This window comes from Streptomyces sp. cg35 (assembly GCF_050410835.1).
Lineage (GTDB): Bacteria > Actinomycetota > Actinomycetes > Streptomycetales > Streptomycetaceae > Streptomyces.
This window is the reverse complement of record NZ_CP191268.1, coordinates 1574475-1805160: the sequence shown is the minus strand read 5'-3', so window position 1 is coordinate 1805160 and position 230686 is coordinate 1574475. Positions and strand designations below refer to the sequence as shown.

Genomic DNA, 230686 nt, shown 5'->3' with positions numbered 1-230686 from the left:
CGGCTTCGCGCCGATGGTCGGCCCCGACGGCACCATCGCCGCCGGACAGGCCTCCTTCGCCTGCCCGCTCTGGCGGTCCTGGATCACCGCCCACTACGCGCGGTTCGCGGGACTCGGCTTCCGTGTGCTGTGGCTCGAGGACGACTTCCGCTACCACAACCACGCGCCGCTCACCTGGGGCGGCGGTTTCGAACCGCTGATGCTGGAGCGCCTCTCCCGTCTGGTCGGCGCCCCCGTCACCCGCGACGAGGCCGTGGCCGCCGTCACCGCACCGGGACCCCCGCATCCCTGGCGCCGGCACCTTCAACAGGTCTGGCACACCGCGCAGTCCGAGGTCGCGGCCCTCGTCGCCGAGGCCGTCGACAAGCACTCCGGCGGCCGCTCCCGGCTGGGCCTGATGAGCTCGGTGCCCGGTGCCCACAGCGTGGAGGGCCGGGACTGGACGGAGCTGTTCGACGCGCTCGCCGTGGCCGGCGAGGCCGTGCAGCGCCCGCACTTCGCCGGGTACGAGGACGGGCCGGGACGCCAACTGAGCCGCTCCTTCTGGCTGTTGGAGCAGCAGCGCGTCCTGCGCCCGCCGCACGTGCGCAGTGAGCCCGAGATCGAGAACTGGCCGCACACCGCCTGGTCCAAGTCCGACACGCAGACCTGGTCCGAGCTCGTCACGGCCCAACTCTCCGGCGCCGAAGCGCTGTTGCTCAACCTGCACCCCACGTACTCCGGCCACGCCGGACGGCACCCGCGCATCGCCGGTCTGCTGCGCCGCTCCCGTCCGGCGCTCGACCTGGTGGCCGACCGCGCCGCCGGGGAACTCGGCACCGCCGGCGTGGGCCTGCCCGTCCTCCCGCAGGCGGCGGCCCATGTCCGTACGCGGCGCACCGGACACCTGGCGGACCTGGCGGTCGACACCGCCCCGGCCGCCGACTTCCTGCTGCGCTACGGCGTGCCCGTCACCGCCGAGGACGCCCCGGTCCGCGCCCTGTTCGGGCAGAGCGCCTGGGCCGTGGACGACACCGAACTGCACCGCATGCTCGCGGGCGGCCTCCTGCTGGACGGCACCGCCGCCCACATCCTCGGCGAGCGCGGCTTCGCCGCGCTGACCGGCGTCGGCGTCAGCTGGATCGTCGGCCGGGAAGGGAGCGCCGCCCCCGGCCCCTACGCGTACGAGCGCGACGGCGACACCGTCCTCAGTGTCAACGTCCAGCCCGCGCTGGCCCGGCTGCGCCCCCGGGCCGACACCGAGGTGTGGACCACCGTGCACACACCCGACGGGCTCCACTGGGGCGCCGGACGCTGCGTCCACACCAACGCGCTGGGCGGACGCGTCGGCGTGCTCGCCGCGACGGCCCCGCACCTGCTGCCGTACGACGACGAGGGGCAGCGCCTGCTGCACACCATGGTCCGGTACCTGGAGGGCCCGGAGCCGAAGCTCCCGCTGGTCAGCGGTGGCCCCCATCTGATCCCGCGGCTCGCCCGCACGGCGCGCGGTCCGCGCCTCGACCTCGTCAACGGCAGTGCCGACCCGGCCCGCCCGCGCATCACCCTGCCCGCGGGCACGGCCGACGCCACGGCGACGCTGCTCGCCCCGCTCGCCGCTCCCCTGGGGGTACCGGTCGTCGCCGAGGGCGGCGCCCTCACCGTCGGGACGGACGTGCCGCACCGGGGCTGGCTGTCCGTGGAGTGGAGGCCGGGCGCGCAGGCGTAGTGCCTTGAAGTGACGTGTTCCATTGACGGATGCCCTCCGGACACCGTATTGGTATACCAAACGTGTCGGAGTGTGGGGCCGCCGCGCGGCGACGTGTGCCAAATGCCCGTTTCCATGGGCGAGTTGCGCAGATTTCGTCCCCACAATCTTCGCGAATGGCTATTGACCGCCCATTCGGTGCGTCCGTACCGTCACTCCGCGAAGAGGAAGAAAGCTTCCTCATTGTGGAAACTTAGGAGCGCGTCATGGTCGCCGTGCACGAACAGACCTCCACAGCCGCGGCCGGGGTGCCGGACGGGACCAGTCCCGGCCTCTACAGTCCGGACCTCGCCCCGACCCGCCGTGAAGGACGCCGCTGGGGCGCGTACAACGTGTTCACGCTGTGGGGCAACGACGTGCACAGCCTGGGCAACTACGCCTTCGCCATGGGCCTGTTCGCGCTCGGGATGAGCGTCTGGCAGATCCTCATCGCCTTCGCCATCGCCTCGGCGCTGCTGTTCGGCCTGCTCACGCTCTCCGGCTACATGGGTCACAAGACCGGTGTCCCGTTCCCGGTGATGAGCCGGATCGCGTTCGGTATCCGCGGCGCACAGATCCCGGCGGCGGTGCGCGGAGCGGTCGCGATCGCCTGGTTCGGCATCCAGACGTACCTGGCGTCGTCCGTGCTGCGCGCGGTCGTCAAGAAGCTCGCCCCGGGCGCCGCCTCGCTTGACCACAACTCCATCCTGGGTCTGTCGACGCTCGGCTGGATCACCTTCCTCGCGCTCTGGGTGATCCAGGTCGTCATCGTCAGCTACGGCATGGAACTGATCCGCAAGTACATGGCGTTCGCCGCGCCGGCCATCCTGATCACGATGTGCGCGCTGGCCGTCTGGATCCTGACGAAGACGGACCTGTCGGTCGCCGTCTCCACCGGCAACGCGCCCACCGGCCTCGACGCCTGGCGGCAGATCTTCGAGAGCGCCGCCCTGTGGGTCGTCATCTACGGCACGTTCGTCCTGAACTTTTGCGACTTCACCCGCTCCGCCAAGAGCCGCCGCGCCATCGTCGTCGGCAACCTCGTGGGCATCCCGCTCAACATGCTCTTCTTCGCGGGCATCGTCGTGGTGCTGTCCGGCGGCCAGTTCAAGCTGAACGGGCACGTCGTCGCCGGACCCGAGGACATCGTGGCCACCATCCCCAGCACCCCACTGATGGTGCTCGCCTCGCTCGCCTTCCTCACCCTGACCATCGCCGTGAACCTGCTGGCGAACTTCGTCGCCCCCATCTACGCCCTGGTCAACCTCTTCCCGCGCAAGCTCGACTTCCGCCGCGCGGGCCTGGTCAGCGCCGTCATCGGCCTGATCATCCTGCCGTGGAACCTCTACAACAGCCCCACCGTCGTCAACTACTTCCTCGGCGGACTCGGCGCCCTGCTCGGCCCGGCCTTCGGTGTCGTGATGGCCGACTACTGGCTGGTGCGCAGGACCCGCGTCAACGTCCCCGCCCTCTACACCGACGCTGCCGACGCCGACTACCACTACCGGTCCGGCTTCCACCTGCGGGCCGTCGGCGCCTTCGGCCCGGCCGCCGCCGTGGCCGTCGTCGTCGCGCTCGTGCCCGCCTTCAAGTCGATCTCCGGCTTCTCCTGGTTCATCGGCGCGGGCCTCGCCGCCGTGCTCTACGCCGTCCTCGCCGACCGCAGCCGGACGCCCCACGACGTGGACGGCGAGGCGATCGCGGTCGACGCCGCCTGAGGGGCCGGCTCCCAACCACCGCCACACCGCACCACCCCTGGCCGCGCCCGTAGTCGACGGGCGCGGCTCCGCACAGAAAGCACCGTCACGCCATGCGCATACTCGTCTGCAACGTCAACACCACCGGGACGATGACCGACGCCATCGGCGCACAGGCCCGGGCCGTCGCCGCGCCCGGCACCGAGATCGTGGCGCTCACCCCCGCGTTCGGCGCCGAGTCCGTCGAGGGCAACTACGAGAGCTATCTCGCCGCGATCGCCGTCATGGAGACGGTGCGCGCCTACCCGGAGCCGTTCGACGCCGTGATCCAGGCCGGATACGGCGAGCACGGGCGCGAGGGACTCCAGGAGATCCTCGACGTACCGGTCGTCGACATCACCGAGGCCGCCGCCTCCACCGCCCAGTACCTCGGCCACCGCTACTCCGTCGTCACCACCCTCGACCGGGCCGTGCCGCTCATCGAGGACCGCCTCAAGCTCGCCGGACTCACCGACCGCTGCGCCTCCGTGCGCGCCAGCGGCATGGCCGTCCTCGACCTCGAACGCGACCCGGACGCCGCCGTCGAGGCCATCGTCGAAGAGGCCGCACGCGCCGTCGAGGACGACCGGGCCGAGGTGATCTGCCTCGGCTGCGGCGGCATGGCCGGACTCGCCGAGCGGGTCGAGGAACGCACCGGCGTCCCGGTCGTCGACGGCGTCGCCGCGGCCGTCACCGTCGCGGAGTCGCTGGTCCGGCTCGGGCTCACGACGTCCAAGGTGCGGACGTACGCTCCGCCGCGGACCAAGAAGATCCGGAACTGGCCTCCCCGCACCGGGAGTTGAGGCTCGTCCCGGACGCCGAGCGGGTCGCGGGTCATCCACGGGTGAGCCGCACCACCGCACTCGGCCGGTCTCCCACGGGCAGCCGCAGCGGAAGACCGTGCGTCAGCAGCGTCGCCCCGGCGTGCTCGGTGCCGGTCGCGTCGTCGACGTAGACCCCGGAGGGGGAGAGGCCGGCCAGGCGCAGGGTGCGGTCCCGGCCCCAGGCGATGACCACGACCCGGTCGCCCGCCCGGTACTGCACGGCGTCCGTGAGCCGGTACTGCTCGCCGAACTGCACGACCGGCCGGATCTCCTTGTACAGGTCCACCAGGTCGCGGGCCTCGGCCAGTTCGGGTTCCGTCCAGCGGGAGAGGTCACCGCCGATGCCGAGGGCGCCGGCCATCGCGACATGGAAGCGGTAGGGGAGCGGCGCGCTGCGTCCGGTGTGCGGGTTGGGGCTGTCCGTGACCCAGGCGGACATGGTGCGGGCCGGGTAGATCTGGCTGTAGCCGTGCTGGATGCCGATGCGGTCGTCGGCGTCGGTGTTGTCGGAGATCCAGGTCTGGTCCGTGCGGGCCAGCATGCCGAGGTCCGCGCGCCCGCCGCCGCCCGCGCAGCCCTCGACGCGCAGGTCGGGGTGGGCGCGGCGCAGCCGGTCGAGCACGGAGTGGACACCGCGGGTGTGGTCGGTCCACACCCGCTCCGCGTCGGGGTGGCCCGGCCAGCCCGCCTCCGTGAACGCCCGGTTCATGTCCCACTTCAGGAAGTCGATCGCATGCGTCGCCACGAGCCGGTCGAGCCACTTGTACGCCCACTCGGTGACCTCGGCGCGGGCGAAGTTGAGGACGAGCTGGTGGCGCAGCTCGGTACGGCGGCGGTGCGGCATGTGCAGCACCCAGTCGGGGTGCGCCCGGTACAGGTCGCTGTCCGGGTTGGTCATCTCCGGCTCCACCCACAGGCCGAAGCGCATCCCGAGCCGGCGCACCTCCGTCACCAGCGGGCCGAGCCCCTGCGGGAACCGCTCGGGGTTCGGGTGCCAGTCGCCGAGCCCGGCCCGGTCACTGGTGCGCCGCCCGAACCAGCCGTCGTCCACCACGAACAGCTCGACGCCCAGCGCGGCGGCGCGCTCGGCCAGGGCCCGCTGGCCCTCCGGTGTGACGTCCCAGCCGGTCGCCTCCCAGCTGTTGTAGACCACGGGGCGGATCTCGTCGGGGCGCGGCAGCACGTGAGCGGCGACGTACCGGTGCCAGCCCCGGCTCGCCGCGCCGAACCCGGCCCGGCTGAACTGCCCCGCGAACACCGGGGTCCCGTGGCTCTCGCCGGGCCGGAGCCGCCAGGTCAGGCCGTCGTGCCCGGCGCCGCCGGTGACCGTGAAGGGCCCGCCGGTGTGGTCGCGGGCCGCGGTGATCCGCCAACTCCCGGACCAGGCAAGGGCCATGCTCCACACCTCGCCGTGGTCCTCGTCGGCGTCGCCCGCGTCGACCATCAGCCAGGGGTTCGCGAAGTGCCCCGAGACACCGCGCCGACTGGTGAACACCGTCTCGGCGTACGGGGCTTCGGTGCGCCGCAGCTGTGTCTCGCCCGTCCACGCGCCGACCGTGTGGCTCAGCCGGACGCCGGACGCCGCCGGGACCGACCAGCTCGCGGCGTCGCAGCGCAGGACCTCGATCGGCTCGGCGTCCTCCCCGGCGTCCAAGTGCCGCAGCGTCAGCGAGCGTTCGACGACGTCACTGTCCGGGTGGACCGCGTAGTGCAGCGTGCAGCCGAGCGGATAGTGCCGGTCGCGCAGGTGCAGGTCGAGCCGGCCGTCCTCGACGGTGTGGCCCTCGTACCGCCACTCGACGCCACGCGCCCCGTCCGCGTACCGCACGAGCAGCGACGGCACCCCGAACCGCGCGCCGCCCTCGACGGCCAGCTCCTCGCCGCTCGTTGACGCGAAGCTGCTGGTCAATCCCGAGTGCGTGGGCAGCGCGGATGCCTGGCCGAGCGTCAGAGAGGCGCCCCAGTGCACATGCCGTGGACTGTCGTCCGCGCCGATGCGCAGCGCGTACGAGGAGGCGGGGGTCGTGAGCAGGAACGTGCGACTGGGCTGGTCGTAGGACACCTGAGACATGAGCCGGAGCCTAGATCCGAACTCCTTGAATTTAAATATTGACGAAGGAAATTATTGCCCCTACGTTTCCCCCATGTTGCTGAACCGAGCGAAGCTGCTCGCGTCTCCGGCGGCCAACACGGTGTTCACGACAGTGCTCACCCGTGGCCCGGTCGTCCGCCCGGAGATCGCCCGGATCACCGGTCTCTCCTCCGCCGCCGTCACCAAGGCGGTCAAGCCGATGATCGAGGCCGGATACCTGGAGGAACGCCCACAGGGACCGCGAACCGTCGAGGGCGCGGGACGTCCCGCACACCCCCTCGCCGTCCGCGCCGACCGGGAGTTCTTCGTCGGCGTCAAGGTCACCGCCGACGAACTCATCGGCGTGGTCACCGACTTGAGGGCACAGGTGCGCGCCGCCCACCGGATGCCGCTGACCGACCGGTCCGTCGAGCGGGTCGTCCGGGACATCGCCGCGCTCGTCGCGGAGCTGACCCCCGCCCACGCCGAGCGGACCCACCACATCGGGGTGTCCGTCTCCGGTGACGTGGACCGGCCGGGCGGCGTCGTGCGCTACTCGCCGTTCCTCGGCTGGCGCGACGTCCCGCTGGCCGAACTGGTCGCCGCCGCGACGGGGTTGGCGGTCACCGTCGAGAACGACGTGAAGGCCCTCACCGTCGCCGAGCAGTGGTTCGGCGACGGCGTGGGCGCCGACTCCTTCGCCCTCGCCACGGTCGGCGTCGGCATCGGCTGTGCGCTCGTCGTCAACGGCCGCCTGGTGGCCGGGGTTTACGGGGTGGCCGGCGAGATCGGCCACATCCCGGTCGCGGCCGGGGACGGCCCCGCCTGCCACTGCGGCGCCCGCGGCTGCGTCGAGGCGATCGCCTCCGAGGAGGCCATCGTCGCCCGGGCCCGCCGGGCGGCCGACGACCCGGACCTCGACATGGCCGGGGCGATCGACCGCGCCCACGGCGGGGACACCGCCGTACGGGCCGTGTTCGAGGAGGCGGGCGAGGCCATCGGGCTCGGCCTCGCCGCCATGGTCAACCTGGTCGGACCCGAGCGGGTCGTCGTCTCCGGCGAGGGCGTGGCCGCGTACGACCTCTTCGAGGAGCAGATCCGCGCCGCCTTCACCACCCAGGCCTTCGGGGCCGCCGCCCGCTGCCCGCTCGTCGTGCGCCCCCTGCCCTGGGAGGAATGGGCGCGCGGCGCCGCCGCCGTCAGCATCCAGTCCCTCTTCGCCGCCTGACCCCCCACGCCACGGCCCGCTTCCCGCACGTCTCCGTTCCCCGGAAGGACCCTGTCATGACTGCCAGTTCCGCCCTGTCCCGCCGGGGATTCCTCGGCACGTCCCTGCTGTTCGTGGCCGGCGCCGCCGTGGCGTGCTCCAGCAACCCGCAGGAGACCGCTTCCGCCAAGGGTGCCAAGGTCACGCTCACGCAGTGGTACCACCAGTACGGGGAGGAGGGCACCCAGGCCGCGGTGAAGCGGTACGCCGAGGAGTTCACAAAGGCCAACCCGGACATCGCGGTCAACGTGGTGTGGGGTGCGGACGTCTCCCAGTACGAGACCAAGCTCAACGCGGCGCTGCTCGGCGCCGACGCCCCCGACCTCTTCGAACTCGGCGACTTCCGTGCCGAGATGGCCCGCAAGGGGCAGCTCGAACCCCTCGACGACGTGTACGGCGCCGCCAAGGACGGCTTCAACAAGGCGGACCTCGACTACCTCACCGTCGACGGCAAGCTCTACGGCATCAAGACCATCGACGACATCATGGTGCTCTACTACCGCAAGTCGATGCTGAAGAAGGCCGGCATCACCCCGCCCACCACCTTCGCCGAACTCGTCGACGCCGCGCGGAAGTTGACGGACGGCGACGTCAAGGGCCTGTTCATCGGCAACGACGGCATCGGCGACAGCCCCTACCTGCTCGCCTGGTCCCAGGGCGTCGGCCTCATCGACGGCGAGAAGGTGGTCTACGCCGACGCCGCCAGGTCCATCGGCGGCCTGCGCGACCTGCACTCCGACAAGTCGGTGCTGCTCGGCTTCACCACCGACTGGTACGACCCCGGGGCGTTCAACCAGGGCGCCGCCGCCATGCAATGGTGCGGCCTGTGGGCGCTGCCCGCCGTCGAGAAGGCGCTCGGCGACGACTTCGGGGTCGTGCCCTGGCCCGCGTACGACTCCTCCGGCAAGGCCGTCGCCCGGCTCGGCGGCTGGACACAGGCGATCCACTCCGGGAGCAAGCACGTCGCCGAGGCCAAGAAGTACCTCGCATGGCTGTGGATCAAGCAGACCGACATCCAGATCGACTGGGCCGTCAAGTACGGCTTCCATGTCCCGCCGCAGACCGAAGTCGCTGCCAGAACCCCCGAGTTGAGCAAGGGGGCCGCCAAGGACGCCGCCAGGATCGCGACCGCGTACGGCATCTCCTTCCCCGCCGAGTGGACCCAGGCCATGCAGGCCGGATTCATCGCCGCGGCCGCCGACATCGCGAAGGGCGCGGGCGCCGAGAAGACCCTCCGGAAAGCCCAGTCCACGGCGCAGTCCGCCCTCGACAAGCAGATGGGCTGACACCATGACCGCCACCGGCACCGCGCCCCTGCGCAAGAGTGCCGCCCGGCCGGCGCCCGCCCCGGCGCCGCGCCGCCGGCGGCTGACCGAGCGACGGTCGAAGGCCCTCGCCTTCGTCGTGCTGACCGCGCCGATGCTCGTCGGTCTCGGCGTCTTCCGCTACGTGGCCATCGGCTGGAGCTTCCTGCTCAGCTTCAGCGAGGCCCGCCGCACCATCTCCCTCGGGAACTGGGTCGGCCTCGACAACTACCAGGAACTGCTGAGCGACGAGCGGTTCCGCGACTCGCTCACGATGATCGTGCTGTTCACCGCGCTCATCGTGCCGCTCACCTTCGCCGCGTCCCTCGGCCTCGCCGTCCTCGTCAACCGCGTACGGCGCGGCCGGGCCTTCTTCCGCACCGCGTTCCTGCTGCCCGCCGCCGTCAGCTACGTCGCCGCCGCGATGATCTGGAAGATGGCCCTGTTCAGCGGCGTGCCCTCCGGCCTCGCGAACACCCTCGGCGCGCTGTTCGGCGCCGATCCCACCCCCTGGATCCAGACGCAGAGCCCGCCCCTGTACTGGATCGTCCTCGTCACGCTGCGCCTGTGGCTCCAGGTCGGCCTCTACATGATCCTGTTCATCGCCGGACTCCAGTCCGTCCCGCAGCACCTCTACGAAGCCGCCGCCCTCGACGGCGCCGGGGCCTGGCGCACCTTCCGCAGCATCACCTTCCCCATGCTGCGCAACACCTCGGTCGCCATCCTGCTGCTGATGCTCATCGCCGCGCTCCAGGCCTTCGACGAGTTCTACGCCATCTTCTCCACCGGCGCCTCGCTCGGCAGCGAACCCGTGCGCACGCCCCTCATGCACCTGTACGGCGTCGCCCTCCAGGACCAGGACTACGGCGTCGGATCCGCCGGCGCCTTCCTGCTCACGCTCCTGATCGTGCTGGTCACGCTCCTCCAGGGCCGGATCCTCGGGTTCGCCCGCGACAAGGACTGAACCATGAACCGTTACCGAGGGAGCGTCCTCGGATCCGCCGCCACGTACCTGGCGCTGTGCCTGCTGGCCGTGGTCTTCCTGATCCCGTTCTACGTCCTGCTGCGGGGCGCCTTCATGACGACGCCGGAGATCACCGCCACCGACTGGCACTGGCTGCCGTCCTCGCTGAGCCCGGACAACTTCACGTCCCTCTTCGACAACCCGGAGCGGCCCTTCGGCCGGTCGATCCTCAACTCGCTGCTGATCGCGGTGGTCTCGGCGCCCGTCTCGACGCTGCTCGCCTCGATGGCCGGCTACGCCCTCGCCCGTATCCATGTGCCCGGGCGGGCGGTCGTGCTCTCGCTCATCGTGGGCACGCTGATGATCCCGCAGGCCGTCACGTTCCTGCCCACGTTCGTCGTCGTCGGCTCCATGGGCGGCGTCAACACGATGTGGGGACTGATCGCGCCCGGCCTCTTCAACGCGTTCGCCGTCGTCCTGTTCCGCAGCTTCTACCTGTCCTTCCCCGCCGAGATAGAGGAGGCGGGCCGCCTCGACGGCCTCAGCTACCTCGGCGTCTACGGGCGGATCATCCTCCCCAACTCCGTCACGATGATCGCCTCGCTCGGCGCGCTGTCCTTCATCGAGGCGTGGAACTCCTTCCTGTGGCCGCTGATGATCGGCCAGGACCCGCAGAGCTGGACCGTGCAGATCGCGCTCTCCAGCTTCCTCACCTCCCAGACCGTGAACCTGCCCGAGCTGTTCGCGGGCACGGCCGTGGCGATCCTCCCGCTCGTCGTCATGTTCCTGGTCGCCCAGCGCCACATCGTCCAGGGCATCGCGATGTCCGGTCTCAAGTCCTGAACCCCCTTCCCCCGGAGGTACGTGAAGTGACCGAAACGATCCGGCGGGCGGCCCTCACCGCCGCCTGCGCGCTGCCGCTCGCCCTCGCCCTGCCGTCGCCCGCCGCCCAGGCGAAGACCCCGTACGTCAAGCCGTTCATGGGCTGGAGCAGCTGGAGCGTGGAGTCGTCCTCGCGCAGCGGCTACGGCACGCACTGGCTGAACGAGGACAACATCAAGAACGCCGCCGACTCCCTCAGCGGCAAGCTGTCCGCGTCCGGATACAAGAACCTCAACATCGACGCCGGCTGGAACTTCGACTACGACTGGAACTTCCACACCGACACCCACGGCATCCCCGACGCCGACAAGGACCGCTTCCCCAGCGGGATGCCCGCGCTCTCCGACTACGTCCACGGCAAGGGCCTCAAGCTCGGCCTCTACGGCGCCGCCGGACTGGAGAAGGAGGTCTACGACAAGAACGCCCCGATCCTCGGCACCGGCTGTCATGCCCAGGACATCGCGGTGAAGCCGCTGACCCCGACCAACAAGTGGGGCGGCAGCTGGAAGATCGACTACAGCAACCCCTGCGCCCAGGACTACATCGACTCCATCGTCGCCCGGTACGCCTCCTGGGGCGTGGACTTCATCAAGATCGACGGCGTGACGAAGGACAACGTCGCCGACATCAGGGCCTGGTCCACCGCCATCGACCACAGCGGCCGCAGCATGTGGCTCTCCGCCAGCGCATGGCCCGTCGACCTGGAGGCCGCCGGGGGCTTGCGGCCCTACGCGAACGGGGTCCGCGTCGACACCGACATCGAGTGCTACTGCGAGACCACCAGCACGTGGACCAGCTCCGTCGACGACCGCTTCACCGATCTGCCCCGGTGGCTGCCCGACCTGGCCGCGCCCGGCTACCTCCCCGACCTCGACTCCATGCCGATCAACAACAACACCGGCAGCGGACTCCAGGACGGCATCGACGACACCGAGCGGCAGACCGTCATGACGTTCTGGTCGATGGCGTCGTCCCCGCTCTACGTCGGCGGCGACATCTGGTTCCTCGACGACAAGGCCAAGGCGATCCTCACCAACCCCGAGGTCATCGCCGTCGACCAGGCCGCCGTCCTGCCGCGGCAGATCCGCTCCGGCGACACGCAGGTGTGGACGAAGAAGGTGGGCCGCGCCACCTACCTCGCCGTCTACAACCTCGGCTCCTCGGCCACCGACATCACGGTGAACCTCAAGGACCTCGGCCTGTCCGGCACCCAGCGGCTGCGCGACGTCGCCGCCCGCACCGACCTCGCCCCGGCCCGGGGCTCCTGGACCGCCTCGTCCGTCCCGGCCCACGGCTCGCGCCTGATCAAGCTGTCCTGACCGGTCCTGCCCTCCCCGTCCAAGGAGCCGCACATGAGCAACGGACCCTCCAGACGCGTCGTTCTCGGGCTCGGCACCGCCCTCGCCCTGAACGCCCTCCCCGCCTTCACCGCGCACGCCGCGCCGCGACGCCCCGCCTCCTCCCCGCTCGTCCCCGCCGACCGGGCGACGACCCTGTGGTACCCGGAGCCCGCCGACGAGGACCTCCTCATCGAGCAGGGCCTGCCGCTCGGCAACGGCCGGCTCGGCGCCCTCGTCGGCGCCGACCCCGCCCGCGAGCTGTTCCACGTCACCGACGCCACCCTGTGGACCGGCGGCGCCAACACCACCCTCGACCAGGACGGCCAGTTCCCTTACGGGCGCGACGACTTCGGCAGCTTCACGCTGCTCGCCCGCGTCATGCTGTACCTGCCGGGACACGAGCGCTCCGCCGTCACCGGCTACCGCCGCACCCTCGACCTCAGCAACGGCCTCGTCACCACCACGTACACCAAAGGCGGGGTCCGGTACGTCCGCGAGATGTTCGCCAGCGCCCCCGACGACACCATCGTCGTCCGGCTGTCCCAGAGCGGCGGCGGCTTTCTGACCGGCGCCGTCATCCTCTCCGGCACCCACGGCGAGACGACCGCCGCGGACCGGGACCTCGCCTCCTTCTCCGGGACCCTCGGCAACGAACTGCGGTACGCGGCGGCGGTCACCGCCGCCGGGGACGGCACGGTCGCGGCCACCGGGACCCGCGTCACCTTCACCGACTGCACCGAGGTCACCCTCGTCATCAGCGGCGGCACGGACTACGCCCCGGACCACGCCACCGGCTACCGCGCCCCCGACGCCGACCCGCTCGCGCTCGCCCGGTCCAAAGCCGCGGCCGCGGCCGCGATCCCGGGCAGCCGCCTGCGCGACACGCATGTCGCCGACTACCGGGCGCGCTACGACCGGTTCACCCTCGACCTCGGGCGCTCCAGTGGCCGGCAGCGTGGGCGCGACACCTGGACACGGCTGAAGGCCCGCGCGGCCGACGGGGCGGCGCCCGACCCCGAACTGGAGGCGAGCTACGTCCAGTTCGGCCGCTACCTCACCATCTGCGGCTCGCGCGACGGACTGCCGATGGGCCTCCAGGGACTGTGGCTGGAGGGCAACACCCCGGACTGGATGGGCGATTACCACACCGACATCAACATCCAGATGAACTACTGGCTGGCCGACCGGGCCGGCCTCGGCGAGACCTTCCCCGCGTTCGCCGACTACTGCCTCGCCCAGCTCCCCGCGTGGAGCGACGTCACCCAGAAGCGGTTCCAGGACTCCCGCAACCGCTACCGCAACACCTCCGGCAAGGTCGCGGGCTGGACGGTCGCCTTCTCCACCAACCCCTACGGCGGCCTCGGCTGGTGGTGGCACCCGGCGGGCAACGCCTGGCTGTGCGCCTCCCTCCACGAGCACTACGAGTACACGCAGGACCGCGCCTACCTGTCCCGGATCATGCCGCTGCTCAAGGGTGCCTGCGAGTTCTGGCAGGCGCGGCTGATCACCACGACCGTCGACGGCCGCGAGGTCCTGATCGACGACCACGACTGGTCACCCGAGCACGGCCCGCAGGACGCCCGCGGCATCACGTACACGCAGGAACTCCTGTGGACCCTCTTCGGCCACTACACGAACGCCTGCCGCACCCTCGGGGTCGACGCCGAACACGCCCGGATCATCGGGGAGTTGCGCGAGCGCCTGTACCTGCCCCGGGTCAGCCCCGCATCGGGCCGGCTGGAGGAGTGGATGAGCGCGGACGACCTCGGCGAGACCACCCACCGCCATCTCTCGCCCCTCATCAACCTGTTCCCCGGCGACCGCATCCGCCCGGACGCGGGCGACCCCGAACTCCTCAAGGGCGCAGAGGAGTTGCTCGTCTCCCGGGGCATGGAGAGCTACGGCTGGGCCTGCGCCTGGCGGGCCGCGTGCTGGGCCCGGCTCGGGAACGCCGACAAGGCCTACCGGCTGGTGCTGACGAACCTGCGGCCCTGGTCGGGCGGTGACACCGGGACCGCGATGAACTTCTTCGACATGTACCGGGTCTCGGACACCCGTGCCATCTTCCAGATCGACGCCAACCTCGGCACCCCGACGGCGGTCCTGGAGATGCTCGTCCGCTCCCGCCCCGGCCGCATCGAACTGCTCCCCGCGCTGCCCGACGCCTGGGCCGCCGCCGGATCCGTCACCGGGGCGGGCGCCCGCGGCGGGTTCACGGTCGACCTGGCGTGGGAGCGGGGCCGCGTCCGCCAGGCGACGATCCGCAGTGTCGGCGGACGCCGCACGGTGGTCCAGATGGGCGGCCGGGCCAGGACCGTGGAGCTGGAGCCGGGGGAGGCCGTGACGCTGAGCGGCCGTTGACCGGATCGACGCGGCCTCCGCCGGCCGGTGCCGACGGGGGTCGCGGCGGGTGAGCGGACGGCGCGGGTCAGGAGTCCTTCGCGGAGTCCTTGCCCGCGGCGTCGAGCGCGGCGACGGCGTCGTGCGCCGCCTGCAGCGCGCCCTTGCCGATGGTGTCCGCGGACGGGGCGCTCTTGGACTCGAAGTCACTGCCGTTGTACGTGACGGTCACCAGGACGTTGGCGCTGCGGACCGTGACCACGGCCTCCCGTGTGTCCTGCTTGTCCTTGGTGGTGAGATCCGTGGTCAGCCGCGCCTCGTCGCCGATGTCCTTGGCCGCGCCGTCCTTGCCGCCGCCCGACGCGAAGGCCTGCTTCGCGAGGGCGTCGGAGTTCTTCACCTCGAAGGACACGTCGAGCCAGCGGTAGTCGTACCCCTTGAGCGCGCTCCAGGAGCAGCCGCGGCGGACCGATTCGTCGGTCGCCGAGAGCTCCTTGCCCGCCGCCTTCGCGCCCGGTACGAGCGAAGTGACCGTTTTGCTCCCTACGGTGCCGCAGGGCGCGGGCGGCTTCGCGTACGTCTTGGCCGCCACGCTCTCGCTGGGACCGTGCGACGCCGACTCCTGCGGCGCGGCCTTCTTCTGGTCCTTGTCGGCGGTGTCGGACATCGGTCCCGTGGACCAGGCCCAGCCCGCGCAGGCGAGCACGGCGACCGGCAGCAACCGGGCGGCCAGAGTGACCGGGAGCGGGAGAGCACGCACGGCGTACGTCCCTTACGTCAGTGGGGTGGGGGACGCCAGTGTCACATGAGTTGCTGTGCGGCGATACCGCCACTTCTGTCACCTCGGCATCACACACCGGCATCGTCCCGGCGTACGGCCGTCACCAGCCACACCCCGGCGCGCGTCCGCACGCCCCGCTCCGACGCGTACGGCCGGAGCGTGTCCTCCAGCACGGCGCGCGTCGCGGCGGGCACCGGCCGGTCCGGGGCGCGGGAGAGGAGGAAGTCGACGGCGTCGGCCGGCGAATCGCCCCAGCGGGTGTGGACATCCACCGGGTTGACGGCGATCCGGGCGAACGTGCGGTGCAGCACGGCGTGGATCCGGTACGGCTCGGACAGGGACGTCATGGCGGTGCCCGCGGCGCGGGCGGCGGGGTCCGGCGCGGCGGGGGCCGCGTCCCGGGTGCCCGCCGCCAGGTGCCGGGCGAACTCCGCCAGCGCCGTGCTCTCCTCGGTCTGCGGACCCGGACGGCGCGGGCAGACGAAGGCGAGCCGCCCGCCCCTGCGCAGCGCCCGGGCCACGTTCGCGAACGCCGCCACGTGGTCCTCGAAGAACATCACGCCGCCGCGGCTGAGCGCGACGTCGTAGCCGCCCGGCGGGAACGGGTGCGTCTGCGCGTCGCCGCGTTCGAACGACGCGCCCCGCACCCCCTCCTCGGCCGTGCGGGCGCGGGCCCGCGCGATCAGCGGCGCCGAGATGTCGACGCCGACGGCGTGCCCGGGCGCCGCGAGCCGGGCCGCCGTCCGCGTCGTGGCGCCGGCGCCACAGCCGATGTCGAGGACCCGGTCGCCCGGCGCGATGGCGGCGGCCGCGAACAGCGCCTCGTCGGCCTCGCCGAGCAGCGCGTCGAAGCGCCGGTGATGGGTCGCCCAGTGCCGGCCCAGCGGGCCGTTCCAGGCCTGTTCCTGACGGAGGTTGGCGATGGTCACGGTGTCTCCAGGAGTTCCGGTACGGGCAGCGCGGACTCGATCCGGTCGACGGCGGCGAAGGCTCCGTACGCGATCAGATGCACGAGGCAGTGATCGGTGTACGGGGCCACGCGCCACGCCGCGACGTCCTCGCCGGTGATCCGGTACGGCGCGAGCGCGGCGAGCAGCGCCAGCCGTGCCCCGGGCCGCTCGGCGCGGCCGGGCAGCTCCGGCCCGCCGGGCGCCGGGTGCGAGCCGTCCCACTTCGCGACGGTCTCCTGGACGAGGGCGAGGTCGTCGTCGCCGAGGAGGCCCGCGCCTTTCGTGGCCGCCGTGCGCAGGGCGTCGTAGGCCGGGCCGACGGAGCTGCCCGCCGCCCAGGCCGGGCCGGGGCCCGGGGAGTCGAGCAGGTCGAGCGAGGCGCCGGGCCGGTGCGGGGCGCGGACCACGCGGGAGAGGCTGCGGCCGGCCAGCGAGCGGACCGCCTGGAGGCGCTGGGCGCCCGCGGGCAGCAGGTTCTCGGTGCACAGCGCGGACACGATCCGGTTGATGAAGTGGAAGGTCAGCGCGGTGCCGACGTGCGAGGCGAGATCGGCGCGGGCGAACGGCGGCGGCGCCAGGTCCGGGGAGCCGGGCACCCGGGTGGCCCGGCCCCACTCCAGCAGCCGGGACGCCCGCTCGTCGCCCGGGGCCGCGGCCCGGGCCACGGCCTCGCCGAGCGCGTGGTCGCCGTTCGCGTGCAGCAGCACGGCATGCGCGTCGACGCAGAACGGGCAGCGGTTCGCGAGGGAGGTCCCGGCCGCGACCAGCTCGCGGTCGGTGCGCGAGCCGCTGCCCGCGATCAGCGCCTCGCGCAGCAACGCCCAGGCGGGTGCGAGGAGTTCGGGTGCCGAGGAGAGGACGACGAGGGTCGGCGGGTGCGTGATGCCGAAGTCGGTCGCCGTCTGCTCCCAGACGGCGGCGGCGGTGCCGGTGGCGGACTGGGGCGACGGCGGCTGCGTGTAGCGGTACGGGCCGGGCATGCGGGCTCCTCGGGCCGGTCTCGGGCGGTGCTGCGGACCCGTTCAGGCTCGCCCGGCGCCCCGGCCCCGGGCGTCGTACGGCGGAGCCCACCTCGGCCTACTCCCCGGGGAGTAGGCGCCGGGCCCGCGCCGTCCTCACGGCGGACGCCCGATGCCGGCGGCGCCGTCTAATCTGCCGGACATGCAGGGGGACTTGGACGTACGGGACGGGGACGCGGGCGGCGGAGCGGTGGCCGGGAGGGCCGCGCCGCCCTCCTGGCGCGCGCGGCTCGCCGACGCGGCGCTCGCCGTCGTGGCCGGCACGGTCGTGGTCCTCGCGGCCGCGCTCGGCGACGACGGGGCGACGCCGCTGGACTATGCGCTCATGACGGCGTCGGCGGCGTGCCTGGCGGGCTACCGCCGGGCACCCCGCGCGGTGCTGCTCGCGTCAACTGCCCTGACCACGGCCTACGTTGTCCATGCGCACCCCGCGCCGCTGGCGGCGCTGCCGGTGCTCGCCTCGGTGCACACGGCGGCCCGGGCGGGCTACCGGGGCCTGGCCGCGGCCACGGCCGGTGCCTTCCTCGCCGTCTACATCACGCGGGACGCCCTCGCGACGGACGGCGCCACCACGCGCGGCCTGCTGCTCGTGGGCTGGTTCCTGTGCGCGGTCGTGACCGGGCTCGCCGACAAGAACTGGCAGGCGTATCTGCACCAGACCGAGCAGCGCGCCCTGGAGGCCGAGCGGACCCGTGAGGAGGCCGCGCTGCGCCGCGCGGGCGAGGAACGGCTGCGCATCGCGCGGGAGTTGCACGACTCGCTCACCCACAGCATCTCGATCGTCAAGCTGCAGGCGGGAGTCGCCGTCCACCTGGCCCGCAAGCGCGGCGAGGAGGTGCCGCCCGCGCTGCTCGCCATCCAGGAGGCGAGCGGGGAGGCGATGCGCGAACTGCGGGCGACGCTGGACGTGCTGCGCACCGACGAGCCCACGGGCAGCCCCGCCCTGCTCGTCGAGCGCGCCCGCGCGGCCGGGATATCCGTCGACCTCACCGTCACCGGAGCCGAGCGGCCCCTGCCGGCCCCGCAGGACCGGGCGGCGTACCGGATCGTGCAGGAGGCGCTGACGAACGTGGCCCGCCACGCGGGCCGCGAGGCGCAGGCCCACGTGATTCTCGACCACGGAGAGGCCGAGGTGACGGTTCTGGTCACCGACACCGGCGCCGCGACCCCGGACCGGCCGGTCGCCGAGGGCACGGGGCTGACCGGGATGCGGGAGCGGACCGCCGCCCTCGGCGGCACGCTGTCGGCCGGCCCGCGCGAGGGCGGCGGCTTCGAGGTGCGGGCGCGGCTGCCGCTCGGCGGGGCGCCGGACGGGACGCCGCCACCCGCCGCCGGCCGGAGCGCGGACCCGGCCGCGACCGCGAGGAACGCCCGCCCCGGGCGGACGGCCCGAGCCGTCCCCGGGACCGCCTCATGATCCGCGTCGTGCTCGTCGACGACCAGGCGCTGATGCGCGCCGGGTTCCGCGCGCTCCTCGACGCCGAGGACGGGATCGAGGTCGTGGGGGAGGCCGCCGACGGAGCCGAGGGGGTCGTCCTCGTCCGGGAACGGGTGCCGGACGTGGTGCTCATGGACGTACAGATGCCGGGCACCGGCGGCATCGAGGCCACGCGGCGCATCGCCGCCGAACCGGCGCTGGCCGGCGTCCGCGTCGTCATGCTCACCAACTACGGCCTGGACGAGTACGTCTTCGAGGCGCTGCGCGCCGGGGCGTCCGGATTCCTGCTCAAGGACAGCGAGCCGGAGGACCTGCTCACCGGGATCGCGGTCGTCGCGCGCGGAGACGCCCTGCTGTCGCCGTCCGTCACACGCCGTCTCATCGGCGCGTTCGTGTCCCGGCCCCCGGACCGGGCGACGGCGCCGGGCCTGGAGTGCCTCACCCCGCGCGAGCGCGAGGTCACCGCGCTCGCCGCCCGCGGCCTGACCAACGAGGAGATCGCCGCGCACATGGTGATCAGCCCCTTCACCGCCAAGACCCACATCAGCCGCGCCATGACCAAACTGGGCGCCCGCGACCGGGCCCAGCTCGTCGTGTTCGCCTACGAGTCGGGACTCGTCGCCGCCCGCACACCGGGCGCCGATCGCCGGGACACCGGCGCCACGGCCTGACGCGGGAGCCGAGGCCCGGCCGCTAGGATCCGCACAAGTTGCTGAGGACGCGGACACTGGGTCCGCCGTGGTGGTTGGGGGGTCGGCGTGGTCGCTGGTCGTGTGGTGCGCTTCGACGGAGCGCGCGGGTATGGGTTCATCGCGCCGGACGACGGCGGTGAGGACGTCTTCCTGCATGTGAACGACCTCCTCATCCCCGAGTCGTATCTGCGCACGGGGCTGAAGGTCGAGTTCGACATCGAGGAGGGCGACCGGGGCCCCAAGGCGTCGTCCGTCCAGCTCGCCGAGGGCGCCTCCGCGCCGGCGCCCGGCCGGGGCGCGGCCGACGGCGACGACGTGCTCTGCGACGTCCTGCGCGTCGACGAGTTCACGAACGAGGTCACCGAACTGCTGCTGCGCGCCGCCCCGTCGCTGACCGGCGACCAGATCCTGGCGATCCGCCGCGAGTTGGTGCAGAGCGGGCGCAAGCACGGCTGGGTGGACAGCTGACCGGCTGACCAGCAGCTGAACCGCCCCGGGGCCCGGGCCGAGTGGACGCACTCGGCCCGGGCCCCGCGGCGTTCCCCGGACGGACACCGCATTGATACGCCGCGAACACCCCTCTATGTCCGGCCTGGTTATTCAATCTTCATCGAATCCGGTCCGGCATCCGGACAACCCCCTTGTCCTGCGGACTGTATGCGAAATACGTTCTGCGGTATTCCTTGATCGCCCACAGGTTTTCTGTCGACACGCACAGGCGCCTGCGGAACCACTCCTTGGCGGAGGTATGCCCTCGTGCGCCGAACAGCGGTTGCCTTCACGGCAGTTGCCCTGGTGATGTCCACAACGGCGGGCTGCGGCTCCCTGCAGTCCTCGGCCACCGAGGTCGGCGGGGAGCGGATGACCGACGACCGTCCCGTACGCGACGGCGGCACCCTCACGGTCGCCCTCAACGCGGACCCCGACAAGCTCGACCCGACCTTGGCCCAGACCCTCGTCGGCCGCACCGTCTTCGCCGGCATGTGCGAGAAGCTCTACGACGTCGACGCCAAGGGCAAGGTCGTGCCGCAGCTCGCGACGGCCCTGCCGAAGGTGTCCGCCGACGGCCGCACCGTCTCCTTCGACGTCCGCAAGGACGCCCGGTTCAGCGACGGCACCCGGCTCGACGCGGCCGCCGTCGTCACGTCCCTGCTGCGCCACCGCGACCTGGCGGGCTCGGCCCGCGCCACCGAACTCGCCCCGCTGAAGCGGGCCGAGACCACCGGCCCGTACCGCGTGAGGCTCACCCTCAAGCAGGCGTACGTCCCGCTGACCGCGGTGCTCGCCGACCGCGCCGGCATGGTGATGTCGCCGGCCGCGCTCAAGAAGTACGGCAAGAACTTCACCAACCACCCGTCCTGCGTCGGCCCGTTCAGGTTCGTCGAGCGCGTCGGCGGCGACCGCATCGTCCTTGCCAAGGACACCCACTACTACGACGCGGACTCCGTCCACCTCGACAAGGTGATCTACAAGCCGATCCCCGACGGCAGCGTCCGGCTCGCCAACCTGCGCTCCGGCGACCTCCAGATCGGCGACCAGATGGCCCCCGTCGACGTGAAGAGCGCCCTCACCGACGCCAAGCTCCAGCTGTTCAACTCGCCCTCGCTCGGCTACCAGGGCATCGGTGTCAACGTCGGCAACGTCAAGGGCCTCGGCGAGAAGCCCGGCCGGATCGACACCCCGATGGGGCGCGACGTCCGGGTCCGCGAGGCCTTCGAGCTCGCCATCGACCGCGACCTCATCAACAAGGTCGTCTTCCAGGGCATGTACGAGCCCGCGTGCGGACCCGTCTCCCCGGAGTCCGCCCTCGCCCCCGGCGTCAAGGCGTCCGCGTGCCCGAAGCGCGATGTCGCCGCCGCCAAGAAGCTGTTGAAGCGGGCGGGGGCGCAGACCCCGGTGCACGTCGAGCTGAAGATCTCCACCACCCCTGAGTGGAGCCGCATCGGCCAGGTCATCCAGGCCATGGCCAAGGACGCGGGATTCGCGGTCACGCTGCGCCCCACCGAGTACGCCACCATGCTCGAAGAGACCGACGACGGGCACTACGAGGCCTTCAACAGCGGCTGGTCCGGGCGCCTCGACCCGGACGGCAACATCGCCAGCTTCCTGCAGACGCGCGGCGCGATGAACGCCTACGGCCTCTCGGACAAGAAGGTCGACGCCCTCATCGAGCGCGGCCGCACCGAGGCCGACCCCGCCGAACGGGCCAGGATCTACGGCGAGTTGACCCGCCGCGTCAACGATGCGCACGCGCTCATCTACCTCTACCGCCAGAAGAACTACGTCGTCACGGGGAAGGACATCGCGGGCGTGCACGTCTACGGCGACGGCCTCGTGCGCGTGAAGAACGCGGGGTACGCCAAGTGACGACCGCCCGGACAACCCAGAAAACCTCGGAAACCCCGACCGACCGGACCGCTTCCGCCCCTCAACCTGCCGTGAAAAAGCGCGGGTTGCTCGCCGGACACCCCATGGCCACGTACGTCCTGACCAGGCTGCGGCAGTCCGTCATCACGCTCTTCCTCGTCTCCGTCGTCGTCTTCGCGGGCATCCGCGCCCTGCCTGGTGACCCGGCGCTCGCCCTCGCGGGCGAGGAGCGCAGCCCGAAGGCGCTCGCCGCCATCCGCGCCGAGTACGGGCTCGACGACAACATCGTGATCCAGTACGCGAGGTTCATCGGCCACGCCCTCCAGGGCGACCTCGGCACCTCCTCGCGCACCGGCCTCCCGGTCGCCGACGCCATCGGGCAGGCCCTGCCCGTCACCCTCGAACTCGCCGCGCTCTCGCTGCTGTTGGCCATCGTCCTCGGTATCGGCGCCGGCATCGTCGCCGCCGTCCGGCGCGGCAGGCCCGCGGAGTGGATCGCCAACGGGATCGCCCTGCTCGGCCTCTCCGTCCCCACCTTCTGGCTCGGCATCGTCCTCGTCCTCGCCTTCGCGATCGCCCTGCCCGTCTTCGCGGCCTCCGGCTTCGTCCCCTTCGGCACCGACCCGATCGACAACCTGCGCCGCATGGTGCTGCCCGCGATCGTCCTCGGCTCCGGGCTCGCCGCCGTCGTCATGCGCCAGACACGGGCCGCGATGCTCGACTCCCTGTCGGCCGACTACGTCCGCACGGCCCGCGCCAAGGGCCTCTCGCGCCGGGCGGTCATCGGCGGCCACGCGCTCCGCAACTCCCTCGTCACGGTCGTCACCGTGCTCGGTCTGCAGCTCGGCCACCTGATCTCCGGGGCGGTCGTCACCGAGCAGATCTTCGTGCTCCCCGGCTTCGGCAAGCTGACCATCGACGCCGTCTTCACGCGTGACTACGCGACGCTGCAAGGCGTGGTGCTGTGCACCTCCGCCGCGTACATCTTCATCAACCTGCTGGTCGACGTGGCGTACTCGGTCATCGACCCGCGCATCCGGCTCGGAGGTGCCCGGTGACCACGCTCGCCCTCACAGGAATACGGGCCCGCGCCGCCCGGAGCGGCAAGCTGCGCGCCCTGCGCAGGAACAAGCTGGCCATGACCGGCGCCGTCATCGCCGCGGTCTTCGTGCTCGCCGCGCTGTTCGCGCCGCTGATCGCGCCGTACGACCCGGCACAGCCGGACTTCGACCACGTGCTGGCGGCGCCGGGCTGGAGCCACTGGCTCGGCACCGACGACCTCGGCCGCGACCAGCTGTCCCGCGTCGTCCACGGGGCGCGGGCGTCCATGCAGGTCGGCGTGCTCGCCGTCGTGTTCGCCTTCGTCATCGGCGTTCCGCTCGGCCTGCTCGCCGGCTACTACGGGAAGGTCACCGACAGCGTCGTCTCCCGGATCACCGACACGATGCTCGCGTTCCCCTTCCTGGTCCTGGCCGTCGGCCTCGCCGCCGTCCTCGGCCCGTCGCTGACCAACGCGACCATCGCCATCGGCATCTCGCAGATCCCGGCCGTCATCCGGATCACCCGCGCCGAGACGCTCCGCCTCAAGCACGTCGACTACGTGGCCGCGGCCGTCGCCAACGGAGGCGGCGACGGCACCGTCCTGTTCCGGCACATCCTGCCCAACGCGACCTCCGCGCTCACCGTGCAGGCCACCGTCGGCATCCCCGCCGCCATCCTCGGCGAGGCCCTGCTCAGCTTCCTGGGCCTCGGCGTACAGCCGCCCGAGCCGTCGCTCGGCGTGATGCTCTCCTCCGCCCAGTCCTTCCTCGCGCCCGCGCCCTGGATGGCGGTGTTCCCCGGCCTCGCCGTGGTCGCCGCGACCCTGGCGTTCAACCTGCTCGGCGACGGCCTGCGCGACGTCCTCGACCCCCGTGGAGCGACCCGATGAGCGACCTCGAGACTCCCGAGCCCGTCCTGAGCGTGCGCGACCTGTCGGTCTCCTTCCGCTCCGACACCCGCACGGTCCACGCCGTCGACCACGTCTCGTACGACCTGCACGCCGGTGAGGTCCTCGCCGTGGTGGGCGAGTCGGGCTGCGGCAAGTCCGTCACGTCCATGGCCGTCATGGGCCTGCTGCCGCCCACCGCGCACCTCACCGGGTCGATCCGGATCGGCGAACGGGAAATGCGTGGCGCCGACGACAAGGCGTACGGAAAGATCCGCGGCAAGGACATCGCGATGATCTTCCAGGAGCCGATGACGTCTCTGAACCCGGTGCTGACCATCGGGCGACAGATCGGTGAAGTGCTCCGCCGCCACCAGGGGCTGAGCAAGAAGGAGGCGCGCGCACGTGCCGTCGAACTGCTCGACCTCGTGGGCATCCCCGCCCCCGCCCAGCGCGTCGACGAGTACCCGCACCAGCTCTCCGGCGGCATGCGCCAGCGCGTCATGATCGCCATCGCCGTGGCCTGCGACCCGGCCGTCCTCATCGCCGACGAGCCCACCACCGCCCTCGACGTGACCGTCCAGGCAGGCATCCTCGAAGTCCTCCAGTCGCTGCGCGAGCGACTCGGCACCGCCATCGTGCTCATCACCCACGACCTCGGCGTCGTCGCCGACATCGCCGACCGGGTCCTCGTCATGTACGCGGGCCGCCCGGTCGAACAGGCGCCGGTGGACGAGCTGTTCGCGGCACCCAGGCACCCGTACACGCGCGGCCTGCTCTCGGCGGTGCTGCGCCCCGGTGCCGCCAAGGAGCGGCTCCCCGAGATCCCCGGACTCGTGCCGATCCTCGACGAACAGCCCGACGCCTGCACCTTCGCGCCGCGCTGCGCCCGCGCCGACGACACCTGTACGACCGGCCGTCCCGGTTTCACGGCCATCACCGCGGCCACCGAAGAGGCAGCCACGGGTGCCACGCACCGCGTCGCCTGCTGGCACCCGCACACCCTTCAGGAGAGCGCCTCATGAGCCCTGAGAAGAGCACCCCGGTTCTCGAACTCACCGACCTGGAGCGGCACTTCGTGGGCTCCGGCGGCACCGTGCGCGCCGCCGACGGCGTCACCCTCACCGTCGGCCGCGGCGAGGTCGTGGGCCTCGTCGGCGAGTCCGGCAGCGGCAAGTCGACCGTCGGCCGCTGCGCCGTTCGCCTCGACGAACCCACCGGCGGCACCGTCCGCATCAACGGCACCGACGTGACGACCCTGTCCCGGCGCGCCCTGCGCCCGCTGCGCAAGGACTTCCACCTGGTCTTCCAGGACCCGTCGTCCTCGCTCGACCCGCGCATGACGGTCGGCCGGATCATCGCCGAGCCGCTGAAGCTGCACGGCATCGCGAAGAAGGACGCCGCCCACGCGCGCGTGGCCGAACTCCTCGCCCAGGTGGGCCTGCGTCCCGAACACGCCGACCGGCATCCGCACGAACTCTCCGGCGGCCAGCGCCAGCGCATCTCCATCGCCCGCGCGCTCTCCGTCGACCCCGACCTCCTGGTCGCCGACGAGCCGACCTCCGCCCTCGACGTCTCCGTGCAGGCCTCCGTCCTCAATCTGCTCGCCGACCTCCAGCGCGACCGCGGCTTCGGCTGCCTGTTTATCACGCACGACCTCGCGGCCGTCGAGTACCTGGCGGACCGGATCGCGGTCATGTACCTCGGCCAGATCGTCGAACAGGCCCCCACCCGGGAGCTGTTCGACGACCCCAAGCATCCCTACACCCAGGCCCTGCTGTCGGCCGCCCCCGTCCCCGACCCGGTCACGCAGCGCACCCGCGAACGCATCGTCCTCAGCGGCGAACTGCCCAGCCCGCTCGCCCCGCCGCCCGGCTGCCGCTTCCACACGCGCTGCCCGCTCGCCGTGGACCGCTGCCGCACCGAGGTGCCGGTCCTGCGCACCCTTGACAGCGCGGCCGGCGGCCGCGAGGTCTCCTGCCACCTCGTCGCCGACGACGGCACCGCGCCGGACGCCGCCGCGACCCGGCCTCGTACGATGCCGCACCCTCGAACTGCCACCACCCGCTAGGAGCTCACTTGTTCACCACCCGGCCGACCCTCCAGGGCACCTTCGGCATGGTGTCCTCCACGCACTACCTCGCCTCCCAGTCCGCGATGGCGGTCCTGGAGGACGGCGGCAACGCCTACGACGCCGCCGTCGCCGCGGGCTTCGTGCTCCACGTCGTCGAACCGCACCTGAACGGGCCCGCGGGCGAGGTGCCGATGATCCTCGCCCCGGCCGGCGGCGAGGTGCGGGTGCTGTGCGGCCAGGGCGTCGCGCCCGCCGGGGCGAGCGTCGCCCACTACAAGTCGCTCGGCCTCGACCTGGTGCCCGGCACCGGCCCGCTCGCGGCCGCCGTGCCCGGCGCCTTCGACGCCTGGATGCTCCTCCTGAAGGACCACGGCACGAAGTCCCTCGCCGACGTCCTCAAGTACGCCGTCGGCTACGCGGAGGACGGGCACGCGCCCGTCGAGCGCGTCGGCGAGACCGTCGAGACCGTGCGCGAGCTCTTCGAGACCGAGTGGCCCTCGTCCGCCGAGGTCTACCTGGTCGACGGCAAGGCCCCGGCCCCCGGCGAACTGCTGCGCAACACGCGGCTCGCCGCCACCTGGAAGCGCCTCGTCGCGGAGGCCGAGGAGGCCGGCACCGACCGCGTCGCCCAGATCGAGGCGGCCCGGCGCATCTGGCGCGAGGGCTTCATCGCCGAGGCGCTCGTGCGCCAGGCCCAGCAGCCCACCATGGACACCAGCGGCGAGCGGCACACCGGCACCCTCACCCTCGAAGACCTCGCCTCCTGGGAGGCCACCTACGAGGCCCCGGCGACGTACGACTGGAACGGCTGGACGCTGTGCAAGGCCGGCGGCTGGAGCCAGGGCCCCGTCTTCCTCCAGCAGCTCGCCCTGCTCCCGCCCGAGCTGCCCGCCTACGGGTCCGCCGACTACGTCCACCTGCTCGTCGAGGGCTGCAAGCTCGCCATGGCCGACCGCGAGGCCTGGTACGGGGACGCCGACCCGGCAGGGGTCCCGGTCGCCGAGCTGCTCTGCGACGACTACAACGCCGCGCGCCGCGCCCTCGTCGACCCCGGCAAGGCCTCGCACGAGCTGCGCCCCGGCAGCCCGCGCGGCGCCGAACCCCGGCTGAGCACGCACGCCCACGCGGTCGCCGCCGGTGAGCCCGGCTTCGACGCCATGGGAGTCGCCGGCGCCGGTGAGCCGACCGTCCAGAAGAACGGCGGAACCCGCGGCGACACCTGCCACCTCGACATCGTCGACCGCTGGGGCAACATGGTCGCCGCGACCCCGTCCGGCGGCTGGCTCCAGTCCAATCCGGTCGTGCCCGAGCTCGGCTTCCCGCTCGGCACGCGGCTGCAGATGTCCTGGCTCGACGAGGACCTGCCGAACTCGCTCGTCCCCGGCCGCCGCCCGCGCACCACGCTCACCCCGTCGCTCGCCCTGAAGGACGGCGTCCCGGTCATGGCCTTCGGCACCCCCGGCGGCGACCAGCAGGACCAGTGGCAGGTGCACTTCTTCCTCGCGGTGGCGCTGCGCCCGACGGTCCGCGGCGGGCTCGACCTGCAGGGCGCCATCGACGCCCCGAACTGGCACAACGACTCCTTCCCCGGCTCCTTCTTCCCGCGCGGCATGCGGCCCGGGTCCGTGACCGTCGAGTCCCGGATGGACGAGGAGGTCGTCGCCGAGCTGCGCCGCCGCGGCCACGACGTGACCGTCGGCGACGCCTGGTCCGAGGGCCGGCTGTGCGCCGTCGCCCGCGACCCGCGCACCGGCGTCCTGTCGGCGGCGGCGAACCCGCGCGGCATGCAGGGGTACGCGGTCGGCCGCTAGGGACTGTCGGCCCCCGGCAGGTGGAATCGCCGATTTCATGGCGATTCCACCTGCCGTTCACCCTGCGGGTACGCGTTGTCAGTGGGGCGTGTTCTCATGGAGCCATGATCGAAACCATCACGGAAAGCATCGACGACTTTCTGACCCGCAAGGTCACCGACCAGCTCCTGACCGACGTCGAGCGGATCGTCCGCGCCGCGGCCGCCGCCGAGATATCGCCCCGCTTCCGGCAGCTCGCCGCCCACGAGATCGAGCAGAAGAGCGCCCCGCACGACCTCGTGACCGTCGCCGACAAGCGCGCCGAGGAACACCTCACCCGCGAGCTGACCGCACTGCTGCCCGGCTCCGTCGTGGTCGGCGAAGAAGCGGTCGCCGCGGACCCGACGACGTACGAGGCCATCCGTGGCGCGGCCCCGGTCTGGATCGTCGACCCGGTCGACGGCACCCGTCAGTTCGTGCACGGCGACCCCGGCTTCTGCACCCTCGTCGCCCTCGCACTCGACGGAGTCGTCCTCGCCTCCTGGACGTACGCGCCCGCGCTCGACGAGTTCGCCGTGGCCGTACGCGGCCGGGGCGCGAGGCTCAACGGCCGGGTCCTGCCCGCCGGGGCACCCGAGCCGGGCCGCGACCTGCGCATCGCCACCTCGCACCCCGACTTCACGACCGACGCCCAGAAGCACGCCCTGCTGGGACTGCGCACGGACGGGGTCGCCCCGCGGCCGTGCGGCTCGGCGGGCCTGGAGTACCTGGCCATCGCCCGCGGTGACCTGGACGCGGTCGCCTTCAGCTGGGAGCTGGCCTGGGACCACGCGGCCGGACTGCTCCTGGTCGAGGAGACCGGCGGCGCGCACCTCACGCGGGACGGCGTCCCCTTCGCGATCACCGGGGGCAACGCGCTGCCGTTCACCGCGGCGCGCGACGCGGCGACGGCGCGCCGGGTGGCCGCGCTGCTGTCGGGCGGCGCCTGACCGGACGCGTCGGCCGACGGGCGGCACCCGCGCCCGGCGTTGTCGGTGCTCCGGCATATCCTGTGCGGGCAGTGGCCATCGGCTGACGAAGGAGTCCGAAGGTGCCGTCGATGCTCGATGCCGTCGTGGTGGGTGCGGGGCCGAATGGGCTGACCGCTGCCGTCGAACTGGCCAGGCGCGGTCACTCCGTGGCCCTCTTCGAGGCCAAGGGCACCGTCGGCGGCGGTGCGCGCACCGAGGAGCTGACGCTGCCCGGCTTCCGCCACGACCCCTGCTCGGCGGCGCACCCGCTGGGCATCAACTCCCCGGCGTTCAGGGCGATGCCGCTGGAGCGGTACGGACTGGACTGGGTCCAGCCCGAGCTGCCCATGGCCCACCCCTTCCCCGACGGCACGGCCGCGGTCCTGTCCCGGTCCGTCGCCGAGACCGCCGCGTCCTTCGGCCCACGGGACGCGGGCGCGTACCGGCGCCTGGTCGAGCCGCTCCTGCCGCGCTGGGACGCCCTCGTCCGGGACTTCATGACCCTGCCGCTCAGCGCGCTGCCCCGTGACCCCGTCACCCTCGCCCGGTTCGGACTCCTCGGACTGCCGCCCGCGACGTGGCAGATGCGCCGCTTCCGCGACGAGCGGGCCCCCGCCCTGTTCTCCGGTCTCGTCGCGCACACCATCGCCCCGCTCGGCGGGTTCGCGACGACCGCGATCGGCCTCGTCTTCGCCCTCGCCGCCCACGCGCGCGGCTGGCCGCTCGCCCGGGGCGGCTCCCAGTCGATCTCCGACGCGCTCGCCGCGTACCTGAAGGACCTCGGCGGCGCGATCCACACGGACTACGAGGTGAAGCGGCTCGACGACCTGCCGCCCGCCCGCGCCTACGTCTTCGACACCTCGCCCACCGCCCTCGCCCGGATCGCGGGTCTCGGTCACTACTACGACCGGTTCCGGTACGGGGCAAGCGTCTTCAAGGTCGACTACGCGCTGGACGGGCCGGTGCCGTGGACCGCGAAGGAGGCCAGGGCGGCCGGCACCGTGCAGGTCGGCCCGTACCGCTCCGACATCGGCAAGGCCCTGCGCGCCGCCTCCGTCGAGGACCGGGCGCCCGAGGTTCCGTTCCTCATCACCGTGCAGCCGAGCGTCGTCGACCCGACGCGCGCGCCCGCCGGCAAGCACACGTTCTGGGCGTACGGACACGTGCCGAACGGCTGGGACGGCGACCTGACCGACGCCATCGAGCGTCAACTGGAGCGCTTCGCACCGGGGTTCAGGGACCGGATCCTCGCCCGTGCCACCGCGGGCCCGCCCCAACTGGCCGTGCACAACGCCAACTACGTGGGCGGCGACATCGCCTGCGGCTCGGTCGGCGGCCTCCAGCTCATGCTGCGCCCCAAGCTGTCGCTGTCCCCGTACACGACCCCGCACCCGGCCGTTTTCATCTGTTCGTCGGCGACACCGCCGGGCCCCGGGGTGCACGGCATGTCCGGGCACAACGCGGCGAAGGCCGTGTGGAAGCGGCTGCGGGCCTCATGAGCCCCCGACTGGTCCTGGTCCAGGGCGACATCACCGAGCAGGAGGTGGACGCCGTGGTGAACGCGGCCAACTCCTCGCTGCTCGGCGGCGGCGGGGTCGACGGCGCCATCCACCGCCGCGGCGGTCCCGAGATCCTCGCCGAGTGCCGCAAGCTGCGCGCCTCCCACTACGGGAAGGGGCTGCGGACGGGGCATGCCGTGGCGACGACCGCGGGGCGGCTCCCGGCCCGGCACGTCATCCACACCGTGGGACCCCGCTGGTCGGCGACCGAGGACCGCTCCGACCTGCTCGCCTCGTGCTACCGGGAGTCCCTGAAGATCGCCGCCGAACGGGGAGCCCGCACGGTGGCGTTCCCCGCCGTCTCCACCGGCATCTACGGCTGGCCGCTGGACGACGGCGCGCGGATCGCCGTCGAGACGGTCCGCGCGAGCGCCGCGCCGGGCGTCGAGGAGGTGCGGTTCGTCGTCTTCGACGACCGGGCCCGCGAGGCGTTCGCCCGGCACATTCCCTGACCGGCCGCCCGGATTCACCAGGTCACGGGCAGCTCCCGCAGGCCGTAGACGATGTTCTGCGTCGTGAAGGCGAGCTCGGAATCCGGGACCGCAAGGCGCAGCGAAGGCACCCGGCGCAGCAGCGTGGCGAGGATCAGCTGCAACTCCACACGCGCCAGCGTCTGCCCGAGGCACTGGTGCACGCCGAACCCGAAAGCCAGGTGGCGGCGGGCGTCCCGCCCGAGGTCGAGGGTGTCGGCGTCCGCACCGAACAGGCCGGGGTCCCGGTTCGCCGTGGACAGCATGCAGATGACACCCTCACCCGCCTCGATGGTCACCCCGCCCACTTCGACGTCCTCCTTGGCGGCGCGGGCGAGTCCCAGATGGATGATCGTCAGATACCGCAGCAACTCCTCCACCGCCGCCGGCACGAGCGCCGGGTCCGCGCGCAGCCGGGCCGTCTGCGCGGGATCCCGCAGCAGCGCGCACACGGAGATCGAGGTCATGTTCGCCGTCGACTCGTGCCCCGTGACCAGGAGCAGGAAGCCCAGGGAGGCGACCTGCCGCGGGGTGAGGTCGGGGCGGGCCGCGAGCCGGCTGAGGATGTCGTCGCCCGGGTCGCGGGCCTTGAGCTCGGCGAGCCGCTCCAGGAACGACGTCAACTCGCCGTGGGCCGACGTCACGTCCTCCTGCGAGGCGGTGTTGTCGAGCAGGGTCCGGCTGAGCGACTGGAAGCGGTCGTGGTCCGCGTAGGGCACGCCCAGCATCAGACAGATGACCAGTGAGGGGATGGGCAGCGCGAAGTCCCGCACCAGGTCGGCGGGTCGTCCCGCGGCCAGCATCGCGTCGAGCCGCTCGTCGACGATCCGCTGGATCCCGGGCCGCAGCTCCTCCACCCGGCGCACCAGGAAGTCCTTGGTGACCATGCGGCGCAGCCGGGCGTGCTCCGGGTCGTCCATGCGGATGAAGCTGGGCCTGGCGGTGGCCAGTTCGCGCTGGCCCGGTGAGAGGAACGGGAAACCGGGGGTGCGCGCGTCCGCGCTGAACCGGGCGTCGGACAGCACCGACCGCACTTCGTGGTACCCCGTCACCAGCCAGCAGGGCGCACCGTCGGGCAGCCTCCAGCGGGTGACCGGCGCCCGCCCGGCCGCCTCGGTGCAGGCCGGGGGCGGCGTGAACGGGCAGGCCCCGTACGGGGCGGGCAGGGTCAGCGGGGCGGGTGGGGCGGAGGTCATGACAGGGGGGCGCCTTCCGTGGTCGTGGCCGGTGCGGTGAGCTGGATCGCGCCGCTCGGGCACAGCGCGGCGGCGAGCCGCAGCCGGTCCGTCGCGGCGGGCCGCTCCGCGACGAGCGTGACCAGACCGTCCTCGTCGTGGGCGAACACCTCGGGGGCCGTGGACACGCACTGTCCGGCGCTGCAACAGCGCGCCGGATCGACGCGCACGGTGGGGCCGCCACTGGGCGTGTGCAGGGTGTTCAGCGTCGTACAGACCATGGCGCACTGGCCCACGAGGACGAGGAGTTCCAGGAGTTGGGGCGTGCTGAACACCCCCGACAGCTCGTGCCACAGCGGCGCGGGAAGCGCGGTGCCCACCGCGAGCAGATCCACCGCGCGCAGCGTCGCGCTCTCGCGTGCGCTCCAGTCGTACGCGTCCAGGTCCGCGGCAGCCGTCGCGGCGATGGCCGCCTGGGCGACTCCGATGTCCCGCGCATGCCCCTCGTGGCGGGCGCGCACGTACGGGGAGCCCAGTCGACGCGCGGTGCGCAGCATCGCCAGCTCGCGCAGATGCGGCTCCAACAGGCCCTGATGCGTGAGCACGTGGGCCAGGTGCAGCCAGGCCTCGGCGAGCGGCGGATGGTGGGCGAGCGTGCCGAAGAGGTTCTCGCGGCCCGGCCCGTCCCGGCGCGAGGAGTCCAGCAGCTCGCGCAGCGCGGGCGGCCACGTGTCCGGGGGCAGCGGGGCGATCCGCGGCGTCACCACGTGCCCACCACCACCCCGGCGCTCGCCCCGCTCGCGAACCCGAACAGGCCCACCAGGTCGCCCCGTCGCAGCCGCCCCGCCTCCAGCGCGGTGGCCAGCTGGAGCGGGATGGAGTTCGTGGCGACGTTCCCGTGCGTGGGGAACGTCGACCGCACCCGGTCCACGTCGACGCCGACCCAGTCGCAGGCGACCTTCGTGAAGGCGACGGACGGCTGATGGATGCAGACCAGGTCCAGGTCGTCCACGGCCACCCCGATGTCGCGCACGGCGGCCCGGACGCGCTGCGGCAACCCCTCGAAGGACGCGACGAGCTCGGCCGAGTCGATGTGCAGATGGCCCAGGGCGCGATCGCGGGCGTACGGGTTCGGGAGCGTGGCGGCGGGCCAGCCCCACGAGTTCGCGAAGAACCGCGAGCCGAGCACGCCGGGCCGCCCGGATGCCTCCATGAGCAGGGCCGACCCCATGTCGCCCGTGCTCAGACTGGGCAGCGCCGTCAGCACGTCGTCCCGGCCGCCGACCGTCCACCGGCTCTCCCGGGTGGAGACCTCAGCGGTGGTGATCAGTACGCGCCGGTACTGGCCCGCCCTGATGAACGCGTCGGCGACCTCGATGGCGTTGAGCACCCCGTTGCAGGCGTTCTTGAGGTCGAACACCGGGCAGCTCAGGCCGAGTTTGTCGGCGACGACATGAGCGGTGGCGGGCTCCTCCAGGTCGGCGAGGATGCCGGTGAAGATCAGCAGGTCGACGTCGTCGGGTGCGGCGACGCCCGGCGCCGCGAACAGCGTGCGCGCGGCGTGCGCCGCCAGGTCGGAGGGCTGCTCGTCGGCGTCCGCGACGGTCCTTTCGAGCAGCCCGTACATGTGCCGCAGGACACCGCGCGACAGCGGGATGTCCGGGTTGTGGGAGCGGAAACGGTCCTCCGCCTCGGTGACGGTCTGCCGGCCGGACGGCACGTGCACGGCCGCATGGGAGAAGGTGCTGTACGCGGTCAAATGGATGCGCTCTTTCGTGCGGGAGGGTGCGGAGGACGACGCCCGGCGAGCCGCTGCCGCGGTGCCGGGCGGGGGCGCTACACCGCGGTCAGGGCGAGCACGACGTTGTGCCCGCCGAAACCGAAGGAGTGGCTGACGGCGGCCCGCACCCGCTGGGCGCGCGGCGCCCCGGTCACGCAGTCGAGGGGGAACTCGAGCCGCTCCGGCGTCAGGTTGGCGATCGGCGGCACCGTGCCGTGATGGATCGTCAGCGCGGTGACGGCCGCCTCCACGGCCCCGGCCGCGCCCAGGCTGTGACCGAGCACGCCCTTGGGCGCGGTCACACTCGGGCCGTGCGGCAGTACGCGGCCGATGAGCTCGGCCTCGGTGAGGTCGTTGAGCGGGGTGGACGTGCCGTGCGCGTCGACGTGGTCGACGTCGGCGGGGGACAGGCCCGCGTCCGTGAGGGCGGCGCGCAGGGCCGTCTCCGCGACGACGCCGCCCGGGGCGGGCGCCGTCGGGTGGTGGGCGTCGGTCGACTGTCCGGCGCCCGCGAGCAGCGCGTAGCCGCGCCGGCCGCGGGCCCGGGCGTCCGCCGCGCGTTCCAGGACACAGATCGCGGTGCCCTCCGCGATGACGAACCCGTCCCGGTCGGCCGCGAACGGGCGGGACGCGACGGCGGGTTCACCGGTCCGCGCCGACAGCGCGCCCATCCGCTGGAACCCGGTGGTCACCACCGGGGTGACGGCGGCCTCCGAGCCGCCCGCGACGGCGATGTCGCAGGCCCCGCTCAGCAGCAGGTCGCGGGCGACGACGAGGGCGCTGGCCCCCGAGGCGCACGCGGTCTCGGTGGCCAGGGACGGGCCGCGCGCGGCGAGGTCGAGGGCGACCTCGCCCGCCGCCATGTTCGGGATCAGCATGGGGACCAGCGTGGGCGCGACCAGTTCGGGTCCGCCCTGGTGGAAGCGGAGGGTCTGGTCCTCCAGGTGCGCGGCGCCCGCGAGCCCCGAGCCGATGACCACGGCGACCCGGGCACCGTCCCAGCCGTCCCCCGGGACGAGCCCGGCGTCGGCGACGGCCTCCCGTGCGGCGAGCACCGCGTGCCGGGTGAAGCGGCCCATCCGCCAGGCCCGGCCGCCGCCGATCCGGCCCACGGCGGGCGGGAGTTCGGGTACGCGGCAGGAGAAGTCGACGGGACAGCCCTTGAGTTCGAGGTCGCGGGCCGCGGTGGACGAACCGCGCAGCAGGCCCGCCCAGGTGGCCTCGCGACCGGCACCGGCCGGGGTGATGAGCCCCAGGCCGGTGACGGCGACGGAACGGTCGGCCGGTGTCACCGGGCCTCCGCCACCGTGCACTTGGCGCTGAGGACGGCGGCCAGCCCGGCGACGGTGACGTGCTTCGCGGCCTCGTCGCCGTCCACCGGTACGCCGAGCCGTTCCTGGAGCGTGAGGGCGAGTTCGGCGAGCGCGAGGGAGTCGAGGTCGAGGCTCTCCAGCGTGGCGCCGGGCCGTACTGCGGCCGGGTCGACCTCGAACTTCTCGGTGAGGACCTCGGTGATGGCGGAGGCCACGGGGGACTCGGCGGACATGATGCACCTTTCCTTTCCAGGGGACTGCTACGGGGCTGCTACGGGCTGGCCTGGGGGACCGCTGCGGGAATTGCCGCGGGGTTTCGCGGGACGGACTCCTCAGAGGAAGGGACGAACGGATGGGGCGGCGCCCCGGAACGGTCCCGGCGGTGCGGGACACGCCGGATCGGGGCACGGCGAGGGCACGCACCGCGAGGCCTTGAGCGGCGCGCGGTGAGGGGAGCGGGGCGGGACCGAGCGGTGGGGCGTGGGGTGGGGGTGCGCGGCGCTGTCGGTCAGCGGCCGGCGGTCGCGGTCACGGCCGCCGCCGGGTCGACCGGTGCCACGGCGGGCAGGTCCGGCCAGCACAGGGTCGCGGACGCCCAGGTCAGGCCCGCGCCGAAGGAGGTCAGCAACACGCGCTCACCGGGGGCGAGTCGGCCGCGGGACGCGGCGTCGGCGAGGGCCAGCGGCAGGGAGGCGGCGCCGGTGTTGCCGACCCGCTCGATGTTGGTGACCTGCCGGTCGCCGGGCAGCCGCAGCCGTTCCCCGACCGCGTCGAGGATCCGGGCGTTGGCCTGATGGGCGGCGAACCGGTCGACGTCGCCGGTCGTCCACCCGGTGCGGTCGAGCACCCGCAGCGAGGACTCGGTCATCCGGGTCACCGCGTGCTGGTAGACCTCACGGCCCGCCATCCGGAAGTGCCGGTCGGCCGGGGTGTGGGCGGCGGGCCGGGCCCGCTCGGCGGCGCCGCCGCCGGGAACCTGGATCAGCTCGTGCCCGCTGCCGTCGCTGCCCAGGTCGAACGCGAGCAGCGCGCCCGGCTCGTCGGACGTGCCCCGGCGCAGCAGCACCGCGCCCGCTCCGTCGGCGAAGACGACGCCCGCGGCGCGGTCCGCGGGATCGACGAGGGTCGAGTAGACCTCGGCGGCGACCAGCAGCACCCGGCGCGCGTACCCGGCCGCGAGGGCGCCCGCCGCCGAGGCCAGTCCGTACCCGAAGCCGCTGCACGCCGCCGCCACGTCCCAGGCGGCCACCTGCCCGAGGCCGAGCCGAACGGCCAGCTGCGGCGCCATCGCCGGCATCGGCCGGTCCGGTGTCGAGGTCGCCACGAGGACGGTGTCCGGGGCGGGACCGTCCAGCTCGGCCAGGACCCGTCGGGCCGCCTCGAACGCCAGGTCGCCGGTGCGCACCCCGGCCCCGGCCCAGTGGCGGGTGGCGATGCCGGTGCGGCGCCGTACCCAGGCGTCGTCGACGCCCCAGGCGGCCGGCAGCTCGGCGTTCGAGATCCGGTGCGGCGGCACCCAGCCCGCGAGCCCCTCCAGAACCGCGGCTGTGCGGCCTCGGGAAACCCCTGCGGGACGGTCGGCTACGGTCACTCGAACCTCGCTCTGTTCCTGATGACGGCCGTGAACGGCGTCGGGCGAACGAATCAGCGGCACGACTGTAGGCACAGGGACGATCCTGCAAAACCGGTCATATCGTCCGAACAGCTCGTGTTCTCAACGGAGTTGACGAATTTGCCGCAGGTCAGGGGCGTGCGCTGTCCACAAGGGGGCGCATTGGAGTGCGCCGATGCGCGGACCGGGATCACTCGGAGGGGTGCGCGCCCCCCTGTCGGTGGCCGGCGGAGTCGCGACGTTCATGTCGGATTCCCGCCAGCCGAGCCGCTCACCATGCCCGATCCTTGAGACATGCCCACCGACCAGGCCCAGGGGACAGCCGCCATGCACACCGACACCGAGCGGTGCGTACGGGCGGTGCAGGCCAAGGACACCCGGTTCGACGGGGTGTTCTTCACCGCCGTCCTGACCACCCGCATCTACTGCAGGCCCGGCTGCCCGGTCGTGCCGCCCAAACCGCGCAACATGGTGTTCTACCCGAGCGCCGCCGCCTGCCAGCAGGCCGGATACCGGGCGTGCAAGCGCTGCCGCCCCGACACCAGCCCCGGCTCCCCGGAGTGGAACCAGCGGGCCGACCTCACCGCCCGCGCCATGCGGCTCATCGGCGACGGGGCCGTCGACCGCGAGGGCGTCCCGGGCCTCGCCCACCGGCTCGGCTACAGCGAGCGGCAGATCGAGCGGCAGCTGCTCGCCGAGCTCGGCGCCGGACCGCTCGCGCTCGCCCGCGCCCAGCGCGCCCAGACCGCACGGCTGCTCATCGAGACCACCGGGCTCCGGATGGCCGACGTCGCGTTCGCCGCCGGATTCGCCTCGATCCGCACCTTCAACGACACCGTCCGCGAGGTCTTCGCGCTCTCCCCGAGCGAACTGCGCGCCCGCGCTCCCCGGCACCCGGCCACGCCCGGCGCGATCACGCTCCGGCTGCCGTTCCGCGCCCCCCTCACCCCCGACAACCTCTTCGGGCACCTCGCCGCCACCGCCGTACCCGGCGTCGAGGAGTGGCGGGACGGCGCGTACCGCCGCACCCTCCGGCTCCCGTACGGTCACGGCATCGTGGCCCTGACCCCAGGCGCCGAGTACATCGGCTGCCGGCTGATCCTCACCGACCAGCGCGATCTGACCGTCGCCATCAGCCGCTGCCGCCGCATGCTCGACCTCGACGCCGACCCCGTCGCCGTCGACGCGCAACTGCGCACCGACCCGCTGCTCGCGCCCCTCGTCGACAAGGCGCCGGGCCGCCGCGTGCCCCGTACCGTCGACGAGGCCGAGTTCGCCGTCCGCGCCGTGCTCGGACAGCAGGTCTCCACCGCGGCCGCCCGCACCCATGCGGCCCGCCTCGTCCAGGCCCACGGCGAACCGGTCGACGACCCCGAGGGCGGCCTCACCCACCTCTTCCCGGCACCGGCCGCGCTCGCCTCCCTCGACCCCGAGTCCCTCGCCCTGCCCCGCAGCCGCCGCACCACACTCATCACGCTGGTACGCCAACTCGCCGACGGTGAGCTGACGTTGGGTCCGGAGTCCGACTGGGACGAGGCCCGCGCCCGGCTCGCCGAACTGCCCGGCTTCGGCCCCTGGACCATCGAGGCCATCGCCATGCGCGCCCTCGGCGACCCGGACGCCTTCCTGCCCACCGACCTCGGAATGCGGCGCGCCGCACAGGAATCGGGCCTGCCGCACACCCCGGCCGCCCTCACCGCGCGCGCCGCGGCCTGGCGCCCCTGGCGGGCGTACGCCGTCCAGTACCTGTGGGCCACCGACGACCACCCGATCAACGTCCTGCCCGAGTGAGGAACGCACGCCATGGAACGCAAGCAGCACACCGTCATCGACAGCCCCTGCGGCCCGCTCACCCTCGTCGCCACCGACGGCACGCTGTCCGGCCTCTACATGACCGAGCAGCGCCACCGCCCCGCCGAGGAGACGTTCGGGGAACGCGACGCACGCCCCTTCGGCGCCGCCATCGACCAGCTGGAGGCCTACTTCCAGAAGGAGTTGAAGGAGTTCGACCTCCCGCTCGCGCTGCACGGCACGCCCTTCCAGCGGTCCGTCTGGCAGCAGCTGCGACGGATCCCGTACGGCGAGACCCGCACCTACGGCGAACTCGCCGAGGCCCTCGGCAGCCCGGGTGCCTCGCGCGCCGTCGGCCTGGCCAACGGCAAGAACCCCGTCGGCGTGATCGTCCCCTGCCATCGGGTGATCGGCGCGAACGGAAGCCTCACCGGGTACGGCGGCGGCCTCGACCGCAAGCGCCGCCTCCTCGACTTCGAGTGCGACGCCGCCCTCTTCTAGTGTGCGGTCAACTCGCCGAGCAGACGCGGCAGCGCCGTCCCGATCGGCTCACGCACGACCTCGTCGGCCACCTCGTCGTACGGCGTCGGCTCGGCGTTGACCACCACCAGGCGCGCGCCGTGCTCCGCGGCCAGGCCCGCCAGGCCCGCGGCCGGATGCACCTGGAGGCTGGAGCCGACGGCGAAGAAGACCTGGCAGGCCTTGGTGATCGCGACGGCCTCGCCGAGCACCGCCGGGTCGAGATGCTCGCCGAACATCACCGTCGTCGACTTGAGGATGCCGCCGCAGATGGGGCAGCCCGGGTCGTCCTCGCCCGCCTCGACGCGCGCGATCGCGTCCTCCATCGGGCCCCGCCCGCCGCATTGCGTACACACGAACTGCCGCGCCGAGCCGTGCAGTTCGAGCACCTTGCGGTCGGGCATCCCGGCGAGCTGGTGCAGCCCGTCCACGTTCTGGGTGATCACCCGCACCGGGACGCCCGCCTTCTCCAGGCCGGCGATCGCACGGTGCGCCGCGTTCGGCTCGGCGGTCAGGGTGACGGCCCGGCGGCGCACCTGCCAGGCGCGGCGCCGGATCTCCGGATCGTTCATGTAGTAGTCGTACGTGACGAGCTTCTCGGCGTCCGGATCCTTGCGCCACACCCCGTTCGGCCCGCGGTAGTCGGGGATCCCGGAGTCCGTGCTGATACCGGCACCGGTCAGGACCGCGACGAGGGGCTGTGACGAAGGTGTGGCGCTCATGGCGTCGAGGGTAGGTCAGGCGGTCGCCTCCGCGTCCACCGGTTTCGGGATGAGCATCGAGGCGAACAGGGCCGCCACGATCAGCACGAGGCCGGCCACGACGCCCGCGCTGTAGCCGCCGACGGACGATCCGTCGGAGGGGGCGATCGCGTCCATCGCCGCGTAGAGGACGACGAAGCTGAGCCCCGCGCCCAGGTTGAAGCAACCGGCGTTCAGGCCCGGCAGGAAGCCCGGGTTCTCCTTCGGGGAGAGCAGGATGCCGAGGCCGTTGAGCATGATGTTCACCGTGCCCGCGTAGGTCGCGCCGAGCAGGATCGAGACGGTGAGCAGCAGGCCCGACGAGTCGGTCTGCAGCGTCAGGAGGGCGAGGACCGTGGCGGCCGCGGTGGCGACCAGGCCGATGCGCAGGATCCGGCCGTAGCCGAAGGTCGCCGCGAGCCGTCCGGCGAGGGGGCCCATCGCGAGGCCCGCGAGCGCGTACGGCGTCAGCGTCCACCAGGTGGCGCCCTCGGCGCCCAGGCCCAGGCCCACCGCGGTGTCCTGGGCGAAGCCGGGCAGCAGGCCGTTCATGACGGCGAAGACACCGGTCATGGTGAGCATGGTCGACAACAGGATCGACCAGGTGGCGCGGCGCTTCAGCAGGTGCGTGGTGACCAGCGGGTGCTCGGCGCGGGTCTCCATGCGCCAGAACGCCCAGAACGCGAGCGCGGCCAGCACCAGCAGGCCGACGGCCAGCGGCCAGTTCGCGTCGGCCAGCTTGCCCGCCTCGTTGAAGGAGATCAGCAGGGCGCCGACGGAGACGACCAGGAGCGCGACGCCCGGCCAGTCCATGGGCGGCCGCTCGTCCGCGCGCGAGTCGGGCGCCAGGAACCGTACGAGCACGGCGGCGAGGGCCGCGAAGCCGGTCATGACCCAGAAGATCGAGGCGTAGCCGTGGTGCTCGGCCAGCGAGCCGCCCGCGAACGAGTCGACGCCCGCGATGCCGCCGTTGACGGCGGTGACCACACCGAGGAGCGTGCCGTACCGCTTCGGGTCGGGGACCTCGACGCGCAGCATGATCAGGGCGAGCGGGATGGTCGGGCCGGAGGCGCCCTGGACGACGCGGCCGATGGCGAGGGTGCCGACGGAGCCGGCGAGCGCGGAGATCACGCAGCCGACGGCCATCAGGACCATCATCCCGGTGAGCACCTTGCGCCGGCCGATCAGGTCGCCCAGGCGCGGCAGGAACAGCGAGAACAGGGCCGCGGCCGTGAAGAAGGCCGTCTGGGTGACGCCGACGGCCGAGGCGGTGGTGTGCAGCTCGTCCGCCATCGTCGTCAGCGCCGGGCTGAGCATCGAGGCGTTGAGCTGGAAGGCGAAGCTGGCCGCGAGCAGCGCGACCATCAGGGCGCCGACCCGGGCCGGGCGGCCCGCGCGGGAGTCGCCGGCCGGGGTGTGGGGGGAGGCGGCGACGTTCATGCTGCGGGCTCTCCGATGCGTACGAGGGCGTCCACGACGAGGTCCCAGAAGCGCTCGTGGTCGAGGTCGACGGCGACCTGCGTGTGGCAGTCGGCGGGCGCGGGGGAGCGCAGGTCGGTCACGGTCATGCCGAGGGTGAGGGCGCCGCGCAGCTCGATGTCGACAGGCGCCTTGCGGACGGTCATGACGCCCGGATCGATGACGTACGCGACGGCGCACGGGTCGTGCACCGGCGGGTGCTCGAAGCCCTGGTTCTCGCGGTAGGCCTCCCGGAAGAAGTCGAGCAGCTCCAGGACGAACCGCGCGGGCTTCGTGCCGACGGCCCTGATCTTCTCCTCGACGGCGGGCGTCGCCAGCGCCTGGTGGGTGAGATCGAGGCCGACCATGGTCACCGGCCACGTCTCGTTGAAGACGATGTGGGCGGCCTCGGGGTCGATGACGATGTTGAACTCGGCGACCGGGCTCCAGTTGCCCTCGTGGTAGCCGCCGCCCATCAGCACGACCTCGCGGACGCGCTCGACGATGCGGGGCTCCTTGCGGGCGGCCAGCGCGATGTTCGTCAGGCCCGCGGTCGGCACGATCGTGATCTCGCCCGGCTCGTGCGCCATCACGGTGTCGATGATGAGGTCGACGGCGTGCCGCCGGTCGAGCGCGGTGACCGGCTCGGGCAGGTCCGGGCCGTCGAGGCCGCTCTCCCCGTGAATCTCCGGGGCCGTCTCGATCGCGCGGACCAGCGGACGCGGGCAGCCCGCCGCGAACGGCACGCCCGTGATCCCGGCGATCGCCGCCACCGACAGGGCGTTGCGGGTCACCTTCTCCAGGGTCTGGTTCCCGACGACGGTGGTCACCGCGACCAGTTCGATACCGGGGTTGCCGTGCGCGAGGAGCATGGCGATCGCGTCGTCGTGCCCCGGGTCGCAGTCGAGGATGATCTTCCTGGCCAACGGAATGAGCCCCTTTGCTCCGGAGCACCGTCGCTCCGGTAGGAAAAAACTGTCCACGGAAAGCTCACCCGCCGCCACACGAGTTGTCAACGCGCGTAGATGACCAAAGGTGCGGCCTTTGGGTTTGTGCGTACCTCCGAAAACCCGGAACCGGGCCGCCCACGGCGGGCCTCAGCGCACCGGCCGGCCGTTCTCCAGCTCCACCGTGCCGGCGCCCTGGTCGAGGACGTCGAGGGCGGCGCCCACCCGGTGCCCCAGCGCGCCGAGCAGATACCCGTCCAGCTCGTCGCGCGCCACGAACCGCCACGACACCAGCTCCTCCTCCTGCAGCCGGATCGCCTTGATCCGCTCCTCGTCCAGCACCCCGCCGTCGTACAGGTACGCGACGATCGGCGGCCGCGCGGTGCCGGGCACCCAGTCCACGACGAGCAGCCGCCCCACCGGCACGTCGAGCCCGATCTCCTCCAGCGTCTCGCGGCCCGCACCCTGGCGCGGCGTCTCCCCGTCGTCCGACTCCACGGTCCCGCCCGGCAGCGCCCAGCCCTCCCGGTAGTTCGGCTCGACGAGCAGCACCCGCCCCGCGCCGTCCCGGAACAGCACGGCGGCCCCGGCCAGGACGCGGGGGAGCGAGGCGATGTACGTGGCGTAGTCGTCAGTGGTCATCCGGTCACCCTAAGCGCCGAGGGAGGGCGACCGGACGGCCGCCTCACGGTGTGTCCCGGACCTCCACCAACTCCACCGTCCGCGCCGCCAGTTCACTGATCCGCACCCCGTCGAACCCGAACACCGCACTGCGCACCCGGTCCTCCAGCGGCGCCTTCCACCGGTCGGGGATCGCCGCCGCGCCGCAGAGCACGCCGGCGACGGAGCCGGCCGTCGCGCCGTTGGAGTCCGTGTCCAGGCCGCCGCGCACGGTCAGCGTCACGGTGCGGGTGAAGTCGCCGTCGCCGTAGAGCAGTCCGGCGGTGATCACCGCGGCGTTCGGGACCGTGTGGATCCAGCCGAGGCCGCCCGCCTCCTCCTCGATCGTGGCGAGCGTCTCCTCCCAGGTCAGCCGCGAGTCGTGCAGCGAGATCGTGCGGCGGACGACCCGGGCCAGCCGGCTGCTCGCCGGGATCACGGTGAGCGCCGCGTCGAGCGCGGCGCGCGGGGTCGGCGCCGTGAAGGCCGCCGACACCAGGGCCGCCGCCCACATCGCGCCGTACACGCCGTTCCCGGTGTGCGAGAGCACCGCGTCGCGGCGGGCCAGCGACGCGGCCCGGCGCGGCACCCCGGGAGACGTCCAGCCGAACACGTCCGCGCGGATCAGCGCGCCGATCCACTCCTGGTAGGGGTTGTCGTACGTCGCCGTGAGCGGCGGCTTCAGGCCGTTGGCGAGGTTGCGGTACGTGGCGCGCTCAGCGGTGAACGTCTGGAGGTAGGGCAGGCGCAGCAGCCACAACTCGCCCACCTGTTCCGTCGTGAACGCGAAGCCGTGCGTCTCCAGGAGGTGCAGGCCGAGGACCGCGTAGTCCACGTCGTCGTCGCGGCAGCTGCCGTGAATGCGTCCCCGCACGCAGCGGCGCCACTCCGGGCGCAGCGCGGACTCCACGTCGTCCGAGGGGGGTTCGGGCAGATAGTCGGTCAGCGGCAGGGCCTCGGCCTGCCGCAGATAGCGGTCGATGCGCTCGCGCGTCCACACCTCGCCCTGCTCGACCGGCTTGCCGAGCATGTTGCCCGCGATCCGGCCGAGCCAGCCGCCGAGCACACGGTCGGCGAGGACGCGTTCGGTGAGCTGGGGGCTCGTTGGCGTCATGAGTCCGGTCTACCCGCTTCCGTACATCAACTGTCAGCGCTCAACGGTCTTCCTGGTCACGGGACTTGGTGAGCCGCCGCAGCCGGTGGTGGCGGTCGGCGCCCGGCGTCCGCCCGGTCATCGCGTCGCCGACCATCGCCCGTACCGCGTCCCGCAGACCGTGCAGAGCGTGCCCGCGGGCCGGGCCCGCGCCCGGGTCCTCGCGCAGCTCCTTCAGCAGCGCCCAGCACAGCGCCAGCATCACCACGACGAACGGCAGGGCCACGAGGATCGTCGCGCTCTGCAACGCGTCGAGGCCGCCCGCCACCAGCAGTACCGCCGCGACCGCCGCCATCAGCACCCCCCACATGACCACCAGCCAGGTCCGCGGGTGCAACGCGCCCCGGCTGGTGAGCGACCCCATCACCAGGGACGCGGAGTCGGCGCTCGTGACGAAGTACGTCATGACGAGGAGCATCGCCACCCACGAGGTGAGCGTGCCGAGCGGCAGCGCGTCCAGCATCGCGAACAGCGACGCCTCCGCCCCCTCGGAGACCTTCGCCGCCATGTCGACCCGGCCCGTGGAGTCGAGGCGGATCCCGGTGCCGCCCATCACGCAGAACCACACGACGGTCGCCCCGCTCGGCACCAGCAGCACGCCCACCAGGAACTCGCGGATGCGCCGGCCCCGGGAGATCCGGGCGATGAACGTCCCCACGAACGGCGCCCACGACAGCCACCACGCCCAGTAGAAGATCGTCCACGCGCCCAGCCACGTGGAGTCCGTGAACGCGCCCGTGCGCGACGCCATCGGCAGCAGCTGATGCAGATATCCGCCGACGCTCGCCGGGATCGCGTCCAGGATGTAGACGGTCGGGCCGAGCACGAACACGAAGAGCATCAGGCAGGCGGCGAGCACGATGTTCATGGTGCTCAGCCACTTCACGCCCCTGTTCAGGCCGGAGAACGCGGAGCCGACGAAGGCCGCCCCCAGAGCGACGATGATGACGAGCTGGACCGTCGTCGTGTTCTCCACACCCGCCGTCAGGTCGAGGCCCGTGGCCACCTGCAGCGCGCCCACCCCGAGACTCGTCGCCGTGCCGAAGACCGTCGCGAAGACGGCGAGGAGATCGATGACCCGGCCGGGCCAGCCGGCCGCCCGCCGCGCGCCGATCAGCGGCACGAACACCGAACTCAGCCTGTTCCCGCGCCCCTTGCGGAACCCCGCGTAGGCGAGCGCGAGGCCCGCGATGCCGTAGATCGCCCACGGCGTGAGCGTCCAGTGGAAGAACGAGTACTCCATCGCCACCAGCGCCGCACCGCCGCTGCGGGGCTGCACGCCGCCCGCCGGGGGCGGGTTGAGGTAGTGGGTGAGCGGTTCCCCGACCCCGTAGAACATCAGCCCGATGCCCATGCCCGCGCTGAACATCATCGCGATCCACGCGAGGTTGCTGAACTCCGGGCTGGAGTCGTCGCGGCCGAGCCGGATCCGGCCGAAGCGGCTGAGCGCGAGCACCAGGCACAGCACCAGGAAGACATCGGCGGCGATCACGAACAGCCAGGCGAAGTTCGCCAGGACCCAGGACAGCGCCGTGCCCGACGCGTCCTCGAAGGACTTCTTGCCGAGGGCCGCCCAGGCCACGACCGCGAGGACGGCGACGCCGCCGATGCCGACGACGGTGAGGTCGGGGGAGTCGTCGGTCTCCGCGGGGTCCTGGCCGTGATCTTCCGGAGCGGGTTGATCGATCGTTTCCGTGCTCATGGCGCCCCACTATGACCGGGCATTGGAGGATTTAACGGCTGGGCACGCCGTTTCGTGGAGCGGACGACCATGGGCAGCGGGCCCCTCCTGCGGTTATGGTCGCAGCGGCGCGACTGCCTTGACGCGAGCAAGGCCCGAACAGCAAGGGGAGCAAGGTGGCGGACGCTGCACAGGCCGCGCGGCACGTGTTGATCGCGGCGGACAAGTTCAAGGGGTCGCTCACCGCGGTGCAGGTCGCACAGCGTGTGACAGCCGGACTGCGCCGGGTGGCGCCCGACGCCGAGATCGCGTCCGTCCCGGTCGCGGACGGCGGCGACGGGACCGTCGCGGCGGCGGTCGCGGCCGGCTTCGAGCGCCGCGAGGTGCGGGTGACCGGGCCGCTCGGCGAGCCGGTCACCGCCGCGTACGCGCTGCGCGAGGGCACGGCGGTGGTGGAGATGGCGGAGGCCTCCGGCCTCCAGCTGCTGCCCGAGGGCGTCTTCGCACCGCTCACCTCGACCACGTACGGCTCCGGCGAAGTGATCGCCGCGGCGCTCGACGCGGGCGCCCGCTCCCTCGTGTTCGGCGTCGGCGGCAGCGCCACGACGGACGGCGGCGCGGGCATGCTGGCCGCGCTCGGCGCCCGGTTCCTGGACGCGCAGGGCGTCCCGGTCGCGCCCGGCGGCGGCCCCCTCGCCACGCTGGCCTCGGCCGACCTGTCCGGCCTCGACCCCCGCCTCGCCGACGTGGACATCGTCCTCGCCAGCGACGTCGACAACCCGCTCACCGGGCCCAAGGGCGCGCCCGCCGTCTACGGCCCGCAGAAGGGCGCGACGCCCGAGGACGTCGCCGAGCTCGACGCCGCGCTCGCCCACTTCGCGAAGGTGCTCGGCGAGTCCGTCGGCCCGACGGCCCTGGAGCACGCCGAGTCGCCGGGCGCGGGCGCCGCGGGCGGCATCGGCTACGGCGCCCTGGTCGGCCTCGGCGCGAGCTTCCGCCCCGGCATCGAGGTCATGCTCGACGTCCTCGGCTTCGCCCCCGCCCTGGAGAAGGCCACGCTGGTGATCACCGGCGAGGGCTCCCTCGACGAGCAGACCCTGCACGGCAAGGCCCCCGCGGGCGTCGCCGCCGCGGCGCGCTCCGCGGGGATCGAGGTCGTCGCGGTCTGCGGCCGGCTCGCCCTGGCCCCGGAGGCCCTCGGCAAGGCCGGGATCCGCCGCGCGTACGCCCTGACGGAGGTCGAGCCGGACGTCGCCCGCTGCATCGCCGAGGCGGGGCCGATCCTGGAGGACGTGGCGGAGCGCATCGCCACCGACTTCTTGAGCTGAGGGTCGCCGGGCGCGGGGCGGGCGCCTCGACGCCGTTGTGTCCGGTGCGCCTCGGGCGTCCGCGGGTCTCGTTCTGGCCGGTCGCGCAGTTCCCCGCGCCCCTGGAGATGCGCACTGCGTGCGCCGTCTCCATCGGGGAGGGCACGGCGAAGCCGCATGCCCTCAGGGCCGCGGGGAACTGCGCGCCCCGCCCCCACCGGGCCGCGGCCTCCCGCCCACCCCACGCCCCCACGGCGAGGCGGAGATCCTGTGAAGAAAGCGGCCACCCCGGCTAGCCTTCAGCAAGCCAGCAGGACCAACGGAGGGGATTCGTTGAACCGGAACGTCCGCACCGCCGAAGACGTCCTGCGCCTGCTCGACGCCGCCTTCCCGCACGCCGGCGGAGCCGACTGGTGGGACCGGTTCTACGCGGACCGGAACCGCGACATCCCCTTCTTCGTGGACAAGCCCGACGAGAACCTCGCGTCCCACCTCGACGAGGGCCCGCTCCGCCCGGAGGGCCACCGCGCGCTCGACCTGGGCTGCGGCCCCGGCCGCAACGCCGTGTACCTCGCCGCCCGCGGCTACGACGTGGACGCCGTCGACCAGTCGGCGACGGCCGTGACGTGGGGGAGGGAACGCGCCGCCGCATCGGGCGTCGACGTGCGCTTCCACCAGGGCGACCTCTTCGACGTCCCACTCCCGCACAGCACCTACGACCTGGTCTACGACTCCGGGTGCCTGCACCACCTGCCGCCGCACCGCCGCGTCAGCTACCTGGCGCTGCTCGACCGCGTCCTCGCCCCGGGCGGACACTTCGGGCTGACCTGTTTCGCCGCGGGCGCGATGGGCTCCGAGGTGCCCGACGAGGAGCTGTACCGGACCGGTGACCTGGGCGGCGGGCTCGCCTACGCACCCGACGAACTCCGGCATCTCTTCGGCGAGTTGACGGAGGTCGAGATCCGGCCCATGGCGGACCGGGGGGAGGGGTCGGTGACGTACGGGGTGCCCTACCTGCTCACCGCCCTGTTCCGCCGGCCGGAAGCCGCCTCACCCCGGTGACAACCGGTACGCATCCAGCGCCAGCGTCATCTCCATCAGATCCCGCGGCCGCGACAGCGATCGCGACGTCAGCTGCTCCAGCCGGCGCAGCCGGTTGAAGACCGTGTTGCGGTGACAGTAGAGGCGACCCGCCGCCCGGCCCGCGGAACCCTCGCAGGCCAGCCACGCGTCCAGGGTCTCCAACAGCACCGCCCGGTCGGCCGGTTCGAGGGTCAGCAGGGGACCGAAGACGCCTGACACCAGGCGCTGCGCCAGGTCCGGCTGGCTGACCACGAAAGCGGTCGGCATCCGCTGGTCCAGGCGGACGACGCCGGTCGTGTCCGGCGGGCAGGTGCGCAGGGCCAGTTCGGCAAGGCGGCGCGCGTGGCCGAGTTCGGCGAGGCCGGTGACGACGGGGCTCACCCCGCCGGGCCCCGGACAGCGGCCGTCGAGCAGCGCCGCCAGATCGTCGAGGGTGCGGCCCGCGCCGAGCGCGACCACGCCCACCTCGCAGTCCGCCCGCATCCGCCACACGAACCGGAAGTCGGGATCCTGGATCCGCCGGTGGAACGCCTCCCGCCCGTCCCGCCGCTCCACGCGCAGCACCACGACCGCGTACGGTCCGTGCTCCGGCAGGTCGAGACCGGCCGCCGCGCGCGCCGCGAGGCCCGGCGCCGGGCGGCCCTCCAAAAGGGCGTCGAGCAGGGCCTGCATCTGCTCGTCGGTGCGGCGCCGCAGCTCCAGCTCCGTGGCCCGGTACGCCTCCGACGCCGCCTCGGCCTGCGCGTCCACGGCCGCCCACACCATCGTCGCCGACCGCATCAGCGCCGAGAGCCGGTCGGGTTCGCCGCCCGCGCTCTCCATCAGGGCGTCCCAGACGAGATAGCCCGCGTTGCGGTAGGCGTGCACCAGCAGGTCCAGGGGCAGGCCCTGGCCCGCCCGGCGCCGGCCCGCCTCCTCCGCGTAGACCAGATCCCTGCGGGGCGCGTCGCGGGGCGCCGAGATCGTCTCGACGCCGATCCGCATCGCCTCCTCGGCCTCCCGCCACTGGACGTCGTACGCCAGCACCCGCGCGTACACGTCCGAGTACGCGGACAACTGCCGCAGATGCTCGTCGACCAGCTCCGGCACCCGCTCCAGCAGGGTGGTGCAGGCCTCCTTCAGCAACTTCCAGTCCTGCCCGGTGCGCTGTCTGCGTGCGCCCATCGCCCCTCCCCAACGGCTCGTAAAGCGACGGCAAAGGACTCTCCCGCTGGTGCGGAGGATGCCACCCCGCGGCCGTCCCCGGCAGGCCCCTGACACGGGGTCTTGTGCGCGCGCACAACCGAGGCGGGCGGGCGCTGGGCCCGCGCAGCGATTCCCGGGCCGCCCGTGGACGGCCCGCTCGCACGGTGCTGTCGTGAGCGCCACCGGTCCAGGGAGGGACACACAGTGACCGATGTTCAAGGGGAGGGCCTCGCCGTCGACGACGTGTCGGTCGGCTACGGCCCCGTACGCGCCCTGCGCGGCGTGACACTGGAAGTACCGCAGGGTGCCGTCGTCGCCGTGCTCGGCGGCAACGGCGCGGGCAAATCGACCCTGCTGCGCGCCGTCTCGCGCACGCTGGGCTTCCACGGCGGGACGGTCACGTCCGGCGAGGTCCGGTTCGGCGGCCGCCGGATCAGCGGACTCTCCGCCGACCGGGTCGTGGCCGCCGGCATCTGCCAAGTGCCGGAAGGCCGCCGGGTGTTCGCCCGGATGACCGTCGCGGACAATCTGCGGGCCGGGGCGCTCGGCGCGACCGGCTCGCGCGCCGACAAGGCGGCCGCGCTGCGCCGCGTGCACGAGCTGTTCCCGGTCCTCGCCGACCGGGCGCACCAGCGCGCCGGGCTGCTGTCCGGCGGCGAGCAGCAGATGCTGGCGGTCGCCCGCGCCCTGATGGCCGGGCCGCGCCTGCTCCTGCTGGACGAGCCGTCGCTGGGCCTCGCCCCGCTGATGGCGGCCCGCATCGCCGACACCGTCCGCGAGATCAACGCCCAGGGCGTCTCCGTGCTCCTCGTCGAGCAGAACGCCGCGCTCGCGCTGCGCCTCGCCTCGCACGCGTACGTCCTGGAGGTCGGCGAGATCACCCTGCACGGCCCGGCCGGCGAGCTCGCGGGCTCCGACGAGGTGCGCCGCCGCTACCTGGGCGTCGTCGACGAGACGGCCGCCGCGGACGCGTCCGGCGGCGCCACGCACGCGCCCGCGCTGCGGCGCTGGGAAGGAGCCCGGCCATGACGACCCCGACCGCCACCGACGTACTTCCCCTGCGCGTGCGGGACCTCACCGTCCGCTTCGCCGGGCTGACCGCCCTCGACGCCATCGGCTTCACCGTGGCACCCGGCACGGTGCACGCCGTCATCGGGCCCAACGGCGCGGGCAAGTCCACCTGCTTCAACGTCCTGTCCGGCGTCTACCGGGCCACCGCCGGCACGGTCCACCTCGGCGAGCGGGAACTCACCGGGCTGCCCCCGCACCGCATCGCCGAACTCGGGGTCGCCCGCATCTTCCAGAACCTCGCCCTGCCGCCGCGCGCCACGGTCGCCGACAGCCTGCTGCTCGGCCGCCACCGGCTGACCCGCACCGGCTTCCTCGCCGCCGGACTGCGCCTGCCCTCGGCGGTCCGCGAAGAACGCCTGCACCGCGAACGGGTGCGGGAGATCGCCGAGTTCGTGGGCATCGACCACCAACTCGACACGCCGACCGGGGCCTTGCCCTACGGCCAGCAGAAACTCGCCGAACTCGCCCGCGCCCTGTGCATGGAGCCCCGCGTCCTGCTGCTCGACGAACCCGTCGCCGGCATGACGGCGGACGAACGGCGCCGCACCGCCGCCGTCATCGCGGGCGTCCGCGACAGCCTCGGCATCTCCATCGTCCTGGTCGAACACGACATGGGAGTCGTCATGCGCCTCGCCGACGAGGTCACGGTCCTCGACTTCGGCCGCCGGATCGCCGGCGGGCCGCCGGACCGCGTCCAGAACGACCCGGCGGTGATCCAGGCGTACCTGGGCGCACCCGCCGCGGACGAACCGAACGGCCCGAACGGAGAGACCCCCGCGTGACCACGTTCCTCGAACTCCTCCTCAACGGCCTCTCGATGGGGTCCGTGTACGCGCTCATCGCCCTCGGCTTCGTCGTCATCTTCCGCGCCACCGAGGTCGTCAACTTCGCCCACGCCTCGCTGCTGCTCGCCGGCGGCTACGTCACGGCCTCGCTCCACGACGACATCGGTTTCTGGCCCGCGCTCGGCGTCGGGATCGCCGCCGCCGCGGTCGTCGGCGCCGCCGTCGAGTTCCTCGTGATGCGGCGCTACCGCGGGCACGACCACAGCGTCCTCGCCATCGTCACCATCGGCGTCGACATCCTGCTCACCACCGAACTCACCCGGCGCCTGGGCACCGACGTCCTCGCGCTCGGCGACCCGTGGGGCGACGCCGTGCTCACCGTCGGCGGGGTGTCGATCGCCCACACCCGGATCGCGGCGTTCGTCGCCGCCGCCCTGCTCATCACCGGCTTCCTGCTCGTCTTCCGGTACACGTCGTGGGGCGTCGCGATGCGTGCCGTCGCCGAGAGCGGCGAGACGGCCGCGCTGATGGGCGTACGCCTGGGCCGGGTGTCGCTCGGCGCGTGGGCCGTGGCCGGCGGGCTCGCCGCCGTCGCCGCCCTGTTCCTCACCGTGTTCCCGACACCGGGTCTCGAACGGGCCACGTCGCTCGCCGCGCTGAAGGCCTTCCCCGCCGCCATCCTCGGCGGGCTCGACTCCACCACCGGCGCGCTCGTCGGCGGCCTCGTCGTCGGCGTCACCGAGTCCCTCGCCACCGGCTACCAGAGCGAACTCGCCTTCATGGGACGGGGACTCGGCGACGTGGCGCCCTATCTCGTGATGACCGTGATTCTCCTACTGCGGCCCTCGGGGCTCTTCGGCACGAAGGAGCTCGCCCGTGTCTGACACCCTCGCCACCGGGGCCCGGCCCGAGGCCGCCCCACCGGCGCACGGCGGCTCCGTCCGTACGCTCCTCGGGCGCCGCCGCACCTACGCGGCCGCCGCCGGGGCGCTCCTGCTCCTGGCCCTGCCGTTCTACCTCGACCGGTTCTGGCTGCAGGCCGGCCTGTTCGCCATGGCCGCCGCCATCGGCGCCATCGGCCTGAACCTGCTCACCGGCGCCACCGGCCAGCTCTCCATGGGCCACGCCTTCTTCCTCGCCGTCGGCGCCTACGGGTACTGCGTGTTCGCGGGCGAGGGCGGACAGCCGGTCGACGGGCTCGGGCTGCCGCCGTGGCTCGCCGCCGTCCTCGCGGTGCTCGTCGCCGGCGTCGCGGGCGGCCTGTTCAGCCCCATCGCGGGCCGCCTCAAAGGCGCGTACCTCGGCATCGCGACGCTCGCCCTGATCTTCATCGGACAGCACGTCCTGTTCAACGCCGAGGACCTGACCGGTGGCGCCAACGGCCGCGACGTACCCGCCATGAGCCTGTTCGGCCTCACCTTCGACGACAGTGAACTGACCGTGGCCAATGTGCCGTTCGGGTCCTCGGAGAAGCTGTGGTACCTGGGGCTGCTGCTCCTGCTCGGCTGCGGACTCTTCGCCCGCGGCGTGCTGCGCGGGCGGCCCGGCCGCGCCATGAACGCGATCCGCGACCACCGCATCGCCGCCGGCGTCCTCGGCGTCCCCGTCGCCCGCTACCGCGGCGCCGTCTTCGTCCTGTCGTCGATGTACGCGGGCCTGGCGGGGGTGCTGATCGCCCTCGTCTTCCAGCGCACGGTGCCGGACTACTTCGGCATCACGCTCTCCCTCGAGTACCTCGCCATGATCGTCATCGGCGGTCTCGGGTCCGTGGCGGGCGCGGTCGTGGGCGCCACGTTCGTCTCGCTGCTGCCCCAGATCCTCACCCGCTACAGCGACGCCCTGCCCCTCGTCTCGGCCCCCGGCACCGGCGGCATCGCCCCCGGCGAGGCCGCCCGCTACCTCTACGGCGCCGCCGTCGTGGCAGTGGTCCTGTTCCTGCCCGGCGGCCTGGGATCCGTCTGGAGACGGACCCCGGTACGGCTCGCCGCCCGGCGCGCCCGGAAACACCCTCAGGAGGAGTCATGATCGCCCGAACCGGCCCCACCCGCACGCTCACGGTGACCGCCGTGGCCGCGCTGCTCGCGCTCACCGCCGCGTGCAGCTCCAAGGCCAAGGACGGAGGAGGCGACGACAAGCAGAGTGCGGGCGGGGTGAAGACCGGCCAGGGCATCTCCGGCAAGACGATCAACCTCGGCGTCCTCACCGACATGACCGGCGTGTACGCCACGCTCGGCAAGAGCGTCACCCAGGCCCAGCAGCTGTACGTGAAGCAGGTCAACGGCGACGGCGGGATCTGCGGCTACGAGCTGAAGCTGACCGTCCGCGACCACGGCTACGACCCGCAGAAGGCCGTCGCCGGATACACCGAGCTCGCGCCCAAGGTCCTCGGCTTCACCCAGTTCATCGGCTCGCCGTTCGTCGCCGCCGTCGAGAAGCGCATCACCGACCAGGACAAGGCGCTCGTCCTGCCGCAGGCCTGGTCGTCGAATCTGCTCGGCAGCCCGTACGTCCGCGTCATCGGATCGACGTACGACATCGAGACGATCAACGCGATCGACTTCCTGATGCAGGAGAAGGGCCTGAAGAAGGGCGACAAGCTCGGCCACGTCTACTTCGAGGGCGACTACGGCGAGAGCGCCCTCAAGGGCTCGACGTACATGGCGAAGGAAGCCGGCCTCACCGTCGTCGAGCAGAAGATCAAGCCCACCGACAACGACATGACCGCGCAGGTCGCCGCCCTGAAGAAGGCGGGCGTCAAGGGCATCGTGATCAGCGCGGGCCCGCGTCAGGCCGCCTCGCTGGTCGGCGTCGCGGCCGCCGCGAAGCTGAACGTGCCGGTCATCGGCAACAACTCGGCGTTCGCCCCGCAGCTCCTCGGCACCCAGGCCGGACCGGCGCTGCTCGCCAACTACTACGTGGCGTCCCCGTCGCTGCCCATCGGCGGCTCCACCGAGGAGGCGAAGAAGCTCGTCGCCGACTACCGCGAGGCGTACCCGAAGGACGGCCTCGACAACGGCGTCGTGGCCGGCTGGACCGCGGCGGCCGTCTTCGGCGAGGCGCTGAAGAAGGCGTGCGAGTCCAAGGACCTCACCCGTGAGGGCGTCGACAAGGCGCTGCTGTCCCTCAGCGCCTACGACATGGGGTTCGGGGTCAGCCAGGACTTCAGCGACCCGAAGGCCCCGTCCTCGCACGAGTCGGTGATCCTGCGCCCCGACAAGGGCACCGTCGGCGGCCTGAAGGTCGTCCGTGAGCCCGGCGAGTCGGCGCAGGCCAAGCAGTACCAGCCCTCGGCGGGCTGAGAGCCGGCACCGGGGCCGGTGAGGCCCGCGCGGCAGCAGGAGGCCGCGCGGGCCTCACCCCGGCGGCAGAAGCCGTCACAGGAACGCTGAAGGGCCCGGAGCCGATATCGGCTCCGGGCCCTTCAGGCACGTACGGGAAGCGGTGCTACGGCAGCTGGGCCGCTCGCGCCTCGCGTCGGTTGTCCCGGAAGTTGTTCACCCTCCGGGCCGTCGCGAACAGCGGGATGACCGCGCCGAGGACGAGCTGCAGCGCGCAGCCGGTCGCGAGGAGCAGCTGACCGCCCGGGGCGTCGAACGCCCACGCCGCCAGCAGACCCATGCTGAGCACGATCCACGACAGCATCGCGACCGCGAGGCGGCCCCGCGGCTTCGGGTACTCGACGCGGCTCACCATCAGCCACGCGGTGCCGATGATCGCGAGCAGCGTCGCCACGAAGGGCAGCTCCAGCAGCACGATCGAGACGACGGTCAGCGCGCCGAACGGCGACGGCATGCCCTGGAAGGTGCCGTCCTTCACGGTCACGCAGGAGAACCGCGCAAGCCGCAGCACCACCGCCAGGAGCACCACGATGGCGCCCACCGCCGCGACCCTCTGGTGCGCGTCGTCGGCGACCATGCCGTAGACGAGCACGAAGTACGCCGGGGCGAGGCCGAAGCTGATCAGGTCGGACAGGTTGTCCAGCTCGGCGCCCATCGGCGACGAGCGCAGCTTGCGGGCCACCAGACCGTCGAACAGGTCGAAGATCGCGGCGGCGAGCATCAGGATCACGGCGGTGGCGGCGGAGTGCCGGGCCATGCCGGAGTCGTTGCTGCCCTGGATGTGCGGGATCAGGATGCCGGTCGTCGTGAAGTAGACCGCCATGAAGCCGCACGTGGCGTTGCCGAGCGTCAGGGTGTCCGCTATCGACAGGCGCAGTGAGAGCGGCATCTCCTCCGCGTCGTCCGCCTCGTCCGTCTCGGGCACCCAGCCGGCCTGGGTCTCGGGGTCAGTCACGGTCAATGCGAGTCACCCCAGCCACCGTCTTCTGGCCCACCTCGACGTCCACCTCGACCCCTTCGGGGAGGTAGATGTCGACGCGCGAACCGAACCGGATCAGACCGATGCGCTCGCCCTGCTCCACCTTCGTGCCCTGGGGGATGTACGGCACGATGCGGCGGGCCACGGCACCGGCGATCTGGATCATCTCAATGTCACCGAGCTCGGTGTCGAAGTGCCAGACGACGCGCTCGTTGTTCTCGCTCTCCTTGTTGAACGCCGGGACGAACCCGCCCGGGATGTGTTCAACGGACGTCACGGTGCCGGCCAGGGGCGCACGGTTCACGTGGACGTTCAGCGGGCTCATGAAGATCGCGACGCGGGTGCGACCGTCCTTCCACGGCATGATGCTCTGCACCACGCCGTCGGCCGGGGAGATGACCCGGCCCTGGGCGATCTCGCGCTCGGGGTCGCGGAAGAACCACAGCATGCCGGCCGCCAGAGCGGTGGTCGGGACGGCGAGTGCTGCTGCCTTCTTGGAGCGGCGCGAACGGGCCAGGCTGAGGGCAGCCGTGGCGACGGTCGGGAGAAGCCACGGCGAGGCTCCGCGCGCAAGACGTCCCTTCAGGACGCCGTCGCGTGGTGCAGAGGTTTGGCTGTGGGGCATGGATGACCTTCGTAGCGGATGAGGCCGCGCTGGTTACGGGGGGACGGCGGCTTTTCCGGGGATGCTATCGGTTGCGAGCCACAACTGGGCAAGCCAGGAAGCCGAGTCGGCGGCCGAAGAGTGTTGACGGGGTGTGATCTTCTTCGCGAAGAAAACACCCCGAAACAGGACATCTCACCAGGCTCAGCCCTGGAATCGATACTCTTCGAGCAACCGACGACCAATGATCATTTTCTGGATTTCGGCGGTACCTTCACCGATCAGCAGCATGGGTGCCTCACGGTACAGACGCTCGATCTCGTACTCCTTCGAGAACCCGTATCCACCGTGAATCCGGAACGCGTCCTCCACGACTTCTTTGCAGTATTCGGAGGCCAGGTACTTGGCCATTCCTGCTTCGAGGTCGTTTCGTTCCCCGGAGTCCTTTTTGCGTGCTGCATTCACCATCATCGCATGGGCGGCCTCGACCTTGGTAGCCATCTCGGCCAACTTGAACTGGATCGCCTGGTGCTGTGCGATCTGCTTGCCGAAAGTGTGGCGTTGCTGGGCATAGGAGACTCCCAGCTCAAATGCACGCTGCGCGACCCCGCAACCACGCGCCGCGACATTTACCCGCCCGACCTCGACGCCGTCCATCATTTGGTAAAACCCTCGGCCCGTCCGCCCGCCGAGTACACGATTGGCCGGAATGCGTAGCCCGTCCATGATCAATTCGGTGGTGTCGACGCCCTTGTAGCCCATCTTGTCGATCTTCCCGGGGATCGTGAGGCCGGGCCGGACCTCTCCGAAACCGGGCTCCTTCTCCACGAGGAAGGTCGTCATCGACTTGTGCGGGGCCGTGCCCTCGGGATGACCTTCGTCACTTCGCGTGAGAACCGCCACAAGCGTTGACGTGCCGCCGTTCGTCAACCACATCTTCTGGCCGTTCAGGACGTACTCGTCGCCGTCCTTGACCGCCTTCGACGAGATCGCCGACACATCGGAGCCGAGAGCCGGCTCGGACATCGAGAACGCGCCGCGCACCTCGCCGAGCGCCATCCGCGGAAGGAAGTACTCCTTCTGCTCCTGCGTCCCGTGCTGCTTGAGCATGTACGCCACGATGAAGTGCGTGTTGATGATGCCGGAGACCGACATCCAGCCGCGCGCGATCTCCTCCACGCACAGCGCGTACGTCAGCAGCGACTCGCCCAGACCCCCGTACTCCTCGGGGATCATGAGACCGAACAGGCCCAACTCCTTGAGCCCGTCGACGATCGCTTGCGGGTACTCGTCGCGGTGCTCCAGCTCCGTCGCGACCGGGATGATCTCCTTGTCCACGAAGTCCCGCACGGTGGACAGGATTTCCTGCTGCACGTCGGTCAGGCCGTGGGTCTGGGCGAGTCGGCTCATCACTTCTCCTGGGACTTGAGCTCGGGGCGGCCGGGCTGCTCGCCGCCGCGCTCCTTGATGTACGTCTCGGTGGGCACCATCACCTTGCGGCGGAAGACGCAGACGAGCGTGCCGTCCTGCTTGTAGCCCTTGGTCTCGACGTACACGATCCCGCGGTCCGACTTCGACTTCGAGGGCGTCTTGTCGAGGACCGTCGTCTCGCCGTAGATCGTGTCGCCGTGGAAGGTCGGCGCCACGTGCTTCAGCGACTCGATCTCCAGGTTGGCGATCGCCTTCCCGGAGACGTCCGGCACCGACATGCCGAGCAGCAGCGAGTAGATGTAGTTGCCGACGACGACGTTCTTCCCGAAGTCGGTCGTCCTCTCCGCATAGTTGGTGTCCATGTGGAGCGGGTGGTGGTTCATCGTCAGGAGACAGAAGAGGTGGTCGTCGTACTCCGTGACCGTCTTCCCGGGCCAGTGCTTGTAGACGTCCCCGACGGTGAACTCTTCGTAGGTGCGGCCGAACTGCATGTGTCTTACGCCTCCGGGGCCTCGAACGTGCTGGTGCGCTGCATGCCGGCGGCCCGGCCCTTGCCGGAGATGACCAGGGCCATCTTGCGGCTGGCCTCGTCGATCATCTCGTCGCCGAGCATCGCGGAGCCCTTCTTGCCGCCCGCCTCGGACGTGTAGTAGTCGTACGCGTCCAGGATCAGCTCGGCGTGGTCGAAGTCCTCCTGCGACGGCGAGAAGATCTCGTTGGCCGCCTCGACCTGGCCGGGGTGCAGCACCCACTTGCCGTCGAAGCCGAGCGCCGCGGCACGCCCCGCGACCTCGCGGAAGCCGTCGACGTTGCGGATCTGGAGGTAGGGGCCGTCGATCGCCTGGAGGTCGTTCGCGCGGGCCGCCATCAGGATCTTCATGAGGATGTAGTGGTACGCGTCGGCGCCGTAGCCGGGCGGCTGCTCGCCGACGACCAGCGACTTCATGTTGATGGAGGCCATGAAGTCGGCCGGGCCGAAGATGATCGTCTCGATGCGCGGCGAGGCCTCGGCGATCGCGTTGACGTTGTTCAGGCCCTGCGCGTTCTCGATCTGCGCCTCGATGCCGATCTTGCCGACCTCGAAGCCCATCGTCTTCTCGATCTGCGTCAGCAGCAGGTCCAGCGCCACGACCTGGTCGGCCGTCTGCACCTTCGGCAGCATGATGCAGTCGAGGTTCTGCCCCGCGCCCTCGACGACGGTCACGACGTCGCGGTACGTCCACTCGGTCGTCCAGTCGTTGACCCGCACGACCCGCGTCTTGCCCGTCCAGTCGCCCTCGTTGAGGAACTTGACGATGGTGTGCCGGGCCTCCGGCTTGGCGAGCGGCGCGCAGGCGTCCTCCAGGTCGAGGAAGACCTGGTCGGCCGCCAGACCCTGGGCCTTCTCCAGGAAGCGGGGGTTGCTTCCGGGCACCGCGAGGCAGGAGCGGCGCGGGCGGAGACGGTTCACAGTCATGCGGGGACCTCCAGTGGGTCGAGCTGGTTCGCTAGCCGGATCTCGTCGACGATACGGCCGATGATCTCCGTGATGCCGAAGTCCTTGGGGGTGAAGACGGCGGCGACTCCCGCCCGCTTCAGGTCCTCGGCGTCGGCGTTGGGGATGATGCCCCCGACGATCACGGGGATGTCGGGGGCGCCCGCCTCGCGCAGCCGGGCGAGCACGTCCGGCACCAGTTCGGCGTGCGACCCGGAGAGGATCGACAGGCCGACGCAGTGCACGTCCTCGGCGAGCGCGGCGGACACGATCTGTTCCGGGGTGAGCCGGATGCCCTGGTAGACCACCTCGAACCCGGCGTCCCGGGCACGGACGGCGATCTGCTCGGCACCGTTGGAGTGCCCGTCCAGGCCGGGCTTGCCGACGAGCAGGCGCAGCTTGCCGCCGAGCTCGTCGCCGGTGCGGCGGACCTTCTCGCGGACCTGGGCGAGCGGCGTGCCCTCCTCCGCGGTGACCGCGACCGGCGCCGACGAGACCCCGGTGGGCGCCCGGAACTCGCCGAACACCTCGCGCAGCGCCTCGGACCACTCGCCGGTCGTGACCCCGGCGCGGGCGCACTCGAGCGTGGCCTCCATGAGGTTCTCCGTGCCGGCCGCGGCCTCCTTCAGGCGCTCCAGGGCCTGCTGGGTGGTCGGGTAGTGGAACGGGTCGCCCATGCCCTGCCGGTCGCTCGACTCCTGACGCGTGGTGCGCCAGTCGCCGATCGCCCGCACGACCCGCGCCTCGACCTGGTGGTCGACCGTCATGATCGCGGCGTCCAGATCGGCGGTGAGCGGGTTCGGCTCGGTCGACTCGTAGATGTTGACGCCGACGATCTTCTCCTCGCCGCCCTCGATCCGGGCCCGGCGCTCGGCGTGCGAGGAGACGAGCTGCGACTTGAGGTAGCCCGACTCGACGGCGGCCATCGCGCCGCCCATCTCCTGGATCCGGTCGATCTCGGCGAGGGACTCCGCGACCAGCGCGTCGACCTTCTTCTCGATGACGTGCGAGCCGGCGAAGATGTCCTCGTACTCCAACAGGTCGCTCTCATGGGCGAGGACCTGCTGGATCCGCAGCGACCACTGCTGGTCCCAGGGGCGGGGCAGGCCCAACGCCTCGTTCCACGCCGGGAGCTGGACGGCGCGAGCGCGTGCGTCCTTCGACAGCGTCACGGCCAGCATCTCCAGGACGATCCGCTGGACGTTGTTCTCCGGCTGCGCCTCGGTGAGGCCCAGCGAGTTGACCTGGACCCCGTACCGGAAGCGGCGCTGCTTCGCGTTCTCGATGCCGTACCGCTCGCGCGTGATCTGGTCCCAGATCCGCCCGAACGCCCGCATCTTGCACATCTCCTCGATGAAGCGGACCCGGAACCGGTTGATGGCCCCCTCGTGGCGGGCCCGCAGTGCTGGGTTGCTCACTCCGAGGCCTTCTTCGGGTGTCAGGCACAGCACGCCGACCTTGCCCTGGTGCAGGTTGTGATGGACGTCGTGGACGGCCTGCGCGGTGCCTTCGAGCGGCACCACCTCGGAGAGCGTCGGATGAATGAGGCCTTTGGCGATCAGCCGGTTGGCTTCCCACGCCTCGCGGTAGTTCGCGAAGTGGGTGCCGATGATCCGCTTGAGGTTCATCCACAGATACCGGTTGTCGAAGGTGTGCTCGTAGCCCGACGTGGAGGCGCAGGTCACGATGGTGCCGCCGCGGCGGGCCACGTACACGCTCGCGCCGAACGTCTCCCGGCCCGGGTGCTCGAAGACGATGTCCGGGTCGTCGCCGCCGGTCAGCTCCCTGATCCGGGCGCCGAGGCGCCGCCACTCCCGCGGGTCCTGCGTGTGCTCGTCCTTCCAGAACCGGTAGCCCTCGGCGCTGCGGTCGATCACCAGCTCCGCGCCCATCCGCCGGCACGCCTGCGCCTTCTGCGCACTGGACACCACACACACCGGGATCGCGCCGCCGTTGAGCGCCAACTGGACGGCGTACGAGCCGAGTCCGCCGGAGGCACCCCAGATCAGCACGGTGTCGCCCTGCTTCATGCGGGCGCCGGAGGCGGAGACCAACTGCCGGTAGGCGGTGGAGTTCACCAGCCCCGAGGCGGCCGCCTCCTCCCAGCTGAGATGACGCGGCTTGGGCATCAGCTGGTTGGCCTTGACCAACGCCAGCTCGGCCAGACCGCCGAAGTTCGTCTCGAACCCCCAGATCCGCTGCTCCGGGTCGAGCATGGTGTCCGCGTGCCCGTCGGGGTGGTCGAGCTCCACGGACAGGCAGTGCGCGACCACCGCGTCGCCGGGCTGCCAGCCCGCCACCCCCTCGCCGCAGCGCAGCACCACGCCGGCCAGGTCCGAACCCAGCACGTGATACGGCAGATCGTGCCGGGCCGCCTGCGGCGAGGTCTTTCCGTAGCGGGACAGGAAGCCGAACGTCGGCAGCGGCTCGAAGATCGACGACCACACGGTGTTGTGGTTGATCCCGCTCGCCATCACCGCCACCAGCACCTCGCCCGCGGCGGGTTCGGGGGTGGCCACCTCGTCCAGATGCAGCGAGCTGCGCGGGTCCTTGTCCCGGCTCGCCATCCCCTCAAACATCGCCGTCTCCTGTCACGTGGCCTGCGGCGGCGCGTGCGGGGAGAGGAGCCGGACAGGCCCTACCGGTTCCGGAGGGCTTCCTCGATGGTCCGCATGACTTCGGGAAGCGGGGCGTCCGTGCGGGCCACCGTCACCAGCACCTCGCCCGAGTGGGAGACCTGCGCGGGGGCCGGGGCGGCGGGGGTGCGACCGGCCCCGATGCCGGTGCCGAACGTGCGGCGCACGATCGCGAAGGCGTGGTCGAGCTGCGTCTCCACGTCGCCCTGGCCGCCGGCCCGCAGCCAGCGGCGCAGCACGTGGTTGTGGGCGGTGACGACGGCGGAGGCGGCGACCTCGGCGAGCAGCGGGTCGTCGTTGCCGTCGTGGTGGGCCTGCTCGTCGAAGTGGCCCAGCAGATAGCGGGTGAACAGGCGCTCGTAGCGGGCGACCGAGGCGATCTCGCGCTCGCGCAGCGTGGGTACCTCGCGGGTGAGGCGGTAGCGCTCCACGGACACCGCGGGCGAGGCGGCGTACATCTTCATGACTTCCTTGATGCCGCGGCACACCGTGTCCAGCGGGTGCTCGAGCGGCGGCGCCGCGTTCAGCACGGCCTCGGCGCGCACCAGGGTGTCGTCGTGGTCCGGGAAGATCGCCTCTTCCTTGGAGCGGAAGTGCCGGAAGAACGTGCGGCGCGCGACGCCGGCCTGCGCGGCGATCTCGTCGACCGTCGTGGCCTCGTACCCCTTCGTGGCGAAGAGCTCCATCGCCGCGGCCGCCAGCTCACGGCGCATCTTGAGCCGTTGGGCGGCAGCCCGGTTGCCCGCGGCGCTCTCCGGAGCGTCGGGCGTGGCGGAGGTACGGGAGGACTGGTCGGCCTTATGAGCGGGCGTCATGACCCGAACGTACTGCATGTACGTTCCAAAACGCTCCCCGGTAAGCGGGCCGCCCGGTGCTCCGAGCAGCCCGCCCCAGTCGGACCCGGCTCCCGACCCCGGCTCAGCGCCGGGCATATTCGCGGAAGCCACGGCCCGTCTTGCGGCCGAGGCAGCCCGCGGCCACCAGGTGTTCCAGCAGTGGCGCGGGTGCCAGACCCGGGTCGCGGAACTCGCGGTGCAGCACCTTCTCGATGGCGAGCGAGACATCCAGACCGACCACGTCGAGCAGTTCGAACGGGCCCATCGGGTATCCGCCGCCGAGCTTCATCGCGGCGTCGATGTCGTCGAGGGACGCGTAGTGCTCCTGCACCATCTTGATCGCGTTGTTCAGGTACGGGAACAGCAAAGCGTTCACGATGAACCCGGCCCGGTCGCCGCAGTCCACCGGGTGCTTGCGGATCCGATGCGTCAGATCGCGGACGGTGGCGTGCACGTCGTCCGAGGTCAGCACGGTCCGCACGATCTCGACGAGCTTCATCGCCGGGGCCGGGTTGAAGAAGTGCATGCCGATCACGTCCTGCGGGCGCGAGGTGGCGCGGGCGCAGGCGACGACGGGCAGCGACGAGGTCGTCGTGGCGAGGATCGCGCCCGGCTTGCAGACCTTGTCGAACGTCGTGAACAGCTGCTGCTTGATCTCCAGGTCCTCGGCGACGGCCTCCAGCGCCAGATCCACGTCGGCGAACGCGTCGTAGGACCCGGCGGGGGAGATGCGCGCGAGCGCCTGCTCGGCCGCCTCCGCCGTCATCCGCCCCTTGTCGACAGAGCGCGAAAGCGACTTGCCGATACGGGACTTGGCCTTCTCGGCCTTCTCCTCGCTGCGGGCGGCGAGCACGACGTCGTAGCCGGCCTTCGCGAAGACCTCGGCGATCCCGGAGGCCATCGTCCCGGAGCCGGCGACGCCGACGGACCGGATCGGGCGCGCGGGGCTCGCCGCCTGCTCCTGCGGCGCCGTCAGGGCGTCCCGCACGACGACCGGGCTGCCCGGCTCCTCGTACGTGTAGAAGCCGCGGCCCGCCTTGCGTCCGGTCAGGCCCGCCTCGCTGAGCTGCTTGAGGATCGGCGCCGGGGCGTGCAGCCGGTCGTGGGACTCCGCGTACATGGCGTCGAGGACGGTCCGCGCGGTGTCCACGCCGATGAGGTCGAGCAGCGCGAGCGGGCCCATGGGAAGCCCGCAGCCCAGCTTCATCGCCGCGTCGATGTCCTCGCGCGAGGCGTACTTGGCCTCGTACATGGCGGCCGCCTGGTTGAGGTAGCCGAACAGCAGCCCGTCGGCGACGAACCCGGGCCGGTCGCCCACCGCGACGGGCTCCTTGCCGAGTTCCAGGGCGAGATCGGTGACGGCGGCGACCGCGACGGGCGCCGTCAGCACGCTGGAGACCACCTCGACGAGCTTCATCGCGGGAGCCGGGTTGAAGAAGTGCAGACCGAGGACGCGCTCGGGCCGCGCGGAGTCGGCGGCGAGCCGCGTCACGGACAGGGCGTTGGTCCCGGTGGCCAGAACCGCCTCGGGCCGCACGATCGCGTCCAGGGCCCGGAAGATCTGCTGCTTGATCTCGTAGGACTCGGGGGCGACCTCGATCACCAGATCGGCGTCGGCCGCGGCCTGCAGGTCCGTGAACGTACGGAACCGGGCGAGCAGCTCGGCGCGCTCCTGCTCGGTGAGGTGCTCACGGCGCACCGCACGCGCCGTCGAGGTCTCCAGCGCCTGGGTGGCCCGCGCGGCGGCGGCCTCGCTGATGTCGATGCCGATGACCTCGCGCCCGGCACGGGCGAGGACCTCGGCGATACCGGTGCCCATGGTGCCGAGGCCGACGACGGCCACGGTAGAGATGCGGGACAGGGGAGCGTCCATCCGGGAACTCCAGGAGTGAGGGTGACGACTGAGGGCGCACGCCTAGACGCACAAAAGGCGTGTGGCGTACGGGAGTTGAACGTGCCGCTTACAGCTGTGCACGGGAACCGACCGGCCCTGTCCCGGAGCCATGTCGTACTGCTCGAACCTCGGTAGCGCGTACCGAACCGACTGCACTCGGGCGGCTGCGTCACCAGGCCGCCGAGAGTCGTACTGCGGGAAGTGTGCCCCGCTCACTTGAGATTAACCGGCGAGTAACGAGCGCGCCAGCCCTGGACGTTGACGAGTCTGTGTGATCTACGTCGCCGCAGGCCCGCCGCGTCTACCCTCGACCCCATGGACGAAGAGTCGCGAACGGTGACGGAACGCATCCGGAAGGAATCCGGCGGTACGCCCGCCTTCGACCAGCTGGCCGCCACGGACGACCGGGACGAGCTGGCAGCGGTGCTGACCGCGCCGCAGCAGCCGCTGTGGGCGCGGGAGCTGGCGGCGTACCGGCTGGGCGTCGCGGGTGACAGCCGCGCCTTCGAGTCCCTCGTCCTGCTCCTGAACCACCGCGACCCGGACCGCTGCGCGGCGGCGGCCCAGGCCCTGGCCGTCCTGGGCGACCCGCGCACGGCCCGCGCGGCGGCCGCCCTGGCCACGAACGAGCTGCGCGTCGCCTACGCCCTGCACCCCGTCCGGCTGCTCACCCAGCTCCGGGCGCCCGAATCGGCCCCGGCCCTGATCGTCACGCTCCGCCGCCGGCTCGCGCCGCACGACCCGTACCGGAAGGTGGCCCTCGCCTGTGTGGAGGGCCTCGGCAGCCTGGCCGACCCCCGCGCCCGTGAGGTCCTCACGGAGGCGTGCGCGCACCCGCGCCTGGCGATGGCGGCCGCGGCGGCACTGGCGCGGCTCCCGCCGCTCTGACATCCGCCGCGGACGCTCAGGCCGGCGCCCGCACGTACCGGACCTCCGGCACCGTCGCGCCCCCGACCTCGTACGGCTCACGCGCCCCGTCCGCCACGAATCCGGCCCGCTCGTAGAAGCGCCGCGCCCGCACGTTCCCCTCCACCACCCACAGCCGCATCGAGGAGTGCCCCGCGCGGAGCGCACCGGCCGCGCAGGCGTCGAGCAGCGCCCGTCCCACGCCCGTCGACAGATGCGCGGGGTGGGCGTACCGCGCGCACAACTCGGCCTCCCCGGGCGGCACGTCACGGTCCCGCGACGGGCCGTGGCAGGCCCAGCCGACCACGGCGCCGGCGCGCTCCGCGACGAACTCCGTGACACGGCCGAACAGTTCCCGGCGCCGCGCGGCGTCCCGCTGCACGCTCATCGCGTCGAGATACGCCTGCGGCATCAGCCCCGCGTACGCGAACTGCCAGCCGCGCACCCGCACTTCCGCCACGGCGGCGCAGTCGTCCAGGGTCATCTCCCGGACCAGGAGGTCCGCCGCCGTCACCGCGAAAGCACGGCGAACGCCTCGATCTCCATCAGGAACCCGGGGCTGACCAGCGCCGCCACCTGTACCGCCGACGCGGCCGGCAGTCGTGCGGGATCGAGGAACGCGTCCCGTGCCTCTCGTACTGCCGGCATGAAAGCCATGTCGGTCACGTAGTACGTCAGTTTCACCACGTCGTCGAACCCGGCGCCGGCGGCCGCCAGGCACCTGCGCAGGTTCTCGAAGACCTGCCGGGCCTGTGCCGCCGGATCGCCGGGACCGACCAGTTCGCCCCGCTCGTCGAGAGCGAGCTGGCCGGAGACGGCGACGAAGCGGCCCGTGCCCATGACCACGTGGGTGTAGGCCGTGGCCGGTGCGACGCCGTCGGGAGCGGGGATGTGGGTGAGTCGGCTCATCGCCCCATCCTCGCCCACCCCCCCGACGGGCCCCGCTCAGCCCCGGAAGCCGAGCAGCCCGTGCAGCGCGGCGCCGCCCGCCGAGGACGAGGCCGCCTTCGTCGCCAGCGGCTTCGGGTCCGGCAGCTTCTTGCACACGGCGTCGGCCTCGCCGCCGCCGCGCGGCACCGTCCCGGACGCGAGATACGTGGCGAGGTGCTTGTCGAGGCACGCGTTCCCGCTGAGCGTGATGCCGTGGTTGCCGCCGCCCTGCTCGACGACCAGGCTCGAACCGCGCAGCAGGTGATGGACCCGGACGCCGCCCTCGTACGGCGTCGCCGCGTCGTCCGTCGCCTGGAACAGCAGCGCCGGCGGGATCGAGGAGTTGCGCACGGTCCTCGGGTGCAGCGTCCGCGTGGGCCAGAACGCGCACGGCGCGTTGTACCAGGCGTTGTTCCACGTGGAGAACGGCGCCTTCTCGTGCGTCCGCCAGTTGTCGTCACGCCACTGGTTCCAGTCGCGCGGCCACCACGCGTCCCGGCACTGGACGGCCGAGTAGACGCTGTAGCCGTTGTCCCCGGCGGCGTCGACCGCCGCGAAGTTCTCGTACGCCTCGACCAGCGGGTCCGGGTCCTTGTCGTTCACGTACGCGGCGAACGCCTCGGCCAGATACGGCCAGTAGCCGTCGAAGTAGCCACCGGGCAGGAACGTGTCCTCCAGCTCCCCGGCGCCCACCTTCTTGCCCGCGGGCCGCCTCGCGAGCGCGTCGCGCATCGCGTACCACTTGGCCTCGACCTTCGCGGGGTCCTTGCCCAGCTTGTACGTCGCGTCGTACTTGGCGACCCAGGCCAGGAAGGCCTGGTGCCGGGCGTTGAAGGCGTGGTCCTGCGCGAGGTTGTCCTGGTACCAGACGCCCGCCGGGTCGACGATCGAGTCGAGGACGAGGCGCCGCACCCGCTCGGGGAAGTGCTTCGCGTAGACCGCGCCCAGGTAGGTGCCGTACGAGTAGCCGAAGTAGTTCAGCTTCTTCGCTCCGAGCGCGGCCCGGATCGCGTCCATGTCCCGCACCGAGCTGACCGTGTCGATGAACGGCAGGATGTCCGCGTACTTCTGCGCGCAGGCCCGCGCGAACGACTGCGCGCGCTTCAGGTTCGCCTGCTCGACCACCTCGGTCCGCGGCACGCTCTGCGGGCGGACGGGCTTGAAGTGGCCGGGCGCGCAGTCCAGCGCCGGCCGGCTCTTGCCGACGCCGCGCGGGTCGAACCCGATGACGTCGTACTGTGCCGCGACCTGCTTCGGCAGGCCCGACGCCACGAACCCGGCGAGCGAGAGCCCGCTGCCGCCGGGCCCGCCGGGGTTCACCAGGAGCGGCCCCTGGAACGTCTTCGCCGTGTGCGGGATCCGCGACAGGGCCAGCGTGATCTGCCGCCCCGCGGGACGGGTGTGGTCCAGCGGCACCTTCAACGACCCGCACTGCAGCGTCGGGTAGTCGTTCGTGGCGCACTTCTTCCAGGCGACGGCGGCGCTGCCCGGCGTGGACGGGGCCGATGCGGCATCGGCTCCCGCGGCGCCCGCGGTCGTGACGACCGTGGAGGCGGCCAGGGCTGCGGCGGCGCACAGAGCGGCTGCGCGTTTCTTCATGGGGCCTCCCGGAATGCAGGGGTCAGGGCCGTGAGTCCACGGTCCTTGCCGCATGTTCCCGGAAACGCCGCCCGGAACAATCCGTTCTGCCGCAAATTGACCCGATCGCAGTCCCGGTGCCCCTCACAGCAGCGTGAGCTGGGTCGGCGCGGCCGGCTCGGGCGCCGTGCCCTGCTCCGGCACGCGGACGCGCCGCGCCGTTCCCGGGCGCGAGGGCCCGATCCCGTACTCCGCGGCCAGCTCGTGGACCTGACGCGTGATCCGCCGCTGGTACCACCGGGGGGCGTACGCGCCCTCGGCGTACAGCCGCTCGTAGCGCCGCACCAGATAGGGGTGGTGCTGTCCGAGCCACGCCATGAACCACTCGCGCGCGCCCGGCCGCAGATGCAGCACGAGCGGCGTCACGGACGTCGCGCCGGCCCGCGCGATCGCCCGCACCGTCGCCCGCAGCTGGTCCGGACGGTCGCCGAGGAACGGGATCACCGGCGCCATCAGCACCCCGCACCCGATTCCGGCGTCGGCCAGGGCGCGGACGGCGTCGAGCCGGCGCTCGGGCGCGGGGGTGCCCGGCTCGACGGTGCGCCACAGCTCCTGGTCCACGAAGCCGACCGACATCGAGATGCCGACGTCCGTCACCTCCGCGGCCTGCCGCAGCAGCTCGAGGTCGCGCAGGATCAGCGTGCCCTTGGTCAGGACGGAGAACGGGTTCGCGTGGTCGCGCAGGGCTCCGATGATGCCGGGCATCAACCGGTAGCGCCCCTCGGCCCGTTGGTAGCAGTCGACGTTCGTGCCCATCGCGATGTGGTCGCCCTGCCAGCGGCGCGAGGCGAGATGGCGGCGCAGCAGCTCCGGCGCGTTCACCTTCACCACGATCTGGCTGTCGAAGCCGAGCCCGGTGTCCAGGTCCAGATAGCGGTGGGTGTTCCTGGCGAAGCAGTAGACGCACGCGTGAGTGCACCCGCGATACGGATTGACCGTCCACTCGAACGGCATCCGGGACGCGCCGGGCACCCGGTTCACGATCGACCGCGCCCGGATCTCGTGGAACGTCACCCCGCGGAACTCGGGGCTGTCGAAGGTGCGGGTGGTCACCGCGTCCGTGCCGAACAGCGCGGCGTCCGGCGCCCGGCCGTGTTCGGCCCGGTCGTCCGTGAGGTTCTCCCAGCGCATGACGCCTCCTCGGTAGCACTGAGCCCACAATAGAACACATGTTCCCTTGATCGTGCGGCCTGTACCGGGCCCCCGATTTTGGCGGCCGGTGCGGGGGGTGGTTGGCTTGGCCGCGCCACCGGCGATGCCCGCAGGCGATACCCGAAGAACCAAGTGCTCCTGAAGAACCAAGTGCTGGAGGAAAGTCATGGCGCAGGTCGAGGCCACCACGGAACGTGTCGTCGCCGCGAAGCCGGACGACGTGTTCGACGCCCTCGCCGACTACAACGGCACGCGCGCGAAGCTGCTCACCGAGCACTTCAGCGAGTACGAGGTGCGCGAGGGCGGCGACGGCGAGGGCACCCTCGTCCATTGGAAGCTCCAGGCCACCAGCAAGCGCATCCGCGACTGCCTGCTCGAGGTGACCGAGCCCACCGACGGTGAGCTCGTCGAGAAGGACCGCAACTCCTCGATGGTGACCACCTGGCGTGTCACGCCCGCCGGTGAGGGGCAGTCGCGGGTCGTCGTCTCGACCGTGTGGAACGGTGCGGGTGGCATCGGCGGCTTCTTCGAGAAGACCTTCGCCCCGAAGGGGCTCGGCCGCATCTACGACGGCGTGCTCGCCAAGCTCGCCGCCGAACTGGAGAAGTGACCCTCAAACACCGATCTCCCGCTCACCGTTTCGAGTGGTTTTCGTTTCGACTCAGTTGTACGCCGTAGGGCTCCGACCGGCGCATTCGTCGATCGAGCCCGCCTGAGGTGCGTCTCGTCGCGCTTGCCCCCCGTTGTCGCGTAATGCGAGAAATGGGCGGCGCAAGGGCGACGAGGGGAGCAGCAGGTGGGCACGACGACGCTGGTGACCGAACCCGTGGGGGAGCGGGAGGTGACCCGCGAGCCGGCTCCGGTCACCGCCCCGGCGCCTCAACAGGGCGCGGCGCCCCCTCAGTTGCCCGGCGACGGACTCAGCCCGCGGCGCGTCCGGATGGTGTTCGTCGGCCTGATGCTCGCGCTGCTGCTCGCCGCGCTGGAGCAGATGATCGTCGCCACCGCGCTCCCGAAGATCGTCGGTGAGCTGCACGGTCTCGACAAGATGTCCTGGGCGATCACCGCCTATCTGCTGACCTCCACCATCGGCCTGCCGATCTACGGAAAGCTCGGCGACCTCTTCGGCCGCAAGGGCGTCTTCCAGTTCGCGATCGTCGTGTTCGTCATCGGCTCCGCGCTCGCGGGGCGGGCCCAGAGCATGGACCAGCTCATCGCGTTCCGGGCCGTCCAGGGCGTCGGCGCCGGCGGTCTCATGATCGGCGTGCAGGCGATCATCGGCGACATCGTGCCGCCGCGCGAACGCGGCCGCTACATGGGCCTGATCGGCGCCGCCTTCGGCCTCGCCTCGGTCGCGGGCCCCCTGCTCGGCGGCTACTTCACCGACCACCTCTCGTGGCGCTGGTGCTTCTACTTCAACGTCCCGTTCGGCCTGGTCACCCTCGCCGTCACCGCGGTCGTCCTCAAGCTCCCCAAGCCCACGAAGAAGCCCCGGCTCGACGTGCCGGGCGCGCTGCTGCTGGCCTCGGCCTCCACCTGCCTCGTGCTGCTGACCAGCTGGGGCGGCACGGAGTACGCCTGGGGCGACCGCGTCATCATCGGACTCGGCGCCGGCGCGCTCGCCTCCGCGGTGCTGTTCGTCGTCGCCGAGAAGTTCGCGGCCGAACCCCTCATCCCGCTGCGGCTGTTCCGCGATTCCGTCTTCAACCTCAGCGGCTTCATCGGCATGGTGGTCGGCGTCGCCCTGTTCGGCGCGGCCAGCTATCTGCCGACCTTCCTGCAGATGGTCGACGGCGCCACCGCCACCGAGTCCGGGCTGCTGATGCTCCCCATGATGGGCGGCGTCGTCGGCGCCTCGATCATCTCGGGCCAGCTCATCAGCCACACCGGCCGCTACAAGCTCTACCCGATCCTCGGCAGCGCCCTGTCCGCGCTCGGCATGTATCTGCTGTCGCGCCTGGAGGTCGACACCCCGCGCCTCGAGTACAGCGCCTACATGGCGGTGCTCGGCGCCGGTATCGGCCTGATCATGCCCGTGCTGGTGCTCGCCGTGCAGAACTCCGTGCGCCCGGCCGACCTCGGCACGGCCACCAGCGCCAACAACTACTTCCGGCAGATCGGCGGCAGCGTCGGCGCCGCGATCTTCGGCACGCTCTTCGCGAACCGGCTGGCCGACGCCCTCGCCGACCGGCTGCCCGCCACCGGGGCCGGACGGACCGACGCGGCGTCCATCACCCCGCAGCTCGTCCACGCGATGCCCGAAGCGCTGCGCACCCCGTACATCCAGGCCTACGCGGACGCGATGCCCCGCATCTTCCTCTACCTGGTGCCGGTCCTCGTCCTGGGTCTGGTCCTCGCCTTCTTCCTCAAGGAGACACCCCTGTTGTCCAGCACAGCCCCCTCCGAGAACCCCGTCACCCCCGTCGTGCCCGCCCAGGAGCGTGTCTCGTACGCCGCCGGGGTCCCGGTCTGCGGAACGGTGCGGCACTCCGACTCCACCCCCGTACCGCGCGCCGCGCTCACCCTCATCGACGTCGGCGGCACCCAGATCGGGCGCGGCGCCAGCGGCGACGACGGCCGGTACGCGCTGTCGACGCCGGGCGCGGGCAGTTACGTGCTGATCGCGGCGGCCGGCGGACACCAGCCGCAGGCGGTCACGGTCACCGTCGGGGAGCGGCCGGTCGACCTGGACGTCGTGCTCGGCGGCGCCGGCCGCCTCGCCGGTGCGGTGCTCACGGCGGACGGAGCTCCCGTGCGGGACGCGACCGTGACCCTGACCAATGTGCACGGCGAGGTCGTCGCGACCACCCGCAGCGGACGTGAAGGCGGTTACGTCATCACGGAGTTGGTGGCCGGCGAGTACACCCTGGCGGCGAGCGCCCCCGCGTACCGCCCGGCGGCCCTGCCCGTGACGGTGATGGCCTCCCGCGAGACCCGGCAGGACGTGGAACTGGCGGGCGGGGCGGTGCTGCGCGGAACGGTACGGGCCGGCGGCGGCCGTCCCGTGGAGGACGCCCGGGTCACCCTGCTCGACGCCGCCGGGAACGTCGTGGACACGCTGACGACCGGGCCGGACGGGACGTTCCGCTTCGTCGATCTGTCGTCGGGCGAGTACACGGTGATCGCGGCGGGCTACCCGCCGGTCGCCACGGTGCTCCAGGTCGCCGGGGGCGGTCGCACGGAACGCGACCTCCAGCTCGGGCACGAGGACTGAGAGCCCCGTCGGGGGCGTGGGACCCGCCCGGCCCGTCGCCGCCCGGGCGCCCCGCACGACACAGGGCGCCCGTCAAGGGGCGGAGGGTCAATTCGCCCGTAGACACCCGGTGTTGACGGGCCGCGCGTACCGTGGAAGGAGGCGGTGCGCACCCCCGGCGTGCCGGAGGGAAGGAGCGCGGGCGCGATGCCAGGCACCGGTCGATCCCCCCAGGGCCGCGTCCCGCTGGCCGTTGTCGTCGTCGACCGGGCGGGCCGCGTCTCCCACTGGAGCACCGGCGCCCGCCGCCTCTTCGGCCCCGGCCGGGAGGAGGCGGTGGGCCGTCCCGTCGCCGACCTCCTGCCCGTGTCCGGCGCCCTCCCGGACGACTGTGTGGAGCCCGAGGCGGCCCGCGGCCCCTACGGTGCGCACGACGGGCTCGGGCACGGCCTGGAGGAGTCGCTCGGCGGCCGCACCTCCTACCCGGCCGCCGGCCGCGCCCGGCTCGACACCAGCGCCGGGCCCTGCGAACGCATCGACGTGCTGTGGTGGGCGTACCCCCTGGTGGGGCCGGGCCCCGAGCGGCTGCTCGTGCTCGCCGCCGACGCCCGGCGGCTCAGTGGCGGCGACCCGGGGGCCGAGGGCCCGCGGGAGGTGGCGGGAGAGCGCATGGCCCCAGGCTTCGCGTTGCACACCGACTTCCCGGCCGCCGACGAGCTCGCCCGCAGACTGCCCGAGATCCTGCCCAGCATGAGCGTGCGCGAGAGCGCCCGGATCGTCGGCCAGGTACTCGAACTCGGCTATCCAGTCCTGGAGTTCAGCCAGCAGGACCGGGTCCCCGTCACCGCCGACTGGGGTGTCGCGCGGCGCACCGAGCGCCAGGAGCGGCGGGTGCGGGCCGAGCGCGCCGCCGCAGCCGGGGTGCCGTCCCCGCGCAGGCCGCCGGACGACGCCGAGGACCTCGAGTTCATGGCGGTGCGCGAGCGCCTGGAGTTCCTCAACGAGGTGAGCGGGCGCATCGGTTCGTCCCTCGATCTGTCCCGCACGATCATCGAGGTCAGCCGCGCCGTCGTGCCCCGCTTCAGCGATGTCGCCGGCACGTACCTGCGGGAACAGGTCGTCGCGGGCGAGGGGTTCCCCGAGGGGCCGCCCGACACCACCACGATGTGGCACCGCGTCGCCGTGGAGCACACCGACGAACCCGGCCGCTGGGACGATGTCGTACCGGTCGGCGAGTCCATGCCGTTCCCGGCGCACACGCCGTTCTTCCAGTGCATGACGACCGGTGACCCGGTCCTCGTCCCGTACATCTCCGAGGAGATGGGCAACGCGATCGCGGCGCAGTTCGAGAAGCGCGACATCCGCCCGCTGATCAACCACCGTTCCATGCTCGTCGTGCCGCTGAAGGCGCGGAACGTGGTCCTCGGGTTCATGATCCTGCTGCGCCACCGGGAGCGGCCGGTCTTCAACGACATGGACCGCGTCACCGGCGCCGAACTCGCCGCGCGCGCCGGGCTCGTGCTCGACAACGCGCGCATGTACGCGTACCAGGAGTCCGTCGCGGAGACGCTCCAGGACAGCATGCTGCCGCACATCGAACCGCACATGCCGGGCTGCGACGTCGCCACCCGCTATCTGCCGGGCGCCCTGCTCGGCCGGGTCGGCGGCGACTGGTTCGACTCCATCAAACTGCCGGGCGCGCGTACCGCCCTCGTGGTGGGCGACGTCATGGGGCACGGGCTCAACTCGGCGGCCATGATGGGCCAGTTGCGGACCGCGGTGCAGACGATGGCCGCCCTCGACCTGCCGCCGGCCCAACTCCTGCGCAATCTGGACGACTTGGCGCAGCGCCTGGGGGAGCACTATCTCGCCACATGTCTGTACGCGGTGTACGACCCCATTGCCGGCGGACTGCACCTCGCCAACGCCGGACACATCCCGCCGGTGATCGTGCGCGCCGCCGACGGCCGCAGCGAGCTCCTGGAACTGCCCACCGGCGCGCCCATCGGTGTGGGCGGGGTGCCCTTCGAGTCCGTACGGATCCCGGTCGCGCCCGGCGACCGCGTCGTGATGTGCACGGACGGCCTCGTGGAGGTCCGCGGCGAGGACATCGGGGTGGGGCTTGCCACGCTCTGCGAGTCGGCGGCCCACCCGGCCGCCTCCATGGACGACGCCTGCGACACCATCATCCGTTCCCTCGCGGGCCGCGGCGGCCGCAAGGACGACGTGGCGCTCCTGATGGTCCGCACGAGCGGCATCGAGCCCGGCGACGTCGCCCAGTGGGAGCTCGACGGCGAACCGTCCGAAGTGCCGCGCGCCCGCGGCCTCGTACGGCGGCAGCTCGCGCTGTGGGGCCTGTCGGACGTCGAGTACGTCGCCGAACTCATGGTCAGCGAACTGGTCACGAACGCCGTGCGGCACACCGCGGGCGGCCGGGTGCAGGTGCGCCTGGTGCGCTCGGGCACGCTGCTGTGCGAGGTCGAGGACACCGAGCACACCCTGCCGACGCTGTGCAGCGCGGGGCCGGGTGACGAGTTCGGGCGGGGGCTGCGCGTCGTCGCGCGTCTGGCGCGCGAGTGGGGCACGAGCCGCACCGCGCACGGCAAGACCGTGTGGTTCGAGCTCACCCTGCGCCGCGAGCGCGTCTGACGCGGGGGCCGAAGGCCCGTACCTCGGGAAGGCGGTGCCGCCCCGCTTGTGGGGCGCACCCCGGCGCGGTAGACCGACCTGATGCTCCGGCCGGTTCCGCCGCCGCACCCCCGGGAGGGCCCATGAGTGTGACCGAGCGCTACAAGAAGGCGTGGGAGGGCTTCTGGGGCGAGGCTCCCGAGGAGCCCGGAGGCGTCTTCTGGGACGCCGAGCCCGCGCTCACCGTGGGCCTCCATCTCGACCTGTTCGAGCCGCTGTTGGCGGCCCCCGGCCTGCCCGTCGTGGACCTCGGATGCGGCAACGGCACCCAGACCCGCTTCCTCGCCGACCGCTACCGCAAGGTGGTCGGCGTGGACCTGTCCGGTGCCGCCCTCGGCCGGGCCCGCCGCGCGGACCCCGCCCAACAGGCCGACTACCGGCAGCTGGACGCCACGGACCAGCGTCAAGTGAGCGCGCTGCACGTGGAGTTGGGTGACGTGAACGTCTATATGCGGGGCGTGCTGCACCAGAGCGACCCCGTCGACCGGCAGCCGCTCATGGACGCGGTGGCGGCGCTGGTCGGCGAGCGCGGGCGCGGCTTCGTCGTCGAGCTGTCGGAGGGGGCCCGGACGATCCTGCGGGGGCTCGCGCGGCACCCGGCCGGTCCGCCGCCCAAGCTGGCCCCGGTGTTCGCCCATGGTATCGCCCCCGGCGAGGTCCGCGACGCGGCCGTGCCCGGGTATGCCGACGCGGCGGGCCTCGCGGTGCTCGCGTCCGGCGAACTGCCTTTGATCACCACGGAGTTCACCCCCGACGGGAGCCGCATCGAGCTGCCGTCGCGGTGGCTGGTGGTGGAGCGGGCGTCCGACCCGCCCCGATGGTAGGTTAGCTTAGGCTAAGCTAAGTAAGTCACGATGGGTCAGGAAGCGGTGGGGCGATGCACGCGCCTTTGGTCTCGTCCGATCTCGCCTGGGTGGAGGAGGCCGTACGGCCGCGCCCGGCCGTCGGTGTCCGGGTGGCGCGGCTGCTCGACGACCTGACCGGGGCCGACGGGCCGCTGCGCGCCGACCTCGCCGCCGCGTTCTGGGCCGACGTCGCACGGCTCGGCGCCCCGCTCGTGGAGCCGATCGAGGGCGAACCGGACCACCGCACCCTCACCTTCCTGTACCGCGGCCACCGGGCCACCCGGCACGTCCTGCTGTTCAGCAACCGCCTCGTCGACCGCGCCCGGCTCGCCGACGCCCTGCTGCACCACGTCCCCGGCACCGACATCTGGCATCTCGGCCTGCGCCTGCGCGCCGACCACCGGGGGGCCTACCGGATGGCCGCCGACATCTCGACCGGCCACCCGCCCGCCGACCCCGACCGGCTCCAGGAGTTCCTGCGCACCCTCCAGCGGTACGCCGGCCCCGATCCGCTCAACCCCCGGACGATCCCCACCCGTTGGGGCGGCCCGGACTCCTCCGTCTTCGCTCTGCCCGCCGCTCCCGGACAGTGCTGGGAGGGGGCCGCGCGCGAGGTGCCGCGCGGGCGGGTCGAGCGGCACCGCGTGGACAGCCCCGCCCTCGGCGCGGTCCGTGACGTGTGGGTCTACCTGCCGCCCGGACAGGGCCACCGCGACCTGCCCGTCGTCGTGCTCGGCGACGGCGACATGTGGCTGGGCGGCATGGGCCTGCAGGACTCCCTGGACGCGCTGATCGCCGCCGGCGCGCTGCCGCCGCTGATCGTCCTCGCCCCCGACTCCGTCGACGGTCCCACCCGCTGGCGCGAGATGAGCGCCCGCGACTCCTACGTCACGTTCCTCGCGGACGACGTACTGCCCTGGGCCGCCGGACGCTGGCCGCTCACCACCGACCCGCGCCGCACCGTCGTCGCCGGACAGAGCCTCGGCGGGCTCACCGCCCTGTACGCGGGCCTGGTCCGCGCCGAGCGGTTCGGCAACGTCCTCGCCCAGTCGCCGTCCCTGTGGTGGCACCCCGGCCTGCCGGTCGACGCCGTGCCGCAGACTCCGGTCGCCGGCGTCCCCTGGCTCGTTGGGCGGTACGCGCAGGCCCCGCCCCGCGACCTCACCGTGCACCTCGACGTAGGGCTGCACGAGGGTCCGATGGTCGGCTACAGCCGCGCGCTGTACGAGGCGCTGCGCCCGGCCGGGTACCGGGTCACGCTCGACGAGTTCAACGGCGGCCATGACTACGCGTGCTGGCACGGCGCCCTCGTCGACGCCCTCGTCCGGATGCTGGCGCCGGATCCGCCCGCAGCGCGCTGACGAGCGCGAACCCGGCCGAACGGGTCCTCCATTGGTCTATACCCCTGAGAGTTATCCACAGGTCTGGTGAGGTGTGCCCGGATCCGCGTACGGTGCTGGCCATGAAGATCCTCATCAGCGCCGACATGGAGGGCGCCACCGGTGTGACCTGGCCCGCGGACGTCCTGCCGGGCACACCGCAGTGGGAGCGCTGCCGCTCCCTGTTCACCTCGGACGTGAACGCGGCGGTGCTCGGCTTCTTCGACGGCGGCGCCGACGAGGTGCTCGTCAACGAGGCGCACTGGACGATGCGCAATCTGCTCCTGGAGCAGCTCGACGACCGCGCGCAGATGCTCACCGGACGCCACAAGTCGCTGTCCATGGTGGAGGGCGTCCAGCACGGCGATGTCGACGGCATCGCGTTCATCGGGTACCACGCGGGCGCCGGCATGGAGGGCGTCCTCGCGCACACGTACCTGGCGAACCAGATCACCGGCGTGTGGGTCAACGACGTACGGGCCAGCGAAGGCCTGCTGAACGCGCACGTGGTCGCCGAGTACGGCGTCCCCGTCGTCCTCGTCACCGGCGACGACCACGCCTGCGACGACGCTCTCGGGTACGCGCCGGAGGCCCGCAAGGTCGCCGTCAAGGACCATGTGTCCCGGTACGCGGCGGTGTGCCGCACCCCGGGGCGGACGGCCGCCGACATCCGGGCCGCCGCCAAGGACGCCGCGTCGATCGCCGTGCGTCACGAGCCGGTGCAGGCGGGTCCGTTCACGGTGGAGGTCGAGTTCGACGCCGAGCACCTCGCCATGGCCTCGACCGTCGTGCCCGGGGTCGAGCGGACCGGCGAGCGTAGGATCGCGTACACGCACGAGACCATGTACGAAGGCATCCGCACCTTCAAGGCGGTCACCACGATCGCCTCGGCCGCGGTGGAGGAACAGTATGGCTGAGCAGCACCTTCCGACGATCGACCAGAAGGCGCTCGACGAAGTCGTCACCTTCACCTCCGAGCTGATCCGCATCGACACGACGAACCGCGGCGGCGGCGACTGCAAGGAGCGCCCCGCCGCCGAGTACGCGGCGGCCCTGCTCTCCGAGGCGGGCCTGGAGCCGACGATCCTGGAGCGCACCCCGGGCCGGGGCAATGTGGTGGCCCGCATCGAGGGCACCGACCCCTCCGCCGAAGCCCTCCTGGTCCACGGCCACTTGGACGTGGTGCCCGCGGAGGCCGCCGACTGGAGCGTGCACCCGTTCTCCGGCGAGGTCCGCGACGGCGTCGTGTGGGGCCGCGGCGCCGTCGACATGAAGAACATGGACGCGATGATCCTCGCGACCGTCCGCCAGTGGGCCCGCGTCGGGTTCCGGCCGCGGCGCGACATCGTCATCGCGTTCACCGCCGACGAGGAGGCCAGCGCCGAGGACGGCTCCGGGTTCCTCGCCGACGAGCACCCCGAGCTGTTCGAGGGCTGCACCGAGGGCATCAGCGAGTCCGGCGCCTACACCTTCCACGACGGCAGCGGCAAGCAGATCTACCCCATCGGCGCGGGCGAGCGCGGCACCGGCTGGCTCAAGCTCACCGCCCACGGCAAGGCGGGACACGGCTCGAAGGTGAACGCGGCGAACGCGGTCACGCGCCTCGCCGCCGCCGTCACCCGCATCGGCGAGCACCAGTGGCCGATCCGCCTCACGCCCACCGTGCGCGCCGCCCTGTCCGAACTCGCGGCCCTGTACGGCATCGAGACCGATGTCCACGCGGCGGACTTCGACGTCGATGCGCTGCTGGCCCGGCTCGGCCCGGCCGCCTCCCTCGTCGAGGCGACCGTGCGCAACAGCGCCAACCCGACGATGCTGTCCGCCGGCTACAAGATCAACGTGATCCCGGGCGAGGCCACCGCGCACGTCGACGGCCGCTATCTGCCGGGCGCCGAGGACGAGTTCCGCACCACCCTCGACGCGCTCACCGGACCGGACGTCGACTGGGAGTTCCACCACCGCGAGGTCGCCCTCCAGGCGCCCGTCGACTCGCCCACGTTCGCGAAGATGCGGGCCGCGGTCGAGGAGTTCGCCCCCGAGGGGCACACCGTCCCCTACTGCATGTCGGGCGGCACGGACGCCAAGCAGTTCTCCCGCCTCGGTATCACCGGCTACGGCTTCGCCCCGCTCAAGCTCCCCGAGGGCTTCGACTACCAGGCACTCTTCCACGGTGTCGACGAGCGGGTCCCGGTGGAGGCGCTGCACTTCGGCGTGCGCGTACTCGACCGGTTCTTGCGCTCGGCATAGGCACGGCCCCTACCCGCGCGACGTACTAGGAAAAAGCGGAGGACGCGAAGAACATGGAGGGTCTGGAGTAAATGGGGGGCGGGAACGACATGGTGCACACGCAGGCCTACGGCTCCTGGCCGTCGCCGATCGACGCCGCGCTGGCGGCGGCGCACGACGGCAAGCCGGAGTACGTCGGATTCGTGGGCGACGAGGCCTGGTGGACCGAGCCGCGGCCGGCCGAGGCGGGCCGGCGCGCCCTGGTGCGGCGCAGGCCCGACGGCACGGAGCAGTCCGTGCTGCCCGCGCCGTGGAACGTGCGCAGCCGCGTCATCGAGTACGGCGGCCGCCCCTGGGCCGGCACCCAGCGCTCCGAGGGCCCGCTGCTGGTCTTCGTGAACTTCGCCGACCAGCGGCTGTACGCGTACGAGCCCGACCTTCCCGGCGCGCAGCCGCGCCCGCTCACCCCGCTGTCCGCCGTCGGCGACGGCCTGCGCTGGGCCGACCCGCAGTTCCACCCCGGCCGGGACGAGGTGTGGTGCGTCCTGGAGGAGTTCACCGGCGACGGGCCGACCGACGTGCGGCGCGTGGTCGCGGCCGTCCCGCTGGACGGCTCGGCGGCCGATGACCGCGGCGCGGTGCGCGAACTCACCGACGGCGCCCACCGGTTCGTCACCGGCGCCCGGCTCGCGCCGGACGGCCGACGGGCCGCGTGGATCGCCTGGGATCACCCGCGCATGCCCTGGGACGGCACCGAGCTGCTGGTCGCGGACGTCGCCGGGGACGGCACGTTCGGCCCCGCGCGGACCGTGGCGGGCGGCCCGGAGGAGTCCGTCTGCCAGGTCGAGTGGGCCCACGACGGGGCGCTCCTGTACTCGGGGGACGCCGGCGGCTGGTGGAACGTGTACCGGATCGACGCGGCGGGCGCCGGCTCCGGCGCGGCCCGGCCGCTCTGCCCCCGCGAGGAGGAGTTCGGCGGGCCGCTGTGGAAGATCGGCCTGAGCTGGTTCAAGCCGCTGGAGGCCGGGCTGGTCGCCGTCGTGCACGGCGTCGGCGCCACCTCGCTCGGCGTCCTCGACCCGGAGACCGGCGAGGTCGTCGACACGGCCGGCCCCTGGACCGAGTGGTCCTCCTCGCTCGCCGTGCACGGCACCCGCGTCGTCGGCGTCGCCGCGAGCCCCCGCACCGGACACGAGGTCGTCGAGCTGGACACCTCCACCGGGCGCACCCGGGTGATCGGCGGCGCGCACAGCGACCCCGTCGACCCGGCGTACTACCCCGAGCCGCAGATCCGTGTCTTCAGCGGGCCCGACGGCCGGGACGTCCACGCCCACATCTACCCGCCGCACAGCCCCACCCACGCGGCCCCGGACGAGGAACTCCCGCCGTACGTCGTATGGGCGCACGGCGGCCCCACCGGTCACTCGCCGCTCGTCCTCGACCTGGAGATCGCCTACTTCACCTCGCGCGGCATCGGCGTCGCCGAGGTCAACTACGGCGGCTCCACGGGCTACGGGCGCGAGTACCGCAACCGGCTGCGGGAGCAGTGGGGCGTCGTCGACGTCGAGGACTGCGCGGCCGTCGCCCTCGCGCTCGCCGACGAGGGCACCGCCGACCGGGACCGGCTCGCCATCCGCGGCGGCAGCGCCGGCGGCTGGACCAGCGCGGCGTCCCTGACCAGCACGGACGTCTACGCGTGCGGCACCGTCATCTACCCCATCCTCGACCTCACCGCCTGGGGAAGCGGGGAGACGCACGACTTCGAGTCGCAGTACCTGGAGTCCCTCGTCGGACCGCTCGACGAGGTCCCCGCACGGTACGCGGAGCGCTCCCCGGCCGAGCACGCCGACCGGCTCACGGCGCCCTTCCTGCTTCTCCAGGGACTCGACGACGTGATCTGTCCGCCCGCCCAGTGCGAGCGGTTCCTCGCGCGGGTGGAGAGCGAGGGGCGGCGGGTGCCGCACGCGTACATCGCCTTCGAGGGCGAGGGGCACGGATTCCGCCGGGCGGACACCATGGTCCGCGCCCTGGAAGCCGAACTCTCCCTGTACGCCCAGGTGTTCGGCCTGCACCCGATCGGCATCCCCACCCTGGAGCTCACCAAGTGAAACCGCTGGTGCGGCCGGAGAGGCTGGCTCCCGGCGCCCGGGTCGCCGTCGTCGCGCCCAGCGGTCCGGTCCCCGAGGACCGGCTGCAGGCGGGCCTGGACATCCTGCGCGGCTGGGACCTGGAGCCGGTCGTCGCGCCCCATGTCCTGGACGTGCACGGGGAGTTCGGCTACCTCGCGGGTGCGGACGCCGACCGGGCCGCCGATCTGCAGCGCGCCTGGTGCGATCCCGGTGTCGACGCCGTGCTGTGCGCCCGCGGCGGATACGGGGCACAGCGCATGGTCGACCTGCTCGACTGGACGGCGATGCGGGCCGCGCGGCCCAAGGCGTTCGTCGGGTACAGCGACATCACCGCGCTGCACGAGGCGTTCGCCGTCCGCCTCGGCGTGAGCACGCTGCACGGGCCGATGGTCGCGGCGGCGGACTTCCTCAAGAACGCACGGGCGCAGGACCATCTGCGGGCCACGCTGTTCGCACCCGAGTCGGTCCGGGTGATCCCCGCGGGGGAGGGGGCCGGTGTACTGGTGCCCGGCGTCGCGCGGGGCGTCACCCTGGGCGGCTGCCTGTCCCTGCTCGCCGCCGATCTCGGTACGCGGCACGCCCGTGCCTGCGCGCGTGGGGGCCTGCTCTGTCTGGAGGACGTCGGTGAGGAGACGTACCGCATCGACCGGTACGTCACCCAACTCCTGCGCGGGGGCTGGCTGGAGGGCGTCTCGGGGATTCTTCTCGGGTCCTGGGCGGAGTGCGATCCGTACCCTGAGGTGCGGGCTCTTCTCATGGACCGGTTGGGCGGGCTCGGGGTTCCTGTGGTGGAGGAGTTCGGGTTCGGGCACGGGGACGGGGCGTTGACCCTGCCGTTCGGGGTGGCGGGGCAATTGGACGCCGGGGCCTTGACGTTGACGCTGGATGCGCCGGCGCTGCGCTGACGCCTCACCGCCTGCCGGGTTCTCTTGCCGGGCGGCACCGGGTTCGCCGTGGTTGCTCGCGCAGTTCCCCGCGCCCCTGAAGGCCTGCGGCCCCGCCGCGCCTCCGGGAGCGGGCGCGTACCTCCGTGCAGGACCTATGACCTGAGATGGCGCACGCAGTGCGCATCTCAGGGGCGCGGGGAACTGCGCGACCAGCCACACTCCACCCGCACTCACCCAACACGCCGCCCCGCACGGCGATCGGCCCCGCCAGAAACCTCCCGCACACCCATTGACCCTCAACTGACACGCGTCACACCATGACTCCGCGCGCATACCTACTGGTCGGTAAAACCACGCGTGGAGGACACCCGTGCCCAGACCCCGTACCCCCCTCACCGCCGCCATCGGCACCGTCGCGGCGGCACTCGCGGCCCCGCTGGCCCTCGCCGTCCCCGCGAGCGCGGTCGGCGGCGTGACCGCGTCCACCGGCGAATACACCGTCACGGCACTGAAGTTCACCGTGCAGACCGGTGACCGCACCTGCACCGTGGATGCGGACCTGTACCGGCCCGCCGGTGTCGACGCGGAGCACCCCGCGCCCGCCGTCCTCACCACGAACGGCTTCGGCGGCAGTAAGTCGGACGGGTCCACGGACGCGACCGGCAAGGCCTTCGCGCAGCGCGGCTACGTCGGACTGGTCTACTCGGGCCTCGGCTTCGGCAAGTCGGGCTGCCTGATCTCGCTCGACGACCCCCGCATCGACGGCAAGGCGGCCTCCGCGCTCGTCGACTTCCTCGCCGGCACCCGGGCCGCCGACGACGGCACCGAGGTCGACTACGTCACGGCCGACAAGAAGGGCGACCCGCGCGTCGGCATGATCGGCGGCTCGTACGGCGGCGCCGTCCAGATGGCCACGGCCGCCGTGGACCACCGGGTGGACGCGCTGGTCCCGCTGATCACCTGGCACGACCTGGCCTACTCGCTCGACCCGCAGAACGCCGCCGACCGGGACACCCCCGGCGTCTTCAAGTGGCAGTGGAGCAACGGGTTCTATCTGATGGGCGAAGGGCAGCCGCTGCTGGAGCCCTCGCTCGACCCGTCGCGCATCAACAAGCTGAGCTGCCTGCACTTCGTCGACGACGCCTGCGAGACGATCCGCACCCTCAACTCCGGCCGCTACCCGGCCGACAGGACCCGGGCGCTGCTCGACTACGCGCGCAGCGTGTCCCCGGTCTCGTACCTGAAGGACGTGAAGGCGCCGACGCTGCTCGTCCAGGGACAGGCCGACAGTCTGTTCAATCTCAACGAGGCCAGGGCCACGTACGACACCCTGCGCGGGCAGGGCACCACCGCCAAGATGATCTGGCAGTCGTGGGGACACAGCGGCGGGCTCACCGACCCCGCGTCCGGTGAACTCAACCTGTCCCAGGGCAACTTGGAGACCAGCTACGTCGGCAGGCGGATCCTCGCCTGGTTCGACCGCTACCTGAACCACAAGAAGGGCGTCGACACCGGACCCGCCTTCGCCTACTACCGGGACTGGATCGGCGACCCGGACGACACCTACGCGACCGCCCCGGGCGTCCCCGCCCTGTCGAAGAAGCTGTACCTGTCCGGCGACGGCAAGCTCGTCGACAACCGCAAGAAGGTCGCCCGCGGCAGCCGCGAGTACCGCAACTGGCTCATCCCCACCAGCCACTCCGAGTCGTCCCTCGCCGGACTCATCGGACTGCCCGACCCGGCGCCGCGCGACACCCGGGGCACCTACCTCGACTGGACCACCGACCCGCTGACCGCGGCCACCGACGTCGTCGGCGCCCCGAAGGCCACCCTCAAGGTGATCTCGCCGAGGACGGAGCGCGTGCAGCACTCCGGTGACGCCGCCGACAAGCTCGTCCTCTTCGCGAAGCTGTACGACGTCGCGCCCGACGGCACGAAGACCCTGGTGCACCGGCTGGTGGCCCCGGTCCGGGTGCCCGACGTCACCCGCCCCTTCACCGTCACCCTGCCCGGCATCGTGCATCGCTACGAGAAGGGACACCGCATCCGGTTCGTCGTCGCCGCGAGCGACGACGCGTACGGCGGCAACAAGGGCGTCAAGCCGGTCACCGTCACCAGCGCGCCCGAGGACACCGGCACCGTGGAACTGCCCGTCGTCGGGCAGTAGCCGTCACCCGTACGGGCCCTCGGCCGCTGCGCAAACGCCGCTTTCCCGCACATGCTGGGCGGGGAGGCGGCGACGTCCTCCGGGGGAACGACGGAAGGGTCCACCGATGAGCCCCAAGGACACCGCGAGCTCCTCGAAGAGCGGCGGCTCCAGCGCGTTCACGCCGGCCAGGATCGCGGTACTGGTCCTGGCGGTCCTCGCCGTGATCTTCATCTTCGAGAACACCCGTCAGGTGAAGATCCGGCTGCTGATCCCCGAGGTCACCATGCCGCTGTACCTGGCGCTCGCGGCCGTCTTCGTCATCGGCGGCATCTGCGGGGGCTATTTCATGGCGAGGAGACGCAAGTGAGACGACGAGTGGCGACAGTGGCGGCCGGGACGGTGCTCGCCCTGACCGCGTCGGCGGGCGCGGCGGCTGCGGCCGACGGGCCGCGGATGCCCGACTTCCGCGGCCGCGGGCTGATGCACGTGTTCTCGACCCTCGACTACCGGACCAAGGTCGAGGTCGCCGACGTCAGCGGCACGCACCGGCACGTCCTGTGGCCGCTGAGCTGGAAGGTGTGCAGCCAGTCCCCGGCCGTCGGGCGGGAGATCGGGACCGGCACCGTGCGCATCGGCGTCGTGAAGCACGGCGAGAAATGCCCGTAGCAGGGCGCCCGGCAGCCGCCGCGTAGGCTGCCCGGATGAATGATCATCTGGCCGTGGGTGGCCGTGTCGTCCTGCGGCACATCGCCCTCACCGACGCCGACGAGTTCACCGCCCGGGCCCGCGAGAGCCGGGAACTGCACCGGCCCTGGCTCTTCCCGCCGCTGACCGCCGACGCGTTCGCCGGGTACGCCGGGCAGCTCGTCGAGGACCCGGCCAAGCACGGCTTCCTCGTGTGCGAGCGCGAGAGCGGCGCCATCGCCGGATTCATCAACATCAACAACGTCGTCCAGGGCGGCTTCCGCAGCGGCGCGCTCGGCTACGGCGCCTTCGCGCACGCCGCCGGGCGCGGTCTGATGTCCGAGGGGCTCGGCCTCGTGATCCGGTACGCGTTCGGACCGCTCGGCCTGCACCGACTGGAGATCAACGCCCAGCCCGGCAACACCGCGTCCCTCGCGCTGGCCCGCCGCGCCGGATTCCGCCTGGAGGGCTTCTCGCCGGACTTCCTCTTCATCGACGGGGCCTGGCGCGACCACGAGCGCTGGGCGCTCACCGCCGAGATGACTACCGCCCGGCCCGGCCCGGCTTCCGGTTGATCTTCATGGTGTCCATGTCGGTCACCGTCGAGCGCAGCTCCCCGTGCCCGAGGCCGCGCTCGCGCAGATACGCCTCGGCACGCTCCTCGGCGAGCGCGCCCGCCATCTCGTCGCCGTCGTCCGGGTCGGACGCGACGACGTAGCGCATCGAGAAGTGCTTGAGCGTGCGGTCGTACGCGAGCGAGCCCTCGGGCGCGAACCGCATCCCCGCGATGCCCTCGTGCTCCGCCACCTCGGCGAGCAGCCGCTCCCGCACCGCGTCGTCGAGACCCTCGAAGGTGGCGCGGACGATGACCCGGTAGGTGTGGCTCTCGGCCATGGTGCGACGTGCTCCTCGTGCTGCGGAACTGTTGAAAACGCCAGCCTACGTCGATGAGGATGGCCGGCATGCGGAATATCGTCGCCATCGACGCCCCCTCCAACCTGGGCCTGCGCCCGCCCGCCCCCGGCACGGTCCCCGGCGTCTACAAGCTCGCCGGCGCGCTGCGCGAGAACGGGATCGTGCGCAGGCTCGGCGCCCTCGAGGGTGGCGTCGTCGTCCCGCCGCGCTACGACCGGGGCGACTGGCAGGAGGGCGACGGGGTCTTCAACGCCGCCGCCATCGCCGCGTACACCGTGCGGCTCGCCGACCGGATCGAACGGCACCTGCGCGCGGGGGAGTTCACGCTCGTGCTCGGCGGCGACTGCTCGATCCAGCTGGGCGCCGCGCTCGCCCTGCGCCGCATCGGCCGCTTCGGACTCGCGGCCGTCGACGCCTCGGCCGACTTCCGCCACCCCGGGAACTCCGAGAGGGTCGGCGCCGCCGGCGGCGAGGAACTGGCCCTCGCGACGGGCCGCGGGCAGCGGGACCTCACCGACCTGGAAGGGCTGCGGCCGTATCTGCGCGACGAGGACGTCCGGCTCTTCGGCGGGCGCGACGCCTTCGGGGACGACCGGGCCGAGCTCGCCGCACTCAAGATCCCGAACGTGACGGTCGGCGAACTCCGCGAGTGGGGCGTCGACGACGTCGTACGCGGCTTCGTGCAGAGCTTCGAGGTGCCGGTGCTCGACGGATTCTGGGTGCACCTCGACGCCGACGTGCTCGACCCGTCCGTCATGCCCGCCGTCGACAGCCCCGACCCGGACGGGCTGCTGCCCGACGAACTCCTCGCGCTGCTGAGGCCGTTGCTCGCCTCGCCGCGCTGCGTCGGCATGAACGTCACGATCTACGACCCCGACCTGGACCCGGACGGCACCGCGGGAGCGCTGCTCACCGATCTGGTCGTCGCCGCCTTTGCGCAATCCTGACCGGAGCAGCCCCTGGTCAGCTCGCCGATGACCATGTTCCATGGTCATCGGGGGCGGGCCGCGCCCCGGGCCGACGGGAGGCAGACGTGACCATGCTGCGACGTGAGGTACTGACCCTGCCGGGCGTCGAGTTGGGCCCCGCGAACCCGCTGCCGCCGCTGCGGCCCCTCGACGAGGTCCACGGGATCGACGAGCGCGCCAAGGAGGACCTGCCGCTCGACATGGCCCGCCAGCTCGGCTACCGGCCCCTGCGCAGCCTGCTGCCCGAGCGGATCCGCGACGGCTACGGCCGGGACCGGGCCCCGGTCGACCTCGACACGATCGTGCTCGAGAACGACCGGCTGCGGGTGACGGTGCTGCCGGGCCTCGGCGGACGGATCGCCTCGCTGTTCCACAAGCCGACCGGGCGCGAACTCCTCTACCGCAACCCGGTGTTCCAGCCCGCCGCCTTCGCGCTCAACGGCGCCTGGTTCTCCGGTGGCGTCGAGTGGAACATCGGCGCCACCGGCCACACCACCCTGTCCTGCGCGCCCCTGCACGCGGCGCGCGTCACCGCGCCCGACGGCGGCGAGATGCTGCGCCTGTGGGAGTGGGAGCGGCTGCGCGACCTGCCCTTCCAGGTGGACCTGTGGCTGCCGGAGGAATCCGACTTCCTCTACGTCGCCGTCCGCATCCGCAATCCGCACGAGAAGCCCGCGCCGGTCTACTGGTGGTCCAACATCGCCGTGCCCGAGGAGCGCCGGGTGATCGCCCCCGCACAGGAGGCCTGGCACTTCGGGTACGAGCACGCGCTGCGCCGGGTCCCCGTGCCCGAGTGCGACGGCTGCGACCGCACGTATCCGCTGAACAGCGAGTTCCCCGCCGACTACTTCTACGAGGTGGGGGACGGCCGGCGCCGCTGGATCGCCGCGCTCGACGGGGACGGGCACGGGCTCGTCCAGACGTCGACCGACACACTGCGCGGCCGGAAGCTCTTCCTGTGGGGGAGCGGCACCGGCGGGCGGCGCTGGCAGGAATGGCTGACCGAGCCCGGCACCGGCGGCTACGCCGAGATCCAGGCCGGCCTCGCGCGCACTCAGCTGGAGCACGTACGCCTCGAGGCGGAGGGGGAGATCAGCTGGATGGAGGCGTACGGGCCGCTGTCGGCCACTGCCGAAACGGTTCACTCCCAGGGGAGTTGGGCCGCCGTCGTCGACGAGGTCGAGGGGCGGCTGGAACGGGCGCTGCCGCGGGCCGACGTCGAGGCCGCGTACGAGGCATGGCGGCCGCACGCCGATGCCGAGCCGGGGCAGCGGCTCGCCGTCGGATCCGGGTGGGGTGCGCTCGAAGTGCTGCGCGCCGGATGGAAGCTGCCCGGGACGCCGTTCGACGAGTCGACCCTCGGCGAGGCGCAGGCCCCGTGGCGGGAGCTGCTGGAGACGGGCGCGCTCCCGGAGCCGCGGCGGGTCGGCGCGCCCGGGCCCAGCCCGGTCGCCCCGGCCTGGCGGGACATGCTGGAGACGGCGCCGGCCCGGCCGCTGTCCGAGTACCACCTCGGGGTGGCGCAGTGGCATGCGGGGGACCGCGCCCAGGCCGTGCGCAGTTGGGAGCGCGGGCTCGAACTCGCCGCGTCCGACTGGCCGTTCCTGCGGTGCCTGGCGGTGGCCGACGCCACGGACGGACACCACGAGCGGGCCGCCGACCGGCATGCCGAGGCGTTCGACGACCTGTGCGCGGAGCGCCGGGACGACGGGGAGGCCTGGGTGGCCGCGACGGCCGCGCTCGGGCGCGAGGCGATCGAGGCGTTGCTGGCGGTGGGGCGGGCCGGGGAGGCGCGGGGTGTGTGGGGCCGGTTGCACGCGGGGACGCGGTCGCGCGGCCGGTTCCGTCTGCTGGAGGCCCGACTTCTGCTCGCCGAGGGCGAGGTGGCGGCCGCTCGGGGTGTCTTCGAGGCGGGGTTCGAGGTCGCGGATCTGCGGGAGGGGGCGGAGATCCTCGGGGAGGTCTGGGCGCGGGTCGCACCGGGCGAGCCGTTGCCCGCCCGGTACGACTTCCGCATGAGGCCCCCGTCGACATCGGACCCCGTCCGGTCAAGCCCCTCCGGCGATTGACGAGTAGGGGCCGGGGCCCGTGCCGGTCAGACCAGCTCCCCGTTCCGCGCCACGACCTGACCGCCGTGGACGACCATGTCGCGCTGCGGCATGTCGACCACGACCTGCGGGACGCACTCGCCGCGCACGAGGACGAAGTCCGCCGGTGACCCGGGCCGCAGGTCGGCGTGCGGGAGGCCCATCACGTCGGCGCCGCCGTGCGCGCCCACCGTGTAGCAGGACGTCAGCTCGTCGTCGAGGCGGACATCCGTGACCCAGCCGAGGATGTGCGCCCGGTGCAGCATGTCCGCGTTGCCGAACGGGCTCCACGAGTCGCGCACCCCGTCCGAGCCCAGCCCGACCCGCACCCCGTGCTTCTTCAGCTCGGTGATGGGCAGCACCAGGGACTCGTTCGGCGCGACCGTGGTCAGGGCGATGTCCAGATCGGCCAGGTCGCCCGCCATCGTGTCGAGTTCGGCCGCGGACAGGAACGGCAGACAGAAGACGTGGCTCACCGTCACCTTGCCCCGCAGCGACAGCGCCCGGGTGCGCTCGATGATGCCGCGCAGCACCTTCGTGCCCTTCTCGTCTCGGTCGTGCAGGTGGATGTCGACGCCGACACCGTGCTTGTCCGCCAGGTCGAAGACCAGGTCCAGCTGCTCGTCGAGGGCGTGGTCGAAGCTGATCGGATCGATACCGCCGATCATGTCGACGAGGCCGCCGCGCGCGGCGTCCTCCAGCAGCTTCGCCGTACCGGGCGTACGGACCACGCCGTGCTGCGGGAACGCCACGATCTGCACGTCGAGCGCGTCCGCGAGCCGCTCCCTGGCCTCGGCGATGCCCTCGACACCGGCCAGCCCGTAGGCCGGCGCCACGTCGGCGTGCGCCCGCATGGCACGCGTGCCGCGGGTCACGGCGTGCGCCATCAGGCCGTACGCGCGCTCGCCGACAGGACGTTTCTGCGACTCGAAGAGCTCGACGTCCTGCGCGCAGTAGTCGGCGATGCTGCTCGCCGGCTTGCGGGTCACCCAGTCGCCGCCCCAGCTCGTCTTGTCGGGGTGGATGTGCGCGTCCACCAGCGAGGGCAGGGCGAGCCGCCCGCCGCCGTCGACGACCTTGGCGCCCCTGGGGGCGGGGGCGTCGCTGATCAGACCGTCGATCACGGTCAGGTCCACGGCGTCCCGCGCGCCGAAGGGCCGTACGTCGCGGAAGACCACGGCCTTCTTGGGGCGATGCGCGCCGCCGGACCCGGCCGTGGCCGCCGGTGCCGCCGCGGCCGCCGACGGGGTCAGGGCCGCGCCCAGCGAGGCGGCTCCCGCGAGGACACCACGACGGGACAGGGGAGGGGGAGTCATACGGAATCTCCTTCGAAGGCGATTGAGGTGGGGCGGTGGAACGGGCGGCCTCGTGCGTCGGATGATCAGAGGGCGATGCCCGAACGCACCACGCGCACCGGGGACTTGAGGACCGAGACGTCCGCCAGCGGATCGCCCGGGATCAGCAGGACGTCGCCCGCGTGGCCGCGCGTCAGGCGGCCCGCCGAACCGTCCAGGCCGAGCAGGTGAGCGGCGCCGGTCGTCGCGGTGCGGATCGCGTCGAGCGCCGACAGACCCGCCGCGTGCATCAACTCGACCTCGCGGCCGATCGGCTTGATCGAGCCGCCCGAGGAGTCGGTGCCGGCGGCCAGCGGCACCCCCGTCTCGTGCGCGGCGAGCACGGCCTTCTTGAGCACCGGCAGATAGGCGCGGCCGCGCTCGGCCAGGACCGGGTCCGAGGAGTCGGCGAGGCCGGCGATCGCGGTCAGGGTGGGGGTGAAGTACGTACCCCTGCGCCGCATCTCGCGCAGGGTGCGCTCGGCGACGAACACGCCGTGCTCCAGGGAACGGATACCCGCGGTCACCGCGTCGTGGCAGCCCTGCTCGCTGTAGCTGTGGCACAGCACGCCCTTGCCGCCGCGCCGGGCGGCCGCCACCACCTCGGCGAGCTGCTCGTGCGAGTACACCTGGGCGAGCGGGTCCTGCTCGGGCAGGCCCGCGCGCTCGTTGACCCGGGTCTTCACGACGTCCGCGCCGCGGGCCAGGTTCACCTGGACGACGCGGCGCAGCGCCTCGGCGGACCGCACGCCGTTCTTGAGCCGGGCCAGGGGCGTCAGGTCGGGATCGGCGAGGACGGTGTCGCCGAGGTCGGGCGTGACGAAGATGCCGGCGGCCCGCAGCCGCGGTGCCAGTTCGGGGGCCTGGCGGGCCAACTCCCGTACGGCGATGTCCTGGTAGAAGTTCGTGGAGCCGCTGCGCGCGCTGGTGGCGCCCTGGCGGACGGCGTCGCGCGCCTCGGCCGCGGTGTTGAGGTGGATGTGGGCGTCGATCAGCCCCGGCAGCATCCAGTGGCCGTGCGCGTCCAGGCGCGGCATACCGGCGGGGACGTCGACGTCGTCACGGGAGCCGGCCGCGCGCACCACACCGGCCCGGATCACGACGACCGCGTCCTCGGTGACCTCGCCGGTCGCCGGATCGAGCAGCGTGCCGCCCTCGACGACCAGGTCACCGGTGCGGGCGGGACTCTTCGGCGCCGCCGCGGCGGGGGCCGAACCGGCGGTGAGGGCGGTGGCGGTGCCGGCGAGGGCCGCGGAGGCGGCGAGCACCCCGCGGCGGGTCAGTCGGCTGGACGGGGGCTCGGCGGGCTCGACACACATGGGGGCTCCTTGGGGGGAGGAGGACCTGGCCCGACTTTTTGTATACCAACAGAAAGGGCGCGGCAAGATCGCCTCGCGACCGCCCCGCCCCTTTGCGTGCTTTCCCGGGAATGTCTAGCGGTTCCGAACCTGCTTGTGGCCCATCTACGCGCTCTCGGTATACAAACTGGAGCCGGAGTCACCGAAGAGCGACTTCAGCGCCACCGCGCGGCTGTCCCTGACGTGCAGCAGCGTGCTCGCCGCCGCGGACTCCTCGTCGCCCGCCGCGATGTGCCGGAACATGTCGGCGTGCTGCGCCCGCATGTGCTCGGGCTCGTCGCGCATCCCGAACAACAGCTGCAACTGCCAGCTGAGCTGCTCCATGGTGCGGGCCAGCAGCGGGTTGCCGCCGAGCGCCACGATCTCCTCGTGGAACGCCGTGTGCGCCGCCACCTCGCGCGGCCCCTCGTCCGCCGCGGCCGCCCGCTCGGCCCGCGCGAGGAGCTCCCGCAGCGCGGCAAGGCCCTCCGGTTCCCGCGGTCCCGCGGCGGCGACCGCGCGGGCCGCGAGCCGCGAGGCCTGCACGGCCAGCGGCTCCCACACCTCGTACAGGTGCCGGACGTCGACCCGTTCCAGACGCCGCACACGCACACCGCTGTGCGGCAGCAGTTCCAGCAGGCCCTCGGTCACCAGGGCGCGCAGCGCCTCGCGCACCGGGACCCGGGACATGCGCAGCTCCTCGGCGACCTCCCGCTCCACGAGGCGCGCGCCCATCGGGTAGCGGCGGTCGACGATGCGCCGGCGCACCTCCTCGCGCGCCTGCGCGCTCAGGGACGTCCGTCCCTGCCCCGGCTCCTCCTGCTTGCCCGCCACGTGCACCGTCCTTCGCCGTCGTGCTCCGGGCGAGGATACGTGCACGCCGTGAGGGCTCAGGATTCCGCGGGCACCTGCCGGTCCACGTACTCGAAGACCGAGCCGTCGGGGTGCAGCGCGATCAGATTGCGGCCGGCCGGGGTCGGTACCGGCCCCGCGACGACCTTCGCGCCCGACGCCGTCAGGACCGCGTTGGCCTCGTCCACGTCCCGTACGGCGATCGTGGCCGACACCTTGCGCAGCACTTCCAGCTCCCGCTCGGGACCGCTCATCAGCAGGAAGCAGCCGACGGCGGCGACGGAGACCCCGCCACGATCGAAACGCAGCGCCTGGCTGCCCGTGAGCTGTTCGTAGAACGTGACCGAGGACTCCAGGTCCTCGACGCAGATGCGCAGCGTGGTTCCCAGGATCTCCATGACTGGAGCGTCTCCATCTCTCTGACCCGCGAAGTCCTTGATCTCCGTACCCCACCAGCGGGAAACGACCGGCCGCAGCCTGCCGCCACCCCCTCCCGGCGGAGCTGCAACGATTTCATGATTGCCATCCCCGTCGCTACCGTCCCCGGTGAGGAGATGCCCTCAACTCCTCGGCTCCTGATGGCCACTTCCCGGCGCCATCGCGATCCGGGTGCGCCAGCGAGGCTCGAGTCATCGAGGGGCGAGGACTGCAAGGAACCCTGCGCCTCCCGCACGCGCATGCTTCCGCCCGTCGGTGCCATCGCTGTTTGATCTGGAAGAGGATGAGAACTGTGTCCGTATTGAAGTCTCCTGAGGCGGTTGATGCCTGGCTGGGGAGTGCCGGGTGGTACCCGGGACGCCGGTGTGACGACCTGGCCGCCGCTGAAGTGGAGACGGCTCTGACGGATTTCCGCAACGACGGCGACAGTCTTGAAGTCATCCAGCCTGCTCTCGAATTTCTCCGTGAGCACGTCGGCCTTGATCTGCCTGTTCACGCCGCTACCGAAGACAGGCTGATCTTCCATTCGCGCCTCATGTATGAAGGCGCGGCGGAGGATGTTCAAGAACTCGCCGACGGACTGAAAAAGAAGGTCTTCCCCGTCGCGCACGACACCTATGACGGTGCAACGGTCCTCATGGACGAAGCGGGAAGATTCTTCTAGCTGCATCACAGCGGCGACTATTTTCTCGGCGACGACAAGTACTCGGCGTTGATGAGCTACTCGCGCGGCTATCCACTCGACGACGCGGAGGACTACTACGCCTGAGCTTCAGTCCCGACTCCGCGTCGGAGCGCGTGCGTAACCCAGCAGTGTGCACTTACGCGTCCGCGACCCTCGGCGTCCTCCAGTTCGCTGCGAACCGCAGGACGGCTAGCCGCGGGCCTGCTCGACAGCGGCGACGAGTTTCTCCGCGAGATCGTTGCTCTTGTGCGGAACGGACAGGCTGTGGGGATCCGAAGCCGGCGGACGTCCGCCCTGCATGAGGCCGCTCTTCTCGCCTGCGGCGGCCGCGCCGGGGACCAAGAACTGTACGTAGCCGTGCATCAGTCTGGTGGCCCGCTTGAAACGGGTGCCTGTCACGTCGACTGCCCGGACCCGAAACGGCGCCGGCTTGGGTCCGACGGGCGTCTTCGTGATGGTGATCCATTCCCCGTCGAAGTGGATGGTTCCCTGAACGCCACGAACTTCCATGTCCGTCCCCAGACGCGCGAGTTGGCAGAGGGATTCATGGCATCACAGGTGAAGGCGGAGCGGAAAGGGTGAGCCACCTTCTGCGGCAGCCGGGCGTGCAAGCGCCGATCATGCGAGGCGGCCCTGATCGGGAACAGGCGGGGGCGCTGTCGCTCGGTTCGGTGTCAGGTCGTCCGAGATGCGTAGACACCTGACGTTTGGCCGCCGGTGACCACGGGGACGCGGGAAGCTCCACCCACGCGTTCCCGGGAGGAGAACCGTGAGCCGATCGCGCGTACTGATCGTCGGTGCCGGGTTCGCCGGGTACCGGGCCGCCCGCACACTGGCCCGGACAGCCCGGCACACGGCCGATGTCACCCTGCTGAATCCGACCGACTACTTCCTGTACCTGCCGCTGCTGCCCCAGGTCGCCGCCGGTGTCCTGGAACCGCGCCGCGCCACCGTGTCGCTGCCGGGCACCCTGCCGCACGCCCGGCTCATGCTCGGCGAGGCCGGCGCCGTGGATCTCGACACCCGCACCGTGCACTACACCGACCCCGAGGGCCGGCCCGGCACCCTCGGGTACGACCGGCTCGTGCTGGCCGTCGGCAGCGTCAACAAACTGCTGCCGGTGCCGGGGATCGCCGAGCACGCCCACGGCTTCCGCGGCATGCCCGAGGCGCTGTACCTGCGCGACCACGTGACGCGGCAGATCGAACTCGCCGCCGTCGCGTCCGACCCCGCGGAGATCCGGGCGCGGCGCACCTTCGTCGTCGTGGGCGCCGGGTACACGGGCACCGAAGTCGCCGCCCAGGGGCAGCTGTTGACCGACGCGCTCGTGCGCAAGCAGCCCCGCCGGCACGGCAGTCGCCCGCGCTGGCTGCTCCTCGACATCGCGCCGTGCGTCCTGCCCGAACTCGACGAGCGGCTGTCCCGTACCTCCGACCGGGTGCTGCGCGGGCGGGGCGTCGAGGTGCGCACCCGCACCTCGGTGAAGGAGGCGACCGGCGACGGAGTCGTGCTGGACGACGGGGAGTTCGTCGACACCCGCACCCTGGTGTGGTGCGTCGGCGTCCGCCCCGATCCGCTCGTCGCCGGCCTCGGGCGGCCCCTGGAGCGCGGGCGGCTGCTCGTCGACCCGTTCCTCGCCGTGCCCGGACACCCCGAGGTGTTCGCCTGCGGAGACGCGGCCGCCGTGCCCGACCTGGAGAACCCCGGCGAGTACACCCCGATGACCGCCCAGCACGCCTGGCGCCAGGGGCGGATCGCCGGACTCAACGTGGCCGCGTCCCTGGGCCAGGGGGCCCGCCGCAGCTACCGGCACAAGGACCTCGGCTTCACCGTCGACCTGGGCGGGGCGCAGGCCGCCGCGAACCCGCTCGGCATCCCGCTGTCCGGCCCCCTCGCGGGCGCCGTCACCCGCGGCTACCACCTCGCCGCGCTGCCCGGCAACCGGATCCGGGTCGCGGCCGACTGGCTGCTCGATGCCGTACTCCCGCGCCAGGCGGTCCAGTTGGGCCTGGTCCGCTCCTGGTCCGTGCCGCTCGACACGGCGTCGCCCGAACTCGCCCGGGTGCCGGACGGTGCCCCGCACCAGCCCGAAGGAGGTACTCGATGACCACCCCCACCCCCACCCTCACCGACACCGAACTGCACGACCTCGCCCAGCAGTTGAGGGTCGACTCGGTGCGCGCCGCGGCCGCCGCCGGGTCCGGCCACCCCACCTCGTCGATGTCCGCCGCCGACCTCATGGCGGTGCTCCTCGCCCGGCACTTCCGCTACGACTTCGCCCACCCCGACCACCCCGGCAACGACCGGTTCGTCCTCTCCAAGGGCCATGCCTCGCCGCTGCTCTACGCCGCGTACAAGGCGGCCGGAGCCATCGACGACGCCGAACTGCTGACCTTCCGCACGCTCGGCAGCCGCTTGGAGGGACACCCGACACCGCGGCGCCTGCCATGGGTCGAGACGGCCACCGGATCACTGGGCCAGGGCCTGCCCGTCGGCGTCGGCATCGCCCTGGTCGGCAAGCGCCTCGACCGGGTCGACACCCGCGTCCACGTCCTGTGCGGCGACAGCGAACTCGCCGAGGGATCCGTGTGGGAGGCCGCCGAGCACGCCGGGTTCGAGCACCTCGACCACCTCACGGTGACCGTCGACGTGAACCGGCTCGGGCAGCGCGGGCCCACCCGGCACGGGCACGACCTCGACGCGTACGCACGCCGCTTCCGGGCGTTCGGCTGGCACACGATCGAGATCGACGGACACGACGTGGCGGCCGTCGACCGCGCCTACGCCGAGGCCCGCGACAGCGCAGGCCAGCCCACCGCGATCCTCGCCCGCACGCTCAAGGGCAAGGGCGTCGCCGCCGTCGAGGACCGGGAGGGCCTGCACGGCAAGCCGCTGCCCGAGCCGGACGAGGCGATCGCCGAGCTGGGCGGCGACCGGGGCGTCCGCGTCCGGGTCGCCCCGCCGCCCGCGGCCCGGGCCCTGCACGCCGTGCGCAGCGGCCGCCTCGACCTGCCCCGCTACGAGGTCGGCGACCAGGTCGCCACCCGCGACGCCTACGGCCAGGCGCTCACCGCGCTCGGCACCGCCCGCGGCGACGTCCTCGCCCTCGACGGCGAGGTCGGCGACTCGACCCGCGCCGAGTACTTCGCCAAGGAGCACCCCGAGCGGTACTTCGAGTGCTACATCGCCGAGCAGCAGCTCGTCGCCACGAGCGTCGGGGCGGCGACGCGCGGCTGGCTTCCGTACGCGGCCACGTTCGCGGCCTTCCTGACCCGCGCCCACGACTTCGTCCGGATGGCGGCGATCAGCGGCGCCGGGATCAATCTGGTCGGCTCGCACGCCGGTGTCGCCATCGGTGAGGACGGACCCTCGCAGATGGGCCTGGAGGACCTCGCGATGTTCCGGGCGGTGCACGGCTCGACGGTCCTCCACCCGTGCGACGCCAACCAGACGGCCCGGCTGGTCGCGGACATGGCCGAGCTGTCGGGCATCCGGTACCTGCGGACCTCGCGCGGGAAGACCCCGGTGATCTATCCGCCGCACGAGGAGTTCCCGGTGGGCGGCAGCAAGGTGCTGCGGTCCGGCGACGACGACCGCGTCACGCTCGTCGCCGCGGGCGTGACGGTGCACGAAGCGCTGCGCGCCGCCGACGAGCTGGCCGCGGCCGGCATCCCCGTCCGCGTCATCGACCTGTACTCGGTGAAGCCGGTCGACCGGCACACCCTGCAGGCCGCCGCGCGGGCCACCGGCTGCCTGGTCACCGTGGAGGACCACCGGGCCCAGGGCGGCCTCGGGGACGCCGTCGCCGAGGCGTTCGACGACGGGGTCCCCGCGCCGCGCCTGGTACGCCTCGCCGTCCGCACGATGCCGGGGTCGGCGACACCGCAGGAGCAGCTGCGGGCCGCCGGGATCGACGCGGCGAGCATCGTGGCCGGGGTCGCGCTGCTGGTGGAGCAGGCCGTCACCCCGTGACGGGGACCGGGCGCATGCCGTCGGGGCTCGGCCCCGACGGCATGCACCGCCCTACGCGCCGGGCTGCTTGCGGCACAGGAGTTCGCCGTGCAATACCGCGAACCAGGCGTCCTCGTGCGTGCCCCACTCCCGCCACGCCTCGGAGACGGCCGTCAGCTGCTCGGGCGTCGCGTGGCCGCCGCCCGTCGCGCGGTCCGCGTACGCCGAGGCCACCGTGCGGTCGGCCCACAGCCCGCTCCACCAGGCGATCTCGTCCGGCGTGGAGTAGCACCACGTACCGGCCGTGGCGGTGATGTCCGCCGCGGCGAAACCCGCCGCCAGCGCCCACGACTTCAGGTGCCGCCCGGCGTCCGGCTCGCCGCCGTTGGCCCGGGCGACCCGCTGGTAGAGGTCCAGCCAGTCGGTCATGCCCCGGGACTGCGGATGCCAGGTCATCGCCGCGTAGTCGGAGTCGCGTACGGCGATGATCCCGCCGGGCTTCGTGACGCGGCGCATCTCGCGCAGCGCCTGCACCGGGTCGCCGACGTGCTGGAGCACCTGGTGCGCGTGCACCACGCAGAACGTGTCGTCGGGCCAGTCCAGCGCGTGCACGTCGGCGGTCGTGAACTCCACGTTGGTCAGGCCCCGTTCGGCCGCCGTGGCGCGGGCCTGGTCCAGGATGCCCGCGGCGTGGTCGGCCCCGACCACCTGTCCGTCCGGGACCAGCGCCGCCAGGTCCGCGGTGATGGTGCCCGGACCGCAGCCGATGTCCAGGATCTGCATGTGCGGCTTGAGCGAGCCGAGCAGGTAGCCCGCCGAGTTGGCGGCGGTGCGCCAGGTGTGCGAACGCAGCACGGACTCGTGGTGGCCGTGGGTGTACACGGCGGTCTCCTGCGACATGGCCCGATCCCCTTCACGGTGTGACGGCTCGCCCGGGGCGAGTGCCCCGGGCGATGTGATCACCGTACGCCGTGCAGCCGCATGGTGAGATACCCGTCTTGATATGTGGACCGCGAGCGGATTGGGGGAGGTGCCTAGCGGGGCGGGGGAGGCGTCACAGTATGGTCAGCGGCCGGTACACGCGCAGCGCCTCGTGCTGCTTGTCGATCGTCAACTGCCGCCCACAGTCGGCGACTTCACCGTCGTAGGCGAGCAGGGTGCCCGGTGCGACACCGTCGACGCGCAGCCGCGTGAGCCGGGTCGCGGCGTGGAACGGGGAGCGGGACAGGGGCCCGGACAACGCCGCCGCGAGCAGCCGCACGCCGGGCAGCCGGCCGCCGCTGACCGTGCGCACGTCCAGCAGCCCGTCCGCGAGATCCGCGCGCCGGCCCGCCGTCAGCCCCATCCGCCGATACGTGCAGTTCCCGGCGAAGAGCAGCCACAGCGGCCGCTTCTCGCCGTGCAGTTCGACCTCCAGCGGATGATCGCGGCGCAGCACGTGCACCGCCGCCACGACATCGGCGAGCCGACCGCCGATCCGGCCCGACCAGCGCTCCCGCTCCTGCACCAGCTCCGGGTAGGCGCCCAGGCTGAACGTGTTGAGGAAGATCCCCGACGCCTTGTCCGAGCGGAACCGGCCGACGTCGACCGCGACCGCGTCGCCGCCCTCGACGGCCCGCACGAAATCGCCCGCGTCCTCGATGCCCAGGTCGTACGCGAAGTGGTTCAGCGTGCCGCCGGGCAGCACCGCGAGCGGCAGACCGTGCCTGAGCGCCACCTGCGCGGCGGTGTTCACCGAACCGTCGCCCCCGGAGATCCCCAGGGCGCGGGCGCCCGACGCCGCCTTCTCCAGCGCGTCCGGGATCTCGGTGCCCTCGCACTCCACGAACTCGGCCAGCGGCAGGGCGTCCTTGAGCACCCGTACCTTCTCCGGCGTCCCGGCCTTGGTGTTCACCACCATCACCAGGCCCTCGCCGCCCGGCAGCGCCGGCACGTCGTCGACCAGCGGACGCCCCGGCGACGGCATCTGGCCGCGCGTCGGCACCAGACCCCGTACGGCGAAGGCCGCACCCACACCGAGCGCCGCGCCCGCCACGACGTCACCCGGGAAGTGCGCGCCCGTGTAGACGCGGGAGGCCGCCACCGAGAACGCCACCGGGGCGACGACCGCGCCCCAGCCCCGCGACTCCAGGGCGACCCCCGTCGCGAACGCCGCCGCCGAGGCCGCATGCCCCGAGGGGAACGACGTGGTGAACGGCTGCCGCTTCAGCCGGCGCACTATCGGCACCGCGTCCAGCGCGGGCCGCGCCCGGCGCACGGACCGCTTCCCGAGCGTGTTGATCGTGGCGGAGGCCAGCGCCAGCGACGCCACCCCGCGCACGGCGGCCCGGCGGGCCCGCGGCGATCCGGTCGCCGCCAGCGCCCCGGCCACCCCGAACCACAGCACCCCGTGGTTCGCGGCCCGGCTGAGCCGGGGCAGCACCCGCTCGGCGCCGGGCCACCGCGATTCGGCGGCGTTCTCGAAAAGGCGCAGGTCGAGCGAGGCCAGCCGGCCGCGCAGGGAGCGGCCCGGCCGGGCCGCGTCCGTCGGACGCGAGGTGAGGTCGAAGTCGGCACACATGGAACGACGATTACCCCGGCCAGGGCTCCGCATCCAGGGTCCGAGGTCCTATTCGTTTGCCCGTCACCCGCACAGCCGTCCAGAATGCGTGACCATGGGACATCTGGAAGCCGCACACCTCGAGTACTACTTGCCGGACGGGCGGGCGCTGCTCGGTGATGTCTCCTTCCGTGTCGGCGAGGGCGCGGTGGTGGCCCTCGTCGGGCCCAACGGGGCGGGCAAGACGACCCTGCTGCGGCTGATCTCCGGCGAGATCCAGCCGCACGGCGGCTCCGTCACGGTCAGCGGCGGGCTCGGCGTGATGCGCCAGTTCGTGGGGTCCGTGCGCGACGAGAGCACCGTGCGCGACCTGCTCGTCTCCGTGGCGTCGCCGCGCATCCGCGAGGCCGCGAAGGCGGTCGACAAGGCCGAGCACGCGATCATGACCGTCGACGACGAGGCCGCGCAGATGAGCTACGCGCAGGCCCTCGCCGACTGGGCCGAGGCGCAGGGCTACGAGGCGGAGACGCTGTGGGACATGTGCACCACGGCCGCGCTCGGCGTCCCCTACGACAAGGCGCAGTTCCGCGAGGTGCGCACTCTCTCCGGCGGTGAGCAGAAACGCCTCGTCCTCGAAGCGCTGCTGCGCGGCACCGACGAGGTCCTCCTCCTCGACGAGCCGGACAACTACCTCGACGTGCCCGGCAAGCGCTGGCTGGAGGAGCGGCTGCGCGAGACCCGCAAGACCGTCCTCTTCGTCTCCCACGACCGCGAGCTGCTCGCCCGCTCCGCCGAGAAGATCGTCAGCGTCGAGCCGGGCCCCGGCGGCGCCGACGCCTGGGTGCACGGCGGCGGCTTCGCCACCTACCACGAGGCCCGGCGCGAGCGCTTCGCCCGCTTCGAGGAGCTGCGCCGCCGCTGGGACGAGAAGCACGCCCAGCTGAAGAAGCTCGTGGTGAACCTGCGCCAGGCGGCAGCCGTCAGCCACGAAATGGCGTCCCGGTACGCCGCCGCGCAGACCCGCCTGCGCAAGTTCGAGGAGGCCGGACCGCCCCCGGAGCCGCCGCGCGAGCAGGACATCACGATGCGCCTCAAGGGCGGCCGCACCGGAGTGCGGGCCGTCACCTGCAAGGGACTCGAGCTGACCGGCCTGATGAAGCCCTTCGACCTGGAGATCTTCTACGGCGAGCGCGTCGCCGTCCTCGGTTCGAACGGCTCGGGCAAGTCCCACTTCCTGCGCCTGCTGGCCGGGGACACCTCGGTGGCGCACACGGGCGAGTGGAAGCTCGGCGCCCGCGTGGTGGCCGGCCACTTCGCCCAGACCCACGCCCACCCCGAGCTGCAGGGCCGCCCCCTCCTCGACATCCTGTGGCGCGACCACGCGCAGGACCGGGGCGCCGCGATGTCCCGGCTGCGCCGCTACGAACTGACGGCGCAGGCCGAGCAGAAATTCGAGCGTCTCTCCGGCGGCCAGCAGGCCCGCTTCCAGATCCTGCTGCTCGAACTGGAGGGCTCCACCGCCCTGTTGCTGGACGAGCCGACGGACAACCTCGACCTGGAGTCGGCCGAGGCGCTGCAGGAGGGCCTGGAGTCCTTCGACGGCACGGTCGTCTCGGTCACCCACGACCGCTGGTTCGCCCGCGCCTTCGACCGGTACCTGGTGTTCGGCGCGGACGGCCAGGTGCGTGAGACGTCGGAACCGGTCTGGGACGAACGTCGCGTGGAACGTTCCCGGTAGCCGTCGCGGCCTCCAAGATCTCGTCGTACGCTGCTTAGTTGGGCGTGTACGACGAAATGTCACGAGGCAAGAGGTGAAGCGGTGTGAGGACGTCATTCCGGTCGGGCGACGTCGAGCAGACCATGGAAGCGATCAAGACCGCTTTCTACACCAATCAGCTGGACGTACTGGCGGCCCCGGAACGGTTCGGTGCGGCTTTCGAGGTGCTGGAGCTCGGCGGCATCACCGTCGGCGCTCTCGCCTGCGGGGCCGATGTCCGGGTCCGCTGCGGCGAGTTGGGCGCGTACCACGTCAACGTCCCGCTCGGCGGCCCGATGACCTGGCACCAGGCCGGCCGTCCCGAAGTGATCACGCCGGCCGGCCGGGCCGCGCTGCTCCAGCCGGTCGGCACCACCGTCGTGGACCGCTGGGCCGGTGACGGGCAGATCGTCGCCCTGAAAGTGGAGCGGGACCTGCTGGAGCGCCGCATCGAGGAGCTGACCGGACGCGCGCCGAGCACGCCCGTCGTGCTCGACCCCGATCTCGACCTGACGCAGGGCCGCGGCAAGGCCTGGGCCCGCCTCGTCCGCATCCTCGCCGACGATCTGCGCGAGTCGACCCGGATGCTCGAACACCCGCTGGTCGCCCAGCCGTTGCGGGACGCCGTGCTCAACGGCCTGCTGCTGGCGGCCGACCACCGCTACCGCGACCAGCTCGACCGGCCGGCCGAGGGGCTGCGGCCGGCGCCGGTGAAGCGGGCCATGGACGCGATGCGCGAGCAGCCCGAACGCCCCTTCACCACCACGGAACTCGCGGCGGAGGCCCGCGTCGGTGTCCGGTGGCTCCAGGAGGCGTTCGCCCGCTACGTGGGCATGCCGCCGATGGCGTATCTGCGTACGGTGCGCCTGGAGCGGGTGCACGCCGAGCTCCTCGCGGGCGACCCGCGCACCACCACTGTCAGCGAGATCGCGTTCCGCTGGGGCTTCGGTCACCTGGGCCGGTTCGCCGAGCAGTACCGGAGCAGGTACGGCCGGGTGCCGTCCCGCACCCTGCGCGACCCGGCCCCGTGACGGAACCGGTGCGGTGCACCGCGTTTTCCGGACAGCGGCCGCGCTCGGCGGATCGAGACCGGCCCGTCGGACGGCCTACGGTGAATCCGTTGCCGGGGGTCGGTCCCGACCCTGAGGACATGCCGTTCCCAGGACCTGCGACCGCGACGGATTCCGGTGACACACGGCCCGGATCTACCCCGCCGGGCCGGCACCAGCCTGCGGGCCCGGGCTCCCCCCGGACACTGCACCGGGCCCGTCGGCGTGGCTCCGGTGCAGTGTCAGGTCCCCGAGGCTGACCATGCCCACCGCACGGCCGTTCTCCACCACGGGGAGACGGCGCAGCGCGTGTTCCCGCATCAGCTCCGCCGCCACGGACACCACCTCGTCCGGACCGATCGCCACCGGGTCCGGCGTGCACACGGCGTGCGCGCTGACCGTCAGCGGATCCGCCCCGTCGGCGACGGCGCACAGCGTGATGTCCCGGTCCGTGAGGACACCGAGGATCCGGCCGGCGTCCGCCACCAGAACGTCACCGGTGCCCTGGGCGCGCATCAGCTGGGCGGCCTCGACGAGCGACGCGTCGGGGCGCACCGCCACCACGCCCGGCGTCATGACTTCCCTCACCACATCGGCCATGGCCGTAGGCCTCTCTGCTCCCTCGGGGGCGTGCGGCGTGCACGCGGTGACCCGTCGCAGTACCCCTCGGCCCGGCCGCCATGCGTGTTTGCCGCGGCGGCGCAGGGGCAGGCGGTTGTCAGTGCTTCGGACAGGAGGCACGTCCGTGGGAGGGACACCTGCACCTGCAGGTATCCGTCGCCCCGGGTGTGTCCGACGCCCCATGAGGCGCGACTCCCACGGTGACCACCGATCCCCAGGCACATTCAGGGAGTTGCGATCCATGCGTACGCGTACCAGCGCACCCGTGCACTCGGTGAAGGCCGGCCGACGCCACCCGCACGACGACGCACCCGACACCGCCGAAGCCTTCGCCAAACTGTCCGGCATGCCCGACGGCCCCGACCGTGTCGAGCTGCGTCAGGACGTCGTCGAGGCCTGGCTGCCGATGGCCGACCGGCTCGCCGGCCGCTTCCGCAACCGCGGGGAGTCCTACGACGACCTGCGCCAGGTCGCGGCGCTGGGCCTGGTCAAGGCCGTCGACCGGTACGACCCGGCACGCGGCAACGCCTTCGAGAGCTACGCCGTGCCCACCGTCACCGGTGAGATCAAGCGGCACTTCCGTGACCACATGTGGACCCTGCACGTGCCGCGCCGCGTCCAGGACCTGCGCAACCGGGTCCGGTTCGCGCAGCACGACCTGGCCGGGGAGATCCCGGGCCGCGCCCCGACCCTCACCGAGATCGCCGAGCACGCGAACCTGACGGAGGACGAGGTGCGTACGGGGCTCGAGGCGCTGGAGAGCTTCACGGCGCTCTCCCTCGACGCGGAGCTGCCCGGCAGCGAGGACGGCTTCTCCCTGTCCGACGCCCTGGGCAGCGCCGACCCGGCCCTCGACGTGGTCGTCGACCGGGAGGCCGTCAAACCGCGCCTCGCGGCGCTGCCGGAGCGGGAGCGGCAGATCCTCTACATGCGGTTCTTCGGCGACATGACGCAGAGCCGCATCGCCGAGCAGCTGGGCATCTCGCAGATGCACGTGTCGCGGCTCATCAGCCGGTGCTGCCACCGGCTGCGGGACGAGGTGCTGGCCGACGCCGCGTGAGAGCCGATCCCGCTCACCGGCCCATGGCCAGGGCGATGTGACGGGACATCAGGTCCAGCGCCTGGGCCCCGGCCATCGAGAACGCCGGCCGGCCGGCGGACCGGAACAGGGTGAGCACGCCCTGGACCGGTTCGCCGGCTGCCGGAATCAGGGGCACGCACAACAGGGACGTGACGTCCGCACGGACCAGGACCGGGACGCCCGACGCGTCCTCGCCCAGCGCCCCGAGGTCCCTTGGGACGGACCAGGAGCGCCGCGCCGGCTCTCCGAACTCGCCGAGAACGCGACCCGGTGCACGGCCGACTGCTGCGGCGCCGTGGCCACCGCCTCCGACGGCGGCGACGAACGCCCGGCCGCGGCGCCCCATCCCGACCTCGCCGCCCTGGTGTCCGTACAGCTGCGCTCCGGAGAGGGCCCGATCCTCGTGGCCGAGGAGGGCGGGCGGCCCGTCGACGCCGCCGACGTGCCGGCCGAGCGGCGGTGGCCGGACTACCGGGCCCTGGCGCCCGACTCCGGGCCGCGCCGTATCTCGCAGACCCACGCACCGCAGACTGGCCGACGTCGCCTCCGTCGTCGGCCAGCGGCGCGGGCGCGGTCCGGAGCGCGATCTCGCCACGCCGACCCCCTGACCCGGCCGCCCCCGCGGACCGTGCCGACGCCGCCGCGTCACCCACCCGGCGCAGTGGCCGCGCCGGGCCCCTCGCGTGCCCCGACGTCCCCCGGGTACCCACACAGCAGGAGCACGGCGCGCGCGGGTGCCCACGGGGATGTGACGCTGGGAGCAGCGCACCCGCGAGGGTACGGCGACGGACACACGGCACGGAGGCAGCATGCGGCCATCGGACCCCACGGCCCGAGACCACCAGGGCCACGGGACCAGGGGCCCCGTGCCCGAAGGCCGCGGCCCGGTGCGCTACGGACCGCCGCTGCCCGAGCCCGGACTCCCCGTGCTGCCCGAACTGGCCGGTGTCGTCGCCGGGACCGCCGGACGCCCGCACGCGGAGCCGCCCGGCGGACCGCCCGCACTCCTCGAAGCGGCCCGCGGCCACTGGCAGCGCAGAGGCCTGGCCGCCGAGCACGCCCAGGTCATCGCCGCGCCGGGCGGCGCCCCGCTGCTCCTCGCGCTCACCGCGGCGCTCGGCGGCGACGTGCTCGTGCCGCGCCCCTGCCCCGCGTGGTGGGTGCCGCAGGCGCGCCTGCTGGGCCGCGACGTGTTCCATGTGCCGACGCCCGCCGAGTGCGGCGGCGTCCCCGACCCGTACGCCCTCCTGGAGACGGTCCGCCGGGTCCGGGCCGAGGGCGGTGACCCCCGGCTGCTCGTGCTGTCCGTCGCGGACGACCCGACGGCGACCGTGCCGCCGCCCGAGGTGCTGCACGAGGCGGTGGAGGCCGCCGTGGGGGAGGGCCTGCACGTCGTCAGCGACGAGACCTGGCGCGACACCCTGCACCCGGGCACGGACACCGTGCTGTTCAGCCCCGCCGAGATGTTCCCCGCGCACGTCACCGTCCTGACCGACCTCACCGGTGCGTTCCTGCCGCCGTCGCTGCCCGCGGCCTGCGCGCGGTTCCCGCCGACCGGGCAGGGCGCCCGCCTCGCCGAGCGGGTCCTGGACTTCCTCACCGCGACCGGCGCCGTGCTCGCGGCGCCGGTCGCGGCCGCGGCGGCCTACGTCCTGGACGAGCCCGAGGAGATCACCGCCCGCCGCACGGCCGCCGCCCGGCTGCACGCCCGGGTCGCCGCGGCCGCGCACCGCGCCGTGCTCGCCGGGGGCGCTCTGGCCCGGCCCCCGCGGGCCGGCCGGCACCTGTACGTCGACCTGGACCCGCTGCGGCCGCCGCTCGCCGCCCGCGGGGTCACCGACGCCCAGGACCTGGAGGACTTCCTCACCGCGCGCCTGGGCATGCCGGCCCCCGGCGGCCACCGGTTCGGCGACGATCCGGCGGCGCTGCGGGTGCGGCTGTCGACCGGGCCGCTGCTCGGATCGACCCCGCAGGAGCGCGGGGCGTCTCTCACCTCACCGGAGCCCCTGGAATTGCCGCACGTGGCGCGGCTGTTGAGCATGGTGGGGTCGGCGCTCGGCGAGCTCCGCGGCAGTGCGGGCCCGGTGGACCCGGTGAGTTCCGAAGGCAACGGACCGGCAGGCGAAGGATGGGAGTCCGAGCGATGACCCAGGCGTCCGAATCGACGACAGCACAGCGAGCTGATGCCACCGCGTCCGTCGAACCCCTCGTCGAGCCCCTGCCGCTCGGCGGGGGCGCCCCCGCCACGGCACCGCGCCGCTGGCCCCGGTCCTTCGCGGACCGCCTGACCGCACCCCTGCCCGGCCTGCGGGCCTTCGCCCGGTTCGCCCGCGAGGGCGCGCTGCGGCCACGCCCCGAGGGCCTGCGCGACATCCCGCAACTGCCGTTCGAGCCGGGCCCGCTGCCCGACGTCGACGCCCGCACGGCCGCCGTCACCTGGGCGGGACACGCCAGCTGGATCGTCCGCATCGGCGGCCTGACCGTCCTGACCGACCCCGTGTGGTCCCGCAAGATCCTCGGCACCCCGGCCCGGATCACCCCGGTCGGGGTCGCCTGGAGCGCGCTGCCGCCCGTCGACGCGGTCGTCATCAGCCACAACCACTACGACCACCTGGACTGGCCCACCATCAGGAGACTCCCGCGCGACACCCCGGTGTTCGTCCCCGCGGGCCTCGGCCGCTGGTTCACCCGCCGCCGCTTCACCCGCGTCACGGAACTGGACTGGTGGGAGGGCGCCGAGCTCGGGGGAGTGCGCTTCGACTTCGTCCCGGCCCACCACTGGTCGAAGCGGTCGCTCACGGACACCTGCCGCACCCTGTGGGGCGGCTGGGTCCTCACCGACCGCGACGGGCAGCGGATCTACTTCGCCGGCGACACCGGGTACGGCCACTGGTTCTCGGAGATCGGCCGCCGCTACCCCGGCATCGACCTGGCGCTGCTGCCCATCGGCGCCTACGACCCGCGCTGGTGGCTGCAGGACGTGCACTGCGACCCGGAGGACGCCGTGCGGGCCGCGCAGGACGTGGGCGCGCGCCTCATGGCACCCATGCACTGGGCCACGTTCCTGCTGTCGGCCGAGCCCGTCATGGAGCCGCTCACCCGGCTGCGGGCCGCCTGGGAGCGGGCCGGACTGCCGCGGGCCGCGCTGTGGGACCTGCCGGTCGGTGCGTCACGCGTGCTGGCTGCCTGACGTCCGGCGCACCTTCCGCCACAGCATCGGAGCCGCGCTGATCAGCAGGGTCAGCGCGACCGCCGCGACGACGCCCTCCCACGGCTCCTCGAACAGGGAGCCGCCGAGGATCCCGATGACCTGGTACGTCACCGCCCACGCGAGGCACGCCGGAATGTCGCCGCGGGCGAACCGGCGCAGCGGCATCTTCGCCATCAGGCACGCCAGCATCACCGGGATCCGCCCGGCGGGCACGAGCCGCGACAGCACGAGGACCATCACTCCGTGGTCGGCGAGCTTGTCCTGCGCCTGCTCCAGCCGCTCCTGGGGCGCCCGCGCGCGGATGGCCTCCAGCCACCGCGACCCGTTCTTCGAGCCCATGCCGCGCCGCCCGAGCCAGTACAGGGCGATGTCCCCGAGGAACGCGGCGACCGAGGCCGTGGCGAACACGAACAGCAGTGAGTACGGCGCCCTCTGGTGGAAGGCGACGACGGCCGCGGAGCTCACCAGCGCGCCCGTCGGGATCACCGGCACCAGCGCGCCGACGGCGACGAGCAGGAACAGCGTCGGGTAGCCGACGGCCTGCTGGGTCGACTCGGGCGGTACCTGCGTGGCGGCGGAGAACATCATCGATGGGCCCCCGTCCGCCGGGGAGCCCGCGGGGCGGGACCGTTCACCGGGCCACCTCCGGCCGGACGCTCTCACCGTGCGCGAGCAGGTGCACCGCCACCCGGGGCGCGCGCAGCGCCGCCTGCCGGACGAACTCGTCACCCGGCGTGTGGAACTCGTGCGGGCGCACGGCGTCCATCCCGATGGGCCAGTACGTCCCGTAGTGCACGGGCACCGCGCTGTGCGGGGCCAGCCGGGTCAGCGCCTCGGCGGCCCGCGCCGGATCCAGATGGTGCGGCCCGAGATGCGGACCCCACCCGCCGACCGGCAGCAGCGCGACGTCCACCTCGCCGACGGCGTCGGCCATGCCGTCGAACAGCCCGGTGTCGCCGGCGAAGTACGTACGGGCCTCGCCGCTCACCACGTAGCCGAGCGCGGGTGACCGATGGGGCCCCACCGGCAGCCGCCGCCCGTCGTGCGCGGCGGGTACGGCCTCTATGGCGACGCCGCCCACCTCGACCCGGGCCCCCTCCTCGACCTCGGTGATCTCCAGGGCGCGCAGCCGGCGCAGGCCCGGCACGGAACGCGGGGCGCCGCGCGGGACCAGCACCCGGGTGCCCGGCGCGAGCCGGGCCAGCGACGGCAGATGCAGATGGTCGGCGTGCAGGTGCGAGACGAGGACCACGTCGGCGCGCGCCGCGCTCGGCGGCGGCGGAGCGCCCCGGCGGCGGCGCAGGTGGGCGAGACGCCGGGCGAAGAGCGGATCGGTGAGCACCCGGGTGCCCGAGTCCTCGACCGTGCAGGTGGCATGACCCCACCAGGTGATCTCCACCGGCACGCGGTGCCTCCTTCTGCTCCTTCGTACGACTCCCCCCGAGCCTACGTGCAGGAGTAGGGTCGACGGCGAAAGCTGAGGTGAGGGGGACACCATGGGCGCATCGGACGGCGCGGCCCCGCAGGTGCGGGTGGCGGCGATCGCCAGCCTGACGCCGCTGGAGGAACTGGACGCGGACCCGTTCCTGGTGGACTCGCGCAGCCAGCACGCGATGTGCGCCCGCTGGGCCGCCGAGCGCGGCTTCGTGATCACCCGGGAACTGCTCGTCCACGGACTGCGCCCCGACCACGAGGTGCTGTGGGCGGACGTCGACGCGGGCCTCGTCGACGGCTTCGTCGCCCCGTCCGACCGCGTCCTGCGCGCGGCGCTCCGCTCCGTCGACGCGTTCTCGGCCGAGTGCGCCCGGCGCGGGGTGCGGCTGGAGACGGCGGGACTGACCGAGCCGTCCTACGACACGGAGATGAAGGCGCGGGTGCACCGGCGCCTGTCGATGCCCACCGCCGGGTACGACGGCTGCTGACCTGCCGCGCCCGCCGCACCCCCGGACCGTCCCCTCCGCCGCGCCGCCCCGCGTGCCGCCACGACCGGAACTCCCCGCCCGGTCGCACAAAAGGTATGAAACCCTGTCCGACGACAAGCAGGGCGAGGCAGCACAGGGGCGAGGGGAGCCGGACAGTGGCCGAGGGCCGATGGCGGCGGGCGGCGAGCACCGTATGGCGTTCGCTCACGGTCTGGGCGGCGAGCACCCTGACGATGATGGCCATGGCCGGGATCCTGCCGGACTTCCAGCTCCAGTCCGACAACGGCGACAGCCTCACCCGCGTCGCCCTCACCGCGGCCTCCGGCGCCGGCGCCTTCGCCGTCCTGTCGGCCCTGGTCTGGCCGCTCCTCGTCCGCGCCCTGCTCCTCGTGCCGGCCCTCGTGCTCGGCCTCGTCGTCTTCTTCCTGAACGGCGCCCTGCTGCTGTTCGCCCTGCGTCTCATCCCGGACGGCCGCGGCGAGGTCAGCCCGGAGACCGCCGTCGTCGTCGCCGCGGTCATGTCGGCCGTGGCGTCCGCGACCGGCGGTGCCCTGGCGGTCCGTGACGACGACGCCTACCGGCGCCGCCTCTACCGGCTGGCCGACCGCAGGCGCCGCCGGGCCGACCACGGCTCCGCCTGCCCGCCCACCCCCGGCACCGTCTTCCTCCAGCTCGACGGCGTCGGCCACGAGGTCCTGCTGCGCGCCGCCCGCGACGACGTGATGCCCACGATCGGCGCCTGGCTGCGCGACGGCAGCCACCGCCTCACCCCGTGGCGCACCGACTGGTCGAGCCAGACCGGCGCCAGCCAGCTCGGCATCCTGCACGGCTCGAACCACGACATCCCCGCCTTCCGCTGGTACGAGAAGGACACCGGCGAGATCCAGGTGTCCAACCGCCCGACGAGCGCCGCCGAACTGCAGCGCCGCGCCGTCGAGCACACCGGCGACGGCGGCCTGCTCACCGTCGACGGCGCGAGCCGCGGCAACCTCTTCAGCGGCGGCGCCGAACAGGTCGCCCTGGTGCTGTCCGTCGCCGCCCGGCGCGGCAAGGAGAACCGGTCCCGGGCCGGATACTTCGCGTACTTCTGCGACCCGGCCAACGCCGTGCGCACCGCCCTCTCCTTCTTCGCCGAGGTCGGCCGCGAGATCGGCCAGTCCACCCGCGCCCGCCTGAAGAAGCGGCGCCCGCGCATCGGCCGCGGCGGCCTCTACCCCTTCATCCGCGCCTTCGCGACCGTCGTCGAGCGGGACGTCGTCGTCGCGGCAGTCATCGGTGACCTGCTCGCCGGGCGCAGCGCCGTCTACGCCGACCTCGTGGCCTACGACGAGGTGGCGCACCACTCGGGCCCGTTCGGCCGCGACGCGGAGAAGGTCCTCGAACGCCTCGACCGCTCCCTCGCGCTGATCGCCAAGGTCGCCGAGCACGCCCCGCGCCGGTACCGCATCGTCGTCCTGTCCGACCACGGCCAGAGCCCCGGCGAGACCTTCCACGCCCGCTACGGACTGACCCTGCAGGACCTGGTGCGCGCGGGCTGCGGACTGCCCGTGCCGCGCAAGGCGCAGCGCACCCACAGCGGCGCCGAGGCCCGCGCCGCCGTCCGCGCCGCGCTGCACCGCCCCGTCGAGGAGACCGCCCGCAGGGGCAAGCGCCACGAACCCGTCGTGCTGGCCTCCGGGAACCTCGGCCTCGTCTCCTTCCCCGACGTCCACCACCGGATGAGCCGGGAGGAGATCGACGCCCGCCACCCGGCCCTGCTCGCGACCCTCGCCAACCACCCCGGCGTCGGCTTCCTCCTCGTACGCAGCGAGGAGCACGGAGCCGTCGTGCTCGGGGCGCGCGGCGACGAAGTGGCGATCGGCGACCTGACCGACGGGCAGGGACCGCTCGCCGACTTCGGGCCCGGCGCCGCCGAAGCCGTCCGCCGCACCGACTCCTTCCGGCACACCGCCGACATCATGGTCAACTCCTGGTACGACCCGGTGGACGGCGAGGTCCTCGCGTTCGAGGAGCAGATCGGCTCGCACGGCGGACTCGGCGGCGCGCAGGGCCGCCCGTTCCTGCTCTCACCGACGGCCCTGTCCGAGCCGGTCGAGGACGGCGGCGAGCTCGTCGGCGCCGAACAGATCCACCACGTCCTGCGCCGCTGGCTGCGCGAGGGCCACGGCCCGCAGGTCCCGCTGGAGGATTCCCGCCGACACGCCCCCGACGTCGCATCTTTTGCGGCCGCACCCCCCGAGGCGCAGGACAAATCCGTCTGATTTGGTGCGGGATCCCCGGCCGCCCGACCATGGATCGCCGCCCGGCGATCCCGTGACGGCGTCAGCACGACCGAGAGGCGCACCACCCCATGCACGACACCGGATCCGCAGCAGCCACGGCTCCGGCCGGGGACGACGGCCAGGACAGCAGGCACGCCCGCAGGTTCGGTCTCCCCGTCGCCACGGCGCTCGTCATGGGCAACATCATCGGTGGCGGCATCTTCCTGCTCCCCGCCTCCGTCGCCCCGTACGGCACGATCAGCCTCGTCGCCTTCGGCGTCCTCACGGTCGGCGCCATCGCGCTCGCCCTCGTCTTCGGGCGCCTCGCGCACCGGCACCCGCAGACCGGCGGCCCGTACGTGTACGCCCGCGAGGCCTTCGGCGACTTCGCCGGGTTCCTCGCCGCCTGGTCGTACTGGATCACCACCTGGGTCTCGAACGCGGCGCTCGCCGTCGCCGCCGTCGGATACCTGGACGTCCTCCTGCCGATCCACGGCTCGACGTTCTGGACCATCGCCGCCGCCCTGGCCTGCCAGTGGCTGCCCGCGCTCGCCAACCTCGCCGGCACCCGCTACGTCGGCGCGGTCCAACTGGTCTCCACCGTGCTGAAGTTCGCGCCGCTGCTGCTCGTCGCCGTCGGCGGGCTGTTCTTCTTCGACGCGGACAACCTCGGCCCGTTCCGGGCCAGCGGCGACTCCGCGCTCGGCGCCGTCTCCGCGTCCGCCGCGATCCTGCTCTTCAGCTACCTGGGCGTCGAGTCCGCGTCCGTGAGCGCCGGCGAGGTCCGTGACCCGCAGCGCAACGTCGGCCGCGCGACCGTCCTCGGCACGGGCCTGGCCGCGCTGCTCTACCTGCTGTGCACGGTGTCGGTGTTCGGCACGGTCGCGCACGACGCGCTGGTGGACTCGACCGCGCCGTTCTCCGACGCCGTCAACGCGATGTTCGGCGGCACCTGGGGCGGCACCGCCGTCGCGATCGCCGCGCTCGTCTCCATGGTCGGCGCGCTCAACGGCTGGACGCTGCTCAGCGCCCAGACACCGTACGCGGCGGCGAAGGACGGGCTCTTCCCCACGGCGTTCGAGCGCAAGCGACGCGGCATCCCCACCTTCGGCGTGCTCGTCGCCGTCACCCTCGCCTCGCTGCTGACCGTCTACAACTACACCGCGGGATCGAGCGGGGTCTTCGAGACGCTCGTGCTCGTCACCACGTTCACCGCGACCGTGCCGTATCTGCTGGCCACCGCCGCGCAGATCTACTTCCTGCTGTCGGGGCAGGGCCACCGGGTCCGCCGGTCGCGGCTGGCACGGGACATGGTGCTCGCCGTCGCCGCGTTCGGGTTCTCCATGTGGCTGGTCGGCGGAGCCGGTTACGCGGCCGTGTACCAGGGCGTCCTGTTCCTCTTCGCCGGGGTGCTCGTCTACGCGTGGATGGCGGCCCGAAAGAAGCGGACCGCCACCCACTGACCCGACCCCCGTCGGTCACCTGGCGATGGGTGCGACGACCCACCGCAGCTTCTTGAACATGCTGTCCCGCGAGCCGAGTTCGATCAGCTTGCGGGCAGCCGGATAGGCCTCGTTGCCCTCGATCTCGTAACCGACCTCGAGCGTGCCCGGTACGTCCCTGACCTCCATCCGCGCCTCGATGTCGGCCGCCGAGTTCTCACTGTCCGCCGCCATCGCCGTCAGGTGCGCGATGCGCCGCTGCTGCGCCTCGTCGAGTGCCTGGCGCGGGTCCCGCGCGCCCGGCGACGCCAGGGCCTCGGGCCCCTTGCCGGACGGGGGCGCGACCGCCGAACTCGGCGTGCGGACCTCGCCGGTGGGCTGCCGTGTCGACAGCGTCGCCTGGACCACCGTGCCGTCGTTGTCGAGCGCGACACGGAACTCACCGCGGCCGGGCGTGATCACCGGTACGCCGTCGAAGACCTGCCGGAACGTCACGTGCGTCTGCAGCGACACCGGTTCGCCGAGCTCCGAACCGTCCTGCTTGCCGCTGTTCTGCATCAGGTCGTGCACCCCGTCGACGACCAGTTCGGCGCCGCCGGTCGCCGCCGCGTGCTGCGTGACGAACTGCTGGGCCAGCTCGACCGCGCGCGCGGTCGGCAGCTGCCGCGTGTTGCGGAGGTTGGCGTCGGCCAGCTTCACCCAGCGCACGCCCCCCGGCGCCGTCGACACGAACCGGTCGCCCGAGCTCGCGCCCAGCACGCCCTGCCGCTCGACGTGGATCTCCTGGAGCGCGGCCTGCGGGAAGTGCGCGAGCTGCGCCGTCCCGATGAGCTCCTGGCCCGGGTTGCGCGGCGCGAGCTGCACGATCTGCGGCTGCGCCGGCGCCTGCGTCAGCGGATCGCGCAGGCCCTCGCGCGCGTAGTACCAGCGCCACGCGTACCAGGTGTCGGAGACGTGCTCGCGGAAGAAGTTGCGCTCCCCGCCCAGCCGGTTGACGGCCTCGGCCCGGGTGGCACCCGTGGCGGCGACCGAGGGCGCCTGACCGTGGTAGATGTCCCAGCTCGCGTTGAGCCACGCGTCGCAGAACGTCTGTCCGGCCCGCCACTTCTCCCAGAACTTCCGGCCGTAGTCCGGACTGTCGATACTCGTCGTCTCGAACCCGAAGATCATCCGCGAGCCCAGGTTCGGGCCGGCCCAGGTACGGACGGGGGAGTGCCCGTCGAGGACGCGCAGCGAACTGCACGTGGACCAGAACACGTAGTTGGCCCGCTCGTTGCCGAACGCCATCCGGCGGGAGACCGCGTCCGAGCGGTTGTCCCACGTGGCGCCCAGCGGCGCGAAGAACACGCCGTTGTCGTCCATGCCGCCGTGGCCCGAGTGGTACACGGCGACCACGGCGTCCAAGCCGTACCGGTCCTGCCAGTTGTCGTAGGTCTCCTCGTACGCCCACACCTGCGCGCCCTCGTCCGCGAACCAGAAGTTGCGGTCGTAGAACTGCTGGAGGTACGCCAGCCAGCCGGTGGCGTCCTCGTGGGTGTGCGAGAGCGGGTTCTGGTTCACGAACTTCTGGATGCTGAACGCACCCCACCAGCCGAACGTCGCGTCACGGTCGGCCGCGCCGGGCTTGCCGGTCTCCAGCGGTGACGGACCGCGGTCCGAATAGATCATGCGCATGGCCACACCCCCTGCGGAACCCCGTGCGAATTCCCCTGGTCGGGGGCTCAAGGTGTCACCGCCGTGCCGTCTTGCCCAGCGCGCTTTTTGGCCATGGTGGCCACGTCACGGGCATCTCCCCGATCCCCTCGTGCCGCTGTGGTACCGGGACCTGCTGCTCGGTCTCGCGACCGTTCGGCCGGTCTTCTGCACGTACTGACTCCTGGGAGAAGGGGTGGGTGTTCAACCCCTCATCGGCGTGCCGCAGATCCGGGACGGCCGGTCGGTGGTCTGCCCGCCCGAGGAGATCGCCCGCTGCACCTTCGGTGTCGTCCTGGACACCTCGGGGTCGATGGGTCGCACCCTGCTCGGCAAGGCGCTGGGCGCCATCGCCTCGTACGCCGCGTCGCGCGACGTGCCCGCGGCCCGCGTGGTGTTCTGCGACGCGACACCGTACGACGCCGGGTACCTCCCGGTCGCCGAGATCGCGAGCCGGGTCCGGATCAGGGGCCGGGGCGGCACCGTCCTCCAGCCCGGCATCGACCTGTTGCGCCGCGCCGACGACTTTCCGCCGGACGCCCCCGTACTGATCATCACGGACGGTGACTGCGACGTGCTGCGGGTCCCGCGCGAGCACGCCTACCTGATCCCGCAGGGAGGACGGCTGCCGTTCACGGCCCGTGGCCCGGTCTTCCGGGTGCGCTGAGGCCGCATGTGGTCGGATGGTGGACGCAGGCAATAGGAACCGGTCCCGTCGCACGGGGCCGCACGGAAGGGAACCATCGTGGCAACCACGCGCTCCGCACACACCGTGTGGGAAGGCAACCTGCTCGAGGGCAACGGCGTCGTCACCTTCGACTCCTCCGGCATCGGCGAGCAGCCGGTGTCCTGGCCGTCCCGCGCCGAGCAGGCGAACGGGAAGACCAGCCCGGAGGAGCTGATCGCGGCCGCGCACTCGTCCTGCTTCTCCATGGCGCTCTCGCACGGCCTGGCCGGCGCGGGCACCCCGCCCACCCGGCTCGTCACCTCCGCGGACGTGACGTTCCAGCCCGGCGAGGGCATCACCGGCATCCACCTCACCGTCGAGGGCACCGTGCCGGGACTCGACGAGCAGGGCTTCACCGCGGCCGCCGAGGACGCCAAGAAGAACTGCCCGGTGAGCCAGGCGCTCGCGGGCACGACGATCACGCTGACGGCCAAGCTGGCCTGACCTCGCCGCCCAGCCCCCTTGACACGGGCCCGCTCAAGTTTTGTGCTGGATACCCGGACAACCCGGATTCCAGAACGACGTGAGCGGGCCTGTTTCTGTGAGAGGGGACGCGTCATGGCGCGTGCGGTCGGTATCGATCTCGGCACGACGAACTCCGTGGTGGCCGTACTGGAGGGCGGTGAACCCACCGTCGTCGCCAACGCGGAGGGCGCGCGCACCACCCCTTCCGTGGTCGCCTTCGCCAAGAACAAAGAGGTACTGGTCGGCGAGGTCGCCAAGCGGCAGGCCGTCACGAACGTGGAGCGCACCGCGCGCTCCGTCAAACGCCACATGGGCGACGGGAGTTGGCACTTCCCGCAGAGCGGCACCATCGACGGCACCCGCTACAGCGCCCAGGAACTCGCCGCCCGCGTGCTGCAGAAGCTCAAGCGCGACGCCGAGGCGTACCTCGGCGAGGACGTCACCGACGCCGTCGTGACCGTGCCCGCCTACTTCGACGACGCGCAGCGCCAGGCCACCAAGGAGGCCGGCGAGATCGCGGGCCTGAAGGTGCTGCGCATCATCAACGAGCCGACGGCGGCCGCCCTCGCGTACGGCCTCGACAAGGGCGACGAACAGACGGTCCTCGTCTTCGACCTGGGCGGCGGCACGTTCGACGTCTCGCTCCTGGAGATGGGCGAGGGCGTCATCGAGGTCAAGGCCACCAACGGGGACACCCAGCTGGGCGGCGACGACTGGGACCAGCGGCTCGTCGACCATCTGGTGCGGCAGTTCAAGAACGCGTACGGCATCGACCTCGGAAACGACAAGATGGCGTTGCAGCGGCTGCGCGAGGGCGCCGAGAAGGCGAAGATCGAGCTGTCGTCGTCGAGCGAGACGACGGTGAACCTGCCGTACATCACGGCGTCCGCGGAGGGGCCGCTGCACCTCGAAGAGAAGCTGACCCGGGCCCAGTTCCAGGAGCTGACCGGCGATCTGCTCGACCGCTGCAAGAAGCCGTTCCACCAGGCCGTGCGGGACGCGGGCGTCGACCTGTCCGCCGTCGACCACGTCATCCTCGTCGGCGGGTCGACGCGGATGCCCGCCGTCACCGACCTGGTCCGCGAACTGACCGGCAAGGACCCGCACAAGGGGGTCAACCCGGACGAGGTGGTCGCCCTGGGCGCCGCTCTCCAGGCCGGTGTCATCCGCGGCGACGTGAAGGACGTCCTGCTGCTCGACGTGACGCCGCTGTCCCTAGGCATCGAGACCAAGGGCGGCGTCATGACGCGGCTCATCGAGCGCAACACGACCATTCCCACCCGGCGTTCGGAGATCTTCACCACGGCCACCGACAACCAGCCGTCCGTCGGCATCCAGGTCTTCCAGGGCGAGCGGGACATCGCCGCCTACAACAAGAAGCTCGGCGTCTTCGACCTGACGGGTCTGCCGCCCGCGCCGCGCGGCGTCCCGCAGATCGAGGTCACCTTCGACATCGACGCGAACGGGATCATGCACGTGTCGGCGAAGGATCTCGCCACCGGGCGCGAACAGAAGATGACGGTGACCGGCGGCTCCGCCCTGCCGAAGGACGAGATCGACCGGATGATGCGGGAGGCCGAGGCGCACGCCGAGGAGGACCGGGCGCGCCGGGAGGCCGCCGAGGTCCGCAACGAGGCGGAGCAGCTCGTCTATCAGACGGAGCGGTTCCTGCGGGAGAACGAGGAGCGGATCCCGCCGGACATCCGCACGGAGGTCGCGGACGCCGCGGGGGACCTGCGGACCACCCTGGCCGCCGACCCGCCGGACACGAACGCGCTGCGGGACGGGATCCGGACGCTGGCCGCCGTCAGCCAGAAGGTGGGGCAGGCGATGTACGAGCGGACCGCCGGGGGCTCGCCGGGCGAGGAGACGCACGACGGCAAGGGCGACCGGGACGCCAGGAACGACACGGACCACAAGGACGACAAGGACGGCAAGGACGACGTGGTCGACGCCGAGATCGTGGACGACGACAAGGGAGCCGCCTCGTAGGACGGCTCAGATGCGCGCCCGCCACTTCTGCAGGATCTCCAGCGTCCGCTCGGCGCCCGCCGACTGGGCCACCAGGTGGTCCAGGACCTCCAGGTGCGTGCCCACCTCGTCGCGCGAGTCGAGATAGAGCGCCCCGGTGATGTACTCGCTGTACACCATGTCCGGCAGCTCCCGCACCGGGAAGCGGAACAAGGTGAACGGACCGAACGTACCGGGGTGCGGCCCGCTGGCGAACTCGGCTATCTGGAGCGTCACATGGGGCAGCTGGGCCGCTTCGACGAGACGGTCCAGCTGCCCGCGCAGCACGTCGGGGCCGCCCGGCGGGCGCCGCAGCACCGTCTCGTCCATGACGACCCACAGGCGCGGCGCGTCCTCCCGCGTGAGCAGCGACTGGCGGGCCATGCGCAGCGACACGTGCCGGTCTATGTCGTCGGGGGTGGAGCGGCCCACCGTGCCGGCGTCGAAGACGGCCCGCGCGTACTCCTCGGTCTGCAGCAGGCCCGGCACGAAGTGCGGTTCGTAGGCGCGGATCATCTCGGCCGCGCCCTCCAGGCTCACGTACAGGCTGAACCAGTCCGGCAGCACGTCGTGGAACCGCTGCCACCAGCCGGGCAGGTTCGCTTCCTCGGCGAGCGCGACGAACGCCTCGATCTCCCGCTCGGGGACCTCGTACAGCTCCAGCAGCATCTGGACGTACGGGATCTTGAGCGCGACCTCGGCCGTCTCCATCCTGCGGATCGTCGCCCCGGTCACCCGCAGGGCGCGGGCGGCCTCGTCCCGCTTGAGTCCCACGGCCTCCCGCAGATCACGCAGGCGGCGGCCGAGGACGACCTGGCCCACAGTCGGGGCGGGTCGTCGTTCACTCACGTCACGTCTCCCCACGTGCCGGTATACGACGAGCAGCGGCTATGAGCCGGTGCGCTCCCACCCCCGTCGTTCCGGCCGCGCGCCCAGGCGCCGCTGGTCGCGGCTGCGGTAGACGACGTACGGACGGAACAGGTACTGCACCGGCGCGCTGAACATGTGCACGAGCCGCGTGAACGGTACCAGTGCGATGAGTAGCATGCCCACTACCGCATGAATCTGATAGAGCACGGGCACGCCGTCCATCCGCCACGTGTCCGGGCTGAGCGTGAACAGGCTGCGGGCCCACGGGCCGATGGATTCGCGGTAGTTGTAGCCGTCGCCCGACGCGTGCGTGAGCTTGGCGACCATGCCCAGCACGATGGCCGCGAGCAGCACCAGGTACATGAGCTTGTCGTTGCGGGTCGTCGCCTTGAAGACCGGGGCCTTGGTGCGGCGCCGGTACAGCAGCAGGAGGATGCCGCAGACCAGCAGGATGCCGGCGAACGTGCCGCCGTACAGCGAGAACAGGTGGTACGTGTGCTCGCTGATGTGCACCTTCTCCGTCCACGACATCGGGACGAACAGGCCGATGAGGTGCCCGGCGAGGACGAAGAGGATGCCGTAGTGGAACATCGGCGAGGCGATGTTCAGCAGCTTCGACTCGTAGACCTGCGAGGAGCGCGTCGTCCAGCCGAACTTGTCGTAGCGGTAGCGCCAGATCGTGCCCGCGATCAGCAGGACGAAGGCGATGTAGGGCAGCGCGCCCCAGATCAGCGTGGTCACGGGGCGTGCTCCTTCTCGAGCAGAGGCAGCGCCTCATGGATGCCGAAGGGTTCCAGCCCGACCTCTTCGCGCGGCGGACCCGAGCGGGCCAGCGCGAGCGCCGCGGCACGGTCCTTGGGGGAGGGGCCGGGCAGCGAGCCGCAGACGGCGTTCAGCACGGTCGCGTACGGCGTGCCGTGCTCCGTGAGGGCGAGGCGCAGCAGTTCGAGGCCGCTGCGGTGCTCCTCCAGGAGGAACGGGCCGGCCTGCGCCGAGAACTCCAGGACCGCGGGCAGGAAGTCGGGGAGCTCCTCGCCGGTGAACTCCATGCCGTGCTCCCGGTAGACCTCCTTCATGCGCACCAGCGACATGCCGCGCCGCCGGGTGTCGCCGTCGCGCCACCACGTCAGGTACAGGCTGTGCCGGTTCTTGAAGTCGAAGACCTGGACGTAGTGGGCGGCGAGGTCGGCCAGTGGGGTGGCCTCGGCGTGGTCCACGAAGGGCGCCAGCCGCGGTGCCGCCGCTCGGACGAGGGGCAGCCGCTCGTACAGCTCCTCGTCGGGGTACGTGAGGCAGAGCGCGGCCGCCTGGTGGAGAAGCGCGTCGGGGCCGGTCATGGGCTCTCCTTCGGGTCGTCGGCGGTCTGGCGGCGCTTGGTGAGGTGGAAGGTCTCGACGGACACGACGGGCAGCAGCTTGCGGCCGCCGGTGGTGGTGTTGCCGGAGTCGCCGCCGAAGGGGCCCTCGCCGCCCATGCCGGGCCCGTCCTCGTAGTCGAGGCTGCACGAGTCCGGCAGCGCCGACTCCTCCAGGCGCTGCGCGTCACCGACCGCGGCGGTCGGGATCACGTACCGGTCCTCGTACTTGGCGATGGCCAGCAGCCGGTACATCTCCTCGATCTCCGAGGCCCCCATGCCGACCGACTCGGCGATCGAACCGTCGGGCCGGTCACCGAGGTTGATGGCCCGCATGTGCGAGCGCATCGCGGCGAGCTTCTCCAGGGACGAGCGCACCGGTGCCACATCGCCCGCCGTGAAGATCTCCGCCAGGTACTCCAGCGGAATGCGCAGGGTGTCGATCGCGCCGAAGAGGTTGGCGTGGTCCTCGCCGTCGTGACCGGTCTCGGTGAGCGCGTCGACGACGGGGGAGAGCGGCGGGATGTACCAGACCATCGGCATCGTCCGGTACTCCGGGTGCAGCGGCAGCGCCACCTTGTACTTGCTGATGAGCGCGTGCACCGGCGAGCGGCGCGCCGCCTCCATCCAGTCGAACGGGATGCCGGCCTCCTCGGCGGCCCGCTGCACAGCCGGGTCGTCCGGGTCGAGGAAGACCCCCAACTGGGCCTCGTACAGCCCCGTCTCGTCCTTCGTCTGCGCCGCCTCCGTCACCTTGTCGGCGTCGTAGAGGATCACGCCGAGATAGCGCAGCCGGCCCACGCACGTCTCCGAGCAGACCGTCGGCAGACCCACCTCCACGCGCGGGTAGCACATGGTGCACTTCTCGGCCTTGCCGGTGCGGTGGTTGAAGTAGACCTTCTTGTACGGGCATCCCGTCACGCACATCCGCCAGCCGCGGCAGTGGTCCTGGTCGACCAGGACGATGCCGTCCTCCTCGCGCTTGTACATCGCGCCCGACGGACAGGACGCCACGCACGCCGGGTTCAGGCAGTGCTCGCAGATCCGCGGCAGATAGAACATGAAGGTCTGCTCGAACTGGAACTTGACCTTCTCCGCGGCCTGTTCGCGGGTCTTCTGCACCATCGGGTCGAGATCGCCGTACTGGGTGGAGCCGCCCAGGTTGTCGTCCCAGTTAGACGACCACTCGATCTTCATCGGCTTGCCGGTGATCTGCGAGCGCGGCTGCGCCACCGGGTAGTCGTCGCCGAGCGGGGCGTCGGTCAGGTTCTTGTAGTCGTACGTCCAGGGCTCGTAGTAGTCCTTGATCTCCGGGAGCTTGGGGTTGGAGAAGATGCCCGCGAGCTTCTTGAAGCGGCCGCCGCCCTTCAGCTTCAGCGCGCCCTTCTTGTTCAGCTCCCAGCCGCCGCGCCACTTGTCCTGGTCCTCGTAGCGGCGCGGATAGCCCTGCCCGGGACGGGTCTCGACGTTGTTGAACCAGACGTACTCCATCCCGTTGCGATTGGTCCACGCCTGCTTGCAGGTGACCGAGCAGGTGTGGCAGCCGATGCACTTGTCGAGGTTCATGACCATCGCGATCTGAGCCATGATGCGCATGAGTCAGTACTCCACCTTCTGGCTGCGGCGCCGGATGACCGTCACTTCGTCACGCTGGTTGCCCGTCGGGCCGAGGTAGTTGAACGCCCACGACAACTGGGCGTAGCCGCCGATGAGATGGGACGGCTTGAGGATGAGCCGGGTGAGCGAGTTGTGGATGCCGCCGCGCCGGCCGCTGGTCTCCGCCTTGGGGACGTTCACCGTGCGTTCCTGCGCGTGGTGCATGTAGACCGTGCCGGCCGGCATGCGGTGCGAGACGATCGCGCGGGCCACGACGACACCGTTGCGGTTCACCGCCTCGATCCAGTCGTTGTCCTTGACGCCGATCGCCTCGGCGTCCTGCGGCGCCATCCAGATCGACTGGCCGCCGCGGGAGAGCGCCAGCATGAACAGGTTGTCCTGGTACTCGGAGTGGATGGACCACTTGTTGTGCGGTGTGAGGTAACGGACCGTCACCTCGTGTTCCCCGTCCGGGCCGAGCCGCGGCTCGCCGAACAGGCGGTTCATGTCGAGCGGCGGCCGGTACACGGGCAGCGCCTCGCCCAGCTCGTGCATCCAGTCGTGGTCGACGAAGAAGTGCTGGCGCCCGGTGAGCGTGTGCCAGGGCTTGAGGTGCTCGGTGTTCAGAGTGAAGGCCGTGTAGCGCCGGCCGCCGGACTCGCTGCCCGACCACTCCGGTGACGTGATCACCGGGACGGGCGCCGCCTGCGTGTCCGCGTACGTGATGCGCTTGCCCTCGTGCTCGGCGGCCAGATGCGCCATTTCCTGCCCGGTGCGGGCCTCCAGCGTGTGGAAACCCTGGGTCGCCAGGCGGCCGTTTGTCGTGCCGGACAGGGCGAGGATCGTGTTCGCCGCCTTGACGGCCGTGTCGAGCATCGGGCGGCCGTCGGCGGGGCCGCCGCGCACGACGCCGTTGCGCTCGCGCAGCTCGTCGACCTCCTGGTCGGGCTTGAGGGCGATTCCCTTGGCGGGCAGGCCCAGTTGCTCCACCAGCGGACCGAGCGAGGTGAACTTCGCGCCGATCGCCGTGTAGTCGCGCTCGACGACGACGAGGTTCGGCATGGTCTTGCCGGGGACCGGCTCGCACTCGCCCTTGCGCCAGTCCAGGACGACACCGCCGGGCTGCGCGATCTCACCGGGCGTGTCGTGCTGGAGCGGCGCCGCCACCAGGTCCTTGCGCACGCCCAGATGGTCCACGGCCAGTTCGCTCAGCCGCTGGGCGAGCGCCTTGAACGTGTCGAAGTCGGTGCGGGCCTGCCACGGTGGGTCCACGGCCGGCGTGAACGAGTGCACATAGGGGTGCATGTCCGTGGAGGACAGGTCGTGCTTCTCGTACCAGGTCGCGGCGGGCAGCACGACGTCCGACAGCAGTGTGGACGAGGTCTGCCGGAAGTCCAGCGAGAGCAGCAGATCGAGCTTGCCCTCGGGTGCCTCGTCGCGCCACGTCACCGTCGTGGGACGCTCGTCGGGCGCGGCCTCCTCGGCCCGCAGCGACGAGTGCGTGCCCAGCAGGTGCTTGGTGAAGTACTCGGCGCCCTTCGCGGAGGAGCCCAGCAGGTTCGCCCGCCACAGGGTCAGCACGCGCGGCCAGTTCTCCGGGGCGTCCGGGTCCTCGCAGGCGAACTTCAGGGTGCCCGCCTTGAGTTCGGCGACGGTCGCGTCGACGTCCTGCTCGCCCAGCTCCAGTGAACTGCGGTCGAACGTCGGATACGACGGCATCCAGCCCGAACGCGCCGACAGGGCGAGGCAGTCGGCGCCCGTCATCCCCTCGAAGGCGCCCTTGCCGAGCGGGGAGGCGAGCACGTCGGCGCCGAACTTGTCGTAGCGCCACTGGTCGGTGTTGGTGAACCAGTACGCCGCGCCGATCATCTGCCGCGGCGGCCGCGACCAGTCGTTCGCCGAGGCGAGCGAGGCCCAGCCGGTCGACGGACGGCACTTCTCCTGCCCGACGTAGTGCGCCCAGCCGCCGCCGTTGCGGCCCTGGCAGCCGGTCAGCTGGAGCAGGGAGAGGAAGCCCCGGTAGATCGTCTCGGAGTGGAACCAGTGGTTGGTCCCCGCGCCCATCAGGATCATGCAGCGGCCGCGCGACTTCTCGGCGGTGTCCGCGAACTCCCGAGCGATCTTGACGCACTTGGCGGCCGGAACGGAGGTGTGGATCTCCTGCCAGGCGGGCGTCCCGGGCGCGTCCGCGTCGTCGTACGAGGACGCCCACTCGCCCGGCAGTCCCTCGCGGCCCACGCCGTACTGCGCGAGCAGCAGATCGAAGACGGTGGTCACCAGCGGGCCGTCCTGCCCGCCCAGCCGGGTCGCCGGGACCCCGCGCCGCACGACCTCGCCGCGGCCCTGCCCGTGCGTGCCGCCGTCGGTGTCGAACCGGGGCAGCAGCACCTCCACCCCGCTCGCCACGTCACTGCCGTGCAGGCTCAACTGCGGCTTGATATTGCCCAGTTCGAGGTTCCACTTGCCCTTGCCGGACTCGGTCCAGCGAAAGCCCAGCGAGCCGTTCGGAACGGCCGGGCGGCCGGTCGCCTCGTCGAGCACGGCCGTCTTCCACTCGGCGCCCTCACCGCCCTGCCCGAGGTCCGAGGCCCGCAGGAACTTCGCGGGGACGTACCCGCCGTCCCTCTCCTCCAGCGTCACCAGGAACGGCAGGTCCGTGAACTTCTTGACGTAGTCCGTGAAGAACGGCGTCTCCCGGTCGACGAAGAACTCCTTGAGGATGACGTGCCCCATGGCGAGGGCCAGCGCCCCGTCCGTGCCGGGATGCGGGTGCAGCCACTCGTCGGCGAACTTGGCGTTGTCCGCGTAGTCCGGCGCGACGACCACGACCTTCTGCCCGCGGTACCGCGCCTCGGCCATCCAGTGCGCGTCGGGCGTCCGCGTGACGGGGACGTTCGAGCCCCACATCATCAGATACGCCGCGTCCCACCAGTCACCCGACTCCGGTACGTCCGTCTGGTCGCCGAACACCTGCGGCGACGCCACCGGAAGATCCGCGTACCAGTCGTAGAACGACAGCATCGGCGCGCCGATCAGCGACATGAACCGCGCCCCGGCGGCGTGCGACACCATCGACATTGCGGGGATCGGCGAGAACCCGGCGACCCGGTCCGGGCCGTGCGTCTTGATGGTGTGGACGTGCGCGGCGGCGACGATCTCGACGGCCTCGTCCCAGGTCGCCCGGACCAACCCGCCCTTGCCGCGGGCGAGTTGGTAGCGGCGCCGGCGCTCGGGGTCCTGCTGGATGTCGGCCCACGCGAGGACCGGATCGCCCAGCCGCGCCTTCGCCTCCCGGTACATCTCCAGGAGCACACCCCGGATGTACGGATAGCGCACCCGCGTCGGCGAGTACGTGTACCAGGAGAACGCGGCGCCGCGCGGACAGCCCCGCGGCTCGTACTCGGGCCGGTCGGGACCCACGCTCGGATAATCCGTCTGCTGGGTCTCCCACGTGATGATGCCGTCCTTGACGTACACCTTCCACCGGCACGACCCCGTGCAGTTCACCCCGTGCGTGGAGTTCACGACCTTGTCGTGGCTCCACCGGTCCCGGTAGAAGACGTCCCCGTCCCGGCCGCCCTTGATCCGCACGCTGTGCAGGTCGGCGGAGGCCGTGCCCTTCCGGAAGAACCGCCCGGCCCGCAGCAGCGCGGCATCCGGTTCGGTCGGGGTGCGCGTCGTGTCAGTCACCGTGTGTGCTCCCTCGCTGTCCGTCCTTCGTAAGCTAGGCGCGGGGGAGCGGCGGCACATGTCGTCGGGGGCCGTACGGGTGCTTCATGGGCGGGGCACGGAACGCTCCGCGCACTCCCGCAGCACCGGCAAGGCGGCTTCCAGCATGCCCGGCCCGTGCGCGAACGGCACCCGCAGCCGGTCCCGGAACCCGTCCACCGCCGAGAACGCCGGCCCCGGGACCACCGCCACGCCCCGGCGCCGCGCCAGTTGCGCCAGCGCCTCCGTGTCCGCGCCGGGCACGCGCACCCACAGCGCGGTGCCGCCCGAGGGCCGGTCCCACACCCAGTCCGGGGCCTGCTCGCGCACCAGGGCCTGCGCGGTCGCCAGCCGGCCGCGCAGGGCGGCGCGGCGTGCGGCACGGGCTTCGGGGAGGCGGGCGAGGAGCCGTACCGCGAGGAGCTGGTCGAGGACCGGGCAGGACAGGTCGATCGCCTTCTTGATGCCGCCCAGGCGGGCCACGGCCGTCGGTGACGCCCGCACCCAGCCGATGCGCAGGCCGCCCCAGAACAGCTTCGAGAAGGTGCCGATCGTGAAGTCCGAGGCGGGCAGCGGCACGGGCGGCGCCGCGTCGTCACCGGACAGCGAGAGCTCGGCGCACGAGCTGTCCTCGACCGCGACCAGGCCGTGCTCCGTCAGCGTCGTCGACCAGGCCTGCCGGGCGGCGCTGTCCCACGAGCGGCCCGTCGGGTTGTGCGCCGACGGCTGGAGGTAGACCAGACGCGGCCGCAGGCTCGTGCGCAGCAGCGCGCGCAGCGCCTCGACGTCCGCGCCGTCGCGGCCCGCGCCGGGCCGGTCCCCGCCCACCGGGACGAGGCGCGCGCCCCGCGCCCGCAGCGCTTCCAGGGCGCCCCGGTACGTCGGGTTCTCCACGACGACCGTGTCGCCGGGCTCGACCAGGGCCTGCGCGATCAGCCACACCGCCTGCTGCGAACCGGTGGTGACCAGGATCTGCTCGGCCGCCGTGGGCAGACCGGCCGACCGGTAGGACGCGGCGATGCCCTCCCGCAGCTCCGGGAGGCCGTGCGGGTGGTAGCCGTCGGTGGCCAGCGGCCCGTGCAGATCGGCGGGGCGCAGCGCCGCGAGGGCGTCCGCCACCAGCGGCAGACCGGGCAGCGCCCCGCTCGACAGGTCCAGCATGCCGGAGCGGAAGTCGAAGCTCGCCAGGCGGCCCTCGCCGCCCCGCCGGTCCGGCGCGCCCGGTCCGCGCAGCCGCGAGCCGCTGCCCCGCCGGCTCTCCAGGCGGCCGTCGCCCTCCAGGATCGCGTAGGCCGCCGTCACCGTGGAGCGGCTGACCCCGAGCACCGCGGCCAGCTCCCGCTGCGACGGCAGCACCGTCCCGGGCGGCAGGTCGCCGCGGTCGGCCAGTTCCGCGAGCGCCGTCGCGAGGCGCCGCGGCAGGGCGCCCGGACCGTCCGCCGCCCAGCCCGTGAGCAGCCGGGACAGACGCGGTACGGTAATTCGGCTCATACCGACATCTTCACGTATGTCGTGACCGTACGGCGGCGCGGGTTCAGCCGGCCCCGGACCGCAAGTACTTGGCCGTCGCCGGGTCGGCCGGGAGCAGCGTCTCGATGGCCAGCTCGGCGACCGTCACGTCCATCGGCGTGTTGAACGTCGAGATCGACGACACGAACGACAGCACGTGCCCGTCGTGCTCGATCACCATCGGCAGCGCGAAATAGGGCACCGGCTCCGCCGGCTCGGCACCCCCCGCGTCCGGCGGGACCGGATACGCCGCCACCTCCTCGTACAGCTCGCGCAGCGCCTCCGAACGCGCCAGCGCGATCTGCCGCTCCATCTGCGCCAGCAGATGCCCGCGCCACTCGCGCAGATTGCGGATCCGCGGCGCGAGTCCCCGCGGGTGCAGGGTCAGCCGCATCGCGTTCAGCGGCGGCACGAGCAGCTCCTCGGGCAGCGACGCCAGCAGCGCCGCGAGGCCCTGGTTCGCCGAGACCACGGTGTACGTCGCGTCGACGATCAGCGCCGGATACGGTTCGTAGCCGCGCAGCAGCCGCTCAAGACCCTCGCGCAGGGCGCCCATCGACGGATCGTCCAGCGGGGTCTGCGTGAACCGCGGCGCGTAACCCGCCGCCAGCAGCAGGGCGTTGCGCTCCCGCATCGGCACGTCGAGGTGCTCGGCGAGCCGCAGGACCAGTTCCTCGCTCGGCCGCGAACGCCCCGTCTCCACGAAACTGATGTGCCGCGCCGACGAGTCCGCCCGCAGCGCGAGCTCCAGCTGGCTGACCCGCCGCTGCTCGCGCCAGCCGCGCAGCAGACGGCCCACTTCGGAGGGGTTCTTGCGCGCCGCAGTCGTCATGGGAAGACCGTAACCCGGTGGTGATGGCACGCTGGAGGCATGCCTACAGAACCCCTCTCGCAGAAGGAGATCGAGGACCGCCTCGCCGAGCTCCCCGGCTGGTCACTCGACGGCGACCGCATCACCCGCACCTACCGCCTGGGCACGCACTTCGCGGCGACCGCCCTCGTCGTGCACATCGCCCAGACCCAGGAGGAGCTGAACCACCACTCGGACCTCACCCTCGGCTACAACACGGTCAGCCTCGCGGTGCACACCCACGACGCGGGCGGTGCCGTGACCGCGAAGGACTTCGAACTGGCCCGCAAGGTCGAGGAGTTGGCGCCCGGTCATCAGGCGGACTGAGTCGCGTTCCGGGCGTGACCGGGTCCCGCGCCGGACGCCCGCGGACACGGTCTCGTCCTTCCGCCGCCCGGGTACGGCCATGGAGGGCCCGGCGCTGATCACACCGCGTTCAGCCGGGCCCGCTCGTCCTCGGTCAGCTCCAGGTCGACCGCGGCCAGGCTCTCCTCGATCTGTGCCACCGAGGACGCCCCGACCAGCGGGATCGCCGGGACCTCGGCCCCGATCATCCAGGCCAGCACGACCTGGTTGACCGTGGCCCCGGAGGACTTCGCGACGTCGCGCAGCGCTGCTGTCCGCGCCTTCCGGCTGCCGTGGTCGTGCCCCGCGCTCAACGGCTTGTCGTCACGTACGTACGCCCCGCCGAGCAGCGGCGAGTACGCGACCAGCGCGAGATCCCGCTCCGCCCGGACCATGCTGAGCAGATTTCCGTCGGCCGTGCCGAGCTCCCCGTCCGGCGACAACTGGCTCGGCAGATCCGTCCGGTGCCGCAGATAGCTGTGCTGGTACTGGAGCACCTCGTACCCGGCGATCCCCTCCGCCCGCGCGATGGCCCGGGCCCGCTCCACCTGCCACGCCCAGTGGTTGGAGACGCCGAGAAGACCGACCGTGCCCTCCGCCACCAGCGCCCCGAACTCCCTTACCGTTTCGGCGAGTTCTATCTTCGGGTCGGGAATGTGCGCGTACAGCACGTCGAGGCGCTCCATGCCGAGCCGGGCCCGGCTGCCCGCCACGGCCTTCCGGATCGCGGAGGCCGACAGCCCCTCCGCGTTGTCGACGAACCCCGTCCCCGGCGCGAGGGGCGCCGCCCCCAGCTTGGTGGCGATCACGATCTCGTCGCCGATGCCGCGGCTGCGCCGCCAGTTGCCGAGCACCGTCTCGCTCTCGCCGCCGACGCTTCCGGTCTGCCAGTACGCGTAGTTGTCCGACGTGTCGACGAACGTGCCGCCCGCCTCGACGTACCGGTCGAGAATCGCGAACGACGTCTTCTCGTCGGTGAGCGTGCCGAACAGCATGGCGCCCAGGCTGAGCACGCTGACCTCGCGGCGCGTCGCCGGGTTCGTGCCGATGGTGCGGTACTTCATACGGAGATCCCCCTTCACGGGATCCGGCCGCCGGGCGCGGCCGGGCTGTGAGAGGGAGTCAACGTGTTGAAGCGCACGCGAAGTCAAGCGCGTCCCGCGGACCCGCGGAAGGGGATTCAGGCGGTCCGGGTGAAGGCCATCGTCCAGTTCGTCAGCCACGTCCGCCCGTCGTCGAGTGAGAACGCCTGCTCCCAGTGCGCCGTGTGCGCCGAGATCCCCGACCAGACGAAGCGGACCCGCACGTCCTTGCCGTCGTGCGTGTCGTCGCCCACGAACTCGCCGCGTCCGTCCGTGAATCGGCCGCTGACCGGCGGAGAGAGCCGCCCGGTGCGGTCGGTGGACCAGTGCAGCGACCACTGCCGGGTCACCGGGTCGAACAGCCGCAGCGTGAGCCCGGTCCAGCCCTGCTCCGGCACGTGGAGCTCGTCGATGTTCGCGGCCCCGCCGAAGAGCTGCCGGCACCGGCTCGTCGCGCCGAACTCCTCCCAGCCGCTGTCCGGGTCGAGGAAGTCGAGCCGCCGCCGATGGGCGACGTCCCACTCGCCGGCGAAGAAGTCGAAGTCGTGCGCGCCGCTCATGAACGTCCTCCGGTCGTGCCCTCGGGCAGGCTGTCGTGCACATAGGCGTCGAGGTCGGGCCGCTCGACCGCCAGCATGTGCCGGACCCAGGCGTCCCGTTCGTGCAGGATCGGCGCCAGCTCCCACACGCAGCCGATCCAGGGCCGCTCCGGCAGCACGAAGCGGGCCGGGTCGCGGTCCGGGCAGCCGAGCGCCGGCTGGCCCGCGGCGGCGCCCCGGAAGTGCAGGACGTTGTCCCACACCCAGCTGTACGCGTTGAGATACGCGCCGTCGTCGCCGCCCCGGTGCAGCACGACGAACGTGGCGGGCGGGGTGCCGTCCGGCTCCGGCAGCAGCGACGGAAGCAGCGCGTACGCCGCCTCGGCCACCTCGGGCGCGATGCCCCGGGGATCGTCGGTCACGTGGTAGCGCTTGACGCGACGGCCCGCCACCTCGATGGGCGGCGGCACCGTCAGCAGTTTCTCCTCGAAGGCCATGGCGGGACGCTAAGGGCGCTTCACTGACATCCTGTGTCAGTGATGTTCCCGTGAAATCCAGCCGACTCGTCTCGATCCTGCTCCTGCTGCAGACCGGGGGCCCGATGACCGCCGCCCGGCTCGCCGCCGAGCTGGAGGTCTCCGTCCGCACCGTCTACCGGGACGTCGAGGCGCTGCAGGCCGCCGGGGTGCCGCTGTACGGCGACGCGGGCCATGCCGGCGGCTACCGCCTGCTCGACGGGTACCGCACCCGTCTCACCGGCCTGACCGTCGACGAGGTCGAGGCCCTCTTCCTCGCGGGCGCCCCCGGTCCCGCCGCCGACCTCGGGCTCGGCCCCGTGCTGGCCGCGGCGCAGCTGAAGGTGCGGGCCGCGCTGCCGGCCGAGCTGCGCGCGCACGCCGACCGGATCAGCTCCCGGTTCCACCTCGACGCGCCCGGCTGGTACGCGGACGACGCGGCGGCCGAGCACCTGCCCGCGGTGGCCGCCGCCGTGTGGAACCGGCGCGCCCTGCGGGTCACGTACCGCCGGTGGCGCGAACCGACCGACGTGGAGCGGAGGCTGGAGCCGTACGGCCTCGTGCTCAAGGCCGGCCGCTGGTACGTCGTCGCCTCGGCCGGCACCGGCGGCCCGCGCGCGTACCGCGTCGACCAGATCCTTCAACTCGACACCACGGAAGAAGAGTTCACCCCTCCCGAGGGCTTCGACCTCGCCGCGTACTGGACGGCGTACCAGGCGGACTTCCACCGGCGGCTGCACACGGGAGAGGCGGTCGTGCGCCTCGCGCCCGGCGCCGCCGACCGGCTCACCGGCCCGGCCGCCCGCGCCGCCCGGGCCACCGCCCGCACCGAACCCGACGGCTGGACCCGCGCCCGGCTGCCCATCGAGTCGATCGGCCACGCCCACGACACCTTCCTGCCGCTCGGCGCGGACATCGAGGTCCTGGAACCCGCCGAGCTGCGCGAGCGGATCGCGGCCACCGGGGCGGCGCTGTCGAAGTTGTACCGGGGCGGCAACTGACGGGGCGTGCGGCGGCAACTGACGGGGCGTGACCAACCCGCACGTTCCGACCCCCAGGAGCCAGCTCATGCCCCGTCCCCGCCTCCATCGCAGACCCCGGCGGCTGCTGCTCGCCACCACCACGGCCGCGGCCCTCGCCGCCGCCGGGCTCACCTTCCTGCCCGGCGACGACGCGTCCGCGGCCACCGCGCGGCTGGCCGAGAGACTCGACCGCGGCCTGGTCAGCGTGCACACCGACGCCGGCAACCTGGTCAGCTGGCGCTGGCTCGGCACCGACCCGGACGACGTCGCCTTCAACGTCTACCGCGCCGGCACCAAGGTCAACGCGTCCCCGGTGACCGCCGCCACGAACTTCTTCCACTCCGGCGCCCCGAGCTCCGCCGACTACACGGTCCGCGCGATCGTCAACGGCACCGAGCAGGCCGACTCGGCCCACGCGATCCAGTTCCGCACCGGCTACAAGGACGTACCGATCACGCCGCCCGCCGGCGGCACCACCCCCGACGGGGTCGCCTACACCTACGAGGCCAACGACGCGTCGGTCGGCGACCTCGACGGCGACGGCGTCCTCGAGTTCGTCCTCAAGTGGCAGCCCACGAACGCCAAGGACAACTCGCAGTCCGGCTACACCGGCAACACGGTCGTCGACGCCGTGAAGCTGGACGGCACCCGGCTGTGGCGCGTCGACCTGGGCAGGAACATCCGCTCGGGCGCGCACTACACGCAGTTCCAGGTGTACGACTACGACGGCGACGGCAGGGCCGAAGTCGCCATGAAGACGGCGGACGGCACGGCCGACGGCCAGGGCAAGGTCATCGGCAGCTCGTCCGCGGACCATCGCAACTCCAGCGGTTACGTGCTGTCCGGCCCCGAGTACCTGACGATGTTCGACGGGCGGACGGGGGCCGCGATGGGCTCCGTCGACTACGTCCCGGCGCGCGGCACGGTCTCCTCGTGGGGCGACTCGTACGGCAACCGCGTCGACCGGTTCCTCGCCGGCACGGCCTATCTCGACGGAGCCCGCCCCTCCCTGATCATGGCGCGCGGCTACTACACGCGGACCGTGATCGCGGCGTGGGACTGGCGCGACGGGAAGTTCACCCGCCGCTGGACCTTCGACACCAACTCCTCCACCAACAGCGGCAAGGGCTACGACGGCCAGGGCAACCACCAGCTCTCGGTCGCGGACGTCGACGGCGACGGCAAGGACGAGATCGTCTACGGCGCGATGGCCGTCGACGACAACGGCTCCGGCCTGTGGACGACGAAGAACGGGCACGGCGACGCGATGCACGTCGGTGACCTCGACCCGTCCCGGCCGGGCCTGGAGGAGTTCAAGGTCGACGAGGACAGCTCCAAACCGTCGTCCTGGCTGGCCGACGCGAGGACCGGCGCCGTCATCTGGTCCACGCCCGCGAACGGCGACAACGGCCGCGGCGTCGCCGGCGACATCTGGTCCGGCAGCGCGGGCGCCGAGTCCTGGTCGTCGGCGGAGTCCGGCATCCGCGGCCCCAAGGGCACGGTCGTCGCCTCCCGCAAGCCGTCCTCCACCAACTTCCTGTCCTGGTGGGACGGCGACACCACCCGCGAACTCCTCGACGGCACCCACATCGACAAGTACGGCACGTCGTCCGACACCCGCCTCCTGACCGGCTCGGGCGTCCACTCCAACAACAGCACCAAGGCGACCCCGTCGCTGTCCGGCGACCTCCTCGGCGACTGGCGCGAAGAGGTCGTCTGGCCCACGACGGACAACACGGCGCTGCGGATCTACTCGACCCCGGACGTCACGAGCACCCGCATCACGACACTCCTCCACGACACGCAGTACCGCACGGCCCTGGCCTGGCAGAACACCGCCTACAACCAGCCCCCGCACCCGAGCTTCTTCATCGGCGACGGCATGCCGACAGCGCCGCGACCGACGATCGCGACGCCGTGAGGTCGCGCTCCTCGACACCGGCGACGCAAGTGTCGTGAAGTCCTTTGCCGCTGACGCATCCTCCGTACGGGCAGCGGGCGAAGAGGTGTCGTGAGGGATCGGACCTCCCCATCCGATCTGCGCGGGAAGCTGCTGCCGCCGATGCGAGGGCGCTTCGGCGGCAGCCGCATGTCACCGGTCGGCGGCTGCGTCAGCTGTAGGTCCAGCGCCAGGCATGGGAGCTGTACCGGCAGGTGATCCCCGCCCCGCTCGCGGTGGTCGTGGCGGCGCCGTGGTCGCTGGTGCGGCAGAACTGGCCGGCCGAGTAGCAGTTGCCGGCGTTCGAGACGATCGAGCACGTTCCGGATCTGCTCGCGCTGCCACCGCCACCCCCACTCGTGGAGCCGGAGCCCGACCCGGAACCCGAGCCCGCGGCCGGCTTCGGGGTGACGGTGACCTTGACCTTGACTGTCTCCGTCGCGGTCACGGTCGGCGCGGGCTCGGGCGTGGCCGACTTCGTCACCGTCGCCGTCGCTGTCGCCGTCGTGGTGACGGTGGCGGTCGGCCGCGTCCGCTCCGCCGCCACCGTCGTGCTGCCCGCGTCCTTGCCGCCGTCACCGGCCGCGCCGAGGCCCGCGCCCAGGGCGAAGGCGATGCCTATCGCGGGGAGCACGAGGCGCTTGCGCGCCCATCTGGGCGTGGTGCGGGGCTCGGGGCGGGGCGAAGGTGCGGGCGTGTACGGGTTGGCCATGGTGTCCCCCTGTGCGGATGGTGAGGGAGAGAGCCTATGGCGATTCGAGTGAATGTGAATATGAAGTGAAGGAGAGGTGATGGCTTCGTGATCTCATGGTCCTCGGCTCTCCGTTCGCGGGTCTCTGATCTCAGCGCTCAGCGCTCAGCGTTTCGCGCACTCCTTCCCGTCGACGCTGAACGAAGCCGGTGCCCCGTTCGCCGACGACCGGCTCCCGGTGAAGCCGAAGGACACCGAACTCCCGGCCGCCACTTTCCCGTTCCAGCCCACGTTCCGCGCCGTGACCGCCGCACCCGACTGGCCCGCCTCCGCGTTCCACGCCTGCGTCACCCTCTGGCCGTCGGGGAAGGCCCAGCCCAGCGACCAGCCGTCCCAGGCGGACGCCCCCGTGTTCGTCACCGTCACCTCCGCCTGGAAACCGCCCGGCCACTCATGGGTGACCTTGTACGTGACCGCGCAGGCGGCCGTGCCGGAACCGCCGTCGCCGCCCCCGTCGCCCGGCGCGGGGGCGTCCGCCGTGTCCCCGTAGACGACGCCCCGCCCGTTCGTCGACACGTAGACCCGGCCGTAGACCCGCGGGTCACCCGTGATCGCCGCGCCCGTCCAACCCCACTGGTGCGCATCGTCGTTGATCCGGGTCCAGCTCGTCCCGGCGTCCGTGGAGCGGAAGATGCCCCGCACCCCGCCGATCTTCGCGCTGGTGAACAGGGTCTGGTGGGCCGCGCCCGGTGCCGCCTTGCCGAAGCCGATCGTGTCCGCCTGCGCGACGTTCGACAGCTTGGTGAACGTGGCGCCGCCGTCCGTCGAGTGCCACAGGCCGTACGCGCCCTCCGTCGAGCCGCCCGCCAGCCAGATGTCGCCCCGCGCGCCCGGCACCGCCTTGAACCGCACCGGGCCGTCGGCCGGCAGCCCGCTCGACGCCTTGGCCGTGAACGTCGCCCCGCCGTCCGAACTCGCATAGAAAGTACCCGACTTGAAGGCGTAGAAGGTCTTCGCGTCCACCCAGTCCGACTCCACGGTCGCACCCGCCGGCACCCCGCTCGACGCCGTCCACGACGACCCCGAGCCCGTCTGCACGCCCGCGCCCTCCGGGCTCCACACGGAGCGGGCGCCGTCCGCCGACACCGCGACCGTGCCGCCGCCCGTAACCCCCGAAGGGTCGCCGCCCGCATACCAGGTGGCGCCGTTGTCGTTCGAGAACGCGATGTGGGCGCCCGAGTCGACGTTCCCGACGCGCACCACCGCGTCCGGCTTCGACTCCGCGAAGTCCAGACTCGTCGTGGTCGTGAAGTTCGGGCTCGTGAACATCATCGGGGGGACCTTCGTCAGGTCCGTGTGGCGGAAACCGCCGATGTCGCCGAGCGCGCTCAGCAGCGGCGCGCCGGAGGGCGGTGACGCCAGGTCGTTGACCGCCGTCTCCTCAAGTCCCTTCACCATGGGGGTGATCGAGACCGTTCTGCCCGCGTCCCACCGGCCCAGGTCCTCGGTTCCGTAGACCGTCGCGCCCGTCCCGTACATCATCCGGTCCGAGTCGAACGGGTCGATCTCCAGCGCCTCCGTCATCCAGCCCAGCTTCGGCGTCTGCTCCGGCGGGGCCGGGTTCGCGCCCCACGTCAGCCACGGCACGGAGGAGACGTCCATGGTGTAGCGGTTCGTGCGGTTCGGGTACGACGAGTAGTCCCAGGCCTTCGTCCACGTGCCGCCGCTGTCCGTCGAGCGGAAGATCAGCGTGTCCGGCCACCAGGAGCTGTACCCGGAGACCATGACCGTGCCCGGGTGCTGCCGGTCGACCGTCAGACCGCTGAAGCCGTAGTACGTGTCCGCCTCCGCGGCCGGGCTGATGTTCTTCCACTCGCCGGTGCGTGTCGCGTACCGCCACACCTGGCCCTTGCCGCCGTCGTACGGGCCGCCCTTGTCGCTGTACGCGAGATAGAGGTAGCCGTTCTCCGCGTCCAGCACGCCCTTGTGGGCGAGGTACCCGGTGGGCTGGCCCGCCACCCGCTCCCACGTCGCCCCCGCGTCCGTCGAGCGGTAGACCGCGTTGTCCTGGTCGGCCACACCGACGTAGACCGTCCGGGTCGGGGAGGTGCCCGAGCCCGTCGACTCGTCGAACGTCACCCAGACCACACCCTGGTTGTCCGAGGCGTAGCCCGACGCGTCGGACGGGTCCTGGCGGTAGCTGCCGGGGTTTGGGAAGGCCGTGACCTGTGACCAGGTCACGCCCGCGTCGGTCGAGCGCCACAGCCCCTTGCCGCTGGGCGCGCCCAGGTACAGGACCTTGTTGTCGTGCGGGTCGACCGCGAGGCGTTCGCCCATGCCGCGGCCCGGCATGTTGCCGCCGAGCTTGAAGGGCAGGTCGGTCTTCCGCCAGGTCGCGCCGCGGTCCGCGGAGCGCAGGACGGCTCCGCCGTTGGGGTCCCAGTCGTTCGTGTACGTGCCGACGGCCGCGTACACCCTGTCGGGGTCGACCGGGTCGGTCGCGAGCGAGGCCACACCCGTGTGACCCCAGTCGTCCCAGCCGACCGAGTCGAGCAGCGGGGTCCAGGACCTGGAGCCCTGCTCCCAGCGGTACGCGCCGCCGATGTCGGTGCGGGCGTAGGCGAGGTTCTTCTCGGCGCGGTTGAAGACGATGCCCGGCACGAAGCCGCCGCCGTCGATGCGGGCGTTCTTCCAGGTGTACGTGTCGGCGGCCACCGACACCCGCGGCTCGGCCGGCGGCTCGCCCGCCGTGGCCGCGCCGGACGTCAACAGGCCCGCGACGAGGGCGAGCACACCTGCCACGGGCAGGCGGGGTCTGCGCATGAGGTCTCCAGGGAGGGAGGCGGGGAGCAGGGGAGAGGGCCGGGCGGGCCCCGGGGAGGGGGACCGCCCGGCCCGATGTGCACGGAGCCGCCGACGGCGGGGCGTTATTCGAGCAACTCCGCGTACGAACCCATGGCGAGCGCGATGTCCGCCTGGGCCCAGAACCGGTGATACGTGAAGGTCGGTGCCGCGCCGCCCGCCAGATAGGCCGCCACCTTCGGCCAGTTGGGGTCGTCCTTGTAGAAGGAGCGCAGCGAGGTGAAGGTGGACGAGGAATCGATCGTGTCGCCGTTCGGCATCGTGCCCGTCCAGCCGCCGGGCACGTAGACCGAGTCGCCGAAGCGGCTGTAGTCGGCCCGCGTCTCGGGCACCGCGATGCCGAGCGCGTCCTGATCGTGCTCCCACATGCCGTCGAGCAGCGCCTTCGCCGTCGTCCTCGCCTCCGTGTCACCGGACTTGGCGGCGTAGTACGTGAGGGTCTTCGCGTACGCCGCCGCGACGCCGACGTCGTTCGTGTAGTCGGCCACCGTCACGTGAAGCGACGCGTTCGCACCGGGACGTGACGCGTTCCAGGTGTCCGGGGCGCCCGACCACCGGAGCGTGGCGGGGATCCGGAAGGTGCCGTCGGGGTTGACGGTCGTCTCGGACAGGGCCCAGTCGACCCACTTGTCGAGGACGGCCTTCGCGTCGGCGTCGCCCGTCTGCTGGTAGTACTCGGCGACGCGCTCCATCGACCACGCCTGGAAGCCGAACCACTGGTTCGACGGCGGGTCGTGGTAGACCGGCGCCTCGTCGTAGAACATCCCGTAGAAGGTCGGCGTACCGGCCGGCGGCGTCGCGTAGCGGCCCTGCCAGCTGTTGGTCGCGCCGCCCGCGATGGCGCCCTCGTCCGACTGCAGCCAGCGGTAGAACTCCAGCTGCCGGTCCAGCGACTTGGCCCAGTCCGCCTGTCCCGTGGCCGACTTGGGCTTGAGGTCGGCGGCCGAGGAGAGCGCGTACGCGGCGAGCGGGTTCTGGTAACCGCCGTGCGTATGGCTCGAACCGATCCGCCAGGCCCAGCCCGCCGAGGTGTCGGTGGCGCCGCCCCACGCGTAGTACCAGGACATCAGGTACTGCGAGGAGTCCTTGCCGGTGCCGGCCGGGCACGTCGTCGGGCCGACGCAGTTGCCCACCTTCTTGAAGTACTTGTCGTACATCGAGTACCGCAGGTAGTCGCCCATCTTGGCGGCCTTGCCGACGGTCGCCGAGACGTCGGAGCCCTTGCCCTGCTCCTTGGCCCACACGTCCGCCCAGTACGCGGCCTGCACGGCCCGCGCGTCGGCGTCCGGCGCGTTGGTGAACTTCCACTGCTTCGCGTACGAGGAGTCGCCGGTGAACAGGTCCAAATACCCGTTCTTCCCGCCGTACTTGAACGCGTCACACGTCGGCTGCGGGATCGTCTCCCACACCGACTCCTGCGCGCCGCGCTGGAACGTGTTGATGTAGGACGGGCCGGTCGCCGTCGGACCCGCCTCGCACGTCCCGGGCTCGTTGCCGTAGCCGTAGGTGTTGTCGACGTCCTGCAGCCAGTGCATGCCGTAGACGTCGTCCGTGCCGTAGGCGCTCTTCAGCTCGGCCGCGATCGGGTCGCTGCCGGCGGGGACCGACGGGTCGAGCTTCGCCGGGTACTCGGACGGCAGGTCGTGCTCGGGCGCGTACGTCGCGGGCTTGGAGGCGTTGTAGAAGGAGTTCGTCGGCTGGTCCGCGTGCGTGGGGATCATGTACTTCTCCATGAGGCCCCAGGCCCCGTTGAACTTCGACCAGTCACCGCTGACCTTGCCGTACATCGCCTGCAGCCACAGGAGATAGCTGTACGCCTCCGACGTCGTCTCGTGGCCCTGGTCCGGCGCCTCGACGATCAGTGTCTCGACCGAGTGGTACGGGATGCCCTCCGGCGAGAAGTAGCCGCTCGCCGGATCGGTGATCTTCCCGTAGAGGTCGAGGAAGCGGGCGTCGTACGTCTTGGCGGCGGCGAGCTGGGTCACCGTGACCGCGGCCTTGGTGTGGCCGGGGGCCGTGACCGTGAAGGTGGCCGCGCCCGTGCCGGACGCGTCGGCCGCGACGGTCACCTTTTGGGCCGTGCTCCAGTTCGACGGGGTGAAGGTCAGGCTCGCGCCGGAGGAGACGGACAGCCCGGTGTTGCCGCTCGTGCGGGCCACCGCGACCGTGACGTCCGACGCCGGCTGCGTCGACAGCTTGACGTCGAAGGTGCCGGACTTACCCTGCTGGACGCCGAGTTGGGCCGGAGTGGCGACCACCGCCGGTCCCGCCGCGACCGTGATCCCGACCGGCGTCGACTCGCCGGCCGTGCCCCGGCTGTCGTACGCCTTCGCGTACAGGGAGTGCGTCCCGGCCGCCAGCCCGTCCGCGCCGAGCTCGTACGGCGCGGTCGTGTCCGTGCCGAGCAGGGTCGTGTCGTCGTAGAACTCGACCTTGCCGATGGTCGCCCCGTCGGCCGCGGCGGCGGTCGCCGCGAGCGGCACCGGATCGCCCGCCGAGTAGACCGCGCCGGCCTTCGGACTGGTGAGCACCGTGACCGGCGGCTGATGGGCTCCCGCGCACGTCGTGCCATTGATCGCGAAATCGGTGGGCGCCGAATTCGCGCCACTGTAAGTGAATTGCGCGCCCGCCGTCGTGGCGGCACCTGCCGCGATCTTCGCGTTGTACGCGAGGCTTTTCGCGGTGACCGTTCTTCCGGATTGCGACCAGGTCGCGTTCCAGCCATTGGCCAGTTTCTGGTCGCCCTGGTAGCTGTAGGTGAGGCTCCAGCCGTCGATCGCCGCGCTGCCGCGGTTGGTGATCGTCAGATCGGCCGTGAAGCCGGAGCCCCAGTCGTTGGTCTTGTAGTCGACGCTGCACTCAACTGCCGCTGCCTCGGCGGTAGTTGGCAGTGCGGCAAGGGTGGCGAGCGGTAGTGCCAGGGTGGCCGTCACAGCGGTCCACAACCGCCGGGCCGGTCTCTTGGGCATGCCCTGGTTCCTCCTTGCGGCTCAGGGAGAGGGGGGTGGGCCGTGACGTGGCGTCACAACCTGTGAACCAGTGGGAGCGCTCCCAAGAATGAGGACGGGGGAAATGGGGGTCAAGAGTCTTGAAGGGTCGAATTAATTCGACAGAGAGAAAAGACAACGCCTCTGTTGCTTGACGGCAGTTCCTTCTCTACAGTCCACCAGCAACCAGTGGGAGCGATTCCATCAGTCGACGCGCCGGCCCCGTGCCGGTCGCGCCCGAGCTGCAAGGAGTCGCTCATGCGACACCCCCCGCGCCATGCGTTACCCGCCCTGCTCGTGGCGTGCGCCGTCTCGGCGGCCGCGCTCGTCCCCCTGACCTCCGCCGCGTCCGCGGCCGCCCCCTCCTGCTCGGTGGAGTACTCCGTCACCGGGCAGTGGGACAGCGGCTTCCAGGGCGCTGTGAAGGTCACCAACAACGGTGCCGCGAAGGACAGTTGGAGCCTGTCCTTCGACTTCGCCGACGGTCAGAAGGTCACCCAGGGCTGGAGCGCCAAGTGGTCCCAGTCCGGTACGACGGTGACCGCGGCCAACGAGTCCTGGAACGGCGCGCTCGCCTCCGGCGCGAGCGTGTCCGCCGGGTTCATCGGGTCGTGGAAGGGCGCCAACACGGTGCCCAAAACCTTCAAGTTGAACGGCGTCACCTGCAACGAGGACATCACCGACCCGACGGATCCGACCGATCCCACGGACCCCGGTGACGGCGAGGCCCCGGCCCTGAAGGTGTCCGGGAACAAGCTCGTCGACGCCGACTCCGGCGCCACCCACCGGATGCTCGGCGTGAACCGCTCCGGGGCCGAGTTCATGTGCGTACAGGGATACGGGATCTTCGACGGCCCCGTCGACGACGCGTCGGTGAAGGCCATCGCCGACTGGAAGGCGAACACCGTCCGCATTCCGCTCAACGAGGAGTGCTGGCTCGGCCTCGACAACATCAAACCCGAGTACGGAGGTGCCAACTACCGCTCCGCCATCAAGGACCTGGTCACCAAGGTCAAGGCGCACGGCATGACGCCGATCCTCGAACTGCACTGGTCCTACGGCCAGTACACGGGGAACTCGGCCGGCTGCTCGGACGTCCACGCCACCTGCCAGAAGCCGATGCCGGACGCCCAGTACACGCCCGCCTTCTGGTCCTCGGTCGCCAGTGCCTACAAGGACGACCCGGCCGTCACCTTCGACCTGTTCAACGAGCCGTACCCGGACCGCGCGACCTCCAACGTCTCCGACGCGTGGGCCTGTTGGAAGGACGGCGGCACCTGCCCCGGCATCGGCTACGAGGTCGCGGGCATGCAGGATCTCGTCGACGCGATCCGCACGGCGGGCGCCGGGAACCTCATCCTGATCGGCGGCCTCGCCTACTCCAACGACCTGCGCCAGTGGCTGCAGCACAAGCCGTCGGACCCGGCCGGCAACATCGCCGCCGCCTACCACGTCTACAACTTCAACACCTGCGCCAGTGAGAGCTGCTGGGACGAGCAGCTCGCGCCCGTCGCGGCGCAAGTACCGCTGGTGGCAGGGGAGATCGGCGAGAACACCTGCTCCCACGGCTTCATCGACCGGGTCATGAAGTGGTTCGACGACCGCGACCTGTCGTACCTCGGCTGGACCTGGAACACCTGGGGCTGCGCCTCGGGCCCCTCGCTGATCAGCAACTACGACGGCACGCCGACCGCCTTCGGGGTCGGCCTGCGCGATCACCTGCAAGCCGTCACCAAGTAACCCCTGGCCGTACGTACGCCCATCACCGAAAGGGACACCCCCAACCATGAGCCGTACCCGTACCGACCGAACCAGACTCAGAGGCAGTACCGCGCTGGCCGCGGCGCTCGTCCTCTCCGGCGCCGCCTGTGTCGGCACCGCCGTCGCCGCCCCCGACAGCGCCGCCGCGGCCGCCTGCACCGTGGACTACAAGGTGCAGAACCAGTGGGACACCGGCTTCACCACCTCCGTCAGCGTCACCAACAACGGTGCCGCGGTGAGCAGTTGGAACCTCACCTGGTCCTTCGCGGGCAACCAGAAGGTCAGTAGCGGCTGGAACGCGGACATCTCCCAGTCCGGCACCGCCGTCACCGCCAAGAGCCTCTCGTACAACGGGACCCTGGCCACCGGCGGCTCGACCTCGTTCGGCTTCAACGGCACGTACAGCGGCACCAACGCCCTGCCCACCGCGTTCAAGCTGAACGGCGTCACCTGCAACGAGGACACCGGGCCGACCGACCCGACCGACCCCACGGACCCGACCGACCCGAGCGGCCGCGTCGACAACCCGTACGCGGGCGCCAAGGTCTACGTGAACCCGGAGTGGAAGGCCAAGGCCGACGCCGAGCCCGGCGGCAGCAAGATCTCCAGTCAGCCCACCGGCGTCTGGCTCGACCGCATCGCGGCCATCGGCGGCGTGAACGGCGGCATGGGCCTGCGCGACCACCTCGACGACGCCCTCACCCAGAAGGGCAGCGGCGAAGAAGTGGTCCAGCTCGTCGTCTACGACCTGCCGGGCCGCGACTGCGCCGCCCTCGCCTCCAACGGCGAACTCGGCCCGACCGACATCGACAAGTACAAGAGCGACTTCATCGACCCGATCGCCGCGATCCTGGCCGACCCCAAGTACGCGGGCCTGCGCATCGTGACGACGATCGAGATCGACTCGCTGCCCAACCTCGTCACCAACGTCAGCGGGCGCCCCACGGCCACGCCCAACTGCGACGTGATGAAGGCGAACGGGAACTACCAGAAGGGCGTCGGCTACGCCCTCGACAAGCTCGGCGACATCCCGAACGTCTACAACTACATCGACGCCGGCCACCACGGCTGGCTCGGCTGGGACGACAACTTCGGCGCCTCCGCCGAACTGTTCAAGTCGACCGCCTCCAGCAACGGCGCGAAGCTGTCCGACGTCCACGGGTTCATCGTGAACACGGCCAACTACAGTGCCCTCAAGGAGAACAACTTCACGATCGACGACTCGGTCAACGGGACCTCGGTCCGCCAGTCAAAGTGGGTCGACTGGAACCGCTACACCGACGAGCTGTCGTACGCCCAGGCCATGCGCACCAAGCTGGTCTCGCTCGGCTTCGACCAGAACCTCGGCATGCTGATCGACACCTCCCGCAACGGCTGGGGCGGCGCCGCCCGGCCCGCCGGACCGGGTGCGAAGACCACGGTCGACACGTACGTGGACGGTGGCCGCTACGACCGCCGCATCCACCTCGGCAACTGGTGCAACCAGAGCGGTGCCGGCCTCGGTGAGCGGCCGCAGGCCAACCCCGCCACCGGGATCGACGCCTACGTGTGGATGAAGCCGCCGGGCGAGTCCGACGGGTCGAGCACCGCCGTCGACAACGACGAGGGCAAGGGCTTCGACCGCATGTGCGACCCGACGTACACCGGTAACCCGCGCAACAACAACCACCTGTCCGGGGCGCTGCCGAACGCGCCGCTGTCCGGCCACTGGTTCTCGGCCCAGTTCCAGGAACTGCTGAAGAACGCCTACCCGGCGCTGTAGCCGACCTCGTGCACGAGGCCGCCGGCGCGGACACCGCAGGTGCCCGCGCCGGCGGCCCCGGCCGTACGGAATCAGACCACGTCGAACGTGGCCGGGTCGCCGCCGAGGCGCCGGTCCTCGTTCAGGGCGCTGATCGCGCCGAGGTCCTCGGTGTCCAGCTCGAAGCCGAACACGTCGATGTTCTCCTTGATCCGCGACGGCGTCACGGACTTGGGGATCACCACGTTGCCCAGCTCGACGTGCCAGCGCAGGACGACCTGCGCGGGCGTACGGCCGTGCTTCTGCGCGATCGCGACGATCGCCGGGACCTCGAGGAGGCCCTTGCCCTGGCCGAGCGGGGACCAGGCCTCGGTGGCGATGCCCAGCTCCGCGTGCTTCTCGCGGGAGACGCGCTGCTGGAGGTGCGGGTGCAGCTCGATCTGGTTGACCGCCGGGATGACGGACGTCTCGGCGGTCAGCCGGTCCAGGTGCTCGGGCAGGAAGTTCGAGACGCCGATGGCCTTGGCGCGGCCGTCCGCGTAGATCTTCTCGAACGCCTTGTACGTGTCCACGTACGTGTCCCGGGAGGGCAGCGGCCAGTGGATCAGGTACAGATCCACATAGTCGAGGCCCAGCTTGTCGAGCGAGGTGTCGAAGGCGCGCAGGGTGGAGTCGTAGCCCTGGTCGGCGTTCCACAGCTTCGTCGTGACGAAGAGCTCGTCGCGGCGCACGTCGGACGCGGCGATCGCCTTGCCGGTGCCCTCTTCGTTGCCGTAGATGGCCGCGGTGTCGATGCTGCGGTACCCGGCCTCCAGGGCCGTCGCCACAGCCTTCTCGGCCTCGTCGTCCGGTACCTGCCACACGCCAAAGCCGAGCTGCGGCATCTCGACGCCGTTGTTCAGGATGATCGGGGGGACCTTGCTCACGAGGTGTCGATCCTTAAGTCGTCGGTTGGTACTCCCATGGTCAACGATCACGGGCGTACGCGCATTCCTGTCGGGGGCCCGGCACGAGGCGCACGAGGACAATCAGGCCAGGTGCCGACCACCAGCATGCCAGTCACGTATGTGAACCCTGTGCCGGGGGTTGCGTTCCCAGATACGCGTCACGTACCCGCTCGTCGGCTCTTATCCCACCCGGCGCCCCTTCGGCGAGCACCCGCCCCAGATCGAGGACCACGACCCGGGAGCACAGCTCCATCACGAACGCCACGTTGTGCTCGACGAGCAGCACCGCGCACCCGTCCTCCTCCGCCAGGCGCCGCACCGCCGCCGCGAGCAGTTCCCGCTCCTCGGCCGTCATCCCGGACGCGGGCTCGTCCAGGAGCAGCACCCGCGGCCGGTCCGCGGCGGCCCGCGCCAGCTCCACCATGCGGGCCCGGCCGACCGGCAGCGTTCCCGCGTACGCGTCCGAGAGCCCGCCGAGACCGCAGTCCCGCAGCAGCGCGCCGGCCCGCCCCGGATCGGCGCCCCCGCGCCGCCACTCCTGCGCGACCAGCAGATTGTCCGCGACCGTGAGCTGCCCGAACAGCTGCTGCCGCTGGAACGTACGGCGCATCCCGTGCCGCGCCCGCCACACCGGGGAACGCCGCGTGACGTCCACGCCGTCGAGCAGCACCCGGCCCGCGTCGGGCCGCCGGATCCCGGAGACGACGTCGAACAGAGTCGTCTTGCCCGCGCCGTTCGGCCCGATCAGGCCGCACACCTCGCCGGCCGCCAGGCGCAGGCCCACCCCGTCGAGGGCCCGCACCCCGCCGAACCGCACGCCGATGTCCTCGGCCACCAGAACGTCGCTCATGCCGGTCCCGCCTCCCCGGCCCGCCGGGGCGCCGTCGCCGCGATGCCCAGGTACGCGTCCGTGAGCCGCTCGGCCTCGACCTTCTCCCGCGGCCCGCACCAGGTCACCCGGCCCTGCGCGAGATACGCCACGGTGTCCGCGACGCCGAGGATCTCCGACGCCTTCTCCTCGACGAGGAGCAGCCCCGTGCCCGCGTCGCGGAGCTCGGCGAGCAGCCGGTACACCTCGTCGACGACGCGGGGAGCGAGCCCGAGCGACGGCTCGTCCGCGATCAGCACCCGTGGCGGGCTGTGCAGCAGCGGGGCGAGCGCGAGGAGCTGCTGCTCGCCGCCGGAGAGCGAGCCCGCCGGGACGCCCTGCCGTGCCGCCAGCCCGGTGAAGCGCTCGTACACCGCCAACCGGTCCGTTCTGGCCGGAAGTCGGAGTGACAGGTTCTCGTCCACCGTGAGGGACGGGAAGATGCCGCGGCCCTCCGGCGCCAGCACCACCCCGGACCGCGCCCGCCGGACCGCGCCCTCGTCGCCGACGGCGCGCCCGGCGACGTACACCTGGCCCCGGAGCGGTGTCAGCAGCCCGGCCGCGGCCTTGCACGTGGTCGACTTCCCGGCGCCGTTGGGGCCGAGCAGCGCCACGATCTCGCCGGGGCGGACGGTGAGATCGACGCCCTGGAGCACCGGCGCCCCGTCGTATCCGGCCTGTACGCCCCGGAGTTGGAGTGCGGCGTCAGGGTCAGGGGTGCCCGTGACAGGCGCCTGCGGGGGAGTCGCCGCGGCCGCCCCGCGCCGGTGCCGGCGCACCGGCAGCGCGGCGCAGTACCCGTCCGGATCGTTGGCGAGCGCGAGCCCCGCGAGCCCGAACAGGATGACCGGCAGCTGCACCGACTCCGTCAGGTAGTCGCTGATCAGATGCGGTACGACGGCGAAGGTGAGACCCGCGATCACCGCGAACTGCGGCCGCCGGACCCCCGCCGCGACCGCCACCGCGAGCCAGATCAGCCCGGTCATCGCCGTGAAGTCGGTCGCGGTGATCCGGGTGTTGTACGACGCGTACATCACGCCGCCGAACCCGGCGAGCCCGGCCGACACCGTGAACAGCAGCAGTTTCGTGCGGACGACGGAGACACCGGACGCCATCGCCGCGGCCGGCGCCGAGCGCACCGCCAGCATCGCCCGCCCGGCCCGTGACGCCCGCAGCGCGCTGAGCGCCGCCACGCCCGCCGCGCACAGCACGACCATCGCCACGCCCATGGCACGGTCGTCCCCGAGATCGACCGGCCCGAAGACGGCCCGCGGGATCTCCCACCCGGTGTCGCCGTTCCTCAACCAGCCGATCTGGAAGAGCACTTGGTCGGCCAGGAAGGCCAGCGCGAGCGTCGCGAGGGCCAGTGAGCGGCCGCCGAGCCGCAGCGCGGGCAGCGCCACGAGCGCGCCGAGCAGTGCCGCCGCGCAGGTCCCGACGAGCGCCGCGCCCAGGAACGGCCAGCCGTGGCTCATCAGCAGGCCGGCGACCAGCGCCGCGCCCGTCACGAACGACGCCTGCGCGAGCGACACCATCGCGCCCAGCCCGGTCACCACGGTGAACGACATGAACACCAGGGAGATCGCCAGGCCCTGGGCGAGGATGCCGCTCCAGAACGGGGTCGTCACCGTGTAGAACGCCCCGGCGAGCAGCACCGCCGCCACCGCCCACGGCCCCCACCGCCGCAGCCACGACCGGCCCGCCAGATAATCCACCGGCGGCGCGTCCGCCGCGGCCGTGCCCGCCGTGCGCTGCCGCCGGGTGAGCAGCAGCAGCCCGGCGAACAGGATCAGGAACGGCACCGCCGTGCGGAACCCGGTGATCTTCTCGGCGAACGAGGCGTACCCCGCGACCAGGTTCTGCAGCACCCCGAGCCCGAGCCCGCCCGCGAAGGCCAGCGGGATCGACAGGAACCGGCCGAGCACCGCGGCCGTCGCCGACACGAACAGGAACAGCGTGAAGTCGTGGGACGACAGGCCCAGCAGGGGAGTGGCGAGCACACCCGCGAGGCCCGCGAGCCCCGACGACAGCATCCACGCCACCGACGACAGCCGGTCCGCGCTCATCCCGCGCAGCTCGACCAGCGACCGGTTGTCGACGCCGGCCCGCAGTTTGAGCCCGAGTGCCGTGTGCCGCAGCAGGATCCACAGCCCGAGCGCGACGACGGCCGTCGTCACCCACGTGATCAGCTGGTCGGAGTCGATGCCGACGCCGTCCATCAGCCGCCAGTTCTGCGCCGGGCTCGGCCCGACGCCCGGCAGGCCGAACTGGTTCTCCGCGGGCAGCACCGGGGCCCCCGCGTCGTCGAGCAGCTCCACCACCCACAGCCCGAGCGCGGGCAGCGCGACGAGCAGCCCGATCGTCGCCACGATCTGCGCGGTCTCGCCGACCCGGGCCAGCTTGCGGAACATCAGCCGGTCGAGCCCCCAGCCCAGCAGGGGAGCCGCGACCAGGACCAGCAGCAGCGCCGTCGGCACGGCCGGCCAGCCGAGGCCCGAGTGCAGTTCGTAGAAGGCGAGCGCGCACAGGTACGCCGTCGCGCCGTGCGCGAAGTTGAACAGTCCGGAGGCCGAGTAGGAGAGCACGAGACCGGTGGCGAGCAGCGCGTACAGCGCCCCCGACACCAGCCCGCTCAGCACGAAGGCAAGCAGGTCAGCCATGCGGGATCCCCTTCGGGCGGGCCTACTTGAACGGGATGGGCGCGTAGCACTTGAACGGCGACGACACCTCGTACGCCCCGTTCTTGAGCTGCACGAGCGCCCCGCAGCCGAACGACTCCTTCTGCCCGCGCGGCAGTTCGCGGTCCCCGACCATCGTCTTCGAGTCCGAGAAGCCGTCCGCCGCCTTCTGGAACGAGGCGACCGTCAGGTCCTTGCCCGCCTTCTCGGCGATGGCGAGGAAGAGATCGGCGCTCATGTACCCGGTCATCATGTGCATGTTGAGCGGCACGTCCTTGCCGCCCGCCGCCTTCTTGATGTCCGCCTTGAACTGCTTCATCGCCCCGGTCGACGACTCGAACGGCTCGAAGGACAGCAGCACGTGCACCCCGTCCAGCGCCTGCTTCGTCGCGCTCTTGGCGAGCAGCCCCGGGTCATAGTCCGTCGGATCGGTCAGCACGCCCTTGAAGCCGGTGCGCTTGACGGCGGTGAACAGGCCGATGTTGTACGGGGTCTGCATCACGGAGACGACCACGTCCGGCGCCTTGCCGCCGTCGCTGCGCAGCAGTTCCTTCGTGTACGCGGACCAGTCGCTGGGCACGGACGTCGCGGGCACGGACGCCTTCGCGTACGTCACCTTGTACCCGGCCGACGCGAAGGACTGCCGGTAGGTGCGGACGGCGAAGGTACCCGCGTCGTTGTCGTTGGCGAGGATCGCGACGGACCTGCCCTTCGACCCGTCCGTGACGTTCTTCAGGCCCTCCGGCCAGGTCTGCGAGATCGTGCCGCCCGGCATCGGCACCATGCAGCCGCCGAAGCCGTAGATGTACGTCGGCCCGCAGAACGACGGGAGCGTGCCCCAGCCGAACGTCGGCACCCGCTGCTTCTGCAGGAAGTCGGCCCCGGAGAAGGTCACGGAGCTCATCGGCGCGATCGCGAACACCTTGTCCTGCTGGACGAGTTTGCGGGCCGCCGCCAGGTTCTTCGCGGGGTCCTGACCGTCGTCCTGCGCGCCCAGGTAGTCGATCCTGCGGCCGTTGACGCCGCCCTCGGCGTTCGCGCGGTCGAAGCGGGCCTTCGCGCCCAGGTCGGTGTCCTTCTTGCTGTAGCCGCTCGCCGTCGTCATGGAGACGATGCCGCCGACCTTGACGGCGTCGTCGGTCACTCCGCGTACCGAACTCCCCTTGCTCCCGGGCGAGCTGCTGTTCGCGGTGGAGTTGCAGGCGGTGGCGAGCAGGAGTGCCGCCACGGCGGCGGTGATGGCGCGGATCGGTCGCGACACGGTCGGGCCCCCTCCGTCGAAGTGAGGCAGATTCTGTGTCCGACCTGATGAACCGTCAATAACTGACGCACCGGTATTTGATGAACCGTCAGAAACGGCTTCCGGGGGCACTCATGCCCGGTACAGGGCGTCGACCTCCGCCGAGTACGCGGACTCGATCGCCTTCCGCTTCAGCTTCAGGGACGGGGTCAGCAGCCCGTGCTCCTCGGAGAACTGGTGCGCCAGGATCCGGAACGTACGGATCGACTCCGCCTGCGAGACGAGCGTGTTGGCGGCCACCACGGCGCGCCGCACCTCCATCTCCAGGTCCCCGTCGCGCACCAGGTCGGCGGGGTTCATCAGCTGTTTGCCGCGCATGCCCAGCCAGTGCTCCACGGCCTCGGAGTCGAGCGTGACGAGCGCCGCGATGTAGGGGCGGTCGTTGCCGACGACGATGCACTGCGCGATCAGCGGATGGTCCCGGACCCGCTCCTCCAGTTGCTGCGGCGAGACGCTCTTGCCGCCGGAGGTCACCAGGATCTCCTTCTTGCGCCCGGTGATGGTGAGGTAGCCGTCCTCGTCGAGGGAGCCCAGGTCACCGGTGGCGAGCCAGCCGTCGTGCAGGGCGGCGTCGGTCGCCTTGGGGTCGTTGAGATAGCCCTGGAAGATGTTGCCGCCGTACAGCCAGATCTCGCCGTCGTCCGCGATGTGCACCGTCGTGCCCGGGATCGCCTTGCCGACGGTGCCGTAGCGGGTCTGCTCGGGCGGGTTGGCGGCCGCGGCGGCCGTCGACTCGGTCAGGCCGTAGCCCTCGTAGATCGCGACGCCCGCGCCCGCGAAGAAGAGTCCGAGGCGCCGGTCCATGCCGGAGCCGCCGGACATCGCCTGGCGGACCTTGCCGCCCATCGCCTCGCGCACCTTGGAGTAGACGAGCTTGTCGAACAGCGAGTGCTGCATGCGCAGCGACGCCGACGGCCCGGGGCCGGTGCCGAAGGCCTTGGCCTCCTGGGCGTCCGCGTACTTCACGGCGCACTCCACGGCCTTGTCGAAGGGCCCCGACTTGCCCTCCTTCTCCGCCTTGCGGCGGGCCGCGTTGAAGACCTTCTCGAAGATGTACGGCACCGCGAGGATGAAGGTCGGCCGGAACGCCTGCAGGTCGGGCAGCAGCGCCGCCGCGTTCAGCTGCGGCTGGTGCCCCATCTTCACGCCGCCGCGCACCGCGGCGATCTGCACCATCCGCCCGAAGACGTGCGCCAGCGGCAGGAAGAGCAGGGTGGACGCCACGTTGTCGCGCTTGGAGGCGAAGACCGGCTCCCAGCGCGCCACCATGGTGTCCGCCTCGAACATGAAGTTCGCGTGCGAGATCACACAGCCCTTGGGGCGGCCCGTCGTGCCGGACGTGTAGATGATCGTGGCGACCGAGTCCGGGGTCACCGCACGGCGGTGCCGGTGCACCGTCTCGTCGTCGATGTGCTCGCCGGACGCCGACACCTCGCCGACCGCGTCCGAGTCCAGCTGCCACAGCCGCCGCAGATGCGGCAGCCGGTCGATGACCGTGGCGATGGTCATCGCGTGGTCCTCGTGCTCCACCACGGCGGCCGTCACCTGGGCGTCGTACAGCATCCAGAAGACCTGCTCGGCCGAGGACGTGGGGTAGATCGGGACGACCTGGGCGCCGACGGTCCACAGCGCGAAGTCGAACAGCGTCCACTCGTAGCGCGTACGGGACATGATCGCGACGCGGTCGCCGAACCTGATGCCCTGGGCGAGCAGGCCCTTGGCCAGGCCCAGCACCTCGTCACGGAACTGGCCCGACGTGATGTCCCGCCACGTGTCCTGCTCGTCCTTGCGGCCGAAGGCGATGTGTGAGGGATCCTCCAGGGCGTGATCGAAGACGGCGTCGGCCAGGCCGCCCACCGGCGGCGCCGACGCCAGAGCGGGATTCGTGAACTCGCGCAAAGTTGCTCCTTGTGGCGCTCCGCACAGCGTCGGTGACGGTACCCGACCGCGCGCTCCGGCGGGAGGGGTGACAAGTTGCCGGAAGCGCGCGGAATACACACAGGTCAGCCGGTGAAATACGGCCACAAGGGAAGGGGTGGGACAGAATTCTTACGCTTCAGTAAGTTTCGGTGGCGTAATCTCCCGGCGCTCTTCACCCGTCTCCACCGAATCTGTACGGAGAGGTCACCGGGGCGCGCCGACCGGGTTTTTGGGCGGAGTGGTCGGTTCCGCAACCGGCGTTCCGGGTGACCGTACCAGGACCAGCACCGCGAAGCCTGCGACGAGCGCCACACAACCGGCCAGCACGGACGCCGAGTTGAGGCCCTGTGCGAACGCCGTGTGCAGAGCCCCCTCCGGAACCCGCCCGCGCAGGGTGTCTGCCCCGCCGCCCGCGAGGGCATGCGCGGCGCCGCGCGGCAGGGTGTCCTGCATCCGCGAGATCAGTACGGTGCCGAAGACCGCGATGCCGAGCGCGTACCCGAGCTGGCGGAACGTGTTGAGCGAACCGCCCGCCATGCCCGCCCTGGCCGGTTCCACCGTGGCGAGCGCGGCCCCCGCGATCCCCGGCGACACGAGGCCGACGCCGACACCGGTCAGCAGCAGCCCCGGCACCAGCGCGGACCAGGTCGAACCGGCACCGAGCACGGCCTGGCAGCACATGCCGACCCCGATGAGGACGAGCCCGCCGCCCACCGTGATCCGGGCGGGCACCCCGTGCAGCAGCTTCCCGCCGGCGATCGCCACCACCATCGACGCCCCCGACAGCGACAGGAACACCAGGCCGCCGCGGACCGGGCTCATCCCGAGCAGCGTCTGCAGCCACAGCGAGGTGTAGGGCAGCACGCCGAACGCCGCCGCGTTGAACGCGAACGCGCCCACCATCACCCCCACGAACGCGGGCCTGCGCAGCAGCGCCAGATCGAGCATCGGGTGGGCCGAGCGCCGCTCCACGACCACGAAGGACACCAGCGCCACCGCCGCGGCGCCGAACGCGACCAGCGCGCCCCGCTCGCCCCAGCCCCGCTCCCCGGCCCGGATGACGCCGTACGTCGCCGCTCCGGCGAACACCGCGAACGTCCCGGTCCCGGCCCAGTCGATCCTCCGGCCGCGCGGCCCGCGCGACTCCGGCACGGCCCGCAGCGTCAGCCACACCGCCGCGACGCTCACCGGCAGATTGACCCAGAAGATCCACCGCCACCCTGGCCCCTCGGTCAGCAGCCCGCCGAGCACCGGCCCGACGGCGGCCGCACCGCCGCTCACCGCACCGAACACGCCCAGCGCGACGGACCGCTGCCGCCCCTGGTAGACGGACCCGATGATCGGCAGCGTGGTCGCGAACATCGCCGCGGCGCCCACGCCCTGCACGACCCGTGCGGCGACCAGCATCCCCGGCCCGCTCGCGAGCCCGCACACCAGCGAGGCGAGCGCGAACACCACCACACCCACCACGTGCGTCCGGCGCCGGCCGAGGATGTCCGCGGCCGCGCCCGTCCCGAGCAGCAGCGCCGCGAGCGCCAGCGCGTACCCGTCCATCACCCACTGCAGATCACTGAGCGAGGCGTGCAGCGCTGCGGCCATGTCCGGCAGCGCGACCACGGCTATGGACACGTCCAGCAACAGCATGAACGTCCCCAGGCAGACCGCGGTCAAGGTCCCCCATGTACGCATCGTGAATCCGACCTCTCGTCTCGTCGCCGTTCTTCCTTCGTCCGTACGATGGGCCGACGTCGGCCGATCACCGTGATCAGCGGCGCCGGACCGACGGAATCCGACAGACAGGGGCGGTACGACGATGGATTCCACGCTCTACGACGAGCTGGACCTCAAGATCCTCCAGGCCCTGGAGGTGGACGGGCGGGCCCCCTTCAGCCGCATCGCCGAGGTCATCGGCGTCTCCGACCAGACCGTCGCCCGCCGCTACCGCCGGCTCGTCGCGAGCGGCGGACTGCGCGTCGTCGGCCTCCAGGACAGCCAGCTGCTCGGCCTCGACAACTGGATGCTGCGGCTGCGCTGCGCGCCGGAGGGCGCCGAGACGATCGCGGCGGCGCTCGCCCGCCGCCCCGACACGGCGTGGATCGGCCTGACGTCCGGCGGCACGGAGGTCGTCTGCGTCACGGTGCCGCGCACCCCCGGCGACCACGACGACCTCCTCCTCGGCAAACTGCCGCGCACTCCGCACATCGTGGAGATCCGGGCCCTGCAGATGCTGCACCGCTACTTCGGCGGTCCCGAGGGCTGGCTTCGCAAGCGCGGCCCGCTCACTCCCGCCCAGGTCACGGCGCTCCGCCCGCCGCCGCCCACCGTGGAACCGGCCCTGCCGACCCCGGAGGACGGCCCCCTGCTCGCCGTCCTCAAGCGGGACGGCCGGGCCACCTACCCCGAACTCCAGCGCGCCACCGGAAAGTCGGAGTCCGCGGTCAAACGCCGCCTGGCCCAGCTCCTCGCCTCCGGCGCCTGCTACATCGACATCGAGTACGACACCGCGCGCCTGGGCCACGGCATGGCGGCGGTCCTCTGGATCACGGCGGCCCCGCGCCGTCTCGACGCGGTGGGCCGCGCGCTGGCCGGCCACGAGGAGATCGCCTACGCCGCCGCGACCGCCGGCCCCTCGAACGTGGTGGTCACCGCGGTCGCCCGCGACACGGCGGACCTCTACGCGTACGTCAGCGGAAAGCTCGGCCGCCTGGAGGGAGTGGAACACGTGGAGACGGCCCCGTTCATGCGCCGGGTGAAACAGCTGACGTACAGACCACGCGCATACAGCCCCACCGGCGTCTGAGGAGCGGGGTCCGGGGCACAGCCCCGAGCCGTCCACCGCGTCACCGGTGCAACCGGTCCCCGCCCGCCAGGATCGCCTGGGCCAGCGCCCGGGCAGGCCCGCCCCTGTCCGGCCCCCGCCCCGCGGAACCGTGCAGCAACACGAAGTCGACCTCCCCCAACTCCGGCAGCCCCACCCGCTCAGGGACCCGCACCAGCCCCGGCGGAATGAGCCCGCGCGCATGGGCCATCACCCCGAGCCCCGCCCGCGCCGCCGCGATCAGCCCGTTCAGCGATCCGCTCGTACAGGCGATCCGCCAGGCCCGGCCGTGCTGCTCCAGCGCCTCCAGTGCCAGCGCCCGCGAGATCCCCGGCGGCGGGAACACGATCAGCGGCACCGGCCGCTCCGGGTCGATCCGCAGTCGCTCCGAGCCGATCCACACCAGCCGGTCGTGCCACACCGACTCCCCGCGCGGATCCTCCGGCCTCCGCTTGGCCAGCACGAGGTCGAGCTTCCCGGCGTCCAGCTGCTCGTGCAGCGTCCCCGACAGCTCGACCGTCAGCTCCAGGTCCACCTCGGGGTGCTCGTGCCGGAACGACTCCAGGATCTCGGTGAGCCGGGTCAGCACGAAGTCCTCCGACGCCCCGAACCGCAAGCGCCCCCGCAGCCGCGTCCCCGTGAAGTACGCCGCCGCCTGTTCGTGCACCTCCAGGATCCGCCGGGCGAACCCGAGCATCGCCTCCCCGTCCTCCGTCAGCTCCACGGAGTGCGTGTCCCGCGTGAACAGGGTGCGCCCCGCCGCGTCCTCCAGGCGCCGCACATGCTGGCTGACCGTGGACTGCCGCAGCCCGAGCCGCCGCGCGGCCTGCGTGAAGCTCAGCGTCTGCGCGACGGCGAGAAACGTCCTCAGCTGACCGGGGTCGTACATGCCCCGACCCTACCCCCGCTCATCACGCGGCACGATCACAGTAAGAGCGGTATGCAGGATTCCCGATCACGGGGAAGGGGTGGACGATGGAGAGGGCACGACCTGAACCGAGAGCAAGGAACCAATGAAACGCCTGAGCTGGCCGTCCTGGATGCCGATCGACCCGTACATCCTGGCGTTGATCGGGACCGTCGGCCTCGCCGCGCTCCTCCCGGCCCGCGGCGCCGCCGCCGACGTCGCCTCCGGCGCCTCGACCGCCGCGGTCGCCTTCCTCTTCTTCCTCTACGGCGCCAGACTCTCGACCCGCGAGGCGATGGACGGCCTGCGCCACTGGCGGCTCCACGTCACGGTCCTCGTCTGTACCTTCGTGGCGTTCCCGCTGCTCGGCCTCGCCGCCCGCGGCCTGGTCCCCGTGCTGCTCCCGCAGAACCTCTACGAGGGCCTGCTCTTCCTCACGCTCGTCCCGTCCACCATCCAGTCGTCGATCGCGTTCACCTCGATCGCGCGCGGCAACGTCCCGGCGGCGATCTGCGCGGGCTCCTTCTCCTCGCTGGCCGGCATCGTCCTGACACCGCTGCTCGCGGCGGCGCTGCTGGGCAACAGCGGCGGCGGCTTCTCCGCCGACTCCCTCGTCAAGATCGTGCTCCAGCTGCTCGTCCCGTTCCTCGCGGGCCAGTTGCTGCGCCGCTGGGTCGGCGGCTTCATCACCCGGCACAAGAAGATCCTCGGCTACGTCGACCGCGGCTCGATCCTGCTCGTCGTCTACACCGCGTTCAGCGAGGGCATGGTCCAGGGCATCTGGCACCAGGTCAGCGCCGCCCGGCTGGCCGGTCTGCTGGCCGTCGAGGCCGTCCTCCTCGCGGTGATGCTCGCCGCCACCTGGTACGGCGCCAAGGCCCTGGGCTTCGACCGCGGTGACCGGGTGGCGATCCAGTTCGCCGGTTCCAAGAAGTCCCTGGCGTCCGGACTGCCCATGGCGAGCGTCCTGTTCGGCGCGCACGCCTCCCTCGCCGTGCTGCCCCTGATGCTCTTCCACCAGATGCAGCTGATGGTCTGCGCGGTCATCGCCAAGCGCCGCGCGAAGGACCCCCGGGAGCCGGACGAGGAGTCGCTCACCCCAGCCGCACGGACACGAACCGCGGCCGGTACAACGACACGTTCCGGCTGAGGTGCGCCTGCGCGGTGGCGGGCGTCGCGTCCAGCCAGTTGACGTCGTAGCTCAGCACCAGACGTCCGCCGCCGCTCAGTTCGGGGTGCGCCTGCGGGTTGTACGCGGCGACCGCACCGCCTGGCAACGGCGGCGCGAACCCCTTCGCGGGCCCGTGCCAGGGCCCGGTGGGGGAGCACGCCCAGTACGAGGTCACGGTCGTCAGCCCCGCGGCCCCCGCCGCCATCGTGAACAGCACGTACGTCCCCGCGTCCCGCACCACGCCGAACGCGCTGCCCACACCGCGCCGCCGCCCGTCCCCGAGCACCGGCGCCGACCGCGCCCCGGCCCGCCACCGCTCCCCGTCCCAGAACCGCCAGGCCGCCGTGTCACCGAGCCGGCCGCGCGGTACGCGGGCCACGTGGGCGTGGTGCACGGCGGCCTGCCCGTCGTCCCCGCCGAACACGTACGTCCAGTCGCCGTCGTCCACCAGGGTCGTGCCGAACAGCACCCGGCGGGCCGGATCGCGCACCTGCCGCTGGTCGAGCACCTGCCTGATGCCCTCCAGGCGCAGGTCCGGCAGCGACAGGGTGGCCACCTCGGTCGCCGTCGGCACCCCGTACACGTACGGGGCGGAACCGGCTGACCGCGTCCACAGCAGCACCCGCACGACCTGCTCGTCCGCGCCGGGCGAGCGCGGCTCCACCTGCGCCGCGACGGGCCACCGCCACTCGCCGACCCCGGTGTCCGGGAACAGCGGCGCGGCGACGGTCCGCTCGATCCGCCCCGAACGCCCCATGACCACAGCGGAGTTCCGGACGAACGGCGCGTCCGTGTCACGCCAGGAATGCGGCTGCCCGGCAGGGTTGGGCGGCGGATGCACGGCCCCCAGGTACGTGTCGGAGAACAGCCACAGCAGCCGCCCGTCCGGCAGCCGCACGGAGTGCGTCCCGTCGCCGCCGGTCCAGTCGTCGGACCGGGTGCCGTCGTCCCCGTAGCGGGTGAACTCCCGGTTCAGACCGGAGTCCGGCGCCCACGACGTCACGGCGCGGGCCGCGCAGGGGGAGCCGCCCTCCCGGTCGGGGAGGGCGACCACCACGACGAGCCCGCAGACGACGAGGAGCAGGCTCCACAGCAGCACGGGGAACCGCGCGACCGGCCCCCGCCGGCCGCGCGACGCCGACGGATCCTCACGGCCCCTCACACGACGCGACGCTAACGCCCGCCACGCACCCGGTCCAACGGCAGCCACAGCACGTCCCGCCCGCCGGACGTGACCCGTACGTCGTCGAGGGACCCGGTGAAGTACGCCCGGCTGTCCATCCGCTGCCCCAGGTGCACCCCGAACGGCGAGTTCCGGCTCACCGACCCGGGGACGTCGGCCGCGCTCCCGACCTCCGTGCCGTCGACGGACAGCACCACCGTGCCGTCACCGCGCCGGAGTTCGGCCCGGTGCCAGGCCCCGTCGTTGTACGCCGACGCGCTGCTCACGGAGACGGAACGTGGCGCTGCCGCACCGTCCCGCACGGTGATCAGCCCGGTGATCCGGTGCGCGGCGGGCTCGCCCCGCAGCCACACCTGCGGCTGCGTCGTCCCGATGCCGCCCATCCAGAGCAGCGGCTGCTCACCGCTCGTCGCCGTGTACCGGAACCAGAGGGAGGCGGTGAAGTCCCTCGTCCCGAGCGCTAGTTCGCTGCGGTACGGGAGCCTGACCGCGTCGTTCGTCCCGTCGAACGACAGGGCCCGGCCGGTCCGGCCGTCCGTCAGCGACGCCCCGCCGAGCACGGCCGCGTCCCGCGCGCCCCGCGCCCGGTCGTCCGTCGTCGGGTCGGGGCCGCGCCGCTCCGTGAGCCAGTCGAGGGTGAACCGCGCGAAGCGGATCTCGTCCCGTGCGTCGACCGCGCCGCCCTCGTACAGCAGACCCACATGGTCCGGGTCGGCCTGCACCATGTCCGAGTAGCCCGACCAGTCCGTGGTCACCACGGTGCCCCGGTCGAAGCTGTCCCAGGTGCGCCCGCCGTCGTAGGAGGACCGGACGGTCATGGTGCGCCGCCGGTCCGGGTCGCCGGGGCAGGCGAGCAGCAGCCGCTCGCCGCGCCTGCCGACCGGGAGCACCGAGCCCTGCACCTGCGGCGTGTACAGATCGGGGATCGCGGCGAAGGGGCGCTCGAACGAGTCCCCGCCGTCCCGGCTGACCGCGTGCGTGCGGTGTCCGGCGTCGGTGCCGTCCTGCTCGCGCCCGCTGACGTAGACCGTGCCGTCGGGGCGTTCGGCGAGCGTCATCTCGGACGGCTTCTGCCGGAACGTGCCGTCGTCCGCGATCGGCCACGAGTCCTTAGCGCCGATCCGCCAGTGCTCGCCGTGGTCGTCGCTCACCATCAGGGCGGCATGGTTCGCGGTGACCCGACTGCCGTTCCACGTCTCGGCGTTGACGGTGAACACGAGGCGTCCGCGGTGCCGGCCCTTGGTGAGCTGGATGCCGTGCACGGGCCCGGTCGCGTACCAGGAGTTGAAGTCGGCGGGCAGCAGTTCGCCGCTCAGGTCGCGCGGCGCGGACCAGGTGCGGCCGTCGTCGTCGCTGTACTGGAGGTGCGGGGTCCGGTCGCACGGCACGGCGCAGTTCCTGCCGTCGGTACGGCCGGTGTTGTACGTCTCGGCGAGCACGATGCGGCCCGTGCGCAGGTCCACGACCGGCGCCGGATTGCCGTGCGTGTCGCCCGCGCCCTCGTTGACGACCTGGAGCGGCGACCAGGTGCGCCCGCCGTCCTCGGACCGCTTGACCACGATGTCGATGTCACCGGCGTCGGAGCAGTCGTTCGTGCGGCCCTCCGCGAAGGCGAGCAGGGTGCCCTCGGCCGTCTTCACGACGGCAGGTATCCGGTAGCAGGCGTATCCCGGATCCTGCGAGGCCTTGAACAGCACCTGCTGCTCGAAGGGCGGCGCGGTGGCGGCCTGTGCGGCCACCGGAGCGGGGAGTGCCGCGGCGACGGCCAGCGCCGCCAGCACCGATCTCAGACGTGCGGGGAAGTTCCTTCGTCGCATGGCGCGGCCCACCCTTCAGGTCATCCGGACAACCGGACATCCCACGTCCAACGTATGCGCCACAGACGCTACTTGGGCCGCTCGCCACCCGACAAGGACCGTGCATCAGGGGATCAGGACCACCTTGCCGAGGTTGCTCCGCTCCTCGATCACCGCGTGCGCCCGTGCCGCCTCCTCCAGAGCGAACTCCCCGTGCACAGAAGGTTTCAGAGCACCCGTCAGGAACAGCCGCCACAACTGCGTGCGCCACTTCTCGTACGTCTCGGGCCTGCCGCGCGCGATGAGCGCCATCTGGAACCCGATGACCGACTTCGCTCCGACCAGCAGGTCGTACGCCGACACGGTCCCGCCGCCCGAGCTGTACGCGACGAGCCGGCCGTGCGGCGCGAGGGCGCCGACCGCGGGCGCGAGCAGCTCGCCGCCGACCGCGTCCAGGACGTAGTCCACGGGCTCGCCCCAGGACCCGGCGTCGTACGTCACCACGGCATCGGCCCCGAGTCCGCGCACGAACGCGCTCTTGCGACGGTCGGAGACGGCGGCCACGACCCGGCCCGCGCCCCGCAACGAGGCCAGCTGCAGGGCGAGATGACCCACGCCGCTCGCCGCCGCCGTCACCAGGGCGGCCTCGCCGGGCTCGGGCCGGGCCGCCTGCAGCGCCCCGTACGCGACGAGTCCGCTGCGCACGAGTGCCACCGCGTCGACCGCGCTCGCCCCGTCCGGCACCGGGGAGGCCATCGTGACGTGCAGCAGCGCGTAGTCCGCGTAGCCGTGGCCGAAGGTCAGGCCCGTGACGCGGTCGCCGGGCGCGTACGTCGTCACGCCCGCGCCGAGCGCGACCGCCTCGCCCGCGATCTCGCCGCCGAGCACGATCGGCTCGCGGGGTTCGCGGACCTTGCGGACGACGGGCAGGGTGACCCCGACCGCTTCCGTGCGGACGAGGAGTTCCCCCGGGCCCGGCTCGGGGACCGGCGCCTCTTCCAGGAACAGGACCTCGGGGCCGCCGCTGTGCGCGTACCGGACACGGCGCATGCGCGTCACCGCCTTCACGGATCGAGTTCGTTGGGACTCCCAACGGTAGAGCGAGTTCATTGGGAAGTCCAACGAATGCTCGGTATGCTGGCCCCATGAGCACGCCCCCCTCCGCACCGAGCACCATCCGCGACCTGCCCAGCTGGCTCCTCGGCAGGGCCGCAGCGCGCGGCCGGGCCCTCGTCGCGGACGCCCTCGCCGAGCAGGGCCTGAAGATGTGGCACCACGTGGTCCTCAGCGCTGTCGCCGACCTGGAGCCGGTCGCCCAGGCCGACCTCGTGCGCAGCGTCCAGCTCGACCCCAAGGACATGGTGGGTGTGCTGAACGACCTGCAGGACGCCGGCCTCGTCGAGCGCGCGCCCGACCCCAGGGACCGCCGCAAGAACGCGGTCACCATCACCGAGGACGGCACCCGCCTCGTCGAGACGTGCGCCCGCGCGGCCCGCACCGCCAACGACGCGCTCCTCGCCCCGCTCTCGGCGGCCGAGCGCGACCTGTTCTTCGGCCTGCTCCGCCGCGTCTGCGAGCTCCCCGCAGAGCCCGGCGGCACGACCGGTACCGCCTGACGGGAACCGATGTGCGCGGGCTGTGCGCACGATGTGCCGTACTCCCTTTCCCGGCACGTCACTTCACGTTCGCATCGAACCCCTGAGCTGGACGGCACAACCGGAACGGGGCCGACGCGAAAGAGGTGACACGCCGTGCCCGACGCCCGCTGGCAGGCGGTACGCACAGGGATGCGACGCAGAAGGAGGCTGCTCGCCCAGGCGCTCCGACCGCCCGTGCCCCGCACAGGAGCACTGCCCGCGATCCCCGCCCAGCCGCGCGCCCGCGACGAGCGGCCGCCCGTCGAACCGGCCCCGCGCCTCGTGCCCGACCCGGTCTTCCTGCTCTCCCCGGTCCGCTCCGGCTCCACGCTGCTGCGCGTCCTGCTCAACAGCCACCCCGACATCCGCGCCCCGCACGAGATGCACCTGCGCACCCTGCACGTCCACCTCGACCGCGACTTCACCCATCAGGCCATGCGCGAACTGGCCCTGGACCGCGAAGAGCTGGAGCACATGCTGTGGGACAGGGTGCTGCACCACGCGCGATGTCGCGGCGGCGACGAGGCCTCCCTCGTCGTCGACAAGACCCCGGCCAACACCCATCTGTGGCCCCGGCTGCACCGCGCCTGGCCCCGGGCCCGCTACATCTTCCTGCTGCGCCACCCGGCCGCCGTCGTCGAGTCCCTGACCGCACGCCGCACCGACCCGGACATCGCCGCCGTCCACGCCGAAGTACTGGGCTACGCCGAGGAGCTGGAGCGGGCCCGACGCGTCCTGGACGGGATCACCGTCACCTACGAGGACCTGACCGAGGACCCCGAGCGCGAGACCCGGCGCATCTGCGCGCACCTGGGGGTCGACTGGCACCCGGCGATGCTGGACTACGGCGCACGGGACCACGGGGAGTTCCGGCCGCACATCGGGGACTGGAGCGAGAAGATCCGCTCCGGCCGGATCCAGCCCGCCCGGCCCGCCGGGAGCTGCGCGGGCCTGCCGCCCCGGCTGCTGGAGATCTCGGCGGCGTGGGGGTACGCGGTCGACCGGTGACGCGGGCGGGCCGCGCCCCGGGGCCGGCGGCGTAGGGACCCGGCCGGCGCAGGGGGCGCTCCCCGCCGGTCCGGGCCCCCGCCGCCGTGCCGCGGGGAACCGGGTCAGCCGTGCTGCGTGGCGGCCTCGGCGGCCGCCGCGGCCGCCGCGGCCTCCAGGGCGACCCGGTGTTCCCCCGCGTACACGTTCATGGAGCTGCCCCGCAGGAAGCCGATCAGCGTCAGCCCCGTCTCGGCGGCCAGGTCGACGGCGAGCGACGACGGGGCCGACACCGCGGCGAGCACCGGGATGCCCGCCATGACGGCCTTCTGCGCCAGCTCGAACGAGGCCCGCCCGGACACCATCAGCACCGACCGGGACAGCGGCAGGTCCCCCTGCTGCAGGGCACGGCCGACGAGCTTGTCGACCGCGTTGTGCCGGCCCACGTCCTCCCTTATGTCGACCAGGCGGCCCTCCTCGTCGAAGAGGGCCGCGGCGTGCAGCCCCCCGGTCCGGTCGAACACGCGCTGGTCCTCGCGCAGCCGGTCGGGGAGCGAGGAGAGCAGCTCGGGCGTGAGCCGGACCGGGGGAGCGTCGGCGATCGGGAACCTGGCCGTGGTCCGCACCGCGTCGAGGCTCGCCTTGCCGCACAGACCGCAGGACGACGTCGTGTAGACGTTCCGCTCGAGCGTGATGTCGGGGAGCACGACGCCCGGCGCCGTGCGCACGTCCACCACGTTGTACGTGTTCGAGCCGTCCTGGGTGGCGCCCGCGCAGTACACGATGTTCTGGAGGTCGGCGGCGCCCGCGAGCACGCCCTCGCTGACCAGGAAGCCCGCCGCGAGCGCGAAGTCGTCGCCCGGGGTGCGCATGGTGATCGCGAGCGGCTTCCCGTTCAGCCGGATCTCCAGGGGTTCCTCGGCGACGAGCGTGTCCGGCCGGGTCGAGACGCGTCCGTCCCTGATCCGGATCACCTTGCGCCGTTCCGTGACTCGTCCCATGTCTTGATCAGTCCCGGTTCTGTACGTGCTGGTAGCCGAAGCGGCCCTTGATGCAGAGGTTGCCGTGGGTCACCGGGTTGTCGTGCGGGGAGGTGACCTTCACGATCTCATTGTCCTGCACATGGAGCGTGAGGTTGCAGCCGACTCCGCAGTAGGCGCACACCGTCGTCGTCTCGGTCTGCGCCGACTCGTCCCACGTACCGGCCGCCCGCATGTCGAACTCCGACTTGAAGGACAGCGCGCCCGTCGGGCACACCTCGATGCAGTTGCCGCAGTACACGCACGCCGAATCGGTCAGCGGCGCGTCCTGCTCGACGGCGATCCGGGCGTCGAAGCCGCGTCCGGCGACCGAGATCGCGAAGGTGTTCTGCCACTGGTCGCCGCAGGCGTCGACGCACTTGTAGCAGAGGATGCACTTGTCGTAGTCGCGCACGTAGAGATCGTTGTCGACCCGCGGTTCCTCGCTCAGCCGCTCCGCGTCCGGACCGAAGCGGTCCGGCTTCGCCTCGTACTCCTTGATCCATGAAGCGACATGGGGAGTCGTCGACAAGTCGACGGACGAGGCGAGCAGTTCGAGGACGACCTTGCGGCTGTGCCGGGCGCGCTCGGTGTCCGTCCGCACCTCCATGCCCGGCTCGGCCCGACGGGAGCAGGCCGGCACCAGGGTCCGGGACCCCTCCACCTCGACGACGCAGACCCGGCACGCGTTCTTCGGGGTCAGCGTGTCGCCCTGGCACAGGGTCGGAACGTCCTTTCCGGCGGCGCGGCAGGCGTCGAGGATCGTCGACCCCTCGGGCGCGCGCACCGGCTCCCCGTCGATCGTGAACTCCAGCAGACGACGGGGTATCCCCAGTTCGACGGCGGTCATGACGCGTACGCCCCCAGGCGGTCGATGGCGGACTCGATGGCGTTCCAGGCGGTCTGGCCGAGACCGCAGATCGAGGCGTCGCGCATGGTGCGCCCCACCTCGCGCAACAGGGCGATGTCGTCGTCGGCCGCGATGCCCCTGCGCTCGGCGATCCGGTGCAGGGCCTCCTGCTGCCGCACCGTGCCCACCCGGCACGGCACGCACTGCCCGCAGGACTCGTCGCGGAAGAACGCGGCGATCCGCAGCAGGATCCGGGGCAGCGGGAGCGCGTCGTCGAAAGCCATCACGACACCCGAGCCGAGCGTGGTGCCCGCGGCACGGGTCCCCTCGAAGGTCAGCGGGATGTCCAGCTCGTCGGGCCGCACGAAGCCGCCCGCGGCGCCGCCGAGCAGGATCGCCCGCAGCGGGTCCGGGGTGCCGGCGAGGGCGAGGAGGTCGCCGAGGGTGGCGCCGAAGGGGAGCTCGTAGACGCCGGGCCTGCCGACGGCGCCGCAGACGCAGAACAGCTTGGGCCCGGTCGACTGCTCCGTGCCGATGGCCGCGTACGCCTGCGCGCCCATGGTCAGGATCGGCAGCACGTTCACCAGCGTCTCGACGTTGTTGGCGGCGGTCGGCCTGCCGAACAGCCCCTTCTCGACGGGGAACGGCGGCTTGGAGCGGGGCTCGCCCCGGTACCCCTCGATGGAGTTGAAGAGCGCGGTCTCCTCGCCGCATATGTAGGCGCCCGCGCCGCGCCGTATCTCGATGTCGAAGGAGAACCCCTGCCCGAGGATGTCCTCGCCCAGCAGACCGCGCGCACGGGCCTGTTCGACGGCGTGGCTCATCCGGGCGAGCGCGAGGGGGTACTCGCCGCGCAGGTACAGGTAGCCGTGGCGGGCGCCGGTCGCGTAGCCCGCGATCGTCATGGCCTCGACGAGCGCGTACGGGTCGCCCTCCATCACGACCCGGTCCTTGAAGGTGCCCGGTTCGGACTCGTCCGCGTTGCACACGAGGTAGTGCGGCCCGTCCGGCTGGGCGGCGGTGGCCTGCCACTTCCGCCCCGTCGGAAACGCGGCCCCGCCCCGCCCCACGAGCCCCGCGTCGGTCACTTCCCGGATGACGCCCCCGGCCCCGATCGCGAAGGCCCGCCGCAGTGCGCCGTACCCGCCCTCGGCGCGGTAGTCGTCGAGAGAGGCGGGATCGACGACACCGACGCGCTTGAGCAGAACGAGCCCCGGATCACCGGCTTGGGGTACATCGGGCGATCCGAGCCCGTCCGGCGCTTGAAGAACGGGGTCCGGGGCAGAGCCCCGAAACGGCGCGATCGGCACGGCCGACGCAGCGGGCCCCGCCCGCACGAGCAGAGCGGCAGGCGCCCGCTCGCACAGCCCCAGACACGGCGACTCCGACACCTGCACATCAGGCCCGAACCGCCCCCGCGCCGAGCCGCACAACTCCGCACCCCCCACCCGCGCACACGCCAGATCCGTACACACGTGCAGCACGGACGCGGGCCGCGCCCGCACCGAGAACATCGAGTAGAACGTGGCCACCCCGTACGCCTCGGCCGGCGGCACGGTGAGCCGCCGGCACAGATAGTCCAGGGCGCCCTCGCTGATCCACCCCACCCGGTCGTTGACCGCGTGCAGCCCCGGCAACAGCAAGTCCCGCCGCTCGCGCGCCGCGCGCCCGCCCCGGGCCCACCGCAGATCGGCGTCCGACCGGTCGTCGGCCCCCTCCCACGCGGACTCCGGCGGCCCGAGGAGCGCGTCGACCGCCTCCCGCTCCTCGTCCGTCGGCTTGCTGTCACCGAAGCGCAGATCCACGGTCCCTCAGCCCCTCACTGCTGACGCGGTCAGCTTCTCGATCCGGATCGCCGACGCCTTGAACTCCGCCGTCCCGGCGATCGGGCAGTTCGCCTCGATCGTCAGCGCGTTGGTGTCCACCTCGTCGGGAAAGTGCATGGTCATGAAGGCGAGCCCGGGACGCAGCCCCGGATCGACCCAGACCGGCGCGGTCACCACGCCGCGCCGCGACGACACCCGCACCTCCTCGCCGACCACGACCCCGTACCGCTCCGCGTCCTCCGGGCACAGTTCGACGTACTCGCCGCGGCGCAACGGGGACGCGAACCCCCCGCTCTGCACACCGGTGTTGTACGAGTCGAGACGGCGTCCGGTGGTCAGCCGGATCGGATAGGCCTCGTCGGTCAGGTCGACCGGCGGATCGTGCTCGACGAGCCCGAACGGCGCGAGCCGCCCGCGCCGCCCCGGATCCGTCTCCCACAGCCGCCCGTGCAGATACGAGGAGGGCAGCTCGTCCACGTCGGGGCAGGGCCACTGCAGCCCCTGGAGCTCTTCCAGCCGGTCGTACGTCATCCCGAAGTGGTCCGGCGACAGCGCGCGCAGCTCGTTCCACACGGCCTCGGCGTCGGCGTACTTCCAGTCGTGGCCCAGCCGCGCGGCCACGTCGCAGATGATGTCGATGTCCTCGCGTGCCTCACCGGGCGGGGCGAGCGCGGCCCGCACCCGCTGGACCCGCCGCTCGCTGTTGGTCGTCGTGCCGTCGGTCTCCGCCCACGAGGCCGTCGCGGGCAGCACCACGTCCGCCATCTCCGCGGTCCTGGTCAGGAAGATGTCCTGCACCACCAGGTGATCGAGGGCGGCCAGACGGCGCGCGGCCTGCTCGCTGTCGGCCTCCGACTGGGCGGGGTTCTCGCCGATGCAGTACACGGCGCGCAGCCGCCCGTGCTCCATCGCCTCGAACATGTCGGTGAGGGTCATTCCGTAGCGCGGCGGGATCACCGTGTCCCAGGCCCGCTCGAACTTCAGCCGGTGGCCGTCGTCGAGGAGGTCCTGGAAGCCGGGCAGCCGGTTCGGGATGGCGCCCATGTCGCCGCCGCCCTGCACGTTGTTCTGCCCGCGCAGCGGCTGCACCCCGGCGCCGTACCGTCCGACGTGGCCGGTCAGCAGCGACAGGTTGATCAGCGCCCGGACGTTGTCGGTGCCGTTGTGGTGCTCGGTGATCCCCAACGTCCAGCACAACTGGGCGCGTTCGGCCCGCGCGTAGGCGTGCGCGAGGTCCCGGATCGCCGCCGCGGGGACGCCGGTCACCTTCTCCGCCAGGGACAGCGTCCACGGCTCGACGAGCGCCTTGAACTCCTCGAAGCCGGTCGTGGCCCGCGCCACGAACGCCTTGTTGTGCAGATCGGCGGCGATGATCTCCCGGGCGACCGCGTGCGCCAGCGGGATGTCGGTGCCGACGTTCAGGCCGAGCCAGCTCTCCGCCCACTCGGCGGTCGAGGTGCGGCGCGGGTCGACGGCGTACATCCGGGCGCCGCCCCGGATCCCCTTCAGCACGTGCTGGAAGAAGATCGGGTGCGCGAAGCGGGCGTTGGAGCCCCACATCACGATCAGGTCCGTGTGCTCGACCTCCTCGTACGAGGAGGTGCCGCCGCCCGAGCCGAACACGGCCGACAGGCCGGCGACGCTCGGCGCGTGACACGTGCGGTTGCAGGAGTCGACGTTGTTCGTGCCCATCACGACCCGCGTGAACTTCTGGGCCACGAAGTTCATCTCGTTCGTGGCGCGGGCGCACGACAGCATCGCGAAGGCGTCCGGGCCGTGTTCCTCACGGGTGCGGCGGAACCCGTCGGCCGCCACTGTCAGCGCCTCGTCCCAAGTGGCCTCCCTGAACGGCGAGTCACGGTCGCCGGGTGTCTCGCGCACCAGCGGACGGGTGAGCCGGTGGTACGTCTTCGGGGTGCGGTCGCGCCGCTTCTGCTTCATGCGGCGTCCCTCCTCATGCCGTGGGCGAGCAGGTCCGAGAGGGCGTGCACGGTGCGCAGGGTGGGCACCTCGACGCCCGTGATGTCCGCCAGCTCCACGACCGCGGCCAGCAGCACGTCCAGCTCCAGCGGCTTTCCGCGTTCCAGGTCCTGGAGCGTGGAGGTGCGGTGGTCGCCGACCCGTTCGGCGCCGGCCAGGCGGCGCTCCACGGAGATGTCGGGCCGGCAGCCGAGCGCCGCGGCGACGGCGAGCGTCTCGGTCATCATGATCTCGATGACCCGGCGCGTGCCGCCGTGCAGGCACATCTGCCGCATCGTGGCGCGCACCAGGGCGCTGATCGGGTTGAAGGAGATGTTGCCGAGCAGCTTGATCCAGATGTCGGCGCGCAGCTCCGGCTCGACGGGACACTTCAGGCCGCCCGCCCGCATCGCGTCACTGAACGCGGTGCAGCGCGCCGACACCGAGCGGTCCGGCTCCCCGACGGAGAACCGCGTCCCCTCCAGGTGCCGGACCACTCCCGGCGCCTCCAGTTCGGTCGCGGCGTAGACGACACATCCGACGGCTCGCTCGGGTGCGAGCACCGCGCTCACGGCGCCGTCCGGATCGACGCTTTCGAGCCGATGTCCGTCGTGCGGACCGCCGTGCCCGTGGAAGTACCACCACGGGATGCCGTTCTGCGCCGCGACGACCGCTGTCCGCTCGTGCAGCAGGGGCTCGATCAACGGCCCGCACGCCGCGTACGAGTTGGCCTTCAGGCCGAGGAACACATAGTCGACGGGCCCGATCTCGGCCGGGTCGTCGGTGGCGTGGGCCCGCGCGGTGAAGTCGCCGCGCGGGCTGACGACCTGGACACCGCTGCGCCTCATGGCCGCCAAGTGCGGTCCACGGGCGACGAGATGGACGTCGGCGCCCGCGCGGTGCAGCGCGGCTCCGACATAGGCGCCGATCGCTCCGGCGCCGAGGACTGCGACTTTCACTGGCGGGCTCCGTCCGGTCGAGGGTTCCGGCTCCGCCCTGCTCGCACGGGCAGTGGCGGTCCGAAGAGAAGCGGAGACTGTCGATGGAATATTGTCTACAGTATGGAAGTTGGGCCGACAAGACTCCGCGCACCGGCTCGCACGATGGCGTGCCGGGGCATTGCATACGGTGGACGGATTCTGTACGGACCGAGGTCCGACCTCTTCCCAACAACCGGACCGCTGCCTACCGTTCGGGATCATGAGGCCCCCCGTCGCACCGACCGGCTGGAGCCGCTGGCTCGTACCGCCCGCCGCCCTCTCGGTCCATCTCTCCATCGGCCAGGCGTACGCCTGGAGTGTCTTCAAGCCGCCCCTCGAATCCGCCTTGAACCTGAGCGGCACCCAGAGCGCGCTGCCGTTCCAGCTCGGCATCGTGATGCTCGGCCTGTCCGCCGCGTTCGGCGGCACGCTCGTCGAGCGCAACGGCCCGCGCTGGGCGATGACCGTCGCCCTCGTCTGCTTCTCCTCGGGCTTTCTGCTCTCCGCCCTCGGCGCCGCCACCGAGCAGTACTGGCTGATCGTGCTCGGCTACGGCTTCGTCGGCGGCATCGGCCTGGGCATCGGCTACATCTCGCCGGTCTCCACGCTGATCAAGTGGTTCCCGGACCGGCCCGGCATGGCCACCGGCATCGCGATCATGGGCTTCGGCGGCGGCGCGCTGATCGCGTCGCCGTGGAGCGCGCAGATGCTGGACTCGTTCGGCGCGGACAGCGACGGCATCGCCCTGGCGTTCCTGGTGCACGGCCTGACGTACGCGGTGTTCATGCTGCTGGGTGTCCTGCTGGTCAGGGTGCCGGGCGAGAAGGTGCCGTCAGGGGCGCGGGGAACCGCGCGGCAAGCCCCCGCCGGCCCGCAGGTGTCGGCGAAACAGGCCATCCGTACGCCCCAGTTCTGGTGCCTCTGGCTGGTCCTCTGCATGAACGTCACCGCGGGGATCGGCATCCTGGAGAAGGCCGCCCCCATGATCACGGACTTCTTCGCGGACACCGGCACCCCGGTCACGGCCGGCGCGGCGGCCGGCTTCGTCGCGCTGCTCTCCGCCGCGAACATGGCCGGCCGCATCGGCTGGTCCTCCACGTCCGACCTCATCGGCCGCAAGAACGTCTACCGCCTCTACCTGGGCGTGGGCGCCCTGATGTACCTCCTCATCGCCCTGTACGGCGACGCCTCCAAGCCGCTGTTCGTCATCTGCGCGCTCGTCATCCTCTCCTTCTACGGCGGCGGCTTCGCGACCGTCCCCGCGTACCTGAAGGACCTGTTCGGCACGTACCAGGTGGGCGCGATCCACGGCCGGCTGCTCACGGCCTGGTCGACGGCCGGCGTCCTCGGCCCGCTCATCGTCAACTGGGTCGCCGACAGCCAGGAGGACGCCGGAAAGCACGGCTCGTCCCTCTACGGACTCTCGTTCACGATCATGATCGGCCTGCTGGTCGTCGGCTTCGTGGCCAACGAGCTCGTCCGCCCCGTCCACGCCCGCCACCACATCCCCGCCCCCAGGGAGTCCGCCGATGACACCGCCGACCGTGACCACCAGCAGCCCGCCTAGGCGCCGCGGCCTGATCGCCGTCGCCTGGCTGTGGGTGGGCGCGCCGCTCGCCTACGGCCTGTACGAACTGGTGCAAAAAGCCACACAGCTGTTCACTGGCTGATCGGGCAGAACTCTCCAACCAAGACCACACAATCCTGTTGCTTTACGTCACCTCGTACTCGCCGGTCGCTGGCCAGACTGGAACGTCCGCGGCGCGCACGGCTCGCACGCCAGGCACACGAGGGGACTTCCATGAACGGTTCGCGCATCGTCGGCATCGGGCACTATCAGCCCGCCAGGGTCCTCACGAACGAGGACCTGGCGGGCATGGTCGAGACCGACGACGAGTGGATCCGCTCCCGCGTCGGCATCCGCACCCGGCACATCGCGGGTCCCGACGAGCCGGTCGACGAGCTCGCCGCGCACGCCGCCGCCAAGGCGCTGGCCGCGGCGGGCCTGACCGCCGAAGCCGTCGACCTCGTCGTCGTCGCCACGTCCACGGCTGTCGACCGTTCCCCGAACACGGCGGCGCGCGTCGCCCACCGGCTCGGCGTGCCGTCGCCCGCCGCGCTCGACCTGAACGTCGTCTGCGCCGGATTCACCCACGCCCTCGCCACCGCCGACCACACCCTGCGGGCCGGCGCCGCCACCCGCGCCCTCGTCATCGGCGCGGACAAGATGTCGGCGGTCACCGACTGGACCGACCGCACCACCTGCGTCCTGGTCGGCGACGGTGCGGGCGCCGTGGTGATCGAGCCGTGCGCCGACGGCGAGGAGCCCGGCATCGGGCCGGTCCTGTGGGGCTCGGTCCCGGAGATGGGCAACGCCGTCCGGATCGAGGGCGAGCCCGCGCGCTTCTCGCAGGAGGGTCAGTCCGTCTACCGCTGGGCGACCCGGCAGCTGCCGCCGCTCGCCCGCGCGGCCTGCGAGAAGGCGGGCCTCGCCCCGGCCGACCTCGCCGCCGTCGTCCTGCACCAGGCCAATCTGCGCATCATCGAGCCCCTCGCCGAGAAGATTGGCGCGGTGAACGCGGTCGTCGCCCGGGACGTCGTCGACTCCGGGAACACCTCCGCCGCGAGCGTGCCGATGGCGCTGTCCAAACTGATCGAGCGGGGCGAGATCGAGAGCGGCGACCCCGCCCTCCTCTTCGGCTTCGGCGGGAATCTCTCGTACGCGGGCCAGGTCGTGCGCTGTCCGTGACGTGAGGTGCGCGGGATGTGACGAGTCCAACTCGCCCTGGTGGTAGCGATTGTGCTCGGTAAACTGTATTCCAAAGACAATCGAGTGTTCCGATCCGTTCCGATGCCGTATGGGTCGCGGACGCCGGAACCGGAATCGGCTTGCCGGATGCTCCGAAGCCCAGGAGGGGGACCGCGATGTTGTCCACAGGACTGCCGCAGGGGGCGGTGCCCAAGCTCGAGCGCCCCGGCCCGTTGCGCGAGCGGGTCTACGAGGCGCTGCTCGAACTCATCACGACCCGCGCCCTCCAGCCCGGCCAGCACCTCGTCGAGAGCGAGCTGGCGGGGCACCTCGGGGTCTCGCGCCAGCCGGTGCGCGAGGCGCTGCAGCGTCTGAACACCGAGGGCTGGGTCGATCTGCGTCCGGCGCAGGGCGCGTTCGTGCACGAGCCGACGGAGGAGGAGGCCGACCAACTCCTCACCGTCCGTACGCTGTTGGAGGCCGAGGCCGCCCGGCTCGCCGCGGCCAACGCGGGCAAGACCGGGATCGCCGCCCTGGAAGACCTCTGCGCGAAGGGCGAGCAGGCCGTCGCCGACGGGGACGTCGACCTGGTGGTCGCGACGAACGCCGCGTTCCACGCGAAGGTCATGGAACTCGCGGGCAACGTGGTCCTCGGTGAGCTCGCGGGCCAGGTCGACGCCCGTGTCCGCTGGTACTACCAGCCCGTCGCCCGCCAGCGCGGCAAGCAGTCCTGGATCGAGCACCGCGAGCTCATCGCGGCGATCTCGGCCCGCGACGAGGCGCGCGCCACGGCCGTGATGCGGGCCCACACGGAGCACACCCGCGAGACGTACCACCACCGCGACCGCGGATGAGCCGCGGGCAGGCGGGCCGCCGGGCCCGCCTGCCCCGGGACGTCCGTCAGCCGGCGAACGCGTGCGCGTGCTGCCCGGCCCGCCGGGCGAAGGAGCGCGGTGCCCGTCCCGTCACCTTCTCCGCCGTGTCCCGCACCGGCGACTCGTCCAGCGCCCCGTCGTCCCCGATGCCGTACGGTCGAGCGCCCTGTACCGGATGACGTCATGGCCGTATACCCCCTGTGACGTGCCGCGTTGACGCGGCGGACGGTCTGCGGGGGCGGTCGCGTCCGGGGCGGAAAGGCCGCCGGGCGTCGCGGGGGAGACCCTCGCGGACCGACCTTTGTCCTGTGACTGGAGAAAGTCATGGGTAATTCCTGCGCAACTTCTTCCCACACCCGGCAGGCACTGCTACGTTCCCCATCGAAAGAACGACTGGCCGAAAGAACGACTGGACGAGGCGACAGCGGTCCGGTCGGGCCACCGGAGCCCGAAGAGGCGGGGAGGGGCACGTGAGACGCATGACGGCTCGACCCGCGAACGCGCACCAGGCGCGCTTGCTGCGACTGCTGCGCGACGGGGGCCCCAACTCCCGTGCCCAGCTGGGCGATCAGATCGACCTCTCGCGGTCGAAACTGGCCGTCGAGGTGGACCGGCTCCTGGAGACCGGACTCGTGGTCGCCGACGGCCTCGCCGCCTCGCGCGGCGGCCGCCGCTCCCACAACATCCGGCTCGCGCCCGGACTCCGTTTCCTCGGTGTCGACATCGGCGCGACCTCGGTCGACGTCGCCGTCACCAACGCCGAGCTGGAGGTCCTCGGGCACATCACCCAGCCCATGGACGTACGCGAGGGACCGGTCGCGGTCTTCGAGCAAGTACTCGCCATGGCAGCCAAGTTGAAGGCGTCCGGACTGGCCGAGGGGTTCGACGGAGCGGGCATCGGCGTGCCCGGTCCGGTCCGCTTCCCCGAGGGCGTGCCGGTCGCCCCGCCGATCATGCCCGGCTGGGACGGTTTCCCGGTCCGCGAGGCACTCAGCCAGGAGCTGGGCTGCCCCGTCATGGTCGACAACGACGTGAACCTGATGGCGATGGGGGAGCAGCACGCGGGCGTCGCCCGCCAGGCGCGCGACTTCCTCTGCGTCAAGATCGGCACCGGCATCGGCTGCGGCATCGTCGTCGGCGGCGAGGTCTACCGCGGCACGACCGGATCGGCCGGCGACATCGGGCACATCCAGGTCGAACCCGACGGCAGGCAGTGCGCCTGCGGCAACAAGGGCTGCCTGGAGGCCTACTTCAGCGGCGCGGCACTCGCCCGCGACGCCGAGGAGGCCGCCCGCGACGGCCGCTCGCCCGAGCTCGCGGGGCGCCTGGAGACCGGCGGAAGGCTCAGCGCCGCCGATGTCGCGGTGGCCGCGGCCGCCGGTGACGGGACCTCCCTCGACCTGATCCGCGAGGGCGGCAACCGCACCGGCCAGGTCATCGCGTCCCTCGTCAGCTTCTTCAACCCCGGCCTGGTCGTCATCGGCGGCGGTGTGACCGGTCTCGGCCACACGCTCCTCGCCGCCCTGCGCACCCAGGTCTACCGCCAGTCGCTGCCCCTCGCGACCGGCAACCTCCCCATCGTCCTGGGCGAGTTGGGCCCCACCGCCGGAGTCATCGGCGGCGCCCGGCTCATCAGCGACCACCTGTTCTCACCGGCGTAGCACTCCCGGCACCGCCTTTCTCGAACCCACCTGAAGCACAGCGCCCTGCTCTGCCCTGCCCTGAAACCGGCCCGCACCCGTTCATAGGGGAACCGCCATGGCACCTTCGGCACCAGAACCACCGCTGCTCACCATGTCCGGCATCACCAAGTCGTTCCCCGGAGTCCGCGCCCTCGACGGCGTGGACCTGGAGGTCCAGGCAGGCGAGGTGCACTGCCTGCTCGGCCAGAACGGCGCGGGCAAGTCCACCCTCATCAAAGTCCTCGCCGGCGCCCACCAGCCCGACGAGGGCACCATCACCTGGCGCGGACAACCGGTCTCCCTGCGCTCACCGATCACCGCGATGCGCCTCGGCATCGCCACCATCTACCAGGAACTCGACCTGGTCGAAGGCCTGTCGGTGGCCGAGAACGTCTTCCTCGGCCACGAGCCGACCTCGGCCGGTTTCGTCGTCCGGGGACGGGACGCGAAGGCGTCGACCGCCGCGCTGCTCAAAAGACTCGGCCACGGCGAGATCGCCCCTGGCACCCTGGTGGGCGACCTCTCCGCGGCCGGACAGCAGATCGTCTCGATGGCCCGCGCGCTCTCCCACGACGTACGCCTCATCGTCATGGACGAGCCGTCCGCGGCGCTCGACCCGGACGAGGTCGACAACCTCTTCCGCATCGTCGGCGACCTCACCGCAGAGGGCGTCGCCGTCGTCTACATCTCGCACCGCCTGGAGGAGATCCGCCGCATCGGCGACCGGGTCAGCGTCCTCAAGGACGGCCGGGCCGTGGCCGGCGGACTCCCCGCGAAGGACACACCGACACGCGACGTGGTGGCGCTCATGACGGGCCGCAACGTCGAGTACGTCTTCCCGCCGCGCCCCGCGGAGAGGGACGAGACGGAGCCCGTGCTCCGCGTCCGGAACCTGTCCAGGGACGGCGAGTTCGAGCCACTGGACCTGGACATCCGGCCCGGCGAGATCGTCGGCCTCGCCGGACTGGTCGGCTCGGGCCGCTCCGAGATCCTGGAGACGATCTACGGCGCGCGGAAGCCGACGACCGGTGAAGTCGCCGTCCAAGGAAGGGCGTTGCGCCCCGGAAGCGTCCGCTCGGCGGTCCGCGCCGGGCTCGGCCTCGCACCCGAGGAGCGCAAGGCACAGGGACTGCTGATGCTGGAGTCGGTGACACGCAACGTCTCGGTCTCCTCCATGTCCCGCTTCTCGTACGGGGGTTGGCTGGACCGGGGGCGGGAGAGCGAGGCCGCGCACCGCGCGACCCGGGAGCTGTCGCTGCGCCCGGACAACCCGTCCGTCCCCGTCCGTACCCTGTCCGGCGGCAACCAGCAGAAGGCCGTGCTGGCCCGCTGGCTGCTGCGCGGCTGCAAGGTCCTGCTCCTGGACGAGCCGACCCGGGGCGTCGACGTGGGCGCCCGCGCCGAGCTCTACGCGGTCATCCGCCGCCTCGCCGACGACGGGCTCGCCGTCCTCCTGGTCTCCAGCGAGGTCCCCGAGGTCCTGGGCCTCGCGGACCGCGTGCTGGTCCTGCGCGAGGGCCGCGTCGTCCACGAGGCCCCGGCGCCGGAACTGACCGAGCACCGCGTCCTGGACCTGGTCATGGAAGGAACCCCCGCATGAGAAGCCCCGAAAGGGGCGCGGGGAACCGCGCGGCCGGCCGGACACCACCCGCACCCGACGTCAGACAGTCGCCCCACGGCGAACGGTCGATCTGCCCAGAAGGGACCCAGGCGCCATGACGCAGCCCGCCACCCCGACCCGCCCGGCGGAGCCCAAGCGTGCCGCGGCCACCAAGTCCGTCAAAGCCGTCCGCGTGGACATCCGCACGCTCTCCCTGCTCGGCGTCCTCGCCGCCCTGATCGTCATCGGCGGCATCACCCAGCCGGACTCCTTCCTGGACACCGACAACGTCCAGCTCATCCTGACCCAGGCCTCCGTCATCGGCGTCGTCACCGTCGGTGTGACCTTCGTGATCATCTCCGGCGGCATCGACCTCTCCGTGGGCGCCATCGTCGCCCTCGCGAGCGTCTGGGCCACCACGGTCGCCACCCAGGAATACGGCTTCCTCGGCATCCTGTTCACCGCGATCGTCGTCGGCGTCGGCTGCGGCCTCGTCAACGGCCTGCTCATCGCGTACGGCGGCATGGTCCCCTTCATCGCCACCCTCGCCATGCTCGCCTCGGGCCGTGGCCTCGCCCTGCAGATCACCGACGGCAAGACCCAAGTGGTCACCGTGGACAGCGTGTTGAAGCTCGGCGAGCGGGAGTCCTACGTCCTCGGCATCCCGCCCCTCGTGCTCGTCTTCGCCGCGGTCACGGTCATCGGCTGGCTGGTCCTGAACCGCACCACGTTCGGCCGCCGCTCCGTCGCCGTCGGCGGCAACGCGGAAGCGGCCCGGCTCGCCGGCATCGACGTACGCCGTCAGCGGCTCTACCTGTACCTGCTGTCAGGACTGTGCTGCGGCATCGCCGCGTTCCTGCTGATCGTGCTCGCGGGCTCCGGCCAGAACACCAACGGCAACCTGTACGAACTCGACGCCATCGCCGCCGCCATCATCGGCGGCACCCTGCTCACCGGCGGCCGCGGCACCATCGTCGGCTCGGTCCTCGGTGTCCTGATCTTCATCACGATCCAGAACATCTTCGCGCTGAACAACCTGCAGAGCGACGTCCAGCAGATCGCCAAGGGCGCGATCATCGTGGCGGCGGTCCTGGTCCAGCGACGTACGGCCCACTCCACCTCCTGACGCGGGAAGGGACTTTGCCATGCCAGACATGACGAGCCGCAGAAACATCCTGTTCGGCGCGGCCGCAGCCGTCACCACGGGCGGTCTGCTCACGGCCTGCACCAGCAACGAGCCCAGCGACAAGGGCGACAGCAGCAAGGCCGCCGACCAGCCGGTCGCCGACGACAAGAAGGGCAAGCAGGTCACCATCGGCTTCGCCGGACCGCAGGCCGACCACGGCTGGCTCAACGCCATCAACGAGAACGCCAAGGAGCGGGCGAAGAAGTACGCCGACGTCACCCTCGAAGCGACCGAGGGATCGAACGACACGGCCGCCCAGATCGGCCAGGTCGAGACGCTCATCAACAAGAAGGTCGACGTCCTCGTCGTCCTGCCCGCCGACGGCAAGGCGCTGACCCAGGTGGGGCTCAAGGCGATGCGCGCCGGGATCCCCGTCGTGAACCTCGACCGCATCTTCAACACCCCGCAGGCGTACCGGTGCTGGGTCGGCGGCGACAACTACGGCATGGGCCTGAGCGCCGGCAACTACATCGGCGAGAAGCTCAAGGACAAGAAGAACGCGAAGGTCATCGAGCTCGCCGGCATCGACAACCTCGAACTCACCAAGCAGCGCACCCAGGGCTTCGACGACGCCCTGAAGAACTACCCGAACATCGAGAAGGTGGCCCGCCAGGCCGCCGACTTCACCGTCGAGTCGGGACAGGCCAAGATGTCCCAGCTCCTGCAGGCGCAGAAGAACTTCGACGCGCTGTGGAACCACGACGACGACCAGGGCGTCGGCGCCCTGCGCGCCATCAAGCAGTCCGGCCGCGACGGATTCCTGATGGTCGGCGGCGCGGGCGCGCTCTCCGCCATGCAGGCCATCGAGGCCGACGACAGCGTCCTGAAGGCCACCGTCCTCTACCCGCCCACCATGGCCGCCTCCGCCATCGACCTGGCCCGCGCCCTCGGCCAGGGCAAGGGGATCAGCGGGATGGCCGAGTTCGAGATCCCCGCCCACGTGACGCTGTTCTCCGCGGTCGTCGACAAGGACAACGTCGGCCAGTACATGCCGACCGGCTTCAAGTGACGGGCGCCGGCACGAGGCACCTGGCGATCACCGCGTGGACGAGGAGGACTTCCGCATGGCAGGCAGCAGCACGGGTACGACAGCTCGGGACACGGGCGGCGGCGACAACGACGGAGAAGTGAAGCCCGTCCTGGGCGTCGGCATGGTCGGCTACGCGTTCATGGGCGCCGCCCACTCGCAAGGGTGGCGCACCGCGGGCCGGGTCTTCGACCTGCCGCTGACGCCCCGGCTCGCCGCGGTCTGCGGCCGGGACGGAGGGGCCGTGCGCGCCGCGGCCGACCGGCTCGGCTGGGCCGCCGCCGAGACCGACTGGCGGGCGCTCATCGAACGTGACGACGTCGACCTCGTCGACATCTGCACGCCCGGTGACAGTCATGCCGAGATCGCCATCGCGGCCCTGGAAGCGGGCAAGCACGTGCTGTGCGAGAAACCTCTCGCCAACTCCGTCGAGGAGGCGGAGGCGATGACCGAGGTGGCCCAAGAGGCAGCCAAGCGCGGCCTGTTGGCGATGACGGGCTTCAACTACCGGCGGGTGCCCGCCATCGCCCTCGCCCGCCGCATGGTCGCGGAGGGCCGGGTCGGCACCCTGCGCCACGTGCGTGTCAGCTACCTCCAGGACTGGCTCGTCGACCCGTCCTTCCCGCTGACCTGGCGGCTGCAGAAGCCGTACGCGGGCTCGGGCGCGCTCGGCGACCTGGGCGCCCACGCCGTCGACCTCGCCCAGTACCTCGCAGGCGAGCCGGTGGCGGGGGTCTCGGCGCTCACCGAGACGTTCGTCCGCGAACGCCCGATCCTGGAGGGCGCCTCGTCCGGGCTCTCGGCCGCCGGGGGAGGGAGCTTCGGGCAGGTCACCGTCGACGACGCGGCGCTGTTCACCGGCCGCTTCGCCTCCGGCGCCCTCGCCTCCTTCGAGGCGACGCGCTTCGCGACCGGCCGCAAGAACGCACTCAAGGTCGAACTCAACGGCGAGCGCGGCTCGTTGGCCTTCGACCTGGAACGCCTCAACGAACTCTTCTTCCACGACCAGACCGAGCCCGGGATCAGCGCCGGCTTCCGGCGCATCCTCGTCACCGAACCCGAGCACCCCTACCTGGAGGCCTGGTGGCCGCCGGGCCACGGCCTCGGCTACGAGCACACCTTCGTGCACCAGGCCCGCGACCTGGTGCACGCCATCGCCGAACGCACCGTACCCGCACCGTCGTTCGCCGACGGCCTGCAGGTGCAGCGCGTCCTCGCGGCGGTCGAGGAGAGCGCGGCGAAGAACTCCGTCTACACCCCTGTCCCGGCCTGAGGAGGTCCCGTACCGTGCCACGCCAGTTCACTCTCTTCACCGGACAATGGGCCGACCTCCCGCTGGAGGAGGTCTGCCGTCTGGCCCGCGACTTCGGCTACGACGGTCTCGAACTCGCCTGCTGGGGCGACCACTTCGAGGTGGACAAGGCCCTCGCCGATCCCGCGTACCTCGACTCGCGGCACGCACTGCTCGACAAGTACGGCCTCAAGTGCTGGGCCATCTCGAACCACCTGGTCGGCCAGGCCGTCTGCGACGCCATCATCGACGAGCGCCACGAGGCGATCCTGCCCGCCCGCATCTGGGGCGACGGCGAGGCCGAGGGCGTACGGCAGCGCGCCGCCGCCGAGATCAAGGACACCGCCCGCGCCGCCGCGGCCTTCGGGGTCGACACCGTCATCGGCTTCACCGGCTCGTCGATCTGGCACCTCGTCGCCATGTTCCCACCGGCCCCCGAGGCGATGATCGAGCGCGGCTACGAGGACTTCGCCACGCGCTGGAACCCCATCCTCGACGTCTTCGACGCGGAGGGCGTGCGCTTCGCCCACGAGGTCCACCCGAGCGAGATCGCGTACGACTACTGGACGACGCACAAGGCTCTCGCGGCCGTCGACCACCGCCCGGCCTTCGGCCTCAACTTCGACCCGTCCCACTTCGTGTGGCAGGACCTCGACCCCGTCGGCTTCCTGTGGGACTTCCGCGACCGGATCTACCACGTCGACTGCAAGGAGGCCCGGCGCCGCCTGGACGGCCGCAACGGACGCCTCGGCTCCCACCTGCCGTGGGGCGACCCGCGCCGCGGCTGGGACTTCGTCTCCGCGGGACACGGAGACGTGCCCTGGGAGGACGTGTTCCGCATGCTCCGCTCGATCGACTACCAAGGGCCGATCTCGGTGGAGTGGGAGGACGCCGGCATGGACCGCCTCCAAGGCGCCCCCGAGGCGCTGAGCCATCTGCGGCGGCTCGACTTCGAGCCGCCCACCGCGTCCTTCGACGCCGCGTTCAACAGCTGAGAGGCCGCTCGCCGCGACGGGCCGAGGACGGGGACCGGGCCCACCGCCGGTCCCCGGTCCGGCCTGCCCGCACACAGCTTTGTCCTGCAATGGGAAAAAGCTCAACTAGTCCTGACGCAAGGGGTGTTCGGCCCGAACAAACGCGGCTACGGTCCCTGACATGTCACTGAAGTGTCTCGGAATCATTTAGGACACACACGCCTCCGGGGTGACGGCGCACCCCGGCGCCCGCACCGCACGTCTTCGCACCCATCCCGTACGGCCCACCCCCGTTCCCGGAGGGACTTCGTGCACAGAAGCAGAAGCAGCTCCACCAGGCGTCCCAGACTCCGCACCACGCTCGCCCTGCTCACCGGTTCCGTCCTGGTCGGCTCGTCCCTGGCGCTCTCCGTGCCGGGCACGGCCAGCGCCCACCCGGACCACCCCGACGAGCCCGCCGCCGCAGCGGACTTCCAGCAGGTCACCCTCGCCAAGGGCGCGGACGAGACCGGCGAGCCCATGTCGCTGGCCGTCCTCCCGGACCGCAGCGTCCTGCACACCTCACGGGACGGCACACTGCGCCTGACCGACCCGGGCGGCAGCACCTCCGTCGCCGGCCAGCTCGACGTGTACGACCACGACGAGGAAGGCCTGCAGGGCGTCGGCGTCGACCCGGGCTTCAAGGACAACCGGTTCATCTACCTCTACTACGCGCCGCCGCTGGACACCCCGGACGGGGACGCCCCCGAGACCGGCTCCGCGGCCGACTTCGCGAAGTTCGACGGCGTGAACCGGCTGGCCCGCTTCGTCCTCAAGGACGACGGCACCCTCGACAAGGCCAGCGAGAAGAACGTCCTCGAGGTCAAGACCTCCCGCGGCACCTGCTGCCACGTCGGCGGCGACATCGACTTCGACGCCGACGGCAACCTGTACCTGTCGACCGGCGACGACACCAACCCCTTCGCCTCCGACGGCTACACCCCGATCGACGAGCGGGCCGACCGCAACCCCGCCTTCGACGCGCAGCGCAGCGCCGGCAACACCAACGACCTGCGCGGCAAGGTGCTCCGCATCAAGGTCAAGGAAGACGGGACGTACGACATCCCGGAGGGCAACCTCTTCGCGCCGGGCACCGAGAAGACCCGCCCCGAGATCTACGCGATGGGCTTCCGCAACCCGTTCCGCATCAGTGTCGACAAGCCGACCGGCACCGTCTACGTCGGTGACTACGGCCCCGACGCCGGCGCCGCCGACCCCAAGCGCGGACCGGCCGGACAGGTCGAGTTCGCCAAGGTCACCAAGGCGGGCAACTTCGGCTGGCCGTACTGCACCGGCAAGAACGACGCCTACGTCGACTACGACTTCGCCACCAAGGCGTCCGGCGACACCTTCGACTGCAACGCGCCGAAGAACACCTCGCCGAACAACACCGGCATCACCGACCTGCCGGCGGCCCAGCCCGCCTGGATCCCGTACGACGGCGGCAGCGTGCCCGAGTTCGGCTCCGGCTCCGAGTCGCCGATGGCCGGCCCGGTCTACCGCTACGACGCGGACCTGGACTCCCCGGTGAAGTTCCCGGAGGAGTACGACGGCGACTTCTTCGCCACCGAGTTCGGCCGCCAGTGGATCAAGCGGATCGAGCAGGACGGCGACGGCAACGTCTCGAAGATCAACGACTTCCCGTGGTCCGGCACCCAGGTCATGGACAGCGCCTTCGGCCCCGACGGCGCGCTCTACGTCCTCGACTACGGCCTCTCCTGGTTCGGCGGCGACGAGCACTCGGCGCTGTACCGCATCGAGAACGCCACCGGCGGACACTCGCCGATCGTCGAGGCCAAGGCCACCAAGACCTCCGGCCAGTCGCCCCTGCGCACCACGTTCACGGCGACCGGCACCGACGCCGACGACGACCCCATCACCTACAGCTGGGACTTCGGCGACGGCACCAAGGGCACCGGCGCCAACCCCAGCCACACGTACCGCAAGGACGGCACGTACGTGGTGACGGTCACCGGTGACGACGGCACCGGACGTACGGGATCCGCCAACGTCCGCGTCGTCGTCGGCAACACCGCGCCGAGCGTGAAGTTCCAGAACCCGCCGAACGGCACCCTCTTCAAGTTCGGCGACACCATCCCCTTCAAGGTGGCCGTGAGCGACCCCGAGGACGGCGCGATCGACTGCTCCAAGGTCACCGTGCGCTACCTGCTGGGCCACGACAACCACGCCCACGCGATCACCTCGGCCAAGGGCTGCGAAGGCACCATCACCGCACCCGCCGACGCCGAGCACGACCCGAACGCCAACATCTACGGCGTGCTCGACGCCGAGTACACCGACGGCGGCGGGGGCGGCCAGGCGCCGCTCACCAGCCGTGACCAGGTCCAGCTCCAGCCGCGCCACCGCCAGGCCGAGCACTTCACCAAGCAGCAGGGCATCACGCTGCAGAACAAGACGGAGGCCAACGGCGGCAAGACCGTCGGCGACATCCAGAACGGCGACTGGATCTCCTTCTCGCCCTACAACCTCACCGGAGCCAACAAGCTCACCGCCCGGATCTCCTCCGGCGGCGCGGGCGGCTTCCTCGAGGTGCGCAGCGGCTCGGCGACCGGCACCCTGCTCGGCTCCACCACGGTGCCCGTGACCGGCGGCTGGGAGACGTTCCAGAACGTCGACGTGCCGCTGAAGAACGTCCCGAAGAAGACCACCGACCTGTACCTCGTCTTCAAGGGCGGTGACGGCGCTCTCTACGACGTCGACGACTTCGAGATCACCGGCGACGCCCCGGTGAAGGGCGCCAAGCGCGTCCTCGTCTTCTCCAAGACCGCCGGCTTCCGCCACGACGCGATCCCCGAGGGCATCGCGGCCCTGAAGGAACTCGGCAAGAGCAGCGACATCACCGTCGACGCCACCGAGTCCGCCGACCAGTTCACCACCAACAACCTCGCCCGCTATGACGCGGTGGTCTTCCTGTCGACCACGGGTGACGTCCTGAACGACACCCAGCAGAAGGCGTTCGAGGAGTACATCGCCAAGGGCGGCGGCTACATGGGCGTCCACGCCGCCGCCGACACCGAGTACGACTGGGCCTACTACGGCGGCCTCGTCGGCGCCTACTTCGACTCGCACCCGGCCATCCAGAAGGCCACCGTGCGCGTCGAGGACAAGACCAACCCGGCCACCGCCCACCTCGGCGACGCCTGGGAGAAGACCGACGAGCTGTACAACTACCGCACCAACCCGCGCGACAAGGTCCACGTCCTCGCCAACCTGGACGAGACCACGTACTCCGGCGGCAACATGAAGGGCGACCACCCGATCGCCTGGTGCCAGAGCTACGGCGGCGGCCGCTCTTTCTACACCGGCCTCGGCCACACCAAGGAGTCCTACGCCGACGAGGCCTTCCGCACCCACCTGCTCGGGGGCCTGAAGTACGCCACCGGCCAGGCCACGGCGGACTGCAAGCCCGACAAGGACTACCGGCCGATCTTCAACGGCCAGTCCCTGGACGGCTGGAAGCAGGCGGGCCCCGGCAAGTTCAACGTCAAGGACGCCACCCTGGAGTCCGAGGGCGGCATGGGCCTGCTCTGGTACCAGGCCAAGGAGCTCAAGTCGTACTCCCTCAAGCTCGACTGGAAGATGCAGGGCGACGACAACTCCGGGATCTTCGTGGGCTTCCCCGCCTCCGACGACCCCTGGTCCGCGGTGAACAAGGGCTACGAGATCCAGATCGACGCCACCGACGCGGCCGACCGCACCACCGGGTCGATCTACACGTTCAAGGCGGCGAACATCAAGGCCCGTGACCAGGTCCTGCGCCCGCCGGGCCAGTGGAACTCCTACGAGATCAAGGTCCAGGGCGAACGCCTCCAGGTGTTCCTCAACGGAGTCAAGATCAACGACTTCACCAACAAGGACCCCGAGCGGAGCCTGAAGGACGGCTACATCGGCATCCAGAACCACGGTGCCGACGACCAGGTGTCCTTCCGCGACATCCAGCTCAAGGAACTGCCCACCACGGGCGACTAGGACGGCGGCGGGCGGAGGACGCCGGACCTCCGCCCGCCGTCTCGCCCGGCATCCCGCCGGGCACCCCGCACGGCACGCTCCGGCGCCGCTCACCCCCGGTTCGCGTACGACAAGGAGGCTGCCCATGTCCGCCGAACCGTCCCTCCCCACCCCCACCTCGTCCGGCCCCCGCTTCGGCGTCTGGCTCGTCGGAGCCCGCGGCTCCGTCGCCACCACCGCGATCGCGGGCTGCGCCGCCGTCGCCGCGGGTCTGCACCCGCCGACCGGCATGGTCACTGAGACCACCCCCTTCACCGATGTCGGTCTGCCAACGTTGTCGTCGCTCGTCTTCGGCGGCCACGACACCGTCGACTGCCCGCTGCCCAAACGCGCCGAACACCTCGCCGCCGGCGGCGTCCTGCCGCACGGCCTGCCCTCCGCGGTCCACGCCGACCTCGCCGCCGCCGACCAGGAGATCCGCCCCGGCGGACCCCTGCCGGGCGACGCGTACCGCACCGGTGGCACGGACGAGCGCACCGGCCGCACCCAGGACGACCTGATCGACGTCTTCGCCGCGGACATCCAGGACTTCGTACAACGCCGGGAACTGGCGGGCGCCGTCGTCGTGAACGTCGCCTCCACCGAACCCGTCCCGCCGGACGGACACCTCCCGCCCAGCTCCCTGTACGCCGCCGCCGCCCTGCGCGCCGGCTGCCCCTACGTCAACTTCACCCCCTCCAGCGGGCTGCACCACCCCGCCCTGGCCGAAGCGGCCGCCACCGCCGCCGTCCCGTACGCGGGCCGCGACGGCAAGACCGGACAGACCCTGCTGCGCTCCGTGCTCGGCCCGATGTTCCTGCAGCGCGCCCTCGCCGTACGCGCCTGGTCCGGCACCAACCTGCTGGGCGGCGGCGACGGAGCCGCCCTCGCCGACCCCGCGGCGGCCGCCGCGAAGAACGCCGGCAAGGAACGCGTCCTCGCCGACACCCTCGGCGCCGCACCCCAGGGCGAGGTGCACATCGACGACGTGCCCGCGCTCGGCGACTGGAAGACCGCCTGGGACCACATCGCCTTCGACGGCTTCCTCGGCGCCCGCATGGTCCTCCAGACCACCTGGCAGGGCTGCGACTCGGCCCTCGCCGCGCCCCTCGTCCTCGACCTGGCCCGCCTCCTGCTGCGCGCCCACACCGTCGGACTCACCGGGCCGCGCCCGGAACTGGGCTTCTACTTCAAGGACCCGGACGGCGACGCGTCGTCGGCGCTCGGCGAGCAGTTCGCCACACTGGTGGACTTCGCCCGGCGACTGCGGGACCCACGATGAGCGGCGGCCGACGGCGCGCCTGGGCCGAACTCCTGCGCCTGCCCGCCCTGTTCACCGTCCCCGGCGACGCCCTCGCGGGCGCGGCCGCCGTGGGCGCCCGCCCCGGCCGCGGCACCCTCCTCGCCATCGGCTCCTCCCTGTGCCTGTACGAGGCGGGCATGGCCCTCAACGACTGGGCCGACCGCGCCGAGGACGCCATCGACCGGCCCCACCGCCCGATCCCCTCCGGACGCATCCGCCCGGCCGCGGCGCTGACGGCGGCGGTCGCCCTCACCGGAGCAGGCGTCGGCCTGGCGTTTCGCGCGAGCCGCTCCGCGGGCCTGCTCGGCACGGCGCTGGCCGCGACGGTCTGGGCATACGACCTGGGCCTGAAACGCACCCCGGCCGGACCACTGGCGATGGGCGCGGCCCGGGGCCTCGACCTGCTCCTGGGCGCGGCCGGATCACCCGACGCCACGAACAGGAACACCGCCACGCCCGCCCCCGCCCCGCCGAGGCGGCTCCCGGCGGCGGTCCCCGAGGCCCTGACCCTCGCCACCCACACCGCGGCCGTCACCGCCGTCTCCCGCAACGAGACCACCGGCGGCAGCCCGCTGGCCCCGGCCGCCGCCCTCGCGGTGACCACGACCCTCACCACCCATCTCCTCCGACTCCCGGCGGGCCGAGGCGCCGCAGCCCCCCTCGGCCTGCCGGGTCCCACCGCATACGCCGCCACCACGGCCCGCCCCCTCCTCCACGCCGCCCTCAACCCGTCCCCACCCCTGACCCAACGCGCCGTCGGCGCCGGGATCCGCGCCATGATCCCGCTGCAGGCCGCCCTGGCCGCGCGCTCCGGCGCCCTTGGCACCGCCCTGCTCACGGCCTCGCTCGCCCCGCTCGCCCGCCGCTTCTCCCGAAAGGTGAGCGTGACATGAGCCCCCACCCGGAGCAGACCCTGCGCTGGGGCTACGGCACCAACGGCCTCACCGACCTCCGCCTCGACGACGCCCTCGCCCTCCTCGCCGACCTCGGCTACGACGGCGTGGGCCTCACCCTCGATCACATGCACCTGGACCCGCTGACCCCGGACCTCGCTGCCCGCACCCGCCAGGTCGCCCGCACCCTGGACCGGCACCACCTGACGGCCACCGTCGAGACCGGCGCCCGCTACGTCCTCGACCCGCGCCGCAAACACGGCCCCTCCCTCCTCGACCCGGACCCGGACGCCCGCGCCGCCCGCACCCGGCTGCTCCTGCGCGCCGTCCAGGTCGCCGCCGACCTGGGCGCCCACGCGGTGCACTGCTTCAGCGGCATCACCCCCGAGGGCACCGACCCGGACACCGCGTGGAAGCGGCTCGCCGACGAACTCGGCACCGTCGTGGAAGCCGCCACCACCGCCGGCGTCCCCCTCGCCATCGAGCCCGAGCCCGGCCATCTGCTCGCCACGCTCGCCGACTTCCACCGGCTGCGCCGCGCCCTGAGCAGCCCCGACGTCCTCGGCCTCACCCTCGACATCGGGCACTGCCAATGCCTGGAACCGGACCCGCCCGCCGACTGCGTCCGCGCGGCGGCGCCCTGGCTGCGACACGTCCAGATCGAGGACATGCGCCGCGGCGTCCACGAACACCTGCCGTTCGGCGACGGCGAGATCGACTTCCCCCCGGTGCTCGACGCGCTGGCCGCCACCGGCTACCAGGGCCTGACCGTGGTCGAACTGCCCCGGCACTCCCACGCCGGCCCGGACCTGGCAGCCCGGTCCCTGGAGTTCCTCCGGTCAGCAGCACGAGGAGGCAGCGCATGACCCCGCCCACCACCCTCGCGGCACTCCGCGCCCAGCTCGACACGACACTGACCGGAGCCGCCCGCGCCTGGCTCGACCAGGCCCTGGCCGAGGCCGCCGCCCACACCGGAACCCGGGACGAAAAGGCCCCTCCCGTATGGGAGTTGAGGTTCGCCGAAGCGGGCCGCCGCACCGGCCAGGACCACGCCGACGCCACCCGCGTCCTCCTGCTGCACGCCGCCCGCGCCGACACCGACACCCTCACCCGCCTGTACGCCCAGGGCACCGCCGCCGAACGCTGCGCCGTCCTGACGTCCCTGCCCCACCTCGTACCCGGCCCGGAAGGCCTGCCGCTGGTCGAGGACGCGCTGCGCACCAACGACACCCGCCTGGTCGCCGCCGCCGTCGGCCCGTACGCCGCCGAGCACCTGCCCGCCCACCACTGGCGGCACGCCGTCCTGAAATGCCTGTTCACCGGCGTGTCCGTCGACGCCGTCGCCGAACTGTGGCGGCGCGCCCACGGCGACGCCGAACTCGCCCGCATGCTCGACGACTTCGCCCAGGAACGCACCGCGGCGGGCCGGTCCGTCCCCGAGGACCTGCACCGCGTCCTGACCCTGACGGCACCCGCGACGGAGGAGTCCTGATGCGCATCTTCGACCCCCACATCCACATGACGTCGCGCACCACCGACGACTACCAGGCCATGTACGCGGCCGGGGTCCGCGCGCTCGTCGAACCCTCCTTCTGGCTCGGGCAGCCCCGCACCTCGCCCGCCTCCTTCTTCGACTACTTCGACGCGCTCCTCGGCTGGGAACCCTTCCGCGCCGCCCAGTACGGCATCGCCCACCACTGCACGATCGCCCTCAACCCCAAAGAGGCGAACGACCCGCGCTGCACCCCGGTGCTCGACGCCCTGCCGCGCTACCTCGTCAAGGACAACGTCGTCGCCGTCGGCGAGATCGGCTACGACTCCATGACCCCCGCCGAGGACACGGCGCTCGCCACCCAGCTCCAGCTCGCCGCCGACCATCAGCTGCCCGCGCTCGTCCACACCCCGCACCGCGACAAACTCGCCGGCCTGCGCCGCACCCTCGACGTGGTCCGCGAGTCCGCGCTCCCCGTCGAGCACGTCCTGATCGACCACCTGAACGAGACCACCGCCAAGGAGGCCAAGGACGCCGGGAGCTGGCTCGGCTTCTCCGTCTATCCCGACACCAAGATGGACGAGGACCGCATGGTCGAGATCCTGCGCTCCTACGGCCCGGAGAAGGTCCTCGTCAACTCGGCGGCCGACTGGGGCAAGAGCGACCCGCTCAAGACCCGCAGGGTCGCCGACGCCCTGCTCGCCGCCGGCTTCACCGACGACGACGTCGACCTCGTCCTGTGGCGCAACCCCGTCGCCTTCTACGGTCTGAGCGGCCGCCTCCAACTCGACGCGCCACCCCCGCAGGAAGCGACCCACGAGGGCAACTCCATCCTGCGCGGGGGAGCGTGACAGATGCGCTTCCGCCACCCCGACGGGTCCACCGTCCACCTCGCGTACTGCACGAACGTGCACCCCGCCGAGACCCTCGACGGCGTCCTCGCCCAGCTCCGCGACCACTGCGAGCCCGTCCGCAGACGCCTGGGCCGCGACCGCCTCGGCATCGGCCTGTGGCTCGCCAAGGACGCCGCCCGCACCCTGACCACCGACCCGGCGGCGCTGCGCGGCCTGCGCGCGGAACTCGACCGGCGCGGCCTCGAAGTCGTCACGCTCAACGGCTTCCCCTACGAAGGGTTCGGCGCCGAAGAGGTCAAGTACCGCGTCTACAAGCCCGACTGGGCCGACCCGGACCGCCTCGCCCACACCACCGAACTGGCCCGCCTGCTCGCCACCCTGCTCCCCGCCGACGTCACCGAAGGCACCATCTCCACCCTGCCGCTCGCCTGGCGCACCGCGTACGACGGGGAGCGCGCCGAAGCCGCCCGCACCGCCCTGATCACCCTCGCCGAACGCCTCGACGCCCTCGAGGAGCTGACCGGCAGGTCGATCCGCATCGGCCTGGAACCGGAACCCGGCTGCACCGTCGAGACCACCGCCGACGCCATCGGCCCGCTCACCGCCGTCGCCCGCACCGACCGCATCGGCCTGTGCCTCGACACCTGCCATCTCGCCACCTCCTTCGAGGACCCCGGCGCCGCCCTCGACGGCCTCGCCGCCGCCCACATCCCCGTCGTCAAATCGCAGCTCTCCGCCGCCCTGCACGCCGAACACCCCCGCCTCCCCGACGTCCGCGAGGCCCTCGCCGCCTTCGACGAACCCCGCTTCCTGCACCAGACCCGCACCGTCACCGCCGACGGCCTCCACGGCACCGACGACCTGGGCCCCGCCCTCGACGGCGCAGCCCTGCCCGACACCGCGCCGTGGCGCGCCCACTTCCACGTCCCCCTGCACGCGGCGCCCTCCGCCCCGCTCACCTCCACGCTCCCCGTCCTCAAGGACACGCTGACCCGGCTCGTCGGCGGCGCGCACCCCCTCACCCACCACCTCGAGGTCGAGACGTACACCTGGCAGGCCCTGCCGCCCGAACTGCGCCCCCGGGCCCGGACCCAGCTGGCCGACGGCATCGCCGCCGAACTCACCCTCGCCCGCGACCTGTTGACCGACCTCGGCCTCAAGGAGCTGCCATGACGGACAGCCGCCCCACTCCGCTCCTCGTCCTGGACGTCGTCGGCCTCACCCCCCGTCTCCTCGACCACATGCCCCACCTCAAGTCGCTCGGCCAGTCCGGATCCCGCGCGGCACTCGGCACCGTGCTGCCCGCCGTCACCTGCGCCGCCCAGTCCACCTTCCTCACCGGCACGATGCCGTCCGAGCACGGCATCGTCGGCAACGGCTGGTACTTCCGCGAACTCGGCGACGTCCTGCTGTGGCGCCAGCACAACGGCCTCGTGGCCGGCGACAAACTCTGGGACGCCGCCCGCCGCGCCCACCCCGGCTACACGGTCGCCAACATCTGCTGGTGGTACGCCATGGGCGCCGACACCGACATCACCATCACCCCCCGCCCGGTCTACTACGCCGACGGCCGCAAGGAACCCGACTGCTACACCCGGCCCCCGGCCCTGCACGACGAACTCAGCGAGAAACTCGGCACGTTCCCGCTCTTCCACTTCTGGGGCCCCGGCGCCGACATCGTCTCCAGCCAGTGGATCATCGACGCCACCCGCCACGTCATGGCGACCCGGCACCCCGACCTGACCCTGTGCTACCTCCCTCACCTCGACTACGACCTGCAGCGCTTCGGCCCCGACGACCCCCGCGCGCACCGGGCCGCAGCCGAGCTCGACACCGCTCTCGCCCCGCTCCTCGACGACGCCCGGGCCGAGGGCCGTACCGTCGTCGCCCTGTCCGAGTACGGCATCACGCGCGCCGACCGCCCCGTCGACATCAACCGGGCGCTGCGCCGGGCGGGCCTGCTCGAGGTGCACACGCAGGACGGCATGGAGTACCTCGACCCGATGACCTCACGGGCGTTCGCCGTCGCCGATCACCAGATCGCGCACATCTACGTGCGCCGCCCCGAGGACCTCGACGCCACCCGCGCCGCACTCGCCGACCTGCCCGGCATCGAGCAACTCCTCGACGACGAGGGCAAGAAGGACCACCACCTCGACCATCCGCGCGCCGGTGAACTCGTCGCCATCGCGGAGCCCGACGCCTGGTTCACGTACTACTACTGGCTCGACGACGCCCGCGCCCCCGACTTCGCGCAGCTCGTCGAGATCCACCGCAAACCCGGCTACGACCCGGTCGAGCTGTTCATGGACCCCCTCGACCCCTACGTCAAGGTCAAGGCCGCGGGCGCGCTCGCCCGCAAGAAGCTCGGCCTGCGCTACCGCATGGCGGTCGTGCCGCTGGACCCCTCACCTATTCGCGGCAGCCACGGCCGCCTCCCCACGAGCGACGACGACGGTCCGCTCATCATCAGCTCCACCCCCCATGCACTTCCCGGCCGCGTCCCGGCCACCGCAGTGAAATCGCTGCTCCTCGACCTGGCCGGCCTGGGCTGAGGCACGCCTCGGCCCACACCGCGCCTGACCAGGACCAGTTACAGAGAGTGAAGCACGCTCCACTGGCAACGCGCCAGTGGTATCCGCCCGCACGTCGAAGAGAGGCACCCGTGACCGACTTCCAGGACACCCCCGCCGACGACGCCCTCAGACAGCGTCTCGGCATCAACCGCCGCCGCTTCCTCAGCACCTGCACCGCCGTCGCCGCGGGCGCGATCGCCGCGCCCGTGTTCGGCGCCGCACCGTCCTTCGCCCAGTCCTCGACGGGTGGTGGCCACGGGCACGGCCACGACCACGGCGGTCACGGCCGCGGCAGCGAACTCGTGCCCGCGAACCGGCGCGGCATCATCCTCTACACCGTCCGCGACGCCACCGGCCGCGACCCGCTCGCCTCCGACCTGCCCTCGGGCTTCCGCGAGGTGTTCAAGGAGCTGGCCCGCTACGGCTACAAGCAGGTCGAGTTCGCGGGCTACGGCCAGCACGCCAACGCGCCCGGCGGCGCCAACCTCGAGTCCGTCGAAGGGGCGAAGCTGCTGCGCTCCTGGCTCGACGAGTACGGCCTGCGCGCCCAGGGCAACCACGGCTTCATCCCGTCGTCGTGGCCGCTCAGCCAGGCCGACATCGACACGTTCAAGAAGCACCTGGAGATCGCCAACATCCTGGGCATGTCCCACATGGGCACCGGTGGCGACCCCACCAGCAGCTCGTACAAGGCGGACTGGGACGTCGCCGCCGACAAGTGGAACGCCCTCGGCGACATCGCCCACAAGGCCGGTATCAAGCTCTACACCCACAACCACGACGCGGCGTACGGCTTCCTGCTCGACGGCGGCCCGCTCGACGCCCAGGGCCGCCCGACCCGCAGCTCCGGCATCCGCAAGCTGGAGTACTTCCTCAAGGGCACCGACCCGAGGACGGTCTGGCTGGAGATGGACATCTACTGGGCGCACGTCGCGCAGTACAAGTTCCACACGTACACCGCGCACGACGGCTCCCAGCGGGAGAAGGTCTTCGACCCGGCCGGGCTCGTCTCCCGCAACAACAAGCGCTACCCGCTGTTCCACGCCAAGGACGGCACGCGCAACGACACCAGCGGAGAGGGCTACGACATGGTGCCCTTCGGTGAGGGCGTCATCGACTACCGCACCTTCTTCAGCCGGGTCGGCGAGAAGAACTACCACAACCCGATGGTCGAGCAGGACACCGCGCCCAGCTCCACGGATCTCGGCCAGTCCCTGAGGTTCGCGAAGATCGGGTACGACAACCTGGCGGCACTGCGCAAGAAGCGCTGACGGCGCAGGAAGCGCTGACAGCACGCGCATGAGTGGGGCCCGGCCGCCATCGGCCGGGCCCCACTCGGTCGTCGCTCCTACACCGAGGCCGTCTTCTGCCGTCCCGGCTGCCGCAGCAGCAGGGCGAAGGCGGCCGCCACCATGGAGATCCCGCCGGCCAGCGCGTACGCCCCGTTGTAACCCCACGCGGCGACCACCATCGAGCCGAGCCCGCCGCCGAACAGGCCACTGATGAGCTTGCCGCTGTAGACGAGACCGTAGTTGGTGGCGTTGTAGTTCTCCCCGAAGTAGTCCGGGGTCAGCGCCGCGAACATCGGGTAGAACGCGCCACCGCCGAAGCCCGACAGGAACGCGAAGACCAGGAACAGCCACTCGCTCTTGATCTCACCCGCCCAGATCACGCCGAACTGGGCGAGCCCGAGCACGACGATCACCAGGACCAGGCTGAACTTGCGGCCCCAGATGTCCGACATCCAGCCGACGACGGCCCGGCCGACCCCGTTGATGACGGCCATGACACCCATCGAGGACGCCGCTACCAGCGGCCCGAAGCCGACCTCCTTGGCGAAGTTCACCTGGAACGAGATGCCGAAGATCGACACACCGGCGGTCAGCACCAGGCTGAACCACATGATCGGCAGCATCCCGGTCCGGATTGCTTCCATGGGCGTGTACTGACGCACGGCGGGCGGATTCTTCGCGAGGGACTTCGCGCCCTTCCCCGCGCCGGACTTCGCGAGCGGGTCGATGTCCTGCGGCCACCAGTTCTTCGGCGGGTCCCTGAAGAAGAACGCGCAGACCAGGACGACGACCAGCACGTACAGACCGATCATGTCGAGCACACGATGGTAATTGGACGTGTCGAAGGCGTAGTTGAAGATGAAGATGAAAGGCAGCGACCCGTAGGCGAAGCCGCCGTTCACGAAACCCGTCTTTCCGCCTTTTCGTTCCGGGAACCACTTCCCGACCATGTTGATACAGGTCGAATAGACGAGGCCGGAGCCCAGCCCGCCGACGACACCGAACCCGAGGATCGCCAGCCACACGTTGCTGAGATGGGACAGCGCGATGAAGCCGAGCATGCACATGAACGAGCCGATCATCATGGCCCGCTTGGCGGTCATGATGCCCTTCTCCCGCAGCCATCCGGCGGGGAAGGCGATGCCCGCCTGGAAGAACACCCAGACGCTCAGGATCCAGAAGGTGTTCGACTGCGTCCAGCCGTGGGCGCTGGACAGCGTGTCCTCCGCCGAGCCGTAGGCGTACTCGGAAACGCTGATGGCCATCATCGCGATCCATGGCAGATACACCATGAACTTACGGGAATGGCCGAGGATGTCGCGGTCCGTCTCGCCCACGCGGTAGACGCGGCCGTTCTCGTCGGTGATCTCTCGGTACCTTGCGCCGGTGGCCGGTGCTGTATCGCCTGCGGCGATGGGCTCCGCCGTCATATCACGCCATCTCCTCACCGAGCGGTTGCGGATTGGGTCGAATGCCACGGGACTTGGGCCTGCCGGGTTGCGACAGGAAGAGCGCCACGAAACCGGCGAAGAACGAGATGCAGCCCGCGAGGATGAAGGCGCCGGAATGCCCCCACGCGCCGACGACCAGGGCGCCCATGCCCGCCCCGAGGCCGGAGACGAGCTTGGAGCTGTAGACCATGCCGTAATTGGTCGCGTTGTTGTTCTCGCCGAAGTAGTCCGCGGTGAGTGCCGCGAACATCGGGAAGATGGCGCCGCCGCCGAATCCGGAGATCGCGGAGAAGACCAGGAACAGCGGCAGGTTCTTGGCCTCGGCCGACCAGAGGATGCCGAACTGGGCGAGGCCCAGGATGACGCAGACCGCGAGCAGGCACTGCTTGCGGCCGTACCGGTCGGAGAGCCAGCCGATGACGCCGCGCCCGGTGCCGTTGACGATCGCCTTGAGCGACATCGCGGTGGCCACGATCCCGCCGGCGAAGCCCGCCTCCTCCCCGATGTCGACCTGGAAGGCGATGCCGAAGATGTTCACGCCGGAGGTGCAGGCCAGACAGAACCACATCAGCGCCACCCGGCCCGTCCGCCAGGCCTCCATGGGGGTGTACTGCTTCACGGCCGGCGGGTTCTTCTCCAGCGAACGGCGGGCGCGCGGATCCTCGGGCGGATGGAGTGGGTCGATGTTCGCGGGCCACCAGTTCTTCGGCGGATCCTTGAAGAAGTAGCCGGCGGACGCGACCATCGCGGCGAGCAGGACCCCCACCGACAGCAGCACCCAGCGGAAGTTGGTGAGGTCCATGTAGCCGGTGAAGAGGAAGACGAACGGCACCGAACCGTAGGCGAATCCGCCGTTCACGAAGCCGGTCTTGCCGCCCCTGCGCTCCGGATACCACTTGCCCACCATGTTGACGCAGGTGGCGTACACCATGCCCGCGCCCATTCCGCTGAGCACGCTGAAGCCTATGTAGGCGACGACGACGTGCGGCGCGAGGGCCAGTGACAGGTACCCCATGAAGGTGCCCGACGCGCCGATCATCATCGCCCAGCGGGCCGGCAGCCTTCCGCTCTCACGCAGCCTGCCCGCGGGGAAGGCCACCGCTGCCTGGAAGAACACCCACACGGTCATCATCCAGAAGATGTGCAGGCTGTTCCAGTCGTGCGCGGTGTGCAGAGTCTCCTCGGCGGACGCGAACGCGTACTCGGCGGAGGAGATCCCCATCATGCCCACCCAGGGCAGGATCACCATCCACTTGCGCTTGCGCCCCATGATGTCGATGTCGCTCTCGCCAACCCGGTACACCCGGCCGTTGACGTCCGTCACCTCCCTGTAGGGGACGGACGGTGGTAGATCGGTCGTGGTCATGACGGTCGCACCCCTTGCATCGAAAGATCTGGCCAGCGCCCCCTGTCCACATTGCTTTCGTGTGCGCGCGGGTCCTGGGTCCGGCCGGCGCACACCGCCGGCCGGACCCGCATCGGTCACCTCATCGACCGCCCCCCAACAGTCCCGCCGCCCGGGCCCACCGGTACTTGGCGCCCAGCACCGCCACCGGCTTCTCCGTCGTGTACGGGTACGCGACCACCCCGTGCTCGAAGAGGTACTGGCAGGCCTCCTCGACCTCGACGTCCCCGGCCAGCGAGGCGACCACGGGCTTCTCGACGCCGCGCTCACGGAACTCCCGCACCACGCGGGCCGTTACCTCGGCAAAGACCATGGGAGGGGTGACGATGGTGTGCCAGTAGCCGAGCACGAGCGCATGGATGCGCGGGTCCTCCAGGCCGAGCCGGATCGTCGCCTCGTACGTCGACGGCGGCTCACCGCCCGTGATGTCGACGGGGTTGCCCGCGGCCCCGAAGGGCGGGATGAACTGCCGGAAGGCGGCGTCCAGATCGGCCGGGATCTCCATCAGCCGAAGCCCGTTGTCGGTCACCGCGTCCGACAGCAGCACACCGGAACCGCCCGCGCCCGTGATGATCACGATGTTGTCGCCCCGCGGGGTGGGCAGCACGGGCAGCGCCCGCGCGTACTCCAGCATGTCGTTCAGGCCCGGGGCCCGGATGACACCGGCCTGCTTCAGGATGTCGTCGTACACGGCGTCGTCGCCGGCCAGCGCGCCCGTGTGCGAGCCGGCCGCCTTCGCGCCCGCGGCCGTCCGCCCCGCCTTCAGGACGACGACGGGCTTCTTCGGCACCGTCGCGCGCGCGGCCTCCACGAAGGCGCGCCCGTCCTTGAGGTCCTCCAAGTGCATGGCGATGCACCGGGTATTGGGGTCCTCGCCGAACCAGGTCAGCAGGTCGTCCTCGTCCAGGTCCGACTTGTTGCCGAGCCCGACGATCGCGGAGACGCCGGTCTTCGTGGTGCGCGCGAAGCCGAGGATCGCCATCCCGATGCCGCCGGACTGCGAGGTGAGAGCCACACCGCCCTTCACGTCGTACGGCGTGCAGAACGTGGCGCACAAGTCCTGCCACGTCGAGTAGTAGCCGTAGATGTTCGGCCCGAGCAGTCGCACCCCGTGCCGCTCGCCGATGGCCACGATCTCGTCCTGGAGGGCCTGTTCACCGGTCTCCGCGAAGCCGGACGGAATGAGCACCGCGTTCGGGATGCCCTTGCGCCCCACCTCCTCCAAGGCCGCTGCCACGAACTTGGCGGGGATCGCGAAGACCGCCACATCCACCTCACCGGGGACATCCGTGACACTCTTGTACGCCTTGCGGCCCAGAATGTCATCGGCCTTCGGGTTCACCGGATGGATCTCCCCGGAGAAGCCGCCGTCGATGAGGTTGCGCATGACCGAGTTGCCGATCTTGCCCTGCTCGTTGGACGCGCCGATCACGGCGACCGAGCGCGGCTGCATCAGCCGGCGCATCGACGTCAGGATCTGCTCCCGTGTGTACGTGCGCCGCGGCTTCGGCGCCCCCTCGGCGAGGATCACCCGGATGTCGGCGGCGACCGCGCCGTCCGGTGTCGCGATCACCGGGTTGAGGTCGACCTCGGCGATCTCCGGGAAGTCCGTGACCAGCCGGGACACCCGCCGGATCTGCTCGGCCAGCGCCCACCGGTCGACGCCGCGCGCGCCGCGCACCCCGCGCAGCACCTCCGCCGCGCCGATGGAGTCGAGCATCCCGAGGGCCTCGTCGGCGTCCAGGGGCGCGAGCCGGAAGGTGACGTCCTTGAGGACCTCGACCAGCACGCCGCCCAGCCCGAAGGCGACGACCTTGCCGAACGTCGGGTCGGTGACCGCCCCGACGATGACCTCCTGGGTGTCCGCCCCCGTCGGCAGCAGCTCCTGCACCTGAACGCCTTCGATGCGCGCGTCCGGCGCGTACGCCCGCGCGTTCTCGATGATCCGGTGGAACGCGGCGCGTACGTCGGCCGCGCCCTCCACCCCGACGACGACACCGCCCGCGTCGGTCTTGTGCAGGATGTCGGGGGAGACGATCTTCAGCACCACGGGCTTGCCGAAGCGCGCCGCGGCCGCCACCGCCTCGTCGACATCGGTCGCCAGGTCCTCGCCGGGTACGGCTATCCCGTACGCGTCGGCGATCACCTTCGCCTCCGGCGCGGTGAGCGCCGCGCGTCCCTCGGCCCGTACGGCGTCGAGCAGCGCGCGCACCGTCAGCTCACGGTCCTCGGCCATCAATCAGATCACTCCGTTCGACTTGAGCAGGCGCAACTCCTCGTTGCCGAGACCGAGTTCACCGACGAAGACCTCTTCGTTGTGCTCGCCGAGCAGCGGGGAACCGGTGACGTGCACGGGGGAGTCGGAGAGCTTGAGCGGGGAGCCGACGGTGGTGAAGGAGCCGCGCTGCGGGTGCGGCACCTCGACGACCATCTCGTTCGCGACGAGCGACGCGTCCTCGATGATCTCCTTGGTGGACAGGATCGGGCCGCACGGGATGTTGTGGGCGTTGAGCTTCTCCAGGACCTCCCACTTCGGGAGCGTCGAGGACCACTCCTCGATCAGCTGGAACATCTTGTTGAGCTTCGGCAGCCGCGCCTCCGGGGTCGCCCACTCGGGGTCGCCGGCCAGCTCGGGCCGCCCGATCAGCTCGCTCAGCGGCGGCCAGCCCACCGGCTGCACGATCACGTACACGTAGTCGTTCGGTCCGCCGGGCGCGCACTTCACGGCCCAGCCGGGCTGTCCGCCGCCCGAGGCGTTGCCGGAGCGCGGCACCTCGTCGCCGAAGTCCTCGTTCGGGTACTCGGCCAACGGGCCGTGGGAGAGGCGCTGTTGGTCGCGCAGCTTCACGCGGCACAGGTTGAGCACCGCGTGCTGCATGGCCACGTTCACGCGCTGACCGCGCCCGGTGCTCGCCCGCTGGAGCAGTGCGGCCAGGATGCCGGCGACCGCGTGGACACCGGTCCCGGAGTCACCGATCTGGGCACCGGTGGCGAGCGGCGGCCCGTCCTCGAAGCCGGTGGTCGACATGGATCCGCCCATGGCCTGGGCCACGACCTCGTACGCCTTGAAGTTGGTGTACGGGCCGTCGCCGAAGCCCTTGATGGACGCGTACACGATCCGCGGGTTGATCTCCTGGATGCGGTCCCAGGTGAAGCCCATGCGGTCGACGGCGCCGGGGCCGAAGTTCTCGACCATCACGTCGGAGCGGCGGATCAGCTCGGTCAGCAGCTCCTTGCCGCGCTCCGTCTTCGTGTTGAGGGTGATGCTCCGCTTGTTGCAGTTGAGCATCGTGAAGTAGAGGGAGTCGACGTCCGGGATGTCACGCAGCTGCTTGCGCGTGATGTCACCGGTCGGCGCCTCCAGTTTGATGACGTCCGCGCCGAGCCATGCGAGGAGCTGCGTGGCGGAGGGCCCCGACTGGACGTGGGTCATGTCGAGGACGCGGATGCCTTCGAGAGCCTTGGTCGCGACAGTCGTGTCAGCCGTGTCAGCCGTGTCAGTCATCTCGGGGGCACCTCACTACTTGTACATGGTCTGGTTCATGGTTCCGGGGGCGTACGCGTCCGGATCGACCCACACGTTGATCAGGGACGGCTTGCCGGACTCGCGGGCGCGGCGCAGGGCCGGGCCGATGTCGGCGGGGTCGCGGACCTCTTCGCCGTAGCCGCCCAGCATCTGGGCGAACTTGTCGTAGTGGACGTCGCCGAGGGTGTTGCCCACGCGCTCGCGCTCGTCGCCGTACTTGGCCTTCTGGCCGTACCGGATCTGGTTCATCGAGGAGTTGTTGCCGACGATCCCGACGAAGGGCAGGTCGTAGCGCACGAGCGTTTCGAAGTCCCACCCGGTGAGGGAGAAGGCGCCGTCGCCGAACAGGGCCACGACCTCCTTGTCGGGCCGCGCCTGCTTCGCGGCGAGGACGAAGGGGATGCCGACACCGAGCGTGCCGAGCGGACCCGGGTCCATCCAGTGGCCGGGCGACTTGGGCTGGACCACCTGCCCGGAGAAGGTGACGATGTCGCCGCCGTCGCCGATGTAGATCGAGTCCTCGGTGAGGAAGTCGTTGATCTCGCTGACGAGCCGGTAGGGGTGGATGGGGGAGGCGTCGGAGCGCAGGTTCGGCAGCCGCTTCTCGATCGCCGTCTGCTCGGCGGCGCGCAGCTCGTCGAGCCACTCCTTGCGCTTGGCGGCGCCCCCGTTGACGCGCCCGGAGGCCGCCTCCGTCACCGACGTGAGCACGAGCCCCGCGTCGCCGACGATGCCGAGGTCGATGTCCCGGTTCTTGCCGACGGTGCGGTAGTCGAGGTCGATCTGCACCACGGTCGCGTCCTGCGACAGCCGCTTCCCGTAGCCCATGCGGAAGTCGAAGGGGGTGCCGACGATGATGATGAGGTCGGCGTTGGCGAACGCGTAGCGGCGCGACAGCTGGAAGTGGTGCGGGTCGCCGGGCGGCAGGGTGCCGCGGCCCGCGCCGTTCATGTAGGCGGGCACGTTCAGCGTGCGCACCAGCTCGATGGCCGACTCGGTGCCGCGCGTCGTCCACACCTGGCTGCCCAGCAGGATCGCCGGCTTCACGGCGTGCACCAGGAGGTCGGCGAGCTTCTCGACGGCTTCGGGGTCGCCGGCGGACCTGGTGGAGGCCCGGTACCGACCGGCCTTCGGCACCCGCGCCTTGTCCACCGGCACCTTCGCGTCGAGCACGTCGCGCGGTATCTCCAGGAAGGAGGGACCGGGCGCCCCGTGGTAGCACTCGCGGAACGCCATGGACACCATGTCGGCCGCCCGCGCGGTGTCCGGCACCGTCGCGGCGAACTTGGTGATCGGGGTCATCATGTCGACGTGCGGCAGGTCCTGGAGAGACCCCATCTTGTGCTGGGTGTGGGCGCCTTGGCCGCCGATGAGCAGCATCGGTGACTCGGCGCGGAACGCGTTGGCGACACCGGTGACGGCGTCGGTGGTGCCGGGCCCGGCCGTCACGACGGCGCAGCCCGGCTTCCCGGTGATGCGCGCGTAGCCGTCGGCGGCGTGCGCGGCGACCTGTTCGTGGCGTACGTCGACGACGTCGATGCCCTCGTCGACGCAGCCGTCGTAGATGTCGATGATGTGGCCGCCGCACAAGGTGTAGATGACCTCCACACCCTCTGCCTTGAGTGCTTTGGCGACCAGGTGTCCACCGGAGATCTGGTCCTGGCCGTGGTCCGCATCGGACTGGGGCATGGCGAAGTCCCGTCCCTTCGTAGGGGATTGAAAAGAGCAGGTCGGGCGCGTGACAGGCACGGTTCCGGCCTGACTCTCGTGCGTCGCTCGTACATTGCATACAGTCGACGAATACTGTATGAACCTTGTTATCCCGCATCCGATGGGTGGTGTCCAGGGGGCGTGCGGCACTTTCGAGTCAGGAGCCGAAATGGACCTGTACGAGCACCAGGCAAGGGAACTCTTCGCGGAACACGGCATCGTGGTGCCGCAGGCCGAGGTCACCGACTCCGTGAAGGAGGCGCGGGAGATCGCGCGCAGGCTCGGCGGCCGCGTCGTCGTCAAGGCGCAGGTCAAGACCGGTGGCCGGGGCAAGGCGGGCGGCGTCAAGCTCGCCGCGGACCCGGCCGCCGCCGAGCTCACGGCACGCCAGATCCTCGGCATGGACATCAAGGGCCACACCGTGCGCACGGTGATGCTGGCCCAACCCGTGGACATCGAGCGCGAGTTCTACGTCTCCTACGTCCTCGACCGTGCGGCGGGCACCTTCCTCGCCATCGCCTCGGCCGAGGGCGGCATGGAGATCGAGGAGGTCGCCGCCGCCCGGCCCGAGGCCGTCGCCCGCATCCCCGTCGACCCCGCCGAGGGCGTCACCGGCGCCAAGGCCGCCGAGATCGCCGACGCGGCCGGACTGCCCCCGCAGGCCGTCGACGTCCTGGTCCGCCTGTGGGGTGTGCTCACCCGGGAGGACGCCGTCCTCGTCGAGGTGAACCCCCTCGTGCGCACGACGGGCGGACAGCTCCTCGCCCTCGACGGAAAGGTCACCCTCGACGACAACGCCCGCTTCCGGCGCGAGCGTTGGGGCGCGCAGGAGGCCACGCACGACGATCCGCTGGAGGCCCAGGCGGCCGCCAAGGGCCTCAATTACGTCAAGCTGGACGGCGAGGTCGGCATCATCGGCAACGGCGCGGGCCTCGTCATGTCGACCCTCGACGTCGTCGCCGGCTGCGGCGCCCGCCCCGCCAACTTCCTCGACATCGGCGGCGGCGCCTCCGCGCAGACCATGGCCGACGGCCTGAACGTCATCCTCTCCGACCAGGCCGTGAAATCCGTCTTCGTCAACGTCTTCGGCGGCATCACCGCCTGCGACGCCGTCGCCGACGGCATCGTGAAGGCCCTCGACAGCGTCCGGCTGACCAAGCCGCTCGTCGTCCGGCTCGACGGCAACAACGCCGCGCGCGGCCGCGCCGTCCTCGACGCACGCGCCCACCCGCTGATCCGGCAGGCCACCACGATGGACGACGCCGCACGGCAGGCCGCCGGCCTCGCCCTCGTCGCCAACCCCCTTTAAGGAGACGGGACATGGCCATCTACCTCACCAAGGAGAGCAAGGTCCTCGTCCAGGGCATGACCGGCGCCGAGGGCATGAAGCACACCTGCCGCATGATCGCCGCGGGCACGAACGTGGTCGGCGGCGTCAACCCCCGCAAGGCGGGCCGCACCGTCGACTTCGACGACCGCGCCGTCCCCGTCTTCGGCAGCGTGGCCGACGGCATCGCGGCCACCGGCGCCGACGTCACCGTCGTCTTCGTTCCGCCCGCCTTCGCCAAGGCCGCCGTCGTCGAAGCCGCCGACGCCGGCATCCCGCTCGCCGTCGTCATCACGGAGGGCATCCCGGTCCACGACACCGTGGCCTTCCATGCGTACGCCCGGCACAAGGGCACCCGCATCATCGGCCCCAACTGCCCCGGCCTGATCACCCCCGGTCAGTCCAACGCGGGCATCATCCCCGCCGACATCACCAAGCCCGGCCGCATCGGACTCGTGTCCAAGTCGGGCACGCTCACCTACCAACTCATGTACGAGCTGAGGGACATCGGCTTCACCACGTGCGTCGGCATCGGCGGAGACCCCGTCATCGGCACCACCCACATCGACTGCCTCGCCGCCTTCGAGAACGACCCGGAGACCGAACTCGTCGTCCTCATCGGCGAGATCGGCGGTGACGCCGAGGAGCGGGCCGCCGCGTACATCCACGACCACGTCACCAAGCCCGTCGTCGCCTACATCGCCGGATTCACCGCGCCCGAGGGCAGGACCATGGGCCACGCCGGCGCCATCGTCTCCGGTTCCTCCGGCACGGCGCAGGCCAAGAAGGCGGCCCTGGAAGCCGTCGGCGTACACGTCGGATCCACCCCGACCGAGACCGCCCGCCTCGTCCTCGACCGCCTCGCGGACGCCCCGTGACGCGTTTCATACGGGTCAACCGGCCCTCCCCGTAAGGTCCTTGGCATACGGGAGGTGCTCACCGGGCACCTCCCGTCCACAGTACGAACAGCCATGACAAGCACCCCGCCCCGAATGTGCACCGTGAGCGGAGATCAAAGAAATGGCCACCACCCTCAAAGCCGGAACCTCCTGGGACGACGCCTGGCGGCGCTGCCTCGCCGTCGCTCCCGAGGCCTTCCGGGACGACCGCGTCCTCAACCTGTGGGACGGCGCCTGGCAGGCCGACGGCCGCGCCCTGCCCGCCACCACCCCGGTCGACGGCAGCCCCATCGCCGGACCGCCGCGCCTCGACGCGGACACCGCCCACCAGGCCGTACGCGCCTGCCTCGACCAGCACCGCGCCTGGCGGCACGTCCCCCTCGCCGAGCGGCGCGCCCGCGTCGCCGCCACCCTCGACGCCCTCACCGAGCGCCGCGAACTGCTCTCCCTGCTGCTCGTCTGGGAGATCGGCAAGCCGTGGCGGCTCGCCCAGGCCGACGTGGACCGCGCCATCGACGGCGTGCGCTGGTACGTCGACGGCATCGAGGACATGCTCGGCGAGCGCACGCCCCTGTCCGGGCCCGTCTCCAACATCGCCAGCTGGAACTACCCGATGAGCGTGCTCGTTCACGCCATGCTGGTCCAGGCACTGGCAGGGAACGCGGTCATCGCCAAGACCCCGACCGACGGCGGCGTCTCCTGCCTCACCCTGGCCTGCGCCCTCGCCGCCCGCGAAGGCATCCCCGTCACGCTCGTCAGCGGCAGCGGCGGGCAGCTGTCCCAGGCGCTGGTGCGGGCGCCCGAGATCGGCTGCGTGTCCTTCGTCGGCGGACGCGACACCGGCGCCGCCGTCGCCACGCACGTCGCCGACCTCGGCAAGCGGCACATCCTCGAACAGGAGGGACTCAACACCTGGGGCATCTGGAACTACACCGACTGGGACAAGCTGACCGCGACGATCCCCAAGCTGTTCGACTACGGGAAGCAGCGCTGCACCGCCTACCCGCGCTTCGTCGTGCAGCGCGACGCCTTCGACGCGTTCCTCGCCGCCTACCTGCCCGCCGCGAGCACCCTGCGCGTGGGCCACCCGCTCGCCGTCTCCGCCCCCGGGGACCCGTACCCGGAACTGGACTTCGGCCCGCTCATCAACGCGGCCAAGGCCAAGGAACTGACCGACCAGGTCACCGAGGCCATCGACCGCGGCGCCGTCCCCCTCTACCGCTCCGCGCCCGACGCGGACCGCTTCCTGCCGGGCCAGGACACCAGCGCGTACGTCCACCCGGTCACGCTCCTCGGCCCGCCCCCGTCGTCACCGCTGCACCACGCCGAACCCTTCGGCCCGGTCGACACGATCGTCCTGGTCGACACCGAGGCGGAGCTGCTCGCCGCGATGAACGCCTCGAACGGCGCCCTCGTGGCCACCCTCTCCACCGACGACGAGCAGACGTACGCACGTCTCGCCCCACAGATCCGCGCCTTCAAGGTCGGCCACGGCAAGCCCCGCTCGCGCGGCGACCGTGAGGAACTGTTCGGCGGGTTCGGAGCGTCGTGGCGCGGCGCCTTCGTCGGCGGCGAACTGCTCATCAGGGCCGTCACCCAAGGTCCGCCGGGGGAGCGGCTGCCCGGGAACTTCCCCGAGTACCACCTGATGCCCTGACCGCCACCGCTCCGCCGGTGTCAGCCGATGCCCTGCCGATCGGGCCGCAGCGCGAAGGCCCGGTCGGCGGCATCCGGCACCGCCCGCTCGACGGCCTGCGCGAGCAGCGCCCGATGGCGCAGCAGCGGCTCGCGCCGCTCCGTCGGAACCAGCGCCGACAGATCGTCGAGCCCCGCCAGGATGCGCCGCGTGACCTGCGGACTTCCGACGGCGCACCCCCGGATCTCGGCGAACCCGAGATCGACCAGCTCGTCCCATCCCGGCACGGGCTGCACCAGCCGGACGGCGCCGCCGCGGTCCGCGTGCCGCAGCGTGTCCAGCGGGGCACGGCCGACGGCCGCCAGGAACTGCACGATCCGGTCGATGGCCTGCACGGCGGTCGTCGGATCGTTCACGGCGGCGGACAGCGCCCGCAGGGCGATGTCGGCGAGCACCCGCAGCCCGAACCCCAGGTCCTGGTGGAAGGTGCGCTCCACGCCCACGGAGACGCAGTACCGCAGCGCGCGGCGGGACGGCGCCGCCCCGCCGTGGACCGCGAACACCGGCGTCCCCGGCACCACGAAGTCCCCGATCCGCGGGATCAGCCGCAGCACCACCCCGTGCTGCCGTGCGATCCGCACCAGCCGCGCGATGTTCACGTCCCGCAGCACCCCGGCCCTCCCCTCGTACGCCACCCGCGCGCACTCCTGCCCGAGATCTCCGCCGGCCGGGTCCCCGGACGGCATCCGCGCCACGACGCGGAACCCTTCCCAGGTGACCCGGTCGATGACATGACTCACCCGCATCATCCGCAGCGTCGAGTTCACGTACATCACGAACAGCAGCAGGCTCAGCCCCACCATCGCGAGGGTCAGGAAGGACTGCAGGAACGGGACGGTGCCGACGAGCCGAGGATCCTGCTCCCCGTCGTACGAGGTCAGCACCAGCAACGACAGCAGGAACGTGGCGAGGAAGACGGCGAAGGTGAGCTTGGTGATCCGGCTCCGTACGAAGAGGCGGACCACACGGGGGCTGAACTGCCCGCCCGCCATCTGCACGGCCACCAGCGAGATGCTGAACACGACACCGATGAAGGTCATCATCGCCGAGCTGACGGTGGTGACGACGGTCTTCACGTCGTCGGCGATCCCCATCAGCTCCGTGACGGCGTCGAAGTCGCCGTCGTCCTGCAGGACGCCCACGATCGTCTCGTCGGCCCAGGACGTCGCCCACCACACCAGACAGACCACGACCATGGCCCCGGTCGGCGCGAACCAGAAGGTGTCCCGCAGATGCTCCCGCAGCGGGGACAACGCCCGAGGTCGCCGCACCTTTCGTCGCCCGACCGTCACCATCCAGTCACTCATGGTGAGACTGTAAAGCCCCAGGTCGCGGCGGGCGGATACGCAGGTGAAAGCCACTCCGAAACCTTGGTATTGTTGTCCATGTCGCCGCGGGGAACACCCCGCACAAGCGGCAGACACCTTGTCCGGGTGGCGGAATGGCAGACGCGCTAGCTTGAGGTGCTAGTGCCCTTTATCGGGCGTGGGGGTTCAAGTCCCCCCTCGGACACAGTGGCCCTGGTTGAGTCCTTCTCAACCAGGGCTTTTTGCTGTCCGGAGCCCCTCAGTGATCAGTCACCGGCCGGCGGCCTGCGCAGGCGCAGGTGCAGGACCGCACCACCGACCAGGGCCACGGCGCCCGCGGCGGCGAGCGTGCCCGCGGACCCCTTCGCGGGCCCCTTCGCGGGCTCCTCGGCGGGTGTCGTGTGGCCCTCGTGCTCCGCGTGGGTCCTCGTGTGCGCCGTGCTCGCGCCGATCGCGGCCACCGCGGTGCCCGGCCGTCCGCCTCCGGACGAGCCGGTGACCTCCCCGTCGCCCCCGTCGAGGACCACGTCCGAGCGGGAGAAGAAGTGCTCCTGGCTGTCGGAGCGGATCCAGTGAGCGACCGGCCGGTCCGTGCGCGGCGCGTTGTAGGGGAAGACGTCGTACGGGCTGCGGTCGCCCGCGCTGCAGAGGTCCTGGTGGCAGAGGGAGGTGCGGGATCCGGGCACCAGGGCCACGTCCTGCGCCGCGGCCGTGCCGGGGAAGCCGAGCACGGCCGCGGCGGCGATGCCCGTGGTACCGGCGAGGGCGGCGGCCCTGGCCAAGCGGGGAACTGTCATGGAACGTCTCCTTCGGGAGTTTCCGATGAACGGCTCGCCCTGTGGTCGCCGCCGGGACGCAAAAGGTTGCCGCGCGCGGGCCCGGTCCCGTGGAGTGCCGCGGCCCGCGTCAGTCGGTGAGCCCCAGTGAGCCCGCCGCCTGGAGGGCCAGCCACACCTCGGCGAGGGCGCCGGTGGAGCCGAGGTCGCGCTCGGCCAGTGCGGCGAAGCGACGCAGCCGGTAGGAGAGGGTGTTGGCGTGGATGTGCAGGGCGGCCGCCGCCGCGTCGGTCCTGCGGCCCCGCTCCAGCCAGGTGCGGGCCGAGAGCAGGAGCTGGGTGCCGTGCTCACGGTCGTACCGGAGCACCTTGCCGAGAACGTCCTCGACCAGCGCGGACAGGACGGCGGGGTCGTCCGGGATCCAGCGGCCCATCGACTCCTCGTGGTAGCGGACCACCGGGCGCCCCGACTCCGCCGCCTTGCCGGCCGCCCACACGGCCTCGCGCTGGGCCACCCGCAGCGCGGCGCCCGGCGGGAAGGGGCGGCTCATCCCGGCCGCGACCCCGGGGAGTCCGGCGATCCGGTCCGCGAGGCGCTCGGCACCGAGGACGAAGCGGTCCTCGCCGCGGGTGAGCAGCAGGTGCGGGGATTCGTCCAGGCAGCGCAGGAGCGCCTCGTCGGTGGTGTGGCGGACCACCAGCAGCACGGACCTGTTCGTGATCCCGTGCCGGGCGAGCCGTCGCCGGGCGCCCTCCGGGTCGAGTACGTCCTGCAACAGCTCGGCCAGGGTCTCCGCTCCTTCGCGGCGCAGCGTCTCGCGCTCACCGCGCACCATGGCCAGCCGCAGGGCCGCGACGGTGGCCAGGTGCTGGGCGACCGCGAGGCCCGCGGGCCGGGCGCCCTCCCGCTCGTACGCGACGAGGAAACCGGCCGGGCCGCCGGGCGCGGGCACCGGCAGCGCGAAGCCGCCGGGGATGGTCGGCGCGGCCTCGGCCGAGTCGGGCAGCACCCCGGGGTCGGGCGTCGGCACCCCGGGCAGCAGCGGACGCCCCTGCTGCGTGCACAGGTACAGGTCGTACCCGGACAGGCGCTCCAGGCGGCGGAAGAGCGCGGGGGTGTCCAGGTTCTCGGCGGCCAGCCAGCGCAGCGCGCCGAAGACCTGGAGCTGGGCGCCGAGCCGCTGCTGGGGGTCCTCGCGTACGGCGGCCGCGACTTCCTGGGCGATGGCGATGAACGGGACCGAGAGCGGCACTTCGAGGACGGGGAAGCCGCGCTCCTCGGCGGCCGCGAGGAAGGACTCGTGCAGGGGCGGGGTGTGCAGGGCCGCCGACAGCGCCAGGGCGCTCACGCCCGCGTCGTCCAGCCGCTCGAGATAGGCGCGCTGCCGTGCGGCGGTGCGGGGGACGGCCATGCCCGTGGTCATGATCACTTCCGCGCCGAGCAGCCAGGGCGTGGGGTCCTCCAGATCGCTGGCGTGCGCCCAGCTCACCGACCGGTGCAGGCCCGCCCGTCCGGCCCGCACGCTCAGTTGCAGGGCGGGGAAGGACAGGAGCTCCTCCACGGTCAGTTTGTCTGTGGCCACAAGAGGAAGCGTATGCGTTCGTGGCAGGCACGATTGCCCGGGGCCGCGCGGACCTCGGAGACTGCCGTGAACAAGGAACATCCCCCGTTGATCTTCCGCGCACGGTTCCGCGGAGTGCCGGTTCCAAGGAGTGCACCGTGTCCGACTCGATCACCGACATCGAGACCAACGGCGTCGAGCGGATCCCCGACGAGGACCGCACGGCCCGGCCCCTCGATCTGTTCCGCCTGGCGTTCGGCGGTGCCAACACCTTCGCCACCTGCGTGCTCGGGGCCTTCCCGATCCTGTTCGGCCTCTCCTTCTGGCAGGGCCTCGCGGCCACCGCCCTCGGTCTGGTGACGGGCGCCCTGCTCCTGGCTCCCATGGCCCTGTTCGGTCCGCGCAACGGCACCAACAACGCCGTCTCCTCCTCGGCCCACCTGGGCGTGCACGGCCGCGTGATCGGCTCCTTCCTCTCCCTGCTCACCGCCGTCGCGTTCTTCTCCATCTCCGTGTGGTCCTCCGGCGACGCCCTGATCGGCGCCGCGCACCGACTCGTCGGCCTGCCCGAGTCGGACTGGACCTTCGCCCTGGCCTACGCGGTCTTCGCCGGTCTGGTCCTGCTCGTCTGTGTGTACGGCTTCCGCTTCATGCTGCTGGTCAACAAGGTCGCGGTGATCGCCGCCTCGGCCCTGTTCGTCCTCGGGATCTTCGCCTTCGCCGGCGACTTCGACCCCTCCTACGCGGGGGCCTTCGAGTCCACCGGCGACCCGCTGTACTGGCCGTCCTTCTTCGGCGCCGCGCTGATCGTGCTGTCCAACCCGGTGTCCTTCGGCGCCTTCCTCGGCGACTGGTCGCGCTACATCCCCGCGGACAGCCCGCGCCGCCGGGTGATGGGCGCGGCCTTCCTCTCGCAGATCGCCACCTTGATCCCGTTCCTCTTCGGCCTGGCCACCGCCTCGATCATTTCGAGCAAGGCCGCGCAGTACGTCGATCCGGCCGCCCCCAACTACGTCGGCGGACTGCTGGCGATCTCGCCCGGCTGGTACTTCCTGCCGCTCTGCCTGATCGCCCTGATCGGCGGTCTGTCCACCGGTACCACCGCGCTGTACGGCACGGGCCTGGACTTCTCCTCCGTGTTCACGCGGTTCAGCCGGGTCCAGGCGACCTTCTTCATCGGCACCCTGTCGATCGCCTTCATCTTCATCGGCCGCTTCGCGCTGAACCTCGCCCAGTCCATCTCCACGTTCGCCACGCTGATCATCACCTGCACCGCCCCGTGGATGGTCGTGATGATCCTCGGCTACGTGACCCGGCGCGGCTGGTACGACGCGGAGGCGCTGCAGGTCTTCAACCGCCGTCAGCGCGGCGGCCGTTACTGGTTCACTCACGGCTGGAACTGGCGCGGCCTGACCGCCTGGCTGCTCTCCGCGGTCCTGGCGCTGCTCTTCACCAACCTGCCGGGACAGTTCGTCGGCCCGCTGGGGAACCTCGTGAACGGCGTGGACATCTCGCTGCCGGTGGGCCTGGTGCTGGCGGCCGTCGTGTACCTCGGGATGCTCGCCCTCTTCCCCGAGCCGCGCGGAGTGTACGGGCCCGACGGTCCCCGTCTCGTCCGGTCGAGCGACCGCCCGGTCCCGGCGATCACCGACGAGGGGCAGCCCGTCGCCGAACCGGCCGCCGCCCGCTGACCCCGACCACCCCCTGAACAGGAGCGACGAACCCCCATGAGCAGCAGCACCGTCGAAGAGGTCCGGGCCGCCGCCGACGCCCTGGTCGCGGCCTTCGCCGAGGGCCGCCTGGAGGACTACTTCGGGTCCTTCGCGCCGGACGCGAGCTTCGTCTTCCACACCACGCCCCAGCGGCTCGAATCCACCGCCGCCTACCGCGCGCTGTGGCAGAGCTGGGTGGACGAGGACGACTTCCGGATCGTGTCCTGCGCCTCCACCGGCCGGCTGATCCAGGACCTCGGCGACACGGCCGTCTTCAGCCACGACGTGGAGACGGTCATCTCCACCCGGGACGGCGAGGAGACCGTACGGGAGCGGGAGACGATCGTCTTCGCCCGGAAGGGCGACGACCGCTGGACCGCCGTGCACGAGCACCTGTCCCCGTACACCTCCTGACCGGCACTTTCGACAGGTACCGCCGGCCCGCGCGGCCGGCCCCGCACGACGCGCAAGAAAGACGGATCCCCATGAGCACCACCGCCTTCCGCAACTTCATCGACGGCGCCTTCGCCGAGGCCGCCGACGGCCGCACCCTGGACATCGTCGACCCGACCACTGGCGAGGTGTACGCGACCTCGCCGCTGTCCGGTGCGGCCGAGGTGGACGCCGCCATGGCCGCCGCCGCGCGGGCCTTCCAGGCCTGGCGGGACGCCACCCCCGCCGACCGCCAGCGCGCGCTGCTGAGGATCGCGGACGCGATGGAGGAGCGGGCCGAGGAACTGGTGGCCGCGGAGAGCAGGGACACCGGGAAGCCGCTGCACCTGACCCGCAGCGAGGAGCTGGAGCCCGCGATCGACCAGGTCCGCTTCTTCGCGGGCGCGGCGCGGATGCTGGAAGGCCGCTCGGCCGGCGAGTACATGGCGGGCCTGACCTCGATCGTCCGCCGTGAGCCGGTCGGGGTCTGCGCGCAGGTCGCGCCCTGGAACTACCCGCTGCTGATGGCGGTCTGGAAGTTCGCCCCGGCGCTCGCGGCGGGCAACGCCGTCGTCCTGAAGCCGTCCGACACCACGCCCGCCTCGACCGCGCTGCTGGCCGAGATCATCGGCGCGATCGTGCCCGCCGGTGTCTTCAACGTCGTCTGCGGCGACCGCGAGACCGGCCGTCTGATGGTCGAGCACCCGGTCCCGGCGATGGCCTCCATCACCGGTTCCGTGCGGGCCGGGATGCAGGTCGCCGCCTCCGCCGCCAAGGACGTCAAGCGGGTCCACCTGGAGCTGGGCGGCAAGGCCCCGGCGGTGATCTTCGAGGACGCGGACCTGGACAAGGCCGTCGAGGACCTGATCGTCGGCGGCTTCTTCAACGCGGGACAGGACTGCACGGCCGCCACCCGCGTCCTGGTCCAGGAGTCGGTCCACGACCGTTTCGTCGCCGCGTTCGCCCAGGCCGCCGCCGAGACGAGGACCGGCCTCCCGGACGACGAGGGCGTCCTCTTCGGCCCGCTCAACAACGCGCACCAGCTGGCCCAGGTCTCCGGCTTCGTCGAGCGGCTCCCCGCCCACGCGACGATCGAGGCGGGCGGCCACCGGGTCGGCGAGCAGGGCTACTTCTACGCCCCCACCGTCGTCTCCGGTCTGCGGCAGGACGACGAGATCGTGCAGAACGAGGTGTTCGGGCCGGTCGTCACCGTCCAGTCCTTCACCGACGAGGCGCAGGCACTGGAGTTCGCCAACGGCGTGGACTACGCGCTGGCCTCCTCGGTGTGGACCAGGGACCACGCCCGGGCCATGCGGATGTCCAGGAACCTCGACTTCGGCTGCGTGTGGATCAACACGCACATGGCGCTGGTCGCCGAGATGCCGCACGGCGGCTTCAAGCTCTCCGGCTACGGCAAGGACCTCTCCGCGTACGGCTTCGAGGACTACACGCGCATCAAGCACGTCATGACCTCGCTGGACGGCTGACCGGAACGTCAGGCGCGCGCCCGGCCGTCCGTCGCCGGGCGCAGCGCGTCCACCACCAGATCCAGCAGCCGCCCCGTCCTGTCCGGGCTGTTGCTCGCCGTGGTGGAGAGGAAGACGCCGAGCAGCATCAGCGTGACCTCGTCCGCCTCGACGTCCGCCCGGAGCGAGCCGGCCTCCGCCCCGGCGCCGAGGATCACCGCGATCGCCGCGGTGATCCGCTCCCGGGTGGCCGGTGTCGCGATGGTGCCCGAGGCCCAGCCCGCGCGCAGCGTGTCGGAGATGCCGCGCTTGGCCGCGAAGAACGCCGCGTAGCGGTCCATCCATGCGCGCAGCGCCGCATCGGGCGCAAGCTCCTCGAGCAGCGCGGGTGCGCTGGTGACGACGGCGTCGAGCTCGGCGGCGTAGATCGCCTCGACGAGCGCCTCGCGGGTGGGGAAGTGGCGGTACAGCGTGCCGATCCCGACGCCGGCCTCGCGGGCGATGGCGTCGAGGGTGGCCTTGCCGTCGGTCGCGGTGAAGGCGTCGCGGGCGACGGTGAGCAGCCGCTCGCGGTTGCGCCGTGCGTCGGCGCGGGCCGGACGTCCGGCCGCCGTCGCGGGACGGCCGGGGGTCGGAGCATCGGGCGCGGTCAAAACGGAGGCCCTCCGGTTAGTGTTACGGTGGCTATTAACGGAGTCCCTCCGTTTACCTCCATCGTCTCATGAGAGCGGGACAGCCATGACGTCCACCGCCCGATCTCCCCAGTTCACGGCCCCCGGAGCGGCCCGGGCCGGCGGGCCCGGCGCCCTCGCCGGCCGCACCGTCTCCCGCGTCGGCTACGGCGCCATGCAGCTCGAGCGCCTGCGTGACGACCGCCCCGCCGCCGTCGCCATGCTGCGCCGCGCCGTCGAGCTCGGCATCGATCACGTCGACACCGCCCAGTTCTACGGGAACGGCTTCGTCAACGAGGTCATCGCCGAGGCGATCCGCCCCGAGGACGACGTCATCGTCGTCAGCAAGGTCGGCGCCGAGCCCGCCCCCGGCGGCCCCGTCCCGCTCCGCCTCGCGCAGCGCCCCGAGCAGTTGCGGGCCGGCGTCGAGGACAACCTCAAGAGCCTCGGCGTCGAGCAGATCCCCCTCGTCAATCTGCGCCGCGCCGACACCGGGCCCGGGCTGCGCGCCGAGGGCGACCAGCTCGTCGACATGGACGACCAGCTCGCCGTGATGACCGAGCTGCGCGACGAGGGCAAGATCGGCGCGATCGGCGTCAGCAGCGTCACCCCGGACCAGTTGCGCCAGGCCCTCCCCGTGGGCATCGCCTGCGTGCAGAACGCCTACAGCCTGGTCTCGCGCGGCGACGAGGACATGCTGCGGCTCTGTGTCGCCGAGGACATCGCCTGGGTGCCGTACTTCCCGCTCGGCGGCGCCTTCGCCGGCCTGCCGAAGGTCACCGACGAGCCCGCCGTCACCGACGCGGCCAAGGCTCTGGGGCACACCCCCGCGCAGATCGGCCTGGCCTGGCTGCTCCACCACAGCCCGAACACGCTCCTCATCCCCGGCACCGCCGACCCGGAGCACCTGCGGGCGAACGTCGACGCGGGCGCGATCGCCCTCGACGGCGCGACGCTCGCCACGCTCGACGCCGTACCGACGCGCTCCGGGGACATCGAGCTCTGACGGCCGTTCGCGCGCGTCCGGTTCCGGCTGCGCAAGGCGCCCGGGCGAACGTTTCCGGCCCGCCCCGCGTCAAGGGGCGGGGCGCGCAGGGCGCCGCGTGAGAAGGGCGGGGCGGGCATGCGGTTCGGGGCGGGGCGAGCGGTGGCGCTCGCGATGGTGTGGGCGGCGGCCGGGTGCGGGAACGGGATCGAGGTTCCGGAGGGGCTCGTCGTGGAACGGTCGGGGCCGTCGCCCGCGGCCCCGTACGGCGGACCGCTCAAGGCGTCGACGCCCTCATGGGTCGGCGAGGACAGCCCCCTTGAGGGCGGCGGCGCCTCCGTGCGGGCACTGGAATGCGCGGGCAAGCCCCACCTGGCGGGCTCGCGGGCCCAGGGCTACAGCGACGACGACAGCGCGGACTCGGCCAAGGAAGCGCTGGCCGTGTCCGTCACCCGGACGTTCGGGACGTCCCTGCCGGGCCGCGACTACCGCGTCGAGCGCCGCACGGAGGACCGGGTGCTGTTCTCGTACGACGTCGGCGGGCGCACCCGGGTCGCCGTGATCGTCGCCAAGGACCGTCCCCACCGGGAGGGTTGGGTCCTGGAGACGTTCGCCCAGTGCGATCCCGCGGAGTTCCGGGCGCGGGACCGGGAACGGCTCGACGTGCGGGTCTGGGAGGACCGGCGGGGCCGGCCGGTCCCCACGACGAAGGTGTCCAGCTCCCTCGGCCCCGAGCACTGCGACTGGCAGTCCGTCGAGTTCCTGCACCTGGACGCGGAGGGCGATCCGCGCGGTCTCGGGCGGCAGTACTTCCGTGACCCCGAGCGGAAGCTGGCGGACCTGGACCGGCTCACGTCGGCGTACGCGAAGGACGTCCCGCTGCCCCGGGACGCCGTCGACACCGGCTACCGCCACGACGGGCGTCAGCTGTGGCTGTCCCGCGACGAGAGGAACGCGTACGTGCGGACCGCCGACGGCGAGGTGGAACGCTGGCCGGGCACCACGGAGTCCGTGGCCTGTAAGTGACACCACCGGTTTCGTCCATCGAGCGGACCGGCTCCGGTCCCGGCCCTCGTCGTCCTACGGCACCCGCGCCGTCCACTCCTGCGTACCGAACTTGGTGCGGACGAGCTCCTCGGCCCGGGCCATCTCCGCCTCGGTCACCGCGCCGTCGGTGAGTCCGTAGCGCCCCCGGAACGAGTCGATCATGCGGGAGATGACCTCCTCGCGCGGCAGTCCGGTCTGCCGCCGCAGCGGGTCGACGCGCTTCTTCGCGCTCTTCGTGCCCTTGTCGGAGAGCTTCTCGCGGCCGATGCGCAGCACCTCGACCATCTTGTCCGCGTCGATGTCGTAGGACATGGTCACGTGGTGCAGCACGGCGCCCGCGCCCGCCACGACCCGCTTCTGCGCGGCGCCCGCGACCTTGCCGACGTCCGTGGCGATGTCGTTGAGCGGCTGGTACCAGGCCTTGATGCCCATGTCGGCCAGCGCGCCGAGCACCCAGTCGTCGAGGTACGCGTACGAGTCCTGGAACGAGAGGCCCGAGACCAGGGACTCCGGGACCGCCAGGGAGTACGTGATCGTGGACTTCGGCTCCGCGAACATCGCGCCGCCGCCGGAGATCCGGCGCACCACGGTGACCCCGTGCCGGTCCACGCCCTCGGGGTCCACCTCGTTGCGAAGCGACTGGAAGCTGCCGATGATCACGGCCGGGCGGTCCCACTCCCACACGCGCAGGGTCGGCGGACGGTGCCCGAGCGCGACCTCCTCCGTCATCACCTCGTCGAGCGCCATGTGCAGCACGGGGGACTGCGGGGCGTCGTGGATGAGCTGCCAGTCGTAGTCGCGCCAGTCGGTGGCCTGGGCCAGCGCGCGGCGCACGGCCGTGGCGACCCCGTCGGTGGTCAGGCCGAGCATGGTGGTGCCGGGCGGCAGCGCCGCCTCGACGCGCGCGGCGAGCACCGCCTGGTCCGCGTCGGCCGGGGCGCCTTCGAGCGCGGCGTTGATCGCCGGGAGCGCCTCGTCCGGTTCCAGGAAGAAGTCGCCCGCGACCCGGACGTCGCGCAGCACGCCGTCCGCCACCTCGACATCGACGACGACCAGCTTGCCGCCGGGGATCTTGTACTCGCCGTGCACTGTGTGCCGCCTTCCGCCGCGCAGGGCCCTGAATCCGCCCATGGTCCCGAATGCGGTCAACGCTAACCGCAAGCCGGACATTCCGGGTTCCGGCCGTCCGTGCCGTCATCCCTTGACGCTTCGTCAGTTCCCCCTCGTCGCCCACCGGCGTCCCCACCGCGCACGGCGCCCGCGCAGGCCACCTTCCGCAGGAGCGACGCAATGGACCTCGACGTGCTGTACGAGATCGACGTACCGAAGCCATGGAAAGGAGCCCGTCCGCACGGCCGGCGCGCCGCCGAGCAGCGGGCCTGCCGCGAAGCGGTCGAGCAGATCAGGCTCGCCGACCGGATGGGGTTCCGCACGGTGTGGGCGGTCGAGCGCCACTTCCGGGAGGGGCGCTCGCACTGTCCCGCGTCCGAGGTGCTGCTCGGGCATCTGACCGCACTGACCGAACGGATCCGGCTCGGTTTCGGGGTGACGCTGACGCCGTTCGGGTTCACGCCGCCGCAGCGGATCGCCGAGAAGGTCGCGGCCGTGGACGTGTTGTCGGGGCCTCCGCGCAGCAGCTCGCCTCCCTGGACGCGGACGTGGTGACCGTCGCGTTCGGGACGAACTGCTGGTCCCGCACCCCGCACTCGGCGCCGCTGCTACTGGGCTCCACCCTGGCCGAGTTGAGGGACGCGGTCGAGCGGGCGGCGCGCGATGCCACGGACCGCGGTGACGAGCACCTCCACCTGCTGCCCGGCGGCGGCCTGGCTCGCCGCGGACCTGGTGGACGGTGTGCACCCGGGCGACCGCGGTCATCTGCTCCTCGCGCGGGCGGTGGCGGAAAATCTCACAGGCAACGGTGTCACCGGTGGCCTCATTCGGTAAGGGCCTTGACTAATGACTGTTCGGAGTCGAAGGATCCGTTACCGCACGTGGCTTTCCGGTGATATCTGTTCACTTCGAGGAGAACCCCGCCCATGCCTGTCACTCGCAGAACCGTGCTGGCCGCGGGCGCGGCCGCCTCCGTGGCCGGGACGCTCGCCGTTCCCGCGGCGCATGCCGCCGAGCGCGCCGGCTCCGTCGGACGCCGTACCGTCGAACTCACCGACGGCTGGCGCTTCGCGCTCGTCGACCCCGCCGGCATCGCCGACCCGAGCGGCGCCTACGCCGACGCCGAGCGGCCCGGATTCGACGACACGGGCTGGCGCACGGTCGCGGTCCCGCACGACTGGAGCATCGAGCAGACCCCGACCACCGAGCACAACACCACCAGCGGCACCGGGTTCCTGCCGGGCGGACTCGGCTGGTACCGCAAGAAGTTCACCCTGCCGCGCGGCAGTGCGGGCAAGCGGATCTCCGTCGAGTTCGACGGCGTCTACATGGACGCGAACGTCTACCTCAACGGCGAACTCGTCGGCAACCACCCCTACGGCTACACCGGCTTCGCCTACGACATCACGGATCTCGTGCACACCGACGGGGTCACCGCCGACGTCCTCGCGGTCGAGGTCCGCAACCGGCTGCCCAGCAGCCGCTGGTACTCCGGCAGCGGCATCTACCGGCACGCCCGCCTCGTCGTCACCGAGCCGGTGCACGTCGAGCGCTGGGGCACCCAGGTGACGACGCCCGACCTGGCCGACACCCTCGGCCGTGGGTACGCGACGGTCGACGTGCGCACCACCGTCGCCAACGCGTCGGGCACCGCGCGGGACGTCACCGTCGTCTCCACCGTCCGCGACCCCGAGGGCCGGCGCGTCGCGCGGACCGAGTCCGTACTGAAGGGGCTCGCGGACGAGCCCGGTACCGCACACGACCGACTCACTCTCAAGAAGCCGCAGTTGTGGTCCATCGGAACGCCGGAGCACCGGTACACGCTCGTCACGGATCTGCGCGTGGACGGCCGCACCGTCGACACCTACCGCACCCGCTTCGGCGTCCGGCACGCCGTCTTCGACCCCGACACCGGTCTCTCGCTCAACGGCGCACACACCAAGATCAAGGGCGTCGACCTCCACCACGACCTCGGCGCGCTCGGCGCGGCCGTCCAGCCCGACGCCGTGCGCCGCCAGCTGGAGATCATGAAGAGCATGGGCGTCAACGCCCTGCGCACCTCCCACAACCCGCCCGCGCCCGAGGTGATCGAGGCCTGCGAGGACCTCGGCGTCATCATGCTCGTGGAGGCCTTCGACTGCTGGCGCACCGGCAAGAACACCTACGACTACGGCCGGTTCTTCGACGAGCACAGCGACGCCGACATCGCCGAGATGGTGCGCGCCGCCCGCAACTCGCCCGCCGTGCTGATGTGGTCGATCGGCAACGAGATCCCCGACTCCACCCGCACCGAGGGCGTCGCCATCGCCCGCCGCCTCGTCGACGGCATCAAGGCCCTCGACACGACACGGCCGGTCGTCATCGGCTCCGACAAATACCGCTCGCTGCCCGCCGAGGGTTCCCCCGCCGACCTGATCCTGGCCGGCCTCGACGGCCTCGGCCTCAACTACAACACGGCCGCGTCCGTCGACGCGCTGCACGCCCGCTACCCGCACCTGTTCCTCTTCGAGTCCGAGTCGTCGTCCGAGACGTCCAGCCGCGGCACGTACCAGGAGCCCGAGCACCTCAACACGGGCGAGAACCACACCCCGGGCCGGCGCGCGACGTCCTCGTACGACAACAACCTCGCCTCGTGGACGATGAGCGGCGAGTACGGCCTGAAGAAGGACCGCGACCGGCGCTTCTTCGCGGGTGAGTTCCTGTGGTCCGGGATCGACTACATCGGTGAGCCCACCCCGTACGACGTGTTCCCGGTGAAGGCGTCGTTCTTCGGCGCGGTCGACACCGCCGGGTTCCCCAAGGACATGTACCACCTCTTCCGCAGCCAGTGGACCGACGAGCCGATGGTCCATCTCCTGCCGATGGACTGGACGACGCACGAGGACGGGGCGGAGGTGGAGGTGTGGGCGTACGCGAACGTCGCCGACGTCGAGCTCTTCCTCAACGGCCGTTCCCTGGGCGTGCGGTCCTTCGACGAGAAGAAGACCGTCGACGGCCGGGCGTACCTGGAGACCACGGAGGCGAGCGGCGACGACAAGACCGTCACCTCCGGCGCCTACCCGGGCAGTTACACCAGCCCCAACGGCAGTGCGGGCAAGCTGCACCTGTCCTGGAAGGTCCCCTTCGCGGCCGGTGAGCTGAAGGCGGTGGCGCGGCGGGGCGGGAAGGCCGTGGCGACGGACGTCCTGCGCACGGCGGGGGAACCGCACGCCGTGCGACTGACGGCCGACCGTACATCCGTTGCCGCGGACGGGCGTTCGCTGGTCTTCGTCACCGCCGAGGTCGTCGACGCGCGCGGGGTGGTGGTGCCCGACGCCGAACACCTCATCGCGTTCGACGTCCGGGGCGGCCGGCTGGCGGGCCTCGACAACGGCCGGCAGGAGAGCGCCGAGCGCTACCAGGCCAGTACCCGCACCGCCTTCCACGGCCTGGCGCTCGCGATGGTCCGGGCGGGCACGAAACCCGGCCCGCTCACCGTCACCGCACGGGCCGACGGGCTGCGCGCCGGGAACGTGTCCGTGCGGGTGACCGGCCCGGCAGGCCCGCCCGTCACACCCGCCGGCCCCTTCGCGCCCGACCCGGGCCCCGGCACCCCCGCCCACCCGCTGGCCGACGCCAGTTACTCCGGCGCCACGGACACCCTGCCCGCCGCGATGCTGGACGGTGACCCGGCGACCCAGTGGTCCAACGCCTTCCAGAAGGCCGCCACCGCCCTGCTGCCCGCCTTCAATGGTGCCCGGCCGCGCGACTGGGTCTCGGTGGAGTGGGCGAAGGAGCGGGCGATCGGCCGGGTCGAGATCTCCTTCACCGCCGACGCCCGGCACGCCCGGCCGAAGGCGATCGAGGTGTCGGTCTGGGACGGCGGGCGCTACGTCCCCGTGCCCGACACCGACATCGACTGGGCCACGGCGTCCGGCGAGCCGACCGTCGTCACCTTCGACGCGGTCCACGGGAGGCGGCTGCGGCTGGATCTGGTCAGCGGTGAACCGGGTACGGTCCAGGGGGCGTTCGGGATCAGCGCGCTGGACGTGGCGGAGTCGTGAGCGGGCAGGCCGCCGTCTCGCGTGCTCACAGCCGGACCGACCCGCCGATCAGATGCGCCGCGTGGTGGACCACCAGCTGCAGACCGCCGGGCATCCGGGACGTCGTCACCAGGATCGAGGCCTCTCCGTAGTGGGGATGGCGCAGCCGCCGGGTGTACGTGTCGGACGGGAGGCGGGGCGCGCGGCGCCGCCACAGCGCGGCGCCGACCGGGTCCTCGGCGATCCGGGCGGCCAGCGTGCGCAGCGCGGGATCGGCGGGGATCTGGCCGACGGCGGCGCGGACCCGGGCGACGGCGTCCGTGCGGACCTGCGCGATGTCGGCGAAGCGCCCTGCCGCCTCCGCCGTCAGTGACCACAGCACGAGGTTGCGGTCGCGGCGCGGTATCCGGTCCGGGTCGGTGAACAGCCGGGTCACCGCGGCGTTCGCCGCCAGCACGTTCCAGGCGTGGTCCGTGATGAGCGCCGCGTTCGGGTCCATCAGATCGATGTGGGCGATCTCCTCGACGGTCGGCCGGCGCCGCTCGACGAGGTCGTGCGCGCCGATGCCGGGGCCCGCGGCGAGCAGCAGGAACGTCTCGCGCAGGACGCCCGTCATGCGCAGCCCGTCGGCCACGGTCTTCAGCAGGTCGAGGCCGCCCCCGAGCGGTGCGCCGCTCGCCAGGTCGGCGTAGCCCCGCGGGGTGAGGCCCGCGGCCCGCGCGGCCTGCTCGGCGGTCAGCCCGAGCGCGTCCCTGCGGGCGGACAGCAACGCGCGCAGTTCGGCACTGCGGATGGCGTCGGGACCCTCGTCGGATGCCATGGGACCTCCTTGTCACAGCGATGGCGGCCGGGCCGCTGGTACGGATACGGACATGGGTGATGATGCGGAGCGCCGGGGCGGAGGTTCGTCGTCACCAGCGGTAATCACCCGGAAGAGGCGGCGCCTGTATGCCAGTTCGAGCACCGGCGTGTGAACTGGGACGTTGGCGGAGGGTGCCCGCGCGCCGGGGCGCGGGCCGACTGCGGAGCGTGTCCGGCAGGGCGGACGGACGGCTGATCGGGTGGGTGACGGGCGCGACGGGTATCGGCCTGTGGCCCCGGCGTCCACACACCGGCGCAGTGAACGGGTGTGGGCCGCGTGCCCGTGGGCCGACCCGAGAGGCCTCCGCGTGCCGCCCGGGGCGACGGGTCAACTCCGAGCGAATCATTGACGCGTTGATTGCGGACGCTTACCTTCTGGTCGGCTTACCGAACCTGATTCGACATACCGAACAGAAGTGAGGTCCGACATGGCTTCCGGCCCCACCAGAAGAGCCCTCATCGGCGCCGCCACCCTGGGCGCCGCGGCGCTCTCCCTCGCCCCGGGCCGCTCCGCCGCCGCACCGCGCGCGGCGGCCCCCGGGCCCCCGATGCCCGCCGCGTGGACCGTGCGCCCCTTCGGCCTCGACCAAGTGGCCCTCGGCGAAGGCGTGTTCGCCGACAAGCGGCGGCTGATGCTGGACTTCGGCCGCGGCTACGACGAGATGCGGCTCATACAGGTGTTCCGCGCCAACGCGGGGCGCCCGACGGAGGGCGCCGTCGCCCCCGGCGGCTGGGAGGGGCTGGACGGCGAGGCCAACGGCAACCTGCGCGGACACACCACCGGACACTTCCTCACCATGCTCGCGCAGGCGTACGCGAGCACCGGCGAGGAGGTGTACGCCGACAAGATCCGCACCATGGTGGGGGAGTTGTACGAGGTGCGCGCCGCGCTGCGCGCCGATCCGACGGCGCCCCGAACGGAGGGCCGGTTCGGCGGCGGTGCCGTCTCGCCCGTCCGGGGCTCCTACCAGTACGTCGACCTGCCGGCCGGCGTCCTCGACGGCGCGAGCGGCGCCCTGACCCTCGCCGCCTGGGTCAGGCCCGAGCACGCCGACACCTGGGCCCGCGTCGCCGACTTCGGCGACGACACCACCCGCTACCTGTACCTCGCCGCGCGCGGCGGCACGGGCGCCCCCCGGTTCGCCGTGACCACGTCCGGCGCCGCGGGCGAGCAGGGCATCGACGGCACGGCGCCGCTGCCCGTCGGCGAGTGGAGCCATGTCGCCGTCACCCTCGGCGACGGGGCCGGCATCCTGTACGTCGACGGGACCGAGGTCGCCCGCACCTCCGCCCTGACGCTGACACCGGCCGACCTCGGCTCCCTCAAGGACCACTGGCTCGGCCGCTCCCACTACGAGGGCGACCCGGTCTTCGCGGGCGCCCTCGACGAAGTCCACCTCTGGTCACGGGCGTTGAGCGCCGACGAGATCGCGGCGCTCCAGGAACGAACGGCGGCCGAGACACCGGCCGGCGCCGGTGACCTGGCCGCGTACGGCTTCGACGAGAGCGGCGGAGGCACCTTCGCCGACGCCTCCGGGCACGCCGGCCCCGCCTCCCTGCGCCGCACGTGGGGCGGCCCGAGCCACCCCGGCTTCCTGGCCGCCTACCCCGAGACCCAGTTCATCGCGCTGGAGTCGATGACGACCGGTGACTACACCAAGGTGTGGGCGCCGTACTACACCGCTCACAAGATCCTGCGCGGCCTCGTCGACGCGTACGGCGCCACCGGCGACGCCAGGGCCCTCGACCTCGCGGCGGGCCTGTGCGACTGGATGCACTCCCGGCTGTCCCCGCTGCCCGCGGCCACGCTGCAACGCATGTGGGGGATCTTCTCCAGCGGCGAGTTCGGCGGCATCGTCGAGGCGATCTGCGACCTGTACGCCCTCACCACAGAACCCGAACACCTCGCCCTTGCCCGCCTGTTCGACCTCGACAAGCTCATCGACGCGTGCGCCGCCGGACAGGACACACTCGGCGGTCTCCACGCCAACCAGCACATCCCGATCCTCACCGGCCTGCTCCGCCTCCACGACGAGACCGGCGAGCGCCGCTACCTCGACGCGGCCCGGGGCTTCTGGGGCATGGTCGTGCCGCCCCGCATGTACGCCATCGGCGGCACCAGCGACCGCGAGTTCTGGGGCGAGCGCGACGCCATCGCGTCGACGCTCGGCGAGGCCAACGCCGAGACCTGCTGCGCGTACAACATGCTCAAGCTCAGCCGCCTGCTCTTCCTGCACGACCAGGACCCCACGTACATGGACTACTACGAACGGGCCCTGCTCAACCAGGTGCTCGGCTCCAAGCAGGACAAGGCCGACGCGGAGAAGCCGCTCGTCACGTACTTCATCGGGCTGCGGCCCGGACACGTACGCGACTACACGCCGAAGGCCGGCACCACCTGCTGCGAGGGCACCGGCATGGAGAGCGCCACCAAGTACCAGGACACGGTGTACTTCCGGGCCGCCGACGACAGCGCGCTGTACGTCAACCTGTACAGCGCCTCGACGCTCACCTGGCGGGAGAAGGGCGTCACGGTCACCCAGACCACCGGCTTCCCCCGCGAACAAGGCAGCACCCTCACCGTGCGCGGCCGGGCCGCCGCCTTCACGCTGAAGCTGCGCGTGCCCGCGTGGGCCGCGGACGGCTACCGGGTCACCGTCAACGGGCTCCCGGTGGCCGGACGTTCACCCGAGCCGGGGACCTACCTGTCCGTGGCCCGCACCTGGCGGGACGGTGACACCGTGCGGATCTCGTTCCCGTTCCGGCTGCGGGTCGAGAAGGCCCCGGACGACCCCACGACCCAGGCCCTCTTCCACGGCCCCGTCAACCTGGTGGCGCGCGACGCCCGCACCACCGCCCTGGAACTGGGCCTCTACCGCAACGCCGCGCTCTCCGGCGACCTGCTGCCCACGCTCACCCCCGTGCACGGCGCACCACTGCACTTCACCACCCCCGAGGGCGTCGCACTCGCCCCCTTCTTCGAAGGCACCGAGGACCCGACCCACGCCTACGTCCGCAGGGCCGAGCCGCGCGTCGTGTTCGGGGGCCTCGACGCGGGAGTCGCCAACCCGGTGCGGGGCGACGGCGTGAGCCTGCTCGACGCCGTGTGGGACGCCGCGCCGTTCCGGAGCAAGGCCGCCCTCGTCGCCCACGTCCGCGCGACGGCCGAGGCATGGCACGCGGACGGGCTGATCACCGCCGCCGACGCGGCGAAGGCCGTCGCCACGGCGAAACGGGCGTCGTACCAGGCCTGACGGACACGGGCCCGGGGCCGGCGGTCACAGCAGCGGCGCCGTCGGGCCTTCCGGCGACGACTGCCGCGCCGACACCACCGACTCGGCCACCGCGCGCACCTCGTCCTCCGGCAGCGCGCGGTAGCCGTCCGCGGTGACCAGGGCGACCGACGGGTAGATACGGCGGCTCAGGTCCGGGCCGCCGGTCGCCGAGTCGTCGTCGGCCGCGTCGTACAGCGCCTGCACCGCCACCGTCGTCGCGTCCGCCGCCGACATACCCGGCCGGTACAGCTTCTTCAACGCGCCACGCGCGTATGGCGATCCGGACCCGTCGGAGTGGAAGCCGACCGCCTCGTACGGGCCGCCGGTGACGTCGAAGCTGAAGATCCGGCCGACGCCGCGGGCCGTGTCGTACCCCGCGAGCAGCGGCACCACGACGAGGCCCTGCATGGCCTGCGCGAGCTGGTCGCGGATCATCGCGGCCAGCCGCTGCGCCTTCCCGTTCAGGGTGAGCGGGCGGCGCTCCACCTTCTCGTAGTGCTCCAGCTCCCACCGGTAGAGGCGCACCAGTTCCTTCGCGAGCCCCACCGTGCCCGCGAACGCCACCGCGGTGTGGTCGTCGGCGTAGCCGACCTTCTCCAGGTCGCGCTGCGCGATGAGATGGCCCATCGTGGCGCGCCGGTCGCCGGCCATCAGGACGCCGCCGTCGAAGTCCAGGGCGAGCACCGTCGTGCCGTGCGGCAGGTCCCGCGCCGGGCCCGGGCCGAGACCGCGGTTCCACGGCAGGGTGTGCGGGGCCACGCGCTCGACGAGCCGGGTGAACGAGGAACTGCTGCCGTCCAGGAACACGGGCGGCAGGCCACGGGGGTGCTCGGTCATGAGTGCTCGCCTTCTGTCGGACGGACGGCCGGCGATCTGTGATCCGTGATCGCCTCATCATGACATCCCGCGTCGGCGAACGGTCATGGATTGCTCATCAAGTCGCTTGCCAGAAGCGGCAGTTGATTACCGTCCGGGCCGCCGTGCCGGGCCGGCCCTCGCGCTCAGAGCCAGCCGGTCGCCAGCCACGCGGCCACCGCCGCCAGCAGCAGGAGGGCGATGTTCAGCCCGATCACCTTGACCTCGCCGCGCGACAGATGCAGCGCCAGGCCACCGATCTGCACCAGCACCAGGCCGACCGCGGCCGCCACGGCGAGGCCGACCGCTATGCCCGTCAGCGGCGGCAGGACCAGGCCGAGCGCGCCGAGCACCTCCAGCACGCCGATGGCCCTGACGTACGGCATCGGCACCTGGTCGACCCACGCCATCATGGGCCGCAACCGCTCCTGGCTCTGCAGCACCTTCTTGCCGCCTCCGTAGGCGTAGAACAGGGCCAGCAGCGCGGCGACGATCCAGTACGCGACGTGCATGGGGGACCTCCGATGGTTACGAACCGTAAGTTGCCTCATCATGAGTGACCGTCGGGGGGCCTACAAAAGGCACACGGATGTGCGCTACGTACAAGGAGCTGTCGTGGAGGAGTACGAACACACCTGCATGATCCGGGGCGACGGGGGCCGGGCGATCCGCGCGGTCCTGGACCGGATCTGCGACAAGTGGACGCTGCTGATCGTGGCCACGCTCGAGGAGAAGCGGATGCGCTTCACCGAACTGCAGCGGCACGTCCCCGGCATCTCGCAGCGCATGCTCACCCTGACCCTGCGCAACCTCGAACGGGACGGCCTCGTCTCCCGCACCGCCTACGCGGAGGTCCCGCCGCGCGTCGAGTACGCGCTCACGCCCATGGGGGAGAGCCTCATCCCGCCCGCCCTGGCCCTCGCGGGGTGGGCCATCGAGCACAACGCGCAGATCCAGGCGAGCAGAGCCGCGTACGGGACCTAGACGGCGCGCGGAACCTCGCCCACGAACGCGGCGCGGGGTCGGACCGGCGGGCGGCCGGGAGCCGCAGGTCGACGGCGGTCGCCGGTGGTGCGGGGGCGGTCGGCCCGGCCCGGAGCGGGCGGACGGGCGCCCGGGGAGGCTTGTCGGGCGCTACGTTCCCTGGTCATGCGGATCACGAAGTACACCCATGCCTGTGTACGGCTCGAACACGAGGGGCGCGTGCTGGTCGTCGACCCCGGGATCTGGAGCGAGCCGCGCGCCCTGAGCGACGCGGACGCCGTGCTGGTGACGCACGAGCACGCGGACCACATCGACGTCCTGCGCCTGCGGGCGCTCGGTGTGCCGGTGCACGCCCCGGCCGACGCCGACATCCCGGGCCTCGACGTGCAACGGGTGGCCACCGGGGCGGAGTTCACCGCCGCCGGCTTCCGCGTGCGGGCGGTCGGCGGCCGGCACGCGACCGTCCACGGCGGACAGCCGGACTGCGCGAACCTCGGCTATGTCGTCGACGCGGCCGTCTACCACCCGGGCGACGCGCTGCACGTCCCCGAGGAACCGGTGGAGACGCTCCTCGTCCCGGTCCAGGGCTCGTGGCTGAGCACGGCGCAGGCGATCGACTTCGTCAACGCGGTCGGTCCGCGGCGGGCGTTCGCCGTGCACGACGCGCAGATCAACGAACGCGGACTCAGCAGCGTCAACGGCTGGCTGGCCCGGGACACCGACACCGACTACCGGTATCTGCGGCCCGGGGAATCCCTCTGACCGGCCATCGGAGCACCGGCCATGATCGGCTACGCTGCCGGTTCCTGATGGCAGGTACACGAAGAGGAGCTATGTCCTGGAAGCGGCGTCCGGCACTCGCCGGGCTCACGATGATGCTCGTGGCCGCGCTCGCGGCCTGCGGCGGTGGCGAGGACCGGCAGGCGTCGGCGCACGGCGGGACGGGGAAGAGCGAGAGCTCCCACGCGAGCGGGCACGAGAACGGGCCGGCCGAGGTCGTCGGACTCCGGGACGCCGTACGGCACGTCACCCGCAGGACCGCCACGGGCACCCGGCCGCACCTGGTCAAGAAGTGCGAGACCGACACCCGCAAGGTCAAGCACACCCGGCGCAGCAAGGGCCGCACCCGGACCTGGTACTCCACCGAGAAGCACCAGGACTGCGCGCGAGTGCGCCGGGGCACCGAGAAGTACACGCGCGTCGTACGGCAGGAACGCTGGTGCGTCCGGCTCGACGACGTGAACGGGAAGTCCGGCAAGGACGACGTCTGGTACCGCGTCCGCCCCGCGACCTACCAGAAGGTCGACGGAGCGGACCCGCGCGCCAAAGTCACCATCGAGCCCGTCGCACAGGGCTGCTGAGCGCGCCCCGCGTCACGGGACCCGGACCGCCCGCTGCACCGCCTCGGCCGCGAGCTGCGCGGCGGCACGGCGGGTGGCCGAGGCGAGCAGCTCCGTGCGGATCGGGCCGCCCGCGGCGAGGTGACGGTCGTAGGGCAGATGGACGACGCCGACCCCCGTCTCGCGCAGATGCGCGGTGGCGGTGGTCAGGTCGAGGTTCTGGTCCGGTGAACCGGACGTGAGCGCCACGACGGTGGACGGCAGCGTGGAGTGCGGCAGTCCGGCGAGCCAGTCCAGCACGACGCGGGTGCCGCCCACGCCCTCCGCCGTCATCGGGGCGACGACGATCCGGGCGTGCGCCGTGTCCATGGCCGTACGCGCCACGTCGCCCGGCAGCGTCTCGCAGTCGACGACGGTCATCGCGAAGTGGCGGCGCAGCGCGAGGGTGACGGTGCGGTAGGTGGGGACGTCGAGCGGGGGCCCGACCCGGCCCTGGCTCGCGGGCAGCAGCCAGCCGCCGTCGGGGAGCGGCACCAGGTACCCGGTGATGTCGAGCAGGTGCATCGACGGCTTCAGGATCCGGGCCAGTTCGGTGCACGACCAGCGCACCGACTGGGCGCCGAGCCGCACCGCCAGCGTGCCGAGCGCGGCGTCCGCCTCCAGGGCGAGCACCGGGTCCTGCCGGACGCGCTGGAGCGTGCGGGCGACGAGTGCGGCGGTGGTGGTCTTGCCGACGCCGCCCCGGATGGAGGTCACGGCGACGACCCGGCCCGTGGTCACCGGGTACTGCAACTCCCTTACCCAGCGCGCCTCTTCGCCACCGGCCCGGTCCGACGGCAGCGCGAGCCGCCGCAACGACTGCCCGGAGCGCCGCGCCACCGAGTCGCCGTGCTGCGGCTTGCCGGTGGCCTGCGTGAGCCGCGGGTCGAGGGTGAGCACCGGCTCGGGCGCGGGGAACGCGATCCCGGGCCGCGGACGCACGACCGGCGCCGCGCTTGCCGTCGGGACGGGCGCCGTCGGAGCGGGCGGCGCGGCCGGCAGGGGCGGGGGAGTCATGGCGGGCATGCGTGCGGTGTCCTCGGGGCCCGGCGTCGGTCGGGGCTGGCCCGGGAGCGGCCGGGGTGTGGTGTCGATGTGGGGCACGGGCACGGAGTCGTCGAGGTTCTGCGGCGGCTGGGGTTGGCCCGGGAGGGGCCGCGGTGTCGTGTCGACGTGGGGTGCCGGTGGGGCGTCGGTGAGGTCCTGTGCTGGACGGGGCTGGCCCGGGAGGGGCCGGGGTGTGGTGTCGATGTGCGGCGCCGGCACGGCGTCGGTGGGCCCCTGTGTCGGCTGGGGCTGGACCGGAAGTGGCCTGGGCGTGGTGTCGACTTGGGGTGCCGGCACGGCGTCGGTGGGCCCGTGCGTCGGCTGGGGCTGGACCGGGAGGGGCCTCGGTGTCGTGTCGATGTGCGGGGCCGCCGCTGGGTCCGGGCGGAGGTTCCCCGGGTTGGGGCGGTCCTCGTCGGGACGGCGTACGGGCAGGGGGGACTTGGCGTGGTCCGGGGGCACGCTCTCGCCGTCGCTCTGCACGGGGTTCACCGCGGCGGCCGGGCCGCAGCCCGCATCGGCACCAGCGGACCAGTCATCCTCGCCCCCACGTCGAACATCATCGGCAGACCCCCGGATCGAACCAGTGCGCATTCACTTGTGCCGCGTGCGGTCCCCTGCGGACCACCGGCCGCGAAAGCCTATCTCCCCCGGCCCGGGGGCCCCGCAAAGGCCTGGGCGTTCCGGCCAACGCGGGGACGGGGCGTCACGCCGACAACTGCCGCGCCCGCCCGGCGCCCACCCCCGCGATCCCCATCGGCACGCACAGCACCGCGAGCAGGGCCAGCGGCACCGTCCAGCCGCCCGTCGCGTCGTGCAGCGCGCCGAGCAGGAAGGGGCCCGCGGCGGCGAGCAGATAGCCGACGCCCTGGGCCATGCCGGACATCTCGGCGGCGCGGGCCGCGTCGGGGGAGCGCAGCACGATCACCGCGAGAGCCGTGCTGATGAGCAGGCCGGAGCCGAAGCCCTGCATCAGCATCCAGGCGTAGGCGCCGCCGACCGGCGCCACGATCAGGCCGATGAGGGAGACGAGGAAGAGCGCCGTGCCGGTGAGCGCGAACGGGACCTGGTTCCCGGCCCGGCCGACGAGCGCCGTGAAGGCGAGCGAGCCGGCGATGCCGACGAGGCTCATCAGGGACAGCATCCAGCCGGCCTGTGTGCTGGACATGCCCTGGTCGGTGAGCATCGCGGGGATCCAGGCCGCGCACGCGTAGTACTCCAGGGACTGCAGTCCCATGAGGAGCGTGATCTGCCAGGCGAGCGGGGACCGGCGCAGCGGGGTGCGGGCGGCGGCCGCGTCCCCGGTCCCGGCGGCCGGGGTGTCCGCGCGGCGCAGCTGCGGCAGCCAGAGCAGGAACGCGAGCGCCGAGAGCACCGCCCAGACGCCGATCGCCCCGCGCCAGCCGAGCCCGAGCGCGTCGCCGAGCGGCACCGTCACCCCGGCCGCGAGGGCCGCGCCGCAGAACAGGGCCACGGAGTACAGGCCCATCATCAGGCCCGTGCGGTGGTGGAAGTGGCGCTTGATGACGCTGGGCACGAGGACGTTCGAGAGGGAGATCGCCGCGCCGAGCAGGACCGTGCCCGCGAAGAGCGCGGGCAGCCCGGGCGCGAGCCGCACCGCGATGCCCGCCGTGAGCAGGGCCATCATCGCGCCGAGCGCCCGCGTCATGCCGATCCGCCGGGCCAGTTTCGCCGCGAAGGGGGCCAGGAGCCCGAAGCAGAGGATCGGCAGCGTCGTGAGCAGCCCCGCGAGCGAGCCGCTGAGCCCGGTGGAGCGGCGTATCGCGTCGAGCTCGGGGGAGACGGCGACGACACCGGGGCGCAGATTCATGGCGATGAGAAGGACGCCCGCGGCAAGGAGCCCGCCCGCGGTCTGCGAAGGCACGGTCCGGTACGCGCTCCGGGAGGCGGGCCGAGCGGTGGTCGAGGGGTCGGCACTGTGCGGCATGCGAACCAACGTAACATCCCATGTTTCGCTCGATAAGCGCGATAGATAGGGGCGTAACAGGAGAAAAGGGGTGTGATGGCGTGCGCAGATGTGGGATATTTGGCCGTGGGGGATGCTGATCGCGTCCGCCGTGTCCGTACGAGAGAGGCCACCGCCTTGCCCGAAGCAGCACAGTCCGGCGCCACCCTGGTCCAGCGGACCATCGGGCGGATCGAGCGGAGCATCGAGAGCGGCGAGTGGGCGGTCGGGGACCGGATCCCGGCGGAGGGGCAGCTCGTCGAGGCGTTCGGCGTGGGACGCAACACGGTGCGCGAGGCCGTCCGAGCGCTGTGCCACACCGGGCTGCTGGAGGCGCGCCGCGGCGACGGGACGTACGTACGGGCGGCCAGCGACCTCAATGCCGCGCTCCAACGCCGCTTGCGGCGGGCCGAGTTGAAGCATGTCCTGCAAGTGCGCCTGGCACTGGAGCGGGAGGCGGCGCCCGCCGCCGCCGTGCACCGCGGCGAGGACGACCTGGCCCGCATCCTGTCCGCGCTGCTCGCGCGGCGCCGGGCGGACGAGAGCGGTGACCCGGCCGCGTACGTCGACCGGGACCTGGAGTTCCACCGGGCGGTGGTCGCCGCGAGCGGCAATCCGCTGATGACCGAGCTGTACGAGAGCATCACCGCCTCGGTGCGGCAGAGCATCGAGTCCCTGCGGCCGAGCTGGACGCCCGAGCTGCCCGGTGCCTCCGCCCACGACGATCTGGCCGAGGCGATCGCGCGCCGTGACCCGGAGGCGGCGACCAAGGCGGCCTGGGCGCACACGCAGACCGTCGAGGCGGCCATGGAGCGGATGGCGGAGCGGGGCGAAGCCGACGGGGCGCACGGGGCGTGAGGTCTCCGACTCCTCAACAGGCCGACGTCCAGCCGTAGTTCGTCCACGGTGTGCGGACAATCCGGGACACGGGCACCACCGGCACCCTGGGTCCCGGCGGCATCCGGCAGCGCGGACCGCCTCCGCGTCGACCCCTGTCGGCGGCGCCCGGGCGCGCTCTACCCTGACTGT

The 230686-nt window shown here is 72.1% G+C and carries 188 protein-coding genes, 1 tRNA gene and 1 pseudogene (1 of these 190 running past the window's edge); 105 read left to right on the top strand and 85 right to left on the bottom strand.

Features of this window, described 5'->3' with window-relative positions:
• The 3 genes from ACQUQD_RS08475 to ACQUQD_RS08465 all read left to right on the top strand — a co-directional run.
• Positions 1 to 1705, top strand: partial view of a hypothetical protein gene (locus tag ACQUQD_RS08475; protein WP_428951407.1) — the 3' portion only. The gene continues 284 nt to the left of window position 1, outside the view; only the last 1705 of its 1989 coding nucleotides appear in the window; its start codon lies off the left edge, out of view; its stop codon occupies positions 1703 to 1705.
• 245 nt (positions 1706 to 1950) lie between these two features.
• Positions 1951 to 3441, top strand: coding sequence for an NCS1 family nucleobase:cation symporter-1 (locus tag ACQUQD_RS08470; protein ID WP_428951406.1), 1491 nt, complete (start codon positions 1951 to 1953; stop codon positions 3439 to 3441).
• Between the two features lie 92 nt (positions 3442 to 3533).
• A complete protein-coding gene (locus tag ACQUQD_RS08465; RefSeq protein ID WP_428951405.1) occupies positions 3534 to 4262 on the top strand; it encodes an aspartate/glutamate racemase family protein in 729 nt (242 codons plus the stop codon).
• Between the two features lie 31 nt (positions 4263 to 4293).
• Here ACQUQD_RS08465 and ACQUQD_RS08460 read toward each other — a convergent pair whose 3' ends face one another.
• Entirely contained in the window at positions 4294 to 6354 is a 2061-nt protein-coding gene (locus tag ACQUQD_RS08460) for an alpha-galactosidase (protein WP_428951404.1), read from the bottom strand.
• 73 nt (positions 6355 to 6427) lie between these two features.
• Here ACQUQD_RS08460 and ACQUQD_RS08455 point away from each other — a divergent pair, with 73 nt between their 5' ends.
• The 6 genes from ACQUQD_RS08455 to ACQUQD_RS08430 are packed head-to-tail and all read left to right on the top strand — an operon-like array spanning position 6428 to position 14472.
• A complete protein-coding gene (locus ACQUQD_RS08455; RefSeq protein WP_428951403.1) occupies positions 6428 to 7582 on the top strand; it encodes an ROK family transcriptional regulator in 1155 nt (384 codons plus the stop codon).
• A gap of 56 nt (positions 7583 to 7638) precedes the next feature.
• A complete protein-coding gene (locus ACQUQD_RS08450; protein WP_428951402.1) occupies positions 7639 to 8907 on the top strand; it encodes an ABC transporter substrate-binding protein in 1269 nt (422 codons plus the stop codon).
• Positions 8908 to 8911: 4 nt separating this feature from the next.
• Positions 8912 to 9889 carry a carbohydrate ABC transporter permease gene (locus tag ACQUQD_RS08445; protein ID WP_428951401.1) on the top strand — a complete coding sequence of 326 codons (978 nt, stop codon included), beginning with the start codon at positions 8912 to 8914 and terminating at the stop codon, positions 9887 to 9889.
• Between the two features lie 3 nt (positions 9890 to 9892).
• The gene (locus ACQUQD_RS08440; RefSeq protein ID WP_428951400.1) at positions 9893 to 10732 is read left to right on the top strand and encodes a carbohydrate ABC transporter permease; all 840 of its coding nucleotides are present in this window, start codon (positions 9893 to 9895) and stop codon (positions 10730 to 10732) included.
• Between the two features lie 26 nt (positions 10733 to 10758).
• Positions 10759 to 12090: a glycoside hydrolase family 27 protein gene (locus ACQUQD_RS08435; protein ID WP_428951399.1), complete on the top strand. Its 1332-nt coding sequence runs from the start codon at positions 10759 to 10761 to the stop codon at positions 12088 to 12090.
• Between the two features lie 33 nt (positions 12091 to 12123).
• Positions 12124 to 14472, top strand: coding sequence for a glycoside hydrolase family 95 protein (locus tag ACQUQD_RS08430; protein ID WP_428951398.1), 2349 nt, complete (start codon positions 12124 to 12126; stop codon positions 14470 to 14472).
• A gap of 67 nt (positions 14473 to 14539) precedes the next feature.
• On the opposite strand, the gene ACQUQD_RS08425 is transcribed toward ACQUQD_RS08430, so the two are convergent.
• The 3 genes from ACQUQD_RS08425 to ACQUQD_RS08415 form a co-directional block, all read right to left on the bottom strand.
• Positions 14540 to 15211 (bottom strand): hypothetical protein, encoded by a 672-nt coding sequence (locus ACQUQD_RS08425; RefSeq protein ID WP_428951397.1) that lies wholly within the window; start codon positions 15209 to 15211, stop codon positions 14540 to 14542.
• A gap of 89 nt (positions 15212 to 15300) precedes the next feature.
• Positions 15301 to 16161, bottom strand: a complete 861-nt coding sequence (locus ACQUQD_RS08420) for a class I SAM-dependent methyltransferase (RefSeq protein WP_428951396.1) — start codon at positions 16159 to 16161, stop codon at positions 15301 to 15303.
• Complete coding sequence (locus tag ACQUQD_RS08415; protein ID WP_428951395.1) at positions 16158 to 17162, bottom strand: carboxymuconolactone decarboxylase family protein; 1005 nt, start codon at positions 17160 to 17162, stop codon at positions 16158 to 16160. Before ACQUQD_RS08415 ends, ACQUQD_RS08420 begins: the two co-directional genes overlap by 4 nt.
• Before the next feature lie 229 nt (positions 17163 to 17391).
• On the opposite strand from ACQUQD_RS08415, the gene ACQUQD_RS08410 reads away from it, so the two are divergent.
• The 12 genes from ACQUQD_RS08410 (at position 17392) to ACQUQD_RS08355 (ending at position 30510) form a co-directional block, all read left to right on the top strand.
• Complete coding sequence (locus ACQUQD_RS08410; RefSeq protein WP_428957491.1) at positions 17392 to 18618, top strand: sensor histidine kinase; 1227 nt, start codon at positions 17392 to 17394, stop codon at positions 18616 to 18618.
• Positions 18615 to 19310 carry a response regulator gene (locus tag ACQUQD_RS08405; protein WP_428951394.1) on the top strand — a complete coding sequence of 232 codons (696 nt, stop codon included), beginning with the start codon at positions 18615 to 18617 and terminating at the stop codon, positions 19308 to 19310. Before ACQUQD_RS08410 ends, ACQUQD_RS08405 begins: the two co-directional genes overlap by 4 nt.
• 87 nt (positions 19311 to 19397) lie before the next feature.
• Positions 19398 to 19799 carry a cold-shock protein gene (locus ACQUQD_RS08400; RefSeq protein ID WP_428951393.1) on the top strand — a complete coding sequence of 134 codons (402 nt, stop codon included), beginning with the start codon at positions 19398 to 19400 and terminating at the stop codon, positions 19797 to 19799.
• A gap of 330 nt (positions 19800 to 20129) precedes the next feature.
• A complete protein-coding gene (locus tag ACQUQD_RS08395; RefSeq protein ID WP_428957490.1) occupies positions 20130 to 21698 on the top strand; it encodes an ABC transporter substrate-binding protein in 1569 nt (522 codons plus the stop codon).
• A gap of 104 nt (positions 21699 to 21802) precedes the next feature.
• On the top strand, positions 21803 to 22756 hold the full coding sequence (locus ACQUQD_RS08390) for an ABC transporter permease (RefSeq protein WP_428951392.1): 954 nt from the start codon (positions 21803 to 21805) through the stop codon (positions 22754 to 22756).
• A gap of 50 nt (positions 22757 to 22806) precedes the next feature.
• Entirely contained in the window at positions 22807 to 23628 is an 822-nt protein-coding gene (locus tag ACQUQD_RS08385) for an ABC transporter permease (protein WP_428957489.1), read from the top strand.
• Positions 23625 to 24650 carry an ABC transporter ATP-binding protein gene (locus tag ACQUQD_RS08380; protein ID WP_428951391.1) on the top strand — a complete coding sequence of 342 codons (1026 nt, stop codon included), beginning with the start codon at positions 23625 to 23627 and terminating at the stop codon, positions 24648 to 24650. The genes ACQUQD_RS08385 and ACQUQD_RS08380 overlap by 4 nt, the downstream gene beginning before the upstream one ends.
• The gene (locus ACQUQD_RS08375) at positions 24647 to 25696 is read left to right on the top strand and encodes an ABC transporter ATP-binding protein (protein ID WP_428951390.1); all 1050 of its coding nucleotides are present in this window, start codon (positions 24647 to 24649) and stop codon (positions 25694 to 25696) included. The genes ACQUQD_RS08380 and ACQUQD_RS08375 overlap by 4 nt, the downstream gene beginning before the upstream one ends.
• An 8-nt stretch (positions 25697 to 25704) precedes the next feature.
• Positions 25705 to 27510 carry a gamma-glutamyltransferase family protein gene (locus ACQUQD_RS08370; protein ID WP_428951389.1) on the top strand — a complete coding sequence of 602 codons (1806 nt, stop codon included), beginning with the start codon at positions 25705 to 25707 and terminating at the stop codon, positions 27508 to 27510.
• A 104-nt stretch (positions 27511 to 27614) separates the two neighbouring features.
• Positions 27615 to 28478 (top strand): inositol monophosphatase family protein, encoded by an 864-nt coding sequence (locus ACQUQD_RS08365; RefSeq protein WP_428951388.1) that lies wholly within the window; start codon positions 27615 to 27617, stop codon positions 28476 to 28478.
• Positions 28479 to 28588: 110 nt separating this feature from the next.
• Entirely contained in the window at positions 28589 to 29998 is a 1410-nt protein-coding gene (locus tag ACQUQD_RS08360) for a phytoene desaturase family protein (RefSeq protein ID WP_428957488.1), read from the top strand.
• Positions 29995 to 30510, top strand: coding sequence for an O-acetyl-ADP-ribose deacetylase (locus ACQUQD_RS08355; protein WP_428951387.1), 516 nt, complete (start codon positions 29995 to 29997; stop codon positions 30508 to 30510). The genes ACQUQD_RS08360 and ACQUQD_RS08355 overlap by 4 nt, the downstream gene beginning before the upstream one ends.
• A 14-nt stretch (positions 30511 to 30524) precedes the next feature.
• Here ACQUQD_RS08355 and ACQUQD_RS08350 read toward each other — a convergent pair whose 3' ends face one another.
• The 6 genes from ACQUQD_RS08350 to ACQUQD_RS08325 all read right to left on the bottom strand — a co-directional run bounded on the left by ACQUQD_RS08350 (position 30525) and on the right by ACQUQD_RS08325 (position 36387).
• A complete protein-coding gene (locus tag ACQUQD_RS08350) occupies positions 30525 to 31724 on the bottom strand; it encodes a cytochrome P450 (protein ID WP_428951386.1) in 1200 nt (399 codons plus the stop codon).
• On the bottom strand, positions 31721 to 32470 hold the full coding sequence (locus tag ACQUQD_RS08345) for a 4Fe-4S domain-containing protein (protein ID WP_428951385.1): 750 nt from the start codon (positions 32468 to 32470) through the stop codon (positions 31721 to 31723). The genes ACQUQD_RS08350 and ACQUQD_RS08345 overlap by 4 nt, the downstream gene beginning before the upstream one ends.
• Positions 32464 to 33462: a 3-oxoacyl-ACP synthase III family protein gene (locus tag ACQUQD_RS08340; protein ID WP_428951384.1), complete on the bottom strand. Its 999-nt coding sequence runs from the start codon at positions 33460 to 33462 to the stop codon at positions 32464 to 32466. Before ACQUQD_RS08340 ends, ACQUQD_RS08345 begins: the two co-directional genes overlap by 7 nt.
• Positions 33463 to 33539: 77 nt before the next feature.
• Positions 33540 to 34775 carry a beta-ketoacyl-[acyl-carrier-protein] synthase family protein gene (locus ACQUQD_RS08335; RefSeq protein WP_428951383.1) on the bottom strand — a complete coding sequence of 412 codons (1236 nt, stop codon included), beginning with the start codon at positions 34773 to 34775 and terminating at the stop codon, positions 33540 to 33542.
• Positions 34772 to 35029 carry a phosphopantetheine-binding protein gene (locus tag ACQUQD_RS08330; RefSeq protein ID WP_428951382.1) on the bottom strand — a complete coding sequence of 86 codons (258 nt, stop codon included), beginning with the start codon at positions 35027 to 35029 and terminating at the stop codon, positions 34772 to 34774. Before ACQUQD_RS08330 ends, ACQUQD_RS08335 begins: the two co-directional genes overlap by 4 nt.
• Positions 35030 to 35304: 275 nt before the next feature.
• Positions 35305 to 36387, bottom strand: coding sequence for a beta-ketoacyl-ACP synthase 3 (locus tag ACQUQD_RS08325; RefSeq protein ID WP_428951381.1), 1083 nt, complete (start codon positions 36385 to 36387; stop codon positions 35305 to 35307).
• Between the two features lie 348 nt (positions 36388 to 36735).
• Between ACQUQD_RS08325 and ACQUQD_RS08320 the strand changes: the two genes are divergently transcribed.
• Together ACQUQD_RS08320 and ACQUQD_RS08315 are read left to right on the top strand one after the other, a co-directional pair.
• Positions 36736 to 38199 (top strand): AlkA N-terminal domain-containing protein, encoded by a 1464-nt coding sequence (locus tag ACQUQD_RS08320; RefSeq protein ID WP_428957487.1) that lies wholly within the window; start codon positions 36736 to 36738, stop codon positions 38197 to 38199.
• Positions 38200 to 38211: 12 nt separating this feature from the next.
• Positions 38212 to 38700 carry a methylated-DNA--[protein]-cysteine S-methyltransferase gene (locus ACQUQD_RS08315; protein WP_428951380.1) on the top strand — a complete coding sequence of 163 codons (489 nt, stop codon included), beginning with the start codon at positions 38212 to 38214 and terminating at the stop codon, positions 38698 to 38700.
• Here ACQUQD_RS08315 and ACQUQD_RS08310 read toward each other — a convergent pair.
• The 6 genes from ACQUQD_RS08310 to ACQUQD_RS08285 all read right to left on the bottom strand — a co-directional run bounded on the left by ACQUQD_RS08310 (position 38697) and on the right by ACQUQD_RS08285 (position 45378).
• The gene (locus tag ACQUQD_RS08310; RefSeq protein ID WP_428951379.1) at positions 38697 to 39440 is read right to left on the bottom strand and encodes an SIR2 family NAD-dependent protein deacylase; all 744 of its coding nucleotides are present in this window, start codon (positions 39438 to 39440) and stop codon (positions 38697 to 38699) included. The two genes, ACQUQD_RS08315 and ACQUQD_RS08310, sit on opposite strands and share 4 nt — an antisense overlap.
• Positions 39441 to 39455: 15 nt before the next feature.
• On the bottom strand, positions 39456 to 40898 hold the full coding sequence (locus ACQUQD_RS08305; protein ID WP_428951378.1) for an MFS transporter: 1443 nt from the start codon (positions 40896 to 40898) through the stop codon (positions 39456 to 39458).
• Positions 40895 to 41842: a nucleoside hydrolase gene (locus ACQUQD_RS08300; protein ID WP_428951377.1), complete on the bottom strand. Its 948-nt coding sequence runs from the start codon at positions 41840 to 41842 to the stop codon at positions 40895 to 40897. The genes ACQUQD_RS08305 and ACQUQD_RS08300 overlap by 4 nt, the downstream gene beginning before the upstream one ends.
• Before the next feature lie 171 nt (positions 41843 to 42013).
• Positions 42014 to 42505 (bottom strand): NUDIX domain-containing protein, encoded by a 492-nt coding sequence (locus ACQUQD_RS08295; RefSeq protein WP_428951376.1) that lies wholly within the window; start codon positions 42503 to 42505, stop codon positions 42014 to 42016.
• Positions 42506 to 42548: 43 nt separating this feature from the next.
• A complete protein-coding gene (locus ACQUQD_RS08290) occupies positions 42549 to 43637 on the bottom strand; it encodes an ADP-ribosylglycohydrolase family protein (RefSeq protein WP_428951375.1) in 1089 nt (362 codons plus the stop codon).
• Positions 43638 to 43677: 40 nt separating this feature from the next.
• Positions 43678 to 45378 (bottom strand): BCCT family transporter, encoded by a 1701-nt coding sequence (locus tag ACQUQD_RS08285; protein ID WP_428951374.1) that lies wholly within the window; start codon positions 45376 to 45378, stop codon positions 43678 to 43680.
• 155 nt (positions 45379 to 45533) lie between these two features.
• Between ACQUQD_RS08285 and ACQUQD_RS08280 the strand changes: the two genes are divergently transcribed.
• Together ACQUQD_RS08280 and ACQUQD_RS08275 are read left to right on the top strand one after the other, a co-directional pair.
• Positions 45534 to 46685, top strand: coding sequence for a glycerate kinase (locus ACQUQD_RS08280; protein ID WP_428951373.1), 1152 nt, complete (start codon positions 45534 to 45536; stop codon positions 46683 to 46685).
• A gap of 312 nt (positions 46686 to 46997) precedes the next feature.
• The gene (locus ACQUQD_RS08275) at positions 46998 to 47726 is read left to right on the top strand and encodes a class I SAM-dependent methyltransferase (protein ID WP_428951372.1); all 729 of its coding nucleotides are present in this window, start codon (positions 46998 to 47000) and stop codon (positions 47724 to 47726) included.
• Here ACQUQD_RS08275 and ACQUQD_RS08270 read toward each other — a convergent pair.
• On the bottom strand, positions 47715 to 48911 hold the full coding sequence (locus ACQUQD_RS08270; RefSeq protein WP_428951371.1) for a PucR family transcriptional regulator: 1197 nt from the start codon (positions 48909 to 48911) through the stop codon (positions 47715 to 47717). The two genes, ACQUQD_RS08275 and ACQUQD_RS08270, sit on opposite strands and share 12 nt — an antisense overlap.
• 225 nt (positions 48912 to 49136) lie before the next feature.
• On the opposite strand from ACQUQD_RS08270, the gene ACQUQD_RS08265 reads away from it, so the two are divergent.
• The 5 genes from ACQUQD_RS08265 to ACQUQD_RS08245 are packed head-to-tail and all read left to right on the top strand — an operon-like array spanning position 49137 to position 54087.
• On the top strand, positions 49137 to 49961 hold the full coding sequence (locus ACQUQD_RS08265) for an ABC transporter ATP-binding protein (RefSeq protein WP_428951370.1): 825 nt from the start codon (positions 49137 to 49139) through the stop codon (positions 49959 to 49961).
• Positions 49958 to 50785 (top strand): ABC transporter ATP-binding protein, encoded by an 828-nt coding sequence (locus ACQUQD_RS08260; RefSeq protein WP_428951369.1) that lies wholly within the window; start codon positions 49958 to 49960, stop codon positions 50783 to 50785. The genes ACQUQD_RS08265 and ACQUQD_RS08260 overlap by 4 nt, the downstream gene beginning before the upstream one ends.
• On the top strand, positions 50782 to 51672 hold the full coding sequence (locus ACQUQD_RS08255; RefSeq protein WP_428951368.1) for a branched-chain amino acid ABC transporter permease: 891 nt from the start codon (positions 50782 to 50784) through the stop codon (positions 51670 to 51672). The genes ACQUQD_RS08260 and ACQUQD_RS08255 overlap by 4 nt, the downstream gene beginning before the upstream one ends.
• Positions 51665 to 52813: a branched-chain amino acid ABC transporter permease gene (locus tag ACQUQD_RS08250; protein ID WP_428951367.1), complete on the top strand. Its 1149-nt coding sequence runs from the start codon at positions 51665 to 51667 to the stop codon at positions 52811 to 52813. The genes ACQUQD_RS08255 and ACQUQD_RS08250 overlap by 8 nt, the downstream gene beginning before the upstream one ends.
• A complete protein-coding gene (locus tag ACQUQD_RS08245) occupies positions 52810 to 54087 on the top strand; it encodes an ABC transporter substrate-binding protein (RefSeq protein ID WP_428951366.1) in 1278 nt (425 codons plus the stop codon). The genes ACQUQD_RS08250 and ACQUQD_RS08245 overlap by 4 nt, the downstream gene beginning before the upstream one ends.
• 145 nt (positions 54088 to 54232) lie before the next feature.
• Here ACQUQD_RS08245 and pssA read toward each other — a convergent pair whose 3' ends face one another.
• The 8 genes from pssA to ACQUQD_RS08205 all read right to left on the bottom strand — a co-directional run bounded on the left by pssA (position 54233) and on the right by ACQUQD_RS08205 (position 63959).
• On the bottom strand, positions 54233 to 55051 hold the full coding sequence (gene pssA / locus ACQUQD_RS08240) for a CDP-diacylglycerol--serine O-phosphatidyltransferase (RefSeq protein ID WP_428957486.1): 819 nt from the start codon (positions 55049 to 55051) through the stop codon (positions 54233 to 54235).
• A gap of 22 nt (positions 55052 to 55073) precedes the next feature.
• Positions 55074 to 55730 (bottom strand): phosphatidylserine decarboxylase, encoded by a 657-nt coding sequence (locus tag ACQUQD_RS08235; RefSeq protein ID WP_428951365.1) that lies wholly within the window; start codon positions 55728 to 55730, stop codon positions 55074 to 55076.
• 183 nt (positions 55731 to 55913) lie between these two features.
• Positions 55914 to 57119 (bottom strand): acyl-CoA dehydrogenase family protein, encoded by a 1206-nt coding sequence (locus ACQUQD_RS08230; protein ID WP_428951364.1) that lies wholly within the window; start codon positions 57117 to 57119, stop codon positions 55914 to 55916.
• Complete coding sequence (locus ACQUQD_RS08225) at positions 57119 to 57631, bottom strand: MaoC family dehydratase (RefSeq protein ID WP_428951363.1); 513 nt, start codon at positions 57629 to 57631, stop codon at positions 57119 to 57121. Before ACQUQD_RS08225 ends, ACQUQD_RS08230 begins: the two co-directional genes overlap by 1 nt.
• A gap of 5 nt (positions 57632 to 57636) precedes the next feature.
• Positions 57637 to 58596, bottom strand: coding sequence for an HpcH/HpaI aldolase/citrate lyase family protein (locus ACQUQD_RS08220; RefSeq protein ID WP_428951362.1), 960 nt, complete (start codon positions 58594 to 58596; stop codon positions 57637 to 57639).
• Entirely contained in the window at positions 58593 to 61193 is a 2601-nt protein-coding gene (ccrA, locus tag ACQUQD_RS08215; protein ID WP_428951361.1) for a crotonyl-CoA carboxylase/reductase, read from the bottom strand. The genes ACQUQD_RS08220 and ccrA overlap by 4 nt, the downstream gene beginning before the upstream one ends.
• A gap of 59 nt (positions 61194 to 61252) precedes the next feature.
• Positions 61253 to 62083 carry a TetR family transcriptional regulator gene (locus tag ACQUQD_RS08210; RefSeq protein WP_428951360.1) on the bottom strand — a complete coding sequence of 277 codons (831 nt, stop codon included), beginning with the start codon at positions 62081 to 62083 and terminating at the stop codon, positions 61253 to 61255.
• 85 nt (positions 62084 to 62168) lie between these two features.
• A complete protein-coding gene (locus ACQUQD_RS08205; protein ID WP_428951359.1) occupies positions 62169 to 63959 on the bottom strand; it encodes a 3-hydroxyacyl-CoA dehydrogenase family protein in 1791 nt (596 codons plus the stop codon).
• A 336-nt stretch (positions 63960 to 64295) separates the two neighbouring features.
• Here ACQUQD_RS08205 and ACQUQD_RS08200 point away from each other — a divergent pair, with 336 nt between their 5' ends.
• Positions 64296 to 64868, top strand: a complete 573-nt coding sequence (locus ACQUQD_RS08200) for an adenylosuccinate lyase (protein ID WP_428951358.1) — start codon at positions 64296 to 64298, stop codon at positions 64866 to 64868.
• A gap of 16 nt (positions 64869 to 64884) precedes the next feature.
• Here ACQUQD_RS08200 and ACQUQD_RS08195 read toward each other — a convergent pair whose 3' ends face one another.
• The 4 genes from ACQUQD_RS08195 to ACQUQD_RS08180 form a co-directional block, all read right to left on the bottom strand.
• On the bottom strand, positions 64885 to 65400 hold the full coding sequence (locus ACQUQD_RS08195; RefSeq protein ID WP_428951357.1) for an N-acetyltransferase family protein: 516 nt from the start codon (positions 65398 to 65400) through the stop codon (positions 64885 to 64887).
• Entirely contained in the window at positions 65397 to 65795 is a 399-nt protein-coding gene (locus tag ACQUQD_RS08190; protein ID WP_428951356.1) for a RidA family protein, read from the bottom strand. Before ACQUQD_RS08190 ends, ACQUQD_RS08195 begins: the two co-directional genes overlap by 4 nt.
• Before the next feature lie 36 nt (positions 65796 to 65831).
• Positions 65832 to 67415: an alpha/beta hydrolase gene (locus tag ACQUQD_RS08185; RefSeq protein ID WP_428951355.1), complete on the bottom strand. Its 1584-nt coding sequence runs from the start codon at positions 67413 to 67415 to the stop codon at positions 65832 to 65834.
• Between the two features lie 123 nt (positions 67416 to 67538).
• Positions 67539 to 68585, bottom strand: coding sequence for an Rv2578c family radical SAM protein (locus ACQUQD_RS08180; RefSeq protein WP_428951354.1), 1047 nt, complete (start codon positions 68583 to 68585; stop codon positions 67539 to 67541).
• Between the two features lie 187 nt (positions 68586 to 68772).
• Here ACQUQD_RS08180 and ACQUQD_RS08175 point away from each other — a divergent pair, with 187 nt between their 5' ends.
• The 13 genes from ACQUQD_RS08175 (at position 68773) to ACQUQD_RS08115 (ending at position 85361) form a co-directional block, all read left to right on the top strand.
• Positions 68773 to 69216: an SRPBCC family protein gene (locus ACQUQD_RS08175; protein ID WP_428951353.1), complete on the top strand. Its 444-nt coding sequence runs from the start codon at positions 68773 to 68775 to the stop codon at positions 69214 to 69216.
• A gap of 186 nt (positions 69217 to 69402) precedes the next feature.
• Positions 69403 to 71820 (top strand): MFS transporter, encoded by a 2418-nt coding sequence (locus ACQUQD_RS08170; RefSeq protein ID WP_428951352.1) that lies wholly within the window; start codon positions 69403 to 69405, stop codon positions 71818 to 71820.
• Between the two features lie 186 nt (positions 71821 to 72006).
• Positions 72007 to 74448 (top strand): SpoIIE family protein phosphatase, encoded by a 2442-nt coding sequence (locus ACQUQD_RS08165; RefSeq protein WP_428951351.1) that lies wholly within the window; start codon positions 72007 to 72009, stop codon positions 74446 to 74448.
• 122 nt (positions 74449 to 74570) lie between these two features.
• Positions 74571 to 75311: a class I SAM-dependent methyltransferase gene (locus ACQUQD_RS08160; protein ID WP_428951350.1), complete on the top strand. Its 741-nt coding sequence runs from the start codon at positions 74571 to 74573 to the stop codon at positions 75309 to 75311.
• A 53-nt stretch (positions 75312 to 75364) separates the two neighbouring features.
• Complete coding sequence (gene fes, locus ACQUQD_RS08155) at positions 75365 to 76693, top strand: enterochelin esterase (protein ID WP_428951349.1); 1329 nt, start codon at positions 75365 to 75367, stop codon at positions 76691 to 76693.
• Positions 76694 to 76794: 101 nt separating this feature from the next.
• Positions 76795 to 77628 carry a M55 family metallopeptidase gene (locus ACQUQD_RS08150; RefSeq protein ID WP_428951348.1) on the top strand — a complete coding sequence of 278 codons (834 nt, stop codon included), beginning with the start codon at positions 76795 to 76797 and terminating at the stop codon, positions 77626 to 77628.
• Positions 77621 to 78958 (top strand): M20/M25/M40 family metallo-hydrolase, encoded by a 1338-nt coding sequence (locus ACQUQD_RS08145; RefSeq protein ID WP_428951347.1) that lies wholly within the window; start codon positions 77621 to 77623, stop codon positions 78956 to 78958. Before ACQUQD_RS08150 ends, ACQUQD_RS08145 begins: the two co-directional genes overlap by 8 nt.
• A gap of 89 nt (positions 78959 to 79047) precedes the next feature.
• Complete coding sequence (locus tag ACQUQD_RS08140; protein ID WP_428951346.1) at positions 79048 to 81045, top strand: prolyl oligopeptidase family serine peptidase; 1998 nt, start codon at positions 79048 to 79050, stop codon at positions 81043 to 81045.
• Positions 81042 to 81971, top strand: coding sequence for a S66 peptidase family protein (locus tag ACQUQD_RS08135; RefSeq protein WP_428951345.1), 930 nt, complete (start codon positions 81042 to 81044; stop codon positions 81969 to 81971). The genes ACQUQD_RS08140 and ACQUQD_RS08135 overlap by 4 nt, the downstream gene beginning before the upstream one ends.
• Before the next feature lie 352 nt (positions 81972 to 82323).
• Complete coding sequence (locus ACQUQD_RS08130; protein WP_428951344.1) at positions 82324 to 84120, top strand: CocE/NonD family hydrolase; 1797 nt, start codon at positions 82324 to 82326, stop codon at positions 84118 to 84120.
• Positions 84121 to 84226: 106 nt separating this feature from the next.
• Complete coding sequence (locus ACQUQD_RS08125; protein WP_428951343.1) at positions 84227 to 84469, top strand: LapA family protein; 243 nt, start codon at positions 84227 to 84229, stop codon at positions 84467 to 84469.
• Positions 84466 to 84768: a hypothetical protein gene (locus ACQUQD_RS08120; protein WP_428951342.1), complete on the top strand. Its 303-nt coding sequence runs from the start codon at positions 84466 to 84468 to the stop codon at positions 84766 to 84768. The genes ACQUQD_RS08125 and ACQUQD_RS08120 overlap by 4 nt, the downstream gene beginning before the upstream one ends.
• Before the next feature lie 35 nt (positions 84769 to 84803).
• The gene (locus tag ACQUQD_RS08115) at positions 84804 to 85361 is read left to right on the top strand and encodes a GNAT family N-acetyltransferase (protein WP_428951341.1); all 558 of its coding nucleotides are present in this window, start codon (positions 84804 to 84806) and stop codon (positions 85359 to 85361) included.
• Here ACQUQD_RS08115 and ACQUQD_RS08110 read toward each other — a convergent pair.
• The gene (locus ACQUQD_RS08110) at positions 85330 to 85680 is read right to left on the bottom strand and encodes a DUF6204 family protein (protein ID WP_428951340.1); all 351 of its coding nucleotides are present in this window, start codon (positions 85678 to 85680) and stop codon (positions 85330 to 85332) included. The two genes, ACQUQD_RS08115 and ACQUQD_RS08110, sit on opposite strands and share 32 nt — an antisense overlap.
• 68 nt (positions 85681 to 85748) lie before the next feature.
• Between ACQUQD_RS08110 and ACQUQD_RS08105 the strand changes: the two genes are divergently transcribed.
• Entirely contained in the window at positions 85749 to 86648 is a 900-nt protein-coding gene (locus ACQUQD_RS08105) for an arginase family protein (protein ID WP_428951339.1), read from the top strand.
• 92 nt (positions 86649 to 86740) lie between these two features.
• Complete coding sequence (locus tag ACQUQD_RS08100; protein ID WP_428957485.1) at positions 86741 to 88738, top strand: DUF5107 domain-containing protein; 1998 nt, start codon at positions 86741 to 86743, stop codon at positions 88736 to 88738.
• Positions 88739 to 88764: 26 nt separating this feature from the next.
• Here the strand turns inward: ACQUQD_RS08100 and ACQUQD_RS08095 are convergent, their stop codons facing one another.
• The 4 genes from ACQUQD_RS08095 to ACQUQD_RS08080 all read right to left on the bottom strand — a co-directional run bounded on the left by ACQUQD_RS08095 (position 88765) and on the right by ACQUQD_RS08080 (position 92677).
• Positions 88765 to 90072, bottom strand: a complete 1308-nt coding sequence (locus ACQUQD_RS08095) for an amidohydrolase (RefSeq protein WP_428951338.1) — start codon at positions 90070 to 90072, stop codon at positions 88765 to 88767.
• 65 nt (positions 90073 to 90137) lie between these two features.
• Positions 90138 to 91409, bottom strand: coding sequence for an amidohydrolase family protein (locus ACQUQD_RS08090; RefSeq protein ID WP_428951337.1), 1272 nt, complete (start codon positions 91407 to 91409; stop codon positions 90138 to 90140).
• 144 nt (positions 91410 to 91553) lie between these two features.
• Positions 91554 to 92261, bottom strand: a complete 708-nt coding sequence (locus ACQUQD_RS08085; RefSeq protein WP_428951336.1) for a GntR family transcriptional regulator — start codon at positions 92259 to 92261, stop codon at positions 91554 to 91556.
• Positions 92262 to 92317: 56 nt separating this feature from the next.
• The gene (locus ACQUQD_RS08080; RefSeq protein ID WP_428951335.1) at positions 92318 to 92677 is read right to left on the bottom strand and encodes a VOC family protein; all 360 of its coding nucleotides are present in this window, start codon (positions 92675 to 92677) and stop codon (positions 92318 to 92320) included.
• A gap of 332 nt (positions 92678 to 93009) precedes the next feature.
• Here ACQUQD_RS08080 and ACQUQD_RS08075 point away from each other — a divergent pair, with 332 nt between their 5' ends.
• Positions 93010 to 93381 carry an SUKH-3 domain-containing protein gene (locus ACQUQD_RS08075; protein WP_428951334.1) on the top strand — a complete coding sequence of 124 codons (372 nt, stop codon included), beginning with the start codon at positions 93010 to 93012 and terminating at the stop codon, positions 93379 to 93381.
• A gap of 210 nt (positions 93382 to 93591) precedes the next feature.
• On the opposite strand, the gene ACQUQD_RS08070 is transcribed toward ACQUQD_RS08075, so the two are convergent.
• Positions 93592 to 93912 (bottom strand): DUF4429 domain-containing protein, encoded by a 321-nt coding sequence (locus ACQUQD_RS08070; protein ID WP_428951333.1) that lies wholly within the window; start codon positions 93910 to 93912, stop codon positions 93592 to 93594.
• Between the two features lie 259 nt (positions 93913 to 94171).
• Between ACQUQD_RS08070 and ACQUQD_RS08065 the strand changes: the two genes are divergently transcribed.
• Complete coding sequence (locus ACQUQD_RS08065; RefSeq protein WP_428951332.1) at positions 94172 to 95509, top strand: NAD(P)/FAD-dependent oxidoreductase; 1338 nt, start codon at positions 94172 to 94174, stop codon at positions 95507 to 95509.
• Positions 95506 to 97374, top strand: coding sequence for a transketolase (locus ACQUQD_RS08060; protein ID WP_428951331.1), 1869 nt, complete (start codon positions 95506 to 95508; stop codon positions 97372 to 97374). Before ACQUQD_RS08065 ends, ACQUQD_RS08060 begins: the two co-directional genes overlap by 4 nt.
• 51 nt (positions 97375 to 97425) lie before the next feature.
• Here ACQUQD_RS08060 and ACQUQD_RS08055 read toward each other — a convergent pair whose 3' ends face one another.
• Both ACQUQD_RS08055 and ACQUQD_RS08050 read right to left on the bottom strand, forming a co-directional pair.
• Positions 97426 to 98253: a class I SAM-dependent methyltransferase gene (locus ACQUQD_RS08055; protein WP_428951330.1), complete on the bottom strand. Its 828-nt coding sequence runs from the start codon at positions 98251 to 98253 to the stop codon at positions 97426 to 97428.
• 154 nt (positions 98254 to 98407) lie between these two features.
• The gene (locus ACQUQD_RS08050; RefSeq protein WP_428951329.1) at positions 98408 to 99913 is read right to left on the bottom strand and encodes a bifunctional phosphatase PAP2/diacylglycerol kinase family protein; all 1506 of its coding nucleotides are present in this window, start codon (positions 99911 to 99913) and stop codon (positions 98408 to 98410) included.
• 94 nt (positions 99914 to 100007) lie between these two features.
• Here ACQUQD_RS08050 and ACQUQD_RS08045 point away from each other — a divergent pair, with 94 nt between their 5' ends.
• Positions 100008 to 101630, top strand: coding sequence for an ABC-F family ATP-binding cassette domain-containing protein (locus tag ACQUQD_RS08045; protein ID WP_428951328.1), 1623 nt, complete (start codon positions 100008 to 100010; stop codon positions 101628 to 101630).
• Positions 101631 to 101713: 83 nt separating this feature from the next.
• On the top strand, positions 101714 to 102679 hold the full coding sequence (locus tag ACQUQD_RS08040) for an AraC family transcriptional regulator (protein ID WP_428951327.1): 966 nt from the start codon (positions 101714 to 101716) through the stop codon (positions 102677 to 102679).
• A 174-nt stretch (positions 102680 to 102853) separates the two neighbouring features.
• On the opposite strand, the gene ACQUQD_RS08035 is transcribed toward ACQUQD_RS08040, so the two are convergent.
• Positions 102854 to 103297, bottom strand: a complete 444-nt coding sequence (locus ACQUQD_RS08035) for a CBS domain-containing protein (RefSeq protein WP_428951326.1) — start codon at positions 103295 to 103297, stop codon at positions 102854 to 102856.
• A gap of 262 nt (positions 103298 to 103559) precedes the next feature.
• Between ACQUQD_RS08035 and ACQUQD_RS08030 the strand changes: the two genes are divergently transcribed.
• Positions 103560 to 104378, top strand: coding sequence for an RNA polymerase sigma factor SigF (locus tag ACQUQD_RS08030; protein ID WP_428951325.1), 819 nt, complete (start codon positions 103560 to 103562; stop codon positions 104376 to 104378).
• 13 nt (positions 104379 to 104391) lie between these two features.
• Here ACQUQD_RS08030 and ACQUQD_RS08025 read toward each other — a convergent pair whose 3' ends face one another.
• Positions 104392 to 104919 carry a hypothetical protein gene (locus tag ACQUQD_RS08025; RefSeq protein WP_428951324.1) on the bottom strand — a complete coding sequence of 176 codons (528 nt, stop codon included), beginning with the start codon at positions 104917 to 104919 and terminating at the stop codon, positions 104392 to 104394.
• 289 nt (positions 104920 to 105208) lie between these two features.
• Here ACQUQD_RS08025 and ACQUQD_RS08020 point away from each other — a divergent pair, with 289 nt between their 5' ends.
• Together ACQUQD_RS08020 and ACQUQD_RS08015 are read left to right on the top strand one after the other, a co-directional pair.
• Positions 105209 to 106546, top strand: a complete 1338-nt coding sequence (locus ACQUQD_RS08020) for an aminotransferase class I/II-fold pyridoxal phosphate-dependent enzyme (protein ID WP_428951323.1) — start codon at positions 105209 to 105211, stop codon at positions 106544 to 106546.
• Positions 106543 to 107589, top strand: a complete 1047-nt coding sequence (locus ACQUQD_RS08015; RefSeq protein ID WP_428951322.1) for an MBL fold metallo-hydrolase — start codon at positions 106543 to 106545, stop codon at positions 107587 to 107589. The genes ACQUQD_RS08020 and ACQUQD_RS08015 overlap by 4 nt, the downstream gene beginning before the upstream one ends.
• Here the strand turns inward: ACQUQD_RS08015 and ACQUQD_RS08010 are convergent.
• The gene (locus ACQUQD_RS08010) at positions 107569 to 108195 is read right to left on the bottom strand and encodes a DedA family protein (protein WP_428957484.1); all 627 of its coding nucleotides are present in this window, start codon (positions 108193 to 108195) and stop codon (positions 107569 to 107571) included. The genes ACQUQD_RS08015 and ACQUQD_RS08010 overlap by 21 nt on opposite strands.
• Before the next feature lie 46 nt (positions 108196 to 108241).
• Positions 108242 to 109015, bottom strand: a complete 774-nt coding sequence (locus ACQUQD_RS08005; RefSeq protein ID WP_428951321.1) for an MBL fold metallo-hydrolase — start codon at positions 109013 to 109015, stop codon at positions 108242 to 108244.
• 91 nt (positions 109016 to 109106) lie between these two features.
• Between ACQUQD_RS08005 and ACQUQD_RS08000 the strand changes: the two genes are divergently transcribed.
• The 3 genes from ACQUQD_RS08000 to ACQUQD_RS07990 all read left to right on the top strand — a co-directional run bounded on the left by ACQUQD_RS08000 (position 109107) and on the right by ACQUQD_RS07990 (position 113256).
• Positions 109107 to 109532: a hypothetical protein gene (locus ACQUQD_RS08000; RefSeq protein WP_428951320.1), complete on the top strand. Its 426-nt coding sequence runs from the start codon at positions 109107 to 109109 to the stop codon at positions 109530 to 109532.
• A gap of 95 nt (positions 109533 to 109627) precedes the next feature.
• Positions 109628 to 111793, top strand: coding sequence for an alkaline phosphatase family protein (locus ACQUQD_RS07995; protein WP_428951319.1), 2166 nt, complete (start codon positions 109628 to 109630; stop codon positions 111791 to 111793).
• A gap of 89 nt (positions 111794 to 111882) precedes the next feature.
• Complete coding sequence (locus ACQUQD_RS07990) at positions 111883 to 113256, top strand: amino acid permease (protein ID WP_428951318.1); 1374 nt, start codon at positions 111883 to 111885, stop codon at positions 113254 to 113256.
• A gap of 15 nt (positions 113257 to 113271) precedes the next feature.
• Here ACQUQD_RS07990 and ACQUQD_RS07985 read toward each other — a convergent pair whose 3' ends face one another.
• Positions 113272 to 114909 (bottom strand): DUF6345 domain-containing protein, encoded by a 1638-nt coding sequence (locus tag ACQUQD_RS07985; RefSeq protein ID WP_428951317.1) that lies wholly within the window; start codon positions 114907 to 114909, stop codon positions 113272 to 113274.
• Between the two features lie 235 nt (positions 114910 to 115144).
• Here ACQUQD_RS07985 and ACQUQD_RS07980 point away from each other — a divergent pair.
• The 3 genes and pseudogenes from ACQUQD_RS07980 to dnaK all read left to right on the top strand — a co-directional run.
• A pseudogene (locus tag ACQUQD_RS07980) lies at positions 115145 to 115594 on the top strand (VWA-like domain-containing protein); the annotation flags it as partial.
• 78 nt (positions 115595 to 115672) lie between these two features.
• Complete coding sequence (locus ACQUQD_RS07975; RefSeq protein ID WP_428951316.1) at positions 115673 to 116098, top strand: OsmC family protein; 426 nt, start codon at positions 115673 to 115675, stop codon at positions 116096 to 116098.
• 114 nt (positions 116099 to 116212) lie between these two features.
• A complete protein-coding gene (gene dnaK / locus ACQUQD_RS07970; protein WP_428951315.1) occupies positions 116213 to 118111 on the top strand; it encodes a molecular chaperone DnaK in 1899 nt (632 codons plus the stop codon).
• 6 nt (positions 118112 to 118117) lie between these two features.
• On the opposite strand, the gene ACQUQD_RS07965 is transcribed toward dnaK, so the two are convergent.
• The 7 genes from ACQUQD_RS07965 to ACQUQD_RS07935 form a co-directional block, all read right to left on the bottom strand.
• Positions 118118 to 118978, bottom strand: a complete 861-nt coding sequence (locus ACQUQD_RS07965) for a helix-turn-helix domain-containing protein (protein WP_428951314.1) — start codon at positions 118976 to 118978, stop codon at positions 118118 to 118120.
• A gap of 39 nt (positions 118979 to 119017) precedes the next feature.
• Entirely contained in the window at positions 119018 to 119740 is a 723-nt protein-coding gene (gene narI / locus ACQUQD_RS07960) for a respiratory nitrate reductase subunit gamma (RefSeq protein ID WP_428951313.1), read from the bottom strand.
• Positions 119737 to 120336 carry a nitrate reductase molybdenum cofactor assembly chaperone gene (narJ, locus tag ACQUQD_RS07955; protein WP_428951312.1) on the bottom strand — a complete coding sequence of 200 codons (600 nt, stop codon included), beginning with the start codon at positions 120334 to 120336 and terminating at the stop codon, positions 119737 to 119739. Before narJ ends, narI begins: the two co-directional genes overlap by 4 nt.
• Positions 120333 to 121949, bottom strand: coding sequence for a nitrate reductase subunit beta (gene narH / locus ACQUQD_RS07950; protein ID WP_428951311.1), 1617 nt, complete (start codon positions 121947 to 121949; stop codon positions 120333 to 120335). The genes narJ and narH overlap by 4 nt, the downstream gene beginning before the upstream one ends.
• 3 nt (positions 121950 to 121952) lie before the next feature.
• Positions 121953 to 125639 (bottom strand): nitrate reductase subunit alpha, encoded by a 3687-nt coding sequence (locus ACQUQD_RS07945; protein ID WP_428951310.1) that lies wholly within the window; start codon positions 125637 to 125639, stop codon positions 121953 to 121955.
• An 84-nt stretch (positions 125640 to 125723) separates the two neighbouring features.
• Positions 125724 to 127148: a PLP-dependent aminotransferase family protein gene (locus ACQUQD_RS07940; RefSeq protein WP_428951309.1), complete on the bottom strand. Its 1425-nt coding sequence runs from the start codon at positions 127146 to 127148 to the stop codon at positions 125724 to 125726.
• Positions 127149 to 127191: 43 nt separating this feature from the next.
• Positions 127192 to 127998, bottom strand: a complete 807-nt coding sequence (locus ACQUQD_RS07935) for a helix-turn-helix domain-containing protein (protein WP_428951308.1) — start codon at positions 127996 to 127998, stop codon at positions 127192 to 127194.
• A gap of 39 nt (positions 127999 to 128037) precedes the next feature.
• Between ACQUQD_RS07935 and ACQUQD_RS07930 the strand changes: the two genes are divergently transcribed.
• Complete coding sequence (locus ACQUQD_RS07930) at positions 128038 to 128343, top strand: 4a-hydroxytetrahydrobiopterin dehydratase (protein WP_428951307.1); 306 nt, start codon at positions 128038 to 128040, stop codon at positions 128341 to 128343.
• A 98-nt stretch (positions 128344 to 128441) separates the two neighbouring features.
• Here ACQUQD_RS07930 and ACQUQD_RS07925 read toward each other — a convergent pair whose 3' ends face one another.
• From ACQUQD_RS07925 to ACQUQD_RS07915, 3 genes are all read right to left on the bottom strand, one after another.
• Positions 128442 to 129425: an aldo/keto reductase gene (locus ACQUQD_RS07925; RefSeq protein ID WP_428951306.1), complete on the bottom strand. Its 984-nt coding sequence runs from the start codon at positions 129423 to 129425 to the stop codon at positions 128442 to 128444.
• Between the two features lie 116 nt (positions 129426 to 129541).
• Positions 129542 to 130003, bottom strand: a complete 462-nt coding sequence (locus tag ACQUQD_RS07920; protein ID WP_428951305.1) for a hypothetical protein — start codon at positions 130001 to 130003, stop codon at positions 129542 to 129544.
• Complete coding sequence (locus tag ACQUQD_RS07915) at positions 130000 to 130479, bottom strand: hypothetical protein (protein ID WP_428951304.1); 480 nt, start codon at positions 130477 to 130479, stop codon at positions 130000 to 130002. The genes ACQUQD_RS07920 and ACQUQD_RS07915 overlap by 4 nt, the downstream gene beginning before the upstream one ends.
• Before the next feature lie 50 nt (positions 130480 to 130529).
• Between ACQUQD_RS07915 and ACQUQD_RS07910 the strand changes: the two genes are divergently transcribed.
• Together ACQUQD_RS07910 and ACQUQD_RS07905 are read left to right on the top strand one after the other, a co-directional pair.
• Positions 130530 to 131498 (top strand): helix-turn-helix transcriptional regulator, encoded by a 969-nt coding sequence (locus ACQUQD_RS07910; RefSeq protein ID WP_428951302.1) that lies wholly within the window; start codon positions 130530 to 130532, stop codon positions 131496 to 131498.
• A 67-nt stretch (positions 131499 to 131565) separates the two neighbouring features.
• Positions 131566 to 133440: a rhamnogalacturonan lyase gene (locus ACQUQD_RS07905; RefSeq protein WP_428951301.1), complete on the top strand. Its 1875-nt coding sequence runs from the start codon at positions 131566 to 131568 to the stop codon at positions 133438 to 133440.
• Between the two features lie 190 nt (positions 133441 to 133630).
• Here the strand turns inward: ACQUQD_RS07905 and ACQUQD_RS07900 are convergent, their stop codons facing one another.
• The 3 genes from ACQUQD_RS07900 to ACQUQD_RS07890 all read right to left on the bottom strand — a co-directional run bounded on the left by ACQUQD_RS07900 (position 133631) and on the right by ACQUQD_RS07890 (position 139980).
• Positions 133631 to 134170, bottom strand: a complete 540-nt coding sequence (locus ACQUQD_RS07900) for a hypothetical protein (protein ID WP_428951299.1) — start codon at positions 134168 to 134170, stop codon at positions 133631 to 133633.
• A gap of 144 nt (positions 134171 to 134314) precedes the next feature.
• Positions 134315 to 136972, bottom strand: a complete 2658-nt coding sequence (locus ACQUQD_RS07895; protein WP_428951297.1) for a cellulose binding domain-containing protein — start codon at positions 136970 to 136972, stop codon at positions 134315 to 134317.
• A 104-nt stretch (positions 136973 to 137076) separates the two neighbouring features.
• On the bottom strand, positions 137077 to 139980 hold the full coding sequence (locus ACQUQD_RS07890; RefSeq protein WP_428951296.1) for a glycoside hydrolase family 48 protein: 2904 nt from the start codon (positions 139978 to 139980) through the stop codon (positions 137077 to 137079).
• A gap of 276 nt (positions 139981 to 140256) precedes the next feature.
• Between ACQUQD_RS07890 and ACQUQD_RS07885 the strand changes: the two genes are divergently transcribed.
• Both ACQUQD_RS07885 and ACQUQD_RS07880 read left to right on the top strand, forming a co-directional pair.
• Positions 140257 to 141738, top strand: coding sequence for a cellulase family glycosylhydrolase (locus tag ACQUQD_RS07885; protein WP_428951294.1), 1482 nt, complete (start codon positions 140257 to 140259; stop codon positions 141736 to 141738).
• A 46-nt stretch (positions 141739 to 141784) separates the two neighbouring features.
• Complete coding sequence (locus tag ACQUQD_RS07880; protein ID WP_428951293.1) at positions 141785 to 143521, top strand: glycoside hydrolase family 6 protein; 1737 nt, start codon at positions 141785 to 141787, stop codon at positions 143519 to 143521.
• A 71-nt stretch (positions 143522 to 143592) separates the two neighbouring features.
• On the opposite strand, the gene ACQUQD_RS07875 is transcribed toward ACQUQD_RS07880, so the two are convergent.
• From ACQUQD_RS07875 to ACQUQD_RS07850, 6 genes are all read right to left on the bottom strand, one after another.
• A complete protein-coding gene (locus ACQUQD_RS07875) occupies positions 143593 to 144384 on the bottom strand; it encodes an aldo/keto reductase (RefSeq protein WP_428957483.1) in 792 nt (263 codons plus the stop codon).
• A gap of 175 nt (positions 144385 to 144559) precedes the next feature.
• The gene (locus ACQUQD_RS07870) at positions 144560 to 145297 is read right to left on the bottom strand and encodes an ABC transporter ATP-binding protein (RefSeq protein WP_428951291.1); all 738 of its coding nucleotides are present in this window, start codon (positions 145295 to 145297) and stop codon (positions 144560 to 144562) included.
• The gene (locus ACQUQD_RS07865; RefSeq protein WP_428951290.1) at positions 145294 to 147975 is read right to left on the bottom strand and encodes an ABC transporter permease subunit; all 2682 of its coding nucleotides are present in this window, start codon (positions 147973 to 147975) and stop codon (positions 145294 to 145296) included. The genes ACQUQD_RS07870 and ACQUQD_RS07865 overlap by 4 nt, the downstream gene beginning before the upstream one ends.
• 22 nt (positions 147976 to 147997) lie before the next feature.
• The gene (locus ACQUQD_RS07860; RefSeq protein ID WP_428951288.1) at positions 147998 to 149254 is read right to left on the bottom strand and encodes an ABC transporter substrate-binding protein; all 1257 of its coding nucleotides are present in this window, start codon (positions 149252 to 149254) and stop codon (positions 147998 to 148000) included.
• Positions 149255 to 149365: 111 nt separating this feature from the next.
• Positions 149366 to 151192, bottom strand: coding sequence for an AMP-dependent synthetase/ligase (locus ACQUQD_RS07855; protein ID WP_428951286.1), 1827 nt, complete (start codon positions 151190 to 151192; stop codon positions 149366 to 149368).
• 225 nt (positions 151193 to 151417) lie between these two features.
• A complete protein-coding gene (locus tag ACQUQD_RS07850) occupies positions 151418 to 152902 on the bottom strand; it encodes an MFS transporter (RefSeq protein WP_428951284.1) in 1485 nt (494 codons plus the stop codon).
• Between the two features lie 124 nt (positions 152903 to 153026).
• Here ACQUQD_RS07850 and ACQUQD_RS07845 point away from each other — a divergent pair, with 124 nt between their 5' ends.
• Positions 153027 to 154013: an Lrp/AsnC family transcriptional regulator gene (locus ACQUQD_RS07845; RefSeq protein ID WP_428951282.1), complete on the top strand. Its 987-nt coding sequence runs from the start codon at positions 153027 to 153029 to the stop codon at positions 154011 to 154013.
• 40 nt (positions 154014 to 154053) lie between these two features.
• Here the strand turns inward: ACQUQD_RS07845 and ACQUQD_RS07840 are convergent, their stop codons facing one another.
• Positions 154054 to 154920 carry a LysR substrate-binding domain-containing protein gene (locus ACQUQD_RS07840; protein WP_428951280.1) on the bottom strand — a complete coding sequence of 289 codons (867 nt, stop codon included), beginning with the start codon at positions 154918 to 154920 and terminating at the stop codon, positions 154054 to 154056.
• A 124-nt stretch (positions 154921 to 155044) separates the two neighbouring features.
• On the opposite strand from ACQUQD_RS07840, the gene ACQUQD_RS07835 reads away from it, so the two are divergent.
• On the top strand, positions 155045 to 156088 hold the full coding sequence (locus ACQUQD_RS07835) for a bile acid:sodium symporter family protein (RefSeq protein WP_428951278.1): 1044 nt from the start codon (positions 155045 to 155047) through the stop codon (positions 156086 to 156088).
• Here the strand turns inward: ACQUQD_RS07835 and ACQUQD_RS07830 are convergent.
• From ACQUQD_RS07830 to ACQUQD_RS07820, 3 genes are all read right to left on the bottom strand, one after another.
• On the bottom strand, positions 156033 to 157208 hold the full coding sequence (locus ACQUQD_RS07830; protein WP_428957482.1) for a hypothetical protein: 1176 nt from the start codon (positions 157206 to 157208) through the stop codon (positions 156033 to 156035). The genes ACQUQD_RS07835 and ACQUQD_RS07830 overlap by 56 nt on opposite strands.
• A 74-nt stretch (positions 157209 to 157282) precedes the next feature.
• Positions 157283 to 159109, bottom strand: a complete 1827-nt coding sequence (locus ACQUQD_RS07825) for an exo-alpha-sialidase (RefSeq protein ID WP_428951276.1) — start codon at positions 159107 to 159109, stop codon at positions 157283 to 157285.
• Positions 159110 to 159214: 105 nt separating this feature from the next.
• Positions 159215 to 160138, bottom strand: coding sequence for a quinone oxidoreductase family protein (locus tag ACQUQD_RS07820; RefSeq protein WP_428951274.1), 924 nt, complete (start codon positions 160136 to 160138; stop codon positions 159215 to 159217).
• Positions 160139 to 160233: 95 nt separating this feature from the next.
• Here ACQUQD_RS07820 and ACQUQD_RS07815 point away from each other — a divergent pair, with 95 nt between their 5' ends.
• Both ACQUQD_RS07815 and ACQUQD_RS07810 read left to right on the top strand, forming a co-directional pair.
• A complete protein-coding gene (locus ACQUQD_RS07815) occupies positions 160234 to 160704 on the top strand; it encodes a MarR family winged helix-turn-helix transcriptional regulator (protein ID WP_428951272.1) in 471 nt (156 codons plus the stop codon).
• Between the two features lie 135 nt (positions 160705 to 160839).
• A complete protein-coding gene (locus tag ACQUQD_RS07810; protein ID WP_428951271.1) occupies positions 160840 to 161733 on the top strand; it encodes a sulfotransferase family protein in 894 nt (297 codons plus the stop codon).
• 104 nt (positions 161734 to 161837) lie between these two features.
• On the opposite strand, the gene fdhD is transcribed toward ACQUQD_RS07810, so the two are convergent.
• Genes fdhD through ACQUQD_RS07785 form a run of 5 tightly spaced genes read right to left on the bottom strand, consistent with a single transcriptional unit; the run spans position 161838 to position 168325 of the window.
• The gene (gene fdhD / locus ACQUQD_RS07805) at positions 161838 to 162713 is read right to left on the bottom strand and encodes a formate dehydrogenase accessory sulfurtransferase FdhD (protein ID WP_428951269.1); all 876 of its coding nucleotides are present in this window, start codon (positions 162711 to 162713) and stop codon (positions 161838 to 161840) included.
• 7 nt (positions 162714 to 162720) lie between these two features.
• Positions 162721 to 163581, bottom strand: coding sequence for a 2Fe-2S iron-sulfur cluster-binding protein (locus ACQUQD_RS07800; RefSeq protein ID WP_428951267.1), 861 nt, complete (start codon positions 163579 to 163581; stop codon positions 162721 to 162723).
• Positions 163578 to 165386, bottom strand: a complete 1809-nt coding sequence (locus ACQUQD_RS07795) for an NADH-ubiquinone oxidoreductase-F iron-sulfur binding region domain-containing protein (protein WP_428951265.1) — start codon at positions 165384 to 165386, stop codon at positions 163578 to 163580. Before ACQUQD_RS07795 ends, ACQUQD_RS07800 begins: the two co-directional genes overlap by 4 nt.
• A gap of 6 nt (positions 165387 to 165392) precedes the next feature.
• Positions 165393 to 167348, bottom strand: a complete 1956-nt coding sequence (locus tag ACQUQD_RS07790) for a molybdopterin oxidoreductase family protein (RefSeq protein WP_428951263.1) — start codon at positions 167346 to 167348, stop codon at positions 165393 to 165395.
• Entirely contained in the window at positions 167345 to 168325 is a 981-nt protein-coding gene (locus tag ACQUQD_RS07785) for a 2-dehydropantoate 2-reductase (protein WP_428951262.1), read from the bottom strand. The genes ACQUQD_RS07790 and ACQUQD_RS07785 overlap by 4 nt, the downstream gene beginning before the upstream one ends.
• Positions 168326 to 168566: 241 nt before the next feature.
• Here ACQUQD_RS07785 and ACQUQD_RS07780 point away from each other — a divergent pair, with 241 nt between their 5' ends.
• From ACQUQD_RS07780 to ACQUQD_RS07690, 19 genes are all read left to right on the top strand, one after another.
• Positions 168567 to 169913, top strand: coding sequence for an OFA family MFS transporter (locus ACQUQD_RS07780; protein ID WP_428951260.1), 1347 nt, complete (start codon positions 168567 to 168569; stop codon positions 169911 to 169913).
• The gene (locus ACQUQD_RS07775) at positions 169876 to 170016 is read left to right on the top strand and encodes an MFS transporter small subunit (protein ID WP_428951258.1); all 141 of its coding nucleotides are present in this window, start codon (positions 169876 to 169878) and stop codon (positions 170014 to 170016) included. The genes ACQUQD_RS07780 and ACQUQD_RS07775 overlap by 38 nt, the downstream gene beginning before the upstream one ends.
• A gap of 131 nt (positions 170017 to 170147) precedes the next feature.
• On the top strand, positions 170148 to 171095 hold the full coding sequence (locus ACQUQD_RS07770) for a beta-ketoacyl-ACP synthase III (RefSeq protein WP_428951257.1): 948 nt from the start codon (positions 170148 to 170150) through the stop codon (positions 171093 to 171095).
• A 176-nt stretch (positions 171096 to 171271) separates the two neighbouring features.
• The gene (locus ACQUQD_RS07765; protein ID WP_428951255.1) at positions 171272 to 171949 is read left to right on the top strand and encodes a GntR family transcriptional regulator; all 678 of its coding nucleotides are present in this window, start codon (positions 171272 to 171274) and stop codon (positions 171947 to 171949) included.
• A gap of 500 nt (positions 171950 to 172449) precedes the next feature.
• Positions 172450 to 173631 (top strand): ROK family protein, encoded by a 1182-nt coding sequence (locus tag ACQUQD_RS07760; RefSeq protein ID WP_428951253.1) that lies wholly within the window; start codon positions 172450 to 172452, stop codon positions 173629 to 173631.
• Positions 173632 to 173764: 133 nt separating this feature from the next.
• The gene (locus ACQUQD_RS07755; protein ID WP_428957481.1) at positions 173765 to 175252 is read left to right on the top strand and encodes a sugar ABC transporter ATP-binding protein; all 1488 of its coding nucleotides are present in this window, start codon (positions 173765 to 173767) and stop codon (positions 175250 to 175252) included.
• A 115-nt stretch (positions 175253 to 175367) separates the two neighbouring features.
• Positions 175368 to 176378 carry an ABC transporter permease gene (locus ACQUQD_RS07750; RefSeq protein WP_428951251.1) on the top strand — a complete coding sequence of 337 codons (1011 nt, stop codon included), beginning with the start codon at positions 175368 to 175370 and terminating at the stop codon, positions 176376 to 176378.
• Between the two features lie 19 nt (positions 176379 to 176397).
• Positions 176398 to 177447, top strand: a complete 1050-nt coding sequence (locus ACQUQD_RS07745; RefSeq protein ID WP_428951249.1) for a substrate-binding domain-containing protein — start codon at positions 176398 to 176400, stop codon at positions 177445 to 177447.
• Positions 177448 to 177502: 55 nt separating this feature from the next.
• Entirely contained in the window at positions 177503 to 178738 is a 1236-nt protein-coding gene (locus tag ACQUQD_RS07740; RefSeq protein WP_428951247.1) for a Gfo/Idh/MocA family protein, read from the top strand.
• A gap of 14 nt (positions 178739 to 178752) precedes the next feature.
• Positions 178753 to 179751 (top strand): sugar phosphate isomerase/epimerase family protein, encoded by a 999-nt coding sequence (locus ACQUQD_RS07735; RefSeq protein ID WP_428951246.1) that lies wholly within the window; start codon positions 178753 to 178755, stop codon positions 179749 to 179751.
• Between the two features lie 288 nt (positions 179752 to 180039).
• Positions 180040 to 183759 (top strand): ThuA domain-containing protein, encoded by a 3720-nt coding sequence (locus tag ACQUQD_RS07730; protein ID WP_428951245.1) that lies wholly within the window; start codon positions 180040 to 180042, stop codon positions 183757 to 183759.
• Positions 183760 to 183883: 124 nt separating this feature from the next.
• On the top strand, positions 183884 to 185059 hold the full coding sequence (locus ACQUQD_RS07725; protein ID WP_428951243.1) for an inositol-3-phosphate synthase: 1176 nt from the start codon (positions 183884 to 183886) through the stop codon (positions 185057 to 185059).
• On the top strand, positions 185056 to 185973 hold the full coding sequence (locus ACQUQD_RS07720; RefSeq protein ID WP_428951241.1) for an SCO3242 family prenyltransferase: 918 nt from the start codon (positions 185056 to 185058) through the stop codon (positions 185971 to 185973). Before ACQUQD_RS07725 ends, ACQUQD_RS07720 begins: the two co-directional genes overlap by 4 nt.
• Positions 185970 to 186839: a sugar phosphate isomerase/epimerase family protein gene (locus ACQUQD_RS07715; protein WP_428951240.1), complete on the top strand. Its 870-nt coding sequence runs from the start codon at positions 185970 to 185972 to the stop codon at positions 186837 to 186839. Before ACQUQD_RS07720 ends, ACQUQD_RS07715 begins: the two co-directional genes overlap by 4 nt.
• The gene (locus tag ACQUQD_RS07710; RefSeq protein ID WP_428951238.1) at positions 186836 to 187465 is read left to right on the top strand and encodes an EboA domain-containing protein; all 630 of its coding nucleotides are present in this window, start codon (positions 186836 to 186838) and stop codon (positions 187463 to 187465) included. Before ACQUQD_RS07715 ends, ACQUQD_RS07710 begins: the two co-directional genes overlap by 4 nt.
• Positions 187465 to 188316 carry a TatD family hydrolase gene (locus tag ACQUQD_RS07705; RefSeq protein ID WP_428951236.1) on the top strand — a complete coding sequence of 284 codons (852 nt, stop codon included), beginning with the start codon at positions 187465 to 187467 and terminating at the stop codon, positions 188314 to 188316. Before ACQUQD_RS07710 ends, ACQUQD_RS07705 begins: the two co-directional genes overlap by 1 nt.
• Before the next feature lie 3 nt (positions 188317 to 188319).
• Complete coding sequence (gene eboE / locus ACQUQD_RS07700; protein WP_428951235.1) at positions 188320 to 189492, top strand: metabolite traffic protein EboE; 1173 nt, start codon at positions 188320 to 188322, stop codon at positions 189490 to 189492.
• On the top strand, positions 189489 to 190874 hold the full coding sequence (locus tag ACQUQD_RS07695) for an alkaline phosphatase family protein (protein WP_428951234.1): 1386 nt from the start codon (positions 189489 to 189491) through the stop codon (positions 190872 to 190874). The genes eboE and ACQUQD_RS07695 overlap by 4 nt, the downstream gene beginning before the upstream one ends.
• Positions 190875 to 190984: 110 nt before the next feature.
• A complete protein-coding gene (locus ACQUQD_RS07690) occupies positions 190985 to 192166 on the top strand; it encodes a sugar phosphate isomerase/epimerase family protein (protein WP_428951233.1) in 1182 nt (393 codons plus the stop codon).
• 77 nt (positions 192167 to 192243) lie between these two features.
• On the opposite strand, the gene ACQUQD_RS07685 is transcribed toward ACQUQD_RS07690, so the two are convergent.
• The 5 genes from ACQUQD_RS07685 to ACQUQD_RS07665 all read right to left on the bottom strand — a co-directional run bounded on the left by ACQUQD_RS07685 (position 192244) and on the right by ACQUQD_RS07665 (position 200258).
• On the bottom strand, positions 192244 to 193617 hold the full coding sequence (locus ACQUQD_RS07685) for an OFA family MFS transporter (protein ID WP_428951231.1): 1374 nt from the start codon (positions 193615 to 193617) through the stop codon (positions 192244 to 192246).
• Position 193618: 1 nt separating this feature from the next.
• A complete protein-coding gene (locus ACQUQD_RS07680; protein WP_428951230.1) occupies positions 193619 to 195004 on the bottom strand; it encodes an OFA family MFS transporter in 1386 nt (461 codons plus the stop codon).
• A gap of 121 nt (positions 195005 to 195125) precedes the next feature.
• The gene (locus tag ACQUQD_RS07675) at positions 195126 to 197279 is read right to left on the bottom strand and encodes an acetate--CoA ligase family protein (protein WP_428951229.1); all 2154 of its coding nucleotides are present in this window, start codon (positions 197277 to 197279) and stop codon (positions 195126 to 195128) included.
• A gap of 3 nt (positions 197280 to 197282) precedes the next feature.
• Complete coding sequence (gene frc / locus ACQUQD_RS07670; protein ID WP_428951227.1) at positions 197283 to 198548, bottom strand: formyl-CoA transferase; 1266 nt, start codon at positions 198546 to 198548, stop codon at positions 197283 to 197285.
• A gap of 15 nt (positions 198549 to 198563) precedes the next feature.
• The gene (locus ACQUQD_RS07665; protein WP_428951225.1) at positions 198564 to 200258 is read right to left on the bottom strand and encodes a thiamine pyrophosphate-binding protein; all 1695 of its coding nucleotides are present in this window, start codon (positions 200256 to 200258) and stop codon (positions 198564 to 198566) included.
• A gap of 190 nt (positions 200259 to 200448) precedes the next feature.
• On the opposite strand from ACQUQD_RS07665, the gene sucC reads away from it, so the two are divergent.
• From sucC to ACQUQD_RS07650, 3 genes are all read left to right on the top strand, one after another.
• Positions 200449 to 201588 carry an ADP-forming succinate--CoA ligase subunit beta gene (gene sucC, locus ACQUQD_RS07660; protein ID WP_428951224.1) on the top strand — a complete coding sequence of 380 codons (1140 nt, stop codon included), beginning with the start codon at positions 200449 to 200451 and terminating at the stop codon, positions 201586 to 201588.
• Between the two features lie 11 nt (positions 201589 to 201599).
• Positions 201600 to 202484, top strand: coding sequence for a succinate--CoA ligase subunit alpha (gene sucD / locus ACQUQD_RS07655; protein WP_428951222.1), 885 nt, complete (start codon positions 201600 to 201602; stop codon positions 202482 to 202484).
• 142 nt (positions 202485 to 202626) lie between these two features.
• Positions 202627 to 204162 carry an aldehyde dehydrogenase family protein gene (locus tag ACQUQD_RS07650; RefSeq protein WP_428951220.1) on the top strand — a complete coding sequence of 512 codons (1536 nt, stop codon included), beginning with the start codon at positions 202627 to 202629 and terminating at the stop codon, positions 204160 to 204162.
• A 20-nt stretch (positions 204163 to 204182) separates the two neighbouring features.
• On the opposite strand, the gene ACQUQD_RS07645 is transcribed toward ACQUQD_RS07650, so the two are convergent.
• Positions 204183 to 205508, bottom strand: a complete 1326-nt coding sequence (locus tag ACQUQD_RS07645; RefSeq protein ID WP_428951219.1) for a DUF2254 domain-containing protein — start codon at positions 205506 to 205508, stop codon at positions 204183 to 204185.
• A 120-nt stretch (positions 205509 to 205628) separates the two neighbouring features.
• On the opposite strand from ACQUQD_RS07645, the gene ACQUQD_RS07640 reads away from it, so the two are divergent.
• Positions 205629 to 205713: transfer RNA gene (locus ACQUQD_RS07640), tRNA-Leu, on the top strand.
• A 61-nt stretch (positions 205714 to 205774) separates the two neighbouring features.
• Here ACQUQD_RS07640 and ACQUQD_RS07635 read toward each other — a convergent pair.
• Both ACQUQD_RS07635 and ACQUQD_RS07630 read right to left on the bottom strand, forming a co-directional pair.
• Positions 205775 to 206305: a hypothetical protein gene (locus tag ACQUQD_RS07635; protein ID WP_428951218.1), complete on the bottom strand. Its 531-nt coding sequence runs from the start codon at positions 206303 to 206305 to the stop codon at positions 205775 to 205777.
• A 109-nt stretch (positions 206306 to 206414) separates the two neighbouring features.
• A complete protein-coding gene (locus ACQUQD_RS07630) occupies positions 206415 to 207866 on the bottom strand; it encodes a PucR family transcriptional regulator (protein ID WP_428951217.1) in 1452 nt (483 codons plus the stop codon).
• A 137-nt stretch (positions 207867 to 208003) separates the two neighbouring features.
• Here ACQUQD_RS07630 and ACQUQD_RS07625 point away from each other — a divergent pair, with 137 nt between their 5' ends.
• The 3 genes from ACQUQD_RS07625 (at position 208004) to ACQUQD_RS07615 (ending at position 211476) form a co-directional block, all read left to right on the top strand.
• The gene (locus ACQUQD_RS07625) at positions 208004 to 209536 is read left to right on the top strand and encodes a purine-cytosine permease family protein (protein ID WP_428951216.1); all 1533 of its coding nucleotides are present in this window, start codon (positions 208004 to 208006) and stop codon (positions 209534 to 209536) included.
• Between the two features lie 36 nt (positions 209537 to 209572).
• Positions 209573 to 209971, top strand: coding sequence for a nuclear transport factor 2 family protein (locus ACQUQD_RS07620; RefSeq protein ID WP_428951214.1), 399 nt, complete (start codon positions 209573 to 209575; stop codon positions 209969 to 209971).
• Between the two features lie 71 nt (positions 209972 to 210042).
• Entirely contained in the window at positions 210043 to 211476 is a 1434-nt protein-coding gene (locus ACQUQD_RS07615; protein WP_428951213.1) for a gamma-aminobutyraldehyde dehydrogenase, read from the top strand.
• Between the two features lie 8 nt (positions 211477 to 211484).
• Here ACQUQD_RS07615 and ACQUQD_RS07610 read toward each other — a convergent pair whose 3' ends face one another.
• The gene (locus tag ACQUQD_RS07610) at positions 211485 to 212108 is read right to left on the bottom strand and encodes a TetR/AcrR family transcriptional regulator (protein WP_428951212.1); all 624 of its coding nucleotides are present in this window, start codon (positions 212106 to 212108) and stop codon (positions 211485 to 211487) included.
• A gap of 85 nt (positions 212109 to 212193) precedes the next feature.
• On the opposite strand from ACQUQD_RS07610, the gene ACQUQD_RS07605 reads away from it, so the two are divergent.
• Together ACQUQD_RS07605 and ACQUQD_RS07600 are read left to right on the top strand one after the other, a co-directional pair.
• The gene (locus tag ACQUQD_RS07605; RefSeq protein WP_428951210.1) at positions 212194 to 213132 is read left to right on the top strand and encodes an aldo/keto reductase; all 939 of its coding nucleotides are present in this window, start codon (positions 212194 to 212196) and stop codon (positions 213130 to 213132) included.
• Between the two features lie 117 nt (positions 213133 to 213249).
• Positions 213250 to 214137 (top strand): hypothetical protein, encoded by an 888-nt coding sequence (locus tag ACQUQD_RS07600; RefSeq protein WP_428951209.1) that lies wholly within the window; start codon positions 213250 to 213252, stop codon positions 214135 to 214137.
• 54 nt (positions 214138 to 214191) lie between these two features.
• On the opposite strand, the gene ACQUQD_RS07595 is transcribed toward ACQUQD_RS07600, so the two are convergent.
• Entirely contained in the window at positions 214192 to 215247 is a 1056-nt protein-coding gene (locus ACQUQD_RS07595; protein ID WP_428957480.1) for a lipoate--protein ligase family protein, read from the bottom strand.
• Positions 215248 to 215448: 201 nt separating this feature from the next.
• Between ACQUQD_RS07595 and ACQUQD_RS07590 the strand changes: the two genes are divergently transcribed.
• The 3 genes from ACQUQD_RS07590 (at position 215449) to ACQUQD_RS07580 (ending at position 219311) form a co-directional block, all read left to right on the top strand.
• A complete protein-coding gene (locus tag ACQUQD_RS07590; RefSeq protein WP_428951208.1) occupies positions 215449 to 215823 on the top strand; it encodes an LLM class flavin-dependent oxidoreductase in 375 nt (124 codons plus the stop codon).
• A gap of 123 nt (positions 215824 to 215946) precedes the next feature.
• The gene (locus tag ACQUQD_RS07585; protein WP_428951207.1) at positions 215947 to 216102 is read left to right on the top strand and encodes a hypothetical protein; all 156 of its coding nucleotides are present in this window, start codon (positions 215947 to 215949) and stop codon (positions 216100 to 216102) included.
• Positions 216103 to 216194: 92 nt separating this feature from the next.
• Positions 216195 to 219311: a sugar-binding domain-containing protein gene (locus ACQUQD_RS07580; RefSeq protein WP_428951206.1), complete on the top strand. Its 3117-nt coding sequence runs from the start codon at positions 216195 to 216197 to the stop codon at positions 219309 to 219311.
• Between the two features lie 25 nt (positions 219312 to 219336).
• Here the strand turns inward: ACQUQD_RS07580 and ACQUQD_RS07575 are convergent, their stop codons facing one another.
• Positions 219337 to 220110 (bottom strand): hypothetical protein, encoded by a 774-nt coding sequence (locus ACQUQD_RS07575; RefSeq protein WP_428951205.1) that lies wholly within the window; start codon positions 220108 to 220110, stop codon positions 219337 to 219339.
• 469 nt (positions 220111 to 220579) lie between these two features.
• Here ACQUQD_RS07575 and ACQUQD_RS07570 point away from each other — a divergent pair, with 469 nt between their 5' ends.
• Positions 220580 to 223405 carry a beta-L-arabinofuranosidase domain-containing protein gene (locus ACQUQD_RS07570; protein WP_428951203.1) on the top strand — a complete coding sequence of 942 codons (2826 nt, stop codon included), beginning with the start codon at positions 220580 to 220582 and terminating at the stop codon, positions 223403 to 223405.
• A gap of 24 nt (positions 223406 to 223429) precedes the next feature.
• On the opposite strand, the gene prcB is transcribed toward ACQUQD_RS07570, so the two are convergent.
• Entirely contained in the window at positions 223430 to 224263 is an 834-nt protein-coding gene (gene prcB, locus ACQUQD_RS07565) for a proteasome subunit beta (protein WP_428951201.1), read from the bottom strand.
• 164 nt (positions 224264 to 224427) lie between these two features.
• Positions 224428 to 224793, bottom strand: coding sequence for a DoxX family protein (locus ACQUQD_RS07560; RefSeq protein WP_428951200.1), 366 nt, complete (start codon positions 224791 to 224793; stop codon positions 224428 to 224430).
• 103 nt (positions 224794 to 224896) lie between these two features.
• Between ACQUQD_RS07560 and ACQUQD_RS07555 the strand changes: the two genes are divergently transcribed.
• The 3 genes from ACQUQD_RS07555 to ACQUQD_RS07545 all read left to right on the top strand — a co-directional run bounded on the left by ACQUQD_RS07555 (position 224897) and on the right by ACQUQD_RS07545 (position 226626).
• A complete protein-coding gene (locus tag ACQUQD_RS07555) occupies positions 224897 to 225265 on the top strand; it encodes a winged helix-turn-helix transcriptional regulator (RefSeq protein WP_428951199.1) in 369 nt (122 codons plus the stop codon).
• A gap of 165 nt (positions 225266 to 225430) precedes the next feature.
• Complete coding sequence (locus ACQUQD_RS07550; protein WP_428951197.1) at positions 225431 to 226027, top strand: MBL fold metallo-hydrolase; 597 nt, start codon at positions 225431 to 225433, stop codon at positions 226025 to 226027.
• A 71-nt stretch (positions 226028 to 226098) separates the two neighbouring features.
• On the top strand, positions 226099 to 226626 hold the full coding sequence (locus tag ACQUQD_RS07545; RefSeq protein ID WP_428951196.1) for a hypothetical protein: 528 nt from the start codon (positions 226099 to 226101) through the stop codon (positions 226624 to 226626).
• A gap of 12 nt (positions 226627 to 226638) precedes the next feature.
• On the opposite strand, the gene ACQUQD_RS07540 is transcribed toward ACQUQD_RS07545, so the two are convergent.
• The gene (locus tag ACQUQD_RS07540) at positions 226639 to 228174 is read right to left on the bottom strand and encodes a hypothetical protein (protein ID WP_428951195.1); all 1536 of its coding nucleotides are present in this window, start codon (positions 228172 to 228174) and stop codon (positions 226639 to 226641) included.
• Between the two features lie 223 nt (positions 228175 to 228397).
• A complete protein-coding gene (locus ACQUQD_RS07535; RefSeq protein ID WP_428951194.1) occupies positions 228398 to 229639 on the bottom strand; it encodes a CynX/NimT family MFS transporter in 1242 nt (413 codons plus the stop codon).
• Between the two features lie 156 nt (positions 229640 to 229795).
• Between ACQUQD_RS07535 and ACQUQD_RS07530 the strand changes: the two genes are divergently transcribed.
• Positions 229796 to 230515, top strand: a complete 720-nt coding sequence (locus ACQUQD_RS07530) for a FadR/GntR family transcriptional regulator (RefSeq protein WP_428951193.1) — start codon at positions 229796 to 229798, stop codon at positions 230513 to 230515.
• The last annotated feature ends 171 nt before the right edge of the window (positions 230516 to 230686 follow it).

Excerpts from the sequence above, each read along its gene's own strand:
- ACQUQD_RS07900 (WP_428951299.1), bottom strand. The coding sequence starts at position 134,170 with ATGGCCAACCCGTACACGCCCGCACCTTCGCCCCGCCCCGAGCCCCGC.
- ACQUQD_RS07800 (WP_428951267.1), bottom strand. The coding sequence starts at position 163,581 with ATGACCGCCGTCGAACTGGGGATACCCCGTCGTCTGCTGGAGTTCACG.
- ACQUQD_RS07905 (WP_428951301.1), top strand. The coding sequence starts at position 131,566 with ATGCCCCGTCCCCGCCTCCATCGCAGACCCCGGCGGCTGCTGCTCGCC.
- ACQUQD_RS08395 (WP_428957490.1), top strand. The coding sequence starts at position 20,130 with ATGTCCACAACGGCGGGCTGCGGCTCCCTGCAGTCCTCGGCCACCGAG.
- ACQUQD_RS08450 (WP_428951402.1), top strand. The coding sequence starts at position 7,639 with ATGACTGCCAGTTCCGCCCTGTCCCGCCGGGGATTCCTCGGCACGTCC.
- ACQUQD_RS07815 (WP_428951272.1), top strand. The coding sequence starts at position 160,234 with ATGAGCACGCCCCCCTCCGCACCGAGCACCATCCGCGACCTGCCCAGC.
- ACQUQD_RS07680 (WP_428951230.1), bottom strand. The coding sequence starts at position 195,004 with ATGACCACGACCGATCTACCACCGTCCGTCCCCTACAGGGAGGTGACG.
- ACQUQD_RS08295 (WP_428951376.1), bottom strand. The coding sequence starts at position 42,505 with ATGACCACTGACGACTACGCCACGTACATCGCCTCGCTCCCCCGCGTC.
- ACQUQD_RS07920 (WP_428951305.1), bottom strand. The coding sequence starts at position 130,003 with ATGAGCGGCGCGCACGACTTCGACTTCTTCGCCGGCGAGTGGGACGTC.
- ACQUQD_RS07835 (WP_428951278.1), top strand. The coding sequence starts at position 155,045 with ATGAAACGCCTGAGCTGGCCGTCCTGGATGCCGATCGACCCGTACATC.
- ACQUQD_RS08070 (WP_428951333.1), bottom strand. The coding sequence starts at position 93,912 with ATGGAAGTTCGTGGCGTTCAGGGAACCATCCACTTCGACGGGGAATGG.
- ACQUQD_RS07870 (WP_428951291.1), bottom strand. The coding sequence starts at position 145,297 with ATGAGCGACGTTCTGGTGGCCGAGGACATCGGCGTGCGGTTCGGCGGG.
- ACQUQD_RS08105 (WP_428951339.1), top strand. The coding sequence starts at position 85,749 with ATGCGGAATATCGTCGCCATCGACGCCCCCTCCAACCTGGGCCTGCGC.
- ACQUQD_RS07605 (WP_428951210.1), top strand. The coding sequence starts at position 212,194 with ATGACGTCCACCGCCCGATCTCCCCAGTTCACGGCCCCCGGAGCGGCC.
- ACQUQD_RS07715 (WP_428951240.1), top strand. The coding sequence starts at position 185,970 with ATGAGCCCCCACCCGGAGCAGACCCTGCGCTGGGGCTACGGCACCAAC.
- ACQUQD_RS08175 (WP_428951353.1), top strand. The coding sequence starts at position 68,773 with ATGGCGCAGGTCGAGGCCACCACGGAACGTGTCGTCGCCGCGAAGCCG.
- ACQUQD_RS08185 (WP_428951355.1), bottom strand. The coding sequence starts at position 67,415 with ATGAAGAAACGCGCAGCCGCTCTGTGCGCCGCCGCAGCCCTGGCCGCC.
- ACQUQD_RS08315 (WP_428951380.1), top strand. The coding sequence starts at position 38,212 with ATGGAACGCAAGCAGCACACCGTCATCGACAGCCCCTGCGGCCCGCTC.
- ACQUQD_RS08150 (WP_428951348.1), top strand. The coding sequence starts at position 76,795 with ATGAAGATCCTCATCAGCGCCGACATGGAGGGCGCCACCGGTGTGACC.
- ACQUQD_RS07865 (WP_428951290.1), bottom strand. The coding sequence starts at position 147,975 with ATGGCTGACCTGCTTGCCTTCGTGCTGAGCGGGCTGGTGTCGGGGGCG.
- ACQUQD_RS08305 (WP_428951378.1), bottom strand. The coding sequence starts at position 40,898 with ATGAACGTCGCCGCCTCCCCCCACACCCCGGCCGGCGACTCCCGCGCG.
- ACQUQD_RS08050 (WP_428951329.1), bottom strand. The coding sequence starts at position 99,913 with ATGTGTGCCGACTTCGACCTCACCTCGCGTCCGACGGACGCGGCCCGG.
- ACQUQD_RS07825 (WP_428951276.1), bottom strand. The coding sequence starts at position 159,109 with ATGCGACGAAGGAACTTCCCCGCACGTCTGAGATCGGTGCTGGCGGCG.
- ACQUQD_RS08060 (WP_428951331.1), top strand. The coding sequence starts at position 95,506 with ATGACCACCCCCACCCCCACCCTCACCGACACCGAACTGCACGACCTC.
- ACQUQD_RS08115 (WP_428951341.1), top strand. The coding sequence starts at position 84,804 with ATGAATGATCATCTGGCCGTGGGTGGCCGTGTCGTCCTGCGGCACATC.
- ACQUQD_RS07925 (WP_428951306.1), bottom strand. The coding sequence starts at position 129,425 with ATGAAGTACCGCACCATCGGCACGAACCCGGCGACGCGCCGCGAGGTC.
- ACQUQD_RS07760 (WP_428951253.1), top strand. The coding sequence starts at position 172,450 with ATGACGGCTCGACCCGCGAACGCGCACCAGGCGCGCTTGCTGCGACTG.
- ACQUQD_RS08365 (WP_428951388.1), top strand. The coding sequence starts at position 27,615 with ATGATCGAAACCATCACGGAAAGCATCGACGACTTTCTGACCCGCAAG.
- ACQUQD_RS08380 (WP_428951391.1), top strand. The coding sequence starts at position 23,625 with ATGAGCGACCTCGAGACTCCCGAGCCCGTCCTGAGCGTGCGCGACCTG.
- ACQUQD_RS07875 (WP_428957483.1), bottom strand. The coding sequence starts at position 144,384 with ATGCCGCAGCTCGGCTTTGGCGTGTGGCAGGTACCGGACGACGAGGCC.
- ACQUQD_RS08460 (WP_428951404.1), bottom strand. The coding sequence starts at position 6,354 with ATGTCTCAGGTGTCCTACGACCAGCCCAGTCGCACGTTCCTGCTCACG.
- ACQUQD_RS08230 (WP_428951364.1), bottom strand. The coding sequence starts at position 57,119 with ATGAGCCGACTCGCCCAGACCCACGGCCTGACCGACGTGCAGCAGGAA.
- ACQUQD_RS07935 (WP_428951308.1), bottom strand. The coding sequence starts at position 127,998 with ATGACGACTGCGGCGCGCAAGAACCCCTCCGAAGTGGGCCGTCTGCTG.
- ACQUQD_RS07770 (WP_428951257.1), top strand. The coding sequence starts at position 170,148 with ATGAACGGTTCGCGCATCGTCGGCATCGGGCACTATCAGCCCGCCAGG.
- ACQUQD_RS08225 (WP_428951363.1), bottom strand. The coding sequence starts at position 57,631 with ATGCAGTTCGGCCGCACCTACGAAGAGTTCACCGTCGGGGACGTCTAC.
- ACQUQD_RS08405 (WP_428951394.1), top strand. The coding sequence starts at position 18,615 with ATGATCCGCGTCGTGCTCGTCGACGACCAGGCGCTGATGCGCGCCGGG.
- ACQUQD_RS08320 (WP_428957487.1), top strand. The coding sequence starts at position 36,736 with ATGCACACCGACACCGAGCGGTGCGTACGGGCGGTGCAGGCCAAGGAC.
- ACQUQD_RS07580 (WP_428951206.1), top strand. The coding sequence starts at position 216,195 with ATGCCTGTCACTCGCAGAACCGTGCTGGCCGCGGGCGCGGCCGCCTCC.
- ACQUQD_RS08415 (WP_428951395.1), bottom strand. The coding sequence starts at position 17,162 with ATGCCCGGCCCGTACCGCTACACGCAGCCGCCGTCGCCCCAGTCCGCC.
- ACQUQD_RS07890 (WP_428951296.1), bottom strand. The coding sequence starts at position 139,980 with ATGCCCAAGAGACCGGCCCGGCGGTTGTGGACCGCTGTGACGGCCACC.
- ACQUQD_RS08165 (WP_428951351.1), top strand. The coding sequence starts at position 72,007 with ATGCCAGGCACCGGTCGATCCCCCCAGGGCCGCGTCCCGCTGGCCGTT.
- ACQUQD_RS08090 (WP_428951337.1), bottom strand. The coding sequence starts at position 91,409 with ATGTGTGTCGAGCCCGCCGAGCCCCCGTCCAGCCGACTGACCCGCCGC.
- ACQUQD_RS08440 (WP_428951400.1), top strand. The coding sequence starts at position 9,893 with ATGAACCGTTACCGAGGGAGCGTCCTCGGATCCGCCGCCACGTACCTG.
- ACQUQD_RS08355 (WP_428951387.1), top strand. The coding sequence starts at position 29,995 with ATGAGCCCCCGACTGGTCCTGGTCCAGGGCGACATCACCGAGCAGGAG.
- narH (WP_428951311.1), bottom strand. The coding sequence starts at position 121,949 with ATGCGCATCATGGCTCAGATCGCGATGGTCATGAACCTCGACAAGTGC.
- ACQUQD_RS07695 (WP_428951234.1), top strand. The coding sequence starts at position 189,489 with ATGACGGACAGCCGCCCCACTCCGCTCCTCGTCCTGGACGTCGTCGGC.
- ACQUQD_RS08220 (WP_428951362.1), bottom strand. The coding sequence starts at position 58,596 with ATGACTGTGAACCGTCTCCGCCCGCGCCGCTCCTGCCTCGCGGTGCCC.
- narJ (WP_428951312.1), bottom strand. The coding sequence starts at position 120,336 with ATGACCGGCCCCGACGCGCTTCTCCACCAGGCGGCCGCGCTCTGCCTC.
- ACQUQD_RS07600 (WP_428951209.1), top strand. The coding sequence starts at position 213,250 with ATGCGGTTCGGGGCGGGGCGAGCGGTGGCGCTCGCGATGGTGTGGGCG.
- ACQUQD_RS07790 (WP_428951263.1), bottom strand. The coding sequence starts at position 167,348 with ATGAAGCAGAAGCGGCGCGACCGCACCCCGAAGACGTACCACCGGCTC.
- ACQUQD_RS08180 (WP_428951354.1), bottom strand. The coding sequence starts at position 68,585 with ATGCGCTGGGAGAACCTCACGGACGACCGGGCCGAACACGGCCGGGCG.
- ACQUQD_RS07560 (WP_428951200.1), bottom strand. The coding sequence starts at position 224,793 with ATGCACGTCGCGTACTGGATCGTCGCCGCGCTGCTGGCCCTGTTCTAC.
- ACQUQD_RS07930 (WP_428951307.1), top strand. The coding sequence starts at position 128,038 with ATGCCTACAGAACCCCTCTCGCAGAAGGAGATCGAGGACCGCCTCGCC.
- ACQUQD_RS08125 (WP_428951343.1), top strand. The coding sequence starts at position 84,227 with ATGAGCCCCAAGGACACCGCGAGCTCCTCGAAGAGCGGCGGCTCCAGC.
- ACQUQD_RS07885 (WP_428951294.1), top strand. The coding sequence starts at position 140,257 with ATGCGACACCCCCCGCGCCATGCGTTACCCGCCCTGCTCGTGGCGTGC.
- ACQUQD_RS08095 (WP_428951338.1), bottom strand. The coding sequence starts at position 90,072 with ATGACTCCCCCTCCCCTGTCCCGTCGTGGTGTCCTCGCGGGAGCCGCC.
- ACQUQD_RS07895 (WP_428951297.1), bottom strand. The coding sequence starts at position 136,972 with ATGCGCAGACCCCGCCTGCCCGTGGCAGGTGTGCTCGCCCTCGTCGCG.
- ACQUQD_RS07915 (WP_428951304.1), bottom strand. The coding sequence starts at position 130,479 with ATGGCCTTCGAGGAGAAACTGCTGACGGTGCCGCCGCCCATCGAGGTG.
- ACQUQD_RS08390 (WP_428951392.1), top strand. The coding sequence starts at position 21,803 with ATGGCCACGTACGTCCTGACCAGGCTGCGGCAGTCCGTCATCACGCTC.
- ACQUQD_RS08360 (WP_428957488.1), top strand. The coding sequence starts at position 28,589 with ATGCTCGATGCCGTCGTGGTGGGTGCGGGGCCGAATGGGCTGACCGCT.
- ACQUQD_RS07780 (WP_428951260.1), top strand. The coding sequence starts at position 168,567 with ATGAGGCCCCCCGTCGCACCGACCGGCTGGAGCCGCTGGCTCGTACCG.
- ACQUQD_RS07765 (WP_428951255.1), top strand. The coding sequence starts at position 171,272 with ATGTTGTCCACAGGACTGCCGCAGGGGGCGGTGCCCAAGCTCGAGCGC.
- ACQUQD_RS08445 (WP_428951401.1), top strand. The coding sequence starts at position 8,912 with ATGACCGCCACCGGCACCGCGCCCCTGCGCAAGAGTGCCGCCCGGCCG.
- ACQUQD_RS08145 (WP_428951347.1), top strand. The coding sequence starts at position 77,621 with ATGGCTGAGCAGCACCTTCCGACGATCGACCAGAAGGCGCTCGACGAA.
- ACQUQD_RS08245 (WP_428951366.1), top strand. The coding sequence starts at position 52,810 with ATGATCGCCCGAACCGGCCCCACCCGCACGCTCACGGTGACCGCCGTG.
- ACQUQD_RS08465 (WP_428951405.1), top strand. The coding sequence starts at position 3,534 with ATGCGCATACTCGTCTGCAACGTCAACACCACCGGGACGATGACCGAC.
- ACQUQD_RS08430 (WP_428951398.1), top strand. The coding sequence starts at position 12,124 with ATGAGCAACGGACCCTCCAGACGCGTCGTTCTCGGGCTCGGCACCGCC.
- ACQUQD_RS08020 (WP_428951323.1), top strand. The coding sequence starts at position 105,209 with ATGCGGCCATCGGACCCCACGGCCCGAGACCACCAGGGCCACGGGACC.
- fes (WP_428951349.1), top strand. The coding sequence starts at position 75,365 with ATGCACGCGCCTTTGGTCTCGTCCGATCTCGCCTGGGTGGAGGAGGCC.
- ACQUQD_RS08290 (WP_428951375.1), bottom strand. The coding sequence starts at position 43,637 with ATGACGCCAACGAGCCCCCAGCTCACCGAACGCGTCCTCGCCGACCGT.
- ACQUQD_RS07570 (WP_428951203.1), top strand. The coding sequence starts at position 220,580 with ATGGCTTCCGGCCCCACCAGAAGAGCCCTCATCGGCGCCGCCACCCTG.
- ACQUQD_RS07750 (WP_428951251.1), top strand. The coding sequence starts at position 175,368 with ATGACGCAGCCCGCCACCCCGACCCGCCCGGCGGAGCCCAAGCGTGCC.
- ACQUQD_RS07615 (WP_428951213.1), top strand. The coding sequence starts at position 210,043 with ATGAGCACCACCGCCTTCCGCAACTTCATCGACGGCGCCTTCGCCGAG.
- ACQUQD_RS08030 (WP_428951325.1), top strand. The coding sequence starts at position 103,560 with ATGCGTACGCGTACCAGCGCACCCGTGCACTCGGTGAAGGCCGGCCGA.
- frc (WP_428951227.1), bottom strand. The coding sequence starts at position 198,548 with ATGACTGACACGGCTGACACGGCTGACACGACTGTCGCGACCAAGGCT.
- ACQUQD_RS08055 (WP_428951330.1), bottom strand. The coding sequence starts at position 98,253 with ATGTCGCAGGAGACCGCCGTGTACACCCACGGCCACCACGAGTCCGTG.
- ACQUQD_RS07740 (WP_428951247.1), top strand. The coding sequence starts at position 177,503 with ATGGCAGGCAGCAGCACGGGTACGACAGCTCGGGACACGGGCGGCGGC.
- ACQUQD_RS07995 (WP_428951319.1), top strand. The coding sequence starts at position 109,628 with ATGAAACCCTGTCCGACGACAAGCAGGGCGAGGCAGCACAGGGGCGAG.
- ACQUQD_RS07880 (WP_428951293.1), top strand. The coding sequence starts at position 141,785 with ATGAGCCGTACCCGTACCGACCGAACCAGACTCAGAGGCAGTACCGCG.
- ACQUQD_RS07550 (WP_428951197.1), top strand. The coding sequence starts at position 225,431 with ATGCGGATCACGAAGTACACCCATGCCTGTGTACGGCTCGAACACGAG.
- ACQUQD_RS08035 (WP_428951326.1), bottom strand. The coding sequence starts at position 103,297 with ATGGCCGATGTGGTGAGGGAAGTCATGACGCCGGGCGTGGTGGCGGTG.
- ACQUQD_RS07745 (WP_428951249.1), top strand. The coding sequence starts at position 176,398 with ATGCCAGACATGACGAGCCGCAGAAACATCCTGTTCGGCGCGGCCGCA.
- ACQUQD_RS08210 (WP_428951360.1), bottom strand. The coding sequence starts at position 62,083 with ATGCAGTACGTTCGGGTCATGACGCCCGCTCATAAGGCCGACCAGTCC.
- ACQUQD_RS07710 (WP_428951238.1), top strand. The coding sequence starts at position 186,836 with ATGACCCCGCCCACCACCCTCGCGGCACTCCGCGCCCAGCTCGACACG.
- ACQUQD_RS07985 (WP_428951317.1), bottom strand. The coding sequence starts at position 114,909 with ATGCGCATGATCTATTCGGACCGCGGTCCGTCACCGCTGGAGACCGGC.
- ACQUQD_RS08310 (WP_428951379.1), bottom strand. The coding sequence starts at position 39,440 with ATGAGCGCCACACCTTCGTCACAGCCCCTCGTCGCGGTCCTGACCGGT.
- ACQUQD_RS07545 (WP_428951196.1), top strand. The coding sequence starts at position 226,099 with ATGTCCTGGAAGCGGCGTCCGGCACTCGCCGGGCTCACGATGATGCTC.
- prcB (WP_428951201.1), bottom strand. The coding sequence starts at position 224,263 with ATGACCGAGCACCCCCGTGGCCTGCCGCCCGTGTTCCTGGACGGCAGC.
- ACQUQD_RS07705 (WP_428951236.1), top strand. The coding sequence starts at position 187,465 with ATGCGCATCTTCGACCCCCACATCCACATGACGTCGCGCACCACCGAC.
- ACQUQD_RS08205 (WP_428951359.1), bottom strand. The coding sequence starts at position 63,959 with ATGGACGCTCCCCTGTCCCGCATCTCTACCGTGGCCGTCGTCGGCCTC.
- ACQUQD_RS07645 (WP_428951219.1), bottom strand. The coding sequence starts at position 205,508 with ATGAGTGACTGGATGGTGACGGTCGGGCGACGAAAGGTGCGGCGACCT.
- ACQUQD_RS07635 (WP_428951218.1), bottom strand. The coding sequence starts at position 206,305 with ATGACAGTTCCCCGCTTGGCCAGGGCCGCCGCCCTCGCCGGTACCACG.
- ACQUQD_RS08080 (WP_428951335.1), bottom strand. The coding sequence starts at position 92,677 with ATGGAGATCCTGGGAACCACGCTGCGCATCTGCGTCGAGGACCTGGAG.
- ACQUQD_RS07575 (WP_428951205.1), bottom strand. The coding sequence starts at position 220,110 with ATGGCATCCGACGAGGGTCCCGACGCCATCCGCAGTGCCGAACTGCGC.
- ACQUQD_RS07990 (WP_428951318.1), top strand. The coding sequence starts at position 111,883 with ATGCACGACACCGGATCCGCAGCAGCCACGGCTCCGGCCGGGGACGAC.
- ACQUQD_RS07675 (WP_428951229.1), bottom strand. The coding sequence starts at position 197,279 with ATGGCCGAGGACCGTGAGCTGACGGTGCGCGCGCTGCTCGACGCCGTA.
- ACQUQD_RS08470 (WP_428951406.1), top strand. The coding sequence starts at position 1,951 with ATGGTCGCCGTGCACGAACAGACCTCCACAGCCGCGGCCGGGGTGCCG.
- ACQUQD_RS07535 (WP_428951194.1), bottom strand. The coding sequence starts at position 229,639 with ATGCCGCACAGTGCCGACCCCTCGACCACCGCTCGGCCCGCCTCCCGG.
- ACQUQD_RS07850 (WP_428951284.1), bottom strand. The coding sequence starts at position 152,902 with ATGCGTACATGGGGGACCTTGACCGCGGTCTGCCTGGGGACGTTCATG.
- ACQUQD_RS08140 (WP_428951346.1), top strand. The coding sequence starts at position 79,048 with ATGGTGCACACGCAGGCCTACGGCTCCTGGCCGTCGCCGATCGACGCC.
- ACQUQD_RS08270 (WP_428951371.1), bottom strand. The coding sequence starts at position 48,911 with ATGGGCGCACGCAGACAGCGCACCGGGCAGGACTGGAAGTTGCTGAAG.
- ACQUQD_RS07650 (WP_428951220.1), top strand. The coding sequence starts at position 202,627 with ATGGCCACCACCCTCAAAGCCGGAACCTCCTGGGACGACGCCTGGCGG.
- ACQUQD_RS08375 (WP_428951390.1), top strand. The coding sequence starts at position 24,647 with ATGAGCCCTGAGAAGAGCACCCCGGTTCTCGAACTCACCGACCTGGAG.
- ACQUQD_RS07720 (WP_428951241.1), top strand. The coding sequence starts at position 185,056 with ATGAGCGGCGGCCGACGGCGCGCCTGGGCCGAACTCCTGCGCCTGCCC.
- ACQUQD_RS08000 (WP_428951320.1), top strand. The coding sequence starts at position 109,107 with ATGGGCGCATCGGACGGCGCGGCCCCGCAGGTGCGGGTGGCGGCGATC.
- fdhD (WP_428951269.1), bottom strand. The coding sequence starts at position 162,713 with ATGGGACGAGTCACGGAACGGCGCAAGGTGATCCGGATCAGGGACGGA.
- dnaK (WP_428951315.1), top strand. The coding sequence starts at position 116,213 with ATGGCGCGTGCGGTCGGTATCGATCTCGGCACGACGAACTCCGTGGTG.
- ACQUQD_RS07940 (WP_428951309.1), bottom strand. The coding sequence starts at position 127,148 with ATGAGCCGAATTACCGTACCGCGTCTGTCCCGGCTGCTCACGGGCTGG.
- ACQUQD_RS08100 (WP_428957485.1), top strand. The coding sequence starts at position 86,741 with ATGCTGCGACGTGAGGTACTGACCCTGCCGGGCGTCGAGTTGGGCCCC.
- ACQUQD_RS08455 (WP_428951403.1), top strand. The coding sequence starts at position 6,428 with ATGTTGCTGAACCGAGCGAAGCTGCTCGCGTCTCCGGCGGCCAACACG.
- ACQUQD_RS07685 (WP_428951231.1), bottom strand. The coding sequence starts at position 193,617 with ATGACGGCGGAGCCCATCGCCGCAGGCGATACAGCACCGGCCACCGGC.
- ACQUQD_RS07845 (WP_428951282.1), top strand. The coding sequence starts at position 153,027 with ATGGATTCCACGCTCTACGACGAGCTGGACCTCAAGATCCTCCAGGCC.
- ACQUQD_RS08010 (WP_428957484.1), bottom strand. The coding sequence starts at position 108,195 with ATGTTCTCCGCCGCCACGCAGGTACCGCCCGAGTCGACCCAGCAGGCC.
- ccrA (WP_428951361.1), bottom strand. The coding sequence starts at position 61,193 with ATGTTTGAGGGGATGGCGAGCCGGGACAAGGACCCGCGCAGCTCGCTG.
- ACQUQD_RS07820 (WP_428951274.1), bottom strand. The coding sequence starts at position 160,138 with ATGCGCCGTGTCCGGTACGCGCACAGCGGCGGCCCCGAGGTCCTGTTC.
- ACQUQD_RS08190 (WP_428951356.1), bottom strand. The coding sequence starts at position 65,795 with ATGAGCCGACTCACCCACATCCCCGCTCCCGACGGCGTCGCACCGGCC.
- ACQUQD_RS07725 (WP_428951243.1), top strand. The coding sequence starts at position 183,884 with ATGTCCGCCGAACCGTCCCTCCCCACCCCCACCTCGTCCGGCCCCCGC.
- ACQUQD_RS08015 (WP_428951322.1), top strand. The coding sequence starts at position 106,543 with ATGACCCAGGCGTCCGAATCGACGACAGCACAGCGAGCTGATGCCACC.
- eboE (WP_428951235.1), top strand. The coding sequence starts at position 188,320 with ATGCGCTTCCGCCACCCCGACGGGTCCACCGTCCACCTCGCGTACTGC.
- ACQUQD_RS07840 (WP_428951280.1), bottom strand. The coding sequence starts at position 154,920 with ATGTACGACCCCGGTCAGCTGAGGACGTTTCTCGCCGTCGCGCAGACG.
- ACQUQD_RS08160 (WP_428951350.1), top strand. The coding sequence starts at position 74,571 with ATGAGTGTGACCGAGCGCTACAAGAAGGCGTGGGAGGGCTTCTGGGGC.
- sucC (WP_428951224.1), top strand. The coding sequence starts at position 200,449 with ATGGACCTGTACGAGCACCAGGCAAGGGAACTCTTCGCGGAACACGGC.
- ACQUQD_RS07620 (WP_428951214.1), top strand. The coding sequence starts at position 209,573 with ATGAGCAGCAGCACCGTCGAAGAGGTCCGGGCCGCCGCCGACGCCCTG.
- ACQUQD_RS07590 (WP_428951208.1), top strand. The coding sequence starts at position 215,449 with ATGGACCTCGACGTGCTGTACGAGATCGACGTACCGAAGCCATGGAAA.
- ACQUQD_RS08110 (WP_428951340.1), bottom strand. The coding sequence starts at position 85,680 with ATGGCCGAGAGCCACACCTACCGGGTCATCGTCCGCGCCACCTTCGAG.
- ACQUQD_RS07665 (WP_428951225.1), bottom strand. The coding sequence starts at position 200,258 with ATGCCCCAGTCCGATGCGGACCACGGCCAGGACCAGATCTCCGGTGGA.
- ACQUQD_RS08235 (WP_428951365.1), bottom strand. The coding sequence starts at position 55,730 with ATGCCCCACAGCCAAACCTCTGCACCACGCGACGGCGTCCTGAAGGGA.
- ACQUQD_RS08350 (WP_428951386.1), bottom strand. The coding sequence starts at position 31,724 with ATGACCTCCGCCCCACCCGCCCCGCTGACCCTGCCCGCCCCGTACGGG.
- sucD (WP_428951222.1), top strand. The coding sequence starts at position 201,600 with ATGGCCATCTACCTCACCAAGGAGAGCAAGGTCCTCGTCCAGGGCATG.
- ACQUQD_RS08045 (WP_428951328.1), top strand. The coding sequence starts at position 100,008 with ATGGGACATCTGGAAGCCGCACACCTCGAGTACTACTTGCCGGACGGG.
- ACQUQD_RS08285 (WP_428951374.1), bottom strand. The coding sequence starts at position 45,378 with ATGAGCACGGAAACGATCGATCAACCCGCTCCGGAAGATCACGGCCAG.
- ACQUQD_RS07775 (WP_428951258.1), top strand. The coding sequence starts at position 169,876 with ATGACACCGCCGACCGTGACCACCAGCAGCCCGCCTAGGCGCCGCGGC.
- ACQUQD_RS08330 (WP_428951382.1), bottom strand. The coding sequence starts at position 35,029 with ATGTCCGCCGAGTCCCCCGTGGCCTCCGCCATCACCGAGGTCCTCACC.
- ACQUQD_RS08200 (WP_428951358.1), top strand. The coding sequence starts at position 64,296 with ATGGACGAAGAGTCGCGAACGGTGACGGAACGCATCCGGAAGGAATCC.
- ACQUQD_RS07755 (WP_428957481.1), top strand. The coding sequence starts at position 173,765 with ATGTCCGGCATCACCAAGTCGTTCCCCGGAGTCCGCGCCCTCGACGGC.
- ACQUQD_RS08260 (WP_428951369.1), top strand. The coding sequence starts at position 49,958 with ATGACGACCCCGACCGCCACCGACGTACTTCCCCTGCGCGTGCGGGAC.